Below are 223,395 nucleotides of genomic sequence, written 5' to 3'. Positions count from 1 at the left end.
CTTTGTGCCAGTGGCAGTAGCTGTGCGTGTCCGCGTGTCCGCCCGCGGCCGGCTGGATTCCCGTCTCCATGACCAGGACCGTAGGAACCGACGGCCCGCCCTGGCGCGCCGATTGCTCAGGATTGCGCGGGCCGCTCAGCAGCTTGTGAGCCGTTGCTCACGCGGGCGAGAGGTGTGCGCGAGCCCGGGCAATCAGACGGTGCGCCCGCGCACCGTGCGCTGCCCCTTCGCTGAGGCGGTCCCACACCCGTCCGTACAGGGCGAGGTCGTCGACCGAGTCGTACTGGAGCTCCGTGTTGATGGTCTCGACGATGACGCGCTTCTCACCGAAGATCCAAAAACCGTGCTTCGGGGTCAACCCCAGCGGGGCGCCTAGCGGGACGATCCCCAGCTCCACGGTGCTCATGCCGATCAGCCCGACGAGCCGGTCCAGTTGGCCGGCCATGACGTCGTGCGGGCAGATCAGCGCGTGGAGGGCGCCCTCCCACACGAGGACGCGGAACAGCTTGCCCGCCTCGTACAGCACCTCCTGGCGGCGCATACGGGCGGCCACAGCCTCGTCGGTATCGCGGGGGGAGCCCATCAGGTCGGCGTTCTGCAGCAGCAGGTGCCGGGCGTAACCGGGCGTCTGAAACAGGCCCGGGATGACGGTGGCCTCGTAGCCGCGGACGGTCGCCGTCTGCCGGTACTCCACGACGTAGCGGTCCTGGACCGGCCGGTGTCCGGTGGCGAGCTGGCGGCGCCACGAGCGCTGCTGGGACTCGAGCCCCCGGAGGCGGCTCTTCAGGTCGGCGGCGTGCTCGGGCGCGCCTGCGGCGGCGGCCCAGGCCTCGAGGTCGGCCTCCGTCGCGGTCTGCTTCCCGTGCTCCAGACGGGACACTTTCGAGGGCTGCCAGCCGAGCCGGTCGGCGAAGTCCTTCCCGGTCAGGCCGGTCTCGGTACGCAGCTCGCGCAGCCGCGCACCGAGGGCGACCCGTGCGGTCTGGTAGTCCGTGGTCACACAGACGAACGTACCTGTGCCCAGGCCTCGGCAGTAGGGACGGCCAGGGGCCAGGCAGCGTCTCGGGCTCGGCAGGCGGCGAGAACCTGCGCCTGGTCCTCGACGAGCTCCACGCCGACCGTGGTGTCGGTGTCGTCGATGTGCATGCGGACCATGGCCTGGGAGTCGAACAGCCAGAAGTCGTAGCCGGGAAGGGCGAGGCGCACGGCTTCCCCACGGGGTAGGACGCGGATGTCCTCGCCTGCGGCGATGTTGCCGGCCGCAGTGGCCATGAGGAACTGCTGTCCGTCCGTGGGCGGCTCGTCGATGATCCGCACCCGTGAGAACCGGCCGCCGGCCGCCGTCTTCTCCCGCACGTTGACGTTCCACGGGTGGTCCGGTTCGGGCTGCGGGTCGGTGCCGCGCATGAACGCCTGGAACCGGGCGCCCTGCCGGTCGGAGGCGTAGCCGCGGCGGGTCTCCAGCCGGAACGCAGTGTGCTCGAACTCGCTGAACAGGTGGGCGATCTCCTCGAAGGGCACCAGGGGCACGGTTACTCCTTGGGGGCGTAGCGGGTGAGCAGGTCCCGCGGGATGACTACGGCGGTTTCCGATACGCCGAGGTCCCGGAGCTGGGCGCGGTGCCCGGCGTCGATCTCGTCGCCCTGGACGACGAGGTCCCCGGTCTCCTCGATCTCGTAGAGGGTGGGGCAGTTGCCGTGCTCGGACGTGGTGCCGATGAAGCGGAGTGTCATGTCGTCCTCCGTCGTGGCTGGTTGGTGGCTCCAGCATGCGACGGTCGGGCGCTGACCGGTGGGTGATTGCGTCGGATTGCTCGTCCGAGCGCTAGGCGGGGTCTTGCGCGCAAGCGGGCATGACGAAAGCGCCCCCTGCCCGGTCCCGGAGGACCAGACAGGGGGCGCGTGTGTGAGGGGTGTCAGCGGCGGCCGTCGCGGATCTGGTAGATGCGGGCGCGGCTGAGGTCTGCGGCGGAGGCGATGCTGATGACGGAGTGTCCGGTGGCGATGGCGGCGCGGATCGCGTCGTCACTCATCTCAGCGGGCCGCCAGCTGATACAGCGACAGGCCCAGCCCCACCAGCGCGACCAGCGCGGCCACCGACGGCAGAGGCCACCGGGCCCGCTCTAGCAGCTCGATCCGCTGCTCGAGCTTGTCGATATCCGCCTCCGTCTGAGACGTGCGCTGCAGCGCGTTGTCCAGTCGGCCGCCCAGTGCGGCGAATCCCTCCGCCATCGTGCCGCGCAGCCGCTCGAGCTCCAGCGCCACCTGGTGCTGCTCCGGCGGGGTCACGGCCGGCCCGCGGACTCGGTGATACCCGGACCAGGCTGACCCGCGCCGGATGCGGCGATGGCGGTGAGCAGGGCGAGGGCTGCGGCGAGTCCGCCGACGGACGCGGCTTGGGCCCAGTCGACGTCGAGGATGCCGAGGCCGTCGGCGCTCGCCACGCCGAGGGTGCCCTGGGCGAAGGTGCGGATCATCCGCTCGGCGGTGGCCTTCCAGAATGCGCGAGTGAACATGGGCTGGTCTCCGATCGATCAGTTGGTGACGGTGAAGCCGTGCTTGGCGCCGAGCTTGGTGAGGCTGGTCTTGCCGGGGATGCCGTCGGCCGCCGCGCCTCGGTAGCCGCAGCGGCGCTGCCAGGCGGCGTAGGCGGTGCGGGTGGCGGTGCCGAAGTGGCCGTCCGCGAGGCTCGGGGCGAGGAGCCCCTCCTTGACGAGCGCCTGCTCTACGGTCTTCACGCCGTGGTAGGAGGCGGGTGTGCCGCGCTTCGGCGGGTCCGCCAGCGCCGCGGCGACGAGCCGGGACAGGTCCACCACCGGCCGCGGCGGGGCGGCCGGCTTCACGGCCCCGGTCTTGCTGGGGGTCGTCAGCTCCTGGCCCGGCACGATCCGGTACGGGGCCGTGAGGCCGTTGGCCTTGGCGATGTCCTTCCACGGCACCCCGAGTTCCCGGCCGACCGCGGACAGGGTGTCGCCCTTCTCCACGGTGTACGGGCCGCCCACCGCCGCAGGCTCCGCGGGCTCGGGGTCCACGGCGAGCCGGTCACCGATCCGGTCCCGCAGCGAGTCCATGGTGAAGCCCCGGGGGTCGATCTTCCCCGGCTGCCACTCAAGATGCCCGATCACCGACCGGGGCCCCCACCCGTGGTGCCGGCAGACAGCGGCAGCCGCCCTCTCGATCGCCTCCAACTGGGCCTGTGGCCAGGGGTCTTTGCCGTCGCCGAGGTTCTCGCACTCGAAGCCGTAGAAGTGCGGGTTCCCGTCCGTGTTCGCTTTGTCGTCGCGGGGCCGGGCCGGGGTCTCGGCGATGACGGCGCGGAGGACGTCGCCGTCTCCGGGCCCGGCGTGGTTCGTCCGGCCGTAGCCGATCAGGTGGACCGTGCCGTCCTTGGCGATGACGCCGTGGCACAGCGGGCCGGGCAGGCCCGTGTAGCCGGTCCGGCAGAGGTCGACGGTCCGCTGCGTCCCGGACGTCACGGTGTGGTGGATCATCACGCCGTGGACGGGCCCCCAGGGGCCCTTGTGGGTGCGGTTGTGGGTGCGCCAGTTGCCGACCTCCAGCACGGTCAGGCCCTCAGCGCGCAGGATGTCTACCAGCGTCTGCGCTGGCATCGGGGGAGCCATCAGGGGGCCTCCAGACATGAGAAAGGCCCCGGGCCGGCGGCGCGGGGCGCAGTGATTCGGGCGGGGATCAGCCGGTCCAGCGGCGTACCGTGAGCCGCCCGTATCCGGCATCCACCGTGAGCGTGTCGCCTGACACCCACGCGGTGGAGTGTGCGTCCGCGCGCACCTCGGTAGTGGAATGCAGACCCGCCAGAGACAGCCCGCCCGTACTCAGGATGGTCACGACTACACCACCTCGTGGACAGTGACGATGAGCTTGGTGAATGCCCCCAGCACCTGAATTCCCGTGCCGCTGGAGATCGATCCCCGCAGCTTGAAGGTGTGCGTCCCGGCGGTCAGGGTGCCGCGCCACAGCATGGCCGGCGAGCCGAAGTCGCTGGCGAGGTCACCGGTCCAGCGGGCATTGCCCGTCACTCCGGCTCCGTCTAGGTCCAGCGCTCCCGAGGCGAAAGCCGTGGTCGTGCCGGTGGCGTCGAAGCTGAAGACGGCGTGGGCGACGTACACGGCGCCGGCGGTCTCGGCGTCCAGGGTGATGCTTGCCCCGGGGACGTCGGCCTCCGTCGTGGTGAGGGCCAGGTTGCTGGTGCCGACCGCTTCATAGGTGCGGGGCTGAAGGCGCCCGGCCTGGCCGGCGGTCATGATCTGCCCGGCGAGAAGAGGCACAGGGTCCTCCCTTTCAGAGCGCGAGGCGCATCGGATCGTGCAGGGACACGGGTGTCCCCGCCGCGTGGGCCTTGCTGATGGAGCGGGTGACGGTGAAAAGCTGCGGCGTGACGACCTCGTAGGCGTCGTAGCGGAGCTCCAGCCCGACATTGGTGAGGCCCGAGAAAGCGGATCCGGTGACGCCGATACCGCCCGCGTCGATCTGGCCGGTCACCACGGTCTCGGTGTGCTGCCACCCGGCGGGCTCCGCCTGGCCGACCGGCCACACCTTCAGCTGCATGGTGTGGCCGGCGAGCCGGACACGGAACTCGAACTCCTGTCCGGCGGTGTAGGTGTACGGCGCGGAGGGGGATGAGCCGATCTGTGTGGTGTCCCGGGTGACGGAGAGGAACATGTTGCCGCCGGTGCTGAAGTGCACGCGCGCCCGGTAGAAGGTGCCGGTGTCGACGTACCGCAGCAGCACGCCCGGGACTGCGGACGCTCCGGTGGCGACCGCCGACGCGGACAGCCGTACCCGGACTTCCGCGTCGGCGACGTGTGTGGCGACCAGCCGCTGAAAGCGGATCGTCGACACGCTGCCCGCGAGGGTGATCACTCCGCGGCTGCCGTTCACGGACCGGTCCGAGGCGGCGCCGCCCACCTCCGTCCACGCCTGCCCGCTGGTCGCAGTGCCCCACGTGCTCGCGACGGTGCGGGGGAAGGAGTCGGAGCGGTTCGTGATGGCCGACACCGTCATGCGCTCCCCGCCGGCCTTCACGTCGAACGGGAACATCGCGCCGTATCCGGCGGTGTCGATCCAGCGGGGGCCGACCGTGGTGTCTGTGTGGACCTCCAGCGCCGTGTCCGATGTGGACGCTGCGGTGCTGAGGATCGCGCCGTCGGTGTCGAGCCGGCCGAGCACGGGGTCCTCCAGCACGCCGACCGCCCACGGCCCGGCCGGGGTGCACAGGAACGTGATGCTCCACCTCCTCAGCCCCAGCGTCTCCGACGTGCCCTGAATGAGCAGCTCGATCGGCCCCGGCGGCAGCCACTCCGGCGGATTCTCGATCACGATCTTGTCGCCGATGTCCAGCCCCAGCACCGCCGGGATCAGGCCCGGGTGCCTGTGCAAGTTGACCGTGACCGCCCGATACCGGGCCTCATCCCACGTGCCCAAGTGCAGATCCCACCCGGCGATCTGCACCACCTGCGCGTCCAGCGCCAGCGACCGGGTCTGCGCATCGTCGTACACACCCACCCCGGCCGGCGGCGGCTGCACCGACAGCGGCCCGGACTCCAACACCACCCGCGCCGACGAACCGCCCTCGCGGGTGCGGGTGATGTCGTTGCGGAGGTCCTGGTCGTCCTCCACCGGCTCCAGCGGCGGCGCGACCTCCCCGGCCGCGTAGTCCAGGGTGAGCGCAGCCGGCTGGTTGTAGAGGCTGGTGCGGTCCCGGTAGGCCATGCCGAGCCGGTCCCGCCTCTCGTACAGGATCCCGCCGTCGGTCTCCGCGCACTCGTACAGCAAATCGAGCAGCTCCACGGGACGCTGCGGGCCCATGGCCTCACTCGACCGCGACGTGTCCCCGTCGACCCACGTCAGATCGATGGTCGAGGCCTCCTCGCTGGACAGCCGGCTCAGGCGGTCCAGCGAGGTCTCCCCGGCGAAACCATCGTCCGCGCCCTCGTAGATCGTCACCCCCGGGGCGAGGCCGGACCCGGCCACGTCGAACACGGCCAGATGCCCGAGGGCCATGCCCTCCGTCGCCGCGCCCCACGTCCCTGCGACCCCGACCGCTGCGCCCTGCGCGCCGGTGATGAGGGTGGCTGCGGTCCAGTGGCCGCCGCCTGCGCTGGTGTCCAGCCACCGGGCGCAGACGTTGGTCTGTCCGCCCCCGGCGTCGCTGACGAAGAGCTGGAGTCTGTTCCACGCCCCGGCGAAGTCGGCGACAGCGGTCGCGTTGGTGTAGAGGAAGAAAGCGAGCACGTCCCCGCCGCTGCGGGCCTCGATGCGGATGCCCGCGGTGGAGGCGTAGACGACGGCCGTGCTCATCGTGGACCCGGCCACGTCCACCCGCAGGATCTCCGTCTGTGAGGCGGGCATCGTCGGCAGGAAGTACACCATCTCTGCGTGCCACCCGGCCGCGCTGCTCCGCGGCACGACCCCCCGCATGGAGGCGGGGTTGCGGAGCTTCGGCAGCGGCGCGGAGCCGCCGAGGGAGTCATCCCCCTCGAAGTCGAGGCCGGACACGGTCAGCGCGGCACCGCCCGGGATGGCGCTGTACGCCTGGGTGGCGTCGCGGCCTTCCTCCATCGGCCAGTACGCCAGCGGCACGCCCGCAGGGATACGGCGCCTGAGCGTCGAGTCGAGGGGCTTCTGCCCCTGCCCGAGACGGCGCTGGATGCCGGAGGCCTCCACGGGGGTCCACACGTCCCGGCCTGACGTGCCCCATTTCGGCTCCCACGTGGGGACTTCACCGACCATGCGGTACTCCCGGTCGGTGATCGTCGCCGCGCCGGCCGTGGTCCAGGTGCGGCCGGCGCTGTCGGCGAAGGAGGTGGTGTCCTCGGCGAGGCTGCGGAAGTCGGGGTTGGCGACGGCGGTGCCGCCGATTCCGGAGCGGACCTCCGCGCGGTGCACGCGGCCGCGGATCGGCAGCCGCGGGACCGTCGTGGTGGGGACGCTCGGGCACAGCTCCAGGGCCGTGGTCGAGCTGAAGACGCTGGTGGAGCCGGGCAGGACCGCGGTCGACAGCAGGGCCCACGGGCCGTCCAGCGACTCGGCCCAGTACAGGGACGGCACGTGGCCGCCCGCGCCGTCGTCGACGTCCAGGGTGGCGCGGAAAGCCGCCCGGGTGAGCCCGCCCGGGAGGGCCTTCTGGATGAAACTCGACGTGGCGTCCGTGCCGCCGGTGGTCCAGTTGAAGATGAGGATCCCGTCGAAAGTGCGCAGGATCCACGACCGCTGCCCGTCCGTGGAGGACCACTTGCCGATCAGGGCCTGGCTGCGGCGCCCGTACCAGTCGCCGGTGGCCTCGATCCGGACGTCGAGGTCGCCGGTGATGTCGAGCGCTGCGGTGTCCGGGGTGGTGGCGATGTCCGCCTGCTCCCCGGTCAGCGCGAGGTAGGACTGCGGGCCCTGCACCGAGACCCGCATCGGGGTGTTGCGGCCGAACTGCCCGTACCACGGCCCGCGCGGGTTCCTCGGGCTGTACTTCCCGTCGGTGTTCTTGAACGACGCGGTGGCCCGGGACACGTCGCACCTGCTGTTGCCGTCGCGGCGGCCGCGGGTGATCGTGATCGGGTCGCGGGTGAGAGCGTCGCCGGTCGTGGTCTGCCACGTGCCGCCGATCTGGAGCTCCACCCGCGTCCCGAGCGGCTCGTCAGGAATCGCCACCGCTTACCCCCTTCGGCCGGTCACGGCCAGCTGTACGTTCCCGCCGCGCTTGCTCACGGCGTGCGCCAGCTCACCGAGGATGAAATCGGCCCGCGCGGACCCGTCGCCGCGGATCACGATGACCTGCGTCTGCCGCCCGGCCCGACCCCCGCCCGTCACACCCACGCCGCCCGCCGTGCCGGACGCTGCACCGATGTGGGGCGGGGTGACGAGGCCGGCCATGGTGCTGTCGAGGACGCCCTGCCCGGACTGGATGCCGTCGATGATCCCGGCGGGGATCCACCGGCCGACCTGCCGGGCCATGACCTTCGACGGCGAGGCGATGCCGAGGGCCTTGGCGATCGGGCCGGGGATGAGGTTCCGGGCCCAGCCCGTGAGGGTGTCGCGGAGCCATCCGCCCATCGACTGGATGCCGCTCCACAGGCCGCGCACGACGTCGCGGCCCTTGCTCACTAGCAGGCTGCCGAGGTTGCCCAGGGCGCCACTGATCCGGCCCGGCAAACCGCGGAGCCACACGACGGCCTGCGCCGCCTTCAGAATCGCGCCGCGCTTGAACCGCTCGAACGCGGAGGACACCGTCGACCACAGGCGACTTCCGAGCGAGGAAATCGCGCCGATGACCCGGCCCGGGAGACCCTGCGCCCACACCACAAGCTCGGCCATCTTCTGGATCGCCCACGCCTTGGCCTGACCGAACCACCCGGCGATCATGCCGGGGATCCGCCCCAGCCTCTCAATCCCGGCCATCATGAGACCGATCGCGCCCTGGACCTTCTGCCAGATCCAATCCCACGCAGCAGCCGTCCACCGCTTCACGGTGTCCCAGTTCGCGATGATCAGCGCGACCAGACCGACCACCGCAGCGATGACCCACCCGACCGGGCCCATCGCGATCAGCCAGGCCGCGGCCATCCGACCCGCCTGGAGCAGCGACTGGACACCCATCAGCACCCAGCCCGCGACGACCCGGGCGCCCGCAGCGAGTTGCAGCGCGGCGCCTCCGGCGGCACGGGCCCCGGTCATCACCCACGCCGCGGCAACCCGGGCGCCCTGCGCGGCCGCCGCAGCGCCCTGAGCAAGCCAGCCGGCCACCGTCCGCGCGGCCGCCGCCACCTGGACAGCCGCCGACCGCAGCGCCGCAGCACCGGATATCGTCCATCCGACGACGACCCGGCCCGCGGCCACCGTGGCCGTGACGCCCATCATCACCAGAGCAGGCACCAGCACGCCGAGGAGGATCGCCCCGACGGCCTTCACGGTGCCCTCGTTGCGGCGCATCCACCCGATGAAGCGCGCGATCGCCGGGATGACCTGCCCGCCGAGGACGTTGATGAACGCCTGGTGAAGGCCCTGCCGGAACTCGGCCACGGCTTGGGCGGGGCTGTCGCGCAGGCCGTCCCCGAGCTCGTCCGCGGAGCCTGCGGCGCCGGCCATCGCCTTGCTCGCCTTGTCCACGTCGAGGGTAAAAAGGGCGGCGCCGAGGTCCTCGCCCGGGCCGCCGAAAAGCTCCTGCACGATCATGGCGCGCTCGGCCGTCGCGGGCATGCCTCGGAGCTTGTCGAGGACCTTGTCGAGAGCCTTCTCACCGCGGGTGCCACCGGCGGCGATGTCGGCGGCCATCTGCTTCGAGTTCAGGCCCAAGGCCTTGAAAGACTCCTGCACTCCTTCGGTGTCCGTGACCGCGCGGAGGCTGAATTCCTTGATCGCGTCGGCCAGCTTGTCGGTGTCCTTGACCCAGCCGCCCGCGAGGGCCTGCTTGATCAGGCCCATGGCCGTCGCCCCGGACACACCCGCGGCCTTGAACACGGGGCTGTACTCGCTGAAGGTCTCCACGAGGTCCTCGCCAGCGGTACCGGTGCCCTTCATCCCGGCAGCGAGGATGTCCATGGCCTGGCGGCCGTCCTTGGCCATGCCGTTCTTGATCATGCCGCCCGCGGCCGTCGCCGCAAGACCCAGGTCGATCTCGAAAGTGTTCGCCAAGTCGGCGACGTTCGTCGCGATGCTCTGGATCTGAGCGTTCGTCGCATCCGCAGGCACCAGCTTGTTCGCCATGACCTGCCGGATCGCATCGGCCGCCGACTGGAAATCGGCCGTGATCGCCTGGCCGTACATCTGGCCCGCGATCTTCCCGTACCGCTGCGCCTCGGCAGGGGTCGCCCCCAGCTGCGCGCCGAGCCGCGCGGTGATCTGCGACTGGTCCAGCGCCTGCCCCATACCGACCATCAGCGCCGCACCAGCCGCCAGACCGATCCCCATCGCGGCGGTCTTGAGCCGGTCCAGCCGCCCCTCGGCGGCCGTAGCGGCGTCGGCGGCGCCCTCGTCCGTACCCTGCCGGATACCGTCCCCGACCGCGTCGCCAGCAGCCTGGCCCACCTGCCGACCCGCGGCGATGAACCGGCCCTGTGCGGCGATGAGCTGCCCGGCGGCGTCGCGACGCAGGCCCTCGCCGAGAGCCTGCCCGGCCGCCCTGCCCGCCTGGTCGGCGTCGTCGGCCATGCGCTGCCCGGAGCTGCGCAGAGCGTCCTCGGCGCGGCGCAGCCCCGGGTTCACGGCCCTGTCGTCGACGGTCAGAAGGGCGTTGAGCTCGCCGACGGTCAGCGCCACGGCTACCTCCTGCGGTGATTGCGGGTCTTGTCGTCAGGAGGTGGCGCGAAATGTCGCTGGAGCCGGGATTCGCAGCTGAAGAGGCCGATGATGCGGATCTTGACCCACCGCCAGGAGCGCTGACGGAGGATCCCGGTCTCCACGTCGATGCCGTACCGCTCGTGCAGGTCGGCCTCAATCAGCGGCCACTGCTCCAGCAGCTGGGCCCACGAGAGGTTCAGCGCGCCGTTGCGGCCCGCTTTCGGGCTTTGGAGCCCGCCTTCGTACCACTCGTAGAGGCCTGTCGTTTCGTCGAATTCGCCCCGTCCGACGCCGAGGAGGCGCGCTTCGCCTGCCGACGGGTCGCCCTGTTCGGGGCTTTTCCCGGGTGTTGGCCCGACTTCCAGAACTCCTCGGCGGTGTCCTTGTCGGTCGTCACCCAGAACATGGCTGTAAGCGCGACGTGCTTGAAGGCGCTCCACTTCACTTCGGTGATCAGCGGCTGGTAGGCGTCGCCGAGACAGAGCCGGTACAGGTCCAGCTCTTCCTCGTCGTCGAGGACTTCGGCGTTCGCCGGGGCCTCGCCGCCGGCAGCGAGCCGCGCGGCGAGGGACGTGATCCGCTCGATCCTGATGCCGTCCTCGGCGGCCGGGTCCTCAATCCGGTACGTGCGGACCTGGCCATCCTTGCCCGGGACCGGGAGGTCCAGGTAGTCGTCCAGGAAGGCATCGAGCGCTTCGAACCCGGCCATCAGGCGTACGGGTTCGTGATCGGGGTGAGCGGGCCGTCACCGGTGAAGGTGATCTCCGTCTCGCCGAGGGCCGTGTACTCGCCGCCAGAGGGCTGCCAGTTGGGGATGGCCTTGCCCTCGTAGGCCTCGGGCAGGCCGTTGCGGTTCATGTACCGCAGGTGGACCAGGTTGGCCGCCCCGTACGCGTAGTGCGCGAGGCGGATCTTCTCGTGCACCGGGTGGAAGACCTTGACGCTCTTGTTGGCCTTCCTGCGGATGGTGACCGAGAGTTCCCAGGACTGCGCGGTCTTGGTGTTGCCGGCCCAGCCGTCGGAGTCGTAGTCGGAGCTGTCTTCGATGTTCGGCTCCGACGCGGGCTGGAACTCGCGGACACCCGGGCACAGCTGCCAGTCCGGGGTCTCCTCCGTGCCCATGTTCACCTCGAGCCGCCACTCGCGTGCGAGCTCGGTCTCTTCCGTGGGGGTCGACATCAGGGTCCTCCCTAATCGATCAGGTGGGATCCGGACCGAACCGTCCGGAAGTAGTAGTTGGCGGACAGCTCCATCCGCCCCTTGGCGTCCTTGCCGATCCACCCCTGGCTGTTGCGCCAGGACACCTCGACCTGGACGCCGCGCACGAGGTAGTTCCGCCGGGCGTGCAGCACGTCGAAGACGGCGTCCGCCAGCGCCAGGACGGTGGTGGGGTCCGTGCCCGCGCGCATGGCCGCCTGGATCGCCGTCACGGCGTCCGTCGAGTCGTCATCGCTCACCGGGTACGGCGTCAGCCCGACCACCGAGGCCGGCTCGTCGGGGACCGGACCGAGAACCAGAGCCGTGGCCCCGGCCGGCAGCACGCTGTCGTCGTCGTAGACGCCGACGCCTTCCGCGGCCAGGAGCTCGGCGACGCCGATGAGCAGGTCGGGGGTGTGGCTCACCGCAGGGCCCGCCTCAGCTCCGCGGCGAGGAGCGCCCGCACCTGGTCGACCGACTCGTTGAGCGGCCGCTCCAGGTACTTGGAGGTGCGCCCGGGCGCGTGCCGCAGGTCCAGGCGCTCGTGCTGGTACGCCGCGTACGGGGTGTCGTACGACACCGCGGCGGTGAGCGTGCCCTCGTCCACCGAGGCTGCCCCGGACCGTGAGAGCGCCGCCTCGTCGAGCGGGACGACCTCCTGCGACTCTCCGAGGACGTGCTCCGCCCCGTGGTAGAGGCCGCGGGCGGCGGCGGCGCGGAGCTCTCTGGCCGCCGCGGCCCCGTTGAAGCGGAGTGTGTAGCGCGGCGCCATGGCAGCCTCCCGTTACTCGAGCTGGATCTCGACGTGATCCGGTGTGCGCAGGCCCTGGGCGACGCGGTTCTTCGCCTGGATGACCGTGGTCTGGCGGTCGTCTCCGAGGGTCACGCGGGAGAGCGGCGGGGCTGTCGTGCCCGGCGAGCAGTAGGCCGTGGACGACGAGGTGACCAGATCGCCGGTCGCCCCTCGGACCGTGCGGGTCTGCTCGTCCAGCAGGCACCGCACTTCCGTCGGCGGCCCGTACACCGGGCCCTTGCTGGAGTTCCCCTGGTAGGGCTCGATCGTGATCCGGTGGACTAGGTATCGGCGGGGGATGGCGCCCATCAGCAGGCACCCAGCGCGACGCCGAAGCGGATCTTGTCGCTCGGCAGGGAGGCCAGCGCCCGGGTGAGCTTCGGGGCGTAGTAGTCCGGCCCGGTGCGGTTGTCGCCCGCGCCGAACTGGAGCTGCACCGAGCCGATCGAAACGCCCTCGAGCGGGCCGGAGATGTCGGTCTCCTCGCCGACCTCGCCCCAGAACTCGACCTGCGCGCACACCGCGTCGGCGAAGGCCTGTGCCACCTCGGAGTCCGTGGGGATACCGGCGGTGTCCACGTCGTAGATCGCGGTCAGCAGAAAATCGGTGTCGAGCAGTACGGATGCCTGTCGCAGCAGCCTGGCGGAGTCGAGTGGTGGGGCCGTCCCGAGGTAGTTGGCGAGCTGCGTCGTCGTCGCGTACGTGCGCCCGGCCGCGCCCCCGCCGCCGGGGGCCGGCGCCACCGACACCAGCTGGTGCTCCACGGAGGCCCCGGTGCCGGTCACCGTCCACGACAGCCGCCACACCCCGGCCAGGGTGTAGGAGACCGGGGCTGCCCAGGTCTGCCCGCCGCCGGACCCGGTGACCGTCGGGGAGACCGTAGTGCCATCCGGGCGGGTCACCAGCAGAGCGGCCGACGTGGTCTCGTCGTACGGGGCCACCGTCAGTGACGCGGTGACCAGATCCCCCACGTCCGGCATGTCAGCTACCTCCCGTGGTCGATGTCGCCGCCAGGGCCGGGCCGCTGGTGCTCGCCCCGAGGGTCGGGCCGCTGCTGCTCGCGGTGAGCACGGCCGCCGGGCTGGGGTACAGGTTCGTCAGGGTGAGCGCCCGGCCCTGCGCGACCTCTGCGGCCACCCCGAGGAGGCGTTGCTTGCTGCTGGTGACCGGGCGCGCGGTCCAGGTCTCTGCGGCTTGCCCCACCGTGCGGCGTTTGGCCCTGGCGAGCGGCAGAGCGGCCGCCTCCGCCAGGGCGGCCCCGAGCGTCTGCTGTTTCGAGCCCACGAGGGGCTGTGCCCCAGCGCTGGTCGCCGCAGCGCCCAGGCTCTGTCGCTTGGCCCCGGCGAGCGGCAGCGCGGTGGCGGTCTCCGTTGCCAGCGTGAGCGCCTGCTCCTGGCCGGTGGGGGTGTTGAGGTTGTCGATCTCTGCGTAGTCGTCGGTGCCGCTGTCGCGGTGTGCCTCGATCAGGAGTGAGAGATCGGTCTGTGCCACCCATGCCGGGGATGTTGCGGTGCGGCGGATCGTCCAGTCCGCCCCGTCCGGGCTGGTCTCCCAGTGCAGCGTTCCGGAGTCCTCACGCAGCCGCAGCCAGGCATGGTCCGTGGCCGAGTACGTGAGGAACACGGCACCGGGGTCGGCGAAGCCTTCCCGCAGGTACAGGCCGACGGCATTCCCCGCGGTGTCGAGTAGGAACCCTGCGTCCCGGCCGCTGACGCCGGACAGCACAAGCACGGACACGGTTGCTGTGACCGCTCCGCCAGCGGCCGGCGGGAAGACCTGTAGCTGCACGTGCGAGTCGGTCAGGGTGTATGCCGACGCCGACCAGTACGCGGCGTAGCCGGTGGTGCAGGGGATGCGGCCCCGGCCACCGCTCTCCTCGATCGCCCCGTACGAGGCCGGCCACAGGGTGGTGTTGACCGTGCCGTCGTCGAAGTCGTCGACCAGGTCGGCGAGCGTCACAGCTCACTCCCGTTGTTCAGGCTGCGGATGAGGCCCGCGCGAAGTCGGCGATCGTCAGCGTGAAGTCGGATCCGTCGGGCGTCATGCTCACGTCGTGCTTGGTGAGAGGGATCAGATCGGCGTCGGTCCCACCGGTGGTGTCCGGGTCGTAGCAGGTGATCACGGCGCCGATCGCGTTGCCGGTTGCCGCGGTCCAGGTGACGTCCGCGCAGTCGATGTTCACGCGGTCGTTGGCGTCGTCCACGGTCGCCGTGGCGCTGGCGAGGGTCTTGCGGCCCATGGTGGTCTGCTCGTTCGACGCCCCAGCAAGGACCGCGCCGAGGTCGTCGTAGTCCCGCATGGTGGCGTCGTTGACGAGCCCCGACGCCTCCAGCGGCACCATGATCAGTGCGTCGTTCGCCGCGGGCAGTGACGCGTAGTACGCCAGCCTGCCCAGGGCGATATTGAAGACGATGTTCGCCATCCGGCGTTCCTTCCTCAGAACGCGCGAGGGAGGCCATCAAGGCCTCCCTCGTCGCGGTTCGAACTTCGGGCTACGCGGATGCGCCGATCACGACGACGTCATACGTAACGCTTGTGCCACCAGCTGAGTTGGCGACTTGGAGCAAGTCACCTGTGCCAGCGGTGACCGCGTACGCCGTACTGTCGGTCGCCCCGGCCACCGCGGCGAACGAGGCGCCTGGGCGCAGTGTGACCGTGCCAGCGGCGTTCAGGAGCGTCGCCCACGGGTTCGTCGCGTCGGCCCCGACGACGACGTTGTTCGCGTTGTTCGCGGACGCTGAGATGAACAGGCCCTTGACGCGGGCGAACGTGATGGTCGCGCCGAAGGCATCGAGCAGCACGCCTGCCAGGTCCAAGTCCTCTGCCCCGGAGGCCGAGATCGTGCGCCGGTCAGAGAACACGAGGTCGGCCTGGCCGGCCCCGGTGCCGGAAGCGAGTTGCACGGACCGCTGGAGGCGCACCGGCGACGCGGCCGAGCCGAGGTCGAGAGTGCTGGTCTGCTCAGCGAACGCGGCGAGCGCGAGGGTGCTGGTGAGGGACATGATTCAGGCCTCCGCTCAGGTCAGTACGACGTACGGCACGAACTGCTTGGCCGTGGGGGTCGCGATGGTGGCCGGGGCCGTCGCGGTCAGCGACGAGCCGGAGGACTGGGACAGGTTCCGCTCGCCGGTCGCGATCGCCGGAGCGGCGACGCAGCCGAGGAGGGTGGGGACCGCGGTCGCCTTGACGTGGATGCCGACCCAGTAGATCCCGGACTCGGTGATGGTGACCGGGGAGGACAGGGCAACTGTCTTCGTGGTGTTCGCTGCCCATGCCGTCGTGGTTTGGTCGGCGGTCTGCGCCAGCAGCGCAGGAGTCGACGCCTTGGAGTACAGCGCGAACCACCAGTTGGTGGGTGTGTCCGCCGCGGTGGCGCCGGACCGGGCGCTGATGTTGGTGATGACGTCCCCGGCGTACAGGTGGATCGGCACGCTCGTCATGACCTGTGTGGTGAGCGCGACCTGGCCTGTGTCGCCGGCCGAGTCGTACAGACCGGTGCGAGGCAGGTTGCGGCGGACGAACGTGTCCGGCGACGCCGGGTCGGCCGTGAGGTAGTGGGCGAGGGCGTCCCGCACGTTGCGGGGGTAGCCGCCGAGCTGCGTCATGCCGAAGTTCCCTTCTCGGTGATGGTCTTGCGGTTCTTGCCGTCCTGCTCGGCGGCGATGACGCGCTCGTGTTCGGCCTGGCTGGCGGCGTCCTCGATGTCGAGGCTGTCGAGGTAGGCGATGACCTCGTCCGCGTTGTACTCGGATGGGTTGAACGGTGGCAGGTTGGGGCCGTGGTCGGGGTCGGGCGTTGTGTCCGGCTCCTGCTCCGGCTCGGGCTCCGTCTCGACGGGGGTGAGGGTGTAGCCGCGGCGGCGGAAGTACTCGATCGCTGACCGGCCCTCCTTGCTCGCGTCCGACACCGTGCCGGTGCCGCCCTTGAAGGCGACACCGCACGACTCGCCGGTGAACTTCGCCACGGGGGCGGTCACGGTGAACTGGTTCATGATCACGCCACCTTGATGTTGCGGAGCGCGCCGCACGCCTTGACGTTGCGCAGCACCATCGCGGCCGGACCCATCTCAATCTCGCCGCTCTTGGCCGCACCCGCCGTGTCGAAGTCCGGCATCCAGGTCTGGACGAGCGGGTTGCCGGCCACGGATGCACCGTGCAGCGCGTCCAGGCCGAAGCTGGCGGCGTACAGGTCGGTCAGGCCCGAGGAGGTGCCCGATCCGGCCGTTCCGCCGTGCGTGCGCGTCTCGTTCGGGACGATCGGTGCGCTCCCGAGCGCGTTGTCACCGAGGTCGACCAGCGTCCACGGCCCGTACGTCTCGATCTGCCGGCCGAGGTCGTCCTTGTCCTGCGTGTAGATGCCCGCCCAGCGGCCGAGCGCCCGCATGCGGGTGATGGACTTGGTGTTGCCGAGGATGGCCTTCACGCCGGGCGGGAGTGCGCCGGGCATGCCCTGGTCGCCGCCGCCGGTGTGCGACGGGACGATGCGGGACAGCCACTCGTCGACGATGTCGAGCTGGGCCATCGCCTCGGCCTGGGTGTCGATGGTGGCGCGCGTCCAGTCCAGGATGCCGCTGGTCTCGCCCTCGGCCAGCGGCACGAACTCCGTAGCCGCGCCGGTGAGGGACTTGTCGAGGCCGTCGAAGCCGTTGGCGTCGACCGCGGTGTCGCCGTTGATCAGCTCGTCCTGGAACTTCGTCCGGGTTGCGGTCAGCAGCTGCTGCATCTGGAAACTGATCTCGTTCGACGCGGCCGCGCCGAGCCGGGCAAGGACCCGGTCGACGGTGAACGCGCCACCGAGAGGCTTCAGCGTGACCGTGAACGGCTGACGCTGCGCCTGCGCCGGGGTGTACTCCGAGTTCAGCGCGCGGAACTGGGCGGAGCGGGCCGCGGTCAGGCGGACGTAGCCGTAGGTCAGGGTGGTGCCGCCCGTGCCCGGGTTGACGGTGTCGTCGAACGCGATCTGGTCGAGCAGCCAGCTGTAGCGGCGCAGGTTGTCGATGACCGCATAGTCGATGTCGGTCTGGGTGTTGACCTGTGCCTGTGCAAGCGTGATGGGCACGGGGTCCTCCTGTTAGGTGTTGAAAGTGCCGCGCACGGCGGCACTGAGTGAAGTGGGGCGCTTCTTCGTGTCGCCTTCGCCGGTCCCTGCGGACAGGTCACCGCCGGACTTGCCGGCGGTCTGCACTGCGATGCCCGGGTTGGCCTTCAGCTCGGCCTTGATGAGGCCGTCGAGCTTGTCGGTGAAGCCGGTCGCGGCCGGGTCGAGCTTGCCGAGCGCGTCGTAGAACGAGCGCGAGTTCAGCAGCGGGGCGACCTGGACCGAGTGCTTCTCGGCGCGTCCGTAGACGGCGAGCTGCGCACGGAGGTCGCGGATCTCGGAGTCCTTGGTCTCGATGACCTTCGCGGACTCCTCAGCGGAGGCCGTGCGGCCCCGGGCTTCGGCTTCCTCGACGGCCTTCTCCTGGTCGGAGAGATTCGCTTTCCGAAGCTCCTCGAGCTCCTGGATCGCAGCCTTGCCCTTGTCGGCTTCGGCCTTGTTCTCCTTGGCACGCTTCTCCCACTCGCGGGCGTGCGCCTTCCAGTCGTCCCCGTTGTCCGTTCCGGATCCGGATTGTCCGGATTCCTTCCCGGACTGCTGTCCGCCCTGGTCACCGGCCTTGCTGCCGCTGTCGTCCGCGCCCTGCCCGGTGTCTGCGGACTCACCGGATCCGCCCTGCCCGGACCCGGACCCTGATCCGCCTTCGCCCTCGCCGTTGCCACCCGCGATGGCGTAGATCGGTGCGCCGTTGCGGCGGTAGCCGAGCACGTCCAGAACGGAGTGGGTCGCGAGCGGGTGCTTGAAGGCGCGCGAGCGTGTGAAAGAGACCTGCATGATGTGTTCTCCCGTTTCGGGTTGCCCGGGCGCCGTGCGGCGCCCGGAAGTCTCTGGTCAGCGAGCTCCGCCGGTCTGCTCGCGGTGGCTCTTGCGCGGCAGCCCGGTCTCAGCCACGAGCTCCCGGATACGTGCCTGGTACGCACGCACGTGCGCGGTCGCCCGCTTCCGCTCGCCCTCCTCGAGGGCGCCGGCCGCTTTGCGCTTCCACGCGCGCACCTGCCGCTCGAGATACCGCTGCTTCTGCGACTGCTCGTACGTCGCCCGCGACCGCTGCTCTTTCGGCCCCGGGCGCCTGGTCATCCCCGGGAGGAAGGCGCGGACGTCGTGGCGGCAGTTCGGGTGAAACAACCCGGCAGACCGGGCCTCAGGCAGGGATCCAGCCACCCGCACCTTGACCATGCGGCCGTCCTCGGTGGCGTGCTCCACCTCGATCGTGCGCGCTCCTCCCGCGCCCCCGCGGGTGAGGACCTTCCCCTCCCAGGGCTTGCACCGAGGGCACTCCTCCGGGGCGTCCGAGACCATCACCAGCTCGATGCCGGCCGCGCTGAGGCGGTCGGAGTGCGCTTCGATCGCTGCCCGGCCGACCGCGCTGCGCGTCGCCATCTCAACGTACGACGCCATGTTCCACGCCCGTCCGCGGCGGTCGACGAAGCCCGTCACGCCCCGGGCGGCGAAGCTCGCGAGTGCCCGCGCGGCCGCCTGCCGTCGTGTCTGCGCGCCCAGCAGGGGCGCTGCGGAGGCCTCGGCGATGACCGTGCGGTAGGTGTCCAGCGTCGCCCGGAGGATCCGTAGGTGGACCGGGCCGGTCTCGGATACGAGGGCCGCGGCGAGCCGGTCCACTGCCGGGGCGGACGGCAGCGCCACCGCTGCAGCTGCCGCCTGCCCCGTCGCCACCGCACCCAGCTCCGCTACCGCGGCCTGCTGGCCTCTGTCGTACGCCTCGCTCACCGCCTGGTGAATCGCCCCGGAGGCGTCCGTCTCCAGCGCCGCGATGACCTCGGTGATCGCGGCCTGGAGGTCTCCGAGTGCTGCGAGTTTGAGGTCCGCCCACCGGGGGGAGTCGATGCCCGCGGCCAGCGCCTCGCGGAGCCGGTCGATCAGCGTGAGCTCGGCCTGCTCGTACAGCATGGCGACTGCCCGGGCCAGGTCCTCCGCTGTGGCAGGGCTGATCGCCATGGGCACCTCCGCTACTGGGCTGCGTCGGCGTCCTCGTCGTCCGTCTCGGCGTCGCTCTCGTCCTCCCGGCCGTCACCGTCGTCGCCGAACTGCGGCCGGTCGGCGCCGAGCAACAGCGGGTCCTCGACCAGGCGGCCGGACTGCTTGAGGATCCGGTCGACCTCGGCCTGCTGGTCACGCTGGTCCCAGTCCGGGTGCAGGAGCGCCACCATCGTCTCGACGGAAGCGGCCTCGGCCTGCTTCATGAGCGCGGCCGTCTCCGCCAGGGTCTTGATGTCGTCCTGGACGGAGTCCTGGAAAACAACGTCCGGCCGCTCGACCTCGACACCGCGGACGCCAGGGAACATCCCGCTCGCTTCGAGCATGAGGAGGACCTCGGCGATGTCGGCGATGCCGGTCGCCCCGAGCTCGGTCTTCCGAGCGCGCGTCGACATGGACCGCGCGTTGCGGGCCTTGATCTCCGTCGCGGTGACCGCCGGGCCGCTGGAGTCGTCGCCGAACGTGCCACCGCTGTAGCCGGCGTTCCGGATGACCTTGCCCACCAGCTCCTCGATCGTGGCCCGATGCTCCTCGTGCCGGATCGCGAACTGATTCAGCGTGATCTGCTGGTCGGAGGTCGGGGGCACGTTCATCGGCGCGTAGACCTCGCGGTCCTCCCACGCTGCGCCCATGCCCGGCCCCTGGTTCACAAGGAAGCTAGACGGCACGATGATCCGCGAGCGGGCGAGACGGATGTCCCGCATCCAGGAGGTGTACGTCTCGTCGATCGCCGACAGGAACGGCTCCGCGCCCTGGTAGTCCGACGTGCCGAGCCCGGCCGCGCCGGGGATGTCCCGCCAGTCCGGGGCGACCATCGTGTTCGGGACGTACGAGACGGCGAGCCGCTTCCCGATCTTCAGGTCCCGGTGCGGCAGCAGATTCTCCGTCTGCCTGAACTCGGCCAGGTCGCGGACCTTGCCGAGGTTCAACTCGTTCCCCTCGTAGACCGCGTGCAGGATCACTCCGGGCTCGTGCCGCTCCAGGTGACGGACGATGCGCTGGCCGTCGGACTCGATGACGGTCCAGAACGTGACCGCGCGCAGCCGGTCGCCGTGGGCGAACTCGGGGGCGGCGCCGTCCGCGTGGACGACGGAGATCCACGGACGGTCACTGATCTCGTCGTCCCACACGATCCGCAGGTACGAGCCGCCGAGCGCCGAGCCGGTCTCGCCGGAGGCGATCAACGTGCGCTTCATCCCGAGGTCCATCAGGTCTTCGAGCCGGGCCTGGGTGGCCTTGGTGGTGACCTTCAGGGTCGGGGGCTCGGAGTACATGAGGTCGCTGCTCGTGCGGGCGATGTCCCGGGCGAGCGGCATGTGGAGGTTGGCGCGCTTCTCGCCCAGCGGGGTGGGCTCTCCCCAGAACCAGCGGGCGACCCTGCCGACCCAGCCGCCGCGGTAGGTGGAGGGCCGGTTGGCCGGTGGGCCGAAGCGGGAGTTGTCCCGGTGCCGGTTGAGGTATCGGTATGCGAGCCGGTCGGGGTTCGCGGAGAACCAGGCTGCCCAGTCCTCCATGTCGCTGCGGATCGCGGGGTGGATCGGCGGCCAGATGGTGTTCTTCTCAGGGAGCGGCACCGTCCACCCCCTCGTCGTCCTCGTCCGGATCCTCGAGGGCTTCTGCAACCTCGCGCAGGGCGGCCGCGACTACCGGCCGCCACTCTCCGAGTTCCCCACCGCAGATCGGTAGCGCGATCGTCCCAACGACGGCTTCCACCTCTCCGAGGCGGATGGAGAACGGCAGCTCCAGGTCGAGGCTGATGGCCGACAACGAAATTTCGACAGCCACTACGCGGCCACCTCCAGGTTCGCGCGGACCAGGTGCCGCCAGTCGTGCACCGTCGAGTGCAGCCCGTACCTCAATGCGTCCACCGAGTGGTCGTCGATCTTCAGCGGCTTGTCCTCGCCGGCCTCGGCCGCCTTCGGGTCCCAGGCATACGCGGGGAGCTCGGCGAGCAGTCCGGCGCAGGAGCGGTGGACGGACAACAGATTGGCGCCGAACGCCACGCCCACTGAGCGGATGCCGTCCTTGACGTCGTTATTCGCCTTCGCCACACCCTGCACGCCGTCGGACCAGAGCTGGGTCATGAAGGAGGCGGCCGACGGGTCAACGAAGATCCATTGCGGGGTGACGCCCTGCTGCCCGCGGTGCCGGTATGCGCCCAGCCACTCCCGCACAGCGAGGCTGTACTGCGCGTCGGTCAGCTGCCGCCGCTCGGCCCGGGAATCGTGCCGGTACTCGCTGGCCACGTACAGCCGCTCGTCCGTGCCGATGCCTATCAGCAGCGCGGAGAACGGGTTGATCGTGCCGTAGTCCAGGCCGACGCACATCCAGTGCCGGATCTCGGGGAGGACGTCCACGACGTGCCGGGAGTCGTCGAACATGTCGTAGACGACGCCCTCGGCCAGGCACCACTCGCCGAGGACGAAGCGCTTGTAGAACAGGCCCTGGTACTCGAGCTTGAGGTTCGCGACGTACTGGGCAGGCAGGTACGGGTTGTCGTCGAGGCTGAAGCTGAAGCGGTGGAGGTCGAGGGCCTTCGGGTCCGTCGACTCGACGACCGTCCCGTCCCGCCGCAGGTGCAGCCGGGCCCGGTCAAGGAACTTCTTCTTCAGCCAGTGGTTCGGGCCTTCCGGGTTGGTCGTGCCGTACCACTGGGCGCCCGCGACGGAGAGGCGGGTGCCGAGCATCGAGAAGAAGCTCTCGGGGAAGGTGGTGACCTCGTCGAGGTACGCCCCCGCCAAGGTCATGCCCTTGATCTTGTCGGCGGCCCGCTCGTCGTTCGCGCCAGCCACGTAGATCGTCCGGCCGAAGATGACGACCTCGCCCGCGCCGGCCTTGTACTTGCACCGCTTCACGCCGACCATCTCGACGATCACGTCGAGGATGTTCCGCTTCAGCGTCCGCTCGGTCTTGCCGACCATGAGGAGCGCGCCCGGGGGCCCGGTGCGAATGTACTTCAGCCAGACCAGGATCGAGGAGACGGTCTTGGAGGAGCGGACGGCGCCTTCCCACAAGTTGCCGCGGGCAGTCGCCAGCTGGGTCGCGCGCAGCTGCTTGCCGACGAGGGGAGAGACCATCTTGACCCCCTCAGCTGCCGCCCATCATCCCCTTCAGCCAGGCGTCGACCGCGGCCAGGCCCTCGACGTCGTTCTCCGGCGGGGACAGCTTCAGCGACTTCTCGACCAGGACGCCGAGGGTCGTGGACAGGCTGCGTTTCACGTCGGCCGGCGCCTCGTCGAAGCGGTGCTGGCTGTAGGTGTTGTCCTTGCCGCCGAAGTTGTAGACGACGGTCTCTGACCACATCTGCTCGCGGACCTTCATCGCGTCGTACGTGAGGTCGAGGGCGAGCTTGGCCCGGAGCGCGGCGAGGTCGGCCTGCCTGACCTCCGTGGCGGCGCGGACTTCGTCGGCTCGGTCGAAGGTGAGGTCCAGCTCATCGGCGATCTTGCTGATCGTGCGGCCGGAGCGCTTCAGCGCGCGGGCGATCGCGTTCCGGCCCTGGCCCTCGGCGTGCATGCGGCGGACCGCTTCATAGTCCTCATCGGTGACGGGCCGGCCCCTGGCCATGGTCACCTCCGCGGGCGTGCGAGGGCCCGGCCGCCGGAGCACAACGGCCGGGCCCAGTCTTCGGGGGGCTACTTCTCCTTGGCCGCGAGGTCCTGGGCCTTCGCGGTCATCTCGGCGACCGCGTCCTCGTCGGAGGGGTAGTCGGCCTTCCAGACGAGCATGAAGCGGCCGGCCTGCACCGCGCTGCTGTCGTTCACGCCGTCCAGCTTCTTCGTCCAGGTGGCTGCGGACTCGGCGGTGGCCAGCTCGTAGACCGACACGGGGTCGGTGGTGATGAGCTGCTGGCAGGAGTCTTTGTGGCCCTTGCCGTCGTTGCAGGAGCCGGTGTTGTCGCGGGGGTTGGGCAGCGGGTAGAGGTCGCTGAGCTGGTCGACCATGCTCTGTGCGGTCAGGCCGGGCTCGTCGGTGGTCTCTTCGCTGCTGCTGCAGCCGGTGAGGGCGAGGGCGGCGGTGAGGATGGCGGCCGGGATGGTGCGGGTACGCATAGTCCCCCCTGGGGCGTCGTGGTTGAGAGGCGCCCATCATGGCGTCTGACGCCGTGTGTGGTGGGGGAAATGGCGAAGGCCCACTTCTGGGGTGGGCCTGGTGCCTGTGTCCGGGCACGCCGAACTTGCCGCCCATGATGCGGCACGATCATCCGGGATGCAACCACTAGGTGATCTGAGGTCACCCTGTCGTCGGAACTGTCCACTCCTGTGGGATATCGAGCCCGAAAGGTGCGTAGACCACTGTGTCAGGCCGAGAGTCACTGGGGACCGCGAAGACCAGCTTGCCCCGGACGCACTTACCCGAGGTGAGCGTGGTCTCCCCCGGGTACTCGGGCTTAGGGAAGTCGCGATACGTCGTGCTCGATGGGTCGACTCGGGAGCCGTCTGTGTAGGCGAGGCTCCACGGTGTCCAATCGGCGATGAAAGTTCCCGTGATGCTGCACGTCTTCAGCTCGATGTAGGCCCATTCGTATCCCTCAGTACCGGATTCCTCAGAGGCGGATACGACTGACTTGATGCCTTGCTTGTAGTCGAGAACTGCCACATCGCCCTGGTAGTTGTCTTGGCCGGTACTTTCGAAGGCCCAGGATTCGCCCATAGCCCACACCGTAGGCGCGGTCTCGGTGGGCTCGGTGTTTGGGGTGCTGCTGGAGATGGAGGGCTCGGGGCTGGCGCTGGCGCTGGTGCTCCCGCCGTCAGCGCGGGTGCCGCATGCTGCGAGCCCGGCGAGAAGAAGTACGGCGGTTGCTGCTGCGGGTGTGTGGCGCATGGTGTCCCCCCGGTGAGTGGTGGTTCGAGGAGTCAGCATCGCGGGTGCCGGTGGGGCTACGGGCCGGTATTACAAAGGCCCCGCCCGGCAGGGGCCTCGTGGGGTGCGCCCGCGTATCTGGAGGGACTGAGGGCGGTGATGGCAGGCCAGGTCCTCGGCTTGGCGGCTCGCAGCTCACCAAGCCGGTACGCACTGGCCCGCTCCTGGCCTGCCATCGGTCAGTCACGGTACGTCCGTGGTGGGCGCTGCGGAACCCTTCGTTCAGCGGTTCTTCGGGGTGCCGGGTACGGGCTTCTGTGGCGGCGGGTAGTGGCCGCCCGGGGGGCTTCAGTGGGTGCGCGTGTACCGGATCAGACCCCCGATGGGATAGGGGCCCTGGATGATCGTGACGCTGGGCCCGTGCTCGACCGCACGGCCTGCGAGGAGCGCCTCGGTCATGTCGTGGCGAAGATGCACACCCGTCGACTCACGCGGCAGGTCCCACGTGGACCCGTCGTCGCTGCTCTCCTTCAGGTAGCGAGCGGTCGAGTCCACGTCGGCGGCGGGGCTGAGGTCGTGGATACGGAGCCAGCGCAGGGCCCTGTCAGCGCGGGTCATGTCGTGCCTTCCTGAGCTTGGGTGTCGTGGTGGACGTGGGCGCGGGCGGGGTTGTCCGGGTCGTCGGTGACCCAGAACGTGTAGTCGCCAAGGAACCCCTTCCGGGGCCCCTCTCCCGAGCCGTTGTTGCTGTTGTTGTTGCTGGTCAACACCCCTTCCTGGGCGGGGGACTGGTCGGGGGAGAGGGGCGGGATATCGCGCGCCCTCACCCCGGTCGATACGCCGGCCCCCTTCATCCGCACCCCGTCGCCGTGCGGGACGCCCATCTCCTGGAGGGCCGTGCGGACCTCCTCCGCGGGCCGCTTCAGGTACTCGGCGAGGGCCGAGATGTGGACGTGGGGAGAGGCCAGCTGGTGCAGCGCGCGGACCACCACATCGGGGGCCAGACCGCTCTCCTCGGCGGCCGCCGGCACGGCCTCGCCCGGGGGCTCGTCGGGGGCCTTCGCCCGGAGGCCGAGGACGACCGCCGCCACGAGCCATCCGGCCGCCGTGGTGTAGGCGATCTCAGTGGTGTGGGGCAGGCCCTTCACGAAGCCGCAGGCGACGCCGACGCCGAGCAGCCGCACACCGACTCCCTGGCGCAGCCAGGCGCCGATCCGGCCGGAGATCAGGCTGGAGCCGACCCACACTGCGTGCCAGAACGCCATCCACCGGTCCATCAGGCCGCGACCATCGCGAGGATTGCCATGGCCAGCTCGACCGGCGCGGCCCAGATCGTGCTGTCCCCGGCGAGGGGGAACACGACGGCGGAGATGAGGCCGAGGCTTGCGGACAGGCCCGGGGAGAGAGGCGCGCACAGGATGATCACGACGAGCAGTAGGCAGACTGCCCCGACACCGACGTCGCCGAATGCCCCGCCGCTCCCCGTGCCGACACCGAGGCCGGTGAGGCCTTGGCTGATGAGCCGCTCGGGGTTGGCCCAGATCTTGCCCGCCGCGCTGAACGCCGTGCCAGCAAGGAAGGCGAAGATGACCGCGGGGTTGTCCTTGAGCTTGACCTTGCCCTTGCCCTTCACGCCCAGGACCAGGAGCGCGGCGAGGACGAGAGAGATACCGCCGGCGCCTACGGCTCCGAAAACGGCTCCCCCGGCGCTGGGTGCTGCGAGGTACATCAACGGGTGCTCCTAGATCAGGGCGTTCGGGGTGTTCAGGGCAAGGGCGAGGAGGACAGCGGAGTCCGGGATATGCGCGACCCAGTCAGCGGCCGCGTGGACCTCCGGGGACGCCTCGGCGGGGACGAGCCGGGTGAGGCGGGAGGCGAGCCACCAGGCGACGGCGTAGAACATCCCGGCCACGCCGATCGCGCCGGGGCCCGCGTCGGCGAGGGCGTCGGCGACGGCCGGGCCGATACCGACGACGTAGCCGACGCAGGCCGCGGTCCCCCGCACCAGGACCCAGCGGCGCATCCGGGCCCGCCACGGGCTGACGGTCGGGCCCGGGGCGGGGGCGATGGTGATCTGGACGCCGGGCGCGGCCAGCACCTCGAGGACCTCCCCCGCGGGCTGCTGACTGTCCTGATCGTGCTTGCGGAGGCTGTACCAGGGGATCTGCTGCGGGGGCTCCGGCTCGTCGACCAGCTGCTCCTGCGGCTGCTCGTCGGCGTACAGCCGGTCAAGCCAGTCCGGCTCACGCATCGGCACGCGGGCGGGCTGCTCCGGCTGCTCCGGGGGCAGGGCGTCCGGGCCGACACCGCGGCGGCGCAGCAGGCTGCGGATACGGCGCTCGTCGGCACCCGGGCCGGTCACGATCGGCCCTGCCGTGCTTCCCGGAGGTAGCGCTTGGCCGTGGCGGGGCTGACGCTCAGGAGCTCAGCCACCTGCCCCGAGGTGATCCCCGGGTCCTGAGCCACGAGCTCAGCCACCTTCGCGATGCCCTCGGCGCGCTGAGCCGACAGTGCGGTCAGGTGGGCTGAGAAGCCGAAAGCCGCGGGCTCCTGGTCCCGGGCCTGAGCTGCGGGCTCACACGATGTGGCCTGCGCAGATGCCAGCGCGGGAACGGGGTCGACGGGCAGTGGCCCATCCAGCTGAGCCTGAGGCTCAGCCACGGCCGGCGAGGTGGGCTCATCCGGCTCAGGGCCGGGCTCGTCCGGATCGGCCTCGGGCTCATCCGGCTCACCGAGGTAGCCGTCCTCCTCCGTACCCGTCCACGGGGACGCCAGAGGTACGGTCGCCAGCTCCCCGGAGGTACGGCGCGCGGCGAGGTCCCGGAGCAGCCGGTGCCGCGCCTCGCTGTCCGTGCCCACGCGGGCGCGGGCGACCGCGGCCGCCAGGCGCCGCCGGCCCCAGCCGCGCAGCTTCGGCCGGGACGCCAGGCGCACCGCGCGCGCCATGGCCCGGTCCCGGCTGATCTGCTCCGCGGTACGGTCCCGGACCGACAGGCCCAGACGGGACAGCAGGCGCTCACGGAGCTCGCGGGCGAGGAGTGCGGGCATCGACTGGGAGCCGGCCCCGGGTCGGCTGTGGCGGAGCTCGATGCCCATGGCCAGGTGCCAGAGCAGCGCGGCGAGGACCGGGCCGACGACGGCGCGGACGGTGCCGCCCCAGAAGCCGGACTCGGCGTAGGCGGGGATGATCTGGACGCTGGTGATGACCCAGACCAGCACCCCGGGCGTGCCCGGTGCTCCGGCCGTGCGGAGGTTCTGCCGGGCCATCAGCGCCGTGGCGAACAGGGCGACCTCGGCGGCCGCGAACATGAAGCCGCGTTCGGTCGTGCTGGTCATGCCGAGGTGGTCGCGCGCGTAGGCCCAGCTGGTGTCTGCGGAGTACGCGGTGCACCCTGCGGCGGCGACGGCGGCCATGATGACGGCGGCCGGCGGGCGGTCGGCGGTGCGCAGGGGGCGGGTCGCGGCCCATGCTGCGCCGAGGATGGCGAGGAGGGAGAGGGTGGCTGCGGCTGCGGCGGGCCAGGGGTTCGTGGTGGCCCACGCGGTCAGGGGGTTCACGGTGCGCTCCAAGAAGGCCAGGCCCGCGGGGCGGCGCAGGCCTGGCCGGTCTGGCGGACTAGCGGCGGTTAGGCGGTGGGGCGGGGCAGGGCGCGGCACTTCTCCGAGTGCTCCTGGGCCCACCGGTGCGCCATGGCGAGAGAGGTGATGCAGTGGGAGTGGGTGGCGAAGGTCTGCGGGCAGCCGCCGCAGCGGGCGTTGGGCCGGTGGGTGCCGTAGTCGTCGCCGGTGATGTCGACGGTCGCCCCGGCGATGGTGAGGTAGCGGGCGGTGACGCCCTCGGGCCAGGCGGTCTGGCGGTCGGTCTGGGTCATGGCGGTCCTTCCGGTGGTCATGCGGATGGGGTGGAAGCCGGCCCGGCAGGGGCCGCGGGGGACGGGCGGTCTCCCCACCGGGCCGGCGGTCTGGCGATCAGGACTGCTTGTCGAGGCGGGCGCGGATGTCGGCGGCGGCCTCGTAGTCCGCGGCGCAGTCGGCGACGGTCGCGGGCCCCTCGAACAGCGGGTTGGGCTGCGGCCGGGTGCACTCGGTGCGCTGCTCGGGGGCGTCGTGCTCGGGCTTGTTCACCGCAGCCCCCTCGCCGCGTCCCGGAGACGGAGCGCGTACTCGCCGGCGGCCTCGTTCGGGCGCATCGCGGGGAGTGCGTCACCGACGCGCACCGTGGCCTCGGCGACGACGACCTCGGGGAACCCCGCGAGGGTGCGGGTGATCGCGGTGTTCAGCGCGTCGCACAGGTGCCAGGGGCCCATGGTGACGAACGGGTCCTGGTCGAGGGTGTCGGCGAGGGTGTGGAGCAGCTGGTGGGCGCGGGTGGGTTCGCTGAGGATGCGGGCGAGTAATGCGTCCATGTCGAGGGGCTCGGTACGCTCGGTCATGGTCAGCTCCTGGTGATGTCAGGGGTTGGCTGGCCCCGGTCGGTGTGTGGAAGCCCGACCGGGGCCGTTCTGCATCAGCCGCACAGGCTGCTTCCCCGACTGTACGGGGCCCCGTACACTCTGGGCAAGCAGCCCGCCCAGACGAGATGAGGCCGGGTGTGACCGAGGAGGCTCAGCGCGTGATCGACGCCATGGACGCCGTGGAGGCGATGACCGACCCGCAGGAACGCGCCCGAGCGATCGGCGAGGTGATGGCGGATCAGGCGAAGAGGGGCAAGCGGTGGCGGGAGTTGCGGCGGCAGGTGGTGCTCGACATGCGTGCGCAGGACCCGCCGGTGTCGTATCGGAAGATTGCGTCCGCGCTCGGGGTGGCGTTGGCGACGGTGCAGGACATCGAGCGCGGGTACACGGGGTCGGGGAAGGACCGGCCGAAGGTGAAGGACCAGTGATCCTCGTCGACACCGCGCGACGCGTCCGGTTCCGCGGCGGCCGGACCGTGCACGCAATCCCAGACCCGGGCGCGCGGCCCCGGGTGACAGCCTGTGGCCAGTACCCCAAGTTCGCCGGGGACCGGCAGGACACGGCGCTCCAGGACGCGACGGAGGTCACCTGCAAGGGGTGCCGACGCCGCCCGTAGGCGCGCACGACGGAGCCCCCGGACCATCCCGGCCCGGGGGCTCCGTCACGTCTCAGGCCGCCGCGACCGCACCCCGCGACGCGATGATCCCGCGCTCCGTCCACAACGCCCCACACCCCCGGCAGCGGGCGACCGGAGCAGCCCCGGCACCGCCGTACACCTCGATCGTTCCGCCGCAGGCGCACGGGTGCTGCGCGGTGATTTTGCGGCGTCACATGACAATAAACGCCCACAACTGACCGCTACCCGTCAGTCACGTCACGTTCCCGTCACCACAACCGCAAACCCTCCCGCCCCACCACAACACCACCACTACCGTCCACCACACCAACCCACCCACCCGACGACACCGAAAGGCGCCCTCTTGACCCCGCTCCACAAGACCACCGCCATCGCCATCAGCGCCCTCGCACTCGCCGCCCTCCCCACCGTCGCCATCGCCGACCAGCCCTTCAAGAACTGCACCGAGGCCTACAGCCAGGGCTACGCCAACATCCCCAAGAGCGACCCTCGATACGGCGAGCACCTCGACCGCGACAAGGACGGCATCGGCTGCGACAAGCCGCCCGCCGACTTCACCCCCGCCACCAAGACCGACAGCGGGCAGACCGAAGCCGAGAACACCGAGAACACCGAGAACACCGAGACGACGACCTCGGACACCGACAAGACGGCACTCGCCGAGACCGGCGGGAACAACACCACACCATGGATCGCGGCCGGCGGCGCGGCCGTCGTCCTCGCCGGAGGCGGCCTGGTGGCCCTCAACCGCAAGCGCCGCGCGCTCACCTAGACGCTGCCCGAACCTTCGCGGCCCCGCTGTCACGCAGACAGCGGGGCCGCAGCCGTTACCCGGTCAGCGTGCCACGTCGGACCACGTCCAGGTCCGTCCGCAGCTGGCGCCCCGGCACCGTACGACCGGGCTCGCGCCGGCACCCCCGTGCATCACCAGCCTGTCGCCGCAGAGCGGGCAGGACTCAGCCAGGGTGGCGCGGCCGTCGCCGACGTCGAGGCACCGCTCGACGAGGTGCGCGCAGGCCCTGGCGACCGTACGGATGCGCGCCTGCTCGTCGTCGGTGAGTGGCCGCCAGGGGCCGCGCGTGCCCTGGTGCCGGGCGAGGAGCCAGAGCGCGGCGCGTACGGGGGTGCGGTCCGCGTCCGGCCCGTTCGTGAGGCGCCAGCGTCGGGGGTCCTTGGACTGTCGCAGGGCGAGCAGGTCCCGCCGGGTGGCGTCCGCGCGCGCGGCCTTGTACGCCCGCGGGTTGGCCGGCCATGTCCTCCTCGGCGGGTTGGGGGTGATCGGCGAGTGCTGGCTCGAGGCGGCGATCTGGTCGGCGAGCTCGACGAGACCGGCCTCGACCAGGAGCAGTGCGTCGAGGACGTCGAAGCGGATCGGGGCGGCGGTCCATCCGGGCTGGTCGGGGGAGCGCTCGAGTTGGCGGAGGGCCTGGGCGCGCCATTGGGCGGCCTCGCGGTCCTCGGCGGTCTGGTGCCGGCTGGAGAGGACGGCGATGCCCATGGTGGGGGGCCAGGTGTTCTGCTGGGTGGTGAGGGCGTTGGTGAGGTCGGTCCAGTGGCGGGCGATGGTCCAGAGGTGGTGGGCGGTGGTGGGGTGGGTGGTGGTGGTCATCGTGCGCTCCGTGGGGCTGGGCGGGGCGTAGGGTGATCAGCACCTGGGGGCGCGCCCGGCCTGGGGAGGTTGTGGGCGCGCCCCTCGCGCGTGCTTCAGTCCTCGTCGTCGTCCCAGCGGACGCCGCACGCCTCGAAGGCCCGGACGATCGCGGGGTCATCGAGGTAGTCCTGGAGGCTGTCGAGTTCGGTGTCCCAGTCGCCTTCGTGGAGTGAGCGGATCACCTTGGTGAGTGTCTGTTCCTTGATCTCGTCGCTCGCCTTTGCCTCGATCAGGGCGTCAGCGACGGTGTTGAAGATGCGGTAGGCGGATCCCCATCCCATGGTCACTTCTCCTTGGGCTGTTCGGTGCGCAGGGCGTCGGCGACGGCGAGGAGCGCGGACGCGATGGCGAGGTTGGAGCGGACGGTGAGTGCGCCGACGGCGGTGGGCCCGTCGAGGTCGCGGGGGCGTCCGTCGGGGCGTGCTTCGATCATGCGGAGGCTTTCGGCGGTCTGGTTGATCACGTGGAGGGTGTGGCCGTAGGGCGTGCGGGCGGCGGTGTTCGGCATGGTTCAGGTCTCCTTGGGGTCTTCGTGGGCGGCCTCGCCGGGGCAGATGAAAGGCCACGGCGGGGACAGCGCGGAGGCGATGCAGGCGGGGCAGTCCTCCGCGTTCGCCCTGCCGCCGACGTGGACCGGCGGGCGGGTGGCCGGCTGCTCCTGCGGGTCAAGGGCGTCTCGGACGGCGGCGCGGTATCGGCGTGCCTTGGCGACGGTGTCCGCGTCCCAGCCGTGCAGGGCGGCCATCTCCTCCATGGCTCCGTGGGCGCATGTCTCGTTGTGAGTGGCTTCCTCGCAGTCCCAGCCGAGGATCACGGCGTAGAGCCAGGCGTCGACGCGGTAGGTGCCCCAGTCGCGGGAGCTTGTGGCGAGGAGGTTGCCGAGTCCTTCGAAGATCGCGGCGAAGGTGGTGATGGCGGACCCCGCCCGCTCGGCTCGTAGGCACTGCCCCTTCAGGTCCCGGTGGCACCCGCGGTGGGCGAGGGCGTCGGCTGCGGTGGGCTCCATGGCGCGCTCCATCGCGGCAGCGCGCTGCTGGGCCAGCTCCAGCTCGGCGTACAGGGCGTCGAGTGCGTCGCTGGTGATCGTGTCGACGGTGTGCCGGGGCGGGTGCTCGGCCGCGTACTTGCGCTTCGCTGCGCGGACCACCTCGGCGAACGCGGCTCGGGCCTCGTCGGTCATCTCCTGCGCACCGCGTACGCGGATGGTCTCGCCGTCGATCTCAACGGGGCGGCAGGCGTCGGGTTCAGGCACGGTGCTGCTCCTGCGGGTCGATGGCGGCACGGAGTTCGCGGTATGGGTCGGATCGGTTGGGGTCGCTGGCCCAGCGTTCGGCGAGTTCGATCACGCGGGTGACCGCCTCCTCAGCGCTCCGGTGGAGGGCGCCCATGACGCGGGCCGTGGTCGTCGCCTCGGCCTCGGCCTGCTCGGCTCGGCGCCGTTCGGCCAGCCACTGGTCGGCGGTCGGGGAGCAGTCACCGCGCCCGCAGTGCCCGCAGTAGCCGGGGGTGACCTCACGGACGCCGGCCGCCGCGGTGACGGCTGCGGCGATCTGGTCGCGGACGCCGCCCGGGGCCGGGGCGGTCCCGGCGAGAAGGTCGCCGAGCACGGCGTGCAGCACCCGGACCGCGTCAAGCGGGATCTCCAGCGGCGTCTCGCCGGGGACGGCGGGTGTGGGTTCAGGCATCGGGGGCTCCGTGGGTCTCGGTGAGGTGGCGGCAAGCGGCTCGGCGGGCGCCGTCCTCGCTGGCATGGTCGAGGCTGAGCCGGCCGTCGCAGGTGCCGTCGCCCCAGCAGCGCCACGCCCACGCGCGGTGGCCGTGGTCGTGCCGGTAGGCGGCGATCTCGAGGAACGGCCGGTCGATGGCTGCCGCGTCCTGCTCCGCGGTGCCTACGCGGGCGCTGTGCGGGCGTGCGGCGCGGGCCGTGTCGCGTCGGTCGCGCCGTGCGAGGACGAGGGCGCAGCCAGCGGCGCCGAGGATCACGAGCAGGCCGAGGCAGGCGAGCCACATGAGGGCGGTGAACGCGGGGATCATCGGTCACGCCTCCTCGTCGGCCGCGACGCCGTGGAGAAGCCCGTACGGGTCCGCGATCTCGGCGGGCCGCTGCTCCACGGTCGCCTCGTCCCACACGTGTCCGCAGGTCTCGCACTCGCGGTGGAGCCGCTCGTTCGACTCCATGCCGAGGGAGGTGTCCGTGGGTTCGCCGTGGCCCCACAGGCCGTGGGCGAGGTAGCGGGTGTAGGCGCCGTGGTTGCCGCACTTGGCGCAGCGGGGCTGCGGGCCGGTGTAGGCGGGGAGGGTGTTGGCGGTCATCGTTTTCTCCAGGGTTGGTCGGCCCAGTGGGCGAGGTTGTTCACGGGGTGGGGGCTTCGTGGTTGCCGTCCGGCCAGGTCGGCGAGAGTAGGCCGATGACCTGGCGGGGGTTCACGCCGCCGCTGCCGGCCTTGGCGTACGCCTGCATCTGCGCGACCGTGCGGCGGATGGCCTCCTCGGCCTCCTCGGCGCGCTTCCGTACGGCGAGGTACTCCTCGAAGCTGGCGATGGCGGCCTGGTCGCCGGGGCTGAGCGTGGTGCGCGGGTCGTTGCCGCAGCGGCCCCGACCAGCGACCTCGGACTGGTCCTCAGGGGTGGGCTGGTCCATGGGGTCCTCTTCGAAGATCAGTTGGTCGTGTCCGGCCGTCCCGCGGCCGGAGGTGTGCTTGGCGGAGCAGACGGGGCCGCGCCCGACCGCCCGTGACACGGGGTCACGGAGCGGTCGGCCGCAGTCCTGGCAGGTGTCGGCCATCAGGTGCCCGAGCCCCTCAGCGCTTCGTCGCCGGCCTGGTCGGCGTCGTCGTGGGCGAGGCGCCAGCGGCCGGCCTTCGAGTCCCACGTGATGCGCTTGTCGCCGGACGAGCTGCTGATGTCACCGTTCTCGACGTGGAAGATCTCGCCCGCGTCCACAAGGGCGTTGAGGCCCTCGATCGCGCTCTCCCATGGGCCGTCGTCAGGCAGGCCGAGGGCGCGGCGGGCGGCCGGGTTGTGCTCCCCTGTGGCGTTCAGGAGCTGCTCGGCGAGGAGCCGGACGTCGCGGTGCTCCTTGGCGGCGTGGGTGCGCCAGCGGGCGCAGGCGCGGAGGGCGCGGGTCAGCCGTCGGCGGTAGGCGATGCGGCGGTGGAGGGCGCGGTCCTGCGCGGTGTCGTGCGCGCTGTAGGCCTCGGCGAGGAGGCGGGCGTTCTGGTCACGCTCGGCTTCGACTGTGCGGAGGCGGCGGGTGGTGGTGAGTCCGAACAAGGCTGCTCCTGGCGGTGGTGCCGGGGGCGGGCCCCGAGGGTGGGCCCCAAGTCCGGTGCGGGTCGTACGGTCAGACGAGGTTCATGAAGCGGGCCATCGCGAGGTTGTGGCGGGCGTCGGCGAGGGCGTTGTGGTGTCCGTCGGCCTGGCTCGGCAGATCATCGGGGGTGAGGCCGAGGCGCTTCGCTTCGGTGACGAGGTCGTCGGTCTGCATGGGCAGGCCGTCGGGCAGCTCGCTCATGGGGCCGAAGAGCTGGGCGTAGGCGACGTGGTCGTACGCGCTGTAGTAGGCCCAGAGCTGCGGGTCCGGGGTGGCCAGGATGAACTCCTTGACCATGCGGGCGATCTGGTGGCGTGGGCGGACGTCGGGGTGGGTGACGTCGAGCCGGTCCATGCCGCGGACGCCGGGCGGGTTCTTCAGGATCGGCAGGGACGGCCAGACGTTCGCCATCAACCAGCCGTTGCGGCGGACGTCGGCCTGGTTGAACTGGGAGCTGACGGCGTACAGCTCGCGGCCGTCCTCGGCGACCATGCCGATGCTGATCAGATCGATGGTCCTGCCGTCGTCCACGAATTCCGTGTCGTAGAAGATCTTCAAGGGGTGTTCTCCTCGGTCTGTGTTGGGGTGGGGAGCTGGTCGAGGGCGTCGCCGATGTCGTCGGCGATCCCGCGCCAGCGCGCGGCGAGCTCCGGAGCGGTCGTGTCGCGGGCCTGCGCGGCCACCAGGAGCGCCTCAACGATCTCCGAGGCGGTCTGGCAACTCGGCAGCTTCAGCAGCGCGGCCATGGCCTAGAACGGGGGCTCGTCGGAGTAGCCCTTGGCGTTGTCGACGGCCCACGGGTCGTCCGCCGGCGGCTGCTGCGGCCGGGACCGCTGAGCCTGCCCCTGCTGCCCGCCAGAGCGCCGCTGCTGACCACCCTGGCCGCCCTGCTGAGACGCCGCGTCCTTCGACACCACAGCGGTCGCGAACGCGAGCGACGGGCCGATCGCCCGGATCAGGAGCGCCGGCCGCTCGTGCTTCTGGCCGTCCTTCTCCCACGACTCCGTACGGACCTCGCCCGTGACGATGACCTCGTGCCCCTTGGCGAAGGTCTCGGCGACGTTCTCCGCCAGGCGCTCCCAGACCGTGCCGCGGATGAAGAAGACGTCGCCGTCCTCCCACTCGTTCGTCTGCTTGTTCAGGCGGCGGGAGTTGAAGGCCAGCGGGACGGAGGCGACGGCTTTCCCCGACGGGGTGAAGCGGAGCTCCGGGTCCGCGGTGAGGCGGCCGACTCCGGTGATGGTGGGCAGAGACAAGATGATCACTTCCTATGTCGCGTAGAACCGGCCAGAACCGGTTCAGGGGGTGGGTGGGTTCAGATGGTGGTTTGTGGGGGTTGGTGGTGGATGGTCCATCGGCCGTCGGGGTGGCGGATGATCCAGTCGCCGAGTTTGGCGACGAGCCGGTTGATGCCGTCTCGGTCGATTTCGCGGGCGGTGTGCGTCGTCATGGGGTCCTCTTCCGGTTGCGGTGGTCGTCGAGGCGGGTGACGCCGTGGAGGGGGAGATGGGTCTGGCGGGCGGGGCAGGTGGCGATGTGGGGCTTGTGGAGTCGCTCCCAGCCGCAGAGGGGGAGTTCGGTGGTGGGGCGGCGGGAGCGGGTGGCGCCGGTTCCGTCGCGCCAGATGGCGGTGTTGCCGTCGGGGTGGGGGTCGGGGTCGACGGCGAGGTGCTTGCCGGCTTCGGTGGTGGTCCAGCGGATGGGGCGGCGGCAGTCGGGGCATGTGGCGGGTGGTCGCGGGGTCATGGCGGGTCCTGGCTGCGGTGGGTGGTGTGGGTGCGTGCGGGGTGGACGTCGTCGAGGTGGGTGAGCTGGCCGTGGGCGGTGGTGGTGCAGGGGTGGCCGGGGGTGGCTCGGCATTCGGGGCACTGGGTTGTCATGGCCCAGTCGATTCGGCGGACGTCGTGGGTGCCGCCGCGGTGGGGGCGGCCGTTGCTGGGGGTGGTGCAGAGCTCGCCGACGGGTGCTCGGCACCAGGTGCAGCGGACGGCCATGGCGGGGAAGCGGTAGCGGGCGGCCATCAGGCGTTCCGTCCGAGGAGAGCGGGGCCGACTCCGACCCAGCGGGGGATGCGGGTGGGCGCGGTGCCGGTGGTCTCGGCCGCCTTGTCGAGGATGCGGTGGAGGCCTTCGCGGCGGTCGTCGGGGCAGCGGACGTGCGCCTGGACGTCGGCGAGGATCGGGCGGAGCGGGTGGGCCTGGATCTCGATGCGGCCGCGGGTGGTGGTCTGGGCGTGCTCGCTGGTGATGTGCATCCAGTCGGCGGCGTCGAGGCCGATGGCCATGGCGAGGGCGTCGATGTGGTCGCCGAGGGCGGTGCCGCCGTGGGTCCACTCGTAGCGGATGGTGGCGCCGCCGCAGGGCTTGTGGAAGGTGATCCACAGGAAGGTCTCGGGCGGCTCGGTGCTGGCGATGCTGCTGACGATGGCGAGCTCGACGGGGGCGCGGTCGGTGGTGGGCGCGAGGGTGGTCGGGTCGTCGGCGGTGGTGATCATCGGTTGTCGTCCTCGTCCTGGTCGTCGGCGTCGGCGGTGGCGGGCTGCTTGGCGAGGGCGGCCGCGGAGGCCTCGCGGATGCGCGTCTCCTCGAGGAGTGCCGCGTCGGGGTCGATCGGCGGGAGGCCGGCGGCGATGAGGCGGGCGTCGTCGAGGCGGGCGGGGTGGACGTCGGCCCGGCGGCGGCCGTTGGTGGTGCAGCTGGTGCCGGGGAGGGCGGAGCAGCGGCGGCAGGCGACTGCGCGGGGGTTGACGACGCCGTCGCGGGTGCGCGGTACGGCCTGGCCGACGGCGGCGAGGACCGCGGCGGCCCGGCCGGTTGTCGGGGTGCCAGCGGGGAGAGCGGGGCGTTCGGTGGTGCCGAGGGAGGTGCGGATGCTCTGCGGGGGTGTGTGGCCGTCGGCGGCCGCGGCGAGGAGGGCGCGGAGGCTGGTTGCGGATTGGGCGCCGGTCTCCAGCGGGTTGCCGTCGTAGACGAGGTTCGCGGCGGAGATGCGTTCGGCGCGGCGGTCGCGGATCTCGGTGATGATCTCGGCGGGGCTGACGAAGGTCTGGCGGCGGGCTACGGCGATGGCGGCGGAGCGGGCCTCGTCGACGGTGTAGGGGGCGAGGAGTTCGCCCCAGACGTCGGGGGTGTACTCGTTGAAGCGCTGCGCGGGGCAGGCGGCGGCGACGTACTCGGCGATCTGGATCGCTTCTTCTTCGGTCACGGGGTCTGTCCTTCCTGGCGCTGGGTGGCTCGGGCGGCGGCGCGGGCGCGGGCTCGGTCGAAGACGGAGGAGCCGTCGGCCGGCGGGGTGTGCTGCGGGGCGGAGTTGGTGGTGCGGTTCATGACGCCGTTGACGACGGACGGGAGCGTCGAGGGGTGGAGGTCTCGGCTCATCCACTGAGCGATGCCGCGGCGGACCCAGTCGGGGTCGATCCGGTCTTCCTCGAGGAGCACGCGGATCTGCTTGGCCATCTGGCCGATGACGGTGGACGGGGGGCGGACGGTGCAGCGGTCCAGCCACTCGCCGACGATCGTCTGAGCGGTGATGGGCTCCGGCTCCTGGTGCTCGGTCTCCTCGAGGACCTCGCCGTCTACGGGCTCGTCGTCTGGTGCGTCTCGTGTGTCACCGGGGGTGGGTGTGGCGGCGGTCGCGGAGGCGTCGGCGGGACCCGGGAACGGTTCCTGGTGGTTGTTCTGGTGGTTGTTGGTGGTTAGGGGGGCACTGAGTGCGTGACATTCGGACGCAGAGTGCGTGACATCACGCACTTGGAGTGCGTGACTCACGGACTCTGAGTGCGTGACATCCCCCTCTGTCACGTCGTCAGAGTGTGTGACAGTCACGGACTCTCCATGCGTGACAGTCACGTCGTCAGACGGCGTGACGCGCTTCGCCCGCGACCGACGCTGACGCTCCGCAGCCTGCTTCTTCGCGTCCTCCGCCTCCGCCTCCAGCTCCGCCCAGTCGAACTCCGGCCGCCGCAGGTGCATCTGGAGCTTCCACTTCGGCCGGCCCTGGACGGTGCCCTGCCTCCGGATGAGCCCGCCCTGCTCCAGGCGACGGAGCGCCCGCTGCACCGTCCGCTCGTCGTACCCGGTCCGGTACCGGATCCGCAGATTCGACGGGTGGCTGTTGGAGCCATCCGGCCGGGCGTGCTCGGCCAGGACCTGGAGGACATGCCGCGCCGTACTGTCGGGCCGACCCTTGTCGGTCCGCAGCATCGGGGCGTTGTCCATCGCCCAGGTCATGGCCTCAGTGCTCACACGCCCTCGTCTCTTGGGTGGGGATGGCGCGGCCGGCCGGAGCCGACCGGCCGCGCAAGGGGGTGCATCAGCGGGACGCCGGGGCGCCGTTCAGCACCGCGATGGTCTCCGGGATGCCGTTGTCGACGGCCGTCCGTACGTCCTCGAAGGCCGCCGCGAGAATGTCGCCGGGGCGCTCGAGCTTGATCCCGAGCAGCAGCGACGCGCCGCTGTCGCCGGACCGCTTGATCCGGTAGCGGAACCGCGCCATCACGGCGAACGGCTCACAGCCTTCGAACGGGCGCAGTGCGAGCTTCAGCGAGGCCGGGATGGTGATGTCCCCGCGGTGGCCGGCCTTCGCGTTCGTCTCCTCCACCCAGGCGAAGGTCCGGGCGCCGGAGTCGAGCCGCTGCGACGACTTGAACTCCGCCGACGACGTGGCCTCGAAGGACTCGGCGAGCTCCAGCATCGTCGCGCTGTCCGGCTCCACCAGGTCGGGCAGATTGTCCTCGATGAACTCCGCGAACCGGTCCTGCGCAAGCAGCTCGTTGTCGATCCCGGTCCACGCATCCCACGCCGCGGTGTGCCGCAGGTGGAGCTCCACGCGGTGCTCCGCCCACCGGGCCCCGTCGCCGGTGTGGGCGTCGAGGACCGCGGTGATGGTGCGCCGCTGCACGTCGGCGTAGACCTCGCTGTCGTCGTCGCCGTGCTTGTCGAAGTAGGCGAGGAAGCTGTCGACGTCCCGGACGATCGTCGTGCCCTTCTTCCGGGCGGGCTTCCCGGTGTGCTCCGGGCCGGTCAGGTCGATCTTCTGCACCTGCCCGCTCGGCAGGACGACGGTGTAGAACTTCCCGAGCTCCAGCTCGGCCGGGTGCGCAGCGCGCTGGGCGACGTCGATGACGGCCTGGAACTCCGTCCGCTTGTCGGAGGGCGGCATGCCGTGGTCGTAGCGGTTGAATCCGGTGGCCATTACTGGGCGCTCCTGAGCTGCTTGACGGGGGTGGGCTCGACCTCGCGAAGGCCGGTGATGACGGGCTGGCGCGGGTCGGTCCGGGAGAGGTTGCCGTCGTCCGTGACGAAAAAGATCGACTTCGGGCGCTCGATGCGCGGGACTTTCGTGGTGACGGCGTCGGTGACGGTGAGGGTGCGGCCGTCCGTACCGGCGATGGGCTTGACGTCGACCTTCAGCGAGAGGGAGCCGGCCTTGCCGGTCTCGATCACGGCCTCGATCAGGTCGTGCAGCCGGGAGGAGAGCTCGTCGTGGAGCTGGCCGCCGGACTGCTCCTGGAGGAACGCGGCGAACGGTCGGACGGTCTTCTCGTCCTCGGCGTCGTGCTGGTCGGTCATGACTTCCTTTCCTGTACTGCCTGTTGTGCTGCGCGGTAGACGTGTGGGGAGGACCGGCGCTTGCCGGAGGCGACCGCGCGCTGGTCGAAGAGCGCCGATGCGCTCTGTGGGGAAGGGGTGGTCCAGGCGGCGGCAGGCCACCCGGGCCCCGGCGGCGTTTCCGGCCGTCCGGCCAGAGCCGCCGGAGTGTGGAGCGGGCACCGGAGACCGGAGAGGTACGGGCGGACCACGTCCACGGAGTGGCAGTGCCGGCGCTCAGCGCCGATCCAGTGCCCGCAGAGAGCGCCGTCCGTCCCCTCCGGCCGCCCGGTCACGCCGCGGCCCTGGCCTTCGCGCGCTTGGCGGACTCGTACAACCGCCGGCGCTCGCGGCCGGACAGGCCACCGAAGACCCCGTGCCGGGACGACGCCCCGGTACGGCCCTCGATCTCCATCTGCTGGTCCAGGCAGGCCACGCGGACCGGGCACCGGAGACAGGTCTCACGGGCGTACCGCGTGTCGCGGCGGCCGTCGACCGTGTCCTCCAGTTCCCGGAACCACATGGCCAGGTCCTGGCCCGGGGCGGCACACAGGGCGCCGGTCAGGTCAGCTGCCATCGCGGGTACCTCCGGTGAGGTCGTGAGCGAGTGGGGCGTCCGGCCAGATCCCCCAGCAGTCGACGAGCTCCGCAGACGGCCGGCCCGGCTCCGTCTCGCGGACCGCGGTGGCGAAGGCCTCGCGCATCGGCTCGAAGGTGACCATGTGATCCTCGGCGAACAGCGCCTGCTCGGCCTGGTCCTCGTCGGCCAGCTGCGTGGTCCGGGCCGCGGTCCGGAAGATGACGATCGCGGCGAAGGTCCAGAGAGCGATGACGACGCCGGCAGCGACGAGCAGGCTCTGCGTGCTCATGCGGTCACCGCCGTCACGCTGTGGACCCACGCCAGCGCGGTGGAGTCGAGGACCTCCCGGGCCCGGGTGACCGCGACGTACGCCAGCCGCCCTTCCTCCTTCGGCAGGATCACCAGCCCGGTCTTCTGGTCGGGCTTCGGCGCCCGAAAGTCCGAGTGGATGCGGACCTTCGGCCACTCCCGGCCCTTGGCCTTGTGCGCGGTGCTGACGACGAGCTGGGCCTGCTGCTCCGAGCACAGCGAGTCGGCCGCGGAGAGGATCGGCTTCGTGCCGTGCTCATCGATGAGGTTGACGAGCACCTTCAGCGAGCCGTCCTCTTCGTGGGCGTACTCGCGCACCGCGTCCCAGGACGGGAAGGCCATGAACTCGGGGTGATCCGTCGGGCGCCCGGCCTGGAGGGCCTCGGCGGCCCAGGCGAGGCGCTTGATGTCCCCTCCCCCGCCGACGAGGGCGACCTTCCGGCCGGCCTCCAGGGCCTCCATGACGATCCCCATCGCGCCGGAGTTGGTGCGGCAGAGGATCGCGTCCGGGGTGTCGACCGGGCCCACGGACGAGTCGCATGCCTCGTAGCCGGTGAGGCGGAGGGGCGCGTCGATCGTGCGGAGCCAGAGGTTCGCCTCTGCAGCGATCGCCGGACCGAACCGGAAGGACTGCGACAGGGTGAGCTCGGGGGCACCGAGCTCACGCACGAACTTGGCCAGGGCGTCGGTCGCGCCGCGCCAGCTGTAGATCTGCTGTGCGGAGTCGCCGACGGCGATGCGCTGCGCGTGGTCCTGCGCCAGGAGCACCGCGGACAGCACGTCGTTGGTGTCCTGTGCTTCGTCGAGGAGCACCACGTCCGTGTCCAGCCGCGGGCCGGACAGCGCCCACATCTTCAGGTAGTGGTCGTGGCTCAGGTTCAGCACGCCGTCCTTGGTCAGCAGGTCTCCCCACGCGGCGTGGGCGACGGGGAGGACCAGGGCGGCGAGCTGCTGGCGCGGCTCCTTCCCGGTGAGGCCGTCGTAGTGCGGGATGTGCCGGGCGGTGATCTCGGTGTCGCTGCTGTGGCACCAGCGGGCCACGGTGTCGAGCGCGCACCGCATGATGATCTTCGAGGTCATCGGCTTCGGGAACCCGAGGTCCGTCGGGATCGCCGGGGTGGCGCCGATGATTTTGAGGACGCTGCGGATGTCGAGGGCCTGCGCGGCCTCGTGCGCGGTCTGCCGCGGCCGCTGGAGCCGCGCGCCGTACCGCTGGTCGAAGGCCAGGCCGTGGCCCGTCTTGCACAGCACTGTGGACGGGAACGACCGCGAGGCGTCGGCGGCGATCGAGCGGTTGTAGGCGACGTACGTCATCCGGCGCCGCGGGTCGGAGCGGGCGATCATCTTGAGGGTGGCGCTCTTGCCGCACCCGGCTCCGGCCTGGAGGACGAGGTCGAGGCCGTCTCCGTAGGAGTCGATGGCGTCGGTCTGTTCGGGAGTGGGGTTCACCATGCCGTCAGCTCCCGTCGGGGAGGTCAGCGCCGTAGATCTCTTCGAGATCTCCGTACGTGAGCTGGAAGCCGCGGTACGAGTACGGGCTTAGCGCGTCACGGTGCTCCGGGTCGCGCGGCAACGAGCTGCCTTCCATAGCCGCAGCCGCGCGCGCGGCCCACGTGAGCAGTTCCTGGTCCAGGCCGTGCTCGGCGACGCGCTCCTCGTACGACTTGCGCAGGCTGTCGTCGATCGTCATGCCCCGGCGGGCAAAGGTCTCGCGGGCGCTTGAGACGGTCTCGCGAACCTCTTCCAGGAAGGGCGTCGGGTTCTGCGGGTCGTGCAGCCATGAGCACAGGTACAAGGCCATGGTGTTGGTGTTGGGGTCCACCACTGTGGTGCACCTCCTCTCTGGGGGTGCGGGCCCCGCCGGGAGTCGGCGGCGGGGCCCGCGGTCAGTGGTGGATCAGGCGGCGTCGGCCTGGGAGGCTTCGGCCCTCAGCCGGGCGGCGTCGTCCTCCAGTCCCCAGACCATCTCGTCGAAGTCGGCGACGGGGGTCTCGCGGTCACCGAAGGCCGTGAGGGTGTCGAGGAGCGTCTTGGCCTCGTCGAAGGTCAGCTCGTTCGCGGAGCCGATCGGCCGGCCGATGATGAGGGCGGTGGCGTGGAGCCGCTTCGCGCGGTCCTCCTTCGCGCCGAGGCCGACCTTGCTGAAGCAGGCGTGCATCATCCGCATCTGCGGAGCGCTCACCGGCACTGGGCCCGGGTCCGGCTCGGCGGCCGGCGGAGCCGTGCGCCGCACGGCCGGGGCCGACGCCTCGGCGTCCGCCATGGAGTGCGCCGTCGGACCGGTGTACTCCTCGCCGCCGGAGGCTGCCGTCGGGGCCGGGGCCGCGGTGGGCTTGACGGCCTGTCCGTACTCCTTGATGACGTCCCCGAGCTTCGAGGGCCCGCCGGTCTTCGGGTGCAGGAGGTCGACGCCGAGGAGACGCCGGGCGTCGGCCTGTCCGTACAGCTCCAGCGCGCGCTCGTACGTCAGGCCCTCGGCGGTCAGTTCGTCCACGATCGCCTGCACCGGGTCCACGCCCTGGCCGAGCTGCTCCAGGATCACCTCCGCGAAGTCCTCGCCGGGGTGGTGCACGCTGGCGTTGTAGAGCGGCTCGTACCGCGTCTTGGTGACCGTGCCAGTGCCCTCGATCATGTCGATCACGACGTCGAACTCGTACTCAGCACCATCGCGCTGGACGGTCTTCACGCCGACCTTCGTGACCGTCTTGCCTTCCATCGAGTAGTCGTTCTTCGTCCGCATGGTGACGATGACGTGCCCGGGGAAGTTCAACAGGGCGTCGAGCATGTCCTGTTCGAGGTCGTTGACCGGCGCCCAGGCGGTGAACTTGCCGCCTCGGTTCGTCGACTTCTTGGACTCCTCCTCGACGCGGGCGAGCAACCCGCCCTTGCCCGCCCAGAAGTGGCTCCAGGAGTCGACGATGAGGACGTCGATCCGGGCTTCCTCGGCGGCACGAACGGCCGCGATCATGTTCTCGGGGGAGCAGAAGGCCATTGGCATGTGGCCGAACTCGTGGCCGCCGAGGTCGGGGCGGCCGGGGACGATGGCGTACTTCTTCGCGGAGCCGCGCTCGGTGTCGACGACTCCGATGGCGCCTCCGTCCGCGAGGCGCTCGGCCATGCGGAGCGCGGTCTTCGTCTTGCCGGACCCGCCGGGGCCCTGGAGGGCGATGCGGGCCTTGGCCGTCTCGCGGGTCGCGGGGGCGAAGGTGAACGTCGTCACGGGTTACTCCGGTGGGTGCGCTGGGACGGAAGGCTGATGCGGCCGGCGGCCGTGGTGGCGATCCAGTCGGCGGCGCGCTGCAGGGCGCCGAACCGGATCTTCTTCTTGCGCTGGATGGCGAACGTGTCCGTCGGCTCGGGCCGGAGGAGCGTCTTGGCGTGGGCGCGGAGGCCGGCCGCCAGGTCCTCGCCGGTCTCCTTGCGGAGCTCGGCGAGGAGACCGGCCGTCTGGTCGGCGGTCATGCCGCCCTTCACCAGGCCTTGGTACGCGCGGGAGTACGCGGTACTGCTCATCGGGCACCGCCCGTCGGCATGTCGCGAACGAGCAGGTGGACGGTCGCGCCAGACCACGTGCCGCGGGCGGTGGCCACGCCGTTGCCCCGGTGGGTGATCGTGTCGACGGGCACGGCGAGCTTCGCGACCCACCAGTTCCACTCCTCGACCGTGCGCGGTCGGATGGTGAAGGTCACCTTGTCCGGCCCGTGAGTCTCCGTGGACTCGAGGTCGGGCTGCCCACTGAAGTGGGCGATGGCCCGGCTCGCGCGGCTCTCTTCCACGGCCACCACCCGGAGCCCCTGGCCGACCTCACCGACGGCCGGCGCCTGCTCGAGGGCCAGCTTGGCCAGGAAGTCGGCACGGTCGGCAGCATTCGCCGCGCACTGCGGGCACAGCCAGACGTCCCCCTGCTTCTCCCACCCGCGCTCGGAAGCCTTGCTCGTCCACTCGCCACGCGCACAGAGCGCTGTGCGGCAGCCGATGAAGAGCCCCAGGCCGCGAGCAGCCATCCCGCGGAGCTCCTCGACGAACCCAGTGACGGTCTCCCAGTCGTCGGTGCGCGAGCCGTCCGGGATCCTCGCGGCGAGCAACTCGGCGATCTCGCCGATCACCTTGGAACGTTGCTCGGCGGCGGTCTCCGGGGTCTGCATCATCCCGGCCGACTCGATCGCCATCGCGATCCCCATCGGCGTACGGTCCTTGGCCTGAGCAGCGCAGACCACGCCAGCCAGCTGGTTCAGCGCCTTCGTCCTCATGCCGACTCACCGCCCTCGGCAGCAGCGGCGACGCTCTCGCGTACGCCCGGGACCGGCTGATCGTCGCGCACGGCGGTCAGCGGGCCGACGTACTCGACGACGTTCGCCAGCGAGCAGCGTTCCGCAGCGCCGCGCATCCGCAGCAGCGGCATGCCGTCGTTGTTCGGGCCGGCGTGGTCCCAGATGTCGCCGTGCGCGTCACGCTGCGGCAGGGCCAGGTCGTAGACCGTGCCGCCGTGCTGGAAGGGCATCGCTGCGGCAGCCGCCGTGCGGGCCTCGATCTCGGGGGCGTCGTACGCCACCACCGACACCGCGACACCGTCCCGGTGCCCGGAGCCGACGTACGCGTACTCCAGCGGCTGCGTCTCCTCGGTGGTGATACCGAGGTACCGGCGCCACTGCCCCCACTGGTCGGCAGCGGTGACCTGCACGACCACTCGGACGCTGTCGCTGTCGGCCTCGACGGACAGGAGCCCACTTTCCGGCGGGCACTCCGCGCGCACGGTGTCGGCCAGGGCGGCCGCTCGGCGGCACGACGCGTCCCACGCCGCGGCCTGGAGCTCCAGCTCGGTCTTCGGGACCCTCGCCCAACCGCCCTCGGGGCGACGGCCTAGGACCACGCCGTACGACCGCTCCGGGTCGACGAGCAGGCCGGACCGGTTCAGCTCGTGCGCCAGCCGGGACGCCTCCGGCTCCGTCAGGCCGACGGACTCGCGGATCGTCTGGATCGCCTGGGGGAGGTTCTTGTTCACGCTGCCACCGCCCCGAGGGCGACGCGCATCGTGGTCATGGCGCGGTTGGCCATGGTCTTGATCGCGCCCGGGGTGCGCTGCATGGCGGCCGCGGTCTCGCTGATGGACTGCTCGGCCAGGTAGCGGAGGCGGACGCATTCGCGCTGCGAGGCCGGCAGCTGCGCGAGGGCGGCGCCCACGAGCAGCTGGGCCTCGGCCTCGGCCAGTCCGCGGAGCGCGTCCTCCTCGGCGCTGCGGTTGGCTGCATCCGCGTGCAGCTCGCCGACCGTGACCTCCAGCCGGTTGCGGGCCGACTTGAGGTGGTCCAGATGGATGTTGCGGGCGATCGTGAGCAGCCAGGCGCCGAAGTCACGGCCCTGCCAGGAGAAGGTGTCGATCCGGCGCAGGGCGCGAGCGAACACTTCCTGCGTCAGGTCCTCCGCCAGCTGCCGGTTCGTGCGCCCGGCGAGGTAGCGGAACACCATGTCGTGGTGCTCGTTGTAGAGAGCAGCGAACGCCTCGCGGTCGCCGCTGCGGGCGCGGACCAGGAGCTCCGGCTCCTGCCCGGCCCTCGGGGGGCTGATTTCGGGGCTAGCCTGTGGTTTCACGGCCTGCCTTCCTGTTCTCGGTGATCGGTGGGGTGTGGTCGAGGGGTCGTCCCGGTGACTTGGCGGTTACGGGGCGGCCCCCTCGTGCATCAGCAGGCGATTCGCGCCTTGCGCCGGTCGCGCAGGTAGTCGAGGACCTCCTGCGGGTCGAAGCGCCGGCTGCGCCCGGCGTAGTGGACCGGGAACTCCGCGTCGTCCTGGATCTGCCTGTCGATCCAGCTCATGGACTTCTGGAGGAAGCGGGCGAGCTGCCGCTGCGTCTTGAGCTGCTCGGGGAGCGGCTTCGACGAATTGCGAGTCTGCGATCTCGATGTAGATGTAGATTCTTTGAGCGTGAAAACGACCGTCTCGAAGAGCTCGGCGAGCTCCCTGTCGAGGGCTGCGGCGATGAGCTGTGCGGCTCGGTCGCTGCATTCCTCGCGGGCGGTCTCGCCCTGGCCGACGATGAAGCCGACGTACGCGGCGGACAGTCCCTTCCGCTCGGGGTCAGCTTCCTTCGTCTTGGCGGCGAGGCGCGGGACGCTCAGCCCGGCCGCCTTCATGGCGGCGCGGAGCGGGGCTCCGTTGTCCAGTCGTCGCATGGTGAACCTCCGGCCATGGGGCCGTAGTGGGGTGCGCTGGCCCGAGTGACCTGCACTGTCTACAGTCTGCATGTAGATGCATATTGCGTCAAGCGATTCTGGCCGGTCGTTCGCTGGCGTGTTCCCGGCGCATATGCGATGCGAGTAGGGGTGTGCAGGGGTTGTGTAGATGCGCCAGCGCACAGTCAATAACGGGTCACGGCTCCCCGTTCTACTTGCATATGTAGATGTGCATGCTCGATCCTTCTTGCCGTGACCTCCGACCAGCGCAACCCCGGCGAGACCGACCATCCCGCCGAGGATCACGCCCCCGCAGGCGAGGACCTGGCGGCCATACTGACGCGCCTCATCGAGGAAACCCCGGACAAGACGCAGAAGGACCTCGCCACTGAGGCCGGCGTCCCCTACCCCACGCTCAATGCCTGGTTGAAGCGGACGCGCGGGACGTCTCGCGTGCCGTCGGAGACCCTCCACGCTCTGGCGGACACGCTCCGAAAGTGGGGGGTGGCTGTCACTGCGCGGGAGCTGTTCGAGGCGGTCCGGCGTCCGGTGCCCGGGCCGAGTGACGAGGAGCGCGAGCGGCGGCTGCTGGAGATCTACCGGCAGCTGGACGTGAGCGGGCAGCGGGCGCTGATCGAGCACGCGAGGCTGCTGCGGACTTCGCGCGCCTCGTCACCCTAGGTAAGGGTTGCCTTGCTAAGGGGAGTTACTTTGTAAGGAGACAATGGTTGAAACACATATGACAAACCCCTCCCCCAACAGGCGCACGCAGGAGTAATCTCGGCCTTCCGCTTACCTCCCGGAGCGGCATCCATGCCAACGCGCGCACCCGTGGGGGGATACCTGTGTGCATTCGTACGGCCGAGGTCGACGAACAAGCGGATACCGCCATCTGGGACCCGGACGGGGTCACCATCACCGTCCTACGGGGCACCCACCCGCACTCACTGATCAGAGAAGTAGCGGCTCTCCTCCAAGACCTCGGCGCACCCTCACCGTCACCAGGCGCCGGCCTCATCTGCCACTGCGGCGAACCTGTCCGCCTTCCAGGCGAGGAGCCCGCGGCCGCCGACGCCACCACTCTCTGATCAAGGACACGCACGTGGGCCGTAGGAGCACTACCGCCAACCCCCGCCAGATCCGGAGCAAGCGCTGCGGCTGCAAGCTCTGCCTGGCCAGATACCCGGGCGATCGACCGCGAACCAAGGAATGCTTCGGCAGATGGCAGGCGCGATACATGCCGCCGGACAAGCGCGAGCGAGGGAAGAACTTCACCACAAAGGAAGAGGCCGACGCCTTCCTCGACCGGTTCCGCGTCGAGGTCCGCGAGCGGCAGTGGACCGACCCCGCCCGCGGTGAGGTCACGCTGACGATGTGGCACAGCCTCTGGTGGCAGTCGCAGACCGCGCAGCTGGAGGAGAACACCATCGACCGTGACGGCCGGTCGTGGCGCAACCACGTTGAGCGCCGGTTCGGGACCGTGCGCCTGGTGGATATCACCTGGCTCGACGTCCAAACCTGGGTCAACTCGATCTGGGATGGCAACGGTGGCCCACTCGCGGCCAGCTCGGTGACGAAGGCCTTCCAGATCCTCGACAAGATGCTGACCGCGGCGAAGCACGACCGGCGGATCCCCTTCAACCCGTGCGACGGGATCAAGTTGCCGTCCTCGAGGGGCAGGCATCCGGACGACCGGCGGCCGCCGACCAGCGACCAGCTCGCCCTCGTGCGTGAGCAGCTTCCCGAGTACCTGCGCCCGGTGCAGCAGCTCGCTGAGGAGACCGGTCTCCGGTTCGGCGAGCTCGCCGGCCTCCGCTGGTGCCGTGTGGACCTGGTCTCCCGGAGGATCCAGGTCCGGGAGGTCCTGATCGAGCCGCGCGGGCACGTGAAGAGGAAGGCCTATCCGAAGTCGGATGCGGGTCTGCGGACCGTGCCGCTGACGGAGACCGCGGTGCAGCTGCTGCGCGAGCTGTGGGATGGCGAGCCGGACGCGAGCCGGGCGGTCTCCGAGCCGGATGACGGGCTGCTCACCGAGGAGCTCGTCTTCCACGGCAGGAACGCTGTCCGCCGGGGCACGAAGAAGGCCGGCGGGGGCGAGCGGTACCGGGCCCCGCTGCGCCGGAGCAGTCTGCGGCGCCGGTGGGTCGACGCGATCGACAAGGCCGGGGTGGCCCGGAAGGTCGTCAAGAGGTGGGTGGAGGACGTCGAGGATCCGGAGTCGGGGCGCATAAAGAAGGAGGAGAAGCAGCGGACGGACTGGTGGCCGGACTTCCATGATCAGCGGCACACCTTTGCATCGCGTTTGCATGCGCTCGGGGTGCCGGAGGCCATCGCGCAGGAGATCCTCGGGCACGAGCGGGCGGGTGAGGTGACGTGGCTCTACACGCACGCGTCGGCGGACTACGCGGGTCAGGTGCTCGCTGCGCTGGAGGGTGCGGACCCCGGTCAGGCCCAGCTCAGGATGGTGAGGGGGGAGTCCGTGCGAGTCCGGAACGAGTCCGAAACGGCCGCAAGCCGGGTAGGGGTAGCGTGATGTTGCAGGGTGTAGAAGCCTGTAGATGCGTCTTGACCAGGCATTTCCCTGACCAGCGGCGACTATAGTTCTGACCTAGGCCCTGATAAGGATGAGGCCACAGGTTCAAATCCTGTTAGCCCCACCAGACTTACCCGCAGGTCAGAGGCCCGGTAGAGATCATCGTCTACCGGGCCTTCTACATGTCTTGACCTTGAGAATCCGGTACTGGTCCGTAACTTAACTCGAACACAACACCGCAGTTCTGTAGATGATCGGCTACGGGGTGTAGAAGAGTGATCGCCCCGGGTGCAGTGCCCTTGGGGTAGACGAGCGTGACCACGCCGCACGTCTGACGCAGAACCGCAAGCAGAGCCCTGGGCGAGGTGCTCCGGAGGCCCTCGACCAGGAAGATGCCGCCTGCCGGATATCGCAGCAGGGGGCGTCATGCTGCCCACACCAGACCGCGCCGCCCTCCGAGAGAGCGGGGCGACATCATCCGATCACGAAGGCACTGCACGGCCGCGGTGGACGCCAATCACACCGCGGCCGCCTCTCACCGCCCTCGCGAGCGGGAGACTCGTGTGAGCAACCCGCGCCGCAGGTCGCCCGGCCAGGCCGGCCCTTCGGCGGGTTTACCGAGACCTTCAAGATCACACGCTTTGCCCGGCCGGGTAGGGACTTCTCACCAAGATCACCGGATCACGCGATCATCGGACCTCCTACGCAGCGAGCCCCGGTCAGCCTCCGAGCAGGACGGGGGAGGCTGACCGGGGCAGCTGGCCGGTCGGGGACGGGCCGCCTGCACCGGCGGGGTGCCCGGCGGCGGTCTCGTTAGCGCTGTGGCACGACGAAGGCGCGCCGGGGGCGCTCCTCCGGGTCTCGTGAACTCGGCCGCTGCGCGCGCTTCCACGCGGCGACCAGCTGGGCGTACCGGGGATCGATCCACTCGGGCATGATTGCTCCCTTCCGTGCCGCAGCCTAGGGGCCCGTCAGCCCTTGGGCTTGGGGATGGTCACGATCGGCCCGGAGTCGTCGGAGTGCTGGCACTCGGCGGCCACGGAGACGAGGGTGTCGGCCGGTCCGCGCCACAGGTCGCGGTCGACGGTGAAGCCGGCTGCTTCGATGCGCGCGATGGTCCGCTCGATGACGGCTTCGTCGTGGCGGCCGGGGTCGGGCCGCTCGGGCAGGTGGTGCACGAAGCTCCCGAGCCGCGAGCACAGTCCGTAGTACACGGACGTGTGGAGGATGAGCGCGTGCCAGCCCTCGTCGACGACGCGGGACGGAACGAGGGCCTGGCCCGGGCTGCTCGCCGCGGTGGCGAGGAATGCGAGGGCGTCGACGAGGATGCGGCCGGCGAGGTCGGGCGCCATGCCGGGGTTGTGGTCGAGGATCGTGGCGCGGACGTCGTTGAACTGCGCGTCAGTCAGTAAGGCGCGCGCGGTCTGGGTCATGGGAGTCCTCCCGTGGTGGATGGTGGTGCCCGGCCCGCTGCTAGAGCCGCCGCAGTGACAGTGGGCTGAGATCTTGGGGTGGCGGGCAGGCGTCGGGGTCGGCGTGCACGATGAGCCGCAGGTCCGCGGCTGACATGCGGGGTACCCAGGTGACGACTCCGTTGTCGGTGTGCAGTCCGCACGCGGCGCAGATGCCGGCGGCGTGCACCGGCTGGTCGTCCCACATCGGGCTCATCGTGTGCCCGCCTTGCGGCAGCGCGGGCAGGGTCGACGGGCACGTCGCCACTGGGACGTGGACGGAGCAGACCGCGACCGACGGCTACTACCGGGGGGCCCGGTACCACGGTGCGATCCAGCTGCTCGTTGAGCCGACCGGTCGGCGCATGACCGGCAAGTGGGTTGGCTTCGGCAAGGAGTTCGACGTGAACAGCGGGCCGTGGGAGTTGGTCTTCCAGGACGCGTCGACGACCAAGGCCACCTTGGAGGCGTACAACCGGCGCCCCGACGCCTGACCCCGGACGCACGAAAGCGCCCCCTGCCCGGTCCCGGAGGACCAGACAGGGGGCTTGGTGATGCGTGCTGGTGGTGGGTGGGGCGCGAGGGGGGTGGGGCGGGGTAGGCCGATGCTGTGCGGGCGGCTCCGGCCGTTCCGGTCGCGACCGATCCACGCACGCCCCTGGAACTGAACCCTCTCTGCACACGTCACGGCGTACACGGCACAGAGGGGAGCATCCATGGCAGATGAGCTGACGTGGTGGGAGCTGCTGCTCGGCTTCTTCCTCGTCGCAGCCGTGCCTGTCGTCATCGGGGGGACGATCATCGTGTCCCTCGTCGGACTGACGGTGTGGACGACAGCATCGCTGCGGCGGCGCAGGCGGCGCAGGCGGAGCAGAGCCGCCCAGTGTGCCGGGGCGGGCCGGGAGGCTGGCTCCTCTGCGCCGACGTGTTGTGACCGCGCCAGGTGAGGGCGCCTGGGTCGGACCGGCGGGGTCCGCGTGGGTGTCGCCGACCTGCGACGGTGATCCCCGGTGGTGGGAAGGCGAGTTGACCGTTCGGAGGTCTCCGGCGGGGATGCACGTAGGTCACCGAACGGTATCGATCGGTGTGTATAGTCGGTCGGTAGAGGTCTTCTACGTCAAGGAAAGACGAGGTCGCGCGGTGAAGAAGCTTCTCCTGGTCGCACTGGCTGCCATCGGCGGGCTCCTCGTGTACCGCCAGATCCAGGCGGATCGCGCCGAGCAGGATCTGTGGACGGAGGCGACCGACTCCGTGCCCGCAGGTTCGGGTGTGTGAGCCGCAAACAGTCCGAGAGTGAGGGAGCCCCGGCCGCTCGGCGGCCGGGGCTTCGTGCTGTTCACATCGCTGCGTCCGGGCATCGCCTTCCCCTGTTCGCTCGCGCGGTATTCACCTGAGCGAACAGATGACGGCGTAAGTGAGGTCGAGTGGGTACGCCGGGACAGGGGTGACAGCGGCGTTCACGCGGGCCCGCGCGAAGACGGCGGACGGGCGGCGCGGCAGGATGGACCGGCACCAGAGGCGTCCCGGGCGGTGGGCGAGCGGCCCTGGGTGATCGGCTGGGGGGACCCGCGCCCCGGATCTGCGGTGCGGCACGGGGCGTACGGCACGATGCCGTCCGGGGAGGCAACGGCAGTACGGGCAGCGACGGCGGCGACGGTAGCGACAGCGGCAGGAACGGCAGTGACAGAGGGGGAAGCACGGAGATGAGCCAGCGCAGCAGGGCCCGGATGGTGCCGGCCGTGGTGGCGGCGGTGGGCGCGGCGGCTCTGAGTACCGCCCCGGCAGCCCAGGCGGCCGAAGAGCCGAACCCGAACTCCTACCGGTTCGGTGTCGGTGCCCGGTCGGTCGAGGGAGCCGAGAGCAGTGCCGACGCCGAGGCGCTGGAGGCCGGGACGACCTACCACTCGTCGATCGGGCCTGGCGGGAAGCTCAACTTCCGCGTCGATCTGGACGCGGAGCGGAACGCCTATGTCTCAGTGGTGGCCGTTCCCCGGCCGGGCACCGAACTCGCATACAGCGACGGTATCGAGGTCACCCTTCAGGACGCCCAGGGCACCAGGTGCAGCAGTGCGGACGAGAAGGCGGGGGCGGGCAGGTTCGCGAGGCCGCTGGCCGCCGCCGCGCACCGCACGATCGGGGGCGGGCGCTCGACCTGCCAGGAGGCCGGTGCGTACAACGTGCTCGTGGAGAGGGCCGAGGCCGGGAACCCAGCGCCGGCGGACGCCTCCGCCTCTGCCTCTGCCTCTGCCTCCGCCCCTGCCTCTGCCTCCGTGCCCGCCTTCGCGTCCGGAACCTGGGAACTGGAGATCCGCCATGTCACCGAGCCCGGACTGAGGCAGCCGGGACCGACCGAGGCCCCTACGGCGTGGCCCTCCGCCTCGCCCGGGCTGCCCGGCGGTGAGGCGCGGGAGACCGCGGGAGGCACCGGCTTCAACGACGCCGCCGAGATCTCCGAGGGCGAGTGGAGCAGCCGGATGGAGGCCGGGCGGACGTACTTCTACCGGGTCGGGGTCGACTGGGGGCAGCGGATCTTCGCGACCGCCTCGCTGGGGAGTACGAACACCGAGGACTTCACCTTCGTCAGCGAGGCCCTGACCATGCGGCTCTACAACCCCGTGCGGGCCTTGGTCGAGTACGACGGTACGGGGCCGTACGACGGCCGGCAGAAGCAGGCATCGCTGGACCCGTTGCCGGAGGTCGCCTACGAGAACCGTTTCGCAGGCGCCGACAAGGTCCAGGGCATGCGGCTCAGGGGCGACTACTATCTCGCCGTCAGCCTGAATCCCCGACTGGCCGAGAAGTTCGGCAAGGAGCGGTTCGGTGTGACGCTCCGGGTCAACGTCGAGGGGGACGCCGAGGCCGCGCCGCCGTACGCGGAACCGGTCGGTGACCTGGGCGTCTTTGAGAGCGAGAAGGTCGAGCGGAGCGACACGATGCGGCTCGTCGGGCTGGTCGGCGTGGGCACCGGGGCATTGCTGGTCGTGGGCCTGGGCGCCTGGACGCTGCTGGCCCGGCGAGCGGTGGCCGCGCCGGCGCGGGGTGTGCCGGCGCAGGGTGTGCCGGCGCAGGGTGTGCCGCCGGCCGACGCAGGAGCGGGGCACGGCGTCCCCCTGCCGGGCACTCCGGCGCCCGCCCGGGGTCCGGCGGCCGGTCCCGCCGGTCCGCGCCCGACGGGCGGGGGTGCTCCGTACGGCGACACTCATGGGTGTGGTCCCGCCGGTGGGCCCGGGCACGAGGGCGGTACGGGGCAGGCCGGCGAGGCGCCGCCTACGGGGTACGGGCCGCCCCCGTCGCCGTGAGACGGAGTACGGCCCGGCCCCCGTCGCGGTGAGACGGAGTACGACTGCCGCCGTGTGTTCGGTCGGCCCGCCCCGGGCCCGTTCAGAGCGGTTGCCGGTGAGCGGTGAGTCCCTCCGACGGGCGCGGTGACGGTGCTCACGCCTGGGTGAAAGCCCAGATGCCGACCGCGAAACAGATCAGCGCGACGAACAGCACCGGGACCGCCACCTTCGGGGGAGGCCCCGGTCGTCTCCTTGTCACGGGGGAAAGCGAGGGCGAGGGCAGGCGTGGGGGCGGGGGCGAGACGGCGGGCGAGGGCTGATGCACCGGGGAGTGCACCTGACTCGGGATCCGGGGGCCCTGATCGGTGTACTCACGGGTCAGGGGCCGCTGGTGCGGGACGGCGGCCGTCGGCGCCTGGGCGGGGTGCGGCGCCGCCGTCCGGTCAGGAGGGCCGGGTGCACGGGAGGACTCGGGGTGGGCGGACGGCAGCCCCCGGGAGCGCGCCGGCGGTGGTGGCGCCGGCGGTGGTGGCGGGGGCAGCCGGAAGGAGCCGGTCTCCGAGGGCGACGGCGGGGGAGCTTGCCGCGGGCCCGGGGTGCCGGTCAGGCCCTGGAGCGCCTGACCGGTCCACCCGGCATGCCCGGCAGTGCTGCCGTGTTCAGCCCCGGTGGACTGTCCGGCCTGAGCGGACTGACCGGCGTGGCCGGTATGCCTGCCGGGCCCGCTGTGCTGAGGCTCCGGCCGGGGCGCGCCTGACCAGGAGTGCGGGCCGCCGTCCGGACTGCCCGGACCCGCGGAGTTCTTCGAGCGGTCCGGGCCGTTCGGGCCGTTCGGGCCGATCGAGGCCTCCGGGCGGCCCGGGTCGGTGTGCCAGGACCGCAGCGCCTGACCGGCCTGACCGGCCTGACCGGCCTGACCCGTGTGACCCGTGTGACTGGTCTGACCGGTTCGACCGGTGCGGTAGGCGTGAGCGCCGGCCGGCTTCGATGCCGGTTCCGCGTCGGCGCGCGGCCCGCCAGAGCCGCGTTCGCCAGGGCCGCCCGCTTCACCGGCATCGTCGGGGCCGTCGGGGCCATCGGGTCCGAAGCCGGAGGGCAGCGGTCCCAACTGGTCGAAGACTTCGACCGGCTCGTCGTCGACGGTGGTGTCGGGCAGCAGCTCGACGGCCGAGGCGAGGGACTTCCGCGCACCGGTCGCGGTACGGAACCGGGCCTGTGGATCAGGCTGGAGCAGACCGGCGAGGACCTGCCACAGCGGCTCCGGAACGCCCTGAGGAGCGCCCGGTGTGCCGTACTCGGCGAAATGCTCGACCAGGGCCCGGGAGTCCGGCTTGCGGCCCTGGAGCAGGTACAGGGCCACAAGCCCCACGGCGAACAGGTCGGCGGGGAAGTCCGGCTCGGCGCCGAGCATCTGCTCCGGCGCGAAGTAGCCGGGCGTCCCCACCACGTAGTTCGTCTCGGTGAGGCGCGGCTCCCCCTTCCGCATGGAGATGCCGAAGTCCGACAGCCGCAGATGCGGGCGCCCGGTGCCGGTGGACTCGAGCAGGACGTTCGCGGGCTTGATGTCCCGGTGTACGACCCCCTCCGCGTGCACCGCCGCCAGTCCCGACAGCAGCTGGTCCAGCAGGGCGCAGACGAACCGCGGCGGCAGCGGGCCGTAGTCGCCGATGAGGTGTGCCAGCGACCCGCCGCCCACCAGATCCATGGTGAACAGCACCTTGTCGTCGTCCGCGGCCCAGCTGGCCGGGGCGAGTACATGGGGGTGATCGATGCGCAGCGCCTGCTCGCGGACGAAGCGCAGGAGCGAGTGGGCGTCGCTCTGCTGCAGCACCTTGGCCGCCACGTAGCGCCGCCGCCGATGGTCCCAGGCGCGCCACACGGCGCCGGCCCCGCCGCGTCCGATCGGGTCGATCAGTTCGTACCGACCGGCGAAGACCTCACCCATCGCGCTGCGCCCGCCCCTGGTTCCCTGTTCCGGCGTCCTGCATCGTCCGGTGCGCCTCCCCTGTCCGCGACGCGTGCCCCGGCCGCACGCGCCCCGCCCTGATCAGCTCTGGTGCGACTCGTAGTGGGCGACCGCCTCCGCGGTGCGCCCGGCGCCGTACACCCGGAGGAACTCTGCCAGTTCCGGATGGGTGGTGGCGAGCGAGTCCGCCGCGTCGATGATGTCGCCGGCCGCCGCCACCGAGCGGAGCAGCGACTGGATCTCCCGCACCACGCGGCGGACCGTCGGCGCACCCGAACTCGTCGTGGTCTGGCCGGTCCCGGTGAGCACGGAGCCGCCCTGGGACTTCTTGATCTCGTCCATCCGGTCCGTCGCCTCGGCCGCGCTGACGCTGCCGTCGGCGACCTGGCCGGCCAGCTCCTGCAGGGCCTGGACACGCTGGACCACGGCCGGATTGCCGATCTTGGCCCGCTGTCCGCTCATCAGCTGGGAGAGCATCGGAGCCGACAGTCCGAGCACCGCGGCGAGGCGGGCCTGGTTCAGGCCCAGATCGTCTATGAGCCGGCGGAAGAGCGCCCCCAGCGGCTCCCCGTACCAGCTGCGCTGGAGTTCCCTGGCTCTCGCGGTGGCGTCCTGCTGTGCTGCGTCCATATGGCGTCTCCCCATCGCTTTCCCCCGGCGTCGCTTCGCTGCTGCGAACCCGACGAGCATCCTACGGAGAGCGGTCCGAGAGCGGGAGCCCTCATCCCTTTGGAAGATCCCGGGGGTTACCCGGTACTCTGGTCTCCGTTCCGGGGCCTTAGCTCAGTTGGTAGAGCGCTGTCTTTGCATGGCAGATGTCAGGGGTTCGACTCCCCTAGGCTCCACCCGTGGAATGCCCTCTGACCTGCGGAAACGCGGTTTTGGAGGGCATTTTTCGTGCCCCCCGGCGGGCACATCGCTGCCCGCTGGAGGTGGGGGAGGCTTTGAATCCCAAAGGGTTTGCTGGACCTCGTCTCCCCCATGGATCCCCTGGAACCTATGGGGCGAGGGGTGTCGGATGGTGCCCCGGGTCGTCGTTGAGAGCAGGAGCCAACTCGCCTGCCGGCCCGGAGCCGGGCTCCAGGGGGAAGGCGCCGGCCGGGATGTCCGTGCCCGACAGGGTCTCCGTGGCAAGAACGGTGTTCTCCAGGAAGTGGCCGAGAGCCTGCTGCGGCAGAGCGCCGAGGCTGGCAGCCCGGAGGGTATGGCGGAGCTCGGTGACCTGTTCCTCAGCAAGTCCCGTCTCTCCGCCCGGGCCGTTCCGTGGTGGCGACGGGCGGCGGAGCTCGGGCACACGGGCGCCATCGTGAAACTCGGCACCATCGCACGCTGAAGCGCCAGAAGGAACACTGGTGGCGACGGGCGGCGGAGGCCGGCGACACCCGTGCCATGGACCCGCTCGCCAGGTACCTCGCGGAGCGTGGGAGGCACCGGCAGGCCGAGCGCTGGCGGGCACCGGCGTCAGCGCGTGTGGAGGACTGACCTGTGAGGAGCGGCAGCAAGGCCGGGTTCCGGGCCGATCGCACGGGCAACGCTGACACTGAACTGCCGACACCTGGATTGATAGGAGATCGCCTTGGGAAGCATCGAAGTTCTCCGGGCTTTGTGATCCAGTGTTCCTGGGGCGGACCAGCAGAGGCGAGTACCCTGGCAGAAGGGGGAGAGCATGTCGGAAGCCCTGGTGGCACTGGCGGCTGCCGGAGGCACCGCGGTGGTACAGGCGGCCGGTACGGACGCGTGGACGCAGGTTCGGGTCAGGCTGGCGCGGCTTGTCGGACGCGGCGGCGTTGAAGCGGAGCGGCGCACTTTGTCCCGGCTGGATCGTACGGCTGCCGAACTGGCCGACGCGGACGCGGAGGAGATCGGCGCGTTGCGAGCAGGCCATGGACGTGCCTGGCAGGCACGCTTCGAAATGCTGCTCAGCTCGCTGCCGGACGACGAGCGGGAAGTCGTTGCCGCGGAACTCCAGGAGCTCGTCGCCGAGTCGCAGCAGGAACGCCCCGGTGCGCGCAACCGCTTCGAGATCAGCGGCGGAACGTTTCACTCACCGGTCCAGATCGCCGAGTACATCCACGGCACGACCTTCAATATCGGCCCGGCGTCGCCCTCCTCCGAAGGCGCACGAGACCGCACGCACTCTCCGCAGGAAGAGGAAGGGGACGACGGCACGGACCCCGGACCGGCGCCGGCAGGGCCCGTACGATGACGCAGCGGCCCGATGGCATCGATGCCGCCGTCGGGCGAAGTGCCGGGGCCCACTTCGAGATCAGCGGCGGCACCTATCTCGCCCCGGTGATTCTCGGCGAGAACATCGTCCTGCACCTGCCGCGTGCCATCACCCCGGCGTTGAACGGCCTGCCGCCCCGCTCCGGGACCTTCGCCGGGCGCGCCGACGCGCTGGAACGGCTCATGGCCGCCCTGGCCCCGCGACCGGAGCGGGCCGACGCCGTGGTGGTTGCCGTCGCCGGGCTGCCCGGCGTCGGCAAGACCGAACTCGTCCTGCAGGCCGCGGATCGGGCCTGCCGCGAGGAGGGCTGGTTCCCGGGCGGGGTGCTCTTTGTCGACCTGCAGGGCTACCGCTTGTCAGAAGTCGGCGGCCTGCTGACGACTCACCGGGTGCTGCGCTCCTTCCTTGCCGCGCTCGGGGTGTCCGCCGACCACCTCCCCGACGACGTGCAGGACCTCGCTCGCATCTACCGGTCGGCGCTGACTGCATACGCCGACCGGAACCGTCGCGTCCTCGTCGTCGTCGACAACGCCGCATCCGCCGACCAGGTCCTGCCGCTTCTGCCCGGAGACCCGCGCATTCCGGTCCTCGTCACCTCCCGCCATACGCTCTCGGACCTGACCAACGTCACCCTGAACGATCTGGACCCCCTGACCTCCGAGGCTTCGCTGGACCTCCTCCGGGAGGAACTGACCCGCAAGAGGGGACCGGGATACGGGCGCGTGGAGGAGGAGCCCGAGGAGGCCGCACGAATCGCCGAGCTCTGCGGGCATCTGCCCCTGGCCCTGCAGATCGTCGCCACCGTGCTGGCCGACACCCCGGAGCGCACCCTCGCCTCCTTCGCCGGTGAACTGCGGGAGGCCGTCCGTCCGTTGGACGGTCTGGAACGCGAAGCCCGGGGCGTACGAGCCGCCATCGACCTCTCGTACGCCATGCTGCCCGCCGACCAGGCCCGGGCGTTCCGGCTGCTGTGGCTGTCCGTCTACGACAGCATCTCCACCGAGACGGCGGCCCGCGCCCTGGACACCACCGAGGAGGAGACAAGGCGACTGCTGCGCGCGCTGGCGCGGGCCAACCTGCTCCGCAACACCGGCCCGGACGGCGACCGGTGGAGCATGCACGACCTGATCGCCGACTACGCGGACGAACGCCGCGTGGCGGAGCGCGCGTCACACCACGACCGACAGGCGCTGCCGCGACTGACCCTGCACTACCTGTGGACCGCGACGGAGGCCCATTCCCGCCTGACCTCGCAGGGCGTTTCCCCCCTCTTGGGGGCGCTGGCTACTGCTTCCTGGGCGCCCACCGCCACGCCTGGGGCCGCCCCGCGCTTCGACAGCCCTCGGGCGGCTCTGGCCTGGCTCGACGAGGAGCGTGACAACCTCGTGACCACGGTCTGGCTGGCGGAGTACAGCGAGGAGGCCACGCTGTGCGTCGTCATGGCCGTGGCACTATCCAGCTACCTCGACCTACGGCATGACTCGGAGAGCTGGCTCCGGGTCGCGACGGCGGCCGTCGACACCGCGGAGAAGGACGGCGACCCCAGTCTGCTGGCTGGCGCCCTGGACGTTTTCGGTAACGCCTTGCACGCCGCGAGCCGGCCCGAGGAGGCAGCGAGCGTGCTGTTCCGCGTGGCGGAGCTCTGCCGTGAGCTCGAGGACCCCGGCGGCGAGGCCCATGCCCTCAGCGCGGCCGCCAGCGCGTTGCAGGACCTGCACCGGCACGACGAAGCCATGGAGGCGCACGACGCTGCCCGCGAGGCGTACCGGCGTTCCGGCGCCACGGACGACGCCCCCCGCCTGCTGCGCCGTTACGGCTCGACACTCCGGGCCATGGGACGCTTCGACGACGCGATCGCCTCTCACGACGCGGCCCTCGCCGCGCAGCGCGCCGCCGGCGACCGCGTGGGCCAGGCTGTCACTCTCGGCAGCCTTGCCAACGCGCTGGCAGATGCGGGCCTCCATCTGGAGGCCGAGGCTGCGTACGCCGAGTCCGTCGCCCTCTGCCGGGAGATCGGGCACGGCGGTGGGGAGGCCAATGCTCTGCACGGCTTGGCCACGCTGCTGCGCGGGCAGCAACGGAGCACGGAGGCACTGGACGTCGTCGAACAGGCCCGGGAAGTCGCCCGCGTGGCCGGTGATGCCCAGCAGGAGAGCCGCGCCCTGCACGCCATGGGGGTGATCCTGGCAGACCTCGACCGTACCGACGAGGCGTTCGAAGCCCAGCGTGCCGCGCGAGACGCCGCACGCGACGCCGCCGACGTACCGCGTGAAGCGGAGGCGCTGTTTTTCATCAGCCACCTGTTCCACACCACCGGACGGCCGGACGAGGCCATGGAATCCGCGCAGGAGGCGCTGGAACTGTTCCGCCTATGCGGAGACCGGCTACGCGAGGGAGACGCGCTCAACACACTGTCCGATGCCCTGGATGAACTGGGGGATGTGGAGCGGTGTCTCGAGGCGCGGAGGATGGCCGCCGCCGCGTATGAGGAGGTCGGCGAGCCCAGGCTTGCCTCCACGCTCTCTCTGCTCGGGCTGAAGCTGTCCGGGGAGCAGCGTTGGGCTGAGGCCGTCGAACCCCTGGAGCGGGCTGTGGAGCTGTACCGCGCGCGGGGCGAGGGTGCGGACTCCCCCCTGCTGTCCCTCGGCAGAGCGTTGTTTAAGGATGGGCGCTACGCGGAAGCGGTGGACACACTGACGCAGGCCGTGGCCGCGCTCGGCGAACTGACCGCGGCCGGGGACAAGGAGGCGGCCTGGGACGAGGGTGAGGCGCTGCTCTGGCTGGGGCACGCGCTCGAACGCGTCGACCGCCCACACGAGAGGGTCACCGCATATGCCCGCGCCACCATCCGCTTCCGGTCCCTGGGGGACCACGACCAGAAGAAGACGGCGCTGGCCTGCCTGTGGCTGGCCAGGACCGCGACCGGGACGGCCGGGTGGCGCGGCTGGCTGGGGTGGCTCCGGTTGCGGCTCTTCCCTGGTACGGCGCGGAAGAACCCGGCCCGGGCGGAGAGCCTGCGGTATCGCGCGGTGGTCGACCGCCGCGCCGTCATTCGGGTGCTGCTGTTGGCGGCGTTCCTGATATCGGCACACCTGTTGACGGTGCCAGGCGTGCCGTTCGCCTCACGCCTGGTGACCGTACTGCTGGCGCTGGCGCTACTGAGCGGAGTCAACGCCATCGGACGTCGGCTGTCCCGGCGCAATCAGTCTTCCGAAGCCGAACCGTGACCGGTGGAATACGCCGTGCTGCGGAACTGCGGGCATGAGGCGACACTGGATGTGTGTGGGCGGCTGGTACACCGGCGTGCTTGTATCCCCCGGTGCCGCGCGTTCCAGTCCTCCAGGACGTCTGAACCCCGGCACCGACGCGGCGGGCCGCCGGCGGAACCGCCCGCCGTCACGAGCGGGATGGCCGTCTGGACCATTTGCTCGAACGGCTCGCCTGGGCATAAGTGAGGCGCTCTCGTGCGGCTTTTCGGTGATCCGAGTGGCGAGCCATCCCTGTCAGCTCTCTCATCATCTCCGTATCGAGCAGCTGCTCCGGAACCAGTGGCGGTTCGCGGGTCCGGCGGCCGGTGGGGTGGAAGACCGCGTTGGAGACGGCGTCGGTGCTGCCGATGCCGGCGTGGACGGGGACGAGGTAGTCGGTGAGCGCGGGATTCACGATTCCGCCCGGACACCGGGTGCGATGAGGCACAGGTAGCGCATGGACCGGAGGGCAGCGGCCGTGGGCCCGACGCGGTCGCCCACCCGTGTGTCGATCGTATTCTGGGAGGCGACGGGAAGGAGCCGCTGATGAGCGTTGACGCGATCATGCACACCGAGTTCCCCGAGGGATACACGGTCTTCTTCGGTGCCGACGGGAAGGTGATCATGACCCCGCAGAGCGAGGAGTGCTCCAGCACAATCCGCTCGATGCAGATCGACACGCTCGCTCTGGGGCGTCACGCGAAGGTGACGTCCGACGTGTACCTGGACTTCCCGGCCGACGAGAACTCCGCCCCCGACCTGGTGATCCTGCGTGAGGACGCGCAGAAGCAGGGCAAGCGCTACAGCTTCGAGGACGTGTTGCTGATCGCGGAGGTGGTGTCGGTCTCCTCGGCGCGCAAGGACTACGACGACTGCACTGCCAAGTACGGCCGCTACGGCATCCCGGTCTACCTGGTCGTGGACCCGTACGCCGGGGAGGTAGTCGTCCACACCGAGCCCACCGGGACCGGCTACATCACCGCGCGCACACACAAGTACGGCGCGGGCAAGCTCCCGATCGAGCTGGCCGATGGGCGGACCTTCACTCTCGACCTGGATGAGTTGCCCCGGCCCGAGCCGGAGACCGGTACCCGGTGATCCTGCCAGTCCGCAGGCGGCACCGGCCCGGCTGCTGCAAACCTCCTTCTGAGTGAGCCCGCAGGTGCCCTGGGCAGGGCATTTCGTGTCATCGGTTCACCAAGTGCGAACACTGACGGGGCTGTGCCCACCAGTGGGCACGGTTCCCGGGCGGAGTCGGGTCGAGGGGGATCGAGGGGGAGACGTCGATCCGCTCGCTGGTTCAGGAGTTCGCGGAGTCGACACTCACAGAGGAGGAGCGCCGTGAACGCGCGGCGCGCACCCGTGCCTACCTGGCGGCGCACTTCGGGGCCGAGGTGACGGATGAGGAGAGCGCGGCGATGGGCCGCCGGCTTCGTGAGGCCTTCACCGTGGGACAGGAGGATGCGGCCGCGTGATCCTGCACCACCTCGTCCTGGACGCGCCGGCGCTGCTGGCGCTGTCGGGGAACCGGCAGGTGTCGGCGTTGGTCCACCGGGCGCATTTCGAGCCGGAGACCCGGTTGTGGGTTCCGGTGCTGTCGGTGCTTGAGGCGGACGCCGGTTATCTCGGGATGGCTGAGCACGTCGGCCAACTCGATGTCATCCACACCCTCGACTTGGACTGCGCGGGGATGCTCGCCGTCGCCCAGCTGCGGCGGGACGGCGTCCCGCCTGGGATCGCGGCGGCCGTTCACGCCGTGCGTCATCTTCCGGAGTGGGGTGCGGACGCGTTGATCGCGACGGTGGAGCCCAAGGCGTACGAGGGGCGGGGCGTGCCAGTCCTTGACCTCAACGGCTGACCATCCGCTCAGCGATGGGTCTCGTCCTCGGTTCAGTCGCTCCGGTGACGGGCGAGCCCCTGCGGCGAATTTCGAGGAGACCGCTGAACGCGGGTCGGGGCACGGGCTCCCGGCGAGTCCTGGCCTTCCGTGGCTCGGGCACCGCCGGAGCGGGAGTCGGGGGTGTGGCCCGTCAGTTTGAGGAGAGGGGCCGTCATCAGGGTGGTGAGCAGGCCACCACCGGTGAGGAGGGCCAGGAGGCGGCCATCGATCAGGTGGGCTTCGTGGCCGATCTGCAGCACCATCAGCTCGATCAGGCCTCGTGTGTTGAGCAGGACGCCCAGAGCCGGCGACTCGCGCCGGGGCAGGCCGGTCCACTCGTATGAGCCCCTCTGAGCTGCGCAAACGTGGTTTGGAGGGGCTTTTTGCATGGTGATATGTCAGCACGGTGGCCTTGGCGGGCGTCTCGTGGACCCCGATCTTTCGGGGGATCTCACGGGGGCTTGTCTCCCCCGGTGTGCCCCTAGGGCCTGGGGTGCGGTTGGGTCGTGGAGGCCGGGTAGGGGCGGGTGGCGCGTGCGGTTTCGAGTTTCCTACTTCTTTGACACACTGGAGGTATGTCCGAGATGACGTACAGCATCGGTGAGGGGCCGGCGACCCGGGTCAGCCTGTCCCTGCCCGAGGGGACCGCGGAGGCGATCCGGGCGCGGGTCGGCAAGCGGGAGTTCTCCGCGTTCATCGCCGCGGCCGTCGAGCGGGAGCTGAGGGGGCAGGTGTTGGACGAGTACTTGGCGGACTACCAGAGCCGCAACGGGCCGGTGTCCGAGCAGGCGCGGCAGCGGGCGCGGCAGGTGTTCGACGAGGTGTTCGCCGAGGAAGACCAGTGGCCCGCCGCAAGCTGAGCCACGAGGGGACGCTGGTCCTGGACAGCGAGGGGCTCTCCCAGCTGCTCGCCGATGACGAGACCGTGGTGGCGCTGGTCGTGGAGGCGCGGTCACGGGGCATGGAGGTGGTGATCTGCTCGCTCACCATCATCGAGGCCGTGCACGCCCGTACGAACAAGGCTCGGCTGAGCTGGCTGCTGTCGGGGCTGCGTGTGATCCCGGTGGGGGATGAGGAAGCGAAAGCGGCCTCGGCGCTGTTGATGGGGGCAGGGCTGCACGGCCACAAGTACGCCATCGACGCGGCCGTGGCCGAGGCTGCGCTTCGCCAGCAGCGCCCGGTGGTCATGCTGACCTCGGACGTCGACGACATGAACAGGCTGTGTGGTCAGCGGGTCCGGCTCGTGGCTGTGTGAGGCGCACGTGCGCGACGCCCTGGTTCCTCCTCCAAGCCGCCGCCCGTTCTCTGGAGTTCCTGCCACAGGCGGCCGCCCTTCTCCGGTGCCTGGGCCGCGATGACCAGCGCCCAGCGCCCCCTGCCTCAGAATCCTTCGCACCCCTTGCGGGTTCTGGAGGAACTGGCCGGCTATACCCGCTGGGCCCCACCCCGTACCAGCAGGTTCTCGTCAGCGAGGTCGAGCGCTGGCCGACCCACTCACCCGCCACTCCGTCCGCCCACCAGCCGCTGAGCGTGCTCGCCCCTCTCTTGGCCACGGAAGGCCACGATGAGCTGTGAGCACCCGTCATCTGGACGCTGACGTTCTGCCCCTACGTTCTGGCCCCCACCAGGGAGGTTCTGTTGTCGGCCCCCGCCCCCGCCCCTGCCTCGCCCCCGCCCCTGCATGGTTCCGACACCGACGGCACGCTCCCGAAGGTCACGTCCGGATCGTCGCGGCCGCTGCCGGCCGCGTTGCCGCCGGCGCACGGGGGTTTCTCGGGCCGCAACGCCGAACTGGCGCAACCAGCAGCCTGGTTGGACACGGGAGCTACGGGCTCGGAGGGCGACGCGGTCTCGTCCGGGACGGTCTCGTCCGGGACGGCGTCGCCGGTGATGGTGGTGACCGGGATGGGGGCGTGGGCAAGAACGCTCTCGCCCTGGAGGCGGCTCACGAGGCGGTACGGCGCGGCTGGTTTCCCGGCGGGGCCTACTACGTCGACCTGCGCGGCCACAGCGGCGAGGCGCCCCTGGCCACGGAGGAAGTCGCCCGGCGGCTGCTCGGCGCGGGGGGCGGCGTCCCGGACGACCGGTCCGCCACCGGGCGGATCGCCGCGTGGCAGCGGTTCCGCTGAAGCTGTCCGGGGAGCAGCGTTGGGCTGAGGCCGTCGAACCCCTGGAGCGGGCTGTGGAGCTGTACCGCGCGCGGGGAGAGGGTGCGGACTCCCCCCTGCTGTCCCGCCACCGCCGGAGTCCGCGATCTACACCCGGCCGAGGCGGCTGAACAGGGCCAGGCGGGCCCACCCCGTACGGCGCAGGCCCGCCCAGAGGCACCAGGCGGTCAGGCCCAGCGCGACCAGGGCCGCACCGGACGCGGACGGCATCTGCGTTATGGCGAGAATGCCGATCAGTACGACGACGAGTCCGTCGAACTGCCATACGAAGACCCGGAGCCCGGAGAGGTCGCCCAGGGGCGTGATGACGGGGAGTAGCAGTTCGATCGGGAGATTCGTCTTCATCTCGCGCAGGAACCTGGCAGCGAGCACGAGCACCACCGACCCCGCGGCGAGCAGCAGCGCCTCGACCGGCCTGCCGCTCTGGAGCGGCCACTGGGTCAGGGCCGTGGCACCGCCCGCGAGGCCGACCGCGACCGGCACCGCGACGGCCGGCCAGGCCAGGGTGCGGGCGGGCATCCCGCCCCACCGCTCGCCGAACAACGGGGCCAGCGTCAGTTCGTCGCGGAGACCGCGCCAGCTCTCGCCGACCCACCCGGACCCCCAGTACACGGCGACCGAGCCGGCCGTCCAGGACAGCGTCGCCGCTCTGGCGTCCGGCTCCGCGACGCCGAGCGTCAGCAACGCGCCGCCGGTCAGCAGGAACGCCCCGGCCGCAACCGCGCGACCCGGGGCGCGGAGTGCGCGGACCGCCCCCTGTGCGAGATGGCCGCGCAGCCGCCCGTCCGGACGCACCAGGACCGATGTGAGCCCGCGCGGCTCCGGGCGGTACAGGTCGAGCGCGTGGTGGAGTGTGCCGGTCCAGGCGAAGGTCTGGGCCTCGGCGGCACGCGCCGATTGGCGTGCGAGCCGGGGGAGATCGACTGTACGGAGGGACCGGAAGGCGGACCGGCCGAGCACCGTCGCCGAGACCGCAGGTACACCGGCGGCGAGCCACAGGCCGCTCCCGTCCAGGGCGGACCGGCCGAGCAGCGCGACGGCGGCGGCTGCGGCGGCCACGGCTGCGGCGAGCAGGAGGTTCTCGCGTACCGTCCGGATCTGGCCCCACAGCCATGCCACGGAGGCGAAGGCGCCGATGCCCACCGCGACGCCTACGCCCTGCGGCAGGAGCGCGGTTCCCGGGTGGTCGAACAGGTCGGTCACGAGAAACGTCGCCGTGCACACCGTCAGCAGCGTGCCCAGTCCCGCGTACACCAGTCGGCGGCGGGCGATCGGGCCGAGGTAGTGCGTCGGGCACAGGTCGGTGGATATGAACACATGCAGCAGGAACGGCTTGAGCACCAACGGCCCCCAGTACCGGCCGGTGAGCTGGGCGCCCCAGACCACCGCTGCCGCGACCAGGCATGCCACGGGCGTCGCCGCTCTGGAGGAGTCCAGTGGAACGAGCGTCTGCGAGGTTCTCACCAGATAGGCGACCGGTGCGACGTAGACGAGGGCGAGGATGGCGGCGACGTAGACGGTGTACGCCCGGTCCTGCACCGTGGCGCGGTCGCCGCGGCGGGCGTACCGGTGCCGTACGGCGCGTACCCGAGCGCCGGGGCCGGCCTCCACCGCCGTGGTGCTGTCCGTCGTCATCCCAGCTCTGTGACGCCGTCGCAGGCGTCCACCAGGGCGGTCTCATGGGTGGCGATCAGGAACGAGGTGCCCTGCTCCGCGCGTTCGGTGAGCAGCGTGGTGACGAGGTCGACGCGGTCGGTGTCGAGGTGCCGTTCGGGCTCGTCGAGCAGGACGGCACCGGCGGGGCGGACCAGGGTCAGCGCGAGGCTGAAGAGCTGCAGCTGGCCGGAGGAGAGCTGCGAGGGGAACCGCTCGCCCAGTGCGGAAAGGCCCAGCTGCCCGATGACCTCCTCGGCGTGCTCCGCCGTCGTCGTGGTGTTGCCGTACCAGGAGGCGGCGACCAGGGTCACCTGCTCGCGCAGTGTCATGTCGCGTGCGACGGGGACCGGTTCGACGAGCGAGGCGATCAGCCGCCGGTGCCGGGGCCTGGCCGGATCGACGGTCTCGCCCTGCACGCGGACGGCGCCGTCGGTCAGCCTCCGGCTTCCCAGAAAGGCCCGCAGCAGGGTCGTCTTCCCGGAGCCGTTGCTGCCGGTGAGGCACCAGAGTTCGCCCGGCATCACCGCGAACGTCGTCGGCGCCAGCAGCGTGGTCCCGTCCAGGACGACCGTGGCGTCCTCCGCGGCAATCGCGGGCACTCTTCTCATGGCCGAAGCGAAACTACCAGCATCACCCGCGCCATGGACCCTTCTTCATACAAGTGCGGAGGGATCCATCCGATCGTGCAGGGCACGGCATCTCTACGTTGGACATGTGAGCGGTCAGGGAGAAGCCGAGCCGATACTGGACCCCATGAGTGCGAGGCCGCTCAAGCCCAGTTGGAAGACGTCATCGCCCGCAAGATCAAGTCGGGTGAACTGGCGCCGGACAGGCCGATCCCGCCGGAGAACCACCTCGCCGAGGAGTACGGTGTGGCACGTGTGACGGCCCGTCGAGCCGCGCAGGAGCCACGCGAACGCGGCTTGATCGTCACTGTGCGCGGCAAGGGATCCCCGCCTCTTCGACCGCGCTGACCGGCTGCGGCTCGCTTCCGGCCCGCCGACCCCCGGGCAGCCCGCTCGCGAGATCCGGACCGTGTGGGAGCGCGCCGCCGGCTGCAGGGCACCCGGCGCCGGTCCCGGCCCATCGCACGGGCCGCCCGCTCCGGCCGGCGGTCGGGTTCCTCGGCCTCCGGGCCGGCCGGATGCAGGGGTGCTCGGCCGCGACGGTCCGCTCCCGCAGCGAACCGCCGATGCCGTGAGCCTCAACCGCCTTGCTGGACCGGCCAGTTCTTCCTCAGCCACGCCAGGTCGGTCTCGGCGCGGACACGGGCTTCCCGCTCGCGGGTGAAGACCGCGTCCGTCTTGGTCAGCACCAGGGTGTAGGGGCGTCCCTGCCGCCGGGTGGTGTGGGACACCGGCAGTCCGGTCAGGTCGATACGGCTGTGGATGTGCCGGCGCCTGGCCTGGGCGAGCGGCCACTCCATGACCCGGCGGGAGCGGGAGGTGAGGAAGGCGTCGAGGTCGGGGCAGAGGCCGCAGCCGGACCCGCAGGCCCCGGCCGGGGGAAGCGACCAGTCGTCCGCCGCGCGCACGGGGCGGGTGAGGAGCGCGGCGAGCCGTTCCCTGCAGTGGTCGGCGAGCGCGTGGAAGGCGCCGACCACGGGAGCGCCCCCTGTGCCCCCTGTGCCGTCCGGTACGGCCGCCGGCCGGCGGCCCGCGGCGCGCAGGGCGGGGACCAGGCATTCGAGGGCCGTGTCCGGAAGGCCGCGCAGTGTGGTGACGATCGCGTCGGCGGTCCCGCTGCCGGCGGCGAGAAGGATATGGGCCAGGGGGGCGCCGAGCTGCTCCGAGCCCGTGCGGCGCTCCTTCTCCCGGCTCATGCCGAGCCGGTTCGTGAGCTGCTGCCCGGTCGCCCGCCAGGCACCCTCGACCAGCGGTGCCGCCACTGCCTCCCCGTCGCCGTCGGCGGTTCGCAGCGCGGTGCAGAGGGCGGGCAGTGAGGCGAGCCATGCCGTGCGGGCGGCCCCGGTGTAGGCGTCGGCCGTCCCGAACCAGGTGCCGACGGTCTCGCGTGCCCAGGCCCGGCCGTACCGTTCCGCCGCCCTTGCCAGATCCGGGGCGTGTTCCTCGGCCAGGGTCTCCACCTCGAAGGGCGCTATCAGCATCGCGGCCGTGTCCGCTTCCCGCAGTCCCACCGCGACGCGCAGGGCGGCGGCGAAGAGCGGTGCGGTCGCCTCGCCCGAGCCGTGGCGCCCCCAGATCGGGGCGAGTGACCGGGTGAGTGTGCGCGCATGGTCGAGCGCGCCGGCGTCGAGGTGGCCCTGGAGTTCACGCAGGGCCCACTCGGAGCCGGCCTCGGCGCGTGACGCGAACGACTGCTGCCGGGGCCAGAGCACCACCGCGGCCCGCCGGTACCAGCGGTCCAGGGTGTTGCCGTAGTTGCCCATATAGCCCTCGTACTCGGAGCGGTAGGGCGTGAGGTCCTTGTTCTCGGTGGTGGCGCAGACCTCGGCGTAGGCGACGGGGAGAGAGATCGCCTCGCCGTCGGTGCTGTCGGTGCTGTCGGTGCTGCTGGTGCCGCTGGTGCCGCTGGTGCGGTCGGGGCCTTCGGGAAGGGTCCACCAGCCGAGGGTGATCTCGTCGTCGACCAACTCGTTGAGCTCGTAGTCGGAGAAGTCACCGCTGCGGCGGCGCTCGGCCCCGGGCTCGCCGTCGGGGTCGAGGAGGCAGGCGCCCTCGCACTCCTCGTCCTCGCAGTCGTCGAAGTGCTCGACCTCGCCGTAGTGGTCGTACTGGTCGTACTGGTCGTAGGGCGGTGCGGCGTCCCAGGTCTCCTGCACCTCGGCCAGTGCCAGCACCGCTTCGCAGCCGGCCTGCCCGGCGGCCTGGCGGAGCCGTGCGGCGCGGGCGGCGTCGGCGCCCTTGAGGCGGTCCCAGTCCAGGCCGCGCTGGGTGTACTCGTGGTCGAGGAGGTAGACGAGCCGGTTCGGGGGTGTGGTCTCCGGGCGACCGTAGGAATAGCGCTGCTCGGCCGGGGTGGTGAAGTGCTCGGTCAGGCAGTGGGCCAGCTCGGCGAGTCGGCCCCCGGCTTCCTCGTCGGTCGGCCGGACGCGCTCGGCGAGCAGGTTCATGGTGAGGGTGACGCGGTACCCGGAGGTGACGGGCCTGACCTCGTGGCGGCAGTCCGCGTAGAAGGCGACGAAGGTGAGCTGCTGCCGGGAGGCGCGGTGGGTGACGCTGCGGCCCGCGTGTTCGACGACGAGTTCGCCACCGGAGTGGTGGGAGGGCAGCGAGACGACCAGGGTGCCCACCATGGAGTCGTCCTTCTCGGAGTCCTGGTGGGGGAGGAAGAACTGGCCCTTGCCGTAGACCAGCAGCGCGTGCGGTTCGGCCCGCAGCGCGGTGGTGGGCGGCAGGCCGAGAGCACTGCGCACGCCGTCGAGTACGTCGCCCAGGGCGCGGTCCCAGTCGGGACCGGACAGGGTGATCCGGTCCGGGGTGATCTCCCAGGTGTCGCGCACGCTGGTGTCGGACAGGGTCTCCTCGCCGCGGCCGAAACGGGCCTGCCTGGCCTGGGCGATCAGCTTCTTGGCGACGGGGGCACGCAACGGCAGCGGCAGTTCCCCCACACCGTCGACCTCGATGCGCAGGTCGTGGGCGGGTAGCTCCGTGCGGGTGCTGAAGTCCCCTTTTCGCTCCGCGTCTTCCAGCAGCTCCGCCAGCCGCTCTCGCGCCGCATGCCCCATGATGCTCCGCTCCCCATGACCGCATCCCGTTGTTACATCCGCCCGGCACACCCTAGTGCCGGGTGCCTCCCCTTCCCGCTTTCCTCCCTTCCTCCCTTCCTCCCTTCCCCGCTTCCCCGCTTCCCTGCTTCCCCGCTTCCCTGCTTCCCTGCTTCCCCGCTTCTCAGCTGCTCCGCTGCTCCTCGCCTCCGCTTCTCCCTCGCTCCCGTCCGGATGACGGAGTCGAAGGGTCGGGCGAAAGGAAGAGGAAGAGGAACGGAAGGGCGGCGGAAGCGGTGCCGCGGGGAGTGATCGCCACTGTTTCGCGAAATACCCGTCTGGAAACCCGATTTCTCGCCATGTTCGAGCAAGGGGCGAAATCGACACCCCGGGTGCCGGCGGACGGGATCACTCCCCCCTTGACCTCGGTAGCCGTGACGCGCGGCCGGCACGCCGGCGCGCCGGGCGGAGGGACCGGAGCCGGCGCCCGCGGGCGGTACTGGGCGCGCTGCGCGGCGGCCCACTCCTCTTAACTGGCACAACTTCAACTACCGGACAGTAGCGGCAATCTGGCGTGATTCGGACCACACCAAAGGATCATCCTGGGACCATCATGGCCAATCGAAACCAGCCATTCGGATGCCGTGGGGGGAGTGGCCGATGGGGCTGCTCGACGATGGGGCCGCGTTCGCGCGCGCCCTCACCACACAGGAGAACGAGAGTGTCATGGCTCTTGGCACCCGGAGGGAGTATGCGGCGAATGTCCACCTGCTGACCGAGGGGGACCGGTCGCGCCATGTCGTGATCATCCTTCGGGGGTGGGTGACCGTTTCGGTGTCGACGGATCGGGGGAACACCCGGCTCATCCTCGGGTTGCGGGGCCCCGGCGAACTGCTCGGCGAGATGGCCGCGCTGGACAGCCACCCCCGCAGCGCCACGGTCAGGGCCCTGGGCCCCATCGAGGCACAGGTCATCGACGGCGACACGTTCCGCCGCTTCCTCGCCATGAACCCCCGCGTCGGTTCCCTGGTGATGCGGCAGCTCACCTCCCGGCTGCGCAGCGCCGACCAGGAGCGTTCCGCCCTCGCCTCGCTGACCGTCCTCCAGCGGCTGGCCGGCCGGCTCGACGAACTCTCCCGGGTCGAGCCCTCGGGCCCCTACGCGGGGGCCGGCGGGCGGCCCCGCCCCGGGGTGGTGGTCCATCTCGCGCAGGACGAGCTGGCCGCGACCATCGGCGCCACCCGCGAGGCCGTCGCCAAGGCCCTGCGGCTGCTGCGCACCCAGCAGGTGGTGCGCACCGGGAACCGGCTGGTCGAGATCCTCGATCCGGTGCTGCTGTCCCTGCTCGCCGAAGGCCACGCGGAGGCCGACGGCCCCCGGGCCGCCCAACGCGAGGAGAACCCCGGCGGCCGTGTGTAAACGGCTACAGACGGCCTCGGGCGCGGGCCCGAGAGTGGAAGCACCAGAGCGAGAGGGCGGGGGAGCACCGTGAGCGACGACATCCTGGACACCGGTGAAGCGCACTACGAGTCGGTCGTCAGCGTGGATGCCCGGAGGTCGGGGGCGTACGAGGACGCCGAGCGGCCCGGTATGCGGGCGCGTATCTACCGGATCCTGGACGCGGCGTTCCGCAACGCGCGGATCCCGGCCGACGCGGTGCACATGGAGGACCGCGGCGACGGGGTGCTGGTCTCCGTGGCCGGGCGGGTCTCGGCGACCCGGCTGCTGGGGCTGTGGACCGTGGAGATCCACGAGGGGCTGCGCGAGGAGAACCGCTCGCTGCGGATGCCGCTCGGGCTGCGGGTGGGCATGCACGTCGGTCCGGTGCGGCACGACGAACGGGGCATCAGCGGCCGTGCCGTGGACCTCGCGTGCCGACTCGCCGACACGGCGACGGCCCGCGACCTCCTCGACGCCGAGGGGGCGGATCTGGTGCTGGTGGTCTCCGACTCGCTCTACACGGAGGTCGTCCGCGCGGGCGGGAAGTTCGTGGAGCCCGCGGCGTATGCGCCGGCCGGCCTCCGGCTGAAGGAGGGCGAGGCCACCGGCTGGTTCCATCTGCCGGGCCGCCCCGCCCCCGCGATACCCGGCCCGTCGCCGGCCGCGCCGGAGGGGGGCGCGGCCGGCGGCGGCGCCGGAGCGGGCCGCGCCGGCGGCGCGTCGGCCGGCGGTTCGCCGCAGTCCGGACCGGCCACCGTACGGCCCGGCGTCGGCAACGGAGCCCACGCCGACGCCGAGGATGCCGGAGCTGCCGGAGCTGCCGGAGCTGCCGGAGACGGCGAGGGCGCCGGGGACCCCAGGGATGCCGGAGACCCCAGGGATACCGGGGACGGGCGCGAGGACGACGAGGGGCACGCGGGCGGCGAGGGCGGCGGCACCGGTGGTGACCGGTACGTCGTGCACGGGGACATGTCTCGCCACCACGGCAACGTCTACCGGCAGCCCGTCCACATCGGCCGGATCACCGGCCGCGGCGACCGCCGGGAGAGGTGAGCGGGATGACGGACGACCAGCAGCAGCCCGCGGCCTCCCCGGAGCCCGTCTCGCCCGCCCCGCCTGCTCGGCCTGCCCCGCCCGCCCAGGACGCCGGTGCTGCGCAGGACGCGCCCCGTGCCGGGGACGACGGGCGCGACCGCCCGGCGGACGACGGCGGGACGACGGCCGCCGACGCGGAGGCGGCCGAGCGGGAGCGCGAACGGGCCAGTGCCCAGGGCCGGTTCCGGGAGCACACCCGCGACCCGCTCGGCGACGAGCAGGGCGAGGACGGGCCGACCGACCTCGCCGCCGCCTCCCGGGCCCGCCGATCCACTCGGATGCTCTTCGAGTCCGGCCGGGACCTGGTCAGCTTCGACCGGTCCTCGATCACCAGCGCCCACATCGGCGACATCCATCTGCGGCTGGACGGCCGCCGCGCCCCGGGAGCGGTGATACGCGGCGGCCCGGTCCCGGAGGACGAACTGAGGCGGCTGCGCCGCACGCACGTCCCGCCGGAGGGGTATGTGCGCCTGCGTACCGCGCTGCGCGCCCGCCGGCTGCTGGTGCTCGGTGCGGCTCCCGGCACGGGGCGCACCAGCACCGCACTGGCCCTGCTCGACGAGCTGACCGTGCACGGGCCCGGCGGTCCGGCCGCCGCCCGGGTGCGCCGGGTGCAGCCGGACGTCCGCGCGCTGACGGAGCAGCTGGGCGACGGGGCCGCGCGGGACGAGGAGGGCGGCGGCCGGACCGCGACCGGCCATCTGATGGAGCTGGTGCTCGGGCCGGGCGCCCTGCCGCCCGAGGAGATGGACCTGGACGCGCTCGCCGCGGCGCTCGACGCGGCCGGGGCGTACGCGGTGGTCGTGGTGGCCGTGGGCGCCGCGACCGGGCCGCTGCTGACGGGCCGGTACGGGATGCGCTGCCCTCCCGCCCCCACCGACGAACTCCTCATGGCACGGCTGCGTGCCCTTCTGGAGGACCGGGTGGCGGGTGAAACCGGCGGCCTCGGCGCGGACGGGAGCCCGGGCGCCCCCGGCGCGGGTCCCGGTGCGGGTCCCGGTGCGGGTGGGGGGCTCGGCGGCCCGGGTCCGGGCGGGATCCCGGGCGTCCCCGGCGCGGACGGAAGCTCCGGCGCCCCCGGCGCGGGTCCCGGCGCGGACGCGCTCGCCGACCGGGCGCTCCGGCTCGCCGGTTCCGCCGCGGTGCAGGACGCCGTCGGGCTGCGGGACCTGCGCCCCGCCGAGGCGGAGGTGGTGGCGTCGTTGCTCGCCGGGCACCTGTGCGGAGAGCTGTCCCGCGCGGAGCTGCTGGCCGGCTGCCGCAGCGTCGCCGCCGCCCAGGCCGAGGAGTGGTTCGCCGGCGTGGACCGCGCGCTCGCCGCACCGGCCGCCGCCGAGCAGGACGGGCGGCCGGTGCGGCGCAACGCGGCAGCGGTGTTCCACCCCGTCGCCTTCCGGATCGCGCTCGCCGTGCTCGGCGGTGCCTCGCACAGCGCCGTGGCCGCCGCGGCGCATCTGCTGACCTGGGAGCTCTCGGTGCAGAGCGACCCGGACACCACACCGTCCCGCCCGCTGTTCTGCGACGACCCCGAGACCGATCTGGCGCTCTCCCGGGCCGAGTTGCGGCCGGGCAAGGTCGAGGTGGGGGGCGCCGAGGTGGACGCCCGGCTGATCTGGTACCGGGGTTCGGCGCTGCCGGCGGCGGTGCTCGCCGAGGTCTGGGACCGCCACTTCCCGGTCCGCGCGCCGGTCGTGCGCTGGCTGCGGCTGCTGGCCGACGATCCCCGTCCCCAGGTGTGGATGCGGGCGGCGGTGGCGGCCGGGGAGCTGTGCGTACGGGACTTCGAGTACGGCTGGGCGGAGCTGGTGCGCCCGCTCGCGGAGGCCGCCGCGCCGCGCCGCAGGATCTTCGCGGCGACCACCCTGGACCAGTCGGCCGGGCACCCGCGCCACCGGGCGGCCGTGCACCGGCTGGTGGACGACTGGAGCCGGCACGGCAGCAAGGCGCTGCGCTGGACCGCCGCGATGGCCCTCGGATACGGCAACGCGGCGGCCACGGCGGAGGACAGCCTCGACGCGCTCGCGCGCATCGGCGTCCGGGACGACGGCGAGCAACTCGCGGTGGCCTCGTTCAACACCGTCCGGCTGGCCGCCGGCGCCGATGCCCCGGCCGTGCTGCGGCGGCTGGAGACCTGGACGCACCACAAGACCGCGGAGTACCAGGACCTGGGACTGGTGACGGCCGTGCGGCTCGTGCTCACCCGCGTCGAGGAGGTGCTGGACGGCGCGGACGGGGCCCCGCTGGGCGACCGGGGCGACTGGCCGCTGCCCGCGGCGCTGGCGGTCGCCCGTCCCGAACTGGTCCGTCCGCTGGCGGACCTGCTGTGGACGGCGCTGCACACCCCGAGGTCGCGCGAGGTGGCGCTCGACGCGCTGGAGTCGCTGCTGCGGACCGCGGTCCGCGGGGACGGGCGGCCGTGGACGCGGCCGGGACTGGCGGCGCTGCTCCCCGCGATGTTCGCCGACGAGCACGACCTGCGGCAGCTGGACTGGCTGCTGCGCCGAATGATGAGGGATCCGGACGATCCGCTTCCCGACGCGCAGGCGCGCGCCCTGTGGTGGCTCGCCGAAGCACCGGCTCCGAGCGGCGAGGAGGAGAGAGATGGCTGAGGACCAGATCCTGGCCGACGGCGGCGATCCGGCGGGCCCGTTCCTCGGGGAGTACACCCCGGCCGGACCGGTCCGGCACGCGAGCGCCCGCAAGGCGTCCGTGATGTTCTACCGGAACGGCGGCTGGAGCGTGGCGACCGTCTCGGGCGTGGAGCACCACAACCGGCGGGCACTGGCCAGGCCGCACACCGTCTGCGAGATCGCGCTCGGCACCTTCCGGTCGCCGCTGCGGATGGAGCTGCCGGCGGCGGGCGGGACCGCGTTCTTCGACGCCGAGGTGGACATCCACTGGACGGTGGAGAACCCGTATCTGGCCGCCACCGAGGTGGTCACCGACGTCGCCGCACGGCTCACCGCGCCGGTGCTGGAGCGGCTGCGCGAGGTCTCCTGCCAGTACCCGGTGCACGAGGCGGAGCAGGTGGACCGCGCGATCACCGGCCAGTGCGCGGGCGGGCGCTGGGACGACCTCGGGTCCGATCTCGGTCTGCGGGTGCGGCTCTATGTGCGGGTGCGGGTGGACGACACCACCATCCGGCACATGGACGACGTGCGCGCCGCCCACGCCTCGGCCACGCTGACCCGGATCCACCAGGACGGCTTCCGCGAGATGCTCCAGGGCGGCCGGCTGGAGCAGCTCAGCTATATGCTCGCGGCGCAGCCCGAGGAGGCCAAGGAGTTCCTGGAGAAGATCCGCCAGGAGGGCAGACAGGACGAGAGGGAGCGCGTCGACCGGCTCTTCGCCCTGGTCGCCGGGGGGCAGATCCAGTCCAGCGATGTGGAGCGCCAGGCGCTGGACCTGCTCGACCAGGGGCGGCACCGGATCACCGGCCCGATCGGGTCGCTTCCGGCGCGCCGGCGTCGGCCCGAGCTGCCGACCGGGCCGGAAGCGAACCGGACGGACCATGCGGACTACTCGAGCCGTCCGAACCGTTCGAGCCATCCGAACGAACCAGGTGGACCGGACCCCTTCACCCCCGACTGGGTGGCGGACGAGCCGCCCCGGCGGGGCTCCCGCGGCACCGGCCCGTCTACCGGCCCGTCCACCGATCCGCACGTCGGCTCCCGTACACCCCGGCGTAGTCCGGACCCGGAACCGCCGCGGCGGCGCCGTCATGACGACGAGGACGACGGTTGGCCGTGGGCGGAGGAGGAGTGATGCCGGCGGACGGGGGACTTCTGGGCGGCGCGGCACCGGGGGACGCCGCGCCCGGCGGTGGGGACTCGGGGGGCCCCACCGCCCCTTCACCGGTCGGGGCCGTGCCGGACAGGGGACGGCACGGCCCCGGCCCCGGGGGGGAACGCATCGCGGAGCGCCTGCTCCAGACCGTGCGGGAGGACCTGGGCCGGGCGGACTCCAAGGCGGCCGTGCTGCTGTCCGGTGCGCTCGCCCTGCCCGCCTTCCTCATCGGCAGCAACGGCGCCCCCGACTGGCACTGGCCGGGCGACACCGTGCTGCTGGTGGCCGGAGTGCTCTGGGCGGTCGCCGTCACCGCGCTGGTACGGGCCCTGATGCCGCGGACCGGCACGCTGCGCGGGGGGAGCGGGGTCACCTACTTCGGGGACCTGCTCCAGCCGCTCGACCACGGGCGGCTGGGCGCCGCGCTCACCCGGGCCGACCGGGACCCGGCCGGCTGGCTGCTCGTCCAGGCGGTGGACGTCAGCGCGATCCTCGCCGCCAAGTACCGGGCCATCCGCTGGGGCGTCGCCACGCTCGCCCCGTCCGCGGCCCTGGCCCTCGGCTGGAGCCTGGTGCGCTGACGGCGGCCGGTCCGGACGGGCCGCCCGCCGCCGCACCGCAAGGAAGACGTGCGCGGGGAGCCCCGCAGGGGCCGCGGACACGAGCCGCACACGCACCCGACGACGACATGAGGGGAAGGCTGTGGCAACAGTCAGGGGAGTACGGCGCAAGGCGGCCGGACGGACCGTGCGCGGCGCGGCGGCCGTGCTGGCCGCCGTCGCGGTGCTCGCGGCGCCCACGGCGCCCGCCGGCCCGGACCAGATACCGGCGGCCGCGGTGAAACCGGCCTTCGCCTCGGTCAACTACGCGGTGGCCGTGGACCAGTCGGCCAGCCTCGCGCCCGAGGACATGGAGGCGGAGAAGGCGGCCGCCAAGCGGATCGCGGTCGGCGGCGTCTCGTCGTCGTCCCACATCACGGTCTTCGGCTTCGCCGCGGCCGAGAGCGAGAAGCAGCGCGCCGTGGACCCGGTGTGCCCGCGCACCGCGCTGGACGCCGCCGGGCGCCGGACCGTCGGCGGTTGCATCGGCAAGCTGCGCAGCCGCAAGGAGGGCGAGGGGACCGGCACGGACTTTCCCAGCGCGATCCGCCAGGGCGTGCACGAACTGAGCAACGGCACCGACCCGTCGGTGCCGCGGGTGCTCTTCCTCCTCACCGACGGCCGGATGGACGTCACCGGCAGCCCGCAGTACGGCGATCCGGCCCACCGCGAGGCGGAGGGCCGGCAGCAGCTCGCCAAGGAACTGGCGAACGCCGCAGCCAGCAACGTGCAGATCTGGCCGCTCGGCTTCGGGCCCGACCCCGACGCCGGGCAGCTTGCCGAGATCGCCGCGGGCGGGTACCAGAAGGGCTGCGTCGACCTGCCGTCCGCGAAGCCCGCCGCCTCCCGGGTGAAGGGGGCCGAGGACGTCGGCCCCAAGCTGGAGAAGATCTTCGCCGCGGCCCACTGCCTGCGCTACGAGGAGGGCCCGCCGGGCGAGCGGCCGCCCACCACCCAGGAGATCGGCATCTCCCCGCTGGCCACCATCGGCAGCATCGTGGTCGACAAGGGCGACGCCGAGGTCGACATCACCTACATCGACCCCCACGGCAACAAGGTCCCGGCGAACGGCCGGTACCGGGGCTCGGCCTTCGAACTCGCGGGCGCCGAGGACACCGTCGAGGCGCTGCGGATCGTCGACCCGGTGCCCGGCACCTGGAAGGTCAAGGCCGAGGCCCCCGAGGGGCACCGCTCGGCGCCGGTCTCCGTCAGCGTCCTGTGGCAGGGCGAACTGCGTGGCGCCATCACCATGGACCCGCCTTCGCCGCAGGCGGGCCAGAAGGCCACCGTCACGATGCGCCTCCAGACGCGGGAGGGCTACGAGATCAAGAACCCGCGCGACTACGCCGGCCTGCGCGTCACCAGCAGCCTGACCGGCGACGGCTTCGCTCCCGTGCCACTGGGCCTCCGCGACGACGGCAAGGCGCCCGACGCCGAGGCGAGCGACGGGGCCTTCACCGGCACCGTGCGGATCCCGTCCGGCGCCGAGGGCGCGCTCAAGGTGACCGGCACCCTCACCGCCTCCGGACTGAACGCCGACACGCGCAGCGAGGCGGGGCAGGTCGCGCCCGCGGCCCCGGCCGTCACCACCGCGCTCACCCTGCCCCGGGAGGAGGTCCACCCCGGCGCGTCCGTCACCGGCAGCCTCGCCGTCAGCAACACCTCGGACACCCCGCACACCCTGCGGCTCTCCGTCGCCGATGTGAAGGCCGGGCTGCTCACCGTCTCCCCCGCCGAGATCGTGGTGAAGCCCGGTGAGTCCGGTACCCGCGAGGTGACCGTGCGGGTCGCCGCCGCCGAGATCTTCGGGGACCGGCTCAGCGCGGACGGGCTCCGCCTCGGCGGCACGGTCACCGTCGCCGACACCACCGAGGGCGACCGCGCCCTCGTCCGCTCGCCCCTCTCGGTGCGGGTGACCCCCGAGCCCGGTGTGTGGGACACCTGGTGGTGGGCCTTCCTGACCGGGGCCGCGCTGCTGGCCGCCGCGTCCGTCGCCGTCGTGCTGCTGCTCCGCCAGCGCAGCAGGCGCCGCGATCCGGCCGGTCTGGTGCTGCGCCTGGTCTCCGGATCCGGCGAGGTGCTCGGCGAGCACCGGGCCGGACGCGGCCACAAGCAGTGGTACGCGTTCGCCGTCGTCGAGCCGCACCGCAACCCGCGGATCGAGCGCCGCGCCAACGGCCCGTACGCGGTCCGGCGCAGCCCCGAGGGCGGCGCCGTGCTGCGCAAGCGGGACGGCGGCCGCACCCGGCTGACCGGGCACAGCCAGGTACCGCTCGCCGACGACCTCGCGCTGACCATCGGCGTGCCCTCGCCGAACCCCCCGGGCGGCACCCCCTCCGGCGGACCCGGCACCACCCCCGGCGCACCGGGGACCGGGGGCGGCGGTACCTACGACGCATATCTGTGAGACGGCCGTGACCGCGCCGCACGGCGGGTCACGGCCACACCGGCACCGGCAACGGCACCGGAACGCCGCGGACCGGCACCGGGACTGGCACCGGCACCGGCACCGGAACGCCGCGGACCGGCACCGGCAGAGGCACCGGGACCGGCCCGGCACACCAGCACACCGCGCCACCGCGGACCCGGTGGCGCGGACCCGGTGCGGCAGAACCACCGAACCACCGACCCACCGAACCACCACGGAACCACCCGGCCGTCGAGGCGGCCGTCAGCGGGGAGGAAACCAATGAAGATCTTCCAGCCGATGCTCTTCGTCGGCCTGGGCGGGACCGGCGGACTGGTCGGGGCCGAACTCGAACGCAGACTCCGTGCCGAACTGTGCGGCCCCGACGGCACCGCGCTCAGCCATCTGAGCGGCCACGCCCCCTACCAGCTGCCCGAGTGCCTGCAGTTCGTCTACGCCGACTACAGCGAGTCCGACCTCCAGCGGCTGCCGCAGTTCAACGTCGACCCCTCGCTGCGCGCCGCCTACGCCCACACCTCGCGCGCCACCCACAACCTGCTGCCGAACTTCGACAGTTCGCCCGAGGTCACCAAGATGCTCCGGGCGAGCCTGCGGGAGGAGGTCGCCGACTGGCTGCCGCCGCGCATCGGCGAGCCCAAGGTCACCCCCCTGCACAACGGCGCGGGCCAGCTCCCCACCGTGGGGCGGGCCGCGCTCTTCGCCACGCTCCGGCACAGCCTCGCCCCCGTGCTCGAGCCACTCCTCCAGGCCATCGACGCGATTGCCCGGTCGGCGGGCGCACTCAGCGAGTTCGGCGGCGGGAAGGTCAGCGGCTGCGAGGTCTTCGTCGCCTTCTCCGTGGCCGGCGGCACCGGCGCGGGGATCTTCCTCGACTATCTGCACCTGATCAACCACGCCTTCCAGATGCGCCGGTTCAACGGCGTGAAGATCTACCCGCTCGTCGTCATGCCGTCCTCCTTCTCCTCCTCGTCGGGCGGCGGACGGGAGGCGGATCTCAACGCGGCCCGCGCGCTGGTCGACCTGTTCCGCCTGGTCGACATGCAGAACGCGCCCACCGAGGGCGCCGAGATCGGCGACCTGGAGCACGACGGCGGCATCGGCATCCGCTATCCCGGCACCATGCCCATCCGGCTGCGCACCGGCATCCTGCCGACCGCGTTCCTCTTCAGCCCCACCGCGGGCATCCGCCAGGACGACCTGCGGCGCTCCATCGTCTCGCTGGTGATGTCGCTGATCGGCACCGAGCTCGGCGACGGCCGCTCGCGCGGCAGGACCATGGCCGCCGACGACGACCACCAGACCTTCGCCGCCAGCTTCATCAACCGCGGGGTGCACCGCAGCGCGGTCTCCCCCACCGGCATCGGCAGGCAGGGTGTCTCCACCAGTCTGGTGGCGTCCATGACCGCGCCCATGGACCAGCTCGCCGACCTGGTGGCCGGCCGGCTGCTGCGCCGGGCCGTCACCGACCTGCTGGAACGGCCGCGCGCGGCGCTCCGCGACGACGCGGTGCCGCTCGTCCGGCGGCTGTTCGCCGACGCCGGCCTCGAGGGGCTGTGGGAGCGCAGACAGCTCGACGTGCCCGACCCCGATCCGCTGCCGCGCGGCGGCCGGGCGATCGAGGCGGCACTCGGCGAGCGCCTCGGCGACATGCAGCGGCTGCTCTCCGACCTGCAGACCATCGCCATCCGCGAGACCACCGCCATGGCCGATCGCTTCGCCCCGCGGCCCGCGGTCGACAAACTCCTCCAGAGCGTCGACCCGTTCGCCGCCGAACGCCTCGTCAAGGGCGTGCCGGACAGCGACGAGGCCATCGCCCGCGCCGGGTTCCTCGGGATGCTGGGCGCCCGCGCCCGCGCCCCCCAGCGGCCGCCGGGCGTGACCGACCAGCCGCCCAAGGTCCCGCGGATCAAGGGCCGGCTGGCCGGGATGTCCCCCGCCCGCTGGGGCGACGACGATGTGCGTGCCGCCCTGCACGAGCAGGACACCTGGTACCGCTGGCGGTGCCACGCGGTCTGGCACGAGGCGTGGCGCGAGCAGCAGCAGCGCTGGCAGTCGCAGGCGGACGCCGCGGGGGCGGACCTCGGCCGGCTGGTCAACGGCTTCGTCAAGCACGCCGAGCGGGAGCGCAAGGTCTCCGCGCAGAAGGGCCTCGAACTCTACGAGGACCGCACCGGCATCTCGTACCTGCTGCCGCCGCAGCGCACCCTCAACCACTTCTACGAGGACGTGGTCACCCGGCTCGTCCGCCGGGAGGGGCTGCGTGAGACGGAGGCGGAGGACGCCCTGCTGCTCCGGATGATCGACGGCGACGCCTGGCGCGCCGTCCACACCCTCAGCCGCCGGAACCCCGACGGCGCGGTCGCCTCCGTCAAGGCTCAGCTGGAAGGGCGGATCACCCGGCTCTTCGCGGAGAGCGGCGAGCACCTGGAGGAACGGCCGCTGCTGCCGGCGATGGGCACCCTGCTCGCCGCGGCGGCGGGTGACGGCGACGCCGCCGAGCAGGTCAGCAAGGAGGCGCTGGAACTGTTCGGGCGGAAGCTGACCGGGCTGCTGCCGGTGGGCTTCACCCCGGAGGGCACCGGACCGCTGCGGGTGCTGGTCACCTACCCGCGGGTGCAGGCGGTCGAGGAGGTGCAGGAGTACCTCGGCAAGACCCTCCAGCTCCCGTCGGACGCCAGGAACTCGGTGCAGTACCAGGGGGTGGAGAGCGACTCCGTGACCGTGGTGCTGTTCCGGAGCGAGATGAGCCTCACCCAGGTGCCCGAGGCCCGGAAGGTGCTGCGGCAGTGGGCCAGGGCCAAGGACTCCGAGCAGGCCCACGACGTGCTGCGCTGGCGCCAGCGCCTCGGATACCGGGACAGCTGGATGGTCAGCTGCGAGGAGGAACGGCGCGTCATCCTGCACCGGCTGCTGTGCTGTATGTGGAACGGGCAGGTCGATGTACTGGACGGCGCGACGGCGTCCCCCGGACGGGTCCGGCTGCGGCTCTTCCCGGAGCGGGGCGCCCAGGTGCCCGGGGTGCGGCTGAGCCTCGGGGACTACCCCGGCGGCGTGTCGAGCTGGGCGGAGCTGCTGCGCAGCTACGAGCGCTGGACGGTGCTGGACGACGAGCGCACGGTGGAGGACTACTGCCGTGGACTGATGGGCGCCCAGCCCGGTGGCCTGGCCCGCAACGGCAGCGAGCCGCATCCGCTCTTCGTCGAACTGGTGGAGGGGATCGCGCCCCGCCAGCTCGAACTCCTCGCCGAACGGCGGGAGGCCGGCGGCGAACGCGTCGAGGGATGGGTGCGCCCGCTCTGGGAGTTCTGGCAGGAGACGCTCCCGGCCGCGCTCGACGTCGAGTTCGGCGACCAGCGGGCACTGCAGCCGACCCTGCGCACCCTGCTGGAGCACGTGCGCGGCGGCACCCCCGCGGCCCGCCGGACCAACGGCCGGGAGGTGCCGGGACGGCGCCGACCGGAGGACGACGACTTCGGCACCGCGTCGCGCACCCCCGCGGGTGCCGCGTCCGGCCGCAACGAGGTGTACGAGTCCGCCGCCGCCCGCGGCACCCGGGGCGGCGGCGGGGACGCCAACGGGTACGCCCCCGGATACGACGACGCCGGGTACGCCCCCGGATACGGCGGACACGACCGGGGCGGCGCCCGCGGCATGCGCGGCGTGGGCGGCGTGCCGCGCCGGGGGGCGGAACCGGCCGCTCGCGACGGCGGGTCCCGGGGCGCCCGGGAGGATGGCGACGGGGCGTGGGGAACCCGGCCCGGCGCCGAGGACACCCCGGGCGTCCGGGACGGCCTCCGCACGGCGTCCGGGTACCGCTCCGGGGGCGGGGACCGCCACCTGGCCGAGGACCGCTCCGCAGATGACGGGGAGTCCCACGGAGCCGGGTACCGCGGGGGCTCCGGCGACCGCCATGCACCCGGCCCCCGGGGCACCGGAGGCCGGGAGCGGGAGGAGGACCACACCCACGGCTTCCGTACCGGTCACGCCACCGCGCGGGCGGATGACGACGACGACGGCGGCGGCGGGTGGGGTGCCAGGCCCGAGGACGACGGGGCGTTGGATACCCGGCCCGAGGTCGACGGCGGGTGGGGTGCCCGGCCCGAGGACGACGCCCGGCCCCTCGCATCCTCCGGTGCGGAGCACGACCCGCGCCGACGCCCTGCCCCGGGCGACGGGGAGGACGCCCAGGGAGCGGACGACCGGATCGGCCGCACGGCGGACCGGCATGGTGGCACCGACCGCCACGGTGACACGGGGCGCCATGGTGACGCCGGCCGCCGCGGCGGGCCGTGGGGTCAGGACGTCCCCGGCCTCGGCGTCCCGGACGACGAGTTCGGCACCCGCGGCGCCCCCCGGGACGACGGGCGACGTGGTGAGGCCCCCCGCGTCGCGGCCGGACACCCGGACGGCGACTCCTGGAGCTCCTGGACCGGTTCGCACGACGCCGAGCGGCCCGAGCGCCATGGCGACGCCGAGCGGCCCGAGCGGCCCGAGCGCCATGGCGACGCCGAGTGGCCCGAGCGCCACGGCGACGCGGACCGGGACGGCCTCCGCAGTCCCTCCCACGGCCGCCGTGCCCCCTGGGACGGTGATGCGGAGTGATCCCCCCCGAGGACTTCGGCGCCGTCGTCCACCTCGATCTGCGCGCCGGGGCGGCCGAACTCGACTCCGCACCGGCCCTGCGCGGCAAGGTCGCCCGCCAGCTCGGCCGCGCCGGCCTGCCGGAACCCGACCACCCGCTGTTCCTGGTCGTCGACACCCCGGCCGGACTGACCGACCACCGCCGCCAGTACGAGTTGCTCACCGCCTACCGCGCGCCCGGCGAGGTCAGGATGCTCGTGCTGCTTGTCGGCAGCGCGCCCGGTTCCTACGCAGGCGAGGACGAGGCGTTCCAGCCCGACCGGCGGCTGATCCGCCCGTCCGTGCTGAGGGCCTCCGGCGTCGCCGTGCTGTGGGCGGGGGATCTGCGGTCGGCGCGCACGGCCCTTGAGCAGCTCCCGGCCGACGACCCGGACGCGCTCGCGGTCCTGGTGGACGTACTGTCGGTGCCGGACGTGTTCCTGCGCGTCCTTCAGGACGCCAGGGCGCTGCCCGACGCCGTCGCCGCGCTCGGCGTCCGGCTGCTGGAGCAGGACCTCCCGCCGGACGTGCGGGAACGGGCCTGGCGGGACGCGCTCACCCGGTTCGCGGGCGTGGACCGCGAACCCGCGGCGCCGGCTCCGGGGGCCGTGCTCTCCGGTGCCGAACTCCCGGACCCGCTGCGGGGACTGGTCGCCGGGCGCGGCGGGCGCGAGGTCCACCACCGCATTCCGGGCGGGCCGGCGGACCGGGCGTACCACGACACCGCCCGGGCCCTGGAGCAGGCCGAGCAGGACGCGGCCGCGCTCCGGTCCCTGCCCGGGCTGCTCGGCCGTACCCGGCGGGCCGCCATGGAGGACCATCTGGACGAGGCGCACCGGGCGGTCGACGCCTACCGCGAGCTGGTCGCCGCGGCCCTGCGGAGCGACGGCGGTTCGGATGCCGTCCCCTCGGCGGCGGAGTCCGCGAGCCGGCTCGCCGCGCTGGGGCTCCACGTTCCCGCGGCCGCCGGTGTGGGCGACCGGATCGGTGAAGGACTGCGGGAGTACGCCGTCGGGCTGCTGGACCGGGGCCTCGCCCTGCGGGCCGTGGCACAGCGCTTCACCGCGCTGGCCGGGCAGGTGGAGCCGGTGCCGGGCAGCACGCTCCTGCCCCGCCTCGCCGTCCACCCGGCAGGGCGGGCGCCCGGCCGGGTCGCCGCCCGCCCGGCCGACCCGGTGCCGCCGCGGGCCGCCGGGGCGACGGCCGCGGCTGCTCTGGCCGGCCTGCTCGGCGGCGTCTGGCAGGGGTTCGCCGCTGCCCTGGCGCTGCTGGTCCCGGTCCTCTTCGCGGTCGCGGCACTCTGCGGCGCGTCCCGGCTGCGGGACGGGTCGGCGCCTCGCAGTGCCGGCCGCGCCCTGCGCGGGCCGGCCGTCGCCGCGGTGTGCGGGGCGGCCGCAGGCGTCGCGGTGGCCTTCGCGGTCGGCGCCCCGCCCTGGGTGGGGCTCGCGGGCCTGCTGGTCGCGGCCGGCGTCACCGTGGAGTGTGTGCGGCGGCTGTGGCGCGCGGCCGCCGGGGCCTGGGTCGGCGGGCAGGGAGCCGCCGAGCTGCGCGAGGCCCTCGACGGGCTCGACGGTCTGCTGGCGCGGCTGGTGCGGGAGCACTGGGCGGCCGAGGAACGGCTCTACTGCGCGGATGCCGCGCGGTCGGTCGCGGGCATGCTGCGGGCCACAGCGGCGGCGGCCGAGGCCGAGGCGCTGCCCGAGCCGAAGCGCGGGGACCGCGCCGTCTCGGAGCCGTGGGCCGACGACGACTGGCTGACGAGCGCGTCCGCCCTGGAGGCCGGCGACATGGGCTATGCCGATGACGCTGACGGGGCTGACGACGCGTGGGCACTCGCGTTCGCCGCGGACGAGGCCTCCGGCGGAGCGGCCGAGGGGCCGTCCGTGCCGCGGCCTGCGGCCCGTGCCGAGCCCTGGGACCAGGGGCCGGCGCGTGTTCCGCGCTGGCTGCACCGGGAGACCGGCGAGGGCGGCCCCGACCTCGTCGCCACCCTCGCAGGCGACCTGACCGACGCCGTGCTGGTCGCGATGGACTCGTACTGGGGCGCGGTGGAGCGCGGCCAGGCCGGTGCCCTGGCCCATGCCCTCCGCACCGAGGAACGGGTGCGCGACCTGCTTTCCGCCGCCCGGGCCCACCTCCGGCGCAACGGGGTGCTCGCCGCGCCTCCGTTCGCCGCGCCCCACCGGTCACGGGCCGGTTCGGCGAGCCTGCTGGGGACCGACCCGCACCGGGTGGCCGGCCTGGTCGGCGCCGACGCCGCCCGGGGCGCCGTCGTGCAGCTCTCCTCCCCCGAGCAGGGCGCCCTGCTCAGCCGCGACCCGTCCGCCGCGATCTGGCTGCGGTTCGCCCCGGACGCGGTGCGGGGCGAGGTGGAGACCCAGTGGCGCACGAACGGCTCCGGTCAGGTCGAGGACCCGCTGTGGACGTCGACCGGACGGTATGCGGGGCTGATCCGGCTCACTCCGCTGCGCATGGGTGTCGTGGACACCGTCCGTCCCCGGCACACCGACGGCGAGGACCCGGACAGCCACGCGTGGGAGGACGCCGACGCATGGTGACCCGCCCCCGGCCCCCCGGCCGCGTGCCCGCGGCGCTGCCGGGCCCGCCGGCGTCCGGCGCCCGCGGCCTCACGGCCTCCTGCAACCCGCCTGTCCGGTGCCGCCGGCGCCCGGACAGGCACCCGCCCGTGTCCGGCCCTGTGCCGCCCGATGTACGAGAGGACGGCGACGGCTGGTGACCAGCACCTCGCGCCCCGATCCGGCAGATCAGCCGCACCACACCCGGCGGACCACCCTCGCGTTCACCGATCCGTCCGGTAGACGCCGTACCGCCGCGGCCGTCTTCGGGCCCGAGAACCGCCGCGACCCGCTGCTGCCGCATCGAATCCGCAACGGCGTTCTCGAGCGGCCGGAGCGGTCAGAGCGGTCAGAGAAACGGGAGGACCTCCAGGACCTCCAGGACCTCCAGGAACGGAGAAAGGCGGGAGGCGGGGGCCACCGCTGCGTACAGGTCCGGCTGTCGGCCCCGGAGGCCGTCGTCCCCGCCGCGCGCGCCCTGCTGGACACGGAGGTCGGCACGGCGCTGCACCTGCACCGGGTGTTCGACGGCACCCCGTACGCACAGCACTTCCCGGCGATCATCGGCCATGAACTCGACACGGCCGAGCCCTATGTGCTGTACGAGGCGCCGCGCGGCCGGCCGGCGGCGCGCACCCATGTGATCTCCGCGACCGACCAGCGGGTGATCGCCCGCGACCTGATGCTGGCCATCTGCCTGCTGGAGGGGCAGGGCCTGGTCCCCCGGGGGATCTCCCCCGCGACCGTGCTGTGGGATGGCACGGCGGTGCAGCTGTGGGGGCTGGAGGCGGTGGACCGGGTCGGCCGGGCGCGCGGCCGCTGGGGCCGTGCGCCGTACTGCTCCCCCGAACAGCGGCTCGGCGAGGGGACGGTGGACCCGCGGGACGCCGTCTGGAGCGCCGCGCAGGTGCTCTACCAGCTCGTGACCGGCCGGCCTGGTCGTACCGACGGCGCCCCTGCCGACCTCGGCGAGCACCGGATGCTCGCCGAGACCCTGCGCGGCGCGTTCACACCCCGGGCATCGGACCGCCCGTCCCCCGCCCGGCTGCTCGAACTGCTCGCCCCCGGTGAGGCTCGTCGGGCGCAGCTCGGGGTGCCCTCGGAGGAACCACCGGGCCACGCGGCGGCGTTCGAGCACGCCCTGCTGCTCAAGCGGCAGGCGCCGCCCACCGAAGCGGCCGGTGCCGGGCCGCCGGCACAGGGCGAGGTGCTCTGCCCCTACTGCCTGGAGACCATCCGGCTCGATCTCGGCGAACTGTACGAGACGGACAGCCGGATGCAGTACCAGCGGATGGACCCCTCCCGGCACCTGCACAACTCCCGGGTGCTCGCGGACGTCATGCGGGTCGCCGTCCAGAAGTGCACGGCCGACCCCGGTTTCCCCGACCACTACATCCCGGTCCCCTATCTGACGAACGGCCGGCCGCTCACGGTCGCCATGGTCGGACAGTCGACCACCGGCAAGAGCCATCTGCTGACCCAGATGATCGCCGAGATCACGGACGGCGGACTCGAGCCCTTCGGGCTCAAGTGGCAGTCGGTCAACCCGGAGCAGCACGCCCGCTTCGTCCGGGAGCGCGTCCAGCCGCTGCGCAACGGCAGGGTGCTGGAGCACACCGGCGGCATCGGCGACGGCTTCGCCCGCTTCGTCGAGTCCCTGCTCATCACCGATGCGGGCGGCCAGGTCCGCCCCGTGGCCTTCTTCGACCTCGGCGGCGAGGACCTGGTGCGCACCGATTCCGCGCTCCGGTTCCTGCTGGGCGTCGACGCGATGGTCTTCGTCGTCGATCCGGCACTCGCGCTGCCGCTGCCGCACCTGGACCACGCACGCGAGCGCTGGGGCCTGGAGGTGAACCGGGACGGTGACCTGGCCTTCGGCACGGTGCTCGACCGCCTCCCCAAGAACGGCGCCTATCTGGACGTGGCCGCCGCGATGGTCCTCGGCAAGGCGGACCTTCTGCGGTTCCACCCGCCGGTCGACCGGTGGCTCGCCGAACCGCCCGCCACCCGTCTCGACCCGGCCAGGACACGGCGGGAGAGCCGCGACGTCCACGGCCTGCTGCGGCAGCACGCCGGACAGGCGTGGCTGCGGCCCTTCGACACGATCCGCCGCTGCACCCTGCACGTGGCCTCGGCGACCGGCGGTCAGGAGGACCACGGGCGCTTCCCCCCGGGCACCCGGCCCCGCCGGGTGCTGGAACCGCTGCTCTCGCTGTTCGCGATGCACGGGCTCCTCGACGTACCGGGCGGGCCCGAAGCGCTTGCGGTGGGGACGGAGCCGGCGTTGGAGGCGGTGCCGCGGCAGGAAGCCGGACGGACCGCGCGGGGCGGGAAGGGGCAGCGGGATGAGTGACGTCCGGGGGGAACGCGGGCCGCTGCACGGCGGGGCGGAGGATCCGCCGGTGGACCAGATGGTCTTCCGGTGGGGCGGCAACCGTGGACGCCAGGGCACGGGGATGACGGCCGTCGCGTCCTCCTGCCCGGCCGAACGTGCCGAGGAGATCGGCCGCGAACTGGGCTCCCTGCTCTGGATGACGGGCTCGGACGAGCCGCGCCCCAGCGTGGTGCGGACGATCCGGCCGGACGGCGAGGTGATGCTGGTCCAGCGGTGGCCCACCACCGACGCGGTGGGCCGCCGGTCGACCGTCAGCCATGTGCTGGTGGGACCGGGCGGGGTGCTCAAGACCCGGCTCTGCCTGGGTCTCGCCCACCAGGGCTGGGGCGGGCGTTCCCAGGCCGAGCAGGTGTCGGGCCGACTGGGCCCGGTGCCGGTCGCCGGCCTGCGGAACCTCGCGCTGCCCCGTCTCAGCTGGATGGAGGGCCGGTTGGCGGAGGTGGAGCAGGCCCTGGTGCTGGTGGCGGCCGCGTGGCTGCGGGACCCGGGTATCCGGGTGTCGCTCCTGGTGGACGGCTCCCGGCCGCCCGGCTGGCCGGACCGCGAGTCGGCGCCCCTGGTCCACCTGGGGCTCTTCATGCTCTTCCAGAACTGGCTGCCGGCACGCTGGACCTTCGCCACCCATGACACGGTCGACTCGCATCCGCTGCTGCTGACCTGTGTGCCGCGCTGGGATCCCGACGGCGGCGGTGCCGGGCCGCTCGCCCGGCTGGCGGCGGGCCGGGGGACGGGTGCGGAGGGCCCGGAGCACGACCTCGCGGCCCGGCTGGTGGCCGGGCTCCTGGTGCCCTCGCCACGGGACGCGACCGGCCCGGCCCTCGCCCGGCTGCTGCCCAGGGGGGCTCGGCTCGGCCGGGAGCAGCGGCTCGCGCTGCTCCGGGACGTCCTCGAGGAGGGGCCCCGTCCCGCCGGCCCCCCGGCCCCGGGTCCTGCCGCGGTTCCGAGGGCCCGTCAAGGCGCCCTCCGGGAACCGGCTGCCGGGCAGCCGGTCGGGGCTTCGGATCGGGACGGGCGGCGGGAGGACGGAGTACGGCGGGACCGGGAGGCGCTCCCTGCGGTGGACGGCGGTGCACGGGATCCCGGCCCGCCGCGCCCCGTCCGGACCGCGGGTCGGGGCGGGGACCATCACCGCGACCGTGACCGTGACCGTGACCGGGATGGGGCGCAGAGGATGCCCCAGGGCCCGCAGCGTTCCGGACTGTTCGAAGGACCCTCCGACGGGTCGGCCCCGCCTTCGGGGCAGCCGCGGCACCTGCCGCAGGAGTCGCCGTCCGGCCTCGGACGGGTGCCGGGCCACGTCCAGGCCGATGCGCCGGCGGGCCGTGCGGGGACCCACGGGCCCTGCCGGGCGCAGGCGGGCCAGGTGTGGGGCCACGCTCCGTCCGGGCCGCCCGCCACGCCGATGCGTGAACGGCTCTGCGAGGCCCTGGGCCTGCCCGGCACCCCCGGGCCCGCCGAGCTGGTCGCCGCCGCTGCCGACGAGGACCTGCTGGACGAACTACGGTGCCCCGCGCACCCGATGGACACCGTCTTCGACCTGCTCGACGAACTCGTCGAGCGGCTGTGCACGAGCCGCCTGGGCGCGGCGGCCGGCGACGAGCTCTGCACGGAGGTGCTGCGCAGCGGGCTGTACCTCGAGCCGGCGGACCGCTCCTGGCGGGGCGAACCGGCCGCCGCAAGCCAGAGGGAGGCCCGGGCGGCCGAGTTGTTCTCGCTGGTGGTCGGCCCGCGGGCGCGCGACCCCCGCCAGCGGGAAGCCCTGGGGTCACTCGCGGCGCGCATCGAAGGGAATCCGTGGTCGTCGCTCGGCGAACTGCTCGGAGTCCTGCTGCTGGACTCTCCGCCGGAGGAGACCCCCGATCTGCCGCCCGTCCTCTGGCAGGCACTCCTCCGCGACGCCGACCGCCGCATCGCGACACCGGCCCACGGCTCCACCCCGGGTCCGGCCCACTCGGCGGCCCCGGCCCACCCGGCCCACTCGGCGGCCCCGGCCCACCCGGGCCAGCCGGCGGCCCCGGCGGCCCCGGTCTCGGCGCCCCCAGCGCCGTCCGCCCGGCCCCCGCGCGCTTCCGGGCAGCCCGCCGCACCGCGCCCCGCGCACCCCGGCGCGGTGAGCGCCCCCTCGGGCACCGGCCGTCCTGCCGGGCAGGCCGCGGGGCCCCCATCGGCCGGGTGTCCCGCGCTGCCCGCCGGATACGAGGCGGCGGGCGGGACTCCGTACGCCGCCGGAACGGCTCCGGAAGTACCCCCGCCGGGCCGGGAGCGCGCGGCGAACGGCGGTCCCGGGGGCCCGTCGCCGCCCGTCGCTCCGTCCCTCAGGGCGGCCCCGCCCCCCGCCCCGGCATGGCGATTCTGGGAGGGCGATGTGGTGGGCCCCGCCATCGTCGGGCTCCTGGTGATCGTCCTCATGGCCCTTGTGGTCTACCTGGTCCTCGCCCTCTCCGGGTGATCCGGCGCTGACGCATCGCTCCGTAGCTCCGTAGCTCCGTAGCTCCGGCGCCGCGGCGGCGGACCCGATGGCGGATCCGGCGGGGGCCGGAGGTCCCGGCGTCCGCGTCCGGAGCAGTGGGGGTGGTCCGTGTCGGGTTGCGGGTGAGGCGCCGCCGGGTTAGGCGCATCCCGCCCCCGTGAACGGGGCCGTTTCCGCAGGCGGGAAGGGGCGCGAGGCGCGTCGTCGGGGGTGGTGGCGGTTCACGGGGCGTAGGCCGCACGGGTGGTGTTCATCAGAAGATCCGCCGACCCGGTGCCGAGGTCCCACGATTTTCGGAGTGCGTCCACATCATGAAGAACGTATGTAAAACGCCCAATCCGAAAGCGAGGAGCCATGGCCGCCGTCAAGGTCACCTCTTTGTGGACCGCCTTCCTCTCCCTGATCGCCACCCTGCTCGGCTTCCTCGGGTTCACCCCTTCCACCAGGGCGGCAGCCCAGTCGGCCGGCCCGCGCCAGCCGGAGGGGCCCGCGGAGCGCAAGCCCACCGTCCCCGGCGCGCGGAGCGCGGGCAGCAGCGCGGTCGCGCACGAGCCCCCCGCCGGGGTGGCCCCGGCGCCGGCGGTTGCCGCGGGGACGTACGGGAGCCTCGCCATGCAGGGCTTCTGGCACCAGGTGGTGCGTCAGCGGACCCCTCGCGACCGCGCTCTACCGCCGACGATCAAGCAGCGGATCCGCGCCGAGGCCCACGGCGCCTCCCCCGCGGTCCGCAAGGTGCCCACCCTCGACGACCTGGCCGAAGCGCGTCGGGCGTCCTCGTACGCCGAGGACGAGGAACGCGTTCCGGCGTCGGCATGAGGCGCCGGGAGCCGCTCGGCCCGCCCGGCACCCGCTGTCCGATGGCACGCGCCGCCGGCGACGGCGCCCGTCACCCGGACCGCCGCGTACGGTGGCCGCACCGGTCGCCCGGTCGGACCGGGCCGGGGAATGCCGACCGGACCGGAAACGGCGCAGCCGACGGGGCACCCGCGCGGTCGGCTCCGGCCGGGAGCGCGAGCGCGACGACCGGGGACGACGCGAGCCTGACGACGACCGGGGACGGCCCAGCGGGCCCCGCGGGACGGCCGGTGGCAATCCGTCCCGGGAACGCCGGTGACGGACATGCCGGATCGTCAGCGGCGGTCCTCGCCGTCCGACCCGGACCCGGAACCTGATCCCGACTCCGGCCCCGACTCCGACTCCGGCCCCGAGCCCGATTCGCTCTCCGCCTGCTTGGCCTGGACGTCCGGGTCGAGTTCCGATCGATCGCTCCCGTCGACCGACGACAGCGGCCGGTTCGGGACCTCGGTCGCGGCGGGAGGTTCCACCAGCCAGTCCGGGTTGGTCTGCCTGTCCCACCACTTCCACACGGCGAACAGCCCCGCGGCGACGGCGCCGGCGACCACCGCGCCCTTCGCGGCGCGACCGCACTTCGCACGCCGCTCGTTCTTCCTCGCGAGCTTCCTGATGTCCTCGGCCGTGACCGAACCGCGCAGCGCGGCAAGGGCGGCCGCCGACCGGGCGACGGCCTCCTGCCCCACGGGCTGGGCCACCGCGACGGCGTGCTCGAGGCGCGGAGCCGTGTAGCAGGCCGCCTGGCGTGCGGCACTCCGGGTCATGACGGCGGCCCGGTGCGCCGCTTCGTCCACCTGCGGCGGCACATGCGGTGCGACATGGGACCTGTACTGGACCCGGGCCTGCCTGCGCGCCCGGCGCGCGGCCTTCCTCACCTTGGGCTCGAGGACGACACGAGCCTGGTGGGCGTAGATCGCGGCCTGGTCCCTCGCTGTGCCGGCGTATGGCGCCACCACGTCCGCGGCGTGCAGCACGCTCTCCTTGGTCGTGTCCGTCGCGGCGCGCACGCTGTCCATGCGGGTCACGGGATCCTCCTCCTCGGTGGCGTTCGCGGGCGTCCGGAGCGTCTGTCTGCCGCCCCGGCGAAGGCACCGTCCGCCTTGCCGCCCGTCTCGAAATCATGCCCGCCGGCGGCCGCCTCGGCATGCGGGACGGGCATCCGGGTCATTTTCCCCCTCAGCGGTCCTGCCATGGGAGGATCTGAGGACGTCAGAGAAGACTTACGGAAGGCACATCGTGGCCGAGCAGCTCCACGCCACCCTGAAGACCAACCACGGGGACATCGACATCCGGCTTCTGCCGAACCACGCGCCGAAGACGGTGAAGAACTTCGTCGAGCTCGCCACGGGTGGGCGGGAGTGGACCAACCCGGCGACCGGGAAGAAGTCCGCGGACAGGCTGTACGACGGCACCGTCTTCCACCGCGTGATCAGCGGTTTCATGATCCAGGGCGGCGACCCGCTGGGCAACGGCACCGGCGGCCCGGGCTACGAGTTCGCCGACGAGTTCCACCCGGACCTGGCCTTCGACCGGCCCTATCTGCTCGCTATGGCGAACGCCGGCCCGGGCACCAACGGCTCGCAGTTCTTCGTCACCGTGGCCCCCACCGCCTGGCTCACCCGCAAGCACACCATCTTCGGCGAGGTCACGGACAAGGCCAGCCGCAAGGTCGTGGACGCCATCGCGGAGGTGCCGACCAACCCGCGCACCGACCGGCCGCTCAACGACGTGGTGATCGAGTCCGTCGTGATCGAGACCCGTCAGGGCTGATCCCGCGGGTGCCGTTGGGAGATCGTCAGCGGAGTCCGGGTTCCGTACGGGAACCTTTGCGCCCCGCTCGTCCGTAAGACGAGCGGGGCGAAGCATTGCGCGGGAGCCCGCGCGGAGACGAGGGGACCTCATGGATCAGGTGCCAGGAAGCCCGGACCGGCCCCGGGCGGCACACGGGCTGCCGGGCTGCTACCGGCACCCGGGCCGGGAGACCGGTATCCGCTGCACCCGGTGCGAGCGGCCGATCTGCCCCGAGTGCATGGTCAGCGCGTCCGTCGGTTTCCAGTGCCCGGAGTGCGTGCGCACGGGCTCGGGGACCGGGCACGCCCCGTCCGCGAGCCGTCCCCGTACGATCGCCGGGGCCGAGGTCACCCGGGGGGACCCCCGCCTCGTCACCAAGATCCTGCTCGCTCTCAACGCCGCGGTGTTCCTCGCGGTGCTCGCCTCCCCGGCCCTCGCGGCGCAGCTGATTCTGATCGGGCGCGCCTTCGACCCCCAGCTCCAGGAACTGGTGGGAGTGGCCTACGGCGAGTGGTACCGCCTGCTGACCTCGGTGTTCCTGCACCAGCAGATCTGGCACATCGCCTTCAACATGCTGGGGCTCTGGTGGCTCGGCGGTCCGCTCGAGGCGGCACTCGGCCGGGTGCGCTATCTCGCGCTGTATCTGCTCTCCGGCCTTGCGGGGAGCGCGCTGGTCTACCTCCTGGCGGCGCCGAACCAGGGCGTGCTCGGCGCCTCAGGGGCGGTCTGGGGGCTGCTCGGCGCCACGGCCGTGCTGCTGCGGAGGCTCGACTACGACCTGCGTCCGGTGATTGCGCTGCTGGCGCTGAATCTGCTGTTCACCTTCACCATGCCCGGCATCTCCTGGGAGTCCCACGTCGGCGGACTGGTCGGCGGCACGGTGATCGCGTTCGGCATGGTGCATGCGCCTCGCGAGCGGCGGACCCTGGTGCAGGCCGGGGTCTGCGCCCTCATCCTGCTGGTATCCGTGGTGGCCATTGTGCTGAGGACCCAGTCGTTGCCCACCTGAGCGTGAGATTTCCCCACGGTTGTCCACAGCGCAGGGCGGATGGTTGTGCAATGTGTGGGGAACAGCTGTGCCCCCTGTCCCTGACCTGGGTAGACCTGGGATTCTTCGGAAGGGGCAGGGGGTGTGCCCGGCGGGTGGTCGTCGCTGGAACGGCCTCAGTGGTCACATCGGCGTCAACGGCCGGAGAGTTATCCACAGATCGTCTGACCTTTTCCTCATCTGTGGACGATGCTGTGGATAACTTGGCTGCGGGCGACCCGGGGGCAGAACGCGGCGGCGACCCCTCCGCCGGCGCCGCAGCCGGCCGCCGCTACTTCCACTGGGTGGAGACGGCGAAGCCGCCGGCGATGAAGCCGAAGCCGACCACGATGTTCCAGTTCCCGAGCGACCTCACGGGAAGCGATCCGTCGGTGACGTAGAAGACGACGATCCACGCCAGTCCGATCAGGAACAGCGCCAGCATCACGGGTGCAACCCAGCTGCGGTTGGTCAGCTTGATACTGGTCGCCTGCTTCGAGGACGGCGGGGGCGTGAAGTCGGCCTTCTTGCGGATACGTGACTTCGGCACGAGGGACTCTCCTGTCGATGCGCTGCGTGACCGCGCAGGGGAAACTCTGGCTGGCGCCGACGGGGGACGAGGGGGGACCTGTTCCTCCCCCGGGCGTCCGTTAGCGTAGTCCTTCCGCAGCGCCTGAAGGGTAAGGGTACGTTGAGCGATTCCACCGACCCCCGCGGTGGGCCGGTTGGCCACCCGAGGTGGCGACCGGTCCGCCTGCTGACCGCTGCGGTGTTCGCGCTCGCCGGAATGATCTTCGTCACCAGTTTCCACACGGCCAAGGGCACCAACCTCCGGACCGACGACTCCCTGCTGAAGCTCTCCGACCTGATCGAGCAGCGCGGCCACGAGAACGCCGAACTCGACCGGTCCACCTCGGCGCTCCGCGAGGATGTCGAGGCACTGGCCAGACGCGACGACGGCTCCACCGCGGCCGAGGACGCCAGGCTCAGGGCCCTCGAGGTGGCCGCGGGGACCGAGAAGCTCAGCGGCCGGGCGGTCTCCGTCACTCTCCATGATGCCCCTGCGAACGCCCAGGCGGCACCCGGCTACCCGGAGCCCCAGGCCAACGACCTCGTCATCCACCAGCAGGACCTGCAGGCCGTGGTCAACGCCCTCTGGCAGGGCGGCGCCCAGGGCGTCCAGGTCATGGACCAGCGGCTGATCTCCACCAGCGCCGTGCGCTGCGTGGGCAACACGCTGATCCTGCAGGGCCGGGTCTACTCGCCGCCGTACCAGGTCACGGCCGTCGGCGACCCGGACCGGCTCCAGGCGGCGCTGACCGCCTCCCCCGCGATCCAGAACTACCAGCTGTATGTGAAGGCGTACGGGCTGGGCTGGAAAGTCGACGAGCGGGAGACGGTGACTCTGCCCGGCTACTCGGGCACAGTGGATCTGCACTACGCCAAGCCCGCGCAGTAGCCCCCGGAGGCCGGCCCGTGTCGGTGCGACTGATCGTCCGGATACTCAGCGAGATCTGCGTCACCATCGGCGCCGTGATCGTGCTGTTCGCGGCGTACACGCTGTTCTGGACCGGAGTGGTGGCCGAAGACGCCGCGGACGGCGCTGTCGTCCGGCTCAGGCAGGAGTGGGCCCGGCTGCCGGCGGCGACCCGGCCGGGAGCCCCGGCCGCGCCCTCTGTGCCGGCCGCGCCCTCTGTGCCCTCTGTGCCCTCTGTGCCCTCCGCGGTGCCTCCGCCGCCGGTGCCCTCAGTGCCGGCCGTGCCGGATCACCCGCCGCGGACCGGGAAGCCGTACGAGAGCGGCAGGCCGTTCGCGATCATGTACATCCCGCGCTTCGGAGCGGACTGGGCCTGGCCGGTGCTCGAGGGCACGGACCCCGGGACGCTGCGGAAGGGACTCGGGCACTACGCGGGCACCGCCCGGCTCGGCGCGACGGGGAACTTCTCGGTCGCCGGCCACCGCCGCACCCACGGGGATCCGTTCAGGGACTTCCCGCGGCTGCGCCCCGGGGACGCCGTCGTCCTCGGCGACGGCACGACCTGGTTCACCTACCGGATACGCAACGAGCCGTACCGGACCGTGCCCGGCGATGTGGGAGTCGTCGACGCGGTACCCGTGAAGTCGGGCTTCGGCGGACCGGGCCGCTATCTGACCCTCACCACCTGCGACCCCGAGTGGGGCAGCAGCCACCGGCTGGTCGTGTGGGCGCGCCTCGACGCCGAGCAGCCGGTGACCCGCGGCGAGCCGGCAGCTTTCCACAGCTGACCCACAGGCCCCGTCCGCCCTTTAATCTGGTCCGGTAACGATAAGGAAAGGGACGGCATGTACGGCTGGATCTGGCGGCATCTGCCGGGCAACGCTTGGGTGCGGGCGCTCATCGCGCTCGTGCTGGCCCTCGCGGTCGTGTACGGGCTGTTCCAGTATGTGTTCCCCTGGGCGGAGCCCCTGCTTCCGTTCAACGATGTGACGGTGGACGGCCAGTGAGCGCGCGGATTCTCGTCGTCGACAACTACGACAGCTTCGTCTTCAACCTCGTCCAGTACCTCTACCAGCTCGGCGCGGAATGCGAGGTCGTGCGCAACGACCGGGTGTCCACGGCTCATGCCCAGGACGGCTTCGACGGTGTGCTGCTGTCTCCCGGACCGGGCGCGCCCGAACAGGCCGGGGTGTGCATCGAGATGGTCCGCCACTGCGCGGCCACCGGCGTACCCGTCTTCGGAGTCTGCCTCGGGATGCAGGCGATGGCCGTGGCCTACGGCGGGGTGGTCGACCGGGCGCCCGAACTGCTCCACGGCAAGACCTCGCCGGTGCGGCACGAGGGCAGGGGCGTGTTCGCCGGGCTGCCGTCCCCCTTCACCGCGACCCGCTACCACTCGCTGGCGGCGGAGCCGACGACCGTTCCTGACGAGCTGGAGGTCACGGCCCGCACGGAGGACGGCATCGTCATGGGGCTGCGCCATCGGCTGAAGCGGGTGGAGGGGGTGCAGTTCCACCCCGAGTCGGTGCTCACGGAACACGGCCATCTGATGCTGGCGAACTGGCTGGCGGAATGCGGTGACACGGGTGCGGTGGGCCGAGCGGCGGGGCTTGCGCCGGTGGTGGGCAAGGCCCTGGCGTGAGCGGCGAGGGGGGACCGCCGTGGTACCGCGCTCCGGAGGATCCCGCAGGGCGCGGGCCGCAGCGGTCCGCGCACCGGGAGCGGCCCGACCCCGGCGGGGACACCGGAGCGGCGGCTTACCGGGAGGACCGGTACGGGCAGCAGGCGCACCCCCAGACCGCCGAGGCCGCCGAAGGCGCCGAGGGGCAGGTCCGGTACCGGACCGGGACCGCGCCGGACTCCGGGTACCGGGCTCGGCCGGAGCCGGGTGCGGACCATCCCAACCATCCCACCGCGGTCGTGCCCTCGCCCTTCCTGCCCTCCGGGGGGTTCTTCCCGTCCGGTGGCGCGGGCACGGGGGAGCGGGCCCCTGTCACCGCCCCGTCGGAGCCCGGGCACCCGTTCGGGCAGCCGACCGGGCAGCCGACCGGGGGCCGCGCGGAGCGCCGCAAGGCCGCGAAGGCGCAGGGACGGGGCCGCAGGCGCCGGGCACCCACCGCGCCGCCGCCGGCGCCCAAACCCTCGCAGACGGGTGCCCCGCTCTCCCGTGTGGAGGCGCGCCGGGCCGCCCGGGCGGCCAAGGACAGCCCGGCCGTGATCGCCAGCCGCGCCTTCGGTGAGTTGTTCATCACCATCGGCGTGCTGATGCTGCTGTTCGTCACGTACCAGCTGTGGTGGACCAACATTCTGGCAGGCCAGCAGGCCAGCGCAGCGGCGAACAAGATCCAGGACGAGTGGGCGAAGGGCCGGGCCCCCGGCGCGTTCGAGCCGGGCCAGGGGTTCGCCATCATGCACATCCCCAAGCTGGACGTGGTGGTGCCGATCGCCGAGGGCATCGACAAACACGGGGTACTGGACCGGGGGTTGGTCGGCCACTACGCCGAGGGCAGGCTCAAGACGGCGATGCCCGAGGACCGCCAGGGCAATTTCGCGGTCGCCGGGCACCGCAACACCCACGGCGAACCGTTCCGGTACATCAACCGGCTCACCCAGGGCGACCCGATCGTCGTCGAGACGCAGGACATGTACTACACGTACGAGATGCGGAGCATCCTGCCGCAGACACCGCCCTCGAACATCGCGGTGATCGCCCCGGTCCCGGTCGGCTCCGGCTTCACCGGGCCCGGCCGGTACATCACGCTGACCACGTGCACGCCCGAGTTCACGAGTACCTACCGCATGATCGTGTGGGGCAAGATGGTCGACGAACGTCCGCGCAGCAAGGGCAAGCCGGACGCGCTCGTCGGCTGACGGACGGGCGCGGTCCGGACGACGGAAACAGCGACTGGAACAGGGACGGGTGCAGTGGCACGTGCGCGCAGCCGGATCGCCGGCGTCACCAGTGTCATCGGCGAGCTGCTGATCACCACGGGGCTGGTGCTGGCCCTGTTCGTCGTCTACTCGCTGTGGTGGACGAACGTCCTCGCCGACCGCGACGCCGAGGAGCAGGGCGAGCGCGTCCGCGACCGCTGGGCCGGGGGCCCCGGTGCGCTGGACACCAAGGACGGCATCGGCTTCCTGCATGTACCCGCCATGGGCAGCGGCGAGATCCTGGTCACCAGGGGGACCGACGCCGCGACGCTCAACCACGGCGTGGCGGGCTACTATCTCGACCCGATCAGGTCGGCACTGCCGTCCGACAAGCAGGGCAACTTCACGCTGGCGGCGCACCGCGACGGCCACGGTGCCAAGTTCCACAACATCCACAAGATCAAGACGGGTGACTCGATCGTCTTCGAGACCGTCGACACATGGTATGTGTACAAGGTCTTCAACGATCTCAAGGAGACGTCCAAGTACAACGTGGACGTGCTCCAGCCCGTGCCGAAGGAGTCGGGCAGGACGAAGCCCGGTCGCTACATCACGCTGACGACCTGCACGCCCGTCTACACATCCGACTACCGCTACATCGTCTGGGGCGAACTCGAGCGCACCGAGAAGGTCGACCGGGACCGTACCCCTCCGGCGGAGCTGCGGCAGTCGTGAAGGAGCAGGCCGGGGGCACGAGCCGCTGAGCCCGTGTCAGGGCTGCCGGGCCAGGGAGTCCTCGCCGGCACGGCTCCAGGGGACCGCGGCTTCCGGGGCCCGGCCCGTCCTCGTCGGCCGGCGGCACGGCGGGACGTCGGTCGTCACACCCTGCCCGGCGCGATGTCCGGTGCCGCTTCGGGCACGGTGGCCCCTGCGGCACGGCGGGACGTCAGTCGCCCCGTCCGCCGATGAAGCCGCCGCCTCCGCCACCCCCGCCATTGTCGTCGCCGTCGCCGTCGCCGTTGTCACCGCGGATGGCGAGCAGCACCACCTGCGTCTGGGTGGGGTCTGTCTGGGTGCCGGGCTGGGGGTTCTGCTGGATCACCCGGGCCTTGTCGTTCTGGTCGCCCTGCACCTGGATCTTGGTGTAACCGGCCTGCTGCAGGATGGCCTTGGCCTCGCCCACGGTGCGGTTGCGCACCTCGGGCATCTGCACCTGCGGTGTCTGCGGGCCTTTGGAGACCTTCAGGGTGATCGTGACGCCCTTGGCCTCCCGGGACCCGGCGGTCGGGTCCTGCGCGATGATCTGGCCGGCCGGCTCGGCGCCGTCGACGTCCTGCCGTACCACCGTGTACCCGAGCGTCGTCAGCTGCTGGTTGGCCTGGTCGAACTGCTGGCCCACCACGTCCGGCACGGGCTCGGTGGCCTGCCTGGCGATCTTCAGGGTGACGGTCTCGCCCTTCTCCACCCGGGTACCGCCCTCGGGGTCCTGCTCGACGACCGTGCCGGCCTCCTGCTCGGACTCGACCGACTCGGTGTCGACGTCGAAGCCCTCGTCCTTGAGTTCCTTGACGGCGTCCTCCTCGGACTCCTTCGTGACATCGGGCACCTTGACCAGCGGGGCCCCCTCGGAGAGGACCACCTGGACGGTGTCGCCCTGGTTCATCTCACCGCTGTCCGGCGTCTGGCTGCAGATGCTGTCCTTGGGCTGGTCGCAGCGAGCCGTGCCGGACTGGACCACCTCGATCTTGGCGTTCGCGCCGAGCTGCTCGGCCTCCTCCAGGGTCTTGCCGACCAGCCGCGGCACACCGACCTTGACCTCGCCGTCGTTCGGGCTGAAGACCGCCTTGCCGATGAGGATCGCGCCCAGGAGCACCAGGATGCCCGCGACGACGAGCAGGATGGTGGAGGTGTTCGATTTCTTCTGGCGTCTGCGGTCACGGCGGTCGTCGTACCCCCCGAATCCGCCGTCGTCCGGGTTCATGGGCGGCAGCATCGACGTCTGGCCCGCCGGGTCGGCCTGGCGCAGCGCCGTCGCCGACTGCTCGCCGCCGTGTCCCTGCGGGGAGCCGTACGCGCTGCCGTAGCCGACGGCACCCATGGCCGCGGTCGCTGCGACCGGCTGGCCGTCGAGGCACGCCTCGATGTCCGCCCGCATCTCGTCGGCCGACTGGTAGCGGTAGTCGGGGTCCTTGACCAGTGCCTTCAGGACGATCGCGTCCATCTCGGGAGTGATCTCGGGATCGAAGACGCTCGGTGCCTGCGGCTCCTCCCTGACGTGCTGGTAGGCGACCGCCACGGGGGAGTCCCCGACAAACGGAGGGCGGACCGTCAGCAGTTCGTAGAGCAGGCAGCCGGTGGAGTACAGGTCGGACCGGGCGTCGACCTGCTCGCCCTTGGCCTGCTCCGGAGAGAGGTACTGGGCGGTGCCGATCACGGCCGCGGTCTGGGTCATGGTCATGCCCGCGTCGCCCATGGCGCGGGCGATGCCGAAGTCCATCACCTTGACCTGGCCGGTGCGCGTCAGCATGACGTTCGCCGGCTTGATGTCGCGGTGCACGATCCCGTTGCGGTGCGAGTACTCGAGGGCCTGGAGGATGCCGATGGTCATCTCGAGCGTGCGCTCGGGCAGCAGCTTGCGTCCGGAGTGCAGCAGCTCCCTGAGCGTGGAGCCGTCGACGTACTCCATCACGATGTACGGGATGGACACGCCGTCCACGTAGTCCTCGCCGGTGTCGTACACGGCGACGATCGCGGGGTGGTTCAGCGAGGCGGCGGACTGGGCCTCACGGCGGAACCGGGCCTGGAAGGACGGGTCACGGGCGAGGTCGACCCGCAGCGTCTTCACGGCAACGGTGCGACCGAGTCTGGTGTCGTGGGCGAGGTAGACCTCGGCCATGCCACCACGGCCGAGCACCGAGCCCAGCTCGTACCGGCCGCCGAGGCGACGCGGCTCTTCCATAACTGTTCCAGCCCTCTCCGTCAGTCCCGACCGCACCCATGTGTGCGCTCCGGCGGTGTGCTGTTCGCGCATACGCTACCGGCCACGGGGCTTCTCATCCGCCCATGGCCGGGACCCGATACGCGACCGGTACCGGATTGTGCGGGTACGGGGCGGGATGGGGCCAGGTCGGTGACATCCGTCACTCCTTGCCGTCGAGTACCGCCTTCATCACGTCACGCGCGATGGGAGCGGCCAGTCCGCCACCGCTGATGTCGTCGCGTGCGATGCCGTTGGAGTCCTCCACGACCACGGCGACCGCGACCGGCGAGCCGCTGTCGGTCTTGGCGTAGGAGATGAACCAGGCGTAGGGGCGCTTGCTGTTGCCGACGCCGTGCTGGGCCGTACCGGTCTTGCCGCCGACGGTGACGCCGTTGATCTGCGCCTTGGTGCCGGTGCCCTGATCCACGACGTTCTCCATCATCTGCTGGAGGAGCTGCGCGTTCTCCTGCGAGACGGGGCGGCTCATCTCCTCCGGCTCGAACGTCTGGATGACGTCCAGGTCCGGCGCCCGCAACTGGTCGACCATGTACGGCTTCATCAGCTTGCCGTCGTTGGCGATCGCCGCGGTGACCATGGCCATCTGCAGCGGCGTGGCGGCGGTGTCGAACTGGCCGATCGAGGACAGCGCGTTGCCGCCGCGGTCCATGGTCGTGTTGTAGACGGAAGCCGAGGCGCGGACCGGCGTGTCGATCTCGGGATCGTTGAAGCCGAACTTCTCGGCCGTCTCCACCATCTTGTCCCGGGACACCTTGTCGCCGAGGTTGGCGAAGACGGAGTTGCAGGACACCTCCATGGCCTCGTTGAGGCTCGCCTTCTCGCAGTCGCCGTGCGAGTTCTTCATCGGCGTCCGCGAAAGCGGGATGATGTACGGCTCGGGAGTGTCGGTCGGCGCGTCGATGTCCTCCACCACGCCGTTCTCCAGCGCGGCCGCCGCGGTGACGACCTTGAACGTGGAGCCGGGCGGGTAGGTCTCGCGCAGTGCGCGGTTCACCATCGGCTTGTCTTTGTCGTTGAGCAGCTCCTGGCGGTTCTCGGAGTCCTCGAGGGAGTTGCCCGCGAAGACCGAGGGGTCGTACGACGGCGTCGAGGCCAGCGCCAGGATCCTCCCGGTCTGCGGGTCGATCGCCGCGACGGCGCCCTTGTTGTCGCCGAGGCCCTTGAAGGCGGCCTCCTGGGCCTTGCCGTTCAGGGTGGTGACGACATCGCCGCCCTTCTTCTGCTCACCCGTGAACATCGCCAGGGTGCTGTCGAAGAACAGCCGGTCGTCGTTGCCGGTCAGTATCCCGTCCTCGAGCTTCTCGATCTGGTTGGCGTCGAAGGCCTGCGAGGCGAAGCCGGTGACCGGGGCCCACATGGGGCCGTTGGTGTAGGTGCGCTTGTACCTGAAGTCGCTGCCCTTGGTCTCGACCGACCCGGTGACGGGCTTGCCGTCGACGATGATGTTGCCGCGCTGGTGGGCGTAGCGCTCGATCTGGACCCGGCGGTTGAGCTGGTGCGTGTTGAGTTCGTCCGCCCGGACGTACTGGAGCCAGTTGTCCCGGATGAGCAGGGCGAGGACCAGGATGCCGCAGAAGAGCGCGATGCGGCGCAGAGGCTTGTTCACGGTCGGACCACCTGGGTCATCTCGGCATCGGGGGACGGGGCGGGAGCGGGCGCCGGGCGGCGCGCGGTGTCGCTGATACGGATCAGGATGCCGATCAGGGCCCAGTTGGCGATGACGGAGGAGCCACCGGCCGCGAGGAACGGCATGGTCATACCGGTCAGCGGGATGAGTCCCATCACACCGCCGGCGACGACGAAGACCTGCAGCGCGAAGGCGCCGGACAGGCCGACCGCGAACAGCTTGCCGAACGGGTCGCGGGCGGCCAGGGCCGTGCGGATGCCGCGCTCGATGATCAGGCCGTACAGCAGCAGGAACGCCATGACGCCGGTCAGACCGAGCTCCTCGCCGACGGTGGCGAAGATGAAGTCCGAGTTGGCGGCGAAGCTGATCAGGTCGGAGTTGCCCTGGCCGAGACCGGTGCCGAGGGTGCCGCCTGCGCCGAACGACATCAGGACCTGGGTCATCTGGTCGCAGGCGTTGATCATGTTGGAGTTCGGGGGGGCGGTCTCCAGGCACCCGAAGGGGTCGAGCCAGGCGGCGACGCGGGACTGCACATGGCTCGCGAACTGCGCGACGACCACGGCACCGCCCGCCGACATCAGCAGGCCCATGACGATCCAGCTCGTCCGCTCGGTGGCCACGTACAGCATGACCACGAACATGCCGAAGAACAGCAGCGAGGTGCCGAGGTCGTTCTCGAAGACCAGGATCAGCAGGCTCATCGCCCAGATCGTGAGGATCGGGCCGAGGTCGCGGCCGCGCGGCAGGTACAGGCCCATGAACCGGCGGCTCGCGAGCGCGAGCGCGTCCCTCTTCACCATCAGATAGCCGGAGAAGAAGACGGCGATCACGATCTTCGCGAACTCACCGGGCTGGATGGAGAACCCGCCCACCCGGATCCAGATCTTCGCGCCGAAGACATCGGCCCCGAGCCCCGGCACGAGCGGCAGCAGCAGCAGGACCATGGCCGCGGCCATCGAGATGTAGGTGAAGCGCTGCAGGACCCGGTGGTCCTTCAGGATCATCAGGACGCCGACGAACAGGGCGATGCCCAGTGCCGAGTACACGAGCTGGTTCGTCGCCTGCGGGGCGAAGTCGGCGCGCGCGTTCAGCCGCGGCGACTGGTCGAGCCGCCAGATCAGCACCAGCCCCAGCCCGTTGAGCAGCGTCGCCAGCGGCAGCAGCAGCGGGTCGGCGTACCGGGCGAACTTGCGCACCACGATGTGGGCGACGGACGCCATCAGCCCGAGGCCGAGCCCGTACCCGAGCATCCCGGACGGCACCTCGCCGTCGAGGGCCAGGCCCACGTTGAGGTACGCGAACACCGGGATCGCGACGGCGAACGCGAGCAGCAGAAGCTCGGTGTTGCGGCGGCTCGGGGCGTCGATCGCGCCGATGGTGGTGGTGTTGGTGACAACGCTCATGGTGGAGAAAGGCCCCCCTACGGGTGCTTACTGCTTACCGCAGTTCGAGGCCAGCTTCTGCTCCTCCTCCGAGAGGGTGGGGCCCGGAGAGGGAGACGCTGCGGTCGGCTGTGTCTGGGCGGACTGGGCGGACTGGCTGGAGGGGGCGACACCGGTCGTGCCACCGGCCTGGCCCTCGCTCGGGGGTGTGCTCGCGGCAAGGTCCGCGGCCGCTCGGCGCTCCTCGTCCTTCTTGCACACGGCGGCCTGCGCGCCGAGTTTCTCGATCTTGTCGCGGGCGTCGCCGAGGCTGCCCTCGGTGATGGTCTCCTCGACCTGCTTCTGCTGGTAGGGCGGCAGGTACTTGAGTTCGATCTCGGGGTGGTCCTTCTCCACCTCCGACAGCGAGACCCAGGCCAGGTCCTGGCTGATGCCCCGGTACAGCGCGACGTGGTCGTCGTTCGCGCCGACGTAGTACTGGGTCTGCGTCCAGCGGTAACCGCCGTAGAACCCGGCGCCGACCACGCCCAGCGCCAGAGCGAAGAAGAAGGATCTCTTCAGCCACCTCCGGCCGCGGCGCGGCTTGGCGAATTCCTCGTCCGGGTACCCGACGTAGCCGTCCTCCGGCGGCATCCCGTCGTAGCCGGCGCCGTCACCGCTCCCCGGGGGGCCGAATCCGCCTGCCGAGGGCGGCGGGGTGGCGCGCCCGAGGCCGGACGCGCGGCCTGCGGGGGTCTGCATCGCCCCTCCGTCGCCCAGCTGCGCCTGGTTCTCGGCGACCGCGCCGACGACGACCGGGGTGTCGCTGAGCGCGCCGGCGAGGGTGTCGCCGGAGTCGGTCCCCAGCACGTCGGCGACGATGCATGTGATGTTGTCGGGGCCGCCGCCGCGCAGGGCGAGCTGGATCAGCTCCTGCACGGTCTCCTGCGGGCCCTGGTAGCTGGCGAGGGCGTCCTCGAGGGTCTGGTGGGACACCACGCCGGACAGCCCGTCGGAGCAGATCAGATAGCGGTCGCCGGCCCGGACCTCGCGGATGGAGAGATCGGGCTCCACATGGTCGCCGCTGCCCAGAGCGCGCATCAGCAGGGCCCGCTGCGGATGGGTGGTGGCCTCCTCCTCGGTGATCCGGCCTTCGTCGACCAGCCGCTGCACCCAGGTGTGGTCCTGGGTGATCTGGGTTAGCGCCCCGTCGCGGAGCAGATACGCGCGGGAGTCGCCGACATGCACGAGCCCGAGCCGCTGCCCGGTCCACAGCAGCGCGGTCAGCGTGGTGCCCATGCCCTCGAGCTGGGGGTCCTCCTCCACCATCACGCGCAGCTGCTCGTTCGCCCGCTGCACGGCGGTGCCGAGCGAGGTGAGGATGTCCGAGCCGGGGATGTCGTCGTCGAGCTGGACGAGAGTGGAGATGACCTCCGAGGACGCGACCTCGCCGGCCGCCTGGCCGCCCATGCCGTCGGCGATCGCGAGGAGACGCGGGCCGGCGTAGCCGGAGTCCTCGTTGCCCTCCCGGATCATGCCCTTGTGCGATCCGGCGGCGAAGCGCAGGGACAGACTCATGTCCACCTGCCCTGTCGACGCCGCTTCGGGGTACAGCCGGTCTCGAGCCACACTGCCCACCCTCCGGTCGGGAGCCTGCCCCGGTCCCTCGCCGGGACCGCTGCGGGGTCCTCCGTGCGGACCGCCGCGGTTCGCTCGCTCCGCTCGCTCATTGTCGTACTACTTCCGCAGCTCGATGACGGTCTTGCCGATACGGATCGGCGCGCCCGGCGGAACCGGTGTCGGGGTGGTGAGGCGGGTCCGGTTGAGATACGTGCCGTTGGTGGACCCGAGGTCCTCGACGATCCACTGGCCGTCACGGTCCGGGTAGATCCTGGCATGCCGGCTGGAGGCGTAGTCGTCGTCCAGCACGATGGTGGAGTCGTGCGCCCGGCCCAGCGTGATCGTCTGCCCCTGCAGCGCGACCGTGGTGCCGTTGAGGGAGCCCTCGGTGACGACCAGCTTCGTGGGCGCCCCCCTGCGCTGGCGCTGCTGCGCGGGCGCGGCGGGCTGACGGGCGGCCTGCTGGGGCCGCGCGTCGGCGTTGCGGCGCGAGCCGCGCTGCGTGACGCGGGTACCGAACAGATCGCTGCGGATGACCTGGACGGCCACGATGACGAACAGCCACAGAACGGCCAGGAAACCCAGCCGCATGACCGTCAGGGTCAGCTCTGACATTGCCCCCGCTTCACCCTTCGGCTTGCCGGTAAACGATGGTGGTGCTGCCCACGACGATCCGCGAGCCGTCGCGGAGCGTAGCGCGGGTGGTGTGCTGCCCGTCCACCACGATGCCGTTGGTGGACCCGAGATCCTGGATCGTCGAGGGCGTTCCGGTCCGGATCTCGCAGTGCCGGCGGGAGACGCCGGGGTCGTCGATCCGCACGTCGGCGTCGGTGCTGCGGCCCAGCACCATCGTCGGGCGGGAGATCTGGTGGCGGGTGCCGTTGATCTCGATCCAGCGGCGCACCTGGGTGCCCGGCATCGGGGCGGACGCCCCGGGACGCCCCTCGGGGGCCGCTCCGTGGCCGGGCCCGCCGCCGGGCCCGGCGGCGGGCGGCGGGGCGGGCGGCATGGGGGGCGCACCGGCGGGAGGATAGCCGTAACCGCCGCGCTGGGGCCCCTGCGGGGCGGCTGTCTGACCCGCTCCCGGGCCCGTGGGCGCAGGGCCGGGCGACTGCGACGTACTCGACGCCAGGGTGCGGCTGCGCACCCGGTACAGACCGGTGTCGAGGTCGTCGGCCTTCTCCAGATGGACCTTGATCGGGCCCATGAAGGTGTAGCGCTGCTGCTTGGCGTAGTCCCGGACCAGGCCCGAGAGCTCGTCGCCGAGCTGGCCGGAGTAGGGGCTGAGCCGCTCGTAGTCGGGCGTGCTCAGTTCCACGATGAAGTCGTTGGGGACGACCGTGCGGTCCTTGTTCCAGATGGTCGCGTTGTTGTCGCACTCGCGCTGGAGGGCGCCCGCGATCTCGACCGGCTGGACCTCGGACTTGAAGACCTTGGCGAAGGTGCCGTTGACCAGGCCTTCGAGCCTCTGCTCGAAACGCTTCAGAACTCCCATGTGGCACCTCCTCCGTCGGTGTCGTCCTGGTACTGCTTACTGATCGTATCCACGCGTCGGGAAATCGGCTGGTTCCCCTTGTCTGCCCCGTCGATGAGTGTCACCTCTCACACGGATCGTAGAGGCGGCCCGCTGCCAGTGTCCCGCACCCGGGGTGCGTCCCGGGGGAGCGGGGGCCCGCCGGCACCCCGGCGAGGAGCACCCGCGGGCGCGCTGCGTCTCGGGGCCCGGCATCCGCCCGGCCTCCGCCTGGCATCCGCCCGGCATCCGCCTGGCCTCCGGCCGTCTCCTGTGCGGGGCCCCTGCCCGGTTTCCTGCCGGCCCCTGCCAGTGCCCTGGGTCCGTTCCCTTCCTGTCTCCTGGCTGTCTTCTGCCTGTCTCCTGCCTTTCCTCTGGTTGTCTCCCGCCCGGCCCCGACCGGCTCGTCACCCCTGGTGGCCCGTCCCCTCCGGTGGCCCGTGTCCCCCCGCTTCCGGCACCCCTTCGTCTTCCGGCTCCACTTCGTCCCCTCACCCCCTCCTCTCCCCTCACCTCCCCTCACCTCCTCTCCCCTCCGCCGTCCTTCGCACCGTCTCGTCCGCAGGTTCCACCCCTCTGCCGGTGCACCGGCCCGGGGCCCGTCGCCGCCTCGCCGCCCCTCCTCGACGCCGCAAGGGTGCACCCGGGCGCCGCGAGGGTGCCCGGTCCCGCGACTTCGCGAGTGAGCCTCTGCCGTGGAGATCCCGGCGAGGGCTCCGGCGGGGACCTGCGTTGAGCACCCCGCCACCAGGGACACGACCGCGACCACGTACACGGCTCGGGAACCGGACCGGAGCCGACGCGTCCCGGCTTGGCGGCTGACTGCCGTCGTGATGCCGCCGTACTGGCGCCTTCGAGCCGGGCCGGGGCCCCAGGCGTGCCCCGGCAGGCGTCCGCTCTCTTTCCTCTGTCGCCTCGGTCGTCTTCTGTCGCCTCTGCAGCCGGTAGTCCCCCGGAACAACGGATGTGAATCGACCCGCCGCAGCGTGCTAATCTTCTGCATGTCGCCAGGCGATCGCACCGAACGGGTGAGAGACACGGCGGCAGCACCCAAATGCGCGGGTGGCGGAATAGGCAGACGCGCTGGATTCAGGTTCCAGTGCCCGCAAGGGCGTGGGGGTTCAACTCCCCCCTCGCGCACTCAGGAGCATCGATGGATCGGTGTTCTCATCAGTGGCGGAACGGCCTCATCGTGATCACGATGAGGCCGTTTCCATTTGCTGCCGCGGCCGGGGTTGGCGGTGCGCAGGCGCCTGTGCCAAGGGGTCGCCATGCGACCGCACCGCGGCAGTCGTCCGCCGCGCCCGCGAGGACACCGGAGACCTGGAGGGGTGGAGACGCGGGAGGCTCAGGCGTTGTGTCCGGCGAAGACGCGGGTACCGGCCGTCGCTGACACGATCATCAGCGCGACCACCACGGCCAGACCGGTCAGGACGGCATCCGAGCCGTACTCGCCGGCGAAGCATCCGCGCATGGCGTCCACCGCGTACCGCAAGGGATTGGCGGAGCCGATGGCCTTCAGCCAACCGGGGGCGTACGAGAGCGGCAGGAGGATGCCGGACAGCAGCATGAGCGGCAGGGCAATGCCGTTGAGGACGGGCGCGAAGAGCCACTCCGATGTCAGCTTCAGGGCCAGCGAGTAGGAGAGGAAGGCCAGACTGATCCCGACGAGCATCATCATGGCGATGGCGGCCAATACGCCTCCCAGGGGAGCACGCAGCCCGAACAGCAGGGCGATGAGGACGATGGCGACCGACTGGATGAACAGAGCCAGCACGTCCCACATCACCCGGCCCAGCAGCAGCCCGAGTCGGCTCGCCGGGGTTACCCGAAGCCGCTCCAGATAGCCGGAGCGGACATCGGGGATCAGGCCGAAGCCGGCGTATCCGGTGGCGAAGAGGCCCAGTTGGACGAGCAGGCCCGGGATGTAGACCTGCCAGGCGGACGGACCGCTCTCCGGCAGCATCCTGACCAGGAGCGGGCCGAAGAGGGCCAGGTAGACGAACGGTTGGACGAGGCCGATGAGGAGGCCCGTCCTCTTCTGCGCGGCGGCCGACGCCTCGTCCCGGAAGATGATTCCCGCGTCTCGAACCGTGTGCATCATCGGGCTCCCTTCAGGCGCGGACGGCGTTCGCGCCCGGCTGCGGACGGCGGTCGGTCATGGTCATGGTCATGGTCATGGTCATGAAGACGTCGTCGAGCGAGGGCCTCGCCACGCGCAGGGAGTCCGCCCGGATGTGCGCGGACTCCAGTTCGCGCAGCAGGTCGGGGAGAAGGCGTTCGGCGCCTCGGCAGCCAATCGACAGCAGGGTGCCGTTCACCGACACGCCGTGGACCTCCGGGTGGGCGTCGATCAGTGCGGCGGCTCGTGCCGCGTCGCCGGCGATCTCGATCTCGATGGTGTCGTGGGCGATGGCGGACTTCAGGTTCTGCGGGCTGTCCTGGGCGACGATGCGGCCCTTGTCGATGATCAGGACCCGATCGCAGAGTTTGTCGGCCTCGTCCAGGTAATGGGTGCTGAGGAACACGGTGGTGCCGTGCTCGTCGCGCAGGCGGCGGATGTGTTCCCAGACGCGGTTGCGGCTCTCGGGGTCGAGGTTGGCGGTGGGCTCGTCGAGGAAGAGCACTCTCGGTTCGTGCACCAGGCCGAGTGCCAGGTCGACGCGGCGGCGCTGGCCGCCCGACAGCGTCAGGATGACGCGGTTCGCCAGCTCTTCGAGGCCGAGCTGCGCGATCACCTCGTCGGCGCGGGCCTCGGCCTCGGGGCGGGACATCCCGTAGAGGCGGGCCTGCAGGGCGATGTCCCTGCGGACCGGGGAGCCGGGCTTGGACCCGCCTGCCTGGGAGACGTAGCCGATGTGCGTCCGGACCTTCGCCGCCTCCTGCAGCAGATCGCACCCGGCGATGGCTGCCGTGCCCGCACTCGGGCCGAGCAGGGTGGTGAGCATCCGCATGGTGGTCGTCTTGCCGGCACCGTTGGGGCCGAGGAAGCCGACGGTTTCCCCCTCGTTCACGGTGAAGTCGACTCCGGCCACCGCCTCGACGCGGCCCTGCCCGGTGTGGAAAGTCTTGGCCAGCCCCTTGGCCTCGATCATGGGTAACGCCTCCTGTGACGGATCGTGTACGGCACGCCGGTGCCGCGCGGGGGGTGTGGTCACGCCTGCCGTCCTTCGTGCTCTTCGTGCTCTTCCCGGCCTCCTTGGTCGGTCCACACCTGACGGCCTTGCCTGGTGGTCAGTTCGGGCCAGGCGAGGGTGCCGTCCTGGATCTCGTCGGCGATCCGGCCGGCCCAGTCCCGCTCTGCCTCGGCCATGGTCAGGGCGTATTCGAGTTCGATCACGAACAGCCGTGGTGTCTGATGGCGCAGCACCTCGGCCTGCGTCTGACGGGCCTGGTCGATCTCCTCGTTCAGCCGTGCGGTGCGTTCCCGCAGAGCCCGGACCGCGCGTTCCGGCCCGAGGGCGCCGAGGTAGCTCACCGCGGCGAGGAAGCGGGGATACTCCCTCGCCGGTGTGCGGACGAGTTCGTCCAGCCAGCTCATGAACTCCTTGCGGCCCAGCTCGGTGTGGGCGTACACCCTGCGCTCCGGTCGGCGTCCGGCGCGCTCGGTGCTGTGTTCGGCGATCCAGCCTGCCCGGACGAGTGACTCGACGACGTCGTAGAGCGAACCGGTCTTGACCTTGAAGCTGGTGTCCTTGTTGCGCTCCCGCAAAGTCGTGGCCATCTCGTACGGATGCATCGGCCGCTCCAGCAGCAGTCCGAGGACTGCGAGCCCGAGCAGGTTGGAGACCGGCCGTTTGCGCGTCGACATGCTTCCGCCTCCTATAGTCGGTTTCGACTATACGGGTTCGACTACATGGCCTCGACCATAGGGTGTCGACTGGTGCAGTGATCGGTCGACGCATCTGCTGACGGCCACGTCGCGGCGGACTCCGATCGGACTCGGGTCTCGACTCTCACGCGGCCGCGCACCGGGGAACGGCCCGGCCGGGGCCTCGGTGTCGTGGAGGTGCCACCGGGGAGGGCGGAGCCCTCCGCCCCGACCCGCTGCCGTGCCGCCCCGCGCACCGGGCGCCGATGGCGGGGCCTCGGTGCCGACAGCCTCAAGGGGGCGATGACGTTCCCGGCGCGTATCCCTTGTCGGGGGTCCCGGAGTCGGTCGTGGCGAGATCCGCGCGGAGGCCGGTGCGGGTGGAACGGCGGGAAGCCGTTTTCCACAGGGGGAGACGGCGGCACTGTCCGGCGGTACGGTCGTGGCCACGTGATGTTGCACGACAGCGGGGGAGGCGGTCACGCCATGAGTGGGGCCGAAGTGGCGGCGTACCGGCGGGCGGTGCTGTACCCGCGGGCGGTGTCGGAGGAGGCGCGCATACCGGAGGTCGCGGGCTTCGCCCGCCGGGTGCCGGGTGGCGTGCCGGACTCTCCCAAACGGGACGGCAAGGCTCTGCGCCGTCAGTTGCCCCGTTCCTCCCATGACGCCATGGTGCTCGCAGAGGGGCGTCCCGACGCGGTCCAGGCCGTGGCGGAGTCCAGCCGGGGCCGGGTCCCCGAGCTCACCCCGATCCGCGTGGGCAGGATGGCGGCAGCCCCGTTCGCCTTTCTGCGCGGTTCCGCCGGGCTGATGGCCCATGACCTGGCGAGGACGCCGGTCACCGGCATCGCGGCGCAGATCTGCGGCGACGCGCACGCCGCCAACTTCGGTCTGTACGGCGACGCGCGCGGCAGTCTCGTGATCGACCTCAACGACTTCGACGAGACCGCAGTCGGCCCCTGGGAGTGGGACCTCAAGAGGCTCGCCACCTCCCTTGTGCTCGCCGGCCGCGAGGCGGGTGCCGACGAGGACGTGTGCCGCGAGGCCGCGTTCGACGTGGCCGGCTCATACCGGCGCACGATGCGGCTGCTGGCCAAGCTCCCGGTGCTGGACGCGTGGAACGCCATCGCGGACGAGGATCTTGTCTCCCACGCCGATGCGCGTGACCTTGTCGGCACCCTGGAGCGGGTGTCGGAGAAGGCCAGGAACAACACGAGCGCGCGTTTCGCCGCCAAGTCGACCGAGGCCTTCGACGACGGGGGTCGGCGTTTCGTGGACGCTCCGCCGGTACTGCGCCGGGTAGCCGACAGGGAGGCCGCGGCGGTCGCCGCGTCGCTCGCCGGGTATCTGGAGACCGTTTCGGAGGACCGCCTGCCGCTGCTCGCGCGGTATGCGATCCACGATGTGGCGTTCCGGGTCGTCGGTACCGGCAGTGTGGGGACGCGGTCGTATGTGGTCCTGCTGCTGGACCACCGGGGCGAGTCGCTTGTGCTCCAGGTGAAGGAGGCGCGCCCCTCCGTGCTGATGCCCCATCTGCCCGCGGTCGGCTTCGAGAGCGCCGGCGTCCCGCACGAAGGGCGTCGTGTGGTGATGGGGCAGAAGCGGATGCAGGTGGTCAGCGACAACCTGACTTCTGCTACGCAACATAGGTCACATCCGGTACGCTCGCAGTCATGCGGACAGACACACTCAGCAACGCGATTGACGTTGCGTCAGACAGGGCGGGGGCCGTGCGGCGCGCGGTCGTCTACGCCAGGCAGTCAGAGGCCCGGAAGGACAAGAGCGAAGGCAGCACGATCACGCAGGTAGCCGAGTGCACCGCGCTGATCAACAAGGCCGATGACCTCAAGCACACGGCCACGTATGAGGACATCGACCTTTCCGCGTACAGCGGAGTTGAGCGCCCCGACTTTGAGCGAATGCTCAGTGACGCGCGCTCCGGGCTGATTGACGTCATCGTCGTCAACTACATCAGCCGCTTTTCCCGGCAAGAGCCGAAGGACGCTCTTCCGGTCATCCTGGAATTGCAGCGCCTGGGCGTGCAGATTGTCAGCGTGTACGAGGGTCCCATTACGGATGACCTCGTTGGGCTGATCACGCTTCTCATGCGGCTCAACGCCGCGCACGAGGAAAGCAAGAACAAGAGCAAGGCGGTAAGCGGCACAAAGAAGACGCTCAAGGCCGCTGGGGGATTCGTTGGCGGAGTGCCGCCCTTTGGCTTCCGCACGGAAGTGCAGCGAAACGGAAAGCTCGTTATCCGTGTGCTCGTCCACGAGCCGGACGAAGTCGAGGTCATTCGGAAGATCGTCGCGCGCATCCTCGAACACAAGGACGTGCCGTACGTACCAGGGAAGCCGCACCCGGGCTCGCTCACCGGAGTTTGCGCGTGGCTCAACGAAACGGGCGTGCCGACCCGGGGCATCGAGTCGCACGCTAAGCGCGGTATTGCTGCCCCTTCGTGGAAAGTGACCACCGTTCGCCGCGTGCTGACAGACCCGCGCCTCATGGGGCACCTGACAGAGCCCGTGTATGAAACCGTTCAGAAGCAAGACGGCTCCGGCACGTGGCAGAGGCGGACTGGCTACCGCAGCGTGCGGGACGAGCACGGAAAGCCTGTGATCTCCCATGAGCCGATCATCGGCGCTGCCGAGTTCCACGAGTTGCAGAAGTGCCTTGCCGTCCACAAGGAGGGCAGCAGACCGAAGGGAACTTTTCTCACGCGTGGTGACTCCCTTCTGTCCGCGCTGGGCATTCTCCGCTGCGAAGGCGGACACACCATGTGCAAGCAAGCCGGAGACTCCCAGCGCATGACGACGTACACATGTCAGCGTAAGAAGGGAACAAAGAGCACGCACGAGGGAACCGTCTCCATTCTCCGTGACCGGCTGGACGACTACGTTGCCCGTTCGGTCATGTCTCGACTTGTGGCACTGGACTACGAAGACCCGGACGATATGGCGTTGCTTACCGAAGCGACCCGTCGTTTCGCTGCCACTGTGAGCGCCCCGGAAGCCGTGGCGGAGAAGTCGGCCATCGTGGCGGAGCGCGCGGACTACAAAGCGGCGTTGGACGAGCTGTACGACGACTATGACGCCGGGGTCTACAAGGGGGCCACGGGGCGCGAGCGATTCATTCAGAAGCGTGACCGCCTTGAGGCTTCTCTCAGCGCCGTAGACGAGCGCCTAGCGGCTCTTGAGGCGGAGGCTCCGCAAGTCCTCAGCGTGGATATCTGGACAGCTCACGAAGGCGACCCTATCGGCCCCGGATCGTGGTGGCACGGGGCGACCCTTGCCGACAAGCGCGCGTTCCTCAAGCTCTTCGTTGAGCGGGTGGAAGTGCGGAAGGCGTCGGCGTTCGGCACACAGTACGCGCCCGACCCGGTGAACGAGCGAGCCCGTATCCACTGGGCGAAGCCTGGTGGGAGCGCAAGCATCTGAGCCTGCCTGAGCGCCGTTCACGGCCCGTTGCCGGTGTCTCCCCGGTGGCGGGCCGTTCGGCGTTCCTGGGGGCGTGTGTGGCCTCTGGGGGCCGGTGTCGGTCTGTGTGCTTAGGGTCGGGGTGTAGGTGGTGGTGAATGGCGGTTGTGAAGCTGGGTCCGGGTTTACAGCGTGAGAGTAGTAGTTTGTGTTCTCTCTTTTCACCTAAATAGTGTGTGACCTGGTTATTTGCTAGTCTCTTGAGTCACCTCTTGGGCGGTTGTCGGGTCACCTTTGGTCACCTGGTTGGCCGGTGGTTGGCTATACAGCGGCGGTGAACTGTCTTCAATGTCTCTTATCAATGGGGTTTAGGTGAGTAAGTACATAGCTGATGCGGCGGCGCGCACTGCGCTGGAAGCGGCGGCATGGCACGTCGGTAGGGCGGGTGCTCCGGTGCCGTTCGTGTGGTCGGGGGCGCAGTGGACGACGCCGGGCGGGGAGTGGCGGGACTGGCCGTTGATCCGGCGTGGCATGGGTGAGTGGCTGCGCGGCCTGGCCGATGCGTTGGACTCTGGGGAGACGGACGCCTTACGGCGCAGGGTGCTGCGTGACCGCATGGACGCTATTCGGGACGCTCTGCCTGATGCGGTCACGGACGCGGAAGAGGACCGCCTCACGGAGGTTATGGGGGCGCTACGCAAGGAGCTGGACTCGATTCCCGCTCCCATCAAGGTTGCGCCTGGCACGGTCACCCGACTCCGTGACGTGGCGTCAGAGGTCGAGTCGGCATCGGACGCGCGGGCTACTCAACTTCTGTCGCTGGCTTCGCAGTTCGATGCCTTCCGCGCGCCGCTGAACGATCCGGCGTCGTGGGTGCGGAAGCTGGGCGCTGCGCCTCATGGCGTGCACGTGCGTACGTCGGCCGTGTGGATCGCGTTCGCGACGGCGGAGCCGGTGTTGGCTCGTTCGCTGGGCACGGTGACGGGCAAGCGTGCTCTGTTCGCTGCGATGGACAAGCGGTTTGGTGCGCGTCGGAAGCTGTCGGGTTACGAGGGTTGGCGGGGCGTGGCGCTGCCGGGTACGGATCACTGACTCACGTGAGTCGGTGCACCCCAGGGGGTGACCCCCTTCCCGCTGGTCGCTAGAGCGCGTGGGAGGGGACACCCTCTGATGGTTCATCAGACTGTTTCTGCGGGCCGCTCGTTGCGCTGAGTGATCGCCGGTGGGGCGTCCATCAAACGATGGTTTTTGAGACGACCCCGCCGACCACTCCAGAGCCCCGAAACTCTGCAGCAAAACCCGTCTCAGAACTTACTCAAACCCCTTGATGTTCTGAGACGAGTTGTGAGACAGTCTCGCCATGAACACGAACGCGGGACACATGATCGGGTACGCACGCGTCAGCACCGATGACCAGGAAGCGCAGATGCAACACGACGCGCTGACTGAGGCAGGCTGCGCCCGGATCTTCACTGACAAGGCGAGCGGGAAGAACACGGACCGCCCGGAGCTGACGGCTGCACTGGACTACCTGCGTCCGGGGGACACCCTGTGTGTGTGGAAGCTGGACCGGTTCGCTCGCTCGCTGATCGACCTTGTGACGATGGTGGACGCGCTGCGGGAGCGCGGTATCGGCTTCCGGGTGCTGACGGGGGCGCTGGCCAACATCGACCCCGCTACTCCCGATGGTCGGCTCATGCTTCAGGTGGTCGGCGCGATGGCTGAGTTCGAGCGGGACTTGATCAAGGACCGTACGCGGGCGGGTCTGGCTGCTGCCCGTGCTCAGGGGCGTACGGGCGGACGCCCGGCGGTGATGGACGCTGACAAGGTGGCTGCGGCCAAGGCGCGCCGCGCGAAGGGTGAGAGCGTCACGGCCGTGGCCAAGGCTCTTGGGGTGTCTCGCGCGACGCTGTACCGGGCGCTGGGCGACGCCGAGTAGTCCGTCAGCGGGCAAGGTGCGGTGGAACGGCGGTTCTTACCTTGTTTCGGATATCCCTTGAGAAAGTCACAAGGAAAACGGAAACAGGCTCCGAACCACCGTTTCACCACACCAGGGGCGGGGTGCTGCCAAAGTTCAGCGGCAACCCTCGCTGGCGACCCCGGCTCAAGCATGAGACGCGCGCGCTAGGTGTGACGCCGTTTCCAGCCCCCATCTGCCGCTGACCTGGGGAAACGCCCTTGAGGTGGGGTGAGAACGAGGGTGTTAAGGGGTGGGGAGTGCCCCCTAACGCATCGATCGGGAACCGGAACGTGATAGCAGCGCTGACCTTGGACGGGTGTCAGGGTCGCCCAACAGCCATGCTGTCCCGCGCCATTCGGGCGTACTCTCAGCCTATGGCTGCCAAGTTGGGTGACCGGCTCAGGGACGTTCGCAAGCGTCGTGGGATGACGCAGCAAGAGCTAGCCCGTAGGTCTGGTGTCTCTCTGTCGCTGATTCGAAAGCTTGAACAGGGCGAGCGGCAAGACGCGCGCCTAGAGACTGTGCGTCGGCTGGCTGCGTCGCTCAGGGTGCCGACCATGCGCCTTGTGGCTGAGTCGACGGAGGATGGGGCGAGCATCGCCACCCTTGATCAGTGGGCACCCGTTAGGCAGGCGCTGACAGCCCCGCTGAGGGACGCTGCCGAACTAGAGGAACCGCCGACCGTTGAAGGGGTGCGTGACGCGCTGGACGCCGCGCTACCCATGTTCTCTAGCGACCGTTTCACTGAGCTGGGGCTGATCCTCCCCCCTCTGCTGCGGGACGCTGACACTGTGGCTCAGCTCGACCCCGAGGGGCGCGCCGTTCGGGTACGGCTCTTGCAACTCACGGGGTGGCTACTGACTCAGACCCGACAGTTTGAAGCGGCTGAGGGGTGCCTAGACGCTGCATTGGACGGCGCTGCGGACCGTCTACAGGGTGCGGCCACGGTGAACACCATGTGTTGGCTGCTACTGCGACAGGGCAAGCTCAGCGAAGCGCGGGAGTTGGCTACCCGGTGGGCAGACGACACAGAGCCCCGCCTCTCCCGTGCGACCCCTGCTGAACTTAGCGCGTGGGGTTGGCTACTGCTGCGTGTGTCTGCTGCTGCCGTACGAGACAACCGCGCGGGGGAGGCTGAGGACGCGCTGAGGCTGGCTCACTCTGCCGCCGTAGCCATGGGACGGGAGTTCGCGCCCGGTGAGGACTTCCTACGCACCTTCGGTCCGGTCACAGTGGCTCTCAAGCGGACTGAGAATGCGATGATCATTGACCGGCCAGATGTGGTGCTCAGGCTTGCCGCGAACGTTCCGGCTGGGGGGCTACGGCCCACGTCCAACAACCGCAATCGCCACTTGCTTGACGTGGCCGACGCGCACACCAAGACACGACAGTACGCCGAGGCTGTAGCGATCATGGCGAACATCCGTGACGCTTCCCCGCAGTGGCTCCCGAATCAGCGGTACGCCCGCGACATCCTCGGGCGAGTCATCAGCAAGCGCCGGACACTGACCGATGACATGCGCTCGCTCGCGGACACCGTGGGACTGCCTCTGTGACACCTTGTGGCACTTCTCGTTGATCTTCAACAGGACTGCCATTGTGGCTGGTTGGCAGCGTCTCTAGCGTCGAGTGGCATGACCACCGAACCCACGCGATACAGCACGTCACCGCTTGATCTGCCGTTGCGCCTGGAGCCGGAACCGACACCGGTCGAGGGGTGTCCCGGTTGCGCGGAACTCGCTGCCGTACGGGACCGTGCCCGCGCTGGGGGCGACATGACGACGGTCTCTGACTGCAACGTCCACATGCGACGCCACCCGGAGGGACACCGGTGATCCCCCGTAAGGGCGGAAGCGCCCCTGGGGACGCCGGGCGGCCGTTACTGACCCTGCGGGTGTCTCGGGACAGTGGGCGGACGTTCGGCCCTGAGCGGACCGTGTGTAGCTCGGACGACCTACCTCCGCTGCTGTCCTCAGCATGGCCCCCGTGCCGGTGCTACCGGTGTGGTGCTGGCCGCGGACGCTAGAAGCCCCGGCCCGCTGAGCGACGGCGAGCAAGACGGCTCAGCGTGTCGGCCCCGTCCCGTTCGTGTGCTGCCCCTGTGGCGCAGGGGTGGGGCTTCCACGTGCCCCGACCCGGTACCGTGGCGTATAGCCCCGTCCGGCTGTCTGTCCGCAAACACGCTGCCGGGCGGGGTCTTCGTGTGCCCAGCTCACAGCGCCTTATGTGCTGTAGTCGAATGGCTGCTCGGCTGGACGGCGGTGGAGGGCAGGCCTTTCCAGGTGCGGCAGTTCCGCAACCGGAAGGGAAGCGTGGATCCGGCCGCCCTCGCATCCGACGAGGTGGATGACTACGCCCGTATGACGGGTGCGCTGCTGGCCAGGGCGCACGCGCACAGCGCCGATCCACGGCTGGTCGCCGGCTACTGCGGCAGGAGCGAGGAGCTGGACGAGGCGGTGGCCGGCTTCGCCGTGCGTTACGCGGACAGGACCGAAGCCGATCACGCCGATCTGGTGTCCGCGATCCGCAGCGGCCGGATATCCGCCGAGCCCGCGGTATGACGGACTCATTGTCCGTCCGCGGCCCTGGACGGCCGGTGCTCTGCCATACGCTGGGCGGGTGACTCAGGACGCTCCCGGGGGCCCGGCCACCCGGAACGAGGACGAGCAGGACCGCCACCCCGTGGACGAACGCGATGCGCAGAGCGCTCGCACGGTGCAGGACGAACCCGGCGAGGACGGGCCCGGCGAGGACGAAGGACTCGACGGTGCCGCCGATCAGTCCGTGCGTGCCGCGGCCCGGCTGGAGAAGGCCGTGCGCGCTGCCGAGCAGGCCCTGATCGAATTCGAGATCGCGGTCGAGTCCTTCCGGGTCGAGGTGGAGAACTTCTCCCGGCTCCACCACCAGAAACTCGGCCCGATGTACTCGCGTCTGGACGAGCTCGACGCGCTCATCGCCGAGGCCAGGGCCGCCCGCAGCGGCGACCCTGAGGACCAGCGCAAGGCCCGGGAGGCACGGGCCGCGGTGATGCCGATGCCCGGTGTCGAGGAGCTCTTCCACGACTGGATCGACTCCGAGGGCCTGTCCGCCGAGGCAGCGGCCATGCTCACGGATCGGCCGGTGCAGCCTCCCAAGCGGGTGCGGCCCACGGACGAGGCCCGCAGGCTCTACCGCGAGCTTGCTCGCAGGGCCCACCCGGATCTCGCTCAGGAGGACACCGAGCGCGCCCGCCGGGAGGCGTTCATCACCCGGGTCAACGCGGCGTATGGGCGAGGGGACGAGGAGCTGCTGCGGGAGCTCACCCGGGAGTGGGAGGCAGGCCCCGCGCCACAGGAGGCACGCCCGGGCGAGACCGAGGAGCTCTACGCCCGCCTGGACTGGCTCGCGCGGCGCAAGGAACTGCTGGCCGTGGTCGCGCAGGACCTGGAGGAAAGCGCGATCGGCGCGATGCTGCGGATGGCACCCGACGATCCCGACCGGCTGCTCGAAGAGATCGCGGAGCAGCTGCTGACCCAGGTCGCGGAGCGAGAGTCCGAGCTGGCCGCACTGGTGCAGTAGGTTTTCGGAGAGATGCCCGGTCGCCCGAGCCCGCCCGCGGCCAGCGTGAGCCGGTACGAGTCCAGGTACGAGAGAAGGCCAGAACCATGAACTTCGCCCCGCTGCCCTCGGTGGACGCCGTCTCCGTGCCCGTCGGCGGTCTGGTGCTCGATGTCCGGGAGCACGACGAGTGGGCGGCCGGCCATGTCGAGGGTGCGCTGCACGTCCCGATCAGCGACTTCGCGGCCCGCGTCGGCGAGGTCACCGAAGCCGTGGCCGATGGCCGCCGCGCCTATGTGATGTGCCGGGTCGGCGGCCGGTCCGCCCAGGTCACCCAGTATCTGGTGCAGCAGGGCATTGACGCCGTGAACGTCGAGGGCGGTATGCAGGCATGGGACGCCGCAGGGCGTCCCATGGTCACGGACAGCGGAAAGGATGCCTACGTCCTCTAGGAGCTGCGCTATTCCAAGGGGCCGGTGATCGTGCGCGGTAGCGAGCGGAGGGTGTCTTGTCCGGTGCGGCCGTTGCGCCAGATCACGGTGGTGAGTATGCGCTGAACGACGCGGGCGATGACGCCGTGGGGTGTGCGTCCTTGGTGCTGTTCGAGGTCGAGACCTCTCCTGAAGGTCTCGTTGACCGACTCGATGATCTGCCGCAGCGGCTTGAACAGGGATCCACAACGCACTGAGCCGGGGATACCCGTCCTTGAGGGCGGGGAGGATGCCGAACAGCGAGCTCGGGCACCTTCGTTCCCGTCCCTACGGGCACCCTTGAAAGGATCGCGGCTTGTCCAGCGACCGTCTCATGCGCATCCACAGCACCGAGTTCCAAGCCATGGCCGAGAGGGTCCTGCGGGTCACCGAGCTCACCTCGCGCCTGAACGCCCTGCCTTTCGAAGACGAGGCGGGCAAGGCGAAACTGTTCGGAGAGATCCTCGGCAAGCCACTGCCACCGAGAGTCACGATCTATCCGCCCTTCTACACGGACCACGGCCTGAACCTCGACCTCGCCGAGCGCGTCTTCATCAATCAGAACTGCACGTTCCTGGACTATGCCGGCATCCGGCTCGGCGAGCGCGTGATGATCGGACCGAAGGTCACGTTCATCACCAGCGGCCACCCGGTTGACCCCGGGGAGCGGCGGCTGTACCTCACCGGCGCTCCCATCGACGTCGCGGAGAACGTGTGGATCGGTGCCGGTGCCACGATCCTGCCCGGCGTCAGTATCGGCCGTGATGCCGTGGTTGCCGCCGGTGCGGTCGTGGCCGATGACGTTCCGCCGGCATGCCTGGTGACCGGTGGCAAGGCGGCCGTGCACCGGCAGTGGTGAGGGACCCGACTGAGCCGTGCCGCGGCCGCGGCTGATGGCAGTCGTGCATCACCTCGGAAGTCTCATGGGCCGGCCCTGCCGGACGCGGGCAGCAGGCGCCGCTCCGGCGCCTGCTGTCCGGGGTCGGCAGGGCGCCGCCCGGGGGCGTGTCGGTGCCGTCAGCCGAGCGGGTGCGACGCGAGCAGTTCTCCCAGCGCCTCCTCGTGAGCCGCCGCCGGCCCGAGGTGCAGCTCCAGTTGTTTGGCCCACGCGTGGTACCGGTGCAGCGCGTAGTCGGTGTCCGAGCCGAAGCCGCCGTGCAGATGCTGTGCTGTCTGGACGACCCGGCGCACTCCCTCGGATGCCCAGATCTTCGCGACCGCCACATCACCTGACACGGGAAGCGGACCGCCCACCGATTCGCTTCCGCCGGCGGGGGCGCCGAGCCGCCACGCCGCCTGCCAGAGGGTCGCCTCCATCGCGCGCAGATCGATGTACCGGTCGGCGGCCTGTACGGCCACGGCCTGGAAGGTGGCGATGGGGAAGCCGAACTGCTCACGCTTGCCGGTGTACTCGCTGGTCATGGACAGCACCTGTTCGCCAAGACCGAGGGCCAGTGCGCAGGTGCCGGTGGTGAGCAGGTCCCGGAGCCAGTCCCAGGAGCCCTCGGTGTCGATCACGTCGTCGCCGTCGATCCGCACATCGTCGAGCCGGATTTCGGCGAGGAGTTCTCCACTGGTGGAGACCTGCCCGGTGAGTGACAACCCGTCCCGGATCCGCGGGACGAGGGCGATCACGGCGCGGCCGTCCTCGGCGTGTGCCGGCACGGCGATCAGATCCGCGCACTGCCCCCACGGCACGGCGGTCTGGACCCCGTCCAGGAGCCAGGCGCCGTCGCCGGGGGCGCGGCGGGCGCTGACGGCGAGCTCGGCCGGGTCGTGGCCGGTGCGTCCGCTGGCGGCGGCCGTCAGGACGACTTCGCCCCGGCCGACCCGCGGCAGCAGTCGTGAGGCGCACTCGGGGGCGCCGAAGCGCCGAACGGCCGCTGCGACCGCGCCCGTCTCCAGCAGCGGCACCCGCGCCAGCACTCTCGCCGATTCCCGCAGCACCAGGCAGAGGGCGACCGGGTCGAGACCGGCGCCGCCGTGTTCGGGGCCGAGGACCAGGCTCAGCAGGTCGGCGGTGGCCAGCCTGGCCCAGAGTGCCCGGTCGATGTCGTCCGCCACGGTGCCGGCGGTGAGGGCAGGGCTCGGTACCGCGTCGGGCACAACGCCCGAGAAGACCGCCCTGGCCGCCTCGACGGCCGCTTGCTGCTCCTCGGTGAAGGTGAAGTCCACAGCCCAGTCCCCTCCTGTGCACCGGATCGACCCGACGGTGTGGTCGTCCGCACTCCGAGTTCCCCACCAGTTATCTGACGGGTCGTCAAGATAGGCCAGAGGGGCGGGGAAGGGAATGGTGCGTCAGCGGTCGAAGTCCAGCTCCACCTCCGATGTGACCGGATGGGACTGGCAGGCCAGCACATAGCCCGCCTTCGTTTCCTCCTCCTCCAGCGCGAAGTTCCGGTCCATCCGGACCTCACCGGAGACCAGAAACGCCCTGCATGTCCCGCACACGCCTCCCTTGCAGGCGTACGGGGCGTCGCTGCGGGCGCGCAGCACCGTCTCCAGCAGCGAATCGCCCTCCTCCACCGGCCAGGAACCGGAGCGGCCGTCCAGCCTCGCCGTCAGTCTGCTGTGCGCCGGGGCCGCGACCGGAGCGGGCGCGGGCACGTCCTCGACATGGAAGATCTCCTCATGGATGCGGCTTCGCTGGACGCCCAACCCGCGCAGTGCCCGTTCGGCGCCCTGCACCAGTCCGTACGGCCCGCAGAGGAACCAGCCGTCCGTCTCCGGCACATCGATGAGCACCGGCAGCAGAGCCGTCAGCCGCGCCTCGTCGAGCCGGCCCGAGGCCAGGCCGGTCTGCTGCTCCTCCCGGGAGAGCACTGTCACCAGCTGAAAGCGGTCCGGATAGCGGTCCTTGAGGTCGGCCACCTCGTCCAGGAACATCGTCGACGCCGCCGTACGGTCGCTGCGGACCAGACAGAACCGGGCCTCCGGCTCCCTCGTGAGCAGCGTCGACGCGATCGACAGCACCGGGGTGATGCCGCTGCCGCCGACCACGGCCGCGAAACGCCCGGCGCGCGGCTCCAGGACGAACCGGCCCGTAGGCCGCATGACGTCGAGCGTGTCACCGGCCGACAGCTCCTTGTGGGCGTAGCTCGAGAACTCACCGCCTTCGACCAGCCTGATGCCCACCCGCAGCACGCCTTCCTCCCCGGCCTGGGCGGCCGGTGAGCAGATCGAGTAGGTGCGGCGGATCTCCTCGCCGTGTGCCCCCGTGCGCCGCACGGCGATGTGCTGGCCCGGTGTGTGGCGGAAGGCCTCGCGGAGCCCGGGGGGCACCGTGAGGGTCACGGCCACGGAGTCGTCAGTCAGTTGTTCGACCTCGCTGACCCGGAGCGGATGGAACATCTACAACTCCTTGAAGTGGTCGAACGGTTCGCGGCAGGTGACGCAGCGCCGCAGGGCCTTGCACGCGGTGGAGGAGAAGCGGCTCAGCAGTTCGGTCTCGGCGGACCCGCAGTGCGGGCAGCGCACCGTGAGCGTGAGGGGCACGGGACCGCCCATGGCACCCGGCCGTGGCGGTGCTATGCCGAACTCCGCCAGTTTGCGTCTGCCCTCGGCGCTGATGTCGTCGGTCGACCAGGGAGGGGAGAGCACCGTGACGACCGACACCTCGGCCATGCCGTGCTCATGGAGGATCCGTTCGATGTCGGCGGTCATCGCTTCGATGGCGGGACAGCCGGTGTAGGTGGGGGTCAGCTCGACCTCGACCCTGCCCGGCCCGATCATCTGCACCCCGCGAAGGACGCCGAGCTCTTCCAGGGTGAGGACGGGCAGCTCGGGGTCGGGCACGGACCCTGCCAGCCGGCGCAGCTCCGCCTCGAGAGCGGTCCCGGTCACCATGACGCCCCCGGGTGGCTTCTGTGCAGATGCTGCATCTCGGCCAGCATCCGCCCGAACGCCTCCGTGTGCAGCCCCTGGCGTCCGGCGCCCGCGGACCAGGCACCGGTGTCCGGGGTGTCCGGCACGGTCAGGGTGGCCCGATGGAGCACCCCGGTGACCGACTCCAGCCAGGCCGAGCGCAGTGCCTCCCGGTCCACGTCCAGCCCCTCGACAGGGTGGAACATCTCGCCGGTGAAGCGCCACAGGGCGTCGCAGGCGCGCTGCATCCGCTCATGGCTCTCAGTGGTTCCGTCGCCCAGGCGCAGTGTCCACTGCTCCGCGTGGTCCTGGTGGTACGCGACCTCCTTGACCGCCTTGGCGGCGAGTGCCGCGAAGGCGCTGTCCCCCGATGCCAGTTGCCCGTACAGCAACAGCTGATAGGTGGAGAAGTAGAGTTGGCGGGCGATGGTGTGCGCGAAGTCGCCGTTCGGCTGTTCCACCAGCTGGAGGTTCCGGAAGGCGCGCTCCTCGCGCCGATACGCCAGCTCGTCCTCGTCGCCGACGAGGGAGAGCAGGGTCCGCGCCTGACCCAGCAGGTCCAGCGCGATATTGGCGAGGGCGACCTCTTCCTCCAGGACGGGGGCGTGCCCGGCCCACTCCCCCAGCCGGTGCGAGAGCACCAGCGCGTCGTCGCCCAGGGCGAGTGCCGCCGTCACAGGTGCTTCACTCCTTCGGGGATGTCGTAGAAGGTCGGGTGACGGTAGGGCTTGTCGGCGGAGGGCTCGAAGAACGGGTCCTTCTCGTCCGGCGAGGACGCGGTGACCGCCGTGGAGGGGACCACCCAGATCGACACGCCCTCGTTGCGCCGGGTGTAGAGATCACGGGCGTGGCGCAAGGCCATCTCGGCGTCGGGCGCGTGCAGGCTTCCCGCGTGGGTGTGGGACAGCCCGCGGCGCGAGCGCACGAAGACCTCCCACAGCGGCCAGTCCTTCGAGCTGCTCATGCCGTCGCCTCCACCCGTGCTCCGTCGGGCACCGTGCCCGACCCGTCCGGTGCTGCCGTTTCGTGCGGGGCCCCCGGGCCACCGGATGCCTTCGCGGCGTACGCCGCGGCTGCCTCGCGCACCCAGGAGCCCTCTTCGTGCGCTCTGCGGCGCTGGCGGATCCGCTGTTCGTTGCACGGACCGTTGCCCTTGAGGACCTGCCGGAACTCGTCCCAGTCGATGGCGCCGAAGTCGTGGTGACCGCGCTCCTCGTTCCAGCGCAGGTCCGGGTCCGGCAGGGTCAGGCCGAGGGCCTCCGCCTGCGGGACGCAGATGTCGACGAAGCGCTGGCGCAGCTCGTCGTTGGAATGCCGTTTGATCTTCCAGGCCATGGACTGCGCGGAGTGCGCCGATGCGTCGTCCGGGGGCCCGAACATCATCAGGGACGGCCACCACCAGCGGTCCACCGCGTCCTGGGCCATCTCGTGCTGGGCGGGCGTCCCCCGGGACAGGGCCAGCAGCAGCTCGTAGCCCTGGCGCTGGTGGAAGGACTCCTCCTTGCAGATCCGGACCATCGCACGGGCGTAGGGACCGTAGGAGCAGCGGCACAGCGGGACCTGGTTGGTGATGGCGGCACCGTCGACCAGCCAGCCGATCGCACCCACGTCGGCCCAGGACAGCGTCGGGTAGTTGAAGATCGACGAGTACTTCTGGCGGCCCGAGTGGAGTTTGTCGAGCAGCTCGTCCCGGCTCGCGCCGAGTGTCTCCGTCGCGCTGTAGAGGTAGAGGCCGTGACCGGCCTCGTCCTGGACCTTGGCCATGAGGATGGCCTTGCGGCGCAGGGAGGGCGCCCGGGTGATCCAGTTCGCCTCGGGCTGCATACCGATGATCTCGGAGTGGGCGTGCTGCGCCATTTGGCGGATCAGCGATGCGCGGTAGTCGTCGGGCATCCAGTCGCGCGGCTCGATGCGCTCGTCGGCGGCCACGGAAGCGTCGAACCGCGCCTGGTGCGTCGAAGCCGCAGCCGTCTCTGCTGTCCCTGCCGTCATCGGACCCCCTGCCGACCGATCGTTCGGTTGAATGACTTCAATGGTGAGTCGGCGGGCCGTAGGGTGTCAACCCTGTGGATGACCGCGGTGGACCAGTGGACCAGCGGACCGACGGGGATCGGGGCGGGATGGACTCCTACAAGGGCGCCGGCGACGGCGCCGCGGGCGCCGGGGCGGCTCCGCCCGCCGCCCCGGGCGGGATACTCCGAGCGGAGGGTTCGGCAGGCTCGGGTGGTCCGGATGGGCGTGGTGCGACGGCCGGGGAGGGCGTGGCCGGTGAGCCGGACGGGACCGGCCACGCGGACCACCCGTACGGCCCCGCCGGCGCCGGTCGCGCGGTGGGCGCGCCACATCGCCCGCACCCGGTCGGAGGGATCGCCGCCCTCTCCCTCCCCTACCAGGTCGTGGCGGCGGTCGCCCTCGGTCTCGTCACCGTCTTCGCCTGCTTCCACGTGGCCATGGTGTTCTTGCACGTCGCGCCGTCGAACACGGTGACCAAGCAGCACGGCAAGGCGGTCGAGGAGTGGGTCTACCCCGAGTTCGAGCAGAACTGGAAGCTGTTCGCGCCCAACCCGCTCCAGCAGAACATCGCGGTCCAGGCGCGCGCCGAGGTCTCCGGACGTGACGGCACCCGCCGGACGAGCAGCTGGATAGACCTCTCCGCCGAGGACGGCGAGGCCATCCGGGGCAACCTCTTCCCCAGCCATGTGCACCAGAACGAGCTGCGCCGGGGCTGGGACTTCTACGTCAACTCGCACACCGATGACAACACGCCCAACGGCCTGCGCGGCCGGCTCTCCGAGCGCTACGTCCGCCGCATCGTGATGATCCGCCTGGACCGCCACGACCTGGGCGGACGCGTCGAGCGCATCCAGCTCCGCTCCGCCACCCGCTCCGTCGAGGCACCGGTGTGGAGCAGTGAGAAGATCGACACCCGTCCGTACTACCGGATGCTCCCCTGGTGGACGGTGACCTCCGCCGATCTGCCGCTCGACGTGCGCAACGGAGCAGCGGGCGGTGCGGGCGGCGAGGAGGCGGACCGGTGATCCACCCTCTCGCCGGCAGGCTCGCCGTCGCCGTCCAGCGGGTGACCGCGACGGCCCTCGGCCCCTACCAGAGCGCGATCGTCCGTATCGGCTTCTCGCTGACCTGGCTGCTGTTCCTGCTGAGGGAATTCCCGCACCGCCGGGAGCTGTACGGTCCGGACGGCCCCTGGGGCTGGGACATGGCCGGGCAGCTGATCGCCGAGAACCACGCCTTCACCGTGCTGATGTGGTCCGACAGCAGCGCCTGGTTCGAGGGTGTGTACGCCGTCGCGGTGCTGGCCTGTGTGCTGCTGCTGCTCGGCTGGCGCACCCGCACCACATCGGTGCTCTTCATGGTCGGTGTGCTGTCGCTGCAGAACCGGTCCATCTTCATGGGCGACGGCGGCGACAACGTGATCCACCTGATGGCCGTCTACCTGGTGTTCACCCGCTGCGGTCAGGTCTGGTCCCTGGACGCCCGGCGAGCGCTGCGGACGGCGTCGGAGGGCCGGCGGGCGGACCGCTGGGGGCCGCCGCTCTGGGGGGTGCTCGGACTGCTCCTCCTCGCCGGGACGCTCACGCACCGGATCGGTGGGGAGTGGTGGCTGGCCGTCCTGCTCTGGACGCTGTGGGCGGGCCAGGGCGTGTGGTGGGCCGTGAACCGCTGGGCGCCGGGCAGCGAGCCCCGTACCCTGCTCGACGTCCTCGCCAACCTGGCTCACAACGCAGCCCTCGTCGTGATCATGGCCGAGGTCTGCCTGATCTACGCCACGGCGGGCTGGTACAAGATCCAGGGGTCCCGGTGGCAGGACGGCAGCGCGCTGTACTACCCGCTCAAGCTCGACTACTTCACGCCCTGGCCCGCGCTGTCCGACCTTCTCTCCAGCAGCGGGCTGATCGTGATGGCGCTGAGCTACGGCACCGTGATGGTGCAGGTCGCGTTCCCGTTCACGCTGTTCAACCGGAAGGCCAAGAACGTCCTGCTGGCGGTCATGATGCTGGAGCACGCCGGTATCGCCCTCCTGCTCGGGCTGCCCTTCTTCTCCCTCGCGATGATCGCCGCCGACGCGGTCTTCCTGCCGACTTCCTTCCTGCGCCGGCTCGGGGGCTGGGTGGCGACTGCCCGGGACCGGGTGCTGAGGCGGCCCGGACGGATCCCCGAGCAGCGGGCTGCGCCCGAACAGCAGGTCGCACGTACCCTCGTCGGGTGAGCAGTGAGACCCAGGAACCCGTCCAGTACGACGACGGCTACGCTCCGGAGGTGGGCGTGGGCCCCCATCCGGCCCCGTGGCCGGAGGGGGCGCCGTACGATCCCGAGCTGCTGGCTCACGGGGACCGGCGCAATGTGGCCGACCGCTACCGCTACTGGACACGGGAGGCGATCATCGCCGACCTGGACACCAGGCGGCACGACTTCCACGTGGCCGTGGAGAACTGGGGCCATGACTTCAACATCGGTTCCGTGGTCAGGACCGCCAACGCGTTCCTGGCCAAGGAGATCCACATCGTGGGGCGGCGGCGCTGGAACCGGCGAGGCGCGATGGTCACCGACCGCTACCAGCATGTGCGCCACCATCCCGACACCGGATCGCTGACCGCCTGGGCGGCGGCCGGGGAGCTGCCGATCATCGGTATCGACAATCTGCCGGGCGCGGTGCCCCTGGAGCGGACCGCGCTCCCGAGGCGCTGCGTGCTTCTCTTCGGCCAGGAGGGTCCCGGACTCACCGAGGAGGCGCGGGCGCGCGCGGCCGTGGTCTGCTCGATCGCCCAGTTCGGCTCCACCCGGTCGATCAACGCCGGTGCAGCCGCGGCGATCGCGATGCACGCCTGGATCCAGCGGCACGCGGACGTCCCGCCGACGCTGTGACCGCTGCCGTGCGCGGCACCGGCCATCGGCTCCGAGGCGTCCGCGCGCGAGCGGGACGCGGGGAGGGGGCCACCACGCCGCGCCCCTCGGCGAGGCCGGTCCCGCGCGAGCGGGACGCGGGACCGGCCGGGCGGCGCGACCCGCCCTCAGGCCTGGCGGCGGACCTCCACCACACGGAAGCGGTTCGAGACGAAGGCGGCGTCGCACAGGGCCGCGTTCGCCGCGGGGTTGCCCCCGGAGCCGTGGAAGTCCGAGAACGCGGCCGTCTGGTTCACATAGACCCCGCCCGTGAGGTTGAGGGAGAGCTGCGCCGACTCCTCCAGGCAGACCTCCTCGACCGCGCGTTCGATCTCCGCCGAGGTCGTGTACGCGCCGACCGTCATGGCGCCCTTGTCGCGCACCGTGCGGCGCAGCAGTTCGAGGGCGTCCCCCGCGGAGTCGACCGCGACGGCGAAGGACACCGGCCCGAAGCACTCGGACATGAAGGACGCCTCGTCGTCCGGCTTGGCGCCGTCCAGCTTCACGATCACCGGCGTGCGGACGACGGCGTCGGGGAACTCCGGATGGGTGACCTCGCGGGAGGGCAGCGCCACCTCGCCCAGCCCGGAAGCGGCCTCGAGCCGGGACTTCACGTCCGGGTTCACCAGGGCGCCCAGCAGGGCGTTCGCCCGTCCGTCGTCGCCGAGCAGAGCGCTGACCGAGGCGGCGAGGTCGGCGACCACCTCGTCGTACGACTTGGGGCCGGTGTCCGTGGCGATGCCGTCGCGCGGAATGAGCAGGTTCTGCGGGGTGGTGCACATCTGTCCGCTGTACAGGGACAGCGAGAACGCCAGGTTCGAGAGCATTCCCCGGTAGTCGTCGGTGGAGTCGATGACCACCGTGTTCACGCCGGCCTTCTCCGTGTAGACCTGGGCCTGGCGGGCATGCTGCTCCAGCCAGTCGCCGAACGCGGTCGAGCCGGTGTAGTCGATGATCTTGATTTCCGGGCGGAGCGCGAGCGTCTTGGCGATGCCCTCGCCCGGGCGCTCGGCGCAGAGGGCCACCAGGTTCGCGTCGAAGCCGGTCTCGACCAGCACCTCACGGGCGATCCGCACCGTCATCGCGAGCGGGAGGACCGCCCGCGGGTGGGGCTTGACCAGCACGGCGTTGCCGGTGGCCAGCGAGGCGAACAGGCCCGGATAGCCGTTCCACGTCGGGAAGGTGTTGCAGCCGATGAGCAGCGCGATACCGCGCGGCGCTGCCGTGAAGGACTTCCGCAGTTCCAGCGGGTCCCGCTTGCCCTGGGGCTTGGACCAGTCGGCGCTCCGCGGCGTGCGCGTCTGCTCCTGGTAGGCGTAGGCCACCGCCTCCAGCCCGCGGTCCTGGGCGTGCGGGCCGCCGGCCTGGAACGCCATCATGAACGCCTGGCCGCTCGTGTGCATGACCGCATGGGCGAACTCGTGGGTGCGGGCGCTGATCCGCGACAGGATCTCCAGGCAGACCAGGGCGCGCCTCTCGGCACCCGCGTCCCGCCAGTCCGCCATGCCCGCGCGCATCGCGGGCAGCAGGACGTCGAGGTCCGGGTGCGGATACTCGATCCCCAGCTCCGGGCCGTAGGGCGACACCTCCGGGCCGGTCCAGCCGTCGGTGCCGGGCTGGTCGAGCTCGAAGCGGTTGCCGAGCAGGGCCCGGTAGGCCGCCAGACCGTCGGCCGCGCCCGTCTCGCCGTACGCCTTGGGGTGCTCGGGGTGGGGCGACCAGTACTCCCGTGAGCGGATCGCCTCGAGCGCCCGGTCGAGCGTCGGCCGGTGGGTCTCGGTCAGCTGCATGAAAGACCAACTCCTCGGTGAGCTGGGCAGGGGAACGCGGACAGAGTTAGAGTAACCGAACGATCGGTCGGGACAAGGGGGTCCGCGCATCCTGTGGATGACTCGTAGGGGAGGATCACTGCCATGACCGTCACCGACGCCGCAGGCGGCCCGAGCGCCACCGACGCCGCAGGCGGCCCGAGCGCCACCGACGCCGTCGCGCCCGGTCGCACCGTCGCCGTCGTGGGAGCCGGCGCCATGGGCCGGGGCACCGCACAGGTCGCGCTGCTCGCCGGACATCGTGTGCGCCTCCACGACACCGCCCCCGCCCCCGCCCCCGGCCGGGCGGAGAGGGGTGCGGAGGCGAGCCCCGCGCGCCTGGCGGACGGGCGTATGCCGGTGGAGTTCCCCGACGCCGTCTACTTCGACCTGGCCCTCGACCACCGGGCGGCGGCGGGGATCGCGCTGTCCGCGTCCGAAACCACCGGCCGGGAGGCACCGCGCCAGTCGATCGGCCTGTTCCAGGCCCTCGGCAAGAAGGCCGGTGTCATCGGATACGTTCCCGGCATGATCGTCGCGAGGACGGTCGCGATGCTCGTGGACGCCGCGGCCGACGCCGCCGCCAGGGGCGTGGCGTCCCCCGAGGGCATCGGCACCGCCCTGCGGCTCGGGGCGGGCTGCCCGGTCGGTCCGGCGGAGTGGGGCCGGCGGCTGGGACGCGGCTGGGCGCACGAGCTCCCCGACGAGCTCCATGCGCGCGTGCCGGCCGGCCGGTACGCGCCCTCCCCGGGCCTCTACCGTCAGTCGTACGTCACGACGAAGGGCGACCAGGCCTCATGACGACTGCCAGACGCGACACCTACACCCCGGAGACGCTGCTGTCCGTCGCCGTCCGGGTCTTCAACGAACGCGGCTACGACGGTACGTCGATGGAGCACCTCTCCAAGGCGGCCGGCATCTCCAAGTCCTCGATATACCACCATGTGTCCGGCAAGGAGGAGCTGCTGAGGCGGGCCGTCAGCCGTGCCCTGGACGGTCTCTTCGGGATCCTCGACGAGCCGGGCGCGACGCGCGGGCGGGCGCTCGAACGGGTCGAGTACGTGACCCGGCGCACCGTCGAGGTGCTGATGGCGGAGCTGCCCTACGTCACGCTGCTGCTGCGGGTCCGGGGCAACACCAGGACCGAGCGGTGGGCCATGGAGCGGCGCCGCGATTTCGACCACCGGGTCGCCGACCTGCTCAAGGCGGCGGCGGCGGACGGTGATCTGCGCGCCGACCTGGACACCAGGCTCGCCACACGACTGCTGTTCGGCATGGTCAACTCCCTGGTGGAGTGGTACCGGCCGCAGGTCGGCACCGGCTACGACCGGCAGCAGGTCGCCGACGCGGTGGTCCGGCTGGCTTTCGACGGGCTGCGTACGGCGCCCTGAGTCACGGGAGCGCCCCGCGGTCGGAGGCGCACGCCGGGGCGGCGTCCGCCGTGCCCGTGCGCCCCGCCTCCGGTCCTCCGCTCGCCGGCCCGGGGCGCGTCCCCGTCCCGGTCGGGCGGGGCACCCGGCGTGCCGTTCCGGGCCGGGGGCGCGGACGTGCCGTTCCGGGTGGGGGACGCGGGGCTGTCAGCGGGCCGGGTCGGGATCCAGATCCGTCTCCTCGAAGACCAGCAGGGTGCGCGTGGACAGCACCTCGGGGATCGCCTGGAGCCTGGTCAGCACAAGCTCCCGCAGGGTGCGGTTGTCCGGTGTGTGGACCAGGAGCAGCACGTCGAAGTCGCCGCTGACCAGGGCGATGTGGGCCGCTCCCGGCAGCGCCTGGAGCTGTTCGCGCACCGTCCTCCACGAGTTCTGGACGATCTTGAGGGTGATGTAGGCGGAGGCGCCGTGGCCGGCCCGCTCGTGGTTCACGCGTGCGCTGAAACCCCGGATCACCCCGTCGTCGATCAGCCGGTTGATGCGGGCGTACGCGTTCGCCCGCGACACATGGACGCGTTCGGCGACGGAGCGTATCGAGGCCCGCCCGTCGGTCTGGAGGATGCGGAGTATGGCGCGGTCGATCGAGTCCAGGCTGCGCGGCGGCGGCCCCTGGGCCGCGCCGGGCACCGCCTCCCAGGCCGTGTGCTCCCCGCCGTCGGCCATTTGTTCAGCTGTCATGTCCCCCCGCCTTTCCACCGTGGACGACCTGCTCCTATCCCAGGCTGTGGAGAACCGTTTGTCCACAGGCTGGAGGCGCCTGTAGCCAAAATGCGCCCACGACCGAACAATCGGTAGGTGAGGCGCCTCACACTCCGCGCCCTTCATGGGTCCTTATGCCCGCTCCCACGAGGAGGTGCTCGCGTTGAAGAAGAGCAGCATGACGGTCCGGGAACGACCGGGTGCGGCCTACCGGCCCACCCCGCCGCCCGCCTGGAAGCCGCGCACCGACCCTGCACCGCTGCTTCCCGACCCCGAGCCGTACCGCGTCCTCGGCACCGACGCCGCGGCCGGGGCCGACCCCGAGCTGCTTCTGCGGCTGTACGCGGAGCTGGTCCGCGGCCGCAGGTACAACGCGCAGGCGACCGCCCTCACCAAGCAGGGCAGGCTCGCCGTCTACCCGTCGAGCACCGGCCAGGAGGCGTGCGAGGTCGCCGCGGCCCTCGCCCTGGAGCAGCGCGACTGGCTGTTCCCCAGCTACCGGGACACCCTCGCCGCGGTCGCCCGCGGGCTCGACCCGGTGCAGGCGCTGACGCTGCTCCGCGGTGACTGGCACACCGGCTACGACCCGTGCGAGCACCGCATCGCGCCGCTGTCCACCCCGCTCGCCACCCAGCTCCCCCATGCCGTGGGGCTGGCCCACGCCGCGCGCCTCAAGGGGGACGACGTCGTGGCGCTCGCCATGGTCGGTGACGGCGGCACCAGCGAGGGCGACTTCCACGAGGCGCTCAACTTCGCCGCCGTCTGGCGGGCCCCCGTGGTCTTCCTCGTGCAGAACAACGGGTTCGCGATCTCCGTGCCCCTCTCCAAGCAGACCGCCGCGCCGTCCCTCGCGCACAAGGCGGTGGGGTACGGCATGCCCGGCCGCCTCGTCGACGGCAACGACGCGGCGGCGGTGCACGAGGTACTGGGCGAAGCGGTCTCGCGAGCCCGCCGGGGCGGTGGCCCCACCCTCGTCGAGGCGGTCACCTACCGCATCGACGCCCACACCAACGCCGACGACGCCACCCGGTACCGGGGCGACAGCGAGGTCGAGGCCTGGCGTGAGCACGACCCGATCCGGCTGCTGGAGGCGGAGCTGACCGGCCGGGGGCTGCTCGGCGAGGACGCGGTACGGGCGGCCGCCGAGGCCGCCGAGGCGATGGCCGCGCGGCTGAGGGAGCGGATGAACGCGGAGCCCGCGCTGAACCCGATGGACCTGTTCGCGCACGTCTACGCCGAGCAGACCGGCCAGCTGCGGGAACAGGCCGCGCAGCTGCGGGCCGAACTGGAGGCGGAGAGCGCCGGGGGCGCCCCCGGCGCGGAAGGTGACGCACGATGAGCACGGCGACCGCACGGCAGGCCAAGCCCGCCACGATGGCGCAGGCCCTTCAGCGGGCGATGCGCGATGCCATGGCCGAGGACCCGGCCGTCCACGTCATGGGTGAGGACGTCGGCACCCTCGGCGGCGTCTTCCGGGTCACGGACGGTCTTGCCGAGGAATTCGGCGAGGACCGGTGCACGGACACCCCGCTGGCCGAGGCGGGCATCCTCGGTACGGCCGTCGGCATGGCGATGTACGGGCTGCGCCCCGTCGTCGAGATGCAGTTCGACGCTTTCGCCTACCCGGCGTTCGAGCAGCTGATCAGCCATGTTTCCCGGATGCGCAACAGGACGCGCGGGGCGCTGCCGCTGCCGATCACCGTGCGGGTCCCCTACGGCGGGGGAATCGGCGGGGTCGAGCACCACAGCGACTCCTCAGAGGCGTACTACATCGCCACACCGGGGCTCCATGTCGTCACCCCGGCGACGGTCGAGGACGCCTACGGACTGCTGCGGGAGGCCATCGCCTCCGACGACCCGGTGGTCTTCCTGGAACCGAAGCGGCTTTACTGGTCCAAGGCCGACTGGTCGCCGGACACCCCGGCGGCCGTGGCACCGATCGGCCGCGCGGTGGTGCGCCGCACGGGGCGCAGTGCCACGCTGATCACCTACGGCCCCTCGGTGCCGGTCTGCATGGAGGCGGCCGACGCCGCCGTGTCCGAGGGCTGGGACCTGGAGGTCGTGGATCTGCGTTCGCTCGTGCCCTTCGACGACGAGACCGTGTGCGCGTCCGTGCGCCGCACGGGCAGGGCCGTGATGGTCCATGAGTCGACGGGCTTCGGCGGACCGGGCGGAGAGATAGCGGCGAGGGTGACGGAGCGTTGTTTCCACCACCTCGAGGCCCCCGTACTGAGGGTGGCCGGTTTCGACATCCCCTATCCGCCGCCGATGCTGGAGCGTCACCATCTGCCGGGTGTGGACCGGGTGCTGGACGCCGTGGCACGGCTGCAGTGGGAGGCGGAGAGCTGATGGCCCAGGTGCTCGAATTCAGGTTGCCGGATCTCGGCGAGGGCCTGACCGAGGCGGAGATCGTCCGCTGGTTGGTGGACGTGGGCGACGCCGTCGCGGTCGACCAGCCGGTCGTGGAGGTCGAGACGGCGAAGGCGATGGTCGAGGTGCCCTGCCCTTACGCGGGCGTGGTGACGGCGCGCTTCGGCGACGAAGGGGCGGAGCTCCCCGTCGGCGCTCCCCTGCTCACCGTGGCGGTGGGCGCCACGGAGCCCGGTTCGGCCGAGGACGCTGGTTCCGCCGGAGGCGCCGGCTCCGGCACAGGCCAGGCGGAGGAGACCTCCGGCAATGTTCTCGTGGGCTACGGGACGGGTGCTCGGGCGGCACGCCGCCGGAGGATCCGCCCCGCGCCCCCGTCGCCGACGGCCCCGGACGGCGCGAGTCGCCCGGACGGCCCGGACCGCTCGGACGGCCCGGGGTACGGGTCCGGTGACTCGCGCGCCGCGAGCGGCCCTGGGCCCGCCGCCTATGCCGGCGGTCCGGGGCCCGCGCCGCTGCGCGGGGAGACCTCGGCACCACCGGCCGCGGCGCGGGAACCGGTGTGGGACAGCGCCGTGGAGAGCCCGGCGCCCGACGCGCCGCGCGGGATCCCCGCGATCGGGGAGGCCGTCCTCACGACCGCTCCGTCCGCCCACGAGGGTCCTGCCGCGGTCATCTCCCCCCTGGTGCGGCGTCTGGCCCGGGACAACGGAGTCGAGCTGCGGACGCTGCGGGGATCCGGGCCGGACGGGCTGATCCTCCGTGTGGACGTGGAGCACGCCGTACGGGTCAGGGCCGGCGCGGCCGAGGAGGATGTCGCGACGCAGCGGGCCCGGTCGGCGCAGCCGCCCCGACTGTCCGAGCCGGCTCCCGTCGCCGCTGCCGGACCCGTGCCGACCCGGGCTGGTCTTCCCCGGGCCGCCCCGGCCCCGGTCGTCGGCGAGCGGATCCCGCTGCGGGGCCTGCGCGGCGCAGTCGCGGACAAGCTCTCCCGCAGCCGCCGTGAGATCCCGGACGCGAGCTGCTGGGTCGACGCGGACGCCACCGACCTCATGGCCGCCCGACAGGCCATGAACGCGGCGGGCGGCCCGAAGATCTCACTGCTCGCCCTGCTCGCGCGTGTCTGCACGGCGGCGCTCGCCCGCTATCCCGAACTCAACTCGACGGTGGACCCGCAGGCCCGGGAGATCGTGCGGATACCCGAGGTCCGTCTCGGCTTCGCGGCCCAGACCGAGCGGGGCCTGGTCGTCCCCGTCGTCCGCGACGCGGGGAACCGCACGGCCGAGTCGCTCACCGAGGAGTTCGCGCGGCTCACCGGGAAGGCACGTCAGGGCACTCTCACCCCGGCCGACCTCACCGGCGGTACGTTCACGCTCAACAACTACGGGGTGTTCGGGGTCGACGGGTCCACGCCGATCATCAACCATCCGGAGGCGGCCATGCTCGGCGTGGGCCGTATCGTGCCCAGGCCCTGGGTGCACGAGGGGCAGCTCGCGGTCCGGCAGGTCGTGCAGCTCTCGCTGACCTTCGACCACCGGGTGTGCGACGGCGGCACGGCCGGCGGCTTCCTGAGGTATGTGGCGGACTGTGTGGAACAGCCCGCGGTTCTGCTCCGCACCCTGTGACCCCGGCGTGATCCCCCGGCAGGTGCGGCAGGCCTGACGCCGGCCGGGGGCCTGCTGGTCCGGTATCGGCGGTCACGGCCCATACTTCTGGGGTGACTGCCGATGCGGAAGCGGATTACGACGCCATCGTGCTCGCCGGAGGTGGCGCCAGGCGCCTTGGCGGGGCGGACAAGCCGGGGGTGACCGTCGGGGGCCGGACGCTGCTCGACCGGGTTCTTTCGGCAAGCCGGGGCGCCCATCGCACGGTCGTGGTCGGCGGATGCCGCCCTACCGCGCGGCCGGTGACCTGGACGCGTGAGACCCCGGAGGGCGGCGGGCCGCTCGCCGCGCTCGACGCGGGGCTCCGCCGGTGCGGAGCGTCCACCGTCGTCGTGCTCTCCGCGGACCTTCCCTTCCTCGACCGCGTGGCCGTACGGCGGCTGCTCGCGGCCCTGGATTCCGGCGGGCGGGAGGGGGTGCTCCTCGTCGATGCCGACGGACGGGACCAGCCGCTCGTCGCGGCGTACCGCGCGGAGGCGCTGCGGCGCGAACTGGCACTGGCCGCCGCCGAGCACGGCGGCCTCTCCGGGCTGCCGCTGCGGCTGCTGACCGGCGAACTCGACCTCGGCCGAGTGGCCGCCGAACCGCTCGCCGTGTACGACTGCGACACCTGGGAGGACGTGGTCACGGCCCGGGCCAGGATCAGGGAGCATGGGAACGTGCTGGATGAATGGATTGCCTCGGTGAAGGACGAACTCGGCGTCGATCTCGAGGTGGACACGGGTCTGCTGCTCGACCTCGCCCGGGACGCCGCCCACGGTGTCGCCCGACCCGCCGCTCCGCTGACCACCTTCCTTGTCGGCTACGCGGCGGCCAGGGCGAGTGGGGACGGTGTCCTGGCGGTCGCCGAGGCCGCCCGCAGGGCCGGGGCGCTGGCGGAGCGGTGGGCCGCCGAGGCCGCCGGAGGCGGCGGGGCGGCGGCCGGCCAGGGCGGCTCGGATGACGGCGAGGCCGGCCGGAACGGTCCGCCCCGGAGCGACGAGGCCGGCAGCCGATGACCGCTCAGGACCGCGACTTCGGCGCTGCCGACCAGGGGCAGGGTGCCACCGAGGAGCCGGTGGCGGGACCCGTGTCCCGCGGCGGCTCCGTCGACCGCGCCCCCACGCCGGCACCGGAGGGCGACGACGGCGTCGAGGAAGCCCTGGCGCTGGTGGGGACGCGGCCGGCGCCCGCGCACCGGAACCACGACGCATCCGCACCCGGTCAGGAGGCTCCTTCCCGCGGGCGGCATCGCGGCACGCCGTGGGAGGAGGCCCGGGCCCTGGCGTCGCGCGCGGGTCGCGCCGGCGTGCTGCGCACCCGCCGTGACCCCCTCCCCGCCTCCCTCGGCCGGGTGCTCGCCACCCCGCTCATCGCGCTCGTCGATCTGCCGTCGTTCGACACCTCAGCCATGGACGGCTGGGCGGTCGCGGGCCCGGGACCGTGGACGGCGGCGTCCGGCGGGAGCGGCATCCTCGCCGGGCGCGAAGGGGCGAAGACCCTCGCGGACGGCGCTGCCGTACGGATCGCGACCGGCGCCCGGGTCCCACCCGGTGCGACCGCGGTGATCCGCAGCGAGTACGCCCGTTCCGACCGGGCCGGCCGGCTGCACGCCCTGCGACCGGTGGTGCACGGTCAGGACATCAGGCCGCGCGGCCAGGAATGCCGCTCCGGCGATCAACTGCTGCCCGCCGGGACGCTGGTGACCCCCGCCGTGCTCGGCCTCGCCGCCGCCGCCGGCTGCGACGAGCTGCTCACGGTGGTCCGTCCGAGGGTGGAGGTACTCGTCCTCGGCGACGAGCTGCTCACCGAGGGGCTGCCCCGCGACGGCCTGATCCGTGATGCCCTCGGGCCGATGATCGGTCCCTGGCTGCGGGCCGTCGGGGCCGAAGTGACCGGTACCCGCAGGATCGGCGACGACCCCGACGCACTGCGGCGGGCCGTCACCGCGTCGGACGCCGATCTGGTGATCACCACGGGCGGTACGGCCGCCGGGCCGGTGGACCATGTCCACCCGATGCTGGACAAGGTGGGTGCCGAGTTGCTGGTCGACGGGGTCGCCGTACGGCCGGGACACCCGATGCTGCTGGCCGGGCTGGCTCCCGGCAGGTATCTGGTAGGGCTTCCCGGCAATCCGCTCGCTGCCGTCTCCGGGTTGCTCACCCTCGCCGAACCGCTGCTGAGGCAGCGGTCCGGGCAGACAACCCCCCCGCCCTATCGCGCGTCCCTGAGGGACGAGGTCCATGGTCATCCGCAGGACACCCGGCTGGTGCCGGTGGTGCACCGCGGCGACCGGGTCGTACCGCTGCACTTCAGCGGTCCCGCCATGCTGCGGGGCATCGCCGCCGCGCACGGTCTCGCCGTCGTGCCCCCCGGGGGAGGACGGCCCGGCGACGAGCTGGAGATCCTCGACCTGCCCTGGCCGCCGAGCTCCGAAGGGTGTTTCACGTGAAACTTCCCGGCCATGACGCCATGGCCCGGCAAGCGGACGAGCAAGTCGCCGTCTCGCGGGTGCACCTGCCCAGGCAGACCGTCGAAAGACCGCTGCGGCAGGTCACCAAGCGGCTGCTGCTCGCCCTGAGCGTCCTTGTGCTGACGGTCCTCATCGTCTGGCTCGACCGCGGCGGCTACTATGACAACGCGGACCAGAAGGTCGACTTCCTCGACGCCGTCTACTACTCCACGGTGACGCTCTCGACCACGGGCTACGGCGACATCGTCCCGCAGAGCGACACCGCCCGCCTGGTCAATGTGCTGCTGGTGACGCCGCTGCGCGTGCTCTTTCTGATCATTCTGGTCGGTACCACTCTCGAGGTCCTCACCGAGAGGACCCGGGAGGAGTGGCGGCTGAACCGTTGGAGGTCCACCTTGCGTGACCACACTGTCGTCATCGGCTTCGGCACCAAGGGGCGCTCCGCGCTGCTGACACTGTGTGCGACCGGCCTGGACAAGTCACAGGTCGTCATCGTCGACCCGAGTTCCAAGGTGGTCGAGGCGGCCAACGCGGACGGATTCGCCGGAGTCATCGGTGACGCGACGCGCAGCGATGTGCTGCTCCGTGCCGAGGTCCAGCGGGCTCGCCAGATCATCATCGCCACCCAGCGCGATGACACCGCGGTCCTGGTGGCGCTCACCGCACGGCAGCTCAACCGGGGCGCGAAGATCGTGGCAGCGGTCCGGGAGGAGGAGAACGCCCCGCTGCTGCGTCAGTCGGGCGCCGATGCCGTGATCACCAGCGCCAGTGCTGCCGGCCGGCTCCTCGGACTCTCGGTGCTCAGCCCGTACGCGGGCACGGTGCTCGAGGACCTGATCCAGCAGGGCACCGGACTCGATATCGTCGAGCGCCCGGTGATAAAGAGCGAGGTCGGCAAGAGTGTCAGAGAGACGGAAGACCTGGTGGTGAGCGTGTTGCGGGGGCATCGACTGCTCGGCTACGACGACCCCGAGGCCAGCCCCCTCCAGCTGACGGACCGACTCATCACCATCGTGCGGGCGGTGAACGCACCCCCCGGAGCGGTGCGGGGCAGCGTCGGCAAGCGGCCGGAGTAGCCTCGCGGCCATGCATGCGATCACGATCCCCGAACCCGGCGGTCCCGAGGCGCTGGTCTGGGCGGAGGCCCCGGACCCCGAACCCGGCCAGGGAGAGGTTCTCGTCGAGGTTGCCGCGAGCGCGGTCAATCGCGCCGACATCCTCCAGCGGCAGGGCTTCTACGACCCACCGCCCGGCGCGTCCCCTTACCCGGGGCTGGAGTGCTCGGGCCGGATCCTGTCCGTCGGCCCCGGCGTGTCCGGATGGAGCGAGGGCGACGAGGTGTGCGCGCTGCTGTCGGGCGGTGGATACGCCGAGAAGGTGGCCGTACCTGCCGGTCAGCTGCTGCCGGTACCCGGGGGCCTCGATCCGGTCACTGCGGCGGCCCTCCCCGAAGTCACCTGCACCGTCTGGTCCAAAGAGCTTGTGACGACTCCCCCAGGGGGAGCGCTCGCCGCGTGACCGGCAGACACCAACCCACCAACTCAGGGGAGAAGCCGACGCGTTTGCGCCGACTGCGTCACCGCCACTCAGGGGGAACCATGAACCACCGCCCGCCCGCCCGTCCGCTCCGCGCTTGCGGCCGTCACAACGGCCGTCGCCTTCGTCTTGCTGGCCGCGCTGAGCCTGCCTATCCACTGTCCCCAGAAGGACGCTGTGAGCGCCCCTGAGAGCCCCTTGCCGACCGGCGTAGCCTACCGGCCCGGCCAACCTCCGTACGGCCCATCAGCGGCCCCCTGAGTCCCCTTCGTTGGCCAGTCGCCTAGCCCATGATCTCCGGCGCGTGGTGCTTGTGCGCGCCCCTGCCATGTGATCACGCAAAGTAGAGCCTCGGGGCCCTCTATGTCCGTTTTACCCCCCGGGAGCTCCGCCGGCGACGACCCAAATTTTTACGCAGGGTAGCGAAGAGCCCCGCCACTCCGAAGGGGGTGAAGTGGCGGGGCTCGAACTGGGCGGCGTGCGCGTCGGCCGGTCAGCCGTGCGTCTTGGCGAAGGCCACGAGACCGGCGAAGCCTTCGGCCGTGAGGTTCAGCGTCGGGCCGTTCGGGTCCTTGCTGTCACGGACCAGGAACGTGCCCGTGGCCCGCGCGTACTCCGGGGCCCACTCGACACACTCACCGCCGTTGCTCTGGCTGTAGCTCGAACTGGTCCAGTCGGGAACGAGGTTGTGCGTCATGAGTAACAGTCCTTCGCAATGGTGTTGATCATGTCTGCCGTCTCATCCGGCGGCGCGGCCATGGCGGTCAGCAGATCATAGGCATCCTGTGCCGCCGCAACGTCCGCTTCTTCAGCGAGGATGTACCCCCTTGGGAAGCCGTCCACGTGCACCACGTCGGCCCCCTCCTTGAACCCGAGCAATCCGAAGGGACTGACCACCAGGTTGTTCGCCTTGTGCTGGGGAACAAGTTGCACCCGGTGCCGGGGGGGTCTCGGCAAGGTCCCGCAAGTGGTCAAGCTGAGCACGCATGGTGGCAGCGTCGCCAACGGGGTTGCGTAGGGCGCTCTCGTTCAGCACCAACCACAAGCGTGCGGGGCCGTCTTCGCGACCAAGGATGCGTTGCCGCTCCATCCGGGCAGTCAGCAAGTCCTCAAGGTTGGTCGGCCGACCGGTACGCAAGACCGCTTCGGCATAGGGGCGCGTCTGCACCAACCCCGGTAGAAGCGTGGGGTGGAACATCCGAACCACGGTTGCCTTCGCCTCCAGCTCCACGTACCGACGGAACCAGGGCGGGAACGCGTAGCGGAGCGCCAACGGCCAGAGTCGAACGAAGCGCCCGTTGGCGTTGGGGAACACGCGGTCGCACGCTTCCGCGAACTCCAAGGCCGGTACGCGCTCGCCAGCCTCAATCTTGGCCACCAGGGAGTACCCGCAGTGCGCTTCCGCGCCTAACTCCTTGCGAGACAAACCAAGTCGTTCACGCTCAATGCGCACTTCGCTGCCAAAGTGCACCAAAGGAGACGCTGACGGGTCGGCTAGATCATCGTTCTCGTTTTCGACACTCATACGACTGAACGCCCCTTGATCGTTGGACAGTTGGCGGTGTCCAGCGCTGCCGTCTTTCGAGCGTAGACCCAAAGTCCGACTCTGTGAGTACGTCATTACGGACAGCAGCACCCGCAGACGAAGGGGACGGCAACACCATGACCGACCGGCCGACGAACCCCGCCCGACCGCGCGGCGTAGAGGAGCTGGCGGCGGCAGTGCCCATGCCGGACCTTGAGCCCGTGGCGCATCCTGACTGCCGCGTGTGCTTCGCGGCAGACCGGGGCCGGACGGCCGCACGGACACAGGGGGCACCCCAGCGCGTTGCCGACTTCAACCGGGTGATCACTGGGCACCTGCACCGGGCCGACCAGGGCGAGGGGGCAGAGCGGTGACCGCGAACGCCCCGGAACGCTCGCCGCATCCCCGACCGGATGACCAGCCGGACGACGAAGCACCTACCGGCGACACGCTGGCCGAACGGGTGGAGGAATTGGGGGCTGCAATTGAAGAGCACTTCAAGGAACTGGGCAGGCGGTAATGGGATACCGATTCCGACGCTTTCGCGTTGAGGCAGACTGCGAACCCGACGCAGAACCCCAGGCGCACGCCATGCAGTGCGCCGTATGTGGTGAATCCGGGCCCCCGGTGGAAGTCGAGAAGCAGAACACCCCGGAGACTCAGGAAAAGGCCGACCGTGAAGCACAAGCGGCGGCAGCGACTTGGGTTGGGGAGCACCGCAGCGACAACCGCGAGCATCTGACGTACCGGCTGGTGACCAGTGTGCCGTACCGCATCGTTCCGGGGGAGTGGTTGTGACCGCGAACGTTGAAGGCTACTGGTGCGAATTCGTCGCCCGTAGTTCGGTGGACGGACGGGAATGGTTCCTTGGCGGATACCGGGCCAACTCCCCCCCCGGCTGGCCATTCGTTGGTTACGTGGTCGTGCGCACCGCCTAGCAAACGCGCTTGACCCCACTCCCGGAGTAGGGCCCCTGCCGCCCGAATGCCTGCACCTTGCCAGCGTGGAGAGCCCCAACCCCGGAAACATCTTCCGGAAATGGGCCATGGACATGCACCACCAGGGCAAGCAAATGAACGCACTGGCGAACGGCCGAAGCATCAGTATCAACGCTGGTGGGCCCGACAGAATTTTCGGGCTTGCTGACACCGACCTGTTTCTCTCTCTCACCTGCCGCCCGATGATGCTGGACTTCGTCACCGAATGGCGATTAAGCGAAGCCGATTACGCGGCAGCGTAGCCGCACCCCCAGATTCCCGCCCCTGCCGAACCTAACCGAATCTCCAACCCCCACGGCGAATCGGAAAGGGCAGGGGCGGGGCAAGCCCCGCCCGGCTACGTGAACGGACAGCCGTAGTCGGGCGGGGACCCACAACCCCGGAGGAACCCCCAATGCACCAGGTCATTGCCAGTCCGCAAGGTGACAAGTTCATCATTGCGCGCCCCGGTGCGCGTAAGGGAATGCACGTCCCGTACGCCATGCACCGGGAACTTGCCGGTGCCGTGGCCGACGGGCAGGCGGTACCGGGATGGCTGGCCGACGCTGCCCGGCAGGCATGGGGAATCGACATTGCCGGATGCCCGGCCAAGGGAACCGTTCTGGTTCGCCCGCTCACTCCGCTGAACTACAGCCGGGCAACGTGGGAGATCAATAAGGGCTGCAATTTCAACTGTGAGCACTGCTACCTTGCCGAGCGGAAATTTGAGGGTCTGCCGCGCGAAGAGAAAGACCGGCTGCTCTTCATGCTCCGTGACGCGGGGGTGTTGTGGCTCCAGTTCACCGGGGGAGAGCCCACAATTGACCGGGATTTCCCGCACGCCTACCGAACGGCCTTCGGGTTGGGAATGCTCATCGAGATTCTGACGAATGGGTCTCGACTGCACCGGCCGGAAACCATCGAGCTTCTTTCGTCCCTGCCCCCGCACAAGGTGACGGTTTCCCTGTACGGCGCGACGGCTGAGAGTTTCGATTCCCTCACGCGTAAGCCGGGTGCTTACAAGCTGCTCATGAAGGGGCTCAAGGCTGCCAAAGAGGCGGGGGTCTCACTTGAACTCGCATTGATCATCACTAAGCACAACGCGCACGAAGTTGAAGCCATGCGGGAAATCGCAGGGGAGTACGCGACCACGTACACCGAATACGCGAATATCTCGCCTACCTATGACGGAAATCCCGAACCGCTCGCCGCTCAGGCTCCGGGATTCCTGGACAAGTCCACGGTCTTTCAGGGCTGCCCGGCCGGACACACATTCTTTCACGTGGACCCCTATGGGTTCGCCACCATGTGCAAGGTCGGCCGTGAAAACCCCGTAAGCCTCATGGCTGAGGGACTAAATGGCCTTTCGCGTCTGCCCGCAATCGCAGGCGCCCAAATGCTTCGCTCCGGTGGCTGTAGCGGCTGCCAACTCTCGGCAACCTGCCGGGTATGTCGGCCACTCGCTAAGGCGTACCAGGAAGCGAAGGCACCACTGAACACCTACTGTCAACACGGAAACGGAGACCACACAGAATGAGCGCTGTAGCCGTCGAACTCACCACCCGCCCGGGGCTGAGCCTGGTACCGGCCACGGGCGACCAGCCGAAGACCCCGGAACCGGCCGGACTGGTCATCGTGGACGACGTCGAGTCGCTGACCGAAGGCACCGTACCGGGCTGCAACGACGACAACCCGTACCGGTAACCGCGCCGGTACACCCGTAGGACTCCGCACGGGCTCTGTGGCGTTCACGCGCTGCGGGGCCCGTGTGGGCCGTCGTATGAGAGTCTGGGGACCGTGGCAACTCAGCGAATGTCATTCGATGATCTACCGTCCGCCGTACTTGCTGGCGTTGAATCTCGCGCCGGGGAAATCATCAAGACCGAAACGGTACGGCAAGGCTTCAATAGCGAAATCGCGGCGCGAATCTTCACCGCTGGCGGTTCCTTCTTCGTCAAGGGCCTAAGAACCGACCACAAGCGCGTATGGACTCAGCGCCGGGAAGCCGAAGTAAACCCGTACCTCCGAGGAATCGCGCCCGCGCTTCTCTGGCAGGTGGAAGACGCCGGATGGGTGCTCCTGGGGTTTGAGGTACTGGACGGCCACCACGCCGACTACTCGGCAGGTTCGCCGGACCTCCCCAAAGTGGCCGATCTTCTTTGCCGACTGGGGGAAGTCCCCTGCCCCGAAATCGAGTTGCGGCAGGCGGAACAACGTCTTGAGAGGTACGCGGCCAAGCCGTCCGACGTTGCGCACTTCGCGGGCAACTCCCTGCTTCACACAGACCTGAACAACGAGAACGTCATGGTGGACGGCCCCGCCTTTCTCGTTGACTGGGCTTGGGCAACACGCGGTGCCGCATGGCTGGACGCTGCCCACTGGACGGTGTGGCTCATGGCGGCAGGCAAGCAAGAACCCCAGTCGGCCGAACAGTGGGCGGCACGTGTTCCCGCGTGGCAGACGGCAGCACCGGAAGCAGTGACGGCTTTCTCGCTGGCGACCGCAAATCTGTGGGAAGAAATCGCGGGTGCCGACCCGGACCCGTGGACGGCCACTGTCCTTGACGCTGCCCGACGCTGGGCGGAGTACCGAAAAGCCGTCTGAACGCCCCTCAGCGGCCCCTCAGCGGCCCCGTCCGTGCGTCGGCCCCCGTGGCACATGGGCGGGGCCTTCGTCATGGGTAGCGTGAGGTTATGAAAGCAATCACGATCACCGAACCGGGTGGGCCGGAAGTGCTCACATGGACAGAGGTACCGGACCCCGTACCGGGGCCGGGGGAAGTCCTCATTGATGTGACGGCCAGCGCCGTGAACCGGGCGGACCTACTCCAGCGCCAAGGCTTCTACGATCCTCCGCCCGGCGCTTCGCCGTATCCGGGACTTGAGTGCTCCGGGCATGTGGCAGCGCTGGGGGAGGGGGTCACCGGGTGGAAAGTCGGTCAGCCGGTGTGCGCTCTCCTGAGTGGTGGGGGGTACGCCGAGAAGGTGAGCGTGCCCGCTGGCCAGGTACTTCCTGTACCGGACGGTGTGTCTGTGGCCGACGCTGCCGCGCTGCCGGAAGCAACCGCAACGGTGTGGTCTAACATCTTCATGGGTGGGGGTACCGCCACAAGCTCCAATGTGTTCACGGTCGCCCGTCTGCGGCCCGCCGAGACCCTGCTGGTGCACGGCGGCGCCAGCGGGATCGGCACGATGGCCATCCAGCTGGCGAAGGCCGTGGGCGCACGCGTCGCCGTCACCGCCGGAGGGCCTCAGAAGCTGGCGCGCTGCGCCGAACTGGGCGCCGACATCCTGATCGACTACCGCGAGCAGGACTTCGTGGAGGAACTGCGCAAGGCGACGGACGGGGCGGGGGCCGACGTCATCCTCGACATCATCGGTGCCAAGTACCTGGACCGGAACCTGCGCGCGCTCGCCGCCAACGGACGTCTGGCCGTGATCGGACTGCAGGGCGGTGTGAAGGGCGAGCTGAACCTCGGGATGCTGCTCGGCAAGCGGGGGGCGGTGACCGCGACGTCGCTGCGCGGACGGCCGCTGCAGGAGAAGGCGGCGATCGTCGCCGCAGTGCGGGAGCATGTCTGGCCGCTCATCGAGGCAGGAACAGTGAAGCCCGTGGTGGACCGGGTGCTGCCGATGCCCGAGGCGGCAGCGGCACACCGGACCCTGGAGTCGGGTGCCCATGTGGGCAAGGTGCTGCTGGTGGCGCCTGCCGGCCGTCGTTGAACGGGGACTCCCGGGCCCCGGGGATCCGACCCCCGGGGCCCGGGAGTCCCCGTGGGCCGGACCTCCGGGGTGGACCCGGGTGCGGGCATTCGCGATCCTGCCCCGGGGCACAGGGCACAGGGCACAGGGCTGCTGTCCGATGGCGCCGGGTGGCGCCGAACCGGTCCGGTCAAGGGGCGCACCCCGGAGCCAGTACGCCTGCCTGTACACGGCACCGTGTGCACACAGCACGTGCTCCGTTGCTTCACCGGTCCGCTGCCTGCCGCCCCGCCGATCCTGCGATCGGCGGGGCGGGCTGACGGGCCCGAGCCGGCTACGGCACCCACCACGGGAGGCGCGGGACGCTGCCCACGGAAAGGCCCGGGGAAGGCCCACGGAAAGGCCCCGGCAGGGGGAGCCTCAGAGATAGGGGCCCGAGCGGGCAGGGCCGCCTTGGGCGGGCTCGTCGTCGCCGGTGGCGCCCGGGGGAAGGGCGCGTCGCATCTGCTCCAGTTGGGCGCGGGCCGCCATCTGCTGGGCGAACAGCGCCGTCTGGATGCCGTGGAACAGCCCCTCGAGCCAGCCGACCAGCTGCGCCTGGGCGATCCTCAGCTCGGCCTCCGAGGGCACCACCTCGTCGGTGAACGGAAGCGACAGCCGCTCCAGCTCCTCGACCAGCTCCGGCGCCAGCCCTTCTTCGAGTTCCTTCACCGAGCTCGCATGGATCTCCTTCAGCCGGACCCGGCTCGCCTCGTCCAGAGGCGCCGCCCGCACTTCCTCCAGCAACTGCTTGATCATGCTGCCGATCCGCATGACCTTGGCAGGCTGTTCGACCATCTCGGTCACCGGGACCTCGCGAACCTCGCCGTCACCTTCGCCACCGCCCAGCGCCATCCCGTTCTGCCCCACGATCAGGACCGGGGGGCTCTCCTGCGACCGTTCACTCCTCGGCATCTCCATGCCGCCCATTCTCTCGCACATACGGTTCACCCCACCGTGTGCCCCCGTATCGGGTTGCGTATCGAGTTGGCCCACCGCGGCGCGGGGGCACGATGCGGTCCGCCCGGTGCGCCCCGGGCTCAGTGCCGGCGCAGCCGCAGCCCCATATAACCGAGCCCCAGTCCCATGAGGGCGCAACCGGCCCCCAGCGTGAGCGACGGGGTCTGGCGCTCGAGTGGCTGGGACACGGGATACGGGTGCGACTCGCCCGCGGCGGCGGGCGAGGGATCGTCGGCGGGGGTGGACCCTGATGGGGCCGAGGGGTCGGGCAGGGGACGGAACTCACCTGCCTCCCCGTCGAAAGGCACCTCGCTCTCGCCGGACTCGCGGCCGTGGTCGCGCCGATCGTCTGCGGCCTCGTCCGGGGCCTCGTCCGGGACCTCACCGGGGTCCCCGTCGTGGAAGCCGCGGCCGTCACGGGGCCGATCGGGTGATGCCGGTGAACCGATCGAGGGGCCGGTCGTCCGGCCGGGGCGCAACCGGCCCTCACCCGCATGACGTCCGGCGAGTGAGGCGGTGGGCGACGGGAAGGGCCGTTCGGCGCCCTGCTGCGGTGGCGGAGTGTGGGGCCTTCCGGGGCGCCGGGTGGCCGCAGGAGGGCGGTCGCCCCCCGCGTCGGGGCCCGGCCGCGCTGCGGCGCTGCCGGTGATCCGCGAAGCCGCCGGTGCGCCGTACGCGGGGCTGCCGTGGCCGGGTGCCGGTCGGCCGGAGGCGGCTGCTCCAGCGTCTCCGGCCGCCCCCCGGGAGCGCCCGTGCCCCCCGGTGCCCGTGTGGTGAGGGTGCCGTCCCGCACCGTCGCCGTACCGTGCGCCCTCGCGCTGCCCGGGGCCGCCGGACCGGCTGCTCCCTTCTTCCCCACCGCCGCGCCGACGTGCTCCACCGGGCCCGGGGCTGCCTTCCCGCCGCTGTCCGTCGTATCGGCCGTCGCCCCCGTCTCCCTCGTCGCCCCCGTCTCCCCCGTCGCTGGTCTGCCGCCCCTGGCTCCCGCCGTCCCCGCGCGGTTCCCCGGCGTGGGCAGGGGGACCCTCGGTGTACGCGCTGGTCGCCACCGGCAGGGCGAGCACCAGCGCCGCGAGGGTCGTCACACAGCGTGCGCGGAGCTTCGGAGTCAAGGGTGACCCCCTCCCGAGCCGGGTCGTCGCGGTTGTCGCGGTTGTCGCGGTCGTTGAGGCCGTCGACATGGGTGGGCTTGCCGGAGAGATCGAAGGTGCCGGACTTGTTGCGCTGTGGTCGTTTCGTCGATGCGGGCGGCTGGGGAGGGTGCGGAGGGCGGGGCCGATGCTGCCGGGGCTACCGGAGGCCGGTGCTCCGGGTGTTCTGGGTGTTCTGGAGGGTTTCGGGATTTGGGTACTGAGGGCCCATTAAGGGTGTTCCGGGCTTAGCGTCACATGGTGGTGAAGTTCCGGCATCCCGGATGAGGGAGAGGGATGCGGGTCGCTTCGTGGGGAGCGGCCGGTATGAGCGCAAGCCGGGAGCGCACCGGCGAGGCTGAGGCAGCTGTACGGCGTACGGGAGCGCCCGGCCGGTGCCCGTGGCTCCGGGTGCCCGCCGGCGCCCGTGGTCTCGGATGCCGGGTCGCCGGGACCACGGCCGCGCCCCGCGCGGGGAACCGGCCGATGACCCCACCGGGCGCTGCACGAACCGGTCGCGATGTGCTCCCGCGCGGGGGTAGCGGGTCTGATGGCCGGTCCATCTCGGACCGGCGTGGTACCGGGAGCCTGTAGCGTGGCGTGTCGAACCACCGGCAGATGCCGCTCGCAGCGCGCGGCGCGGCAAGACACGACGGCGAGGACAGATGGCACCCGAATCCGAACCACATGGCGGCGGAGTGTCGGATGCTGCGGACGCCTGGGGTGTGGGAAAGGTCGTCGGCGACGGCCGCTACCGGCTGACCCACCGTCTGGGACGGGGCGGCATGGCCGAGGTGTTCGCGGCGGAGGACGTCCGGCTCGGCCGCACCGTCGCGGTGAAGCTGCTCCGGGCCGATCTGGCGGAGGACCCGGTTTCCAAGGCCCGCTTCACGCGCGAGGCGCAATCCGTCGCCGGCCTCAACCACCATGCCATCGTGGCCGTGTACGACTCCGGCGAGGACATGGTGGACGGCCAGCCCGTGCCGTACATCGTGATGGAGCTGGTCGAGGGCAGCACCATCCGCGACCTGCTGATCAACGCCGAGGCGCCACCGCCCGAACAGGCGCTCATCATCGTCTCCGGTGTCCTCGAGGCCCTCGCCTATTCGCACCAGCACGGAATCGTCCACCGAGACATCAAGCCGGCGAACGTCATCATCACCAAGGGCGGCGCGGTCAAGGTGATGGACTTCGGCATCGCCCGCGCGCTGCACGGTGCTTCGACGACGATGACCCAGACCGGCATGGTCATGGGCACTCCCCAGTACCTCTCGCCCGAGCAGGCGCTCGGCAAGGCCGTCGACCACCGCTCCGACCTGTACGCCACCGGTTGCCTGCTGTACGAACTGCTCGCGCTGCGGCCGCCGTTCACCGGTGAGACGCCGCTGTCCGTCGTGTACCAGCACGTCCAGGACATGCCGGTGCCGCCCTCCGAGGTCTCGGATGTGGCGCCGCCGGAGCTGGACGGCCTGTCGATGCGTGCGCTCGCCAAGGACCCCGACGACCGGTTCCAGAGCGCCGAGGAGATGCGGGCGCTGGTCCAGTACGGGCTGCAGATGCTCCAGCAGCAGGGCAGCCACACGGGAGCCTGGAACACGGGCCCGGTCGTGATGCACGACGGGGGTCACACACCTGCCCAGGGTATGGGCGCGACGGCGGTGATGGGTCACCCGCACCACGGGGAGACCGCGCAGGGCCCCATCCTCCCGCCGCGCAATCCGGAGGACGGCGCATACGCGGTCGGGCCCGGCGGCGGGGGTGGCCGGGGCAAGGCGTGGCTGTTCGTCGCCCTCGCCGTGATCGCGGTCGTGGCGGGTGTGGCCTTCGCGCTGAACCAGGTCAGCAGCACCGAGACGACGCCGGCGGACGACCAGAAGGTCTCCGAGTCACCTACCACGTCCGGCCCCTCGACGACCCCCTCGTCGGAGGAGCCTGATGAGGAGGAAGAGGAGCCGGAGCAGGGGACCAACGGCAACCAGGGCGGCTGGCAGCAGACCGAACGCCCCACGCCGCGGGACAGGTGGCCGTCCGCCCCGCAGAGCCCGACGTACGCTCCGACCAGCGCCCCTCCGACCACCGACGGGGCCACCGACGGGGCCACCGAGGGAACGAGCGAGGGCACCACGGAGGGCGGCACCAGCGAGGGCACCACGGAGGGCGGCACCAGCGAGGGCACGTCGACCGGTACTTCCACCGGGACGTCCACCGGTACCTCCGCCGGTTCGGACGCCGGCACGACGACCGGCACGGACGCGGGTGCGGACGCGGGTAGCACCGGCGGGGACACGGGCGACTGACCTCGGGACGCAGCCGCCGCTCCCGGGAGACGGGCGGCTGACCGCGAGGTACGGGAGGGGCCCCGCCGTCATCCGGCAAAGGCCTCGCACACCGCCTCGTACTCCTGTGTCCACCACACCGCCAGGGCCGACACCGCGGGGAACTGCGGGTCGGCCCTTCGGTCGTGCAGCTGGTAGCGCCAGCGCAGTATCCAGAAGTCGTTGAGCCGCTCCCACCACACCCGGTGCACTGCGGCGGCGAGTTCCGCCGGGTCCGCCCCCGCCGCGCGCCGGTAGGCGCGCGCATAGGCCCGCACCTTCCCCAGCTCCAGCCGGCCGGACGGCCGGACGAAGAAGATCGCCGCGGCCCGTACCGCCTCCTCGGCCCGCGGCTGGACGCCCAGCCGGTCCCAGTCGACGATCGCGGCCGGCTCCGCGCCCCTGTGGTCGCCGCGGTAGAGGAGGTTGAGCGGGTGGAAGTCCCCGTGCACCCAGCCGCCGGCGGCCGCCGCCGGCGGCCGCCGGTGTGCATGGCCCTCCAGCAGGGCCCGGCGCTCGAGCAGCCGGTACTCGGCGAGCGCGTCGAAGCTGTCCCGCGGACGGTGGGCGCGGGCCAGCACCAGCAGCGTGTCGATCAGCGCGGAGGTCTCCTCCGGGTCCGCGCTCTCGTGCGGGCGCAACGTTCCCGAGTGCTTCCGGGAACCGGACCCCTCCGTGTCGATGCCGGCCGGGCCGGGGTGCCCGCTGGTGCTCGTGTTCGCATACCCGCCCGTGCCGGTGCTCGTGCGCCTGCCCGTGCCCGTGCCCGTGCCGGCGAACCCGCCGGCGTCCGTATCCGTATTCCTGTCCGTATTCCTGTCCGCGTCCCTGTCCGCGTGCCTGTCCGCGTCCATGACCCGCTCCAGGCCGGTGTGGACCAGACCGAGCAGCCCGCCCAGGCGGCGGGACTCGACGGTGGTGAGCTGGGCACCCCGGCGGTGCCGTCCGTCCACCCAGGGATGCAGGGCGTAGCAGTGGCCGCCGATCACGGCCACTGTGTCGCCGGACCTGTCGGCCACGGGCGGGGCGACGGGTACGCCGAGCGTCTGGAGGCGCTGCACGGCCCGGTGCTGGCGGGCGATGGTGGCGCGGTCCGCGGTCGGCTCGTCGACGTGCTGTTTGAGGAAGTAGGCACCGCGCGTGGTGGCGAGCCGGTACCCGCGGTTCAGCAGGCCCTGGGTGACGGGTTCGCAGGTGAGGGGTTCGCCGGTGTCCTCGTACCGGCGCAGTAGCGCGGCGAGAGGGGGTGGGGCAGAGGGTGGGGCAATAGCAGATGAGCGCGGCACTCTTCAGATGTTAGATCACTCAGCGTGTCGCCGATGTCGCTGCCCGGGCGAGGTGCGGGTGCGTACGGTGGTGAATCGGGCTGGAACGCGCAGAGAGGCCGGCTCGGAGGGTGTGTGCGCCACAGCACCGGGCGGTGCCCTGCGTCGGAGGCCGCGCGCGGGGGTGCTCGCGCCCCCCCCGCCAGGAGTCCGGGTCCGGCACGGCCCGGCCCCCCCATGGCCCGGCCCGGAGCAGCTTGGCGTGTTCGTCCACCCGGGTCGTCCACCCGGGTCGCCCACCCGGGGCGTCCACCCGGCTGCCTGACACGGCCGCCCGACCGGGCGCCGCTCCACCCGTACGGCCCGGGCCCGACCGGGTGGAGTCCAAGCCGTCGAAGCCGGGCGGTGCGGGCGCACGGAGCCGCGGACCGGATCCCGTCCACACGGCCCCGCCGGGAAGCGCCCCCCGCGGACGGGCCGATGCTTCGCTCCGGTGCGGCGCGGTCCGGCAAGGTCCGGTGCAGCGCGCGGCCCGGTGCGGCAAGGCCGGTCCTTGCGGGCCTCGGTCCCGTACCGGCTGCCTCGGCGCGGCCCGGTTCAGTGCCGCTCGGCGTGGAGCCGCGCGACATAGGCCGCGGCCTGGGAGCGCCGTTCCATCCCCAGCTTCGACAGCAGTGCTGAGACGTAGTTCTTGATGGTCTTCTCGGCCAGGTGGAGGCGCTCGCCGATGGCCCGGTTGGTGAGCCCCTCGCCGATCAGGTCCAGGATCCTGCGCTCCTGCTCGGTGAGGCTCGCCAGCCTTTCGTCGGTCCTGGGGGTGTTCCCGTCGCGCAGGCGCTCCAGGACGCGAGAGGTGGCGGCCGGATCGAGCAGTGATCTGCCTGCCGCCACATCGCGTACCGCCGCCAGCAGCTCGGCGCCCCGGATCGTCTTGAGCGCGTACCCGGAGGCCCCGGCTGTGATCGCGTCGAACAGCGCCTCGTCGTCCGCCTGCGTGGTGAGCATCAGGCAGGCGGTGTCCTCGTTCCGCAAGCGGATCTCCCGGCAGACCTCGACCCCGCTGCCGTCGGGGAGGTGCACTTCGATGATCACCACATCCGGGTTTAGTGCAGGGGCCCTGACCAGGGCTTCTGCCGCCGTATCGGCCTCGCCGACGACCTCGATGCCGTCCTCGGTGGACAGCAGCTCGTACACGCCGCGACGGGCGATCTCATGGTCATCGACCAGGAATACGGTGATATTTCCCTTTTCGTGCACGGCCCAAGTCTCACATGCTCGCTCTTCCCATGCCGGGGTGACCGGGATAACGTGCCGGTGTTCCGGCAGTCGCAAGGCTGTGACCAGTGGTTGTTCCCGTATTCTCTCGATTTACTTGGAAATCCAAGCAAAATCGCAGGTCACATGGGGTTTCGCAGGAATGCTCCCCACTGGGTAACGTGCCTTTGGCAGGCGCTCGCCGGGGCACCTGTCACGCCTGTTCCCGGCCGAGCCGCACCCACCCCGTGCACCGTAGGGAGACAGGCGAGCCGCACTGGACCCCGGCGGACCCCGGGGGCCGGACAGACGGAGGAGCACGCACGTGACCGTGGAGAACACTGCCGCGCGCAAACCGCGCCGCAGCAGTAAGCGCGTCAGCGCCGCGAAGAAGCCAACGGGTTCCGAGCCCCAGCTCGTACAGCTGCTGACGCCCGAGGGCGAGCGGGTGACCCACCCGGACTACGACCGCCATGTCGCCGACCTCGGCCCCGAGGACCTCCGCGGCCTCTACCGGGACATGGTGCTCACCCGCCGTTTCGATGCCGAGGCCACCGCCCTGCAGCGCCAGGGCGAGCTGGGCCTGTGGGCCTCGCTGCTCGGCCAGGAGGCCGCCCAGATCGGCTCCGGCCGCGCCCTGCGTGACGACGACTACGTCTTCCCGACCTACCGCGAGCACGGGGTCGCCTGGTGCCGGGACGTCGATCCGACGAATCTGCTGGGGATGTTCCGCGGGGTGAACCACGGAGGGTGGGACCCCGGCAGCAACAACTTCCATCTGTACACGATCGTCATCGGCTCGCAGGCACTGCACGCCACCGGGTACGCGATGGGCGTCGCCAAGGACGGCGCGGACTCCGCGGTGATCGCCTACTTCGGTGACGGCGCCTCCAGCCAGGGCGATGTGGCGGAGTCGTTCACCTTCTCCGCGGTCTACAACGCCCCGGTCGTGTTCTTCTGCCAGAACAACCAGTGGGCGATCTCCGAGCCCACCGAGCGCCAGACCCGGGTACCGCTCTACCAGCGAGCCCAGGGCTACGGATTCCCCGGTGTCCGCGTCGACGGCAACGACGTGCTCGCCTGCCTGGCCGTGACCCGGTCGGCACTGGAGCGCGCCCGCCGCGGGGAGGGCCCGACGCTGGTCGAGGCATTCACGTACCGCATGGGCGCCCACACCACATCGGACGACCCGACCCGCTACCGCCACGACGAAGAGCGGGCGGCCTGGGAGGCCAAGGACCCCATTCTGAGGCTGCGGAAGTACCTGGCCGACCAGGGCCACGCCGACGAGGCCTTCTTCACCGGGCTGGAGACGGAGAGCGACGCGCTCGCCAAGCGCGTCCGGGAGGCGGTGCGCGCCATGCCCGACCCGGACGACATGGCGATGTTCGAGCACGTCTACGCCGACGGGCATGCGCTCGTCGACGAGGAGCGCGCGCAGTTCGCCGCGTATCAGGCGTCGTTCGGCACGGAGCCGGACAGCAGCTCCGCCGCCGGTGCCGAGGAGGGCAAGTAGCCATGGCCGTAGAGAAGATGTCGCTCGCCAAGGCGCTCAACGAGTCGTTGCGCACGGCTCTCGACACCGACCCCAAGGTCCTCGTCATGGGCGAGGACGTCGGCAAGCTCGGCGGGGTCTTCCGCATCACCGACGGGCTCCAGAAGGACTTCGGCGAGGAGCGGGTCATCGACACCCCGCTCGCGGAGTCCGGCATCGTCGGCACCGCGATCGGTCTGGCGCTGCGCGGCTACCGCCCCGTCGTCGAGATCCAGTTCGACGGTTTCGTCTTCCCCGCGTACGACCAGATCGTCACCCAGCTCGCGAAGATGCACGCCCGCGCGCTCGGCAAGGTGAAGCTGCCGGTGGTCGTCCGCATCCCCTACGGCGGAGGCATCGGCGCGGTCGAGCACCACTCCGAGTCGCCCGAGGCGCTGTTCGCCCACGTCGCCGGCCTCAAGGTCGTGTCGCCGTCCAACGCGTCCGACGGCTACTGGATGCTGCAGCAGGCCATCCAGAGCGACGACCCGGTGATCTTCTTCGAGCCCAAGCGGCGCTACTGGGACAAGGCCGGGGTCGACACCGAGTCCATCCCGGACCCGCTGCACGCCGCCCGGGTCGCCCGCCCCGGCACGGACATCACCCTCGCCGCCTACGGCCCGATGGTGAAGGTCTGCCTGGAGGCCGCGGCCGCCGCCGAGGAGGAGGGCAAGTCGGTCGAGGTCCTGGACCTGCGCTCGATGTCCCCGATCGACTTCGACGCCGTGCAGCACTCGGTGGAGAGGACCGGCCGGCTGGTCGTCGTCCACGAGGCGCCGGTGTTCTACGGATCGGGCGCGGAGATCGCCGCCCGGATCACGGAGCGGTGCTTCTACCACCTGGAGGCGCCGGTCCTGCGGGTCGGCGGATTCCACGCCCCCTACCCGCCGGCCCGGCTGGAGGAGGAGTACCTTCCGGGACTGGACCGGGTGCTCGACGCCGTCGACCGCTCGCTGGCGTACTGAGGAGAGGGTCGTGACGACGATGACTGACGCTTCCACGCGCTTCCGCGAGTTCAGGATGCCCGACGTGGGCGAGGGGCTCACCGAGGCCGAGATCCTCACGTGGTACGTCCAGCCCGGCGACACCGTCACCGACGGCCAGGTCGTGTGCGAGGTCGAGACCGCCAAGGCCGCGGTGGAACTGCCCATCCCCTACGACGGGGTGGTGCACGAGCTCCGTTTCGACGAGGGCGCCACCGTGGACGTCGGCACCGCGATCATCACCGTGGACGTGGCACCGGGCTCCGGCCCGGCCGAGGAGCCGACGCCGCCGACAGCCGCCGGGGCCGCGGCCGCCGGTTCCGCGGTCGCGACCGCCGAGCCGGAGGCCGGGGCGAAGGACAAGCCCACCGGTCGCCAGCCCGTGCTGGTCGGCTACGGCGTCGCCGAGTCCTCCACCAAGCGCCGCCCGCGCAAAGGCACTTCCGCAGGGGGCCAGGCCAAGTCGGCCGGGCGCACCGAGGCCGCCGCGGCAGCGCCGGCCGAGCTGAACGGCCACGGGACCGCGGCGCCCGCCGCGCCCCGCCCGCTGGCCAAACCCCCGGTCCGCAAGCTGGCCAAGGACCTCGGGGTGGACCTTGCCACGGTCGCGCCCAGCGGCCCCGACGGGATCATCACCCGCGACGACGTCCGGGCTGCCGCTGCCGCTGCCCCTGCCCCTGCCCCTGCCCCTGCCCCGGCCCCGTCACCGGTTCAGGCCCCGGTTCAGGCCCCGGTTCAGGCATCCGCGCCCGCCGCGGCGCAGGAACCGGTGGCGGCAGGTGCCCAGGCGGCGGCCTCCGGGCCCGCGGTGGCCGCAGCCCGAGAGACCCGTGTTCCGGTCAAGGGCGTCCGCAAGGCCACCGCCCAGGCGATGGTCGGCTCGGCCTTCACCGCGCCGCACGTCACCGAGTTCGTCACGGTGGACGTCACACGCACGATGAAGCTGGTCGAGGAGCTCAAGGCCGACAAGGACATGGCCGGGCTGCGGGTGAACCCCCTGCTGCTCGTCGCCAGGGCGCTGCTGGTCGCGATCAGGCGCAACCCGGAGGTCAACGCCGCCTGGGACGAGGCGAACCAGGAGATCGTGCTCAAGCACTACGTCAACCTGGGCATCGCCGCCGCCACCCCGCGTGGTCTGATCGTGCCGAACATCAAGGATGCGCACGACAAGACCCTGCCGCAGCTCGCCGAGGCCCTCGGTGAGCTGGTATCCACCGCCCGTGAGGGGAGGACCACTCCTGCCGCGATGCAGGGCGGCACGGTGACGATCACCAACGTGGGCGTCTTCGGGGTGGACACCGGCACGCCGATCCTCAACCCCGGCGAGTCGGCGATCCTCGCGGTCGGCGCGATCAAGCTCCAGCCGTGGGTCCACAAGGGCAAGGTCAAGCCCCGCCAGGTGACCACGCTGGCGCTCTCCTTCGACCACCGGCTGGTCGACGGCGAACTGGGCTCGAAGGTCCTGGCGGATGTCGCCGCCGTGCTGGAGCAGCCGAAGAGGCTCATCACCTGGGCCTGACGCTCCGGTGTTCGGCAGGCGGGACCGCGCGGGTCGCGCTCCCCGGGCCACGGCCCTGCAGCACGACGGCCCTACCGTGCAGCGGCACGACCGCGCGGCTGTGCCGTTGCGCCGCGGCACGGCAGGCACGGCAGGCACGGCAGGCACGAGAGAAGGTCCCGGGACGGCGCCCCGTCCCGGGACCCGCTGCCTCGGCCCGCGCCCAGCGGTCCCGACGGGCTTGCCGGTCAGTCCCGCTGGGTGCCGGCCGGGAGCGAGCGCAGCTCCATCGTGCGGGCGCTGCCGGAGGCGAAGCCGAAGTCGAGCAGCTTCGCCGCGTCCTTGAACCGGTTGTCGCCGGTGGACGAGGCCAGCACCACACCGGTGTAGGTCTTGCCGTTGCGGGTCGCGGCGAAGACGAGGCAGGGGCCCGCCGCCGTGCCGGTACCGGTCTTCACCCCGATGGCACCGCCGTAGGAGCCCAGCAGCTTGTTGGTGTTGTACCAGGTGTAGGTGCGGGTACCGCCGGTGCTGGTCGTGGCCGCGGCCTTGTACGACTTCGGCTTGACGACCTCGCGGAAGACGGCGCTGCCCATCGCGTGACGGGCCATCTTCGCCAGGTCCGACGGGGTCGTGTAGTTGTTCCCGGTGCGCGAGATTCCGTCGAACGAGTCGAACTTGGTGTTGACCAGTCCGAGTTGCTTGGCCTTCGCGTTCATCTTGCCGATGAAGGAGCTGGTGCGGGCGGCGGTCGTCCTGCCCGTACCGTACGTGTCGGCCAGGGCGTACGCGGCGTCGCAACCGGACGGCAGCATCAGCCCGGACAGCAGTTGGCGGACGGTCAGCCGGTCACCGGTGCGCAGGTCCGCCGTGCTCGCCCCCTCGCGGGCGACGTAGTTGCGGTACTCCGCCTTGACCGTGACCTTCTTCTTCAGATCGACGCCCGGGATGGTGAGGACCGTTATGGCGGTCACGAGCTTCGTCGTGCTGGCCATCTGGCGGCGGGTGCCGCCGGCCTTGCCGTAGACGGCCTTGCCGTCCGCCTGGTCGAGGAGGAAGCCGCCCTTGGCCGTGATGGACGGGATCGGCGCCGCCGCGTGGGCGGGGGCGGCCAGGGGCGAGGCCGTCAGCAGCAGACCGCCCGCGAGAGCGACGGTGGCGGCGTGGCGCCCGCCCTTGTGGCTGATTTTCAAAGGAAACGCTCCGATGGTCGCGTGTGCGAGGAATGCGGGGGCTCTCACCGTCGGTCGGGCCCTCGGGATACCAAGGATCCCGAGAGAAGACGTCCGAGGGGTGTGAAGGGATGCACCGGCGTGGCGCACTTCCGGCGCCCGTCCCGGCCGCATCCCGTCTTCTCCGGTCCTTCCGGCTCTTTCCTGGACCGGTCTTCCCTCCTGACCGGTCCTTTCCTCCTGACCGGTCCGTCCCCGACGACCGGTTCCTTCGTATAGGCGCCCTCCCCGGTACCCGGGTTCCGCATGGTGGCAGTCGGCTGGCGCCGAACCCGGTCTGCGTGGTGCTGCGCCGCGAGTGCCGGGTGCTGTTCCCGGATGGGACGTTCGCTGATCTGTTCGCTCACCGGTATGAGTCCGGCCTCACCCACCCGCGCCAGAGCCGTGGTCTGCGCTTGAGGACGGGCATGGCTCATGGCGGTGCGGAGACCGGGTGGAGGCTCGGCCATGCGGCGGCTTCCGCTGTCGTACCGCAGGGGTGAGAGCCCGCAGGCACTCTCGACACTCCCGTACGCCGGCGCTGCGGAGTGTGGTTGGAGGGTACCGGCTGAACCTCCACGGCCCTCGGCCGTCCCGCCGTGAGACAGGCGAGGCGGAACCCCGGGCGGTGAGGTGCGCCGTGTGGTTCCGGGAGGGCGGTCGCGCGGGACCGGGTTCAGGCACGCCGGGCCCGTCCGGAGGGTGGGGTGTGCGCGGTGCGGGCGCTCGGCCGTCCCGTCGTGGGGCATGCGACGCGGCGCCGGGCCGGATGCGGTGCGCCGTCCGCGGCGCCCGGGCGGCGGAACCGGGCCGCGGTGCCCGGAACCACCCGCTACGGCGTCACCGCGAACGACTCCAGGATCGCGGTCGCGAGCCCGGCGTCCCCTTCGATCTTGATCCGGTCGGCGACGGCGGCGGGCCGCACCCGGCCGGCGGCCAGCCGCATATAGGTCTCCCAGTCCAGGGCCAGGGTCACGGCCGGGCCAAGCGAGGGCGAGCCGTCGACGGTGCCGCGTCCGTCCGCGCCGACCCGCACCGTTCGCAGGAACTCCACCGGCCCGTGCACATCGAGGACCACCGCCGAGTGGGGTGGCGCCCCGGCGCCCTTGGCGACGACCTTCGGCAGGGCCGAGATGAACTGGTCGCGGGCGACGAGCGCGCCGGGGGAGTCGAGGTTGCCCGGCGCGTTCAGCGCGACACGCAGATCCTGCTCGTGCACCCAGACGTCGAACGCCCGGATGCGATAGGCCTGTTCCAGTGTCTGCTGTGCTCCCAGCGGGGCGCGCACCATCGTCTCCGGGGCGCGGTTCTCGTTCCGCAGCTGCCGGTTGCGCCGGATGACCGTGTACTCCAGCTCGGCGGTCATCTCCGGCGCCGTGTGGTGCCGGCGCACATCGACCTGCATCTCCATGTAGCGGGCGAACTCGCTGCGCACATGGTAGAGATCGCGCGGCAGGCTGTGGATCGGGCGGGGATCGCCGAGCATTTCGCACTCCATGCCGATGATGTGCGACACGATGTCGCGGACCGACCATGCGGGGCACGGTGTCGCGCGGTTCCACTCGCCCTCCGCGAGCGGTTTCACCAGCTCGGATATGGCTTCGATGGAGTGGGTCCAGGCGTCGGCGTAGGTCTGGAGACTGGGATGGACGGTCACGGAACCCCTCGGCGGTCGTGCGCGGTCTGGGTGCGGGCGGCTGCCGGGGGTCCTGGGGGTGACCCCCGGGACAGAACAGTACGCTGCCCTTGGGCACCCCGGCAGTGCTTTCGTGTGACGATCGTAGGCCCGTGTTGACGGCTCGAATGCCAGGACGGTGGTAGTGTGCGCGCCTCACTCATCCAGATCGCTGTAGACCGTGACGAACCGGTGGAGTCCCGCCGACTCCGCGCGGCCGCACTGGTGCGGGAACAGCGCGGCTCCACCCTTGTCGTCCTTCCGGAACTCTGGACGGTGGGGGCCTTCGCCTACGACTCCTTCGAGGCGGAGGCCGAGACGCTGGACGGTCCCACGCGCCGGGCCATGGCGGAGGCGGCGGCCGATGCGGGAGTCTGGCTGCACGCCGGCTCGATCGTCGAGCGGGCCGCCGACGGCCGCCTCTTCAACACCGCGCTGGTCCTCTCTCCCGAAGGCCGCCTCGCCGGCGTCTACCGGAAGATCCACCGCTTCGGCTTCGACCAGGGCGAGGCCGTGATGATGGCCGCCGGCGAGGACCTGGTGACGGTGCGGCTGCCCGAGGCCACCCTCGGTCTCGGCACCTGCTACGACCTGCGCTTCCCTGAGCTCTTCCGCGGCCTGGCCGACGCGGGGGCGGACGTCCTGGTCGTCTCCGCCGGCTGGCCGGAGCGGCGGCGTGCCCACTGGACCCTCCTGGCGCGGGCCCGGGCGGTCGAGAACCAGGCGTACGTCCTCGCCTGCGGCACCTCCGGCACCCACGCGGGCGTGCAGCAGGCGGGCCGCAGCGTCGTCGTCGACCCGTGGGGCGAGGTCCTGGCGGAGGCGGGCGCCGGCGAGGAGGTCCTCACGGCCGTCCTCGACCCGAAGAAGCCGGCGGCGACCCGCGAGCAGTTCCCGGCCCTCAAGGACCGCCGCCTGGGCCTGGCGCCGCCGGCGGTACGGGGGAGCTGACGCCCGTGGGACCGGGTTCCTCACGGCCGGGACCGGTACGCGCTGGATCAGGACTGCGCCGAGTGGACTTCGGGCAACCGATTCGACCCGGCGGAACGCCGGCCCTGGTGGGTCGAGCTGGTCTCCGCGTCCGTTGCCCGGGGGGTTGACGTCCGCCGGGCGCGCATCGTCTCCGAGCCGATCTCCCCGTATGTGCGCTACCGGGACTATTCGCAGTGCACCGGGCTTCAGCCCGGTGGTGAAGCGGATCTGAGAGTTGTTCTGACCTCGGCTGTGTGCATGGATCCGCACGGTCCATCTCGGTCAAGGTCGGAGCGGCCGGTTCTGCTGCTCGATGTACTCCTTCACGATGCTGGGCGGTGCGCCGTCGACGGAGCCGGCGAAGTACGAGCCGGACCAGAGTCGTTGTGCCCGCCAGTAGTGGCGGACCAGGTTGGGGAACTCCTGGCGGAGCCTGCGGGAGGACACGCCTTTGAGGGAGTTCACCAGCTTGGACACGGTGACCTTCGGCGGGAAGTTCACGAGCAGGTGGACGTGGTTGTTCTCGCCGTTGAACTCGACCAGCTCGGCCTCGAAGTCCTCACACACGGCCTGGGCAAGCGGCTGCGTGAGATCGGGAAGGACTCGGGGTCTGACCGCGCGGGAACTTGCTCCCGGGCCGGCCGGCATGAGAGCAAGTGCAGCCGCGTCGAGACCGGTCGTACTGCGCCATCCGGCGACGATCTCGGCGTCTGGGCGCTGCACTGTGATGCCCAGGACCGACTGGCCGACCTGGTCGCCACGGCACGCAACATCGACGGGGCCTACGTCGAGTGGCGGCGGATGGAGCGGTCCGGCCTGCGGCGTGCTCTGAGCCGACGGGGAACTCGGATGTCTGCACCGACATGTGCATCCAGCACACCGGCCGGACTGGTCACATGATCTTTCTCCGGGAGTTCTCGGAAGTCGCCGTGGTGGAGCGTATGCCCTGATCAGCCGCTTCGTGCGGCCGTGATCCTGCGTTCACGGGAGGATGGCAGGCTTGAAGGATGAACGATGCTGCCCCGGCGCCCACCCCCGCGCCCGCACCCCGCAAGCGTGCCCGTGTCCGTGCCCCCGAGCTGATCGGCAAGGGCGGCTGGATCAACACTGGCGGGAAGGACTTGAAGCTCGCCGACTTCCGAGGTCGCACATTGATCCTCGATTTTTGGACGTTCTGCTGCGTCAACTGCCTGCACGTCCTGGACGAGCTGCGCGAACTCGAGGAGAAGCACCGCGACACCACGGTGGTCGTCGGCGTCCACTCGCCGAAGTTCGTGCACGAGGCCGAGCACCAGGCCGTCGTCGACGCCGTCGAGCGGTACGGGGTGCACCACCCCGTCCTCGACGACCCCGAGCTCGCGACGTGGAAGCAGTACGCCGTGCGGGCCTGGCCCACGCTCGTGGTGATCGACCCCGAGGGGTACATCGTCGCCCAGCACGCGGGCGAGGGCCATGCGCACGCCATCGAGCGGCTGGTGGCGCAGCTGGAGGCCGAGCATGCGGCGAAGGGCACGCTGCGGCGGGGGGACGGGCCGTATGTGCCGCCGGAGCCGGTCGCGACGGACCTGCGCTTCCCGGGGAAGGCCCTGCGGCTGCCCTCCGGGCGCTTCCTGGTCTCGGACACGACGCGGCACCGGCTGGTCGAGCTGGCGGCGGACGGCGAGAGCGTGGTGCGGCGGATCGGCGACGGCGCCTTCCGGGAGCCGCAGGGTCTCGCGCTGCTGCCGTCGGGGAAGGTGGTCGTCGCCGACACGGTGAACCACGCGCTGTGCACGGTCGATCCCGTGACCGGCGCGGTCGAGCGGGTCGCGGGGACGGGGCGGCAGTGGTGGCAGGGGGCGCCGACGTCGGGGCCGGCCCTCGAAGTGGACCTCTCCTCGCCGTGGGACGTGGCCTGGTGGCAGGACAGGGTGTGGATCGCGATGGCGGGGGTCCACCAGCTGTGGACGTACGACCCGGACACCGGCACGGTCGAGGCGGCCGCCGGCACGACCAACGAGGGGCTGGTGGACGGACCCGCTGCCGAGGCGTGGTTCGCGCAGCCGTCCGGGCTGGCCGCGGCCGGGGACCGGTTGTGGATCGCCGACTCGGAGACGTCCGCGCTGCGGTGGATCGACACCGGCAAGATCGTGCACACCGCCGTCGGCACCGGTCTCTTCGACTTCGGGCACCGGGACGGGAACGCCGGGCAGGCCCTGCTCCAGCACCCGCTGGGCGTCACGGCGCTGCCCGACGGCTCGGTGGCCGTGTCCGACACGTACAACCACGCCCTGCGCCGCTACGACCCGGCGACCGGCGAGGTGACGACCCTCGCCACCGATCTGCGCGAGCCGTCGGGGGCGGTGCTGGACGGTGAGGAGATCGTGGTCGTGGAGTCGGCGCGACACCGGCTGACCAGGCTGCGGCTCCCGGAGGAGGCCGCACGGGTCGAGGGGGTCGCGCACCGTACGCAGCGTGCGGCCACCGAGGTGGCGCCGGGGACGCTGCGGCTGGACGTGGTCTTCCGGGCGCCCGAGGGGCAGAAGCTCGACACCCGTCACGGCCCCTCGACCAGGCTGCTGGTGTCGTCGACCCCGCCGGAGCTGCTGGCCGGGGGCGGGGGCGCGGGCGCCGGCCTCTCCCGGGAGCTGGAGCTGGACCCGGCGGTGACCGAGGGCGTGCTGCACGTCTCGGCGATGGCCGCGTCCTGCGACGACGATCCGGCGAACCCGTATCCGGCGTGTCATGTGCACCAGCAGGACTGGGGTGTTCCGCTCCGGGTGACGGGGGACGGGGTGGCCCGGCTGCCGCTGGTGCTGGCGGGGATGGACGACGATGCTTGACCGCTTGACCGCTTGACCGCTTGACCTGCCGGCCACCCGGTCGGCTCGCCGCGACGGCCGCGATAGTCGCGGCGGTGGAGGCGGCCGCGGCGGGGTTCGGCGCTTGCGGCGGCTCCCCAGGGCTTCCGGGGGGCTTCCGGGATGGGGCCCCTGGCGAGGTCAGCCCTCCAGGAACGCGACCAGCGCGTTGGCCAGCAGGTACGGGTCGTCCGAGCCGCAGAGCTCGCGGGCGCTGTGCATCGAGAGGATGGCAACGCCGATGTCGACGGTCCGGATCCCGTGGCGGGCGGCGGTGATGGGGCCGATCGTCGTGCCGCACGGCATCGCGTTGTGGGACACGAAGGTCTGCCACTCCACGCCCGCGCGCTCGCAGGCGGCGGCGAACACGGCCCGGCCGCTGCCGTCCGTCGCGTACCGCTGGTTGACGTTGACCTTCAGGATGGGGCCGCGGTTGGGGCGGGGGTGGTGCGTGGGATCGTGGCGCTCACCGTAGTTGGGGTGCACGGCGTGGCCGGTGTCGGAGGACAGGCAGACGGTGCCGGCGAAGGCCCGGGCGCGGTCCTCGTAGCTGCCGCCGCGGGCGAACACCGAGCGCTCCAGCACCGATCCGAGCAGCGGGCCGTCCGCACCGGTGTCGGCCTGGGAGCCGTTCTCCTCGTGGTCGAACGCGGCGAGAACGGGGATGTACGGCAGATCGTCCCGGCCCGAGACGGCGGCGAGGGCTGCGGTCCCCGCGTGTACGGAGAGCAGGTTGTCCATCCGCGGGCCGGCCACGAGTTCGCGGTAGCGGCCGAGGAACGCCGGGGCCTGAACGGCGTGGGTCATCAGGTCCCAGCCGGTGACCTCGCCGGGCGGCAGGCCGCTCTCCTCCTCCAGGAAGGAGATCAGATCGCCCTGCCTGACGGTGCCGCCGAGGCCCCAGACGGGCTGCATGTGCTTCTGCTTGTCCAGTTGCAGCCCCTTCTCGTGGATCGCGCGGTCCATGTGGATCGCGAGCTGGGGCACGCGCAGCAGCGGGCGGTCGATGTTCACCAGGCGGGTGGAGCCGTCCCGCAGCGTGAGCCGGCCGGCGAGGCCGAGGTCGCGGTCGAGCCAGGAGTTGAGCAGCGGTCCGCCGTAGATCTCGACGGCGATCTGGCGCCAGCCGTACGCGCCGGTGTCCGGCTCCGGCTTGACCCGGAGGTTGGGGGAGTCGGTGTGCGCGCCGACGATGCGGAAGGGGGTGTGGGCCGCTGCGCCCTCCGGCACGTACCAGGCGATGACGGCGCCGCCCCGGAGCACGTACTTGCCGCCGCCGGTCCCGTCCCAGGCGTCGGTCTCCTCGACCCGCCGGAACCCGGCCCCGTCCAGCCGCTCCGCGGCGTTCGCCACGGCGTGGTACGGCGTGGGGCTCGCCGCCAGGAAGGACATCATGTCCTCGGTGTGGCCGCGGTCGAAGGGGGTGGGCGACGGGGAGGCAGCACGGCTGTTCATGGTGCTCACCTTAACGAGGGTTCCTCGTGCGGCCGGAACACCCGTTGGGACGAAACGGGACGTAGTGGTGCCCGGTGGTATCGGCCGGCATGGTACGGGCCGCGGCGGGGCGTGCGGGTGCGGGAGGCAGCGGGGCGCGGTGGTACGGGTCAGCGGGGCGCGTCGGTACGGGGCGTACGGCGAGGGTCCGCCGATGTGCCCGGTCACGGCGCGGTGGCGGGGCGCGGTACGCGGGAAGACCCGCTCCCGGGCGGGAGCGGGTCTTCGCTTCGGCCGGTGTGTGGGCCGGGCCGGGCCGGGTCGGTCACGGCCGGACCGAAGGGGCCGGCAGGGGCCGGCCAGGGCTGGCAGGAGCCGGTAGAGGCCCTGGAAAGGACTGGCAGGGACTAGAAGGCGGCCTCGTCCAGGTCCATCAGCTCGTTGTCGACGCCCTCGGCGATCTCGCGGGCGAGCGAGACGCCCGGCAGGATGTTGGCGGCGAAGAACTTCGCCGCGGCGATCTTGCCCTGGTAGAACGCCTTGTCCTTGGCGGCGGCGGTCTCCAGCTTCTCGGCGGCGACGGCCGCGCCGCGCAGCAGCAGGTAGCCGACGACCACGTCACCGGAGGCGAGCAGCAGGCGGGTGGTGTTGAGGCCGACCTTGTAGATGTTCCTGACGTCCTCGCCCGTGGCGGTGAGGTCGGTGAGCATCCGGCCGACGATCGCCTCCAGGTCGACCGCGGCCTTGGAGAGGGCGTCGCGGGCGCCGGCCAGTTCCTCGCCGCCGGTGCCGACCGCGAGGAACTTCTTGATCTCCTCGGCGAGGGCGTTCAGCGCGGCGCCCTGGTCGCGGACGATCTTCCGGAAGAAGTAGTCCTGGCCCTGGATCGCCGTGGTGCCCTCGTAGAGGGTGTCGATCTTGGCGTCGCGGATGTACTGCTCGATCGGGTACTCCTGCAGGTACCCGGAGCCCCCGAAGATCTGCAGCGACTGGGCGAGCTGCTCGTACGCCTTCTCGGACCCGTAGCCCTTCACGATCGGCAGCAGCAGGTCGTTCAGGCCCTGCAGGGACGCGGTGTCCTCGCCCGCGGCCTCCTTGGACGCGATCTCGTCCTGCACCGACGCGGTGTAGAGGACGAGAGCGCGCATGCCCTCCGCGTACGCCTTCTGCGTCATCAGCGAGCGGCGCACGTCGGGGTGGTGGGTGATGGTGACCTTGGGTGCGGTCTTGTCCATGAAGTCGGCCAGGTCGGAACCCTGGACCCGCTCCTTGGCGTACTCCAGCGCGTTGAGGTAGCCGGTCGACAGCGTCGAGATCGCCTTGGTGCCGACCATCATGCGGGCGAACTCGATGATCATGAACATCTGGCGGATGCCGTCGTGCTTGTCGCCGATCAGCCAGCCCTTGGCGGGGTGCTTGTCGCCGAAGGTGATCTCGCACGTGTTGGACGCCTTGAGGCCCATCTTGTGCTCGACGTTGGTGGCGTAGACGCCGTTGCGCTCGCCCAGCTCACCGGTCTCCCAGTCGAAGTGGAACTTGGGCACGAGGAAGAGGGACAGGCCCTTGGTGCCGGGGCCGTGGCCCTCGGGGCGGGCGAGGACGTAGTGGAGGATGTTCTCCTCCATGTCGTGCTCGCCGGAGGTGATGAAGCGCTTCACGCCCTCGATGTGCCAGGAGCCGTCGTCCTGCGGGATCGCCTTGGCGCGGCCGGCCCCGACGTCCGAGCCCGCGTCGGGCTCGGTGAGGACCATGGTGGAGCCCCACTGCTTCTCGACCGCGATCCGGGCGATCTTCTGCTGTGCCTCGTTGCCCTCCTCGTAGAGGATGCCGGCGAACGCCGGGCCCGAGGAGTACATCCATATCGCCGGGTTCGAGCCGAGGAGCAGCTCGGCGTAGGACCAGACGAGGGAGCGCGGTGCGATGGTGCCGCCGATCGCCTCGGGGAGGCCGAGGCGCCAGTACTCGGAGTCCATGAAGGCCCGGTAGCTCTTCTTGAAGCTCTCCGGCACCGGAGCGGTGTTGGTCTCGGGGTCGAAGACCGGCGGGTTGCGGTCGGCGTCGGCGAAGGACTCGGCGAGGTCGTTCTCCGCGAGGCGGGCGATCTCGCCGAGGATGCTCTTGGCGGTCTCGACGTCCATCTCCGCGAACGGACCCGTGCCGTACAGCTTGTCGCGCCCGAGGACCTCGAAGAGGTTGAACTCGATGTCGCGGAGATTCGACTTGTAGTGCCCCATGGCGACGGCTCCGTAACGGATCGGGGAGGAGGCAGGGTCCTCGTTGCAACTACCGGCAGGTAGCTACGCATGATGCTACCCGTCGGTAATAAGAAGCAACCCCCCACCGGCATCTGTGACGCGGCCCGCATCCGGAGGCTGGGCCGGCCGGGCGGCTCGCACCAGACTGTCCCCCCGCCGGGGCCGCGGTCCACACCCGGGCGCGGACCGGCCGACCGCCCCCGGCCGACCGCCCCCGGCCGACCGCCCCCGGCAGGGCGGGGCCGGCGGCGCCGAGGCGCGACCGGTGGCCGGGCCCGCCCCCCGCGGAGCCTCGGTAGTCTTGCGCCCATGTACGGCTACGACCAGACCCCCGGCGGTCAGCAGCACTACGGCCCCCCGCCGCAGCAGCCGATGTCGGGCGTGGGCATGCCCGGAGCGGGCTACGGGGAGCAGCCGCTGTACCCCGAGCCGTCACCTCCCTCCCTCGCCGACGCGGTACGGGCCTTCACGACGGGGTCGCTGTCCGCTGAGGACTTCCAGCAGATCTTCGCGACCTCGAAGGTGTACTGCCCGCGCGGCGACAACCCGGGCTTCCTCGCCCTGCATAACACGCAGCAGCCGGTCATCCCGATGTTCAGCTCGCTCAAGGAACTGCGCCGCTACGCGGGCAAGGAGTCCAAGTACTTCGTCATCACGGGCGCCGAGGTGATCGACCTGCTGCCCACCGGGTACGGCTTCGTCCTCGACATGGAGGGCGAGCACCGGATGGTCTTCGACGCGAAGTCCGTGGAGCAGATGGTCGACTTCGCGATGCGGCGCATGTACGGCTGACCGGCCCCGGCCTCACGCATTCCGTTCCGCCTTCCCCCTTCTTCCCCCTTCCCCCTTCCCCCTCTCCTCCGGCTGCGCCGCGCTCCCGGGCGTTCTCGGCGTTCCTGCCCTTCTCCCTCTTGCCGGCGCTGTCGGCGCTGCCGGTGTTCCCGGGTGCTCTGCGGCTTTCGGCTTCTTCGGCTTCTTCGGGTCTGCTGCTCCGGTTTCCGGGTTACCCGGATACCCGGTTACCCGGATACCCGGTTACCCGGTTACCCGGTTACCCGGGCCGGCCGTTGCCCTTCGGCGCTCTCCGGTCGGTTTTCGTGCGGGGTCCTGTCGTGGCGGCGCCTGCGCTCCGGGGAGGCGCCGGTCAACGGCCGGGCCGGGCCGACGCCCGCAGCGGGGCGGGAATGCGCTCGGCGGGAACGGCGTTCCCGGTAGCAGGAAGTTCGAATTTCAACTAAACTGGACGCATGAGGAGGCCTCCATGCCCGCAGTGACTGTCCGGAACCCGCTGACCCTGCCGCGTGTCGCCCTGCCGTCCGATGCCGCTGCCCGCCCCGTGCTGACCGTGACGACCGCGCCGAGCGGCTTCGAAGGCGAGGGTTTCCCCGTGCGCCGGGCGTTCGCGGGGATGGGCTATCGGTATCTGGACCCCTTCATCATGATGGATCAGATGGGCGAGGTGGATTATCAGCCCGGGGAGCCGAAAGGGACCCCTTGGCACCCGCACCGCGGCTTCGAGACCGTCACGTACCTGATCGACGGGACCTTCGTCCACCAGGACAGCAACGGCGGCGGCGGGACCATCCGCAACGGCGACACCCAGTGGATGACCGCGGGCTCCGGGCTGCTCCACATCGAGGCCCCGCCGGAGGACCTCGTCACGAGCGGCGGTCTCTTCCACGGGCTGCAGCTCTGGGTGAACCTCCCGGCGGCGGACAAGATGATGGCCCCCCGCTACCAGGACATCCGCGGCGGCAACGTCCGGCTGCTCACCTCCCCCGACGGCGGCGCGCTGCTGCGGGTCATCGCGGGCGAGCTGGACGGCCACCAGGGCCCCGGCATCACCCACACCCCGATCACGATGATCCACGCGACCCTCGCACCGGGCGCCGAGATCACCCTGCCCTGGCGCGAGGACTTCAACGGTCTGGCGTATGTGCTGGCGGGCAGGGGGTCGGTCGGCGCCGAGCGCCGTCCGATCCACCTGGGCCAGGCGGCGGTGTTCGGCGCGGGCGGCGCGCTGACCGTGCGGGCGGACGGCACGCAGGACGCCGTCGGCACGGGTGACCTGGAGATCGTGCTGCTCGGCGGACGGCCGATCCGGGAGCCGATGGCGCACTACGGGCCGTTCGTCATGAACACCCGAGAGGAACTGCAGCAGGCGTTCGAGGACTTTCAGAAGGGGCGCCTCGGCACGGTCCCGGCCGTCCACGGCATATAGGCCCGGTCCGTCTGCGGTGTATGAGTCCCGGCCGTCCACGGCGGGTGAGCCCTGGTCCGGGGCTCGCCCCCCTCAGGTGTGCGGCCGGCGAAGCCCGGCGTGGTAGGGCGCGACGGCCTCGGCGGTCCGGCCGGCCCCGCCATCCCCTGACGGCCCGTCACCCGTTCGGATCCGGCAAACGGGACGGGCCGGGCCGGACGTGGTCGGCTGGAGCCGTGCCGCCGCCGCAGACCCTTCTCCCCCGGCCCGTGCAGCGCCTCGCCGCCTGGTGCGCCGTCGCGCTGCTCGTCGCGGGGGTCGGCGCGGTCGGCCTGTGGCTGATCGCCGAGTTCAAGACCGCCGTCACCCCCCTGCTGCTCGCGCTGCTGGGCACCGCGCTGCTCAGCCCGCTGCACCGGCGCCTGATCAGGATGAAGGTGCAGCGTTCGCTCGCCGCAGGGATCACCTGCGCCGCCGTCGTCGCGGTCGTCGGCGGGGCCGTGTACATCGTGGTCAACGCGCTGATCGGGTCCGGGGACCAGATCATCGCCTCCCTGAGGCGGGCCGCGGCCGACCTGGCCACGCACTTCGGCGCCGCCGGCACCTCGCTCGACGACCTGGCCACCAACTCCAGGGACCTGCTCAGCAGGTTCGGCGGCACCGCCGCCTCCGAGGTGATCTCCGGCATCAGCGTCGTCGGAGAGATGATCGCCATCGCCGTTCTGGCCCTGCTGCTGAGCTTCTTCTTCCTCCGCGACTCCGACCGCGCGGTCTCCACCCTGCGCTCCCTGGTCCCGCACTCCACCGGGGACATGGCGGAGGCGATGGGGCGGCGGGCCTTCGAAGCGGTCGAGGGCTTTATGCGCGGCACCACGTTCATCGCCTTCATCGACGCCGTCTGCATCACCGTGGGCTTGCTGGTGCTGCGTGTACCCGGGGCGGTCGGGCTCGGCGCGCTCGTCTTCGTCTTCGCGTACATCCCCTATCTGGGAGCGTTCATCTCCGGCTCGATGGCGGTGCTCGTGGCGCTCGCCGACCGGGGATTCGTCATCGCGCTCTGGGCGCTCGGCGTCGTCCTCGCCGTGCAGGCGCTGGAGGGCCATGTGCTCCAGCCGGTGATCCAGAGCCGTACCGTCCAGATGCATCCGGCGGTCGTGATGCTGGCGATCACTGCGGGTGCGGGCATCGCCGGGATCCTCGGGATGCTGCTGGCCGTGCCGCTGACGGCCGCCGCGTTCGGTGTCATCGGGGAACTGCGCAGCCGCTACGGCGCCGTCGGCGATCCCGCCGAGAACCCCGGCGGCACCGGCCCCGGTGAGCCGTCCGCCGACCCCGGCTCATAGAACCCGCGCCGGATCGACTCGCGCTCGCTCCCGCCACGCCCCCGCCACGCCTCAGACAGACGCCGGCGAGCGGCTCCCTCAGGCCCAGGCCCGGGCCCAGGCCGGATGATCCCGCTTCACCGGGCCGCGCAGTGGCGCGCCACCCGTGCCGCGCACCCGGTACCGGCTCCGTACCACCGGGCCCCGGCAACCGGACGCGCGCCGCCGCCACGCCGGGCCCCGGCTGCGGGGCGGCACGGTGTGGCACCCGTGTCCCCGGGCCGTGCCGGGCCGTGCTGGGCCGCGCCGGACCGCGCGGTAATCCGGACGGGTGGCCATGGGCCGGACGGTAACCTGGTTTGGTCCGCCCACATCCCCCATCGCGAAGACTGGATGAACGATGCATCGGTACAGGTCCCACACCTGCGGCGAGCTCCGCGCCTCTGACGTCGGCACCGACGTCCGGCTGAGCGGCTGGCTGCACAATCGCCGAGACCTGGGCGGCATCCTCTTCATCGACCTCCGCGACCACTACGGTCTGGTCCAGCTCGTCGCCCGCCCCGGCACCCCGGCCAACGAGGCGCTGAGCCACCTCACCAAGGAGTCCGTCGTCCGGGTGGACGGCAGGGTCTCCGCCCGCGGCGCGGAGAACGTCAACCCGGAGCTGCCGACCGGTGAGATCGAGATCGAGGTCACCGGCGTCGAGGTGCTCGGCTCCTCGGGCCAGCTGCCCTTCACGATCAACACGGACGACGGGGTCAACGAGGAGCGGCGCCTGGAATACCGCTTCCTCGACCTGCGCCGCGAGCGCATGCACCGCAACATCATGCTGCGCACCGCCGTCATCGCCGCCATCCGGCAGAAGATGACGGCCCTCGGCTTCAACGAGATGGCCACCCCCATCCTCACCGCGGCCTCCCCCGAGGGCGCCCGCGACTTCCTGGTGCCGTCCCGGCTGAACCCCGGCAAGTTCTACGCGTTGCCGCAGGCCCCGCAGCAGTTCAAGCAGCTGCTGATGATCGCGGGCTTCGACCGCTACTTCCAGATCGCGCCCTGCTTCCGCGACGAGGACGCCCGCGCCGACCGCTCGCCCGGCGAGTTCTACCAGCTCGACGTCGAGATGAGCTTCGTCGAGCAGGAGGACGTCTTCCGGCCGGTCGAGAGGCTGATGACCGAGCTGTTCGAGGAGTTCGGCGGCGGCCGCCACGTCACCTCGCCCTTCCCGCGGATCCCCTTCCGCGAGGCGATGCTGACGTACGGCTCCGACAAGCCCGACCTGCGGGCGCGGCTGGAACTCGTCGACATCAGCGACGTCTTCGAGGGCTCCGGGTTCAAGGCGTTCGCGGGCAGGCACGTCCGGGCCCTGCCGGTGCCGTCCGTCCAGGACCAGCCGCGGAAGTTCTTCGACCAGCTCGGCGAGTACGCGGTGGAGCAGGGGGCCAAGGGCCTGGCCTGGGTGCGCGTCGGTGACGACGGCGCGCTGTCCGGCCCGATCGCCAAGTTCCTCACCCAGGAGAACGTCGGGGTCCTCACCGAGCGCCTGGCCCTCAAGCCGGGTCACGCGGTGTTCTTCGGCGCCGGCGACTTCGACGAGGTCTCCAAGATCATGGGTGCGGTGCGGGTCGAGGCCGCCCGCCGCTCCGGCCACTTCGAGGAGGACGTCTTCCGGTTCTGCTGGATCGTCGACTTCCCGATGTACGAGAAGGACCCCGAGACCGGGCGGATCGACTTCTCGCACAACCCCTTCTCCATGCCGCAGGGCGGTCTGGAGGCCCTGCGCACCCAGGACCCGCTGGACATCCTCGGCTGGCAGTACGACATCGTCTGCAACGGCGTCGAGCTGTCCTCCGGCGCCATCCGGAACCACCGGCCCGACATCATGTTCAAGGCCTTCGAGATCGCCGGCTACGACCGCGAGACCGTCGAGCGGGAGTTCTCCGGCATGCTCCGCGCCTTCCAGTACGGCGCCCCGCCGCACGGCGGCATCGCCCCCGGTGTCGACCGCATCGTGATGCTGCTGGCCGACGAGCCGAACATCCGCGAGACCATCGCGTTCCCCCTGAACCAGAACGCGCAGGACCTGCTGATGGGCGCCCCGGCGGAGGTCGAGGACGCCCGGCTGAAGGAGCTGCACATCGGCCTCTACAAGGGGCCGGCGAAGCCGACTCCGTACAAGCCCACCACGTGAGGCCGAACGCGCCGAGCGGGCCCGCCCGGCAGCGGGCCGCGACGCGATGAGCCCGGAAGGGCCCGGAACCGACCGCCAAGGCATCGCCAGGATCGGGTTCCGGGCCCTTCCGCGTTGTTTTCGTGCTCCTTCCGAGTCGTTCACTGCGCCGCGCCGACGACGGGCGGTGCCGCGGCGGGAATGCACGCGGGGAGCGTCGACGGCCCACCGTGACCCGGCCGGGCCCGGTGCGCGCCGCCGCGGCCGACCGGTCCGCACCTGCCGTGCGGACCGGTCGGGGCCGGCTGTGACCGGTCTGCCGCCCGCACCGCACGAGGACCACGAGAGGACATCGCGGAGTGCTCAGCACCGTACTGACCAGAGCAGCGCTGCCCCTGCTGGCCGCCGGACTGCTGCTCGGGGGCTGCGCGAAGCCCTCGGAGCAGTCCCCGGCCGCCGGCCCCCTCCCTTCCGCGGCGCCGCACGCCGGACCGCCCGCCGGTTCGAACGCGGTGCCGCACGGCGGCCCGCCCGCCGCGGACCGGGCGGGGCCCGCCGGGCTGCCGGGCCTCGGGCCCAGAACCGGTGAACTCGTCCCCGACGGCACCCGTCAGGCCCTCCTGGTGACGGGGAGGTCCAGCAACTCCAGCGAGTCCACGGCGACGCTCTACGAGCGCGACGGGGAGGACCACTGGAAGGCCGTCGCCGGGCCCTGGCCGGCGCGCAACGCCCTGAAGGGCTGGACCGACGAGCACTGGGCCGGGGACCACCGCACGCCGATCGGCGTCTTCGGGCTCACCGATGCGGGTGGCCGACTGCCCGACCCGGGCACCGGTCTCCCCTACCACCAGTCCGAGGAGTTCGTGGCCGTCGGTACCGGCTTCCGGGGCGAGAGCCTGCGGGGCTCCTTCGACTACGTGGTGGCGATCAACTACAACAGGGAGTCCGGACTGACCCCCCTCGACGAGCGGCGGCCCATGGGCTGGGACCGGGGCGGGGGCGTCTGGATCCACGTCGACCACGACGGCCCCACCCAGGGGTGCGTCTCGCTCGGACTGGACCGGATGGCGGAGTTGCTGCGCCGGCTGGATCCGGGCAAGCGGCCGGTGGTCGTGATGGGGGACAGCGACTCGCTGGCACGCTGACCGCTGCGGGGCTGCGGGGCTGCGGGGCTGCGGGGCTGCGGGGCCGGGACTCGGACGAGGAGCCCGGGGTTTCGGGGCGGACCAGGCGGCGGGAGCACCCGGCGGTGCGGTCGCGGGACACCCGGTCCCCGGACACGCGGGTTCAGGAACATGCGGGTTCAGGAACATGCGGGCTCACCGGCCCGCGGCCCGCAACGCGGGCTTGGCACCATGCGGGCCCGGAAAACGCACGCATGCGGCCGTACGCGCATGCCGAGGGGCCCGGGACAGCGTGACCGGTCCGCTGGTCGGACAGCAGACCGGCCGGCGCTCGGGCCCCTTGCCGCTCCCCGCCGGGGCCGCAGCCCGGTGGGCATCGGTGGACATCGGTTCGTCGATGCCCACCGATGGGTGCGCCTCGGACAGAACGCATCGAACAAATCGAGCAGGGCACACGGGCCGGACGGGCCGGACGGGCCGGACGCTCAGCCCTTGCCGGGCTCCTCGAGGCGCGGGAAGAGCACCGCGCCCTTCGTCACCGTCGAGCCGGCCGGCAGCGCGCCCCATTCCGCCGCGTCCTGGACCCGCTGGTCCGCCAGGGCGCCGAGCGACGCTTCGGCGCCCAGGGAGTCCCACAGCTTCCGCGAGGTGTCCGGCATGACCGGGTTCAGCAGTACGGCCACGGCCCGCAGCGACTCCGCGGCCGTGTACAGGATGGTCGCGAGGCGGGCCCGGCCCGCCTCGGTGACCGCCGGGTCGCCGGACTGGTCGAACGCGGTCTTGGCGACCTTCCACGGCTCCTGCTCCGTGATGTAGCCGTTGACCTGCTTCACGAAGTCGAAGACCGCCAGGATTCCGCCCTGGAAGTCCAGCTCCTCCCCGATCCTGCGGTCGGCTTCGGCCACGGCCCTCGCCAGGCCCTCCTGTACCGCCTTCTCGGCCTCGCCGTTCGCCGTGGCCTCCGGCAGGGAGCCGCCGAAGTACTTGCCCACCATCGCGGCGAGCCGGGACGCCAGGTTGCCGTAGTCGTTGGCGAGTTCGCTGGTGTAGCGGGCGGAGAAGTCCTCCCAGGAGAAGGAGCCGTCCTGGCCGAACGCGATCGCGCGCAGGAAGTACCAGCGGTACGCGTCCACGCCGAAGTGCGAGGTGAGATCCTGCGGCTTGATCCCGGTCAGGTTCGACTTCGACATCTTCTCGCCGCCGACCATCAGCCAGCCGTTGGCCGCGATCCTGCCGGGGACGGGGAGTCCCTGGGCCATCAGCATCGCGGGCCAGATGATCGCGTGGAAGCGGAGGATGTCCTTGCCGACGAGATGGACGTCCGCGGGGAACGTGTCCTCGAACTTCGCCGGGTTCTCGTTGTAGCCGACCGCCGTCGCGTAGTTCAGCAGGGCGTCGACCCACACGTAGATGACGTGCTTCTCGTCCCACGGGATCGGAATGCCCCAGTCGAACGTCGATCGGGAGATCGACAGGTCCTGCAGACCCTGCTTGACGAAGTTCACGACCTCGTTGCGGGCGGACTCGGGCTGGATGAAGCCGGGATGGGCCGCGTAGAACTCCAGCAGCCTGGGGCCGTACTCGCTGAGCTTGAAGAAGTAGTTCTCCTCCTTGAGGATCTCCACCGGCTTCTTGTGCACAGGGCACAGCTTCTGGCCGGCGTACTCCCCTTCGCCGTCCAGCAGCTCGCCGGGAAGCTTGTACTCCTCGCAGCCCACGCAGTACGGGCCCTCGTATCCGCCCTTGTAGATCTCGCCCTTGTCGTGGAGGTCCTGCACGAACTCCTTGACGCGGTCGGTGTGCCGGCGCTCGGTCGTGCGGATGAAGTCGTCGTTCGCGATCTCCAGATGCTCCCAGAGGGGCTTCCAGGCCTCCTCCACGAGCTTGTCGCACCACTCCTGCGGGCTGACGCCGTTCGCCTCCGCGGTGCGCATGATCTTCTGACCGTGCTCGTCCGTGCCGGTGAGGTACCACACCTTCTCGCCCCGCTGGCGGTGCCAGCGGGTGAGCACGTCGCCTGCGACGGTCGTGTAGGCGTGGCCCAGGTGAGGAGCGTCGTTGACGTAGTAGATGGGGGTCGAGACGTAGTACGCCTTCGCCCCGTCCTTCTCGGATCCAGTGGCCGCCATGGTCGAGATCCTAACGGCCGCGTGAAGATCGACTCACCCGAGTTGTTCCCCTGCGCCGTGCCGGGCCGCCGGCCGGTTCACCGGCTGATTCACCGGCGGGTTCGTCGACCTGGTGTCGACCGTCTCGCCGCACGGAGGGAACCGTTCAGCCGGTGGCGTCCGGTCGTCACCGGGGCGAGCCGGTCGCCGGCCTCGGCGGCCGGTGCGGCGCTCTCGCCGCACCGGCCGGGGGGCGGTGCTCAGCCGCCGAGGCGGTGCAGCCACTTCGGGAAGGCGCCGAGCAGCCCCTCGTAGAGCTCCTCGTCGGTGAGCTCGCGGGGATCGGGGCCGGCGTGGAAGAACGCGGCGTTCTCCACGGAGCTGTCGGCGTCGAGCTTGCGCAGGAAGTCGAAGCCCTTGGCGTCGTGCTCGCCGAAGGCCACGAACTGCCAGAAGAGCGGCTTGCCGGCCACGTCCGCCAGCGCCTGCCTGGCCGGCTGCTTGGCGTCGGGCGGGCCGTCGGTCTGGAAGACGACGAGAGCGGGCCCGTCGGCGCCTGATTTCTCGAAGTGCGCGACGACCTCCTCGACTGCCCGGTGGTAGCTGGTCCGCCCCATGCGCCCGAGGCCCGCGTGGAGCTCGTCGACCCGGCCCTCGTGCTCGGCGAGCGTCAGCCGGCCGCTGCCGTCGATGTCCGTCGAGAAGAACACGACGTGCACGGACGCGTCCTCGTCGAGGTGCGCAGCGAGGGCGAGGGTCTGCTCGCCGAGCTGCTGTGCGCTGCCGTCCTTGTAGAAGGGCCGCATCGACCCGGAGCGGTCCAGCACGAGGTACACCTTCGCGCGTGTCCCGGCGGCTCCCGTCGAGCTCAGCGCCGTGCCGGCCGCCTTGTACGCGCCGACGAGCCCCGGGGCGTGCGCGGTGACGCGCGCGAGGGAGGGGGTCGGCTCGCCGTCGACGGGGCCGGCGGGTGACCGGGGCTCGGGGATGACGAGTGGCTCGGGACCGGGTCGGGGTTCGGTCGCGGGAGTGTCGTCGGCGGAGGCGGCGTCCGGTTCGGTGGGTGCGGGTGCGGGTGCGGGCTCGATGAGGTCCGGATCGGTGAGATCAGGCTCGACGGTGCCGGGTTCGGTGGTGGTGGTGGTGGTGGCGGCGGTGGCCGGGCCGGTCGGCTCGAGCGCGGCCGCAGCGGGGACAACCGCCGTGGTGGGCGTTTCGACGACGGCCGGATCGGTCGGCTCGGGCTGCTCCGTCCCGGTTTCGGTGTGCACGTCGGCGCCGGCCGCCGAGGCGCCGGGGGGCGCCTGGGCGGGAGCACTTCCGTCCGCTTCCGGCCGGGGGGCGGCCTTCGCTTCCTCGGTGTCGGGGCGTGTGTCCGGGAGCGTTGGGGTGGCGTTCGCGTCGGCGGTTGCTTCCGCGCTCTGTGTCGCGGTCGGTGTGGTGCCGGTCCCTGCTGCGTTCGGATGCCCGTCGTCGTCGGCGGCGGGGGCCGCGCTGTCCGCCTCCGCTTCGGCGGGCTTCGTGTCCTCGGTACCGCCTGAAACGGCTGCGCCACCTGAAACGGCTGCGCCACCTGGATCGCCCGCAACAACCTGATCGCCTGAAACACCTGAAACGCCCGCAACGGCCGGGGTGGTCTCGTGGGGAGCGTCGGCGGTTGCCCCGGCGGTGCGACTGGTCTCCGTGCCGGGTACGGGTGCCTCGGCCGCGGTGGTCGTCGGCCTGTCGGCTGGAGTGCCGGTCCCGGCCGCCCTGGCCGCCGCGGACGCGTCCGCGGCCGAGGGCGTCTCGTCCCCGGCAGCAGTCGCTTCCCCTGTCCGGGGTGCCTCTGCCGCTGCCGTGCTCGTGTCCGCAGCCTTGGCTGTTTCCGTGACGGTGGCCTTGTCGTCTGCCGGGCGTGTGTCCGGGTCTTCCGTGTTCGTTGTCGTCGCGGTGTTCGTGGCCTCGTCGTCCGGTGTTTGCGGGGTCTCCGCCGGTTCGGTGGCGCTCGTGTCCGCTGCTCTCCGGTCTGCCGTTTCTGCCGCCTGCACGGTGTTCGTGTCGGTGGCCTTGTCGTCCGCCGCCTCGGCTTCCGGCCTGGACGGTGTCCGGGCCGGCGGGATCGTCGGGCGAGTGCCCGGAGGAGCGTCGAACGCCGCCGCGACCAGGTCCGCCGCGCGGTCCTGCGGGGTGGGGGCCTCGGCCTGGGGCGGGACGGAGGCGGGGGCGGTAGGGGTCGTCGTGGAGGCCGGTGAGGACGACTCCATACGCTCGCGTCCAAACACCTTTCGCAGCAAGCTCCGAATGCCCATGGGCGAGGCCTTTCGCGTGAATTGGGTGCGATCAGTATCCGCATTTTCCGCCAATGCCCGGTCTGCCTGCGGCAACGCCGCAGCTCCGGCCAGCGCGGACACGTAAGGTTAGCGGCCGCCTCTGCCGTAGAGCAGCAAGCCCCTCCCGCGTCAAGAGCGCCTCGGCCGCTCGCGATTCGTCTCCCGGTCGATCGACCGATTCACCACCGCCCCCCTCTCGTCGCCACGGGCCTGCACCCGCGCTACCCCTGCCGTCGCGAGGCCGTATCGCAGTCATCCCCCGTACCCTCGGTCGTATGGCGGATGACACGGGGGCCCCTGGGGCCGCTGAAGGGACCGTGCGGGTCGACGTCTGGATCTGGTCGGTCCGGCTGACCAAGACCCGTTCGCAGGCGGCGGCGGCCTGCCGTGGAGGCCATGTTCGGGTCAACGGCGAGCGCGTCAAACCCGCGCACGCGCTGAAGACCGGGGACGAGGTGCGTCTCTTCCACGCTGACCGGGAGCGGATCGTGGTGGTCTCCCGCATCATCCGCAAACGCGTCGGTGCGCCCGCGGCGGTGCAGTGCTACGTGGACAACAGCCCGCCGCCCCCGCCGCGTGAACTCACCGCGCCTACAGGGGTGCGGGACCGTGGCGCGGGCCGGCCGACGAAGCGCGACCGCAGGGAGATGGAGCGCCTCCACGGCCGGACGTCCTCCCGCTGACGGGGACGGTGCTGCGGCGGTGCCGTGTTCGGTGACGCTGTTCGGTGACCGGGTTCGGAACCGTGACGCCCGTGCCGTCAGGGCTCTCCCGGCTGCCCGGGGCGGGTCATGTCCCGTACCCGCGAAGCGCTCATGCGGACCGGGGTGCCCGGGGTGGGCCGTACCGTACGCGCGGTCATGGCGCGGGGGGTGTGCCGGGTGTGTTCGTGGACGGGGAGGCGATCATGCGCGCTGCCGCCACCTCCTGGCGGAGCGGTTCGAGGACGCTCACCTCGTCTCCCTCCGGTTCCGCCCGCACCCCGGAGGGTTCCGCACGGGAGCGGATGTCCCCGGCGAGTTCGTGCAGCTGCCGTACGACATCGTCGACTTCGCCCCGCGCGGGCGGCGCCGCACCGTGGTCGACGCGGACCCTGGCCGCGGTCGTGGCGTCCGCGATCCGTTCGACGGCGACGACGAGCGGCCACCACGCCTTCGCGCGCGCGCCCGTGGGGGGCGGCTCGGTGAGGGCACGCTGGAACTCCGAGCGCACGGCCGAGAGGTCCCGGTACAGCCGGCGCCGGGACCGTGCCTTCTCCGCCTGGTCGGCGTCGGTGCGGAAGGCCAGCGACACATGGCGCGCGGCATGGTCGACCGAGTCCGCGAGCCGGTCCCCGATGCGGCTGTGCCAGCTCTCCGGCCAGAGCAGGTACCCGGCGACCAGCACGATCGCGCAGCCGATGAGGCTGTCCACCAGACGGGCCCCGACCAGTCCGATCCCCTGGCGGCTGAGCAGGTCGGACAGCAGCAGGATCACCGGTGTGATCGCCGCCGTCTGAAAGGCGTACCCCTTGGCCGAGAACGCGGGGATGAGTCCGCCGAGGACGAACAGCACGGGAACGTCCCACCAGCCGCGCGGCACCTCGGCGAGCACGGCCGCCGCGACCACCAGGCCCGCCACCGTGCCCAGTCCGCGAGCCACGGCGCGGGAGAAGACCGAGCCGAAGTCGGGCTTCAGGACGAAGGTGACGGTCAGGGGGACCCAGTACGACCGTTCCAGCTCCACGACCGAGACCAGCGTCTGGGCGAGGCCGATGCACAGTGCGAGCCGCAGTCCGTAGCGCCAGGACGCCTCGCAGAACAGCACCTCGCGTGCCGCGCGGCGGACTCGGACCCCCAGCGCGGCGGGACGGCCGAGGCGGTCGTCCGTGCCGCGGGGGTCGCGGGGGTCGGGATCGTTCCCGAGGACGACATCGGATGCGTGCCGCAGGGCCTGGTCGACCGCGCGTTCGGTGGGGGTGCCGGGCGGTGCCAGGTCCGGCCGGTACGGGCCGGTGGGGCCGCGTTCCACCGCGTCGGCGAGCCTCCGGACCTGGGTGACCGCGTCCGCGGGGAGGGGACGGCCGCGCTGGTGAGCGGCGAGGGCGGCCTCGACGACCGGGATCAGGGCGTTGAGCTGCGCCAGCAGCGTCACCAGCGTGGGGTTGCGGACGTGGTCGATGGCGCGGCGGGCGAGGATCACGTCGTAGGAGTCGTTGAGTGACTGGGTGACTGCCTGGCGGCGCTCGCCGAACCCGCTGCCGCCGGCCGCTTCCAGCAGCTCGGCGACCGCCCGGTAGGCGCGGGCGACCGCGGACCGCTCGGGTGCGCCGCCGCGCAGAGGCCAGCCGAGAAGCGCGAGGACCAGGACGAACAGGCCGCCGAGACCGAGCAGCAGTGCGGGCGCCCACCAGGGCCGGGGCAGCGGCAGCCCCGACCCGATGACCGCGTTGAGCAACAGCAGCAGTCCCGAGGCCGAGGCCACGGCGCCGATGGACGAGATCATTCCGGAGGCCAGGGCCACCAGGGTGAGGACGGCGACGGTCAGCCATCCCCTGCCGTACGCGACCGTGCCGAGCGTGACCCCGACGGCTCCGAAGACCTGGGGCACGGCGATGTTGAGAAGACGCATCCGGTAGGCGTCGGCGGTGTCGCCGATGACTCCGGCGAGGGCACCGATCGACACCAGTGCCCCGAACACCGGCCGGTCCACGGCGAAGCCCACGGCGAGGGGGGCCGAGAGCGCCACGGACGCGCGGGCGACCGCCGCCCAGTTCACGGGGGTGCGCTGCGGGCGCAGTGCGGACACCAGCCATGCCGGCGGGGCCAGCCGTCCTCGCTCCTCCACTGCCACCCCTGTCACCTGCCACCCCTGGTGCGGTTCGGTGCCGGCGGCCGGCGGGCGGCGGGCGGCGCGCCGTTCCGTCCGCCGGAGCCCGGGGAACCGTTCCGTCCGACCCGCGATCGCCGCCCACCGCACATGGCAGGTGGTCACCGGCTCCCGTGACCGCCGGCACCGGTTCGTCGACCGCCCCGGGTTGCGTGACGGCCGCCGCCGGTCCCGTCGACGGCCGCCGCCGGTCCCGTCGACGGCCGTCTTCGGTTCCGTGGCGACCGTCTTCGGTTCCGTGGCGTCCCGCCGGCCACCGCCGACGGGACCTGAGGCGACCGAATGGCCGTGACGGGCTCTCAGTGCCGGATCGCCTGCACGATCTCGGCCCGCGGCGTGCCCGAGAGGTCCCGATGGGTCTGCGCCTTCGCCGACTTCGTACCGCCGGGGGGTACCGCGTCGATCGACACGACGGTCGCGTCCAGCAGATTCCCGTCGGTGTCCTTCCAGTTGACCAGGACCGTGTAGTCGACGGTCTGGTCGGTGGGATTCGTCGCGGTGATCTCGTTGGAGAGGCGGTTGTTCTCGGCCTCTGTGGGGCCGGCCTTCACCTCGGACGTGGCGTTGAGACCGTCCTTGATCTTCGCCATCTCGGAGGCCGCGGCCGCGGTGGCCGACTGCACGGCCTCACCCGCCTCGGATGCCACCGACCTCGGGGTCTCGCCACTGTCGTTCGTACAGCCGGTCATCCCGGCCCCGAGCGCGACGGCGCTCGCGGCGGCCACGACGGCGTTCCGTATCCCATGGCTCGATCTCATACGGACCAGAGTGCGCCCCCGGCGCGGGTTCGGCCAGTCGGCCGGCCGGCCGGTCGTCCGACCGGCAGCCCGGGCCGCCGTCCGGTGCCGCCGTCCGGTGCCGCGTCAGTCCGGCGCCACCGGAGCCAGTCCGAGCAGTGCCGATATCAGCAGCTCGACGCCGAACGCGAACTCGGCCTCGTGATCGTTCACGGCACGATCCGTTCGAGTTCGAGCTGCTGATGGCGAACGGCGGCTGAGGGACGGCCCGGGGGCCGGCCGGCTCGGCCGATCCCGCGCGGGACACCCCACGGGACCGGGCGGGATCGGGCCGGGTCACGCGGGGCATATGGGGTCACCCGGGTCACCCGGGTCACCGGGGATCCGGCCGGGACGGGCCGACGCCGGGTCAGGCGGTGCGGTGGGATTCCGTGGACACCAGCGCCCAGATGACGAACACCGAGACGGCCATGGAGAAGAACGCCCAGATCGGCTGGTAGGGCAGGAACAGGAACTGGACGATGATGTTGAGCGACGCCAGGGCGACACCCAGGTAGCGCGACCATTCCATGCCCCTGAGGATTCCCCAGCCGGTGACCGCCACCAGGACGCCCAGGACCAGATGGACCCAGCCCCAGGCGGTGAGATTCCACGAGAAGACATAGCCGCCGACCCGGAAGTAGACCTCGTCCTCGACGATGCCGGCGATCCCTTCGAGGATGCTGATGATTCCGATGACCATCATCAGGACCCCGGCGAAGAGGGTGCCGCCCGCCGCCCATCCGTTGTCCGGACCGGCCCCCGACTCGCTCCGTGCAGTGTGTTGGCTCATGGGGCCATCGTGGGGCGAAGGGCCCGCCACGGCACTTCGGCGGATCCGTCCGGGTTACGGCCGGTGCCGCCCGGCGGGTTCCCCCGGACGCTGCCGGTGCCTCCGGGGCGCAATCCCGCCGGGTTCCGCGGGCTTCCGCCCGGTCCCGCCCGGTCCCGCCCGGTGCTGCCCGGTCCCGCCCGGTGCCCGCCGGGCCGCGTCCGCCGGGGCCCGGCGCCCGGGGCGGTGCATGGCCCCCGCCCTGATCCACTTGCCGCACGGGCTGCCCGGGTGTCCGCTGGGGGAGGGGACGGGAGGCGACGGGAGGGGACGGGAGGGGAGCCGGGGGACGGAGCGGAAGGAGTTCTGCCATGGCCCACACGGCGGTGCCCCAGCGGCGCCAAAGCAGCACCCTGGGCATGGTGCTGCCGGCCGTGCTCGGCGTGATCTACGGCCTCTACACGTCCTTCCTCGCCCGGATGTCCGGTGAGTCCGGGGCCGCGCAGTTCGCGATCGGACTCGTCTCCTGCGTGGTGCTCGCCGGGCTCTGCTACGCCCTGGGCCGCTACCAGCACGGTCTCCCGCGGGAGCTGCGCGCCGCTGCCTACGCGGTGCTCGTCGGCAGCGCCTTCGGCTATCTCCACAGCCTGTCCGGTGACAGCATCCTCATGTCTGTGGTGCTGTCCGCGATCATCGCGGCGGCGACGTTCTGCGTGATGCTCTACACCTTCTACGTCCACGAGGAATGACGTCGAGGCATCACGTCTCCCCCCGAGGCACCTCGCGAGGCGCGGCCGCCGGATCCGATCCGGCGGCCGCGCCTCGCGCTCTCGCGCCCTGCGGGGTGGGACCGGGGAGAGAGCGGAGAGAGCCGGTCCCCGGAGGAGCCCCCCGTACCGCCCGCTGCGGGGCGCCCCCGGCTGCCGTCCCGATGCATGTCGTATACGAGGAACACCCTCCCGTCCTCCGGGGTCCGGGAGGCCCGAGCGGTCCGGGAGCGCTTGGAGTCCCAGAGCGCCGGGAGGAGTGCGGTCACACCCCGGAAGGGGGGACCGGGCCGCGAGATCCCGTCACCTGTGAGTACGGACGCGGCTCGCGGGGACCGTACGCGGTCGAGGAGAGGCTCCGGACGGATTTCACCGTGCCCCGTGCGGTGAGTTTGTGCGACGGCATCGGTCTGCATCTCGTGGAGGACCTGTCCGAGCGAGACCGGGAGAGGTCCGCAAGCCCCCGCTCCCGCCCCCGTCCCGTCCCCCTGACCCGCCCCGCTGCCCCGACCCGCCCCGCTGCCCCGACCCGCCCCGCTGCCCGGACCACCCCGCGGACCGCGACCGCGGCCACCGCAGCGAAGGAACCGAAGGAACTCGACGATGAGTACGGATATGGCCATCGAGACGAACGCCCTGGTGAAGGTGTTCGGTGCGAACCGGGCCGTCGACGGCGTCGATCTCCGTGTGCCCGCCGGCTCCGTCTACGGCCTCCTGGGGCCGAACGGGGCCGGAAAGACGACCACGGTGAAGATGCTGGCCACCCTCCTCAGGCCGGACGGCGGCGAGGCGCTGGTCTTCGGCAGCGATGTGCTGGCGGAAGCCGACACGGTGCGCGGCAGGGTCAGCCTCACCGGGCAGTACGCCTCGGTGGACGAGGATCTGACCGGCACGGAGAACCTGCTCCTGCTCGCCAGGCTCCTCGGCCACGGAAAGCGGGCCGCACGCGTCCGGGCCGAGCAGCTGCTCGACGCGTTCGGGCTGACGGAGGCCGCCGAACGCCAGGTGAAGAACTACTCGGGGGGTATGCGGCGCCGCATCGACATCGCCGCGTCGATCCTCAACACTCCCGACCTGCTCTTCCTGGACGAGCCGACGACCGGTCTCGACCCGCGCAGCCGCAACCAGGTCTGGGACATCGTGCGGGCCGTCGTCGCTGAGGGTACGACCGTCCTGCTGACCACGCAGTACCTGGACGAAGCCGACCAGCTGGCCTCCCGCGTCGCCGTCATCGACCACGGCCGGGTGATCGCCGAGGGGACCAAGGGCGAGCTGAAGGCGTCCGTCGGAGCCGGAGCCGTCCATGTGCGGTTGCGCGACGCCGCGCGGCGCCCGGACGCCGAACGCGTCCTCACCGCCGCGCTGAACGCCGGGGTCCAGCTCGACCCGGACCCGGTGGCCCTGACGGCCCGGGTCGACGGCCACAGCACGGAACTCGGAGCCGCGGACCAGGCCGCCCGGGCACTGGCCGAACTGGCCCGCGAGGGCATCACCGTCGACACCTTCGCACTGGGCCAGCCCAGCCTGGACGAGGTCTTCCTCGCTTTGACCGACCGCACGCCCGACACGGAGAAGGAAGCCACCGCATGAGCACCGCAGTGACCCGGGAAGCCGAGGACCTCACCCGCAACGCTCCCCGGACGGAGTCCCTGGCGGCCCTGCTGGTCGCCGGGGAACGCCCGGCCCGCCCGAGCGCCCTCTCCGCGTCCATGACCTTCGGCTGGCGCGCCATGCTCAAGATCAAGCATGTGCCGGAACAGCTGTTCGACGTCACGGCGTTTCCGATCATGATGGTGCTGATGTACACCTACCTCTTCGGAGGGGCGCTGGCCGGGTCGGTCGACGCGTACATCCAGTTCCTGCTCCCCGGCATCCTGGTGATGAGCGTCGTGATGATCACGATGTATACGGGAGTCGCCATCAACACCGACATCGACAAGGGTGTCTTCGACCGCTTCCGCACTCTGCCGATCTGGCGGCCCGCGCCGATGGTGGGCTATCTCCTCGGCGATGTGGTCCGCTATGTCATCGCGTCCGCCGTGCTGCTGACGGTAGGGATGGTCATCGGCTACCGGCCGGGGGGCGGGCCGCTGGGCGTCCTGCTCGGGGTGGCCCTGCTGCTCGTCTTCTCCTTCGCCTTCTCCTGGATCTGGACGATGTTCGGGCTGCTGCTGCGCACGGAGAAATCCGTCATGGGCGTCAGCATGATGGTGATCTTCCCGCTCACCTTCCTGAGCAATGTCTTCGTCGAGCCGAAGACCATGCCCGGCTGGCTGCAGGCGTTCGTCAACAACAGCCCGGTCACCCATCTGGCGACGGCGGTACGGGAGCTGATGGCCGGCAACTGGCCCATGGCCGACATCGGTTGGACCCTGGGCTGGGCGGCGGTGTTCGTGATGGGCTTCGGCGCCGCCACCATGCGCCTGTACAACCGCCGTTGACGGCCCGACGGGGCCGGACCCGCGCGTTCGGAATGCGGACGTATGACTCCGCCCGCGCGTTCACGTGGGGGCTTCAGCCACGTACCGACCGGTCTCGCCTGCGGCGAAGACGGGCTGCCGGCGCCCAGCGCCGGCGAGGGCTTCGCCGCCGGCGCTGAGCGCCGGCACCGGGGTGATCCGATCCCGTACGGCCCACCCGACGGCGGCCCTGGCCGCCACCCCCGCGACCAGGTGTTCCACCGCTCGTCAGTAGAGTCCGGTCCGTGAACCCCGACCCCCGCCCCGCCGTCTCCGTCGTCGGGATCGGCGCCGATGGCTGGGACGGACTGCCCGAGACCTCCCGTGCCGTGCTGCGCACGGCCGAGGTGCTCGTCGGCGGCCCGCGCCAGCTCGCACTGCTGCCCGACGACGAATGCACGGGCCGGCGCGTGCCGTGGCCGTCCCCGCTGCGCCCCGCCGTACCCGTGCTGCTCGCCGAGCACGCCGGCCGCCGTCTGGCCGTCCTCGCGAGCGGTGACCCGATGTTCCACGGCATCGGCCGCACCCTCACCGAGGTCGCCGGCTCCGGGGCGGTCCACGTGCTGCCGCACCCGTCGTCCGTCTCGTACGCCTGCGCGCGCCTCGGCTGGCCGGTGGAGGAGACCGAGGTCGTGACGCTGGTCGGCAGGCCGGCCGCCGGGCTGTCCGCGGCGCTCCACCACGGGCGCCGGCTGCTGGTGCTGAGCGCGGGCGCGGCGACCCCGGCGGAGGTGGCGGCGCTGCTGACCGCCAGGGGTTTCGGCCCCAGCCGGATGCGGGTGCTGGAGCAGCTCGGGTCCGGACGGGAGCAGCGGGTATCCGGTACTGCGGAGAGCTGGAACCATCCGCCGGGCGATCCGCTCAACATCGTCGCCGTGGCCTGCGTACGCGCTCCCGGGGCGCTGCGGCTCGGCGCGGGCCCGGGGCTGCCCGACGAGGCGTATGAGAACGACGGCCAGCTGACCAAGCGCCATGTGCGCGCGGCGACGCTCGCCGCGCTCGCGCCGGCCCCCGGCGAACTGCTCTGGGACGTGGGTTCCGGCTCCGGTTCCCTCGCGATCGAGTGGATGCGTACGCACCGGTCGTGTCGTGCGGTCGCGGTCGAGCGGGACGCGGAGCGGGCGCGCCGCATCGAGCGGAACGCCGAATCGCTCGGCGTGCCCGGACTGCGGGTCGTCACCGCCGCGGCGCCGGACGGGCTGGCCCAGCTGCCCGTGCCGGACGCGGTGTTCATCGGCGGCGGGCTCACCGCGCCGGGGCTGTTCGACGCCTGCTGGGACGCGCTGCCGGAGGGCGGTCGGCTCGTCGCCAACACGGTGACGCTGGAGTCGGAGGCGCTGCTCGCCGAGCGCTATCTGCGGCACGGCGGGGAGCTGGTGCGGCTCGCGGTGGCGCACGCGGTGCCGGTGGGCGGGTTCACCGGCTGGCGGCAGGCGATGCCCGTGACTCAGTGGTCGGTGACCAAACCCCCCGCAGGAGGATCCTCATGACCGTCTACTTCATCGGCGCGGGCCCCGGTGCCGCCGATCTGATCACCCTGCGGGGCGCGCGGACGCTCGCCTCGTGCCGGGTGTGCCTCTACGCGGGCTCACTCGTCCCTGCCGACCTTCTCGCCGAGTGCCCGCCGGACGCGCGTCTGGTGGACACCGCGGACCTCGATCTGGACGCGATCACCGAGGAGTTCGTCCGCGCCCACGAGGAGGGCCGTGATGTCGCCCGGCTGCATTCGGGCGACCCGTCGGTCTTCAGCGCGGTGGCGGAGCAGATGCGGCGGCTGGACGCGGCGGGGATCGCCTACGAGGTCATCCCGGGCGTTCCGGCGTTCGCCGCCGCTGCGGCGGCGCTGAAGCGGGAGCTGACCGTGCCGACGGTCGGTCAGACCGTCATCCTGACCAGGGTCGCGCAGCAGGCCACTCCCATGCCCGAGGGCGAGGACCTGGCCACCCTCGGCCGCAGCGGGGCACTGCTCGTCCTGCACCTCGCCGCCCGCCACATCGACCGCGTGGTCGCGGAACTGCTGCCGCACTACGGCCCCGACTGCCCTGCCGCGGTGGTGGCCATGGCCAGCCGCCCGGACGAACTGGTCCTGCGGGGCACACTCGACGAGATCGCCGGGCTGACGAAGGAGGCGGGTGTCGTGAGGACGGCGGTCATCCTGGTGGGCCGCACTCTGGCGGCCGCGCGGTTCCGCGACAGCCACCTGTACGACCCGGCCCGCGACCGGCACGTCTGCTGACGGCGGGGCGTGCGCGGGCGGCCGCCGGGTGGTCGGTGCGGTCGGTTGGTCGGTTGGTCGGTGCGGTCGGTCGGTCGGTGCGGTCGGTCGGTGGGTGCGGTCGGTCGGTGGGTGCGGTCGGTCGGTGGGTGCGGTCGGTCGGTGGGTGGGGTCGGCTGCCGGCTGCCGGTACGGTCCGGCTGCCGGGCCGCACGGTCCGCCGGGTGTCCGGTGCGGTCGCCAGATGCCGCGTGTCCGGTCACGGGCCGTGGATCCGCCAACGGCCGTGCGCCGAGGGGCCGCGGAGCGTCAAGCCGCTCGCCCACCGGCCCCTGCCCCTTGCCCACCGGCCCCTGCCCCCTGCCCCCGGCACCCAGAGGCCCCGCCCCTCGGGCACCGGTCCTGCTACCGTCCGGACGCCGGCCCCGTCAGCCAGTCGAGTGCCTCCCTGGCCGTCGACGCCGTCGGGACGCCCTCGGGCACGGGCGGGCGGCGGACCACGACGACCGGAAGGCCCGCTTCGCGGGCCGCGGTGAGTTTGGGCGAGGTCGCGGCGCCGCCGCTGTCCTTGGTCACCAGGACGTCGAGGGCATGGCCGGCGAGGAGGGCTCGTTCACCGTCGAGGGTGAAGGGGCCGCGGTCGAGCAGCACCCTCATGCGCGGGGGGTGCGGCGGCTGCGGCGGGTCGACGGAACGGACCAGGAACCAGAGCCGGTCGAGGTGCGCGAAGGACGACAGGCCCATGCGGCCCGTCGTCAGGAAGACCCGGCGGCCCAGCGAGGGCAGTGTCTCGGCCGCCTGCGCCAGGGAGTCGACCGGGTGCCAGTCGTCGCCCGCCGTCGGCACCCAGCCCGGCCGGCGCAGCGCGAGCAGGGGGACGTCCGCCATGTCGGCGGCGCGCGCCGCGTGGAAACTGATCGTCCCGGCGAACGGGTGGGTGGCGTCGACCAGCGCATCCACCCGGTTCTCGGACAGCCAGGCCGCGAGGCCCTCGGGCCCGCCGAAGCCGCCGATCCGTATCCCGCCCCCGGGGAGTCTCGGTGCCGCGACGCGTCCGGCGAGCGAGGTGGTCACCCGCTCCCCGCGCGCGTGCAGTGACTCGGCGAGGGTGCGGGCCTCCGTCGTACCGCCGAGAACCAGGACGTGCACGGGACCTCCACGAGTGAACCGGCGCCTGTGAGCGGGCGCGGCGACCCACTCAAGCACATCGGCCGCCGGACCCGGCGGGACACCCGGGACCGCTGTGCGGGGGCGGACCCGGCCGGACCCCCGGGTCCGCCCGGCCTTGCGGTAGCGCCGGGCTGTACCGCCGGATCGCCGGATCGCCGGATCGCCGGGACCGGAGGGGCGGCCGGGCCGCCACGACCGGCTGACCCGGCTGGACCGGCGCGGCCTGCTGGATCGGCGGGACGCCCCGCATGCCCGGGACGCCCGGGAGCGGCCGGCCCGGTCCGGTGGGGGCGGAACCGAGGAGCCCGGCCCGCCCGGACCTGCTCCCAGGTCAGGGCGGGACCGTCAGGGCGGGTGGATCCGCGCCGACCGCCGGGCCGTGTGCGGCGTGACGCCCCGACCCCGGGCCGTGTGCGCGCCACGCCCCCGGCCGCGCGCAGCGCGCCGGCGGCCGGGTCCCGCGGACCGGGCGCCCCGCCGGGAGACGAGGGCTCAGTCCGCGGCCGGATCCCCCGCCGGATAGGTGCGCGGTGTCCAGACGACCTCCTCGCCCGTACCGCGGCGCACCGTACGGGTCTGCGACGAGCCGACCAGCAGCAGCGTCCTCATGTCCACCTCCTCCGGGTCGAGTCCGCCCAGGCGTACGATCCGCACGTTCTCCTCCGGGCCGCCGACATCGCGTGCGACGACCACCGGGGTGTCCGGGGCGCGATGGCCGAGGAGCAGCTCGCGGGCCTTGGCGACCTGCCAGGTGCGGCTGCGCGACCCGGGGTTGTAGAGGGCCAGGACGAGGTCGGCACCGGCCGCCGCCGTCAGCCGCTCCGCGATGACCTCCCAGGGTTTCAGCCGGTCGGAGAGGGAGATGACGGCGTAGTCGTGCCCCAGCGGCGCACCCGCGCGGGCCGCGGCGGCGTTTGCGGCGGTGAGGCCGGGCAGTACGCGTACGGGCACGTCCCTGTACGGTTCCCGCGCCGCGACCTCCAGTACGGCCGTCGCCATGGCGAAGATCCCCGGATCGCCGCCCGACACCACCGCCACCCGGCGGCCGCGCCGGGCGAGGTCGAGGGCGAACTCCGCCCGCTCGGCCTCCACCTTGTTGTCCGAGCCGTGGCGGCACTGCCCGGCCCGCACGGGCACCCGGTCCAGATAGGTCGTGTAGCCGACCAGGTCGTCGGCGGCGGCGAGGGCACCCCGGGTCTCCGGCGTCAGCCACAGCGGCCCGGCAGGTCCGGTGCCCACGACGGCGACCTCGCCCCGGGGGCGCGCGTCGGGCCGCACCTCGTCGATCCGGCTCGGCAGCACCGCCATCGAGAAGTACGGCACGGACTCGGGGTCGACGTCCGCGAGCCGTCCCGTGCGCTCCCCGGCCATCGTGGCCCGCTCCACATAGCGGGCGTCCGCCAGCCGGCCCGCCTGCTCCAGCGCCCGCCGCACGTCGGGGAAGGTCCGGCCGAGCTTCATCACCACCGCTGAGTCGGCGGCGGCGAGTCGGGCGGTCAGCTCCTCCTCGGACAGCGTGCCGGGGATGATCGTCAGCGTCTCCTCCGCCTCGCACAGCGGCTCCCCGAGTCGCGCGGCAGCGGCGCTCACCGAGGTCACACCGGGGATCACCTCGGTGCGGTAGCGGTGCGCGAGCCGCTTGTGCATGTGCTGGTAGGAGCCGTAGAAGAGCGGGTCTCCCTCGGCGAGCACGGCCACCGTCCGCCCGGCGTCGAGATGCGCGGCGAGCCGGGCAGCGGCGTCCTCGTAGAAGTCGTCGAGCGCCCCCCGGTAGCCGCCGGGGTGGTCGGTGGTCTCGACCGTGACCGGGTACATCAGGCGCTCCTCGATGTGGTCGGGGCGCAGGTGCGCCGCCACGATGGAGCGGGCGATGGAGCGGCCGTGCCGGGCGCAGTGGTACGCCACGACGTCCGCCTCCGCGACGGCCTGGGCCGCCCGGAGCGTCATCAGCGACGGGTCCCCCGGGCCGAGTCCGACGCCGTACAGCCTGCCTGCCTGCCGTGTGCTCACTCCGCCTCACTCGCCATCGCGTTGATCGCGGCCGCGGCCATCGCGCTGCCGCCGCGCCGGCCGCGCACCACCAGGTACTCCAGGCCGCCGCCGTGCGCGGCGAGGGCGTCCTTGGACTCGGCCGCGCCGATGAAGCCCACCGGTACGCCGATCACGGCGGCGGGGCGGGGCGCGCCCTCGCCGATCATCTCCAGCAGTCTGAAGAGCGCCGTGGGGGCGTTGCCGACGGCGACCACCGCGCCGTCGAGGCGGTCCCGCCACAGTTCGAGCGCGGCGGCGCTGCGCGTGGTGCCGAGTTCCGCGGCCAGTTCCGGCACGGACGGCTCGGACAGCGTGCACAGCACCTCGTTGCCGGCGGGCAGCCGCTTGCGGGTGACGCCGCTGGCGACCATCTGGGCGTCGCACAGGATCGGCGCCCCGGCGCGCAGCGCCTCCCGGGCGCGGGCCGCGACGCCGGGCGAGTACGCCAGATCGCCGACGAGGTCGACCATGCCGCAGGCGTGGATCATCCGCACCGCGACCCGGCCGATGTCGGCGGGCAGTGCGTCGAGCCTGGCTTCGGCGCGGATCGTGGCAAAGGACCGGCGGTAGATCTCCGCTCCGTCCTTCTCGTAGTCGAACACGGTCTGGTCGCTCATTTCGTCGCACGGATCCGGGCTGTGGCGATGGTGTCGCCGAGTTCTGCGCGGGACGGTACGGGCACGGCCGTGCCCCGCGGCGCGGTCACGCGGTATGCGCCGTCCCCGGTGGCCACGACGTCCACATGGTCCTGCTGCGGGCGGCCGCAGCGCCGCTCGCAGCCGGACCAGTACACGGGCAGCCCGCCCGGGCCGGGCGCGGTGCCGGCCCGGGCACCGGCCCGCAGGTATTCCCCTATGTCGGCCCGTACGTCGGCCCGTACGTCGGCGAGGGAGCGGGCGCATCCGGGCCGGCCGGTACACGCGCCGACCCCGTACCAGGGTGAGCCGGTGCCGGTGACGAACCCCGCCCGCCGCAGTGCGTCGAGCCGCGCCCGGGCCGCTCCGCGGTCGGCGAAGCCGGGCACGACGGCCCCCCGCCAGGGGGTCAGCCGCACCTCGTCCGCCGGGGCCGGAAGCAGTTCCCGGGCCTGCCCGGCGGTGAGCCTCCCGAGGGGGGCGAGTACGGACACGGCCCAGCCGCCCGGTCCCCCGACGAGCCCCGGCAGCGGCCCGGCGCCCGGACCCGCGGGGCCGTCCGCCGAGGGACCCACTACCACGTGCCCGTCCGCCCTGGGACTGCCCGCCGAGGGCCCTGGTCCCGGACCCGGAGCGGGGCGATCCGCTCCGGGCACGGGGTGGTGCGGCGCAGCCGCCACCCCGGCCCGCTGCAGCGCCGCGCCCACCGCGATGTCCTGTCCCTCCGGCAGCTCCCGCACACGCCAGGCACCGGTGCCCGCCTCGGCCGCCGTGGCGAGGAACGCCTCGGCTGCGGCCAGCGCCGCCCGCGCGGCGTCGTCGGCGCGCACACGGAAGGCTTGGCGGCCGATGCGCAGCTCCACCCGCCCGCCCCCCGGCTCGCCGCCCCACCCGCCGCCGGCGGCGAGCAGCGTCACATCCGCGCCGAGCCCTGCGACGTCGCACCGGCCGTCGTCCAGGGCGAACAGGAACCGCCCCGAGAGCCCCGCCGCCCACTCGCTCGCGCACAGCAGCGCGTCGAGTTCCCGGGCCCACGACCGGACGTCCGCACCGTCCTGCCCGCTCCGGCCTGCATGCCCGCCGTGGTCGCCGCGTCCGCCCTGTTCTCTGTGCCCGTCGCGTCCGTCGCGTCCGTCACCACCGTCGCGCCCGTCGAGACCGGCCAGCGGCGAGACCACGATGTTGCGCACCCGCTCATGGGTGTCGGAAGGCAGCAGTCCGGCCTCGCGGAGCAGTTCCGCCAGCGCCTGCCCGCAGCCGTCCGCCAGGCCGCGCAGCTCCACGTTCCCCCGGGAGGTGATGCTCAGCGCGCCGTCCCCCAGCCGTTCCGCGGCGAGTGACAGCGCCCACAGTTGACGCCCCGTCAGCAAGCCGGCGGGGAGCCGGAGCCTGGCCAGCCCGCCGTCGGCCGCCGGGTGCAGCCGCAGCGCACCCGGGCAGGCGTCACCCCGGTCCCGTATATGGCTTTCGCCCTGGTCCGGGGCTGTTGTCGGTGGGGGCGGCATGGCGGCGAGCATACCCAGACCCGTCCCGGTGGCCCCCCGCCGGGGCGGCTGCCTCTACTATGCGAGACGGCACAGGGTCCCAGGGCCCGAGGGAGGAAGCCCGGTGAGATTCCGGCGCGGTCCCGCCACTGTGAGCCGGATCCCCGACGGGGCCCGGTGAGTCAGGAACTCCCGCCGACCACGACCACCCGGGGCGCGGAAACCCCGAGGAAGGCCTGTGCGCGCGATGACGTACGCGACGATCCTCCTGCTGTCGACCTCCGACACGGACCTGCTCAGCGCCCGTGCCGCCGAAGGGCCGGTGCGGTACCGCTTCGCGAACCCCTCCCGTCTGCCGCTGGACCGGCTGCCCGGTCTGCTCGACGGCACCGACCTGGTCGTCGTGCGCCTGCTCGGCGGCCTCCGCGCCTGGCAGGAGGGCCTCGACGCGCTGCTCGCCCAGGGCCGCCCGGTGGTCGTCCTGACCGGCGAACAGGCCCCGGACGCCCAGCTGATGGAGGCGTCCACCGTCCCCATCGGCATCGCTGCCGAGGCCCACGCCTATCTCGCCCACGGCGGCCCGGACAACCTGGAGCAGCTCGCCAGGTTCCTGTCCGACACCGTCCTGCTCACCGGCCACGGCTTCGCGCCGCCCGCGCCCGCCCCCGCCTGGGGGGAACTGGAGCGCACCCCGCGGGACGGCACCGGCCCCCTGATCGCCGTCCTCTACTACCGCGCGCACCACATGAGCGGCAACACCGCCTTCGTCGGGGCCCTGTGCGACGCCGTCGAGGAGGCAGACGGCCGGGCGCTGCCGCTGTACGTCGCCTCGCTGCGCACCCCCGAACCCGAGCTGCTGGAGAGGCTCAGCGGCGCCGACGCCGTCGTCACCACCGTCCTCGCCGCTGGCGGCACCGCCCCGGCCGGGGCCCAGGCGGGCGGCGACGACGAGGCCTGGGACGCGGGCGCCCTCGCCTCGCTCGACGTCCCCGTCCTGCAGGCGCTGTGCCTGACCGGGTCGCGCAGCGCCTGGGAGGACAACGACGAGGGCCTGTCCCCGCTGGACGCCGCCAGCCAGGTCGCGGTACCCGAGTTCGACGGCCGCCTCATCACGGTCCCCTTCTCGTTCAAGGAGATCGACGAGGACGGCCTCCCCGCCTATGTCGCCGACCCCGAGCGGGCCGCCCGCGTCGCCGGCATCGCCGTGCGCCACGCCCGGCTGCGCCACATCCCCAACGCCCGGAAGCGGCTCGCCCTGGTGCTGTCCGCGTACCCGACGAAGCACTCCCGCATCGGCAACGCCGTCGGCCTCGACACCCCCGCCTCCGCCGTCGCCCTGCTGCGCCGGCTCCGGGCGGAGGGCTACGACTTCGGCACCGAGGAGATACCCGGCCTGGCGTCCGGCGACGGCGACGAACTGATCCGCGCCCTCATCGAGGCCGGCGGACACGACCAGGACTGGCTCACCGAGGAGCAGCTCGCCCGCAACCCGGTCCGCATCCCGGCCGCCGACTACAAGCGCTGGTACGCGACCCTGCCGCGGGAACTGCGCGAGCACGTCGAGGAGCACTGGGGCCCGGCGCCCGGCGAGATGTTCCTGGACCGCTCCCGCAACCCGGAGGGCGACATCGTCCTCGCCGCCCTGCGCCGCGGCAACCTGCTGATCGTCATCCAGCCGCCGCGCGGCTTCGGCGAGAACCCGATCGCCGTCTACCACGACCCCGACCTGCCGCCCTCGCACCACTACCTCGCCGCCTACCGCTGGATGGCCGCCCGCCAGGACGACGCCGGCTTCGGCGCCGACGCCATGATCCACCTCGGCAAGCACGGCAACCTGGAATGGCTGCCCGGCAAGAACGCGGGGCTCTCCGCGGCCTGCGCGCCCGACGCCGCGCTCGGCGACCTGCCGCTCGTCTACCCCTTCCTGGTCAACGACCCCGGCGAGGGCACCCAGGCCAAGCGCCGGGTGCACGCCACCCTCGTCGACCACCTCGTCCCGCCGATGGCGCGCGCCGACTCCTACGGCGACATCGCCCGCCTGGAGCAGCTCCTCGACGAGTACGCGCAGATCTCCGCCATGGACCCGGCGAAGCTGCCGGCGATCCGCGCCCAGATCTGGACCCTGATCCAGGCGGCGAAGCTCGACCACGACCTCGGCATGGCGGAGCGCCCCGCCGACGACGGCTTCGACGACTTCCTGCTGCACGTCGACGGCTGGCTCTGCGAGGTCAAGGACGCCCAGATCCGCGACGGGCTGCACGTCCTCGGCGGCGCGCCCACCGGCCCGGAGCGGGTCAACCTCGTCCTGTCGATCCTGCGCGCCCGGCAGATCTGGGGAGGCAGCACCGCCCTGCCCGGACTGCGCGAGGCGCTCGGCCTCGACGAGTCCGCCGCGACCCGCAGCGGCGCCGACGAGGCCGAGGACAGGGCCCGCGCCCTGGTCGAGGCGATGGAGGAGGCGGGCTGGGACCCGGCCGCAGTCGCCCCGGTGGCCGAGGGCCACGGGCAGGCCGTCGCGGACATCCTGGACTTCGCCGCCCGGGAGGTCGTCCCGCGCCTCGCCGCCACCACCGACGAACTCGACCACGCCGTCCACGCGCTGAACGGCGGCTTCGTCCCGGCCGGACCGTCCGGCTCACCGCTGCGCGGCCTGGTCAACGTGCTGCCGACGGGCCGCAACTTCTACTCGGTCGACCCCAAGGCCGTGCCCTCCCGCCTCGCCTGGGAGACCGGGCAGGCGCTCGCCGACTCCCTCCTGGAGCGCTACCGCGAGGACAACGGCCGCTGGCCGACGTCCGTCGGGCTGTCCCTCTGGGGCACCAGCGCGATGCGCACCGCGGGGGACGATGTCGCCGAGGCCCTGGCGCTGCTCGGCGTCCGCCCCGTCTGGGACGAGGCATCCCGCCGTGTCAGCGGCCTCGAACCGATCCCGCCCGCCGAACTCGGCCGCCCCCGCGTCGATGTCACCCTGCGCATCTCCGGCTTCTTCCGCGACGCGTTCCCGCACGTCATCGGCCTCCTCGACGACGCGGTCCGGCTGGCCGCCGCGCTCGACGAACCCGCCGACGCCAACTACATACGGGCCCACGCCCAGGCCGACCTCGCCGCACACGGCGACGAACGACGGGCCACCACCCGGATCTTCGGCTCCCGCCCCGGCACGTACGGCGCCGGGCTGCTCCAGCTCATCGACTCCCGCGACTGGCGCACCGACGCCGACCTCGCCGAGGTCTACACCGTGTGGGGCGGCTACGCGTACGGCCGGGGCCTGGAGGGGCGCGCGGCGCGGGAGGAGATGGAGACGGCCTACCGGCGGATCGCGGTCGCGGCGAAGAACACCGACACCCGCGAGCACGACATCGCCGACTCCGACGACTACTTCCAGTACCACGGCGGCATGGTCGCCACCGTGCGCGCGCTGCGCGGCAGCGCGCCCGAGGCGTACATCGGCGACTCCACCCGCCCGGAGTCGGTCCGCACCCGCACCCTCGTCGAGGAGACCTCCCGCGTCTTCCGCGCGCGCGTCGTCAACCCCCGGTGGATCGAGGCGATGCGCCGCCACGGCTACAAGGGGGCCTTCGAACTCGCCGCCACCGTCGACTACCTGTTCGGCTACGACGCCACGACCGGCGTGGTCGCCGACTGGATGTACGACAAGCTCGCCGAGGCGTACGTCCTGGACCCCGAGAACCGCGCGTTCCTCCAGCAGGCCAACCCCTGGGCCCTCCACGGCATCGCCGAAAGGCTGCTGGAGGCGGAGTCCCGGGGCATGTGGGAGAAGCCCGACCCGGCGGTCGTCGACGCCCTGCGCCAGGTCTTCCTCGAGACGGAGGGCGATCTGGAGGGCGACGGCTGACGCCCGGCCCCGGTGGGCGGCACGGTGCCCGCGCCCCCACCGGTGCCGGTGCCGGGCTGCTGTCCGGGGAGCCGGGGCATGCGCGGTCCGGTCCCGGCGTGGCGCCGGTCCTGGCGGCGCCGGGCCGGGACCGCCAGGTCCCCGGCAGCGGCCGGGCGGTTCCCCGAGACCCGGCGTCCGCACCCGTGCGGTCCGGTCCGCCGGGGTGCGGGGCGTTGCGCCCCGGTCCGGGCGCGCCGCGGGACGCGGGGACCGGACCGGGGAAGCGGCAGCGCCTGCCCGGGGACCGGGCCGGGACCGGGACCGGGACCGGGACCGGGAAGGAAAGGAACGGGGAAGCGGACGGCGGACGGCGGACGGCGGACGGCGGACGGCGGACGTAAGACTTCCGTCACCGGCGGAACGACCGCCATGCCGCCCCGCGCGGCTTAAATGGAGCCATGAGGACATCGTTCGTACGCAGACCCGTGGTGATCGTCGGTCTGGCGGTGGTCGCGATCGTGGCGGCTGCCGGGCTGTACTGGTTCCAGCCCTGGAAGCTCTGGGTGGACGAGACCGTGCGCGAGGAGCTGCCCGCGGCCTCGCCGGCCGCACCGGCTTCCCCGGCCGCACCGGACGGATCGCCTGCCCCGGCCGACACGGCCGCGCCGGCCGCGCCGGAGGTGCTGGCCACGGGAAGCTTCATCAGCCATGAGCACGCCACGACCGGCAGTGTGAAGATCCTCCGGCTCGAGGACGGCTCCCGCACCCTGCGGATCGAGAACCTGGACACCAGCAGCGGCCCCGACCTGCGAGTCTGGCTCACCGACGCGCCGGTGAAGGAAGGCAGGGACGGCTGGCACGTCTTCGACGACGGGGAGTACGTCAGCCTCGGCAAGCTCAAGGGCAACAAGGGCGACCAGAACTACGCGCTGCCCGCCGACGCCGATCTGAACCGCCTGACCAGCGTCAGCATCTGGTGCGACCGGTTCGACGTCTCCTTCGGCGCCGCCGAGCTCGAGAAGGCGGCCGCGTAGCCTGAGAGCACGATGAACACCTTCACCACGTCATGGGGCGACCTCGGGCTCACCCGCTTCCCCGAGGACCCCCGTGAGCGGCTCCGTGCCTGGGACGCCTCGGACGAGTACCTGCTGCGCCATCTGGAGGGCGAGACGCTCGCCGGCACCGTGGTCGTCCTCGGGGACCGCTGGGGAGCACTGGCCACCGCGCTCGCGGCGCACCGGCCCGTGCAGATCAGCGACTCCCATCTCACCCAGCGGGCGACGCGGGCCAACCTCGCCCGCAACCGCACCGCCGCCGAGACCGAGGGCGTACGGCTGCTGTCGACCCGGGACACCCCGCCGGACCGGATCGACGTCCTGCTGGTCCGCGTCCCCAAGAGCCTCGCCCTGCTGGAGGACCAGCTCCAGCGGCTCGCCCCCCGGCTGAATCGCGACACGCTCGTCGTCGGCACCGGCATGGTGACGGAGATCCACACCTCCACACTGCGGCTCTTCGAACGGATCGTCGGCCCCACCCGCACCTCGCAGGCGGTGAAGAAGGCCCGGCTCATCCACTGCACCCCCGATCCCGACCGCACCGGACCGGCGGCCGCCGGTGAGGGCTCCTGGCCGCGCACCTACACGCTGCCGGACGGCATCGGCGTGATGTCGGGCCGTCCGGTGACCAACCATGCGGGCGTCTTCTGCGCCGACCGCCTGGACATCGGCACCCGCTTCCTCCTCCAGCACCTACCCGAGCGCCGGGGCCCCCTCCGCGTCGTGGACCTGGGCTGCGGCAACGGGGTGCTGGGTACGGCGATCGCGGTCGCCAACCCGGATGCCGAGGTGCTGTTCGCGGACGAGTCGTACCAGGCCGTCGCCTCGGCCGAGGCGACGTTCCGGGCCGGCACCGGCTCGTCGGCCGGGGCCGCCTTCGTGGTCGGCGACGCACTGTCCGGTACCGAACGCGAGTCCGTCGACCTCGTACTGAACAACCCGCCCTTCCACACCCACCGCGCGCTGACCGACGGCACCGCGTGGCGTATGTTCACCGGCGCCCGCAGCGCCCTGCGCCCCGGCGGCGAGCTGTGGGTGGTCGGCAACCGGCATCTCGGCTACCACGTCAAGCTGCGTCGGCTCTTCGGCGGCTGCGAGACCGTCGCGAGCAATCCCAAGTTCGTCGTGCTGCGCGCCGTCAAGCGCCGCTGACGAACGGGCCGCCGCGGGTGGGGAGGACGGACAGGGCCGACGCGCGGGGCCCGGCCGGGCCGATCCGCGCGAAGCGGTCGGCCGGGCCGGGCCCGGACCCTCAGCCGTGCTGCGGACGCGCAGCCGGCGGATCAGTGGTTGTTGACGCCGTTGCCCGAGAGCACCGGGATGTCTTCGAGGATGTGCGACAGCGGCTCGTCGCCCTTGGCCTGGGTCGAGTTCTCGGCGCACTGCTGGTTCTGCGGGTTCGACAGGACGTTGATGTCCTGCACGGCGACCGGCACGAGACCGACGAGCGACCCGGCGTTGGCCTTGGCGGGCAGACCGATGCACAGCTTGTTCAGCGAGCCCTGGACTGCGCTGAGCTGCGGGCTCATGTCGCCGTAGGTGGCCGAGTTGCCGAAGGCCTGCATGGCGTTGTTGCCGCTCAGCGACGTGGTGCCGCTGTCGTCGCCGATGGCCAGAGCCTGCGGGGCGGCGGTCAGCGAGACTCCGGCAACGGATGCGGTCACGGCTGCTGCTGCCCACAGCTTCTTCATGGTGGTTCCCTTCAGGGAGGTTCGCGATAAACGGGGCGTCGGGATGCGCACTCCACCGGTGAGTGCCGCAGTGACCAACCCCGGCACCCGCGCTCCGGTTGCGGCCTGTAGCCCGATCGGCCGAGCGCAGAGGGCGCTGTTCGGGGCGTTCGGTTCCGCTCGCGCCGATGATCCCGGGTGTTACGGGATATTGGGGGCATGGCGGAGCACAAGGGTCATGGGCAACGGCGGGGGCTGATTCCGGCAAGCCGCGGGGAACCGGGCGGCGGCCGGGAGTCGGCGGGCCGGGCGGGCCCGCCGGCCCGGCCGGTCGCGGACCGCTCGGCGGAGCCCGTCTACGCCTCCCTCATGGCCAGTTGGTACGCCCAGGGGAGGACCGTCCCCGGGGTCCGGGACCGTGAGTGGTCGGACCTGGTCGCATGGTCCTGGCCGCGCTGGTGAGCCGGTCCCGGGGCCGCCGCTTCCAGGGGCGGGCCGCACGGGGAGCGCACGAGGGGCGCACAAGGGGCGTGCGGGCGCCGGGACCGGGCAGGCCCGGGGCGTCGAAACGAACGGGCCGGGCCGCCGCGGCGCTCCGCGGCGGCCCGGCCCGGCCGGGTGGCGTGGCAGGGTCAGCCGTTGCCCTGACCGTTGCCCGAGAGCACCGGGATGTCGCTGAGGATGTGCGACAGCGGCTCGTCGCCCTTGGCCTGGGTCGAGTTCTCGACACACTGCTGGTTCTGCGGGTTCGACAGCACGTTGACGTCCTGCACGGCCACCGGCACGAGACCGACGAGCGACCCCGCGTTCAGCTTGGCGGGCAGACCGATGCAGGGCTTGTTCAGCGAGCCCTGGACGAGCGCCATCTGCGGGCTCATGTTGCCGTAGGTGGCGGAGTTGCCGAAGACCTGGGAGGCACCGACACCACTGGCGGACGTGGTGCCCGTGTCGTTGCCGATGGCCAGGGCCTGCGGCGCCGCCGCGGCGGAGACGCCGACGACTGACGCGGTGACGGCGGCGGCCGCCATAGCCTTCTTGAACACGAGAGTCCCTTTCCTGGGTACGTGGTTCTGGGGTCTGGGGCTCCGGGGTCCGGGGTCTCTTAACGCGGGGACCGAAGTGCCCGTTCCCCGGAGCTCCCTGATCAACTCGGAGCAGCGGAGTTGGTTCTTCCGCTTCACTCCAACGGGCGGTGCGGCCGATATGCCGCGCACCGCATCCGGCCAGGCGCTTCCACCGCCCGCCGGGACCCTTCCCCACACGTTGCCGCGGTTGTCGGCCTGAGGGCCATTCGGGTGACGTGCCGCAACCAAACGCAGGAACGGCCCGTTTGAATCGGTGCGCAGACGAGCTGGAGTTTTCCTGCAGAAAGGCAGGCAAGTGATGATCAAGAAGGTTATGGCTGCGGCTGCGGTCACGGCCTCCGTAATCGGTGTCTCGGCCGCCGCCGCCCCCCAGGCCCTGGCCATCGGCGACGACACCGGTACGACGTCCGCCAGTGGTGTCGGTGCCTCCCAGGTCTTCGGCAACTCCGCCACCTATGGCAACATGAGCCCGCAGATGTCACTCGTCCAGGGCTCGCTGAACAAGCCCTGCATCGGTCTGCCCGCCAAGGCCAACGCGGGGTCGCTCGTCGGTCTCGTGCCGGTGGCCGTGCAGGACGTCAACGTGCTGTCGAACCCGCAGAACCAGCAGTGTGTCGAGAACTCGACCCAGGCCAAGGGCGACGAGCCGCTGTCGCACATCCTCAGCGACATCCCGGTGCTCTCGGGCAACGGTCTGGGCAACGGCTGACCCCCGCACGCCGGCCCGGATCTCCGGGCCGGCATGCGTCCGAGTGCATCGCCCGGAGTTTCGGGCGGCGGAGGGGTTCCCGCGGTCGGTGCGGCTCGCCGGCGAGGTGTCGCGGTAGGTGCCGCGTTCGGCACGTCACCACACGTCACCACGTGTCACTTCCTGGCACGCCATGGCATGCCAGGGCACTTCGAGCCAGTCCCCGGGCCGTCGACCGGAACGGGGGCCCGATGAAGTCCGGAAAGACCACGACGGTGCCGACGGGACCGCTGATGGCCGTAGGACGGCCTCATCCGCTGTTGCGGAATCCGGCGCGACCGGTGGCGCGGCCACCTCGCCGGGAGTGCTCTCCGGGAACACCATCCGGATTCCCGTGCATGCTCCGATGAATACCTGCGGTCATTCCGTCAATCTCATTGCCGTGCTGCACCCTGCGTTCGGCAACCTCTGTGTGAACGGCTGAACCCAGTCCTCGCACACAGTCCTGAAGGGTCGTTTTCCGCCGGTCCGGGGCGTGGCCTGCGGTACCGCTCCGGGATCGGCTCGCGAAGCGAAAGCGGGAAGAACAACAACATGCGACAGGTCATCAGCAAGGGAATTCTGACGGCCGCTGCGGCCACCGGGATTCTGTCCTTGACCAGTGTGTACGCCAGCGCCGACTCCCAGGCCGACGCCGAGGCCGCGAACTCGCCCGGCGTGCTGTCCGGCAACAACGTCCAGGCGCCCGTGCACGTACCGGTCAACGCCTGCGGCAACTCGGTGAACGTCGTCGGGGTACTCAACCCGGCGTTCGGCAACACCTGCGCCAACATCTCCGGCGGTGGCACCGGGGCATCCGGTGGCGCGTCCGCGGAGGGCACCGCGGTCGGCTCCCCGGGCGTCGCCTCCGGCAACAACGTCCAGGCGCCCGTGGACGTCCCCGTCAACGCCTGCGGTAACACCGCCGACGTCATCAGCGCCCTGAACCCGACCTTCGGCAACACCTGCGTCAACGGGCCGGGTGCGATGACGGTGACACCCGAGACCCCCGAGACGCCGGTCACCCCCGAGACGCCGGTGACGCCCGAGGTCCCCGAGGTCCCGGAGATTCCGGAGGTTCCGGAGATCCCCGAGACGCCGGAGACCCCCGTGACCGAGGTTCCCGAGGTGCCCGAGGCTCCGGAGATCCCGGTCCCGGTGGTGGACACCCCCGACGACGACCGGGTCGCCGACTCCTCGACCACGGACCAGCTGGCCGAGACCGGCGGCAACGCCGGCACGCTGGCGGCCGGTGCGGCCGCGGTCGGCCTGCTGGCCGGCGGAGCCCTGCTGTACCGCCGCGGGACCGCTGCCGCGCGTCGCTGAGCGTCCGCGCTTCCCGTGTGGGCCCCGGCCGGGAGAGTCCCCTCATCGGGCTCTCCCGGCCGGGGCGTCTCCAGGCCGTGTCCGAGCGGCGGTGCGCGCCGGGCCCGGGACGCCGCGCGTCCCGGGCCCGCCGACGGAGCCGACGGAGCCGGAAAGCGGTGGATGTCCGCTGCGGACGGGCGTCCGTCGGGGTCATGTCCTGCCGCCTCCGGCGGCACAGCCGCCCCGGGCACACCGCAAGCGGTGCGGACCCGGCCAGATCGGCGGCAAGGGGCGGAAGACCCCGCCGCGCGCCCTCGGCCGGCGGCCCGGGACCGCTCGGTGTCCGCCCCTTGGGGGAGACGACCCCCGTGCCCCGACACCGGCCGCCACCCCCTTCAGCAGCTCCGTCTCACTGACGCAGACGATGCGGGCCGCCCAGCGGGCCCGTACCGCTCCCCGTTGCGGGCCGGACCGGCGAGGAGACGGCCCACCGCCTCGAAGGACCAGAGGTGCGGACCGAAGATGACGGGCAGCCGTCGGCCGCGCAGCGCGAGCCCGGGGACCAGCCCTGCCCCACGACCGTGAGCGTGCACCACGAGGGTGCTGATGGCCGCCACGGTGCCGGCGTGCCGGCTCATCTCCCAGCCCAGCAGCGGGGTGCCGCCTTCCTCGCCCGCCGTCGGTGGGCCTCCGCGCCGAGCCCGCGGACGGCCTCCCCGGGCATCCCGCAGCCCGGGCACACCACCGCCATCGGGGTAGCAGCGCCTGACCGACGCGCCACCAGATCCGCAACGAGCCCGGCCACTCCGCAGCCGGCCCGCCGGACGATGCCGGACGATGCCGGGCACGGCGGGTCGGCCGTGGCCGGACGGTGGGCGCGCGCGACGGTGCCGGATCCCGGCCCGGCGGCCATCCGGCCCGGACGCCGGGTGGGAACCCGTGTGCATGCGGCGCCCGGAAGGCGATCCGGCCGCTGCCGGAACGCAGCATGCTGCGAGGAGGGCCGATTCCGACTCGTGTCCATGCTGTTCATATGGGCGGCCCCGGGGGAGAGAAGAGGAGGCTTGGTGCGCTCCTGGCGGAGCCGGTGTGCGCGGCAGCAGCCCCGTTTCCCTCCGGTGCCGGACCGGTCTCCCCGTGTCCGAGGAGGCGGGGTCAAAGCCCGGGTTAATCCTTTTGGTCTCCATGCGTGTCCGGACTTCGGGTGTCCTCGTTGATGCTTGCACCGCATCGGTAAATCCCTGGAAGGAAATCAATGATGAAGCGAATCGCGAAGTCGGTGGCGTTTGCGGGCACGGGTGTCGCCCTGGTCATGGGTGGTGCGGGCGCGGCCGTCGCGGACAGCGGGGCGACGGGCGCCGCCGTGGGCTCGCCCGGTGTCGCCTCCGGCAACGTGGTCCAGGTTCCGGTCCACGTTCCGGTGAACGTCTGCGGCAACACCGTCAACGTCGTCGCCCTGCTGAACCCGGCGTTCGGCAACACCTGCGCCAACCTCTGACACACCGGGGCGTCCGGCGGCATATGCCGCCGGACGCCCGCACCCCTGCGGACCGAGCGGTTGTTCACTCCTTCGGCCGCACAACCCGGCAGACCTCGCTGCCGTTGAACCATCGGACCGAGCAGTCACGCACGGCCACTGAAACACCTTGACCAAGGAGTGCTTCTCCATGTCGCGTACCGCGAAGGCTTTCGTCCTGTCCACCCTCGCCGCCGCCGCTGTCGCGGGTTCCACCGGCATCGCCGCCGCCGACAGCGGTGCGGAGGCCGTGGCGGCGAACTCGCCGGGCGTGCTCTCCGGCAACGTGGCCCAGGTGCCGATCCACGTTCCGGTGAACGTCTGCGGCAACACCGTGAACGTCATCGGCCTGCTGAACCCGGCGTTCGGCAACATCTGCGTCAACGACTGACCACTGACCGCCCGCACAGGCGTCCCGGGCCGTCCTCCCCACCGCGGTGGGGAGGACGGCCCTTTTGCGCGGTCAGTCAACACGGTCGGCTGGTCACGCCGTTCATACCGTCGTTTATGCCGTCGTTCATGCCGTCGTTCATGCCGGCCCTCGTGGTGGGCCCGGCCCGGTTCCCGGGCCGGGCCGCCTCCGGGACGGGACCGATCGAACGGTTTCCACCGGCGCTCGCGAAGCGATCCGGCAGCAGAATCCGAACGGGGACTTCATTCGGGTGGGGCCGGAGGAATCCCCGGCCTTCCGAGTTTCCGGCCGGGTGACGGATCGTTACAGAACATATAGCCGTGCGGAACAGCACGGCAGGACCGCCCGGGTCGGTACGAGAGGGCGTGCCGGGCATCCGCCATGTACCTGAGCATTCCGTCACCTGTGCACGCGACATGCGTCGCCGAAGGAGAGATTCACTGATGAAGCCCATGAAGGTCGCCGCCGTCGTCGCCGGCTCGCTGGTGGCCGCGGGTGCCTCGGCCCCGGCTTTCGCCGCTTCCGGGCTCGCTCCGACCAGCCTGAACGGCGGGCTGGGCACCGTGGCGAGCGAGACCGCGAGCGCGGTCGAGCCCATCGCGAACAAGACGCTCGACACGGAGCAGGACGGCTCGCTGCTGCACGCGGTCAAGAACACCACCGACGGGCTGAACAAGAACAAGGCAGGGGTCCCGCAGCAGCTGCTCGGCGGCCTCCCGCTGGGTTCCTGAGCGGCGTACCCGCACGCCCCCGCAGGCCCGGCGGCTGCATCCGCCGGGCCCGCGGGCTGCCGGGCCGCCTGCCGCGCCGGGCTTCCTGTTTTGATGTGTCCTGCCCGCTCCGGCTTCCCCGACTCCCCTGTATGTTCCGCCCGTTCCGCCTGCGTCAGCGCCAGCGCCTCCGGCAGTCCTGGTGGGTCACCGGCTGGGCCGGGCCCCCGCACGGATGAGCGAGAGTGCCCCCTTCGGGCTAATCGGGCGCAGGGCTCCCCCGCCCGTGTGACAAGGGCGCCCGGATGGCTCCCCGTAGTCGCTATGGTCCGGAGAGTGACCTCCACCTCCAGCGCGGTACGCGCCATCCGCCCGGCCCGACTGGGCACCCTCGTCGTCATCGCCTGGAGCGGTGAGCACCCCGACGACGAGCGCGACATGCCCTTCCTGCTGGCCTATGCGCTCGGCGACGGCGACGGCGGACCCGAGGGGACCGAGGCCGCCGCCCGGGAGCTGCTGGACACCGTGGGTCTGCCGGTCGGGGCGGAATGCGTCGATGCCGCCGAATCCGCCGGGCTTCCCGTCACGCTGCTGGTGGAGGCGGGCCAGGCCGTCCTCACGATGCCTCATCTCACCGTGCAGTGCGCGGTGCCGCCCCAGTGGCTGGCTGCCGTCCGGGAGCGAAGCCATGTGTACTTCATCTTCGCGACGCGGCCGTGGCCGGACGCCGCGCCCGGGGTCCCGGTCACGGAGGACCAGCTGCGGCGGTTCGTCGGCGACGAGGCGGTGCTCTCGACGTCGGCACACTGCCTGCTGCCGGTCCGTCAGCTGCGCGGCTGAGTGGCCGCCGGGCAGCAAGAGGCCCGGCTGACGGCGGTACGACCGCCGGCCGGGCCTGGTTCACACCTTGCTGGTCAGGGCTGCCGGATTGCGCTCGCCGGGCGGGAGGGCGCATGGTGCGCGTCCCCCCGGGCAGTCCCGGCGAGCCTGCGTCGTATTCCATCCCTCACGGTGGCGGTCGGCGCCGCCGGATGAGGAAGCGTCGGCTTCACGGTGAACTCCTCGGCAGGGGTTTTCAGGACACCGGCGACGTTAGTCCGGATCTGACGATCCGTCGTGCCGAGCGGGCGGTGGTTACTGCGTGTGCGCATCGGCCCAGGTGGCGAAGATCCGGGGAATCGGCCGGACGGAACCCGGTGGAATCCGACGAGACCGGTTGGAGCCGATGCGGCCGGACGCCGTCCGACGAAGCCGGCCGGGACCATTCGCATCCGCAGAGGAAGTCGGGACAGACATGGGGACTCGAGCCAGGACGCACGTCCCGCGCTCCGTGACGGCATCGCACGCCGCTCCACCGGCCGAGGTGGGCGGGAGCCGCGCCTTCGCCCTGACGCTCGTGCTCACCGGAGCGGCCGGACTGCTCGCCTCCTGGGTCATCACGCTCGACAAGTTCCGGTTGCTGGCGGATCCGGGCTTCACCCCGGGATGCAGCCTCAACCCCGTGGTGTCGTGCGGGAGCATCATGGAGAGCGAGCAGGCGGCCGTCTTCGGCTTCCCGAACCCGATGCTGGGGCTCGTCTCGTACGCCGTGGTGACCGCGGTCGGCGCCGGGCTGCTGGCGGGGGCCCGGTACCGGCGCTGGTTCTGGCTCGCGCTCAACGGGGGGGCTCTTTTCGGGGTCGCCTTCTGCACCTGGCTGCAGGTCCAGTCGCTGTACCGGATCGGCGCGCTGTGCCTGTGGTGCTGTCTCGCGTGGGTCGCCACGATCGTCCTGTTCTGCCGGGTGACCCGGCACACCGTCAAGCACCGGATGCTGCCGGCGCCGGCCCCGCTGAGGGCGGGGCTGAGGGAGTTCGGCTGGCTGCCGCCGGTCGTCTGGACCGGCATCATCGGCATGCTCGTGCTGACGCGATGGTGGGACTTCTGGACCGGCTGAGGCCTCCGGGTGCCGGTCCCCGCCGACCGGCAGGGGCGGGCTGGAGCCCGGCCCGCGGCCGAAGGCGGCGGCCGGCTCCGGCCGGCCGGTCAGCTCCGGTTGACCGCCCCCGGTCCGGTTGACCGCCCCCGGTGGTCCGGCTCCGGGCGGCAGGCCGTCAGCCGGACCACCGGGGCGGCCGGGCCCTCTCGGCCAGGGGCACGTCCGCGCGCCGGGGCCCTATGGCTGGTGCGGTGTCAGATGGAGCGTGAACCAGTCGCGGGCCAGGGCCGAGACCTCCTCGAGCGCTCCCGGTTCCTCGAAGAGATGCGTCGCCCCCGGGACGACGGCCAGTCTGCACGCGCAGCGCAACGCCGACTCCGCCTGGCGGTTGAGGTCGAGAACGGTCGTGTCACGGCCTCCGACGATCAACAGCGTCGGGGCGTGCACACCGGGCAGCCGGGCTCCGGCCAGGTCGGGACGGCCCCCGCGCGAGACGACGGCGGCGACCTCCGGACCGGCGCCCGCCGCCGCCCAGAGCGCCGCTGCGGCGCCGGTGGACGCACCGAAGTAGCCGACGGGTCCGGGAGTGCGGGTCCGCAGCCAGCGGGTGGCCCCCGTGAGCCGGTCCGCCAGGGCCTCGATGTCGAACACGTTGCGGCGGTCGGCGGCCTCCCGCTCGGTGAGCAGGTCGAACAGCAGGGTGCCGAGACCGGCCGCGTTCAGGGCCGTCGCCACCGCCCGGTTCCGCGGGCTGCGCCGACTGCTCCCGGACCCGTGGGCGAACATCACCACCGCGGCGGTGTCCCCCGGCAGTGCCAGTTCTCCGGTGAGCCGCACCCGGCCCGCCTCCACCTCGACGTCCTCGGACGCGCCGGCTTCCCGGGAGCCGGCGGCCGGCCGGGCCAGCAGCGCGACGACCTCCTCGTCCGGGGTCTGTGAGAAGTCCCGGTACCACTGCCCGACCGCCGAGAACAGCCGCGGCGCGGACAGGCACACCACCTCGTCCGCCAGGGTACGCAGCCGGGCGACGGCGTCCGGCGGTGCGACGGGCACGGCGAGCACGACCCTGGCGGCCCCCTGCGCCCGGACGACCTCGCAGGCCGCCGCTGCCGTGGCCCCGGTGGCGATCCCGTCGTCGACGACGACCACGGTCCGGCCCTCGACGCAGACGCGCGGCCGGCCGGCCCGGAACCGCTGCGCCCGCCTGGTGAGTTCGGCGGCCTCCGCGCGTTCCACCGCGGCGGCGTCCTGCTCGGAGACACCGCCCCGGCGGACGATGTCGTCGCTGATGACCCGCACACCGCCCTCGCCGATGGCGCCGAACCCCAGCTCCGGGTGGTACGGGACCCCCAGCTTGCGGACGACGATCACGTCGAGCGGCGCGCCCAGCGCCCTCGCGACCTGGAAGGCCACCGGTACCCCGCCCCTCGGCAGCCCGAGCACCACGGGATCGGCCTCCCGCAGATGCCCCAGGGCCCCGGCGAGGCGCTGCCCCGCGTCGGTGCGATCGGCGAACAGCACAGTGGCTCACCCCCTACAGGGGTCTCCTTCGAACCAACCCCAGTCAGGCCCCCCGCGCAAGTCGGGACCCGGGCCCGCGCCACCCGCCCCCGGGCGGGCACACGACGGGGATCCGCTGCACCGGGTCTTTGCCGAATCCGCCCCGGTTCCACGGCTGGTCGAGGGGGTGGGTGCGGCCGTCTGCGTCGGTGGCCCGGACGACGAGGACATGGCTGCCAGGGGGTGGCCGTCCACGCCGTGTGCCAGTGGCGCCGGGTCCGGACATCGCCCTCCACCGCGTCGAGCGCCGCCTCGTGCCAGGTCCCGCCCGTGGTCGGCGCTGGCCTCCGCCCGTGCGACCGGGGCGAGGCCTGACCGGGCCCGGCCCTCCGGTCCGATCCGGCCCGGTGCCTCCGCCGGCCACGGCCGGCTCACCAGCCACGGCCGGCTCACCGGCCGGGGACTGAGCAGGGCCCGTCCGCTCCCGGCGCACTCCACTGTGGCGCGGAGCGTGACGGGCGGGAACGCCCTGAGGTCCCTCAGGTCCAGCCGCAGGGGCGCGTGTCCCAGTCCGCCCACGGTGAGCCGCCGGTCGGCGGCCTCGGTTGCGGGGGTGCCGCAGTGGACGAGTACGTCGTGCAGTCCGAGGGGCGTCAGCGGGTACCGGAGTGCCTCCAGCGGCATTCCGTGGTTGCGGGCGGCGAGGGCCGGCTCCCCGAGGCTGATCCTCTCCCCGAGGCTGATCCTCTCGCCGGGGCGGGCGAGGCGCCCGGGAGCGATGGCGGCCGTGAGGTCCCGGTCCATCCCTCCATCCTGCGCCGCCCGTCGGTCGGCGGCAGCATCAGCGAGGGGCGGCCCCCGCGGACCTGCTGCGGCATCCCCAGGCGCCCCTCTCCGGCCGGCTGCGGTGCTCGCGGGTGGCCTTCTCCGGCCGGCTGCGGCTCCCGCGGCCTGCGGAAGGCACTCAGGACCAGGAGGCGCTGGAGAACAGTCCGCCCAGACCGAACGATCCGGTGTCGGAGAACTCCATCGGTCCCTCGTGCCTCCGATGCCGGCCCGAGTACTCCCTGGAGCCGGTCGCGTAGTCCCGCGAACCGTTCGCGTACTGACTCGTAGGGACCGAATGGTCCCGTGAGCCAGTCATATAGTCCCGCGGGACGACCTGGTCGGCTTTGACGAGCTGGCCCTCCGCGGCGAGGGTCTGTACGCGCTGGAGAACCGTGCGCAGTTCCAGACCGAGCTCGTTCGCGACGACCTGGAGATCCAGCCCGGAGTGCCAGCTCCACACCAGAACGGAATCCATCGAGGGAGACCAGACGGGACCCGCGGGCTGAGGGGGCGGAACCGGCTGGACCGGATCGGCCCAGGTCTGCTCCTCGGCCGCCGGAATCGTATAGGCGCCGGTCTGCTGGAGCGGTTGTCCGGTGGTATAGGGGGGTGCGGGCGGAGCCGGGACCGCCGTCGCGGCCGGCTCCGCCCGGGGAAAAGACGCGGGGGTCTCCGCGGCCGTCTGCGCGGGCTCGCCGCCCGTATCGGAGGACTGGTCGGACATTCGGGTCAGCAGATTCGCCGCGACGGTGCGCGCGCCTTCCCGGCCGACGGTCCTGCGGGCCACCCTGACCTCGCGTTCCGGTAGGCCCATCATTCCCGCGACGGTGCCGTCGTCACCGACGACCACGGCGAATGCCGCCAGCATTCTCGTACGATCGGCCTGGGCCTCGTCGAGTGCGCTCTGCGCCAGCCGCACCCGGTCGTCGCTGGTGCAGAAGGCATTCGCAAGGACTGTATTTCTTTCCCACAACTCTCGCGGTTCCACATACGCACAAACGCTTCGCCCGGGTCAGGGACTCGCGGTTTCCCGGGAATTCACACGATGAGCTCCAATGGCTCAAGTTTTCACGATTCACGGTCGTGGCCACGAGGCCGGGGAGTGCCGGGCGCGGCCCAGCGGGGCGCCGGCGGACGCGCCACCCCGCCCGGCGCGGCCGGGCGGGGTCCGGCGTCCCAGGCGGGTACCGGCACCCCGGCATCGGCAGGTGGCGGCAGGGGCTCGCGCTCGAGCCGGAGCATGCGGAGCGTGCGCCGGGTGTCCTCCTCGAAGGCGTGGGGCGAGGCGAGCCGGTCCCACTGCGGGTCGCGGGCGCCCGGCAGCATCGCGCCGCGCGCCTGCCACTCGGAGAGCAGTTGCCCGTACAGGGGTGTCAGGGCGAGTTCGCCCGGGCCTCGGTGGCGCGGGGCGGACCGCGGGGAACCGGGACGGCGCGCCCACGCCAGGACGCCGGCGTGGGGGGCCGGAGCGGCCGGCGGGCCCGAAGGTCCGGGAACCGGTGCGGTATGGGGAGAGTTCATCGACGACAGAACGATCTCCCGCGCGGTTGGACACGTCCCCGGGGCGCCTGCCGGCCGTTTCGCCACCGCCGTCAGCGCCGAAACCGGGGCGGCGCCGTCAACGTCCCCGCGGACCGTGCCGTTCGTGAAGGCGCCGGCGGCGATGCCGGCGCTGACGACGGTGCTGACGGGAATGTCAACCGCCCGGTCAACTGCGGATTTCACCTGACGCCAACGGCGGTGGAAAATAGGGAAAGCGGATCTCCGTCGCGGCCGGGCGAGAAACTGCCTCCCCACCCGTACGGGTCATGATCCGGGTGTATTTCCCGCTACTTTTACGGTAGTTGTAGAGCAGCATTCGACGGCAAATCGCGAAGGGGTACACGGCATGGGTGTCGCAGAGTCGGTCGCTGTGCATGCGGACAGCCGCGGCCCCGGACCCTGCGCCGGCTCCGGACGAGGGAACGATCCACCCGCCATCTCGTACTGCCGCACCGTCGACCGCACTCTGGTCATCGCGCTCAGAGGAGTGGTCGACCGGGACAACATCTACCCCCTGCGGCTGATGCTGACCGTCGCCGTGAAGTCCGGATACTCGCGACTCGTCGTCGACTGCGCCGAAATCACCGGATGCGACCACGAGTTGCTGGACCTCTTCCTCTCCTGGAAGCGCCACGAGCGGAACATCGCACTCGTCCACCCCTCCGGCCCGGTGCGCGATCTCATCGCCGCCGAGATCTCCCGGCGTCTCTTCCTCTGCGCCCTCTCCGTCAAGCACGCACTCGATCTGATGGGGGGATGACGGCACATTCGGCAGTGCCGAGCGTGGCCGACGCGGTCCGTGCGGAAACCGGCCTATGGTGAGGACATGCGCGGGATTCTCCTGGCCGGCGGCACCGGCTCGCGGCTCTGGCCGCTGACTCGTTCGGTTTCCAAGCAGCTCCTGCCGGTGTTCGACAAGCCGATGATCTACTACCCTCTTTCCACGCTGGTGATGGCCGGGGTGAGCGAGATCCTCGTCGTCACGGCCCCCGGGGACCGGGAGCAGTTCCGCCGGCTGCTCGGCGACGGCAGTCCACTGGGCCTCCGGATCGACTACGCCACCCAGGAGGCGCCGGACGGTATCGCCCAGGCCTTTCTGCTGGGCGCCGACTTCATCCGGGGCGAATCCGTGGCCCTGATCCTGGGCGACAACATCTTCCACGGCAGCGGTCTCGGCACCCGGCTCGCGCAGAGCGGAGCGCCGAGCGGCGGCCGGGTGTTCGCCTACCAGGTCGCCAACCCCTCGGCCTACGGCGTGGTGGAGTTCGACGGGCACGGCCGGGCCCTGTCGATCGAGGAGAAGCCCGCCCGGCCCAGGTCGCGTTACGCCGTGCCCGGCCTGTACTTCTACGACAGCCGGGTGGTGGACATCGCGCGCGGTCTGCGCCCCAGCCCCCGGGGCGAGTTGGAGATCACCGACGTCAACCGGGCGTACCTCGAGGCCGGGGAACTGCGGGTCACCGAGCTCGACCGGGGCACCGCGTGGCTGGACACGGGCACGTTCGCCGCCATGGTCCAGGCGTCCGAGTTCGTGCGGGTCATCGAGGAGCGCCAGGGCCTCAAGGTCGGCTGCGTCGAGGAAGCGGTCTGGCGGGCCGGCCTGATCGACGACGACCAGCTCCGCACCCTGGCGGAGCCACTGCTCAAGAGCGGGTACGGCCGGTATCTGCGGGGACTGCTGGAGGACCCCCGGCGCTCCGGCGTCGCTCGGCCCGGTGGTGCGCCGGGCCTGCCGGAGGCGCTGCTCCCGGAGCCCGCCGCCGTGTGACCGCCGCCGTGTGACCGCCGTACGGGGAGCCGGCCCCCGGCCCCCGGCCCCCGCGCGCCGCGTCCGAGAGGAAGGCACGACGTGAGACCACTGCGCATCGAAGGCGCCTGGGTGGACACCCCCCGGGTGTTCGAGGACCGGAGGGGCCGCTTCCACGAGTGGTTCAGGACGGACCGCTTCCGTGCGGCGACCGGACACCCGCTGCCTCTCGAACAGGCGAACTGCTCCCGTTCGGTGCGCGGCACCCTCCGGGGCGTCCACTACGCGGCGGTCCCGCCCGGCCAGGCCAAGTACGTCACCTGCGTCAGCGGGGCCGTGCTGGACGTGGTGGTCGACCTTCGCACGGGTTCGCCGACGTTCGGCAGCTGGGAATCCGTGCGGCTCGACGACCGGGACCACCGCGCCGTCTACCTCTCGGAGGGGCTGGGCCATGCCTTCATGGCGCTCGAGGAGGGCGCCACCGTGGTCTACCTCTGCTCCGCACCGTACTCACCGGAAAGGGAGTTCGGGATCCACCCCCTCGACCCGGACCTGGCCGTCGACTGGCCCGGGGGCCTCACCCCCCGGCTGTCGGACAGGGACGCGGCGGCCCCCACGCTGGCCGAGGCCCGGCGGCTGGGGCTGCTGCCCTCCTTCGAGGCCTGCGCCGCCTACCGCCGGCGCCTGTGCGGGGCGGAGCCCGGGGGCCTCGGGACGGTGCCCGCGGGGGCGCCGCCGCGGTGAGCCCCGCGCCCGGCCGGGTGCGCGGGGACCCGGGCGGTGGCCGGGTGGATCCGCCTCGCCGCTGCTCGGGTGATCTTTCAGGAGCGTCGTGGACGGCTTCGTGATCATAGGATCTCGGCGAGTGAAGGATGCTCCCTGGCGACGGGCGAGGTGACTCGTGCGCGAATCCATTCGCCCCTCGAGTCCGTGCGCTTGCCGTTCGTTCACTCCCAACACTCCGTGAGGAAGGTTCTCTGGTGAGCCGTAAAACCATCCGCAGCTCCCGCATGAAGACCGTCACGATGGTCTCCGCGGGCACCCTCGCCGTGGTGCTCAACTTCGTCCCGAGCACGGCGGCAGCGTCCGACGCGATCGAGCGGTCGGGTACCGGGCACAGCCTGGGCCTGCCGGGGCCCAACGGTGCGATGTCGGCCGATGCCGACGGGGACGGTGACCGGGGCCCGAAGGGCAAGGACGGCAAGCCGGGCCCGCAGGGTCCGCAGGGTCCGCAGGGCGAGAAGGGGGACACCGGCCCCCAGGGGCCCCAGGGCGAGCAGGGCGAGCAGGGCGACCGGGGCCCGCGCGGTCCGCAGGGTGAGCAGGGTGAGCAGGGCGACCGGGGCCCGCGCGGTCCGCAGGGCTTCCAGGGCGAGCAGGGTGAATCCGGGGTCTTCGGGGCCTATGTCAGGGTCGGCGAGCCGGGCCCGATCTCGGTGGTCGAGTGCGACCCCGGGGACATCGCCACGGGTGGCGGTTTCGAGGTCCCCGAGGGAGTGCCGGACATCCTGGACGCCCAGTCGAGCGTTCCGATCGGCGACCCGCCGTTCGGCTGGCAGGTAGTGGCACAGGACCCGGTGGGAGGCCTGTTCATCACCGCCTACGTCGTGTGCGCCGACACGGCGTGAGGGACACGCGGGGTCCGGCCGGGCGGTGCCCCGGGGCATAGGCCCCGGGGCACCGCCCGGCCGTTCCCGCACACCGTCCGTACGCAGCGGTTTCCGGGCAGACCGGAAGCCCGGCAACAGAAGGCGGCGGAGAACCATGCGCACCCTCGTCACCGGCGGCGCCGGCTTCATCGGATCGGAGTACGTCCGGCGGTCGCTGGAAGCCGACCCGGCGGCGCGGATCACGGTCCTCGACAGCCTCACCTACTCCGGCGTCGAGGCGAACCTGGCACCGGTGGCACACCACCCGGGCTACCGCTTCGTCCGCGGCGACATCTGCGCCCCGGGCACCGTCGACCAGGTGATGGCGGGCCATGACGCCGTCGTCCACTTCGCCGCCGAGTCGCATGTGGACCGGTCGATCGAGGGGGCGGGCCCGTTCGTCCGCACCAACGTCGTCGGTACCCAGGTCCTGCTGGACGCGGCGCTGCGCCACCGCGTGGGACGGTTCCTGCACGTCTCGACGGACGAGGTGTACGGCTCCATCGGCGAGGGCTCGTGGACGGAGACGTCACCACTGGCGCCCAACTCGCCCTACTCCGCCTCCAAGGGCGCCGCCGACCTCCTCGTGCTGGCCTACCACCGTACCCACGGACTGGACGCGGTCGTCACCCGGTGCACCAACAACTACGGGCCCCACCAGTTCCCCGAGAAGGTCGTCCCGCTCTTCATCACCCGCCTGATCGACGGGCTGCCGGTCCCCCTCTACGGCGACGGCCGCAACATCCGGGACTGGCTGCACGTCTCCGACCACTGCCGAGGTATCGAACTCGCCCTGCGCGGGGGCAGGGCCGGGGAGGTCTACCACATCGGCGGCGGGACCGAGGTCAGCAACCAGAAGCTCACCGGACTGCTGCTGGACGCCGTCGGCGCGGACTGGGACCGCGTCGAGTACGTGGCCGACCGCAAGGGCCACGACCTGCGCTACTCACTCGACGACACCAAGATCCGCGAGGAGCTGGGCTACGCGCCGCTCATCCCCTTCACCGAAGGGCTCGCCGCCACCGTCGCCTGGTACCGCGAGAACCGGCCCTGGTGGGAGCCCCTCAGGGCCCGGGCGGAGCAGCGGTGACCACCCGCTGGCTGGTCACCGGGGCGGGCGGGATGCTCGGCCGGGACGTGCTGGCCGAACTCGCCGCCGACCCCGGAACGAGCGCGACCGGGCTGACCAGGAGCGAGCTGGACATCGCCGACCAGGGGGCCGTGCACACCGCCGTCGCAGGACGCCATGTGGTCGTCAACTGCGCGGCGTGGACGGACGTCGACGCGGCCGAGCGGGCCGAGGAGGCCGCGACCGCGGTCAACGGCACCGGTGTGCGCCATCTCGCCCGGGCCTGCGCGGGCAGCGGATCCGTCCTGCTGCACGTCTCCACCGACTACGTCTTCTCCGGCGAGGCCGGGGCCCCGTACGCCGAGGGCGCGCCGACCGCCCCGGTCAACGCCTACGGCCGGAGCAAGCTGGCCGGGGAGCGCGCGGTGGCCGAGCTGCTGCCGGGGACCGGCTACACCGTGCGCACGGCCTGGCTGTACGGCGCCCACGGGCGCAGCTTCGTCCGGACGATGCTCGAACTCGCCTGCCGGCGCAGGACGCTGGACGTCGTCGCGGACCAGCACGGCCAGCCCACCTGGTCCCGCGCGCTCGCGGGGCAGCTGGCGGCGCTCGGCCGTGCCGCACTCACCGGCCGGGCCCCGGCGGGCGTCTACCACGGCACCGCGGCCGGCCGCACCACCTGGTACGGGCTGGCCCACGAGACCTTCCGGCTCAGCGGTCTCGATCCGGAGCGGATCCGCCCGGTGGGTGCGGCGGCCTTTCCCCGGCCCGCCGCCCGGCCGGCGTTCGGGGTGCTCGGGCACGGCCGCTGGCCCGGTGCCGGGGTACCGCCCCAGCACCGCTGGGAGCAGCAGCTGTCCGCGGCGCTGGGAACGCCCGCGTTCGCGGAGCTGGCTGCGGCGGCACGGGCCGCCGGCTGAGCGGCGCGGTCCGGCGGTGCCGGGGGCAGGGGGCAGGGGGCAGGGGGCGCGCCGCCGTCCAAGCAGGCCGAGGTGTTTTCGCCCCGCCGGGGCGCGCCGCAGGGCGGACCCGGCGGGGCTCCCGGCCGGAACCGCCGGGAGCCCCGGGCGTTCCGCGCCCCCTCTGACGGCCGGCCGGCGGCTCCGCCGCCCACCCGGCCGGGCAGGGCGGCGGCGCCGCGTTCCGCGCGGCCGGTCAGACCTTCAGCGGCCCGCCGCAGCGGGCCGCGCCCTCCTTCATGGCGATGAGGTTGGCCACGACGTAGGAGATGTCGTTCTTGGAGTGCCAGTCGGTCGGGAAGTACGTGACCAGGCGGGAGTTCTGGAACCGTGCCTCGATCTCGGGGACGAAGGCGCGGTACTGGTTGTCGGTGTAGTACCAGAACGAGTTCTCGTTGTAGAACGCGACATGGGTGGGGTCCTGGTAGGCGCCGCGGCCGTCGGAGCTGGGCGTCATGGTCAGGAGCATGCCGCCGGGCGCGAGCAGCCGGTACAGCTCGTTGATCAGCGGCACCTTGGCGGGCACATGCTCCAGGAAGTCCACCGCGCGCATCAGGCCGACGGAGTCGTCCGGCAGGTCCAGCCGCTCGGGCAGGGTCGCGACGATGTCCACGCCCTCCCCCGGGTGCTGGTCCACACCCAGGTAGCCGGGCGGCTTGCGGTGGGCCGCTCCGAGGTCCAGGGCGACCAGCCCGCGGCGCTGTGTCCAGGCGAGGGCGTTGGCCTCGATGTACTTGTCGTACAGCGCCACCGTCTCGCGCTGGATGCGGGCGTTGATCTCGGGGTCGCGCTGGGTGTTCGTGGAGTGGAGGCGCTGGAGGTACAGGCAGCGGTCGATGTGGTGGAAGTCCCCGGACTGGAACAGGCGGCACATCAGGTCCTGGTCGTCCAGGACCGCGCGGGCGGCGTCGTATCCGCCGGCCCTGTCGTAGGCGTCCTTGCGGAAGGCGCGGACGTGGTTGGGCGCGTACCAGATGTAGGAGACGTTGTGCGGCGTCGGTGCCATCGACGTGGCGGCCAGCAGCCGGCGGCCGTCCACGTCCACGTCCTGGTACTGCCAGCCGTAGACCTCGTTGAACCGGGAGTCGTCGCGTCCGCCGTCCTCGGTGATCTGGGCGGTGTTGCTGTAGACGAGCACGGCCTGGGGGTGCTCGTCGAACGCCTTCCCCAGCTCCGCCAGGCAGTCCTTCGCCAGGAGGTCGTCGTGGTCGAGTTCCACGAGGATCTCGCCGCGGGCGAGTTCGCACGCCCTGCGCTTGGCCGCACCCACTCCCTCGACCTCGTCCGCGATCTCCACCCGCACGCGGTCGTCCGGTCGTTCCGGCCGCCATCTGGCGCCGTTGTTGAGCAGGACGATCCACTCCCAGTCGGAGCGGGACTGCGCCTGCAGGGTCGCCAGGCACTCGTCCAGGAAACGGGGCCGGTGGCTGGGGGTGAAGACGGAGAACCTCGGTGTCGTGTTCGGCTTCATCTGAGGGCTACCTGCCTGGGCTCGTGGTGGGGGAGGGGCTCGGCCGCGCGGCGTCCCTGAACCGCGCCGGCACGTCGCCGTGCAGGGAGGCGTCGACGGCGACGGCACGGCGGTAGGCGTCCCGCGCCTCGCTCTCCCGGCCCTTGGCCGCCAGCGTCTCGCCGAGCTGGAAGTGGGCCGTGGAGGCCGCCGGATTGACGCTGACGGCCCGTTCGAGCAGCGTGATGGCCTGGTCGGGATCGCTCGCCTTGACCAGCACCGCCTTGTTGAACAGGGCAGAGGTGAAGGAGGGGTCGGTCTTCAGGGCGGCGTCGTAGGCCCTGAGCGCCTCGGCGGGCCTGCCGCTCTGCTGTGCGATGGCGCCCACGTTGAACCAGGCCAGCTTGTTGTCCGGGTCCACCTCCAGGGCCCGGCGGAAGGTGGCCTCGGCGCCGGGGAGGTCCTGGTGCCTGGCCTGCAGCAGGCCGGCCTGCAGCAGTGCTCCGGCGGTGAGTTCGTTGCGGGCCGCCGTGTCGGATGTGCCGCCCGCGGCGGTGGTCTCCGACGGGGTCATCACGGCCCAGGTGGCCGTTCCGGCGGCGGCCACGGCCGCCGCGCCGGCCCCCGCCCACAGTCGCCTACGTTTCACTTGGTCACATCGCATGGGGTCGCAGTGGTGATTCGGCGGCGTATACCGCTGAACCATTGGGTTTGCCGCCAAAGTTACGAGGTGACCGGTATGTCGTCATTCGTGGTGGAGGGCCGGGCCCGGCACATCACCCGAACGCATGCACAGGGCGCATGCGCGGGCCGAGGGAGCTGTCTTCACGCCCCGCCCTGCTACAGCCAGTCCCGGCGTTTGAAGACGAGATACAGGCCGACGCACACCAGCGCCATCAGTGCGAGGGCGAACGGGTAGCCGAAGCGCCAGTCGAGTTCGGCCATGTGGTCGAAGTTCATTCCGTAGACCGTGCCGATGAGCGTGGGCGCGAAGAGGATGGCGGCCCAGCCGGAGATCTTCTTGAT

Annotated in this window: 221 protein-coding genes, 2 tRNA genes, 7 pseudogenes and 1 riboswitch (2 of these 231 running past the window's edge); of the genes and pseudogenes, 104 read left to right on the top strand and 126 right to left on the bottom strand. The window is 71.8% G+C overall.

What is annotated here, in order from left to right:
- The 39 genes from SCWH03_RS13745 to SCWH03_RS13555 form a co-directional block, all read right to left on the bottom strand.
- Positions 1 to 70: the start of a hypothetical protein gene (locus SCWH03_RS13745; protein ID WP_173264201.1), read on the bottom strand. 128 nt of this gene lie to the left of the window's left edge; only the first 70 of its 198 coding nucleotides appear in the window; its start codon is at positions 68 to 70; its stop codon lies beyond the left edge, outside the window.
- A gap of 87 nt (positions 71 to 157) precedes the next feature.
- On the bottom strand, positions 158 to 1,000 hold the full coding sequence (locus SCWH03_RS13740) for a helix-turn-helix domain-containing protein (RefSeq protein ID WP_173264482.1): 843 nt from the start codon (positions 998 to 1,000) through the stop codon (positions 158 to 160).
- On the bottom strand, positions 997 to 1,530 hold the full coding sequence (locus SCWH03_RS13735; RefSeq protein ID WP_173264481.1) for a DUF6879 family protein: 534 nt from the start codon (positions 1,528 to 1,530) through the stop codon (positions 997 to 999). The genes SCWH03_RS13740 and SCWH03_RS13735 overlap by 4 nt, the downstream gene beginning before the upstream one ends.
- 2 nt (positions 1,531 to 1,532) lie before the next feature.
- A complete protein-coding gene (locus SCWH03_RS13730; protein ID WP_173264480.1) occupies positions 1,533 to 1,733 on the bottom strand; it encodes a hypothetical protein in 201 nt (66 codons plus the stop codon).
- A 300-nt stretch (positions 1,734 to 2,033) separates the two neighbouring features.
- Positions 2,034 to 2,264 (bottom strand): hypothetical protein, encoded by a 231-nt coding sequence (locus SCWH03_RS13725; RefSeq protein ID WP_254076742.1) that lies wholly within the window; start codon positions 2,262 to 2,264, stop codon positions 2,034 to 2,036.
- Positions 2,265 to 2,284: 20 nt separating this feature from the next.
- Positions 2,285 to 2,515, bottom strand: a complete 231-nt coding sequence (locus SCWH03_RS13720; protein WP_173264478.1) for a holin — start codon at positions 2,513 to 2,515, stop codon at positions 2,285 to 2,287.
- Between the two features lie 18 nt (positions 2,516 to 2,533).
- The gene (locus tag SCWH03_RS13715; protein WP_173264477.1) at positions 2,534 to 3,622 is read right to left on the bottom strand and encodes an N-acetylmuramoyl-L-alanine amidase; all 1,089 of its coding nucleotides are present in this window, start codon (positions 3,620 to 3,622) and stop codon (positions 2,534 to 2,536) included.
- 67 nt (positions 3,623 to 3,689) lie between these two features.
- Positions 3,690 to 3,845 (bottom strand): hypothetical protein, encoded by a 156-nt coding sequence (locus SCWH03_RS13710; RefSeq protein WP_173264476.1) that lies wholly within the window; start codon positions 3,843 to 3,845, stop codon positions 3,690 to 3,692.
- Between the two features lie 2 nt (positions 3,846 to 3,847).
- Positions 3,848 to 4,285, bottom strand: coding sequence for a hypothetical protein (locus SCWH03_RS13705; RefSeq protein WP_173264475.1), 438 nt, complete (start codon positions 4,283 to 4,285; stop codon positions 3,848 to 3,850).
- Positions 4,286 to 4,298: 13 nt separating this feature from the next.
- Positions 4,299 to 7,661 carry a hypothetical protein gene (locus SCWH03_RS13700; RefSeq protein ID WP_173264474.1) on the bottom strand — a complete coding sequence of 1,121 codons (3,363 nt, stop codon included), beginning with the start codon at positions 7,659 to 7,661 and terminating at the stop codon, positions 4,299 to 4,301.
- Positions 7,662 to 7,664: 3 nt separating this feature from the next.
- The gene (locus SCWH03_RS13695; protein ID WP_173264473.1) at positions 7,665 to 10,265 is read right to left on the bottom strand and encodes a phage tail tape measure protein; all 2,601 of its coding nucleotides are present in this window, start codon (positions 10,263 to 10,265) and stop codon (positions 7,665 to 7,667) included.
- Between the two features lie 217 nt (positions 10,266 to 10,482).
- The gene (locus SCWH03_RS13690) at positions 10,483 to 10,995 is read right to left on the bottom strand and encodes a DUF7426 family protein (RefSeq protein WP_308788871.1); all 513 of its coding nucleotides are present in this window, start codon (positions 10,993 to 10,995) and stop codon (positions 10,483 to 10,485) included.
- Positions 10,995 to 11,465 (bottom strand): phage tail tube protein, encoded by a 471-nt coding sequence (locus SCWH03_RS13685; protein WP_173264472.1) that lies wholly within the window; start codon positions 11,463 to 11,465, stop codon positions 10,995 to 10,997. The genes SCWH03_RS13690 and SCWH03_RS13685 overlap by 1 nt, the downstream gene beginning before the upstream one ends.
- Before the next feature lie 11 nt (positions 11,466 to 11,476).
- Complete coding sequence (locus SCWH03_RS13680) at positions 11,477 to 11,908, bottom strand: minor capsid protein (protein ID WP_173264471.1); 432 nt, start codon at positions 11,906 to 11,908, stop codon at positions 11,477 to 11,479.
- A complete protein-coding gene (locus SCWH03_RS13675; RefSeq protein WP_173264470.1) occupies positions 11,905 to 12,255 on the bottom strand; it encodes a hypothetical protein in 351 nt (116 codons plus the stop codon). Before SCWH03_RS13675 ends, SCWH03_RS13680 begins: the two co-directional genes overlap by 4 nt.
- Positions 12,256 to 12,267: 12 nt before the next feature.
- Positions 12,268 to 12,585, bottom strand: a complete 318-nt coding sequence (locus SCWH03_RS13670; protein ID WP_173264469.1) for a hypothetical protein — start codon at positions 12,583 to 12,585, stop codon at positions 12,268 to 12,270.
- On the bottom strand, positions 12,585 to 13,256 hold the full coding sequence (locus SCWH03_RS13665) for a hypothetical protein (RefSeq protein ID WP_173264468.1): 672 nt from the start codon (positions 13,254 to 13,256) through the stop codon (positions 12,585 to 12,587). The genes SCWH03_RS13670 and SCWH03_RS13665 overlap by 1 nt, the downstream gene beginning before the upstream one ends.
- Before the next feature lies 1 nt (position 13,257).
- Entirely contained in the window at positions 13,258 to 14,235 is a 978-nt protein-coding gene (locus SCWH03_RS13660) for a hypothetical protein (protein WP_173264467.1), read from the bottom strand.
- Positions 14,236 to 14,251: 16 nt separating this feature from the next.
- Positions 14,252 to 14,698: a hypothetical protein gene (locus SCWH03_RS13655; RefSeq protein WP_173264466.1), complete on the bottom strand. Its 447-nt coding sequence runs from the start codon at positions 14,696 to 14,698 to the stop codon at positions 14,252 to 14,254.
- 70 nt (positions 14,699 to 14,768) lie between these two features.
- On the bottom strand, positions 14,769 to 15,278 hold the full coding sequence (locus tag SCWH03_RS13650; protein ID WP_173264465.1) for a hypothetical protein: 510 nt from the start codon (positions 15,276 to 15,278) through the stop codon (positions 14,769 to 14,771).
- A 15-nt stretch (positions 15,279 to 15,293) separates the two neighbouring features.
- Positions 15,294 to 15,881 (bottom strand): hypothetical protein, encoded by a 588-nt coding sequence (locus tag SCWH03_RS13645; protein WP_173264464.1) that lies wholly within the window; start codon positions 15,879 to 15,881, stop codon positions 15,294 to 15,296.
- Positions 15,878 to 16,267 carry a hypothetical protein gene (locus SCWH03_RS13640; protein ID WP_173264463.1) on the bottom strand — a complete coding sequence of 130 codons (390 nt, stop codon included), beginning with the start codon at positions 16,265 to 16,267 and terminating at the stop codon, positions 15,878 to 15,880. Before SCWH03_RS13640 ends, SCWH03_RS13645 begins: the two co-directional genes overlap by 4 nt.
- Positions 16,268 to 16,269: 2 nt before the next feature.
- Positions 16,270 to 17,334 (bottom strand): major capsid protein, encoded by a 1,065-nt coding sequence (locus SCWH03_RS13635; protein WP_173264462.1) that lies wholly within the window; start codon positions 17,332 to 17,334, stop codon positions 16,270 to 16,272.
- Between the two features lie 12 nt (positions 17,335 to 17,346).
- Positions 17,347 to 18,147, bottom strand: coding sequence for a DUF4200 domain-containing protein (locus SCWH03_RS13630; RefSeq protein WP_173264461.1), 801 nt, complete (start codon positions 18,145 to 18,147; stop codon positions 17,347 to 17,349).
- Between the two features lie 57 nt (positions 18,148 to 18,204).
- A complete protein-coding gene (locus tag SCWH03_RS13625) occupies positions 18,205 to 19,326 on the bottom strand; it encodes a phage minor capsid protein (RefSeq protein WP_173264460.1) in 1,122 nt (373 codons plus the stop codon).
- A gap of 11 nt (positions 19,327 to 19,337) precedes the next feature.
- On the bottom strand, positions 19,338 to 20,939 hold the full coding sequence (locus SCWH03_RS13620; protein ID WP_173264459.1) for a phage portal protein: 1,602 nt from the start codon (positions 20,937 to 20,939) through the stop codon (positions 19,338 to 19,340).
- A complete protein-coding gene (locus SCWH03_RS13615; RefSeq protein WP_173264458.1) occupies positions 20,926 to 21,150 on the bottom strand; it encodes a hypothetical protein in 225 nt (74 codons plus the stop codon). Before SCWH03_RS13615 ends, SCWH03_RS13620 begins: the two co-directional genes overlap by 14 nt.
- Complete coding sequence (locus SCWH03_RS13610) at positions 21,150 to 22,442, bottom strand: PBSX family phage terminase large subunit (RefSeq protein ID WP_173264457.1); 1,293 nt, start codon at positions 22,440 to 22,442, stop codon at positions 21,150 to 21,152. The genes SCWH03_RS13615 and SCWH03_RS13610 overlap by 1 nt, the downstream gene beginning before the upstream one ends.
- Before the next feature lie 10 nt (positions 22,443 to 22,452).
- Positions 22,453 to 22,932: a helix-turn-helix domain-containing protein gene (locus SCWH03_RS13605; protein WP_173264528.1), complete on the bottom strand. Its 480-nt coding sequence runs from the start codon at positions 22,930 to 22,932 to the stop codon at positions 22,453 to 22,455.
- 68 nt (positions 22,933 to 23,000) lie between these two features.
- Positions 23,001 to 23,417, bottom strand: a complete 417-nt coding sequence (locus tag SCWH03_RS13600) for a hypothetical protein (RefSeq protein WP_173264456.1) — start codon at positions 23,415 to 23,417, stop codon at positions 23,001 to 23,003.
- Between the two features lie 181 nt (positions 23,418 to 23,598).
- The gene (locus tag SCWH03_RS13595; protein WP_173264455.1) at positions 23,599 to 24,018 is read right to left on the bottom strand and encodes a DUF4352 domain-containing protein; all 420 of its coding nucleotides are present in this window, start codon (positions 24,016 to 24,018) and stop codon (positions 23,599 to 23,601) included.
- Positions 24,019 to 24,516: 498 nt separating this feature from the next.
- Complete coding sequence (locus SCWH03_RS13590) at positions 24,517 to 24,786, bottom strand: hypothetical protein (RefSeq protein WP_173264454.1); 270 nt, start codon at positions 24,784 to 24,786, stop codon at positions 24,517 to 24,519.
- Positions 24,783 to 25,433 carry a hypothetical protein gene (locus SCWH03_RS13585; RefSeq protein ID WP_173264453.1) on the bottom strand — a complete coding sequence of 217 codons (651 nt, stop codon included), beginning with the start codon at positions 25,431 to 25,433 and terminating at the stop codon, positions 24,783 to 24,785. Before SCWH03_RS13585 ends, SCWH03_RS13590 begins: the two co-directional genes overlap by 4 nt.
- Positions 25,434 to 25,444: 11 nt before the next feature.
- On the bottom strand, positions 25,445 to 25,897 hold the full coding sequence (locus SCWH03_RS13580; protein WP_173264452.1) for a hypothetical protein: 453 nt from the start codon (positions 25,895 to 25,897) through the stop codon (positions 25,445 to 25,447).
- A gap of 12 nt (positions 25,898 to 25,909) precedes the next feature.
- Positions 25,910 to 26,530 carry a hypothetical protein gene (locus tag SCWH03_RS13575; protein ID WP_173264451.1) on the bottom strand — a complete coding sequence of 207 codons (621 nt, stop codon included), beginning with the start codon at positions 26,528 to 26,530 and terminating at the stop codon, positions 25,910 to 25,912.
- Complete coding sequence (locus SCWH03_RS13570; protein ID WP_173264450.1) at positions 26,527 to 27,726, bottom strand: hypothetical protein; 1,200 nt, start codon at positions 27,724 to 27,726, stop codon at positions 26,527 to 26,529. Before SCWH03_RS13570 ends, SCWH03_RS13575 begins: the two co-directional genes overlap by 4 nt.
- A 68-nt stretch (positions 27,727 to 27,794) precedes the next feature.
- Entirely contained in the window at positions 27,795 to 28,040 is a 246-nt protein-coding gene (locus SCWH03_RS13565; protein WP_173264449.1) for a hypothetical protein, read from the bottom strand.
- 97 nt (positions 28,041 to 28,137) lie between these two features.
- The gene (locus SCWH03_RS13560) at positions 28,138 to 28,293 is read right to left on the bottom strand and encodes a hypothetical protein (RefSeq protein ID WP_173264448.1); all 156 of its coding nucleotides are present in this window, start codon (positions 28,291 to 28,293) and stop codon (positions 28,138 to 28,140) included.
- The gene (locus SCWH03_RS13555; protein WP_173264447.1) at positions 28,290 to 28,601 is read right to left on the bottom strand and encodes a hypothetical protein; all 312 of its coding nucleotides are present in this window, start codon (positions 28,599 to 28,601) and stop codon (positions 28,290 to 28,292) included. Before SCWH03_RS13555 ends, SCWH03_RS13560 begins: the two co-directional genes overlap by 4 nt.
- 158 nt (positions 28,602 to 28,759) lie before the next feature.
- Between SCWH03_RS13555 and SCWH03_RS13550 the strand changes: the two genes are divergently transcribed.
- Positions 28,760 to 29,050 carry a hypothetical protein gene (locus tag SCWH03_RS13550; RefSeq protein WP_254076741.1) on the top strand — a complete coding sequence of 97 codons (291 nt, stop codon included), beginning with the start codon at positions 28,760 to 28,762 and terminating at the stop codon, positions 29,048 to 29,050.
- 552 nt (positions 29,051 to 29,602) lie between these two features.
- Positions 29,603 to 30,031 carry an excalibur calcium-binding domain-containing protein gene (locus tag SCWH03_RS13545; protein ID WP_173264445.1) on the top strand — a complete coding sequence of 143 codons (429 nt, stop codon included), beginning with the start codon at positions 29,603 to 29,605 and terminating at the stop codon, positions 30,029 to 30,031.
- Positions 30,032 to 30,094: 63 nt separating this feature from the next.
- On the opposite strand, the gene SCWH03_RS13540 is transcribed toward SCWH03_RS13545, so the two are convergent.
- The 30 genes from SCWH03_RS13540 to SCWH03_RS13400 all read right to left on the bottom strand — a co-directional run bounded on the left by SCWH03_RS13540 (position 30,095) and on the right by SCWH03_RS13400 (position 46,870).
- Positions 30,095 to 30,868 carry a hypothetical protein gene (locus SCWH03_RS13540; RefSeq protein WP_173264444.1) on the bottom strand — a complete coding sequence of 258 codons (774 nt, stop codon included), beginning with the start codon at positions 30,866 to 30,868 and terminating at the stop codon, positions 30,095 to 30,097.
- Between the two features lie 95 nt (positions 30,869 to 30,963).
- Positions 30,964 to 31,191, bottom strand: coding sequence for a hypothetical protein (locus SCWH03_RS13535; protein WP_173264443.1), 228 nt, complete (start codon positions 31,189 to 31,191; stop codon positions 30,964 to 30,966).
- Positions 31,192 to 31,193: 2 nt separating this feature from the next.
- Complete coding sequence (locus SCWH03_RS13530) at positions 31,194 to 31,418, bottom strand: hypothetical protein (RefSeq protein ID WP_173264442.1); 225 nt, start codon at positions 31,416 to 31,418, stop codon at positions 31,194 to 31,196.
- Positions 31,419 to 31,421: 3 nt separating this feature from the next.
- Positions 31,422 to 32,162: a hypothetical protein gene (locus tag SCWH03_RS13525; protein WP_173264441.1), complete on the bottom strand. Its 741-nt coding sequence runs from the start codon at positions 32,160 to 32,162 to the stop codon at positions 31,422 to 31,424.
- The gene (locus SCWH03_RS13520) at positions 32,155 to 32,595 is read right to left on the bottom strand and encodes a hypothetical protein (protein WP_173264440.1); all 441 of its coding nucleotides are present in this window, start codon (positions 32,593 to 32,595) and stop codon (positions 32,155 to 32,157) included. The genes SCWH03_RS13525 and SCWH03_RS13520 overlap by 8 nt, the downstream gene beginning before the upstream one ends.
- The gene (locus SCWH03_RS13515) at positions 32,588 to 32,944 is read right to left on the bottom strand and encodes a hypothetical protein (RefSeq protein WP_173264439.1); all 357 of its coding nucleotides are present in this window, start codon (positions 32,942 to 32,944) and stop codon (positions 32,588 to 32,590) included. Before SCWH03_RS13515 ends, SCWH03_RS13520 begins: the two co-directional genes overlap by 8 nt.
- Before the next feature lie 3 nt (positions 32,945 to 32,947).
- Positions 32,948 to 33,223, bottom strand: a complete 276-nt coding sequence (locus tag SCWH03_RS13510; protein WP_173264438.1) for a hypothetical protein — start codon at positions 33,221 to 33,223, stop codon at positions 32,948 to 32,950.
- Positions 33,224 to 33,263: 40 nt separating this feature from the next.
- Positions 33,264 to 33,695, bottom strand: a complete 432-nt coding sequence (locus SCWH03_RS13505; protein ID WP_173264437.1) for a DUF6011 domain-containing protein — start codon at positions 33,693 to 33,695, stop codon at positions 33,264 to 33,266.
- A complete protein-coding gene (locus tag SCWH03_RS13500) occupies positions 33,695 to 34,183 on the bottom strand; it encodes a hypothetical protein (protein ID WP_173264436.1) in 489 nt (162 codons plus the stop codon). Before SCWH03_RS13500 ends, SCWH03_RS13505 begins: the two co-directional genes overlap by 1 nt.
- 70 nt (positions 34,184 to 34,253) lie before the next feature.
- A complete protein-coding gene (locus SCWH03_RS13495; protein ID WP_173264435.1) occupies positions 34,254 to 34,781 on the bottom strand; it encodes a 3'-5' exoribonuclease in 528 nt (175 codons plus the stop codon).
- Positions 34,778 to 34,969 (bottom strand): hypothetical protein, encoded by a 192-nt coding sequence (locus tag SCWH03_RS13490; protein ID WP_173264434.1) that lies wholly within the window; start codon positions 34,967 to 34,969, stop codon positions 34,778 to 34,780. The genes SCWH03_RS13495 and SCWH03_RS13490 overlap by 4 nt, the downstream gene beginning before the upstream one ends.
- A 3-nt stretch (positions 34,970 to 34,972) precedes the next feature.
- Positions 34,973 to 35,479, bottom strand: a complete 507-nt coding sequence (gene ssb, locus SCWH03_RS13485; RefSeq protein WP_173264433.1) for a single-stranded DNA-binding protein — start codon at positions 35,477 to 35,479, stop codon at positions 34,973 to 34,975.
- Positions 35,480 to 35,538: 59 nt separating this feature from the next.
- Entirely contained in the window at positions 35,539 to 35,673 is a 135-nt protein-coding gene (locus tag SCWH03_RS29620; RefSeq protein WP_272491063.1) for a hypothetical protein, read from the bottom strand.
- Positions 35,670 to 35,969, bottom strand: a complete 300-nt coding sequence (locus tag SCWH03_RS13480) for a hypothetical protein (protein ID WP_173264432.1) — start codon at positions 35,967 to 35,969, stop codon at positions 35,670 to 35,672. The genes SCWH03_RS29620 and SCWH03_RS13480 overlap by 4 nt, the downstream gene beginning before the upstream one ends.
- Entirely contained in the window at positions 35,966 to 36,244 is a 279-nt protein-coding gene (locus SCWH03_RS13475; RefSeq protein ID WP_173264431.1) for a zinc finger domain-containing protein, read from the bottom strand. Before SCWH03_RS13475 ends, SCWH03_RS13480 begins: the two co-directional genes overlap by 4 nt.
- A complete protein-coding gene (locus SCWH03_RS13470) occupies positions 36,244 to 36,717 on the bottom strand; it encodes a hypothetical protein (RefSeq protein WP_173264430.1) in 474 nt (157 codons plus the stop codon). Before SCWH03_RS13470 ends, SCWH03_RS13475 begins: the two co-directional genes overlap by 1 nt.
- On the bottom strand, positions 36,714 to 37,427 hold the full coding sequence (locus SCWH03_RS13465) for a zinc finger domain-containing protein (RefSeq protein WP_173264429.1): 714 nt from the start codon (positions 37,425 to 37,427) through the stop codon (positions 36,714 to 36,716). Before SCWH03_RS13465 ends, SCWH03_RS13470 begins: the two co-directional genes overlap by 4 nt.
- On the bottom strand, positions 37,424 to 38,467 hold the full coding sequence (locus SCWH03_RS13460; RefSeq protein ID WP_173264428.1) for a helix-turn-helix domain-containing protein: 1,044 nt from the start codon (positions 38,465 to 38,467) through the stop codon (positions 37,424 to 37,426). Before SCWH03_RS13460 ends, SCWH03_RS13465 begins: the two co-directional genes overlap by 4 nt.
- Positions 38,468 to 38,534: 67 nt before the next feature.
- Positions 38,535 to 39,416 (bottom strand): DUF2303 family protein, encoded by an 882-nt coding sequence (locus tag SCWH03_RS13455; RefSeq protein WP_254076740.1) that lies wholly within the window; start codon positions 39,414 to 39,416, stop codon positions 38,535 to 38,537.
- A complete protein-coding gene (locus SCWH03_RS13450) occupies positions 39,416 to 39,793 on the bottom strand; it encodes a YfdP family phage-associated protein (RefSeq protein WP_173264427.1) in 378 nt (125 codons plus the stop codon). Before SCWH03_RS13450 ends, SCWH03_RS13455 begins: the two co-directional genes overlap by 1 nt.
- Before the next feature lie 310 nt (positions 39,794 to 40,103).
- Positions 40,104 to 40,388: a WhiB family transcriptional regulator gene (locus tag SCWH03_RS13445; RefSeq protein ID WP_173264426.1), complete on the bottom strand. Its 285-nt coding sequence runs from the start codon at positions 40,386 to 40,388 to the stop codon at positions 40,104 to 40,106.
- Positions 40,378 to 40,680, bottom strand: a complete 303-nt coding sequence (locus tag SCWH03_RS13440) for a hypothetical protein (protein ID WP_173264425.1) — start codon at positions 40,678 to 40,680, stop codon at positions 40,378 to 40,380. The genes SCWH03_RS13445 and SCWH03_RS13440 overlap by 11 nt, the downstream gene beginning before the upstream one ends.
- A complete protein-coding gene (locus SCWH03_RS13435) occupies positions 40,677 to 42,152 on the bottom strand; it encodes a UvrD-helicase domain-containing protein (protein ID WP_308788870.1) in 1,476 nt (491 codons plus the stop codon). Before SCWH03_RS13435 ends, SCWH03_RS13440 begins: the two co-directional genes overlap by 4 nt.
- A gap of 4 nt (positions 42,153 to 42,156) precedes the next feature.
- Entirely contained in the window at positions 42,157 to 42,525 is a 369-nt protein-coding gene (locus SCWH03_RS13430) for a hypothetical protein (protein ID WP_173264424.1), read from the bottom strand.
- Positions 42,526 to 42,597: 72 nt separating this feature from the next.
- A complete protein-coding gene (locus tag SCWH03_RS13425) occupies positions 42,598 to 43,920 on the bottom strand; it encodes an AAA family ATPase (RefSeq protein ID WP_173264423.1) in 1,323 nt (440 codons plus the stop codon).
- Positions 43,917 to 44,213: a hypothetical protein gene (locus SCWH03_RS13420; RefSeq protein WP_173264422.1), complete on the bottom strand. Its 297-nt coding sequence runs from the start codon at positions 44,211 to 44,213 to the stop codon at positions 43,917 to 43,919. Before SCWH03_RS13420 ends, SCWH03_RS13425 begins: the two co-directional genes overlap by 4 nt.
- Entirely contained in the window at positions 44,210 to 44,950 is a 741-nt protein-coding gene (locus SCWH03_RS13415) for a hypothetical protein (protein WP_173264421.1), read from the bottom strand. The genes SCWH03_RS13420 and SCWH03_RS13415 overlap by 4 nt, the downstream gene beginning before the upstream one ends.
- The gene (locus tag SCWH03_RS13410; protein ID WP_173264420.1) at positions 44,947 to 45,702 is read right to left on the bottom strand and encodes a BN159_2729 family protein; all 756 of its coding nucleotides are present in this window, start codon (positions 45,700 to 45,702) and stop codon (positions 44,947 to 44,949) included. Before SCWH03_RS13410 ends, SCWH03_RS13415 begins: the two co-directional genes overlap by 4 nt.
- Positions 45,699 to 46,289, bottom strand: coding sequence for a sigma-70 family RNA polymerase sigma factor (locus tag SCWH03_RS13405; protein WP_173264419.1), 591 nt, complete (start codon positions 46,287 to 46,289; stop codon positions 45,699 to 45,701). Before SCWH03_RS13405 ends, SCWH03_RS13410 begins: the two co-directional genes overlap by 4 nt.
- 89 nt (positions 46,290 to 46,378) lie before the next feature.
- On the bottom strand, positions 46,379 to 46,870 hold the full coding sequence (locus SCWH03_RS13400; protein ID WP_173264418.1) for a hypothetical protein: 492 nt from the start codon (positions 46,868 to 46,870) through the stop codon (positions 46,379 to 46,381).
- 252 nt (positions 46,871 to 47,122) lie between these two features.
- On the opposite strand from SCWH03_RS13400, the gene SCWH03_RS13395 reads away from it, so the two are divergent.
- Positions 47,123 to 47,551, top strand: a complete 429-nt coding sequence (locus SCWH03_RS13395) for a helix-turn-helix domain-containing protein (protein WP_254076739.1) — start codon at positions 47,123 to 47,125, stop codon at positions 47,549 to 47,551.
- Positions 47,552 to 48,107: 556 nt separating this feature from the next.
- Complete coding sequence (locus SCWH03_RS13390; RefSeq protein WP_173264417.1) at positions 48,108 to 49,403, top strand: site-specific integrase; 1,296 nt, start codon at positions 48,108 to 48,110, stop codon at positions 49,401 to 49,403.
- Positions 49,404 to 50,216: 813 nt separating this feature from the next.
- Here the strand turns inward: SCWH03_RS13390 and SCWH03_RS29615 are convergent.
- Genes SCWH03_RS29615 through SCWH03_RS13380 form a run of 3 tightly spaced genes read right to left on the bottom strand, consistent with a single transcriptional unit; the run spans position 50,217 to position 51,071 of the window.
- Complete coding sequence (locus tag SCWH03_RS29615) at positions 50,217 to 50,339, bottom strand: hypothetical protein (RefSeq protein ID WP_272491062.1); 123 nt, start codon at positions 50,337 to 50,339, stop codon at positions 50,217 to 50,219.
- 35 nt (positions 50,340 to 50,374) lie between these two features.
- The gene (locus SCWH03_RS13385) at positions 50,375 to 50,836 is read right to left on the bottom strand and encodes a glycine-rich domain-containing protein (protein WP_173264416.1); all 462 of its coding nucleotides are present in this window, start codon (positions 50,834 to 50,836) and stop codon (positions 50,375 to 50,377) included.
- A 40-nt stretch (positions 50,837 to 50,876) separates the two neighbouring features.
- Positions 50,877 to 51,071, bottom strand: coding sequence for a hypothetical protein (locus SCWH03_RS13380; protein WP_173264415.1), 195 nt, complete (start codon positions 51,069 to 51,071; stop codon positions 50,877 to 50,879).
- Positions 51,072 to 51,102: 31 nt separating this feature from the next.
- Here SCWH03_RS13380 and SCWH03_RS13375 point away from each other — a divergent pair.
- From SCWH03_RS13375 to SCWH03_RS13360, 4 genes and pseudogenes are all read left to right on the top strand, one after another.
- Positions 51,103 to 51,348: pseudogene (locus tag SCWH03_RS13375) on the top strand (XRE family transcriptional regulator); the annotation flags it as partial.
- 222 nt (positions 51,349 to 51,570) lie between these two features.
- Complete coding sequence (locus SCWH03_RS13370; protein ID WP_173264200.1) at positions 51,571 to 51,801, top strand: hypothetical protein; 231 nt, start codon at positions 51,571 to 51,573, stop codon at positions 51,799 to 51,801.
- A gap of 193 nt (positions 51,802 to 51,994) precedes the next feature.
- The gene (locus tag SCWH03_RS28590) at positions 51,995 to 52,129 is read left to right on the top strand and encodes a DLW-39 family protein (RefSeq protein ID WP_003958712.1); all 135 of its coding nucleotides are present in this window, start codon (positions 51,995 to 51,997) and stop codon (positions 52,127 to 52,129) included.
- 428 nt (positions 52,130 to 52,557) lie between these two features.
- Positions 52,558 to 54,153 carry a hypothetical protein gene (locus SCWH03_RS13360; protein ID WP_254076738.1) on the top strand — a complete coding sequence of 532 codons (1,596 nt, stop codon included), beginning with the start codon at positions 52,558 to 52,560 and terminating at the stop codon, positions 54,151 to 54,153.
- A gap of 136 nt (positions 54,154 to 54,289) precedes the next feature.
- Here the strand turns inward: SCWH03_RS13360 and SCWH03_RS13355 are convergent, their stop codons facing one another.
- Positions 54,290 to 56,080: a serine/threonine-protein kinase gene (locus SCWH03_RS13355; RefSeq protein WP_173264411.1), complete on the bottom strand. Its 1,791-nt coding sequence runs from the start codon at positions 56,078 to 56,080 to the stop codon at positions 54,290 to 54,292.
- A 102-nt stretch (positions 56,081 to 56,182) separates the two neighbouring features.
- Entirely contained in the window at positions 56,183 to 56,731 is a 549-nt protein-coding gene (locus SCWH03_RS13350; protein WP_173264410.1) for a helix-turn-helix domain-containing protein, read from the bottom strand.
- A gap of 142 nt (positions 56,732 to 56,873) precedes the next feature.
- Between SCWH03_RS13350 and SCWH03_RS13345 the strand changes: the two genes are divergently transcribed.
- From SCWH03_RS13345 to SCWH03_RS13300, 10 genes are all read left to right on the top strand, one after another.
- A tRNA-Ala gene (locus SCWH03_RS13345) sits at positions 56,874 to 56,946 on the top strand.
- Between the two features lie 308 nt (positions 56,947 to 57,254).
- Positions 57,255 to 57,434 carry an SEL1-like repeat protein gene (locus tag SCWH03_RS13340; RefSeq protein WP_173264408.1) on the top strand — a complete coding sequence of 60 codons (180 nt, stop codon included), beginning with the start codon at positions 57,255 to 57,257 and terminating at the stop codon, positions 57,432 to 57,434.
- A 333-nt stretch (positions 57,435 to 57,767) separates the two neighbouring features.
- Positions 57,768 to 58,307 (top strand): hypothetical protein, encoded by a 540-nt coding sequence (locus SCWH03_RS13335; protein ID WP_173264406.1) that lies wholly within the window; start codon positions 57,768 to 57,770, stop codon positions 58,305 to 58,307.
- Positions 58,304 to 61,555, top strand: a complete 3,252-nt coding sequence (locus tag SCWH03_RS13330) for a tetratricopeptide repeat protein (RefSeq protein ID WP_173264404.1) — start codon at positions 58,304 to 58,306, stop codon at positions 61,553 to 61,555. The genes SCWH03_RS13335 and SCWH03_RS13330 overlap by 4 nt, the downstream gene beginning before the upstream one ends.
- 567 nt (positions 61,556 to 62,122) lie before the next feature.
- Positions 62,123 to 62,674, top strand: coding sequence for a Uma2 family endonuclease (locus tag SCWH03_RS13325; RefSeq protein WP_173264403.1), 552 nt, complete (start codon positions 62,123 to 62,125; stop codon positions 62,672 to 62,674).
- Positions 62,675 to 63,047: 373 nt separating this feature from the next.
- The gene (locus SCWH03_RS13320; protein ID WP_173264401.1) at positions 63,048 to 63,434 is read left to right on the top strand and encodes a PIN domain-containing protein; all 387 of its coding nucleotides are present in this window, start codon (positions 63,048 to 63,050) and stop codon (positions 63,432 to 63,434) included.
- A gap of 164 nt (positions 63,435 to 63,598) precedes the next feature.
- Positions 63,599 to 63,799, top strand: coding sequence for a hypothetical protein (locus tag SCWH03_RS13315; protein ID WP_173264400.1), 201 nt, complete (start codon positions 63,599 to 63,601; stop codon positions 63,797 to 63,799).
- Positions 63,800 to 64,030: 231 nt separating this feature from the next.
- A complete protein-coding gene (locus tag SCWH03_RS13310; RefSeq protein WP_173264398.1) occupies positions 64,031 to 64,315 on the top strand; it encodes a hypothetical protein in 285 nt (94 codons plus the stop codon).
- A complete protein-coding gene (locus tag SCWH03_RS13305) occupies positions 64,297 to 64,710 on the top strand; it encodes a DNA-binding protein (RefSeq protein ID WP_173264396.1) in 414 nt (137 codons plus the stop codon). The genes SCWH03_RS13310 and SCWH03_RS13305 overlap by 19 nt, the downstream gene beginning before the upstream one ends.
- 658 nt (positions 64,711 to 65,368) lie before the next feature.
- Complete coding sequence (locus SCWH03_RS13300) at positions 65,369 to 65,584, top strand: hypothetical protein (protein ID WP_173264199.1); 216 nt, start codon at positions 65,369 to 65,371, stop codon at positions 65,582 to 65,584.
- 126 nt (positions 65,585 to 65,710) lie between these two features.
- Here SCWH03_RS13300 and SCWH03_RS13295 read toward each other — a convergent pair whose 3' ends face one another.
- Together SCWH03_RS13295 and SCWH03_RS13290 are read right to left on the bottom strand one after the other, a co-directional pair.
- Positions 65,711 to 67,258 carry a hypothetical protein gene (locus SCWH03_RS13295; protein WP_173264395.1) on the bottom strand — a complete coding sequence of 516 codons (1,548 nt, stop codon included), beginning with the start codon at positions 67,256 to 67,258 and terminating at the stop codon, positions 65,711 to 65,713.
- Entirely contained in the window at positions 67,255 to 67,887 is a 633-nt protein-coding gene (locus SCWH03_RS13290; RefSeq protein ID WP_173264393.1) for an ABC transporter ATP-binding protein, read from the bottom strand. The genes SCWH03_RS13295 and SCWH03_RS13290 overlap by 4 nt, the downstream gene beginning before the upstream one ends.
- A 33-nt stretch (positions 67,888 to 67,920) precedes the next feature.
- On the opposite strand from SCWH03_RS13290, the gene SCWH03_RS13285 reads away from it, so the two are divergent.
- Positions 67,921 to 68,253: a GntR family transcriptional regulator gene (locus SCWH03_RS13285; RefSeq protein WP_308788869.1), complete on the top strand. Its 333-nt coding sequence runs from the start codon at positions 67,921 to 67,923 to the stop codon at positions 68,251 to 68,253.
- Between the two features lie 230 nt (positions 68,254 to 68,483).
- Here the strand turns inward: SCWH03_RS13285 and SCWH03_RS13280 are convergent, their stop codons facing one another.
- Positions 68,484 to 70,967, bottom strand: coding sequence for a 2OG-Fe(II) oxygenase (locus SCWH03_RS13280; protein WP_173264391.1), 2,484 nt, complete (start codon positions 70,965 to 70,967; stop codon positions 68,484 to 68,486).
- Between the two features lie 639 nt (positions 70,968 to 71,606).
- On the opposite strand from SCWH03_RS13280, the gene SCWH03_RS13275 reads away from it, so the two are divergent.
- From SCWH03_RS13275 to SCWH03_RS13225, 11 genes are all read left to right on the top strand, one after another.
- Positions 71,607 to 72,365 (top strand): Crp/Fnr family transcriptional regulator, encoded by a 759-nt coding sequence (locus SCWH03_RS13275; protein WP_173264390.1) that lies wholly within the window; start codon positions 71,607 to 71,609, stop codon positions 72,363 to 72,365.
- A 69-nt stretch (positions 72,366 to 72,434) separates the two neighbouring features.
- Positions 72,435 to 73,439, top strand: coding sequence for a nucleotidyl cyclase domain-containing protein (locus SCWH03_RS13270; protein WP_173264388.1), 1,005 nt, complete (start codon positions 72,435 to 72,437; stop codon positions 73,437 to 73,439).
- Between the two features lie 5 nt (positions 73,440 to 73,444).
- A complete protein-coding gene (locus SCWH03_RS13265; RefSeq protein WP_173264387.1) occupies positions 73,445 to 76,090 on the top strand; it encodes a hypothetical protein in 2,646 nt (881 codons plus the stop codon).
- Positions 76,083 to 77,246, top strand: a complete 1,164-nt coding sequence (locus SCWH03_RS13260) for a hypothetical protein (protein WP_173264385.1) — start codon at positions 76,083 to 76,085, stop codon at positions 77,244 to 77,246. The genes SCWH03_RS13265 and SCWH03_RS13260 overlap by 8 nt, the downstream gene beginning before the upstream one ends.
- Before the next feature lie 101 nt (positions 77,247 to 77,347).
- The gene (locus SCWH03_RS13255) at positions 77,348 to 77,848 is read left to right on the top strand and encodes a Pycsar system effector family protein (protein ID WP_173264524.1); all 501 of its coding nucleotides are present in this window, start codon (positions 77,348 to 77,350) and stop codon (positions 77,846 to 77,848) included.
- A 121-nt stretch (positions 77,849 to 77,969) separates the two neighbouring features.
- Positions 77,970 to 80,273: a VWA domain-containing protein gene (locus SCWH03_RS13250; RefSeq protein WP_173264384.1), complete on the top strand. Its 2,304-nt coding sequence runs from the start codon at positions 77,970 to 77,972 to the stop codon at positions 80,271 to 80,273.
- A gap of 282 nt (positions 80,274 to 80,555) precedes the next feature.
- Positions 80,556 to 84,896, top strand: coding sequence for a tubulin-like doman-containing protein (locus SCWH03_RS13245; RefSeq protein ID WP_254076737.1), 4,341 nt, complete (start codon positions 80,556 to 80,558; stop codon positions 84,894 to 84,896).
- Positions 84,893 to 87,472: a hypothetical protein gene (locus tag SCWH03_RS13240; RefSeq protein WP_173264383.1), complete on the top strand. Its 2,580-nt coding sequence runs from the start codon at positions 84,893 to 84,895 to the stop codon at positions 87,470 to 87,472. Before SCWH03_RS13245 ends, SCWH03_RS13240 begins: the two co-directional genes overlap by 4 nt.
- 175 nt (positions 87,473 to 87,647) lie before the next feature.
- The gene (locus SCWH03_RS13235; RefSeq protein ID WP_254076736.1) at positions 87,648 to 89,843 is read left to right on the top strand and encodes a serine/threonine-protein kinase; all 2,196 of its coding nucleotides are present in this window, start codon (positions 87,648 to 87,650) and stop codon (positions 89,841 to 89,843) included.
- Positions 89,836 to 92,334 carry a hypothetical protein gene (locus tag SCWH03_RS13230; RefSeq protein WP_173264382.1) on the top strand — a complete coding sequence of 833 codons (2,499 nt, stop codon included), beginning with the start codon at positions 89,836 to 89,838 and terminating at the stop codon, positions 92,332 to 92,334. Before SCWH03_RS13235 ends, SCWH03_RS13230 begins: the two co-directional genes overlap by 8 nt.
- Positions 92,335 to 92,709: 375 nt before the next feature.
- Complete coding sequence (locus SCWH03_RS13225; RefSeq protein ID WP_173264381.1) at positions 92,710 to 93,171, top strand: DUF6344 domain-containing protein; 462 nt, start codon at positions 92,710 to 92,712, stop codon at positions 93,169 to 93,171.
- 314 nt (positions 93,172 to 93,485) lie between these two features.
- Here the strand turns inward: SCWH03_RS13225 and SCWH03_RS13220 are convergent, their stop codons facing one another.
- Complete coding sequence (locus SCWH03_RS13220) at positions 93,486 to 94,232, bottom strand: DUF5324 family protein (protein WP_254076735.1); 747 nt, start codon at positions 94,230 to 94,232, stop codon at positions 93,486 to 93,488.
- A gap of 211 nt (positions 94,233 to 94,443) precedes the next feature.
- Between SCWH03_RS13220 and SCWH03_RS13215 the strand changes: the two genes are divergently transcribed.
- Both SCWH03_RS13215 and SCWH03_RS13210 read left to right on the top strand, forming a co-directional pair.
- Entirely contained in the window at positions 94,444 to 94,977 is a 534-nt protein-coding gene (locus SCWH03_RS13215; RefSeq protein ID WP_173264380.1) for a peptidylprolyl isomerase, read from the top strand.
- A 130-nt stretch (positions 94,978 to 95,107) separates the two neighbouring features.
- Positions 95,108 to 96,007 carry a rhomboid family intramembrane serine protease gene (locus SCWH03_RS13210; RefSeq protein WP_173264379.1) on the top strand — a complete coding sequence of 300 codons (900 nt, stop codon included), beginning with the start codon at positions 95,108 to 95,110 and terminating at the stop codon, positions 96,005 to 96,007.
- Between the two features lie 310 nt (positions 96,008 to 96,317).
- On the opposite strand, the gene crgA is transcribed toward SCWH03_RS13210, so the two are convergent.
- Entirely contained in the window at positions 96,318 to 96,575 is a 258-nt protein-coding gene (crgA, locus tag SCWH03_RS13205) for a cell division protein CrgA (protein WP_173264378.1), read from the bottom strand.
- Positions 96,576 to 96,716: 141 nt separating this feature from the next.
- Between crgA and SCWH03_RS13200 the strand changes: the two genes are divergently transcribed.
- Genes SCWH03_RS13200 through SCWH03_RS13175 form a run of 6 tightly spaced genes read left to right on the top strand, consistent with a single transcriptional unit; the run spans position 96,717 to position 101,108 of the window.
- On the top strand, positions 96,717 to 97,484 hold the full coding sequence (locus SCWH03_RS13200) for a DUF881 domain-containing protein (protein WP_173264376.1): 768 nt from the start codon (positions 96,717 to 96,719) through the stop codon (positions 97,482 to 97,484).
- Positions 97,485 to 97,501: 17 nt separating this feature from the next.
- Positions 97,502 to 98,290, top strand: a complete 789-nt coding sequence (locus SCWH03_RS13195; RefSeq protein ID WP_173264375.1) for a class E sortase — start codon at positions 97,502 to 97,504, stop codon at positions 98,288 to 98,290.
- 57 nt (positions 98,291 to 98,347) lie between these two features.
- Entirely contained in the window at positions 98,348 to 98,509 is a 162-nt protein-coding gene (locus tag SCWH03_RS13190) for a hypothetical protein (protein WP_173264373.1), read from the top strand.
- Positions 98,506 to 99,144 (top strand): aminodeoxychorismate/anthranilate synthase component II, encoded by a 639-nt coding sequence (locus SCWH03_RS13185; protein ID WP_173264371.1) that lies wholly within the window; start codon positions 98,506 to 98,508, stop codon positions 99,142 to 99,144. The genes SCWH03_RS13190 and SCWH03_RS13185 overlap by 4 nt, the downstream gene beginning before the upstream one ends.
- Complete coding sequence (locus tag SCWH03_RS13180; RefSeq protein ID WP_173264369.1) at positions 99,141 to 100,373, top strand: class E sortase; 1,233 nt, start codon at positions 99,141 to 99,143, stop codon at positions 100,371 to 100,373. Before SCWH03_RS13185 ends, SCWH03_RS13180 begins: the two co-directional genes overlap by 4 nt.
- A 54-nt stretch (positions 100,374 to 100,427) precedes the next feature.
- Complete coding sequence (locus tag SCWH03_RS13175; protein WP_173264368.1) at positions 100,428 to 101,108, top strand: class E sortase; 681 nt, start codon at positions 100,428 to 100,430, stop codon at positions 101,106 to 101,108.
- 211 nt (positions 101,109 to 101,319) lie between these two features.
- On the opposite strand, the gene pknB is transcribed toward SCWH03_RS13175, so the two are convergent.
- The 6 genes from pknB to SCWH03_RS13145 all read right to left on the bottom strand — a co-directional run bounded on the left by pknB (position 101,320) and on the right by SCWH03_RS13145 (position 109,474).
- Positions 101,320 to 103,332: a Stk1 family PASTA domain-containing Ser/Thr kinase gene (gene pknB, locus SCWH03_RS13170; RefSeq protein WP_173264366.1), complete on the bottom strand. Its 2,013-nt coding sequence runs from the start codon at positions 103,330 to 103,332 to the stop codon at positions 101,320 to 101,322.
- A gap of 181 nt (positions 103,333 to 103,513) precedes the next feature.
- Positions 103,514 to 104,977: a peptidoglycan D,D-transpeptidase FtsI family protein gene (locus SCWH03_RS13165; protein WP_173264365.1), complete on the bottom strand. Its 1,464-nt coding sequence runs from the start codon at positions 104,975 to 104,977 to the stop codon at positions 103,514 to 103,516.
- Complete coding sequence (locus SCWH03_RS13160) at positions 104,974 to 106,401, bottom strand: FtsW/RodA/SpoVE family cell cycle protein (protein ID WP_173264364.1); 1,428 nt, start codon at positions 106,399 to 106,401, stop codon at positions 104,974 to 104,976. The genes SCWH03_RS13165 and SCWH03_RS13160 overlap by 4 nt, the downstream gene beginning before the upstream one ends.
- Before the next feature lie 27 nt (positions 106,402 to 106,428).
- Positions 106,429 to 107,937, bottom strand: a complete 1,509-nt coding sequence (locus SCWH03_RS13155; RefSeq protein WP_173264363.1) for a Stp1/IreP family PP2C-type Ser/Thr phosphatase — start codon at positions 107,935 to 107,937, stop codon at positions 106,429 to 106,431.
- 159 nt (positions 107,938 to 108,096) lie between these two features.
- Positions 108,097 to 108,594 (bottom strand): FHA domain-containing protein FhaB/FipA, encoded by a 498-nt coding sequence (locus SCWH03_RS13150; RefSeq protein WP_173264362.1) that lies wholly within the window; start codon positions 108,592 to 108,594, stop codon positions 108,097 to 108,099.
- Positions 108,595 to 108,604: 10 nt separating this feature from the next.
- The gene (locus SCWH03_RS13145; RefSeq protein WP_173264361.1) at positions 108,605 to 109,474 is read right to left on the bottom strand and encodes an FHA domain-containing protein; all 870 of its coding nucleotides are present in this window, start codon (positions 109,472 to 109,474) and stop codon (positions 108,605 to 108,607) included.
- A gap of 1,074 nt (positions 109,475 to 110,548) precedes the next feature.
- Between SCWH03_RS13145 and SCWH03_RS13140 the strand changes: the two genes are divergently transcribed.
- Positions 110,549 to 110,632: transfer RNA gene (locus SCWH03_RS13140), tRNA-Leu, on the top strand.
- 208 nt (positions 110,633 to 110,840) lie between these two features.
- Here the strand turns inward: SCWH03_RS13140 and SCWH03_RS13135 are convergent.
- From SCWH03_RS13135 to SCWH03_RS13125, 3 genes are read right to left on the bottom strand one after another with little or no spacing between them, the layout of a single operon-like run.
- Positions 110,841 to 111,596 (bottom strand): ABC transporter permease, encoded by a 756-nt coding sequence (locus SCWH03_RS13135; protein ID WP_254076734.1) that lies wholly within the window; start codon positions 111,594 to 111,596, stop codon positions 110,841 to 110,843.
- Between the two features lie 10 nt (positions 111,597 to 111,606).
- On the bottom strand, positions 111,607 to 112,587 hold the full coding sequence (locus tag SCWH03_RS13130) for an ABC transporter ATP-binding protein (RefSeq protein WP_173264360.1): 981 nt from the start codon (positions 112,585 to 112,587) through the stop codon (positions 111,607 to 111,609).
- 59 nt (positions 112,588 to 112,646) lie between these two features.
- Complete coding sequence (locus SCWH03_RS13125; RefSeq protein WP_173264359.1) at positions 112,647 to 113,303, bottom strand: PadR family transcriptional regulator; 657 nt, start codon at positions 113,301 to 113,303, stop codon at positions 112,647 to 112,649.
- A gap of 486 nt (positions 113,304 to 113,789) precedes the next feature.
- Here SCWH03_RS13125 and SCWH03_RS13120 point away from each other — a divergent pair, with 486 nt between their 5' ends.
- From SCWH03_RS13120 to SCWH03_RS13085, 9 genes and pseudogenes are all read left to right on the top strand, one after another.
- Entirely contained in the window at positions 113,790 to 115,112 is a 1,323-nt protein-coding gene (locus SCWH03_RS13120) for a DUF2252 domain-containing protein (RefSeq protein WP_254076733.1), read from the top strand.
- The gene (locus SCWH03_RS13115) at positions 115,034 to 116,740 is read left to right on the top strand and encodes a recombinase family protein (protein ID WP_254076749.1); all 1,707 of its coding nucleotides are present in this window, start codon (positions 115,034 to 115,036) and stop codon (positions 116,738 to 116,740) included. Before SCWH03_RS13120 ends, SCWH03_RS13115 begins: the two co-directional genes overlap by 79 nt.
- A gap of 510 nt (positions 116,741 to 117,250) precedes the next feature.
- On the top strand, positions 117,251 to 117,811 hold the full coding sequence (locus SCWH03_RS13110) for a hypothetical protein (RefSeq protein ID WP_173264357.1): 561 nt from the start codon (positions 117,251 to 117,253) through the stop codon (positions 117,809 to 117,811).
- Positions 117,812 to 118,079: 268 nt separating this feature from the next.
- A complete protein-coding gene (locus tag SCWH03_RS13105) occupies positions 118,080 to 118,658 on the top strand; it encodes a recombinase family protein (RefSeq protein WP_173264355.1) in 579 nt (192 codons plus the stop codon).
- A gap of 395 nt (positions 118,659 to 119,053) precedes the next feature.
- Positions 119,054 to 120,235: a helix-turn-helix domain-containing protein gene (locus tag SCWH03_RS13100; RefSeq protein WP_173264354.1), complete on the top strand. Its 1,182-nt coding sequence runs from the start codon at positions 119,054 to 119,056 to the stop codon at positions 120,233 to 120,235.
- 78 nt (positions 120,236 to 120,313) lie between these two features.
- Positions 120,314 to 120,514, top strand: coding sequence for a hypothetical protein (locus SCWH03_RS29030; protein WP_254076732.1), 201 nt, complete (start codon positions 120,314 to 120,316; stop codon positions 120,512 to 120,514).
- Between the two features lie 402 nt (positions 120,515 to 120,916).
- Positions 120,917 to 121,240 (top strand): annotated as a pseudogene (locus tag SCWH03_RS29875) (DUF2252 family protein); the annotation flags it as partial.
- A gap of 58 nt (positions 121,241 to 121,298) precedes the next feature.
- On the top strand, positions 121,299 to 122,237 hold the full coding sequence (locus SCWH03_RS13090) for a hypothetical protein (protein ID WP_173264353.1): 939 nt from the start codon (positions 121,299 to 121,301) through the stop codon (positions 122,235 to 122,237).
- 86 nt (positions 122,238 to 122,323) lie between these two features.
- On the top strand, positions 122,324 to 122,668 hold the full coding sequence (locus SCWH03_RS13085; protein WP_173264352.1) for a rhodanese-like domain-containing protein: 345 nt from the start codon (positions 122,324 to 122,326) through the stop codon (positions 122,666 to 122,668).
- Between the two features lie 24 nt (positions 122,669 to 122,692).
- Here the strand turns inward: SCWH03_RS13085 and SCWH03_RS13080 are convergent.
- Positions 122,693 to 122,928, bottom strand: a pseudogene (locus SCWH03_RS13080) (IS982 family transposase); the annotation flags it as partial.
- Between the two features lie 74 nt (positions 122,929 to 123,002).
- On the opposite strand from SCWH03_RS13080, the gene SCWH03_RS13075 reads away from it, so the two are divergent.
- Positions 123,003 to 123,545, top strand: coding sequence for a DapH/DapD/GlmU-related protein (locus tag SCWH03_RS13075; protein WP_173264351.1), 543 nt, complete (start codon positions 123,003 to 123,005; stop codon positions 123,543 to 123,545).
- A gap of 158 nt (positions 123,546 to 123,703) precedes the next feature.
- On the opposite strand, the gene SCWH03_RS13070 is transcribed toward SCWH03_RS13075, so the two are convergent.
- The 6 genes from SCWH03_RS13070 to paaA form a co-directional block, all read right to left on the bottom strand.
- Positions 123,704 to 124,861 (bottom strand): acyl-CoA dehydrogenase family protein, encoded by a 1,158-nt coding sequence (locus SCWH03_RS13070; RefSeq protein WP_173264350.1) that lies wholly within the window; start codon positions 124,859 to 124,861, stop codon positions 123,704 to 123,706.
- A gap of 123 nt (positions 124,862 to 124,984) precedes the next feature.
- Positions 124,985 to 126,037, bottom strand: coding sequence for a 2Fe-2S iron-sulfur cluster-binding protein (locus tag SCWH03_RS13065; protein ID WP_173264349.1), 1,053 nt, complete (start codon positions 126,035 to 126,037; stop codon positions 124,985 to 124,987).
- Positions 126,038 to 126,532, bottom strand: coding sequence for a 1,2-phenylacetyl-CoA epoxidase subunit PaaD (paaD, locus tag SCWH03_RS13060; protein WP_173264348.1), 495 nt, complete (start codon positions 126,530 to 126,532; stop codon positions 126,038 to 126,040).
- Positions 126,526 to 127,227 (bottom strand): 1,2-phenylacetyl-CoA epoxidase subunit PaaC, encoded by a 702-nt coding sequence (gene paaC, locus SCWH03_RS13055; RefSeq protein ID WP_173264347.1) that lies wholly within the window; start codon positions 127,225 to 127,227, stop codon positions 126,526 to 126,528. The genes paaD and paaC overlap by 7 nt, the downstream gene beginning before the upstream one ends.
- On the bottom strand, positions 127,224 to 127,514 hold the full coding sequence (paaB, locus tag SCWH03_RS13050; protein WP_173264346.1) for a 1,2-phenylacetyl-CoA epoxidase subunit PaaB: 291 nt from the start codon (positions 127,512 to 127,514) through the stop codon (positions 127,224 to 127,226). The genes paaC and paaB overlap by 4 nt, the downstream gene beginning before the upstream one ends.
- Positions 127,511 to 128,542 carry a 1,2-phenylacetyl-CoA epoxidase subunit PaaA gene (gene paaA, locus SCWH03_RS13045; RefSeq protein ID WP_173264345.1) on the bottom strand — a complete coding sequence of 344 codons (1,032 nt, stop codon included), beginning with the start codon at positions 128,540 to 128,542 and terminating at the stop codon, positions 127,511 to 127,513. Before paaA ends, paaB begins: the two co-directional genes overlap by 4 nt.
- A 128-nt stretch (positions 128,543 to 128,670) precedes the next feature.
- On the opposite strand from paaA, the gene SCWH03_RS13040 reads away from it, so the two are divergent.
- The 3 genes from SCWH03_RS13040 to SCWH03_RS13030 are packed head-to-tail and all read left to right on the top strand — an operon-like array spanning position 128,671 to position 131,434.
- Positions 128,671 to 129,588 (top strand): DUF5819 family protein, encoded by a 918-nt coding sequence (locus SCWH03_RS13040; protein WP_173264344.1) that lies wholly within the window; start codon positions 128,671 to 128,673, stop codon positions 129,586 to 129,588.
- A complete protein-coding gene (locus SCWH03_RS13035; protein ID WP_254076730.1) occupies positions 129,585 to 130,778 on the top strand; it encodes an HTTM domain-containing protein in 1,194 nt (397 codons plus the stop codon). The genes SCWH03_RS13040 and SCWH03_RS13035 overlap by 4 nt, the downstream gene beginning before the upstream one ends.
- Positions 130,775 to 131,434, top strand: coding sequence for a TrmH family RNA methyltransferase (locus SCWH03_RS13030; RefSeq protein ID WP_173264343.1), 660 nt, complete (start codon positions 130,775 to 130,777; stop codon positions 131,432 to 131,434). Before SCWH03_RS13035 ends, SCWH03_RS13030 begins: the two co-directional genes overlap by 4 nt.
- A gap of 146 nt (positions 131,435 to 131,580) precedes the next feature.
- On the opposite strand, the gene paaN is transcribed toward SCWH03_RS13030, so the two are convergent.
- Positions 131,581 to 133,242 carry a phenylacetic acid degradation protein PaaN gene (paaN, locus tag SCWH03_RS13025; RefSeq protein WP_173264342.1) on the bottom strand — a complete coding sequence of 554 codons (1,662 nt, stop codon included), beginning with the start codon at positions 133,240 to 133,242 and terminating at the stop codon, positions 131,581 to 131,583.
- A gap of 123 nt (positions 133,243 to 133,365) precedes the next feature.
- Here paaN and SCWH03_RS13020 point away from each other — a divergent pair, with 123 nt between their 5' ends.
- Positions 133,366 to 134,061 (top strand): 3-hydroxyacyl-CoA dehydrogenase family protein, encoded by a 696-nt coding sequence (locus SCWH03_RS13020; protein ID WP_371872666.1) that lies wholly within the window; start codon positions 133,366 to 133,368, stop codon positions 134,059 to 134,061.
- Entirely contained in the window at positions 134,058 to 134,651 is a 594-nt protein-coding gene (locus SCWH03_RS13015; protein ID WP_173264341.1) for a TetR/AcrR family transcriptional regulator, read from the top strand. Before SCWH03_RS13020 ends, SCWH03_RS13015 begins: the two co-directional genes overlap by 4 nt.
- A gap of 186 nt (positions 134,652 to 134,837) precedes the next feature.
- Here SCWH03_RS13015 and SCWH03_RS13010 read toward each other — a convergent pair whose 3' ends face one another.
- Positions 134,838 to 135,353, bottom strand: a complete 516-nt coding sequence (locus tag SCWH03_RS13010) for an Lrp/AsnC family transcriptional regulator (protein ID WP_173264519.1) — start codon at positions 135,351 to 135,353, stop codon at positions 134,838 to 134,840.
- A gap of 214 nt (positions 135,354 to 135,567) precedes the next feature.
- Here SCWH03_RS13010 and pdhA (SCWH03_RS13005) point away from each other — a divergent pair, with 214 nt between their 5' ends.
- The 7 genes and pseudogenes from pdhA (SCWH03_RS13005) to SCWH03_RS12975 form a co-directional block, all read left to right on the top strand.
- Positions 135,568 to 136,728 carry a pyruvate dehydrogenase (acetyl-transferring) E1 component subunit alpha gene (pdhA, locus tag SCWH03_RS13005; RefSeq protein WP_173264518.1) on the top strand — a complete coding sequence of 387 codons (1,161 nt, stop codon included), beginning with the start codon at positions 135,568 to 135,570 and terminating at the stop codon, positions 136,726 to 136,728.
- Complete coding sequence (locus SCWH03_RS13000; RefSeq protein ID WP_173264340.1) at positions 136,725 to 137,738, top strand: alpha-ketoacid dehydrogenase subunit beta; 1,014 nt, start codon at positions 136,725 to 136,727, stop codon at positions 137,736 to 137,738. Before pdhA (SCWH03_RS13005) ends, SCWH03_RS13000 begins: the two co-directional genes overlap by 4 nt.
- Positions 137,738 to 139,381 carry a dihydrolipoamide acetyltransferase family protein gene (locus tag SCWH03_RS12995; protein WP_173264339.1) on the top strand — a complete coding sequence of 548 codons (1,644 nt, stop codon included), beginning with the start codon at positions 137,738 to 137,740 and terminating at the stop codon, positions 139,379 to 139,381. Before SCWH03_RS13000 ends, SCWH03_RS12995 begins: the two co-directional genes overlap by 1 nt.
- Before the next feature lie 92 nt (positions 139,382 to 139,473).
- Positions 139,474 to 140,418 (top strand): NTP transferase domain-containing protein, encoded by a 945-nt coding sequence (locus SCWH03_RS12990; RefSeq protein WP_173264338.1) that lies wholly within the window; start codon positions 139,474 to 139,476, stop codon positions 140,416 to 140,418.
- Entirely contained in the window at positions 140,415 to 141,851 is a 1,437-nt protein-coding gene (locus SCWH03_RS12985) for a molybdopterin molybdotransferase MoeA (protein ID WP_173264337.1), read from the top strand. The genes SCWH03_RS12990 and SCWH03_RS12985 overlap by 4 nt, the downstream gene beginning before the upstream one ends.
- Before the next feature lie 20 nt (positions 141,852 to 141,871).
- Entirely contained in the window at positions 141,872 to 142,948 is a 1,077-nt protein-coding gene (locus SCWH03_RS12980) for a potassium channel family protein (protein ID WP_254076748.1), read from the top strand.
- A 10-nt stretch (positions 142,949 to 142,958) separates the two neighbouring features.
- Positions 142,959 to 143,345 (top strand): annotated as a pseudogene (locus tag SCWH03_RS12975) (alcohol dehydrogenase catalytic domain-containing protein); the annotation flags it as partial.
- 556 nt (positions 143,346 to 143,901) lie between these two features.
- Here the strand turns inward: SCWH03_RS12975 and SCWH03_RS12970 are convergent.
- Genes SCWH03_RS12970 through SCWH03_RS12965 form a run of 3 tightly spaced genes read right to left on the bottom strand, consistent with a single transcriptional unit; the run spans position 143,902 to position 144,933 of the window.
- Complete coding sequence (locus SCWH03_RS12970) at positions 143,902 to 144,105, bottom strand: DUF397 domain-containing protein (RefSeq protein WP_173264335.1); 204 nt, start codon at positions 144,103 to 144,105, stop codon at positions 143,902 to 143,904.
- Positions 144,102 to 144,305, bottom strand: coding sequence for a Scr1 family TA system antitoxin-like transcriptional regulator (locus SCWH03_RS29025; protein WP_254076729.1), 204 nt, complete (start codon positions 144,303 to 144,305; stop codon positions 144,102 to 144,104). Before SCWH03_RS29025 ends, SCWH03_RS12970 begins: the two co-directional genes overlap by 4 nt.
- Positions 144,217 to 144,933 carry a helix-turn-helix domain-containing protein gene (locus tag SCWH03_RS12965; RefSeq protein WP_254076728.1) on the bottom strand — a complete coding sequence of 239 codons (717 nt, stop codon included), beginning with the start codon at positions 144,931 to 144,933 and terminating at the stop codon, positions 144,217 to 144,219. Before SCWH03_RS12965 ends, SCWH03_RS29025 begins: the two co-directional genes overlap by 89 nt.
- A 370-nt stretch (positions 144,934 to 145,303) precedes the next feature.
- On the opposite strand from SCWH03_RS12965, the gene SCWH03_RS12960 reads away from it, so the two are divergent.
- From SCWH03_RS12960 to SCWH03_RS12930, 7 genes are all read left to right on the top strand, one after another.
- Positions 145,304 to 145,453 (top strand): hypothetical protein, encoded by a 150-nt coding sequence (locus tag SCWH03_RS12960; protein WP_173264334.1) that lies wholly within the window; start codon positions 145,304 to 145,306, stop codon positions 145,451 to 145,453.
- Positions 145,453 to 145,731 carry a DUF7848 domain-containing protein gene (locus SCWH03_RS30070; protein WP_173264333.1) on the top strand — a complete coding sequence of 93 codons (279 nt, stop codon included), beginning with the start codon at positions 145,453 to 145,455 and terminating at the stop codon, positions 145,729 to 145,731. Before SCWH03_RS12960 ends, SCWH03_RS30070 begins: the two co-directional genes overlap by 1 nt.
- Before the next feature lie 205 nt (positions 145,732 to 145,936).
- Positions 145,937 to 146,173, top strand: a complete 237-nt coding sequence (locus tag SCWH03_RS12950; RefSeq protein WP_173264332.1) for a hypothetical protein — start codon at positions 145,937 to 145,939, stop codon at positions 146,171 to 146,173.
- 152 nt (positions 146,174 to 146,325) lie between these two features.
- Entirely contained in the window at positions 146,326 to 147,447 is a 1,122-nt protein-coding gene (locus SCWH03_RS12945) for a radical SAM protein (RefSeq protein ID WP_173264331.1), read from the top strand.
- Positions 147,444 to 147,614: a hypothetical protein gene (locus SCWH03_RS12940; RefSeq protein WP_173264330.1), complete on the top strand. Its 171-nt coding sequence runs from the start codon at positions 147,444 to 147,446 to the stop codon at positions 147,612 to 147,614. Before SCWH03_RS12945 ends, SCWH03_RS12940 begins: the two co-directional genes overlap by 4 nt.
- 93 nt (positions 147,615 to 147,707) lie before the next feature.
- Positions 147,708 to 148,514 (top strand): phosphotransferase family protein, encoded by an 807-nt coding sequence (locus SCWH03_RS12935; protein WP_173264329.1) that lies wholly within the window; start codon positions 147,708 to 147,710, stop codon positions 148,512 to 148,514.
- A gap of 89 nt (positions 148,515 to 148,603) precedes the next feature.
- Positions 148,604 to 149,632, top strand: a complete 1,029-nt coding sequence (locus SCWH03_RS12930) for an NAD(P)H-quinone oxidoreductase (protein ID WP_173264328.1) — start codon at positions 148,604 to 148,606, stop codon at positions 149,630 to 149,632.
- Between the two features lie 399 nt (positions 149,633 to 150,031).
- Here the strand turns inward: SCWH03_RS12930 and SCWH03_RS12925 are convergent, their stop codons facing one another.
- Complete coding sequence (locus SCWH03_RS12925; protein ID WP_173264327.1) at positions 150,032 to 150,571, bottom strand: bacterial proteasome activator family protein; 540 nt, start codon at positions 150,569 to 150,571, stop codon at positions 150,032 to 150,034.
- Positions 150,572 to 152,405: 1,834 nt separating this feature from the next.
- On the opposite strand from SCWH03_RS12925, the gene SCWH03_RS12920 reads away from it, so the two are divergent.
- Positions 152,406 to 154,037, top strand: coding sequence for a protein kinase domain-containing protein (locus tag SCWH03_RS12920; protein WP_173264326.1), 1,632 nt, complete (start codon positions 152,406 to 152,408; stop codon positions 154,035 to 154,037).
- A 68-nt stretch (positions 154,038 to 154,105) separates the two neighbouring features.
- Here SCWH03_RS12920 and SCWH03_RS12915 read toward each other — a convergent pair whose 3' ends face one another.
- Together SCWH03_RS12915 and SCWH03_RS12910 are read right to left on the bottom strand one after the other, a co-directional pair.
- Positions 154,106 to 155,341, bottom strand: a complete 1,236-nt coding sequence (locus SCWH03_RS12915) for a phosphotransferase (protein WP_173264325.1) — start codon at positions 155,339 to 155,341, stop codon at positions 154,106 to 154,108.
- A gap of 576 nt (positions 155,342 to 155,917) precedes the next feature.
- Entirely contained in the window at positions 155,918 to 156,577 is a 660-nt protein-coding gene (locus SCWH03_RS12910; RefSeq protein WP_173264324.1) for a response regulator, read from the bottom strand.
- 322 nt (positions 156,578 to 156,899) lie between these two features.
- Here SCWH03_RS12910 and pdhA (SCWH03_RS12905) point away from each other — a divergent pair, with 322 nt between their 5' ends.
- Genes pdhA (SCWH03_RS12905) through SCWH03_RS12895 form a run of 3 tightly spaced genes read left to right on the top strand, consistent with a single transcriptional unit; the run spans position 156,900 to position 160,610 of the window.
- Entirely contained in the window at positions 156,900 to 158,090 is a 1,191-nt protein-coding gene (pdhA, locus tag SCWH03_RS12905; RefSeq protein WP_173264323.1) for a pyruvate dehydrogenase (acetyl-transferring) E1 component subunit alpha, read from the top strand.
- 2 nt (positions 158,091 to 158,092) lie between these two features.
- Positions 158,093 to 159,073, top strand: a complete 981-nt coding sequence (locus SCWH03_RS12900) for an alpha-ketoacid dehydrogenase subunit beta (protein WP_173264322.1) — start codon at positions 158,093 to 158,095, stop codon at positions 159,071 to 159,073.
- Between the two features lie 10 nt (positions 159,074 to 159,083).
- Positions 159,084 to 160,610: a dihydrolipoamide acetyltransferase family protein gene (locus SCWH03_RS12895; RefSeq protein ID WP_173264321.1), complete on the top strand. Its 1,527-nt coding sequence runs from the start codon at positions 159,084 to 159,086 to the stop codon at positions 160,608 to 160,610.
- A 227-nt stretch (positions 160,611 to 160,837) separates the two neighbouring features.
- On the opposite strand, the gene SCWH03_RS12890 is transcribed toward SCWH03_RS12895, so the two are convergent.
- Together SCWH03_RS12890 and SCWH03_RS12885 are read right to left on the bottom strand one after the other, a co-directional pair.
- On the bottom strand, positions 160,838 to 161,782 hold the full coding sequence (locus SCWH03_RS12890; protein WP_254076727.1) for a D-alanyl-D-alanine carboxypeptidase family protein: 945 nt from the start codon (positions 161,780 to 161,782) through the stop codon (positions 160,838 to 160,840).
- Positions 161,783 to 162,632: 850 nt separating this feature from the next.
- Positions 162,633 to 163,457: a maleylpyruvate isomerase family mycothiol-dependent enzyme gene (locus tag SCWH03_RS12885; protein ID WP_173264320.1), complete on the bottom strand. Its 825-nt coding sequence runs from the start codon at positions 163,455 to 163,457 to the stop codon at positions 162,633 to 162,635.
- Positions 163,458 to 163,622: 165 nt separating this feature from the next.
- Between SCWH03_RS12885 and SCWH03_RS12880 the strand changes: the two genes are divergently transcribed.
- Both SCWH03_RS12880 and SCWH03_RS29870 read left to right on the top strand, forming a co-directional pair.
- Complete coding sequence (locus SCWH03_RS12880) at positions 163,623 to 164,426, top strand: carbon-nitrogen family hydrolase (RefSeq protein ID WP_173264319.1); 804 nt, start codon at positions 163,623 to 163,625, stop codon at positions 164,424 to 164,426.
- 39 nt (positions 164,427 to 164,465) lie between these two features.
- Positions 164,466 to 164,618 (top strand): annotated as a pseudogene (locus SCWH03_RS29870) (DUF6879 family protein); the annotation flags it as partial.
- A gap of 111 nt (positions 164,619 to 164,729) precedes the next feature.
- Here SCWH03_RS29870 and tnpA read toward each other — a convergent pair.
- A pseudogene (tnpA, locus tag SCWH03_RS12875) lies at positions 164,730 to 165,014 on the bottom strand (IS200/IS605 family transposase); the annotation flags it as partial.
- Positions 165,015 to 165,454: 440 nt separating this feature from the next.
- On the opposite strand from tnpA, the gene SCWH03_RS12870 reads away from it, so the two are divergent.
- Positions 165,455 to 167,269, top strand: coding sequence for an NHL domain-containing thioredoxin family protein (locus SCWH03_RS12870; protein WP_173264318.1), 1,815 nt, complete (start codon positions 165,455 to 165,457; stop codon positions 167,267 to 167,269).
- Between the two features lie 159 nt (positions 167,270 to 167,428).
- Here SCWH03_RS12870 and SCWH03_RS12865 read toward each other — a convergent pair whose 3' ends face one another.
- Positions 167,429 to 168,742, bottom strand: a complete 1,314-nt coding sequence (locus SCWH03_RS12865) for a M18 family aminopeptidase (protein ID WP_173264317.1) — start codon at positions 168,740 to 168,742, stop codon at positions 167,429 to 167,431.
- Between the two features lie 386 nt (positions 168,743 to 169,128).
- Positions 169,129 to 170,955: an acyl-CoA dehydrogenase gene (locus tag SCWH03_RS12860; RefSeq protein ID WP_173264316.1), complete on the bottom strand. Its 1,827-nt coding sequence runs from the start codon at positions 170,953 to 170,955 to the stop codon at positions 169,129 to 169,131.
- A 330-nt stretch (positions 170,956 to 171,285) separates the two neighbouring features.
- On the opposite strand from SCWH03_RS12860, the gene SCWH03_RS12855 reads away from it, so the two are divergent.
- From SCWH03_RS12855 to SCWH03_RS12835, 5 genes are all read left to right on the top strand, one after another.
- On the top strand, positions 171,286 to 171,768 hold the full coding sequence (locus tag SCWH03_RS12855; protein WP_173264315.1) for an SseB family protein: 483 nt from the start codon (positions 171,286 to 171,288) through the stop codon (positions 171,766 to 171,768).
- Between the two features lie 469 nt (positions 171,769 to 172,237).
- Positions 172,238 to 173,197, top strand: a complete 960-nt coding sequence (locus SCWH03_RS12850; protein ID WP_173264314.1) for a pirin family protein — start codon at positions 172,238 to 172,240, stop codon at positions 173,195 to 173,197.
- A gap of 215 nt (positions 173,198 to 173,412) precedes the next feature.
- Complete coding sequence (locus tag SCWH03_RS12845; RefSeq protein WP_173264313.1) at positions 173,413 to 174,519, top strand: AI-2E family transporter; 1,107 nt, start codon at positions 173,413 to 173,415, stop codon at positions 174,517 to 174,519.
- Between the two features lie 379 nt (positions 174,520 to 174,898).
- The gene (gene aspS, locus SCWH03_RS12840; protein WP_173264312.1) at positions 174,899 to 176,686 is read left to right on the top strand and encodes an aspartate--tRNA ligase; all 1,788 of its coding nucleotides are present in this window, start codon (positions 174,899 to 174,901) and stop codon (positions 176,684 to 176,686) included.
- Between the two features lie 338 nt (positions 176,687 to 177,024).
- Positions 177,025 to 177,810: a L,D-transpeptidase family protein gene (locus tag SCWH03_RS12835; RefSeq protein WP_173264311.1), complete on the top strand. Its 786-nt coding sequence runs from the start codon at positions 177,025 to 177,027 to the stop codon at positions 177,808 to 177,810.
- A 464-nt stretch (positions 177,811 to 178,274) separates the two neighbouring features.
- On the opposite strand, the gene metG is transcribed toward SCWH03_RS12835, so the two are convergent.
- Both metG and SCWH03_RS29020 read right to left on the bottom strand, forming a co-directional pair.
- On the bottom strand, positions 178,275 to 179,918 hold the full coding sequence (gene metG / locus SCWH03_RS12830; RefSeq protein ID WP_173264310.1) for a methionine--tRNA ligase: 1,644 nt from the start codon (positions 179,916 to 179,918) through the stop codon (positions 178,275 to 178,277).
- 239 nt (positions 179,919 to 180,157) lie between these two features.
- Positions 180,158 to 181,069: pseudogene (locus tag SCWH03_RS29020) on the bottom strand (VWA domain-containing protein); the annotation flags it as partial.
- Positions 181,070 to 182,484: 1,415 nt separating this feature from the next.
- Here SCWH03_RS29020 and SCWH03_RS12820 point away from each other — a divergent pair.
- On the top strand, positions 182,485 to 182,892 hold the full coding sequence (locus tag SCWH03_RS12820) for an RNA-binding S4 domain-containing protein (RefSeq protein WP_173264308.1): 408 nt from the start codon (positions 182,485 to 182,487) through the stop codon (positions 182,890 to 182,892).
- Between the two features lie 175 nt (positions 182,893 to 183,067).
- Here SCWH03_RS12820 and SCWH03_RS12815 read toward each other — a convergent pair whose 3' ends face one another.
- The 3 genes from SCWH03_RS12815 to SCWH03_RS12805 all read right to left on the bottom strand — a co-directional run bounded on the left by SCWH03_RS12815 (position 183,068) and on the right by SCWH03_RS12805 (position 186,646).
- Positions 183,068 to 184,996 carry an FUSC family protein gene (locus SCWH03_RS12815; protein ID WP_173264516.1) on the bottom strand — a complete coding sequence of 643 codons (1,929 nt, stop codon included), beginning with the start codon at positions 184,994 to 184,996 and terminating at the stop codon, positions 183,068 to 183,070.
- A 380-nt stretch (positions 184,997 to 185,376) separates the two neighbouring features.
- On the bottom strand, positions 185,377 to 185,835 hold the full coding sequence (locus SCWH03_RS12810) for an FxLYD domain-containing protein (RefSeq protein ID WP_254076725.1): 459 nt from the start codon (positions 185,833 to 185,835) through the stop codon (positions 185,377 to 185,379).
- A gap of 388 nt (positions 185,836 to 186,223) precedes the next feature.
- Entirely contained in the window at positions 186,224 to 186,646 is a 423-nt protein-coding gene (locus SCWH03_RS12805) for a DUF7144 family membrane protein (protein WP_173264307.1), read from the bottom strand.
- Between the two features lie 350 nt (positions 186,647 to 186,996).
- Between SCWH03_RS12805 and SCWH03_RS12800 the strand changes: the two genes are divergently transcribed.
- From SCWH03_RS12800 to cobM, 5 genes are all read left to right on the top strand, one after another.
- On the top strand, positions 186,997 to 187,374 hold the full coding sequence (locus SCWH03_RS12800) for a hypothetical protein (RefSeq protein WP_173264306.1): 378 nt from the start codon (positions 186,997 to 186,999) through the stop codon (positions 187,372 to 187,374).
- Positions 187,375 to 187,995: 621 nt separating this feature from the next.
- Positions 187,996 to 188,982, top strand: coding sequence for an ATP-binding cassette domain-containing protein (locus SCWH03_RS12795; RefSeq protein ID WP_173264305.1), 987 nt, complete (start codon positions 187,996 to 187,998; stop codon positions 188,980 to 188,982).
- Positions 188,979 to 189,833 (top strand): ABC transporter permease, encoded by an 855-nt coding sequence (locus SCWH03_RS12790; RefSeq protein ID WP_173264304.1) that lies wholly within the window; start codon positions 188,979 to 188,981, stop codon positions 189,831 to 189,833. Before SCWH03_RS12795 ends, SCWH03_RS12790 begins: the two co-directional genes overlap by 4 nt.
- A gap of 263 nt (positions 189,834 to 190,096) precedes the next feature.
- Positions 190,097 to 191,341: a precorrin-6y C5,15-methyltransferase (decarboxylating) subunit CbiE gene (gene cbiE / locus SCWH03_RS12785; RefSeq protein WP_173264303.1), complete on the top strand. Its 1,245-nt coding sequence runs from the start codon at positions 190,097 to 190,099 to the stop codon at positions 191,339 to 191,341.
- Positions 191,338 to 192,087: a precorrin-4 C(11)-methyltransferase gene (cobM, locus tag SCWH03_RS12780; protein WP_173264302.1), complete on the top strand. Its 750-nt coding sequence runs from the start codon at positions 191,338 to 191,340 to the stop codon at positions 192,085 to 192,087. Before cbiE ends, cobM begins: the two co-directional genes overlap by 4 nt.
- A 384-nt stretch (positions 192,088 to 192,471) precedes the next feature.
- Here cobM and SCWH03_RS12775 read toward each other — a convergent pair whose 3' ends face one another.
- From SCWH03_RS12775 to SCWH03_RS12760, 4 genes are all read right to left on the bottom strand, one after another.
- Positions 192,472 to 193,215, bottom strand: coding sequence for a cobalt-precorrin-6A reductase (locus SCWH03_RS12775; protein WP_173264301.1), 744 nt, complete (start codon positions 193,213 to 193,215; stop codon positions 192,472 to 192,474).
- 513 nt (positions 193,216 to 193,728) lie between these two features.
- Positions 193,729 to 195,183 carry a precorrin-3B C(17)-methyltransferase gene (gene cobJ, locus SCWH03_RS12770; RefSeq protein WP_371872670.1) on the bottom strand — a complete coding sequence of 485 codons (1,455 nt, stop codon included), beginning with the start codon at positions 195,181 to 195,183 and terminating at the stop codon, positions 193,729 to 193,731.
- Positions 195,184 to 195,242: 59 nt separating this feature from the next.
- The gene (locus SCWH03_RS12765; RefSeq protein WP_173264299.1) at positions 195,243 to 195,884 is read right to left on the bottom strand and encodes a precorrin-8X methylmutase; all 642 of its coding nucleotides are present in this window, start codon (positions 195,882 to 195,884) and stop codon (positions 195,243 to 195,245) included.
- Positions 195,881 to 197,407, bottom strand: coding sequence for a ferredoxin-like domain-containing protein (locus tag SCWH03_RS12760; RefSeq protein WP_254076724.1), 1,527 nt, complete (start codon positions 197,405 to 197,407; stop codon positions 195,881 to 195,883). Before SCWH03_RS12760 ends, SCWH03_RS12765 begins: the two co-directional genes overlap by 4 nt.
- Before the next feature lie 92 nt (positions 197,408 to 197,499).
- Positions 197,500 to 197,578: riboswitch (cobalamin riboswitch) on the top strand.
- A gap of 55 nt (positions 197,579 to 197,633) precedes the next feature.
- Between SCWH03_RS12760 and cobN the strand changes: the two genes are divergently transcribed.
- From cobN to SCWH03_RS12745, 3 genes are all read left to right on the top strand, one after another.
- Positions 197,634 to 201,242, top strand: coding sequence for a cobaltochelatase subunit CobN (gene cobN / locus SCWH03_RS12755; protein ID WP_173264514.1), 3,609 nt, complete (start codon positions 197,634 to 197,636; stop codon positions 201,240 to 201,242).
- Between the two features lie 440 nt (positions 201,243 to 201,682).
- Positions 201,683 to 202,258: a DM13 domain-containing protein gene (locus SCWH03_RS12750; protein WP_173264297.1), complete on the top strand. Its 576-nt coding sequence runs from the start codon at positions 201,683 to 201,685 to the stop codon at positions 202,256 to 202,258.
- Positions 202,259 to 202,270: 12 nt separating this feature from the next.
- A complete protein-coding gene (locus tag SCWH03_RS12745; RefSeq protein ID WP_173264296.1) occupies positions 202,271 to 203,431 on the top strand; it encodes a methyltransferase in 1,161 nt (386 codons plus the stop codon).
- A 131-nt stretch (positions 203,432 to 203,562) separates the two neighbouring features.
- On the opposite strand, the gene SCWH03_RS12740 is transcribed toward SCWH03_RS12745, so the two are convergent.
- Positions 203,563 to 203,970 (bottom strand): rodlin, encoded by a 408-nt coding sequence (locus SCWH03_RS12740; RefSeq protein WP_173264295.1) that lies wholly within the window; start codon positions 203,968 to 203,970, stop codon positions 203,563 to 203,565.
- 198 nt (positions 203,971 to 204,168) lie between these two features.
- Here SCWH03_RS12740 and SCWH03_RS12735 point away from each other — a divergent pair, with 198 nt between their 5' ends.
- Entirely contained in the window at positions 204,169 to 204,411 is a 243-nt protein-coding gene (locus SCWH03_RS12735) for a hypothetical protein (RefSeq protein ID WP_173264294.1), read from the top strand.
- Positions 204,412 to 204,581: 170 nt separating this feature from the next.
- On the opposite strand, the gene SCWH03_RS12730 is transcribed toward SCWH03_RS12735, so the two are convergent.
- A complete protein-coding gene (locus SCWH03_RS12730; protein ID WP_172607670.1) occupies positions 204,582 to 204,992 on the bottom strand; it encodes a rodlin in 411 nt (136 codons plus the stop codon).
- Positions 204,993 to 205,332: 340 nt separating this feature from the next.
- On the opposite strand from SCWH03_RS12730, the gene SCWH03_RS12725 reads away from it, so the two are divergent.
- The 8 genes from SCWH03_RS12725 (at position 205,333) to SCWH03_RS12690 (ending at position 211,643) form a co-directional block, all read left to right on the top strand.
- Entirely contained in the window at positions 205,333 to 205,743 is a 411-nt protein-coding gene (locus SCWH03_RS12725; protein ID WP_173264293.1) for a rodlin, read from the top strand.
- Between the two features lie 172 nt (positions 205,744 to 205,915).
- Positions 205,916 to 206,206 carry a chaplin gene (locus tag SCWH03_RS12720; RefSeq protein ID WP_371872665.1) on the top strand — a complete coding sequence of 97 codons (291 nt, stop codon included), beginning with the start codon at positions 205,916 to 205,918 and terminating at the stop codon, positions 206,204 to 206,206.
- A 110-nt stretch (positions 206,207 to 206,316) separates the two neighbouring features.
- On the top strand, positions 206,317 to 207,087 hold the full coding sequence (locus SCWH03_RS12715) for a chaplin (RefSeq protein ID WP_173264292.1): 771 nt from the start codon (positions 206,317 to 206,319) through the stop codon (positions 207,085 to 207,087).
- A gap of 1,240 nt (positions 207,088 to 208,327) precedes the next feature.
- On the top strand, positions 208,328 to 208,567 hold the full coding sequence (locus SCWH03_RS12710; protein WP_173264513.1) for a chaplin: 240 nt from the start codon (positions 208,328 to 208,330) through the stop codon (positions 208,565 to 208,567).
- Between the two features lie 169 nt (positions 208,568 to 208,736).
- Positions 208,737 to 208,976, top strand: a complete 240-nt coding sequence (locus tag SCWH03_RS12705) for a chaplin (RefSeq protein ID WP_173264291.1) — start codon at positions 208,737 to 208,739, stop codon at positions 208,974 to 208,976.
- Between the two features lie 464 nt (positions 208,977 to 209,440).
- Entirely contained in the window at positions 209,441 to 209,728 is a 288-nt protein-coding gene (locus SCWH03_RS12700) for a hypothetical protein (protein ID WP_173264290.1), read from the top strand.
- A gap of 315 nt (positions 209,729 to 210,043) precedes the next feature.
- Positions 210,044 to 210,547: a DUF5949 family protein gene (locus tag SCWH03_RS12695; protein WP_254076723.1), complete on the top strand. Its 504-nt coding sequence runs from the start codon at positions 210,044 to 210,046 to the stop codon at positions 210,545 to 210,547.
- A gap of 454 nt (positions 210,548 to 211,001) precedes the next feature.
- Entirely contained in the window at positions 211,002 to 211,643 is a 642-nt protein-coding gene (locus tag SCWH03_RS12690; protein ID WP_254076722.1) for a vitamin K epoxide reductase family protein, read from the top strand.
- 219 nt (positions 211,644 to 211,862) lie between these two features.
- Here SCWH03_RS12690 and SCWH03_RS12685 read toward each other — a convergent pair whose 3' ends face one another.
- The 4 genes from SCWH03_RS12685 to SCWH03_RS12670 form a co-directional block, all read right to left on the bottom strand.
- The gene (locus tag SCWH03_RS12685; RefSeq protein ID WP_173264288.1) at positions 211,863 to 213,146 is read right to left on the bottom strand and encodes a phosphoribosyltransferase family protein; all 1,284 of its coding nucleotides are present in this window, start codon (positions 213,144 to 213,146) and stop codon (positions 211,863 to 211,865) included.
- Positions 213,147 to 213,152: 6 nt separating this feature from the next.
- Complete coding sequence (locus SCWH03_RS12680; RefSeq protein WP_254076746.1) at positions 213,153 to 213,809, bottom strand: molybdopterin-dependent oxidoreductase; 657 nt, start codon at positions 213,807 to 213,809, stop codon at positions 213,153 to 213,155.
- Positions 213,810 to 214,089: 280 nt separating this feature from the next.
- The gene (locus tag SCWH03_RS12675) at positions 214,090 to 214,821 is read right to left on the bottom strand and encodes a hypothetical protein (protein ID WP_254076721.1); all 732 of its coding nucleotides are present in this window, start codon (positions 214,819 to 214,821) and stop codon (positions 214,090 to 214,092) included.
- A 200-nt stretch (positions 214,822 to 215,021) separates the two neighbouring features.
- Positions 215,022 to 215,474 carry a hypothetical protein gene (locus SCWH03_RS12670; protein ID WP_254076720.1) on the bottom strand — a complete coding sequence of 151 codons (453 nt, stop codon included), beginning with the start codon at positions 215,472 to 215,474 and terminating at the stop codon, positions 215,022 to 215,024.
- 367 nt (positions 215,475 to 215,841) lie between these two features.
- On the opposite strand from SCWH03_RS12670, the gene SCWH03_RS12665 reads away from it, so the two are divergent.
- The 6 genes from SCWH03_RS12665 to rfbD all read left to right on the top strand — a co-directional run bounded on the left by SCWH03_RS12665 (position 215,842) and on the right by rfbD (position 220,880).
- Positions 215,842 to 216,255 carry an STAS domain-containing protein gene (locus tag SCWH03_RS12665; RefSeq protein WP_173264286.1) on the top strand — a complete coding sequence of 138 codons (414 nt, stop codon included), beginning with the start codon at positions 215,842 to 215,844 and terminating at the stop codon, positions 216,253 to 216,255.
- A gap of 66 nt (positions 216,256 to 216,321) precedes the next feature.
- Positions 216,322 to 217,263, top strand: coding sequence for a glucose-1-phosphate thymidylyltransferase RfbA (gene rfbA / locus SCWH03_RS12660; RefSeq protein WP_173264285.1), 942 nt, complete (start codon positions 216,322 to 216,324; stop codon positions 217,261 to 217,263).
- Positions 217,264 to 217,344: 81 nt separating this feature from the next.
- Positions 217,345 to 217,986: a dTDP-4-dehydrorhamnose 3,5-epimerase family protein gene (locus SCWH03_RS12655; protein WP_173264284.1), complete on the top strand. Its 642-nt coding sequence runs from the start codon at positions 217,345 to 217,347 to the stop codon at positions 217,984 to 217,986.
- 236 nt (positions 217,987 to 218,222) lie between these two features.
- Positions 218,223 to 218,870, top strand: coding sequence for a collagen-like domain-containing protein (locus tag SCWH03_RS29610; RefSeq protein ID WP_216854744.1), 648 nt, complete (start codon positions 218,223 to 218,225; stop codon positions 218,868 to 218,870).
- A gap of 136 nt (positions 218,871 to 219,006) precedes the next feature.
- A complete protein-coding gene (gene rfbB / locus SCWH03_RS12645) occupies positions 219,007 to 219,981 on the top strand; it encodes a dTDP-glucose 4,6-dehydratase (protein ID WP_173264283.1) in 975 nt (324 codons plus the stop codon).
- Entirely contained in the window at positions 219,978 to 220,880 is a 903-nt protein-coding gene (rfbD, locus tag SCWH03_RS12640) for a dTDP-4-dehydrorhamnose reductase (RefSeq protein ID WP_173264282.1), read from the top strand. Before rfbB ends, rfbD begins: the two co-directional genes overlap by 4 nt.
- A 235-nt stretch (positions 220,881 to 221,115) precedes the next feature.
- Here the strand turns inward: rfbD and SCWH03_RS12635 are convergent, their stop codons facing one another.
- From SCWH03_RS12635 to SCWH03_RS12625, 3 genes are all read right to left on the bottom strand, one after another.
- Complete coding sequence (locus tag SCWH03_RS12635) at positions 221,116 to 222,390, bottom strand: glycosyltransferase (RefSeq protein WP_173264281.1); 1,275 nt, start codon at positions 222,388 to 222,390, stop codon at positions 221,116 to 221,118.
- 7 nt (positions 222,391 to 222,397) lie between these two features.
- Positions 222,398 to 223,018, bottom strand: a complete 621-nt coding sequence (locus tag SCWH03_RS12630; RefSeq protein WP_173264280.1) for a tetratricopeptide repeat protein — start codon at positions 223,016 to 223,018, stop codon at positions 222,398 to 222,400.
- Positions 223,019 to 223,209: 191 nt separating this feature from the next.
- A protein-coding gene (locus SCWH03_RS12625) for a magnesium and cobalt transport protein CorA (protein WP_173264279.1) crosses the window boundary here: on the bottom strand, positions 223,210 to 223,395 show its final stretch. 975 nt of this gene lie beyond the right edge of the window; only the last 186 of its 1,161 coding nucleotides appear in the window; its start codon lies off the right edge, out of view; the stop codon is at positions 223,210 to 223,212.

This window comes from Streptomyces pacificus, assembly GCF_011766325.1.
Taxonomy (GTDB): domain Bacteria; phylum Actinomycetota; class Actinomycetes; order Streptomycetales; family Streptomycetaceae; genus Streptomyces; species Streptomyces pacificus.
This window is presented reverse-complemented; position numbering and strand designations above follow the sequence as displayed.

What these genes read in the sequence shown, in the direction of transcription:
- SCWH03_RS13350 (WP_173264410.1), bottom strand. Translation starts at nt 56,731, where the DNA reads ATGGACGCAGCACAGCAGGACGCCACCGCGAGAGCCAGGGAACTCCAG.
- cobN (WP_173264514.1), top strand. Translation starts at nt 197,634, where the DNA reads ATGACGTACGCGACGATCCTCCTGCTGTCGACCTCCGACACGGACCTG.
- SCWH03_RS13595 (WP_173264455.1), bottom strand. Translation starts at nt 24,018, where the DNA reads ATGGGCGAATCCTGGGCCTTCGAAAGTACCGGCCAAGACAACTACCAG.
- SCWH03_RS13435 (WP_308788870.1), bottom strand. Translation starts at nt 42,152, where the DNA reads ATGGTGAACCCCACTCCCGAACAGACCGACGCCATCGACTCCTACGGA.
- SCWH03_RS13190 (WP_173264373.1), top strand. Translation starts at nt 98,348, where the DNA reads ATGTACGGCTGGATCTGGCGGCATCTGCCGGGCAACGCTTGGGTGCGG.
- SCWH03_RS13000 (WP_173264340.1), top strand. Translation starts at nt 136,725, where the DNA reads ATGAGCACGGCGACCGCACGGCAGGCCAAGCCCGCCACGATGGCGCAG.
- SCWH03_RS13515 (WP_173264439.1), bottom strand. Translation starts at nt 32,944, where the DNA reads ATGATCCCCGCGTTCACCGCCCTCATGTGGCTCGCCTGCCTCGGCCTG.
- SCWH03_RS13665 (WP_173264468.1), bottom strand. Translation starts at nt 13,256, where the DNA reads ATGCCGGACGTGGGGGATCTGGTCACCGCGTCACTGACGGTGGCCCCG.
- SCWH03_RS12805 (WP_173264307.1), bottom strand. Translation starts at nt 186,646, where the DNA reads ATGAGCCAACACACTGCACGGAGCGAGTCGGGGGCCGGTCCGGACAAC.
- SCWH03_RS13280 (WP_173264391.1), bottom strand. Translation starts at nt 70,967, where the DNA reads ATGGGGCATGCGGCGCGAGAGCGGCTGGCGGAGCTGCTGGAAGACGCG.
- SCWH03_RS12725 (WP_173264293.1), top strand. Translation starts at nt 205,333, where the DNA reads ATGATCAAGAAGGTTATGGCTGCGGCTGCGGTCACGGCCTCCGTAATC.
- SCWH03_RS13110 (WP_173264357.1), top strand. Translation starts at nt 117,251, where the DNA reads ATGGGTGAGTGGCTGCGCGGCCTGGCCGATGCGTTGGACTCTGGGGAG.
- SCWH03_RS13510 (WP_173264438.1), bottom strand. Translation starts at nt 33,223, where the DNA reads ATGACCGCCAACACCCTCCCCGCCTACACCGGCCCGCAGCCCCGCTGC.
- SCWH03_RS12800 (WP_173264306.1), top strand. Translation starts at nt 186,997, where the DNA reads ATGGCCCACACGGCGGTGCCCCAGCGGCGCCAAAGCAGCACCCTGGGC.
- SCWH03_RS13650 (WP_173264465.1), bottom strand. Translation starts at nt 15,278, where the DNA reads ATGTCCCTCACCAGCACCCTCGCGCTCGCCGCGTTCGCTGAGCAGACC.
- SCWH03_RS13145 (WP_173264361.1), bottom strand. Translation starts at nt 109,474, where the DNA reads ATGGGAGTTCTGAAGCGTTTCGAGCAGAGGCTCGAAGGCCTGGTCAAC.
- paaB (WP_173264346.1), bottom strand. Translation starts at nt 127,514, where the DNA reads ATGAGCAGCTCGAAGGACTGGCCGCTGTGGGAGGTCTTCGTGCGCTCG.
- SCWH03_RS13285 (WP_308788869.1), top strand. Translation starts at nt 67,921, where the DNA reads ATGGACCCTTCTTCATACAAGTGCGGAGGGATCCATCCGATCGTGCAG.
- SCWH03_RS12790 (WP_173264304.1), top strand. Translation starts at nt 188,979, where the DNA reads ATGAGCACCGCAGTGACCCGGGAAGCCGAGGACCTCACCCGCAACGCT.
- SCWH03_RS13355 (WP_173264411.1), bottom strand. Translation starts at nt 56,080, where the DNA reads ATGGGTGAGGTCTTCGCCGGTCGGTACGAACTGATCGACCCGATCGGA.
- SCWH03_RS12665 (WP_173264286.1), top strand. Translation starts at nt 215,842, where the DNA reads ATGGGTGTCGCAGAGTCGGTCGCTGTGCATGCGGACAGCCGCGGCCCC.
- SCWH03_RS13065 (WP_173264349.1), bottom strand. Translation starts at nt 126,037, where the DNA reads ATGTTCCATCCGCTCCGGGTCAGCGAGGTCGAACAACTGACTGACGAC.
- SCWH03_RS12820 (WP_173264308.1), top strand. Translation starts at nt 182,485, where the DNA reads ATGGCGGATGACACGGGGGCCCCTGGGGCCGCTGAAGGGACCGTGCGG.
- SCWH03_RS13625 (WP_173264460.1), bottom strand. Translation starts at nt 19,326, where the DNA reads ATGGCGATCAGCCCTGCCACAGCGGAGGACCTGGCCCGGGCAGTCGCC.
- SCWH03_RS13480 (WP_173264432.1), bottom strand. Translation starts at nt 35,969, where the DNA reads ATGACCCCGCGACCACCCGCCACATGCCCCGACTGCCGCCGCCCCATC.
- SCWH03_RS13720 (WP_173264478.1), bottom strand. Translation starts at nt 2,515, where the DNA reads ATGTTCACTCGCGCATTCTGGAAGGCCACCGCCGAGCGGATGATCCGC.
- SCWH03_RS12635 (WP_173264281.1), bottom strand. Translation starts at nt 222,390, where the DNA reads ATGAAGCCGAACACGACACCGAGGTTCTCCGTCTTCACCCCCAGCCAC.
- SCWH03_RS13715 (WP_173264477.1), bottom strand. Translation starts at nt 3,622, where the DNA reads ATGGCTCCCCCGATGCCAGCGCAGACGCTGGTAGACATCCTGCGCGCT.
- SCWH03_RS12765 (WP_173264299.1), bottom strand. Translation starts at nt 195,884, where the DNA reads ATGAGCGACCAGACCGTGTTCGACTACGAGAAGGACGGAGCGGAGATC.
- SCWH03_RS12995 (WP_173264339.1), top strand. Translation starts at nt 137,738, where the DNA reads ATGGCCCAGGTGCTCGAATTCAGGTTGCCGGATCTCGGCGAGGGCCTG.
- rfbA (WP_173264285.1), top strand. Translation starts at nt 216,322, where the DNA reads ATGCGCGGGATTCTCCTGGCCGGCGGCACCGGCTCGCGGCTCTGGCCG.
- SCWH03_RS12865 (WP_173264317.1), bottom strand. Translation starts at nt 168,742, where the DNA reads ATGAACAGCCGTGCTGCCTCCCCGTCGCCCACCCCCTTCGACCGCGGC.
- SCWH03_RS13450 (WP_173264427.1), bottom strand. Translation starts at nt 39,793, where the DNA reads ATGACCGACCAGCACGACGCCGAGGACGAGAAGACCGTCCGACCGTTC.
- SCWH03_RS12700 (WP_173264290.1), top strand. Translation starts at nt 209,441, where the DNA reads ATGAAGCCCATGAAGGTCGCCGCCGTCGTCGCCGGCTCGCTGGTGGCC.
- SCWH03_RS13540 (WP_173264444.1), bottom strand. Translation starts at nt 30,868, where the DNA reads ATGACCACCACCACCCACCCCACCACCGCCCACCACCTCTGGACCATC.
- SCWH03_RS12970 (WP_173264335.1), bottom strand. Translation starts at nt 144,105, where the DNA reads ATGACGCACAACCTCGTTCCCGACTGGACCAGTTCGAGCTACAGCCAG.
- pdhA (WP_173264518.1), top strand. Translation starts at nt 135,568, where the DNA reads ATGACGGTCCGGGAACGACCGGGTGCGGCCTACCGGCCCACCCCGCCG.
- SCWH03_RS13590 (WP_173264454.1), bottom strand. Translation starts at nt 24,786, where the DNA reads ATGACCCGCGCTGACAGGGCCCTGCGCTGGCTCCGTATCCACGACCTC.
- SCWH03_RS13420 (WP_173264422.1), bottom strand. Translation starts at nt 44,213, where the DNA reads ATGAGCAGTACCGCGTACTCCCGCGCGTACCAAGGCCTGGTGAAGGGC.
- SCWH03_RS12745 (WP_173264296.1), top strand. Translation starts at nt 202,271, where the DNA reads ATGAACACCTTCACCACGTCATGGGGCGACCTCGGGCTCACCCGCTTC.
- SCWH03_RS13685 (WP_173264472.1), bottom strand. Translation starts at nt 11,465, where the DNA reads ATGTCGACCCCCACGGAAGAGACCGAGCTCGCACGCGAGTGGCGGCTC.
- SCWH03_RS12855 (WP_173264315.1), top strand. Translation starts at nt 171,286, where the DNA reads ATGTACGGCTACGACCAGACCCCCGGCGGTCAGCAGCACTACGGCCCC.
- SCWH03_RS13390 (WP_173264417.1), top strand. Translation starts at nt 48,108, where the DNA reads ATGCCGCCGGACAAGCGCGAGCGAGGGAAGAACTTCACCACAAAGGAA.
- SCWH03_RS12900 (WP_173264322.1), top strand. Translation starts at nt 158,093, where the DNA reads ATGGCCGTAGAGAAGATGTCGCTCGCCAAGGCGCTCAACGAGTCGTTG.
- metG (WP_173264310.1), bottom strand. Translation starts at nt 179,918, where the DNA reads ATGGCGGCCACTGGATCCGAGAAGGACGGGGCGAAGGCGTACTACGTC.
- SCWH03_RS13295 (WP_173264395.1), bottom strand. Translation starts at nt 67,258, where the DNA reads ATGACGACGGACAGCACCACGGCGGTGGAGGCCGGCCCCGGCGCTCGG.
- SCWH03_RS13010 (WP_173264519.1), bottom strand. Translation starts at nt 135,353, where the DNA reads ATGGCCGACGGCGGGGAGCACACGGCCTGGGAGGCGGTGCCCGGCGCG.
- SCWH03_RS13020 (WP_371872666.1), top strand. Translation starts at nt 133,366, where the DNA reads ATGACCGTCACCGACGCCGCAGGCGGCCCGAGCGCCACCGACGCCGCA.
- SCWH03_RS12925 (WP_173264327.1), bottom strand. Translation starts at nt 150,571, where the DNA reads ATGGAGATGCCGAGGAGTGAACGGTCGCAGGAGAGCCCCCCGGTCCTG.
- SCWH03_RS13640 (WP_173264463.1), bottom strand. Translation starts at nt 16,267, where the DNA reads ATGAACCAGTTCACCGTGACCGCCCCCGTGGCGAAGTTCACCGGCGAG.
- SCWH03_RS29030 (WP_254076732.1), top strand. Translation starts at nt 120,314, where the DNA reads ATGACCACCGAACCCACGCGATACAGCACGTCACCGCTTGATCTGCCG.
- SCWH03_RS13490 (WP_173264434.1), bottom strand. Translation starts at nt 34,969, where the DNA reads ATGGCCGCGCTGCTGAAGCTGCCGAGTTGCCAGACCGCCTCGGAGATC.
- SCWH03_RS12675 (WP_254076721.1), bottom strand. Translation starts at nt 214,821, where the DNA reads ATGCTGGCGGCATTCGCCGTGGTCGTCGGTGACGACGGCACCGTCGCG.
- SCWH03_RS13600 (WP_173264456.1), bottom strand. Translation starts at nt 23,417, where the DNA reads ATGCGTACCCGCACCATCCCGGCCGCCATCCTCACCGCCGCCCTCGCC.
- SCWH03_RS13210 (WP_173264379.1), top strand. Translation starts at nt 95,108, where the DNA reads ATGGATCAGGTGCCAGGAAGCCCGGACCGGCCCCGGGCGGCACACGGG.
- SCWH03_RS12670 (WP_254076720.1), bottom strand. Translation starts at nt 215,474, where the DNA reads ATGAACTCTCCCCATACCGCACCGGTTCCCGGACCTTCGGGCCCGCCG.
- SCWH03_RS12680 (WP_254076746.1), bottom strand. Translation starts at nt 213,809, where the DNA reads ATGCCGCTGGAGGCACTCCGGTACCCGCTGACGCCCCTCGGACTGCAC.
- SCWH03_RS12715 (WP_173264292.1), top strand. Translation starts at nt 206,317, where the DNA reads ATGCGACAGGTCATCAGCAAGGGAATTCTGACGGCCGCTGCGGCCACC.
- SCWH03_RS13520 (WP_173264440.1), bottom strand. Translation starts at nt 32,595, where the DNA reads ATGCCTGAACCCACACCCGCCGTCCCCGGCGAGACGCCGCTGGAGATC.
- paaD (WP_173264348.1), bottom strand. Translation starts at nt 126,532, where the DNA reads ATGGTGACCGGGACCGCTCTCGAGGCGGAGCTGCGCCGGCTGGCAGGG.
- SCWH03_RS12945 (WP_173264331.1), top strand. Translation starts at nt 146,326, where the DNA reads ATGCACCAGGTCATTGCCAGTCCGCAAGGTGACAAGTTCATCATTGCG.
- SCWH03_RS12690 (WP_254076722.1), top strand. Translation starts at nt 211,002, where the DNA reads ATGGGGACTCGAGCCAGGACGCACGTCCCGCGCTCCGTGACGGCATCG.
- SCWH03_RS13555 (WP_173264447.1), bottom strand. Translation starts at nt 28,601, where the DNA reads ATGACCGAGCGTACCGAGCCCCTCGACATGGACGCATTACTCGCCCGC.
- SCWH03_RS13440 (WP_173264425.1), bottom strand. Translation starts at nt 40,680, where the DNA reads ATGAGCACGCAGAGCCTGCTCGTCGCTGCCGGCGTCGTCATCGCTCTC.
- SCWH03_RS13015 (WP_173264341.1), top strand. Translation starts at nt 134,058, where the DNA reads ATGACGACTGCCAGACGCGACACCTACACCCCGGAGACGCTGCTGTCC.
- SCWH03_RS12760 (WP_254076724.1), bottom strand. Translation starts at nt 197,407, where the DNA reads ATGCCGCCCCCACCGACAACAGCCCCGGACCAGGGCGAAAGCCATATA.
- SCWH03_RS13260 (WP_173264385.1), top strand. Translation starts at nt 76,083, where the DNA reads ATGGCTGAGGACCAGATCCTGGCCGACGGCGGCGATCCGGCGGGCCCG.
- SCWH03_RS12740 (WP_173264295.1), bottom strand. Translation starts at nt 203,970, where the DNA reads ATGAAGAAGCTGTGGGCAGCAGCAGCCGTGACCGCATCCGTTGCCGGA.
- SCWH03_RS12860 (WP_173264316.1), bottom strand. Translation starts at nt 170,955, where the DNA reads ATGGGGCACTACAAGTCGAATCTCCGCGACATCGAGTTCAACCTCTTC.
- SCWH03_RS12940 (WP_173264330.1), top strand. Translation starts at nt 147,444, where the DNA reads ATGAGCGCTGTAGCCGTCGAACTCACCACCCGCCCGGGGCTGAGCCTG.
- SCWH03_RS29620 (WP_272491063.1), bottom strand. Translation starts at nt 35,673, where the DNA reads ATGACGACGCACACCGCCCGCGAAATCGACCGAGACGGCATCAACCGG.
- paaA (WP_173264345.1), bottom strand. Translation starts at nt 128,542, where the DNA reads ATGACGGCAGGGACAGCAGAGACGGCTGCGGCTTCGACGCACCAGGCG.
- SCWH03_RS12710 (WP_173264513.1), top strand. Translation starts at nt 208,328, where the DNA reads ATGAAGCGAATCGCGAAGTCGGTGGCGTTTGCGGGCACGGGTGTCGCC.
- SCWH03_RS29615 (WP_272491062.1), bottom strand. Translation starts at nt 50,339, where the DNA reads ATGCCCGAGTGGATCGATCCCCGGTACGCCCAGCTGGTCGCCGCGTGG.
- SCWH03_RS12965 (WP_254076728.1), bottom strand. Translation starts at nt 144,933, where the DNA reads ATGAGTGTCGAAAACGAGAACGATGATCTAGCCGACCCGTCAGCGTCT.
- SCWH03_RS13120 (WP_254076733.1), top strand. Translation starts at nt 113,790, where the DNA reads ATGAGTGGGGCCGAAGTGGCGGCGTACCGGCGGGCGGTGCTGTACCCG.
- SCWH03_RS13455 (WP_254076740.1), bottom strand. Translation starts at nt 39,416, where the DNA reads ATGGCCACCGGATTCAACCGCTACGACCACGGCATGCCGCCCTCCGAC.
- SCWH03_RS13040 (WP_173264344.1), top strand. Translation starts at nt 128,671, where the DNA reads ATGGACTCCTACAAGGGCGCCGGCGACGGCGCCGCGGGCGCCGGGGCG.
- SCWH03_RS13135 (WP_254076734.1), bottom strand. Translation starts at nt 111,596, where the DNA reads ATGATGCACACGGTTCGAGACGCGGGAATCATCTTCCGGGACGAGGCG.
- SCWH03_RS13150 (WP_173264362.1), bottom strand. Translation starts at nt 108,594, where the DNA reads ATGTCAGAGCTGACCCTGACGGTCATGCGGCTGGGTTTCCTGGCCGTT.
- cobM (WP_173264302.1), top strand. Translation starts at nt 191,338, where the DNA reads ATGACCGTCTACTTCATCGGCGCGGGCCCCGGTGCCGCCGATCTGATC.
- SCWH03_RS13125 (WP_173264359.1), bottom strand. Translation starts at nt 113,303, where the DNA reads ATGTCGACGCGCAAACGGCCGGTCTCCAACCTGCTCGGGCTCGCAGTC.
- SCWH03_RS12870 (WP_173264318.1), top strand. Translation starts at nt 165,455, where the DNA reads ATGAACGATGCTGCCCCGGCGCCCACCCCCGCGCCCGCACCCCGCAAG.
- SCWH03_RS13445 (WP_173264426.1), bottom strand. Translation starts at nt 40,388, where the DNA reads ATGGCAGCTGACCTGACCGGCGCCCTGTGTGCCGCCCCGGGCCAGGAC.
- SCWH03_RS13655 (WP_173264466.1), bottom strand. Translation starts at nt 14,698, where the DNA reads ATGGCGAACATCGTCTTCAATATCGCCCTGGGCAGGCTGGCGTACTAC.
- SCWH03_RS13470 (WP_173264430.1), bottom strand. Translation starts at nt 36,717, where the DNA reads ATGATCACCACCGCCGACGACCCGACCACCCTCGCGCCCACCACCGAC.
- SCWH03_RS13475 (WP_173264431.1), bottom strand. Translation starts at nt 36,244, where the DNA reads ATGGCCGCCCGCTACCGCTTCCCCGCCATGGCCGTCCGCTGCACCTGG.
- cobJ (WP_371872670.1), bottom strand. Translation starts at nt 195,183, where the DNA reads ATGACGCTCCGGGCGGCCCAGGCCGTCGCGGAGGCGGACGTCGTGGCG.
- SCWH03_RS13400 (WP_173264418.1), bottom strand. Translation starts at nt 46,870, where the DNA reads ATGCGACGACTGGACAACGGAGCCCCGCTCCGCGCCGCCATGAAGGCG.
- SCWH03_RS13730 (WP_173264480.1), bottom strand. Translation starts at nt 1,733, where the DNA reads ATGACACTCCGCTTCATCGGCACCACGTCCGAGCACGGCAACTGCCCC.
- SCWH03_RS13370 (WP_173264200.1), top strand. Translation starts at nt 51,571, where the DNA reads ATGGCAGATGAGCTGACGTGGTGGGAGCTGCTGCTCGGCTTCTTCCTC.
- SCWH03_RS13335 (WP_173264406.1), top strand. Translation starts at nt 57,768, where the DNA reads ATGTCGGAAGCCCTGGTGGCACTGGCGGCTGCCGGAGGCACCGCGGTG.
- SCWH03_RS13360 (WP_254076738.1), top strand. Translation starts at nt 52,558, where the DNA reads ATGAGCCAGCGCAGCAGGGCCCGGATGGTGCCGGCCGTGGTGGCGGCG.
- SCWH03_RS13325 (WP_173264403.1), top strand. Translation starts at nt 62,123, where the DNA reads ATGAGCGTTGACGCGATCATGCACACCGAGTTCCCCGAGGGATACACG.
- SCWH03_RS13415 (WP_173264421.1), bottom strand. Translation starts at nt 44,950, where the DNA reads ATGAGGACGAAGGCGCTGAACCAGCTGGCTGGCGTGGTCTGCGCTGCT.
- SCWH03_RS12920 (WP_173264326.1), top strand. Translation starts at nt 152,406, where the DNA reads ATGGCACCCGAATCCGAACCACATGGCGGCGGAGTGTCGGATGCTGCG.
- SCWH03_RS13565 (WP_173264449.1), bottom strand. Translation starts at nt 28,040, where the DNA reads ATGACCCAGACCGACCGCCAGACCGCCTGGCCCGAGGGCGTCACCGCC.
- SCWH03_RS13385 (WP_173264416.1), bottom strand. Translation starts at nt 50,836, where the DNA reads ATGACCCAGACCGCGCGCGCCTTACTGACTGACGCGCAGTTCAACGAC.
- SCWH03_RS13245 (WP_254076737.1), top strand. Translation starts at nt 80,556, where the DNA reads ATGAAGATCTTCCAGCCGATGCTCTTCGTCGGCCTGGGCGGGACCGGC.
- SCWH03_RS13670 (WP_173264469.1), bottom strand. Translation starts at nt 12,585, where the DNA reads ATGGGCGCCATCCCCCGCCGATACCTAGTCCACCGGATCACGATCGAG.
- SCWH03_RS13130 (WP_173264360.1), bottom strand. Translation starts at nt 112,587, where the DNA reads ATGATCGAGGCCAAGGGGCTGGCCAAGACTTTCCACACCGGGCAGGGC.
- SCWH03_RS13380 (WP_173264415.1), bottom strand. Translation starts at nt 51,071, where the DNA reads ATGAGCCCGATGTGGGACGACCAGCCGGTGCACGCCGCCGGCATCTGC.
- SCWH03_RS12795 (WP_173264305.1), top strand. Translation starts at nt 187,996, where the DNA reads ATGAGTACGGATATGGCCATCGAGACGAACGCCCTGGTGAAGGTGTTC.
- SCWH03_RS13100 (WP_173264354.1), top strand. Translation starts at nt 119,054, where the DNA reads ATGGCTGCCAAGTTGGGTGACCGGCTCAGGGACGTTCGCAAGCGTCGT.
- SCWH03_RS13505 (WP_173264437.1), bottom strand. Translation starts at nt 33,695, where the DNA reads ATGGCCGACACCTGCCAGGACTGCGGCCGACCGCTCCGTGACCCCGTG.
- SCWH03_RS13275 (WP_173264390.1), top strand. Translation starts at nt 71,607, where the DNA reads ATGGGGCTGCTCGACGATGGGGCCGCGTTCGCGCGCGCCCTCACCACA.
- SCWH03_RS12850 (WP_173264314.1), top strand. Translation starts at nt 172,238, where the DNA reads ATGCCCGCAGTGACTGTCCGGAACCCGCTGACCCTGCCGCGTGTCGCC.
- SCWH03_RS13530 (WP_173264442.1), bottom strand. Translation starts at nt 31,418, where the DNA reads ATGCCGAACACCGCCGCCCGCACGCCCTACGGCCACACCCTCCACGTG.
- SCWH03_RS13310 (WP_173264398.1), top strand. Translation starts at nt 64,031, where the DNA reads ATGTCCGAGATGACGTACAGCATCGGTGAGGGGCCGGCGACCCGGGTC.
- SCWH03_RS12750 (WP_173264297.1), top strand. Translation starts at nt 201,683, where the DNA reads ATGAGGACATCGTTCGTACGCAGACCCGTGGTGATCGTCGGTCTGGCG.
- SCWH03_RS13610 (WP_173264457.1), bottom strand. Translation starts at nt 22,442, where the DNA reads ATGGTCTCTCCCCTCGTCGGCAAGCAGCTGCGCGCGACCCAGCTGGCG.
- SCWH03_RS13645 (WP_173264464.1), bottom strand. Translation starts at nt 15,881, where the DNA reads ATGACGCAGCTCGGCGGCTACCCCCGCAACGTGCGGGACGCCCTCGCC.
- SCWH03_RS13265 (WP_173264387.1), top strand. Translation starts at nt 73,445, where the DNA reads ATGACGGACGACCAGCAGCAGCCCGCGGCCTCCCCGGAGCCCGTCTCG.
- pknB (WP_173264366.1), bottom strand. Translation starts at nt 103,332, where the DNA reads ATGGAAGAGCCGCGTCGCCTCGGCGGCCGGTACGAGCTGGGCTCGGTG.
- SCWH03_RS13605 (WP_173264528.1), bottom strand. Translation starts at nt 22,932, where the DNA reads ATGGCCAGGGGCCGGCCCGTCACCGATGAGGACTATGAAGCGGTCCGC.
- SCWH03_RS12930 (WP_173264328.1), top strand. Translation starts at nt 148,604, where the DNA reads ATGAAAGCAATCACGATCACCGAACCGGGTGGGCCGGAAGTGCTCACA.
- paaN (WP_173264342.1), bottom strand. Translation starts at nt 133,242, where the DNA reads ATGCAGCTGACCGAGACCCACCGGCCGACGCTCGACCGGGCGCTCGAG.
- SCWH03_RS13580 (WP_173264452.1), bottom strand. Translation starts at nt 25,897, where the DNA reads ATGTACCTCGCAGCACCCAGCGCCGGGGGAGCCGTTTTCGGAGCCGTA.
- aspS (WP_173264312.1), top strand. Translation starts at nt 174,899, where the DNA reads ATGCATCGGTACAGGTCCCACACCTGCGGCGAGCTCCGCGCCTCTGAC.
- SCWH03_RS13155 (WP_173264363.1), bottom strand. Translation starts at nt 107,937, where the DNA reads ATGAGTCTGTCCCTGCGCTTCGCCGCCGGATCGCACAAGGGCATGATC.
- SCWH03_RS13690 (WP_308788871.1), bottom strand. Translation starts at nt 10,995, where the DNA reads ATGGCCGGGTTCGAAGCGCTCGATGCCTTCCTGGACGACTACCTGGAC.
- SCWH03_RS12985 (WP_173264337.1), top strand. Translation starts at nt 140,415, where the DNA reads ATGACCGCTCAGGACCGCGACTTCGGCGCTGCCGACCAGGGGCAGGGT.
- SCWH03_RS13585 (WP_173264453.1), bottom strand. Translation starts at nt 25,433, where the DNA reads ATGGCGTTCTGGCACGCAGTGTGGGTCGGCTCCAGCCTGATCTCCGGC.
- SCWH03_RS13105 (WP_173264355.1), top strand. Translation starts at nt 118,080, where the DNA reads ATGAACACGAACGCGGGACACATGATCGGGTACGCACGCGTCAGCACC.
- rfbB (WP_173264283.1), top strand. Translation starts at nt 219,007, where the DNA reads ATGCGCACCCTCGTCACCGGCGGCGCCGGCTTCATCGGATCGGAGTAC.
- SCWH03_RS13290 (WP_173264393.1), bottom strand. Translation starts at nt 67,887, where the DNA reads ATGAGAAGAGTGCCCGCGATTGCCGCGGAGGACGCCACGGTCGTCCTG.
- SCWH03_RS12735 (WP_173264294.1), top strand. Translation starts at nt 204,169, where the DNA reads ATGGCGGAGCACAAGGGTCATGGGCAACGGCGGGGGCTGATTCCGGCA.
- SCWH03_RS12720 (WP_371872665.1), top strand. Translation starts at nt 205,916, where the DNA reads ATGGCATGCCAGGGCACTTCGAGCCAGTCCCCGGGCCGTCGACCGGAA.
- SCWH03_RS12705 (WP_173264291.1), top strand. Translation starts at nt 208,737, where the DNA reads ATGTCGCGTACCGCGAAGGCTTTCGTCCTGTCCACCCTCGCCGCCGCC.
- SCWH03_RS13085 (WP_173264352.1), top strand. Translation starts at nt 122,324, where the DNA reads ATGAACTTCGCCCCGCTGCCCTCGGTGGACGCCGTCTCCGTGCCCGTC.
- SCWH03_RS12980 (WP_254076748.1), top strand. Translation starts at nt 141,872, where the DNA reads ATGGCCCGGCAAGCGGACGAGCAAGTCGCCGTCTCGCGGGTGCACCTG.
- SCWH03_RS12810 (WP_254076725.1), bottom strand. Translation starts at nt 185,835, where the DNA reads ATGAGATCGAGCCATGGGATACGGAACGCCGTCGTGGCCGCCGCGAGC.
- SCWH03_RS13160 (WP_173264364.1), bottom strand. Translation starts at nt 106,401, where the DNA reads ATGAGCGTTGTCACCAACACCACCACCATCGGCGCGATCGACGCCCCG.
- SCWH03_RS13230 (WP_173264382.1), top strand. Translation starts at nt 89,836, where the DNA reads ATGAGTGACGTCCGGGGGGAACGCGGGCCGCTGCACGGCGGGGCGGAG.
- SCWH03_RS13330 (WP_173264404.1), top strand. Translation starts at nt 58,304, where the DNA reads ATGACGCAGCGGCCCGATGGCATCGATGCCGCCGTCGGGCGAAGTGCC.
- SCWH03_RS13675 (WP_173264470.1), bottom strand. Translation starts at nt 12,255, where the DNA reads ATGGCGCCGCGCTACACACTCCGCTTCAACGGGGCCGCGGCGGCCAGA.
- SCWH03_RS13225 (WP_173264381.1), top strand. Translation starts at nt 92,710, where the DNA reads ATGGCCGCCGTCAAGGTCACCTCTTTGTGGACCGCCTTCCTCTCCCTG.
- SCWH03_RS13630 (WP_173264461.1), bottom strand. Translation starts at nt 18,147, where the DNA reads ATGCAGGTCTCTTTCACACGCTCGCGCGCCTTCAAGCACCCGCTCGCG.
- SCWH03_RS30070 (WP_173264333.1), top strand. Translation starts at nt 145,453, where the DNA reads ATGGGATACCGATTCCGACGCTTTCGCGTTGAGGCAGACTGCGAACCC.
- SCWH03_RS13535 (WP_173264443.1), bottom strand. Translation starts at nt 31,191, where the DNA reads ATGGGATGGGGATCCGCCTACCGCATCTTCAACACCGTCGCTGACGCC.